General features: G+C 53.2%; 205 protein-coding genes, 8 tRNA genes, 1 pseudogene and 1 riboswitch (2 of these 215 cut by a window edge). Of the genes and pseudogenes, 88 read left to right on the plus strand and 126 right to left on the minus strand.

Annotated features, from left to right (window positions below):
* On the plus strand, positions 1 to 2331 hold the 3' portion of the coding sequence (locus tag ACW44H_RS12605; RefSeq protein WP_457504830.1) for an efflux RND transporter permease subunit. It extends 804 nt beyond the left edge of the window; 2331 of the gene's 3135 nt are visible here — the last part of the coding sequence; its start codon lies off the left edge, out of view; its stop codon occupies positions 2329 to 2331.
* Positions 2332 to 2470: 139 nt separating this feature from the next.
* Here ACW44H_RS12605 and ACW44H_RS12610 read toward each other — a convergent pair whose 3' ends face one another.
* Positions 2471 to 2899 (minus strand): DUF3617 domain-containing protein, encoded by a 429-nt coding sequence (locus ACW44H_RS12610; RefSeq protein ID WP_113271146.1) that lies wholly within the window; start codon positions 2897 to 2899, stop codon positions 2471 to 2473.
* A 144-nt stretch (positions 2900 to 3043) separates the two neighbouring features.
* On the opposite strand from ACW44H_RS12610, the gene ACW44H_RS12615 reads away from it, so the two are divergent.
* Entirely contained in the window at positions 3044 to 3253 is a 210-nt protein-coding gene (locus tag ACW44H_RS12615; protein WP_113271145.1) for a CPXCG motif-containing cysteine-rich protein, read from the plus strand.
* Between the two features lie 5 nt (positions 3254 to 3258).
* On the opposite strand, the gene ACW44H_RS12620 is transcribed toward ACW44H_RS12615, so the two are convergent.
* From ACW44H_RS12620 to ACW44H_RS12635, 4 genes are all read right to left on the minus strand, one after another.
* A complete protein-coding gene (locus ACW44H_RS12620; protein WP_447046081.1) occupies positions 3259 to 4089 on the minus strand; it encodes an ABC transporter permease subunit in 831 nt (276 codons plus the stop codon).
* Entirely contained in the window at positions 4086 to 4997 is a 912-nt protein-coding gene (locus ACW44H_RS12625; protein ID WP_457504831.1) for an ABC transporter permease subunit, read from the minus strand. The genes ACW44H_RS12620 and ACW44H_RS12625 overlap by 4 nt, the downstream gene beginning before the upstream one ends.
* Positions 4998 to 5081: 84 nt before the next feature.
* Complete coding sequence (potA, locus tag ACW44H_RS12630; RefSeq protein ID WP_457504832.1) at positions 5082 to 6263, minus strand: polyamine ABC transporter ATP-binding protein; 1182 nt, start codon at positions 6261 to 6263, stop codon at positions 5082 to 5084.
* Positions 6264 to 6365: 102 nt separating this feature from the next.
* Complete coding sequence (locus ACW44H_RS12635) at positions 6366 to 7469, minus strand: polyamine ABC transporter substrate-binding protein (RefSeq protein ID WP_457504834.1); 1104 nt, start codon at positions 7467 to 7469, stop codon at positions 6366 to 6368.
* A 360-nt stretch (positions 7470 to 7829) separates the two neighbouring features.
* Here ACW44H_RS12635 and ahpC point away from each other — a divergent pair, with 360 nt between their 5' ends.
* Both ahpC and ahpF read left to right on the plus strand, forming a co-directional pair.
* The gene (ahpC, locus tag ACW44H_RS12640) at positions 7830 to 8393 is read left to right on the plus strand and encodes an alkyl hydroperoxide reductase subunit C (protein WP_113271140.1); all 564 of its coding nucleotides are present in this window, start codon (positions 7830 to 7832) and stop codon (positions 8391 to 8393) included.
* A gap of 158 nt (positions 8394 to 8551) precedes the next feature.
* Complete coding sequence (gene ahpF, locus ACW44H_RS12645; RefSeq protein ID WP_457504835.1) at positions 8552 to 10108, plus strand: alkyl hydroperoxide reductase subunit F; 1557 nt, start codon at positions 8552 to 8554, stop codon at positions 10106 to 10108.
* 70 nt (positions 10109 to 10178) lie between these two features.
* Here the strand turns inward: ahpF and phaC are convergent, their stop codons facing one another.
* The 5 genes from phaC to prmB all read right to left on the minus strand — a co-directional run bounded on the left by phaC (position 10179) and on the right by prmB (position 15481).
* Entirely contained in the window at positions 10179 to 12122 is a 1944-nt protein-coding gene (phaC, locus tag ACW44H_RS12650; protein WP_457504836.1) for a class I poly(R)-hydroxyalkanoic acid synthase, read from the minus strand.
* Positions 12123 to 12239: 117 nt separating this feature from the next.
* Positions 12240 to 12650: a phasin family protein gene (locus ACW44H_RS12655; RefSeq protein WP_113271137.1), complete on the minus strand. Its 411-nt coding sequence runs from the start codon at positions 12648 to 12650 to the stop codon at positions 12240 to 12242.
* Between the two features lie 215 nt (positions 12651 to 12865).
* The gene (locus ACW44H_RS12660; RefSeq protein ID WP_457504838.1) at positions 12866 to 13315 is read right to left on the minus strand and encodes a hypothetical protein; all 450 of its coding nucleotides are present in this window, start codon (positions 13313 to 13315) and stop codon (positions 12866 to 12868) included.
* Between the two features lie 101 nt (positions 13316 to 13416).
* Complete coding sequence (aroC, locus tag ACW44H_RS12665) at positions 13417 to 14508, minus strand: chorismate synthase (protein ID WP_113271135.1); 1092 nt, start codon at positions 14506 to 14508, stop codon at positions 13417 to 13419.
* 13 nt (positions 14509 to 14521) lie between these two features.
* Positions 14522 to 15481 carry a 50S ribosomal protein L3 N(5)-glutamine methyltransferase gene (gene prmB / locus ACW44H_RS12670; protein WP_457504841.1) on the minus strand — a complete coding sequence of 320 codons (960 nt, stop codon included), beginning with the start codon at positions 15479 to 15481 and terminating at the stop codon, positions 14522 to 14524.
* Between the two features lie 163 nt (positions 15482 to 15644).
* On the opposite strand from prmB, the gene ACW44H_RS12675 reads away from it, so the two are divergent.
* Complete coding sequence (locus tag ACW44H_RS12675; protein ID WP_457504843.1) at positions 15645 to 16214, plus strand: Smr/MutS family protein; 570 nt, start codon at positions 15645 to 15647, stop codon at positions 16212 to 16214.
* A gap of 3 nt (positions 16215 to 16217) precedes the next feature.
* Here ACW44H_RS12675 and ACW44H_RS12680 read toward each other — a convergent pair whose 3' ends face one another.
* The 4 genes from ACW44H_RS12680 to ACW44H_RS12695 form a co-directional block, all read right to left on the minus strand.
* Positions 16218 to 17228, minus strand: a complete 1011-nt coding sequence (locus tag ACW44H_RS12680; protein WP_457504844.1) for a patatin-like phospholipase family protein — start codon at positions 17226 to 17228, stop codon at positions 16218 to 16220.
* 14 nt (positions 17229 to 17242) lie between these two features.
* On the minus strand, positions 17243 to 18148 hold the full coding sequence (locus ACW44H_RS12685) for an alpha/beta fold hydrolase (RefSeq protein WP_457504846.1): 906 nt from the start codon (positions 18146 to 18148) through the stop codon (positions 17243 to 17245).
* Between the two features lie 229 nt (positions 18149 to 18377).
* Positions 18378 to 20969: an ABC transporter permease gene (locus ACW44H_RS12690; protein ID WP_457504848.1), complete on the minus strand. Its 2592-nt coding sequence runs from the start codon at positions 20967 to 20969 to the stop codon at positions 18378 to 18380.
* Positions 20966 to 21775 (minus strand): ABC transporter ATP-binding protein, encoded by an 810-nt coding sequence (locus tag ACW44H_RS12695; RefSeq protein WP_457504850.1) that lies wholly within the window; start codon positions 21773 to 21775, stop codon positions 20966 to 20968. The genes ACW44H_RS12690 and ACW44H_RS12695 overlap by 4 nt, the downstream gene beginning before the upstream one ends.
* 76 nt (positions 21776 to 21851) lie before the next feature.
* On the opposite strand from ACW44H_RS12695, the gene ACW44H_RS12700 reads away from it, so the two are divergent.
* From ACW44H_RS12700 to ACW44H_RS12710, 3 genes are all read left to right on the plus strand, one after another.
* Positions 21852 to 22553, plus strand: a complete 702-nt coding sequence (locus ACW44H_RS12700) for an arylesterase (RefSeq protein ID WP_457504851.1) — start codon at positions 21852 to 21854, stop codon at positions 22551 to 22553.
* A 94-nt stretch (positions 22554 to 22647) separates the two neighbouring features.
* Positions 22648 to 23352, plus strand: coding sequence for a transglutaminase-like cysteine peptidase (locus ACW44H_RS12705; protein ID WP_457504852.1), 705 nt, complete (start codon positions 22648 to 22650; stop codon positions 23350 to 23352).
* Positions 23353 to 23366: 14 nt separating this feature from the next.
* Positions 23367 to 25271: a bifunctional diguanylate cyclase/phosphodiesterase gene (locus ACW44H_RS12710; RefSeq protein ID WP_457504854.1), complete on the plus strand. Its 1905-nt coding sequence runs from the start codon at positions 23367 to 23369 to the stop codon at positions 25269 to 25271.
* Positions 25272 to 25337: 66 nt separating this feature from the next.
* Here ACW44H_RS12710 and ACW44H_RS12715 read toward each other — a convergent pair whose 3' ends face one another.
* From ACW44H_RS12715 to ACW44H_RS12750, 8 genes are all read right to left on the minus strand, one after another.
* Positions 25338 to 25661, minus strand: a complete 324-nt coding sequence (locus tag ACW44H_RS12715; protein ID WP_457504855.1) for a tryptophan synthase subunit beta like protein — start codon at positions 25659 to 25661, stop codon at positions 25338 to 25340.
* 101 nt (positions 25662 to 25762) lie between these two features.
* Positions 25763 to 33553, minus strand: coding sequence for a retention module-containing protein (locus tag ACW44H_RS12720; RefSeq protein WP_457504857.1), 7791 nt, complete (start codon positions 33551 to 33553; stop codon positions 25763 to 25765).
* Positions 33554 to 33766: 213 nt separating this feature from the next.
* The gene (locus tag ACW44H_RS12725) at positions 33767 to 34393 is read right to left on the minus strand and encodes a response regulator transcription factor (RefSeq protein WP_457504859.1); all 627 of its coding nucleotides are present in this window, start codon (positions 34391 to 34393) and stop codon (positions 33767 to 33769) included.
* Positions 34393 to 35820, minus strand: a complete 1428-nt coding sequence (locus ACW44H_RS12730) for an HlyD family type I secretion periplasmic adaptor subunit (RefSeq protein WP_457504861.1) — start codon at positions 35818 to 35820, stop codon at positions 34393 to 34395. The genes ACW44H_RS12725 and ACW44H_RS12730 overlap by 1 nt, the downstream gene beginning before the upstream one ends.
* A complete protein-coding gene (locus tag ACW44H_RS12735; protein WP_457504863.1) occupies positions 35820 to 37991 on the minus strand; it encodes a type I secretion system permease/ATPase in 2172 nt (723 codons plus the stop codon). Before ACW44H_RS12735 ends, ACW44H_RS12730 begins: the two co-directional genes overlap by 1 nt.
* Positions 37992 to 38106: 115 nt before the next feature.
* A complete protein-coding gene (locus ACW44H_RS12740) occupies positions 38107 to 39963 on the minus strand; it encodes a TolC family outer membrane protein (RefSeq protein WP_457504865.1) in 1857 nt (618 codons plus the stop codon).
* Positions 39964 to 40217: 254 nt separating this feature from the next.
* A complete protein-coding gene (locus ACW44H_RS12745; RefSeq protein WP_457504866.1) occupies positions 40218 to 41090 on the minus strand; it encodes a DMT family transporter in 873 nt (290 codons plus the stop codon).
* Positions 41087 to 41356, minus strand: a complete 270-nt coding sequence (locus ACW44H_RS12750) for a SelT/SelW/SelH family protein (protein WP_113270062.1) — start codon at positions 41354 to 41356, stop codon at positions 41087 to 41089. The genes ACW44H_RS12745 and ACW44H_RS12750 overlap by 4 nt, the downstream gene beginning before the upstream one ends.
* A gap of 111 nt (positions 41357 to 41467) precedes the next feature.
* Here ACW44H_RS12750 and ACW44H_RS12755 point away from each other — a divergent pair, with 111 nt between their 5' ends.
* The 4 genes from ACW44H_RS12755 (at position 41468) to ettA (ending at position 45670) form a co-directional block, all read left to right on the plus strand.
* Entirely contained in the window at positions 41468 to 42781 is a 1314-nt protein-coding gene (locus ACW44H_RS12755) for an MFS transporter (protein ID WP_457504868.1), read from the plus strand.
* A 238-nt stretch (positions 42782 to 43019) separates the two neighbouring features.
* A complete protein-coding gene (locus ACW44H_RS12760; protein WP_457504870.1) occupies positions 43020 to 43442 on the plus strand; it encodes a PAS domain S-box protein in 423 nt (140 codons plus the stop codon).
* A 200-nt stretch (positions 43443 to 43642) separates the two neighbouring features.
* Entirely contained in the window at positions 43643 to 43855 is a 213-nt protein-coding gene (locus ACW44H_RS12765) for a PA3496 family putative envelope integrity protein (RefSeq protein WP_447046108.1), read from the plus strand.
* 153 nt (positions 43856 to 44008) lie between these two features.
* Entirely contained in the window at positions 44009 to 45670 is a 1662-nt protein-coding gene (gene ettA, locus ACW44H_RS12770; protein ID WP_447046109.1) for an energy-dependent translational throttle protein EttA, read from the plus strand.
* Positions 45671 to 45788: 118 nt separating this feature from the next.
* Here the strand turns inward: ettA and coq7 are convergent, their stop codons facing one another.
* The 6 genes from coq7 to phaR all read right to left on the minus strand — a co-directional run bounded on the left by coq7 (position 45789) and on the right by phaR (position 50123).
* Positions 45789 to 46430, minus strand: a complete 642-nt coding sequence (coq7, locus tag ACW44H_RS12775; RefSeq protein WP_457504872.1) for a 2-polyprenyl-3-methyl-6-methoxy-1,4-benzoquinone monooxygenase — start codon at positions 46428 to 46430, stop codon at positions 45789 to 45791.
* A 39-nt stretch (positions 46431 to 46469) separates the two neighbouring features.
* Positions 46470 to 46811 carry a histidine triad nucleotide-binding protein gene (locus ACW44H_RS12780; protein ID WP_113270057.1) on the minus strand — a complete coding sequence of 114 codons (342 nt, stop codon included), beginning with the start codon at positions 46809 to 46811 and terminating at the stop codon, positions 46470 to 46472.
* 43 nt (positions 46812 to 46854) lie between these two features.
* The gene (locus ACW44H_RS12785) at positions 46855 to 47727 is read right to left on the minus strand and encodes a phosphoribulokinase (RefSeq protein WP_008959627.1); all 873 of its coding nucleotides are present in this window, start codon (positions 47725 to 47727) and stop codon (positions 46855 to 46857) included.
* Positions 47727 to 48167, minus strand: coding sequence for an acyl-CoA thioesterase (locus ACW44H_RS12790; protein ID WP_113270056.1), 441 nt, complete (start codon positions 48165 to 48167; stop codon positions 47727 to 47729). The genes ACW44H_RS12785 and ACW44H_RS12790 overlap by 1 nt, the downstream gene beginning before the upstream one ends.
* Positions 48168 to 48248: 81 nt before the next feature.
* Positions 48249 to 49550, minus strand: coding sequence for a phosphoribosylamine--glycine ligase (gene purD, locus ACW44H_RS12795; protein WP_457504874.1), 1302 nt, complete (start codon positions 49548 to 49550; stop codon positions 48249 to 48251).
* 66 nt (positions 49551 to 49616) lie between these two features.
* A complete protein-coding gene (gene phaR / locus ACW44H_RS12800) occupies positions 49617 to 50123 on the minus strand; it encodes a polyhydroxyalkanoate synthesis repressor PhaR (RefSeq protein WP_113270054.1) in 507 nt (168 codons plus the stop codon).
* Positions 50124 to 50257: 134 nt separating this feature from the next.
* Between phaR and ACW44H_RS12805 the strand changes: the two genes are divergently transcribed.
* Entirely contained in the window at positions 50258 to 50971 is a 714-nt protein-coding gene (locus ACW44H_RS12805; RefSeq protein WP_457504876.1) for a 16S rRNA (uracil(1498)-N(3))-methyltransferase, read from the plus strand.
* Positions 50972 to 50978: 7 nt separating this feature from the next.
* Here ACW44H_RS12805 and rloA3 read toward each other — a convergent pair whose 3' ends face one another.
* The 11 genes from rloA3 to hemH all read right to left on the minus strand — a co-directional run bounded on the left by rloA3 (position 50979) and on the right by hemH (position 61829).
* Positions 50979 to 51533: a retropepsin-like aspartic peptidase RloA3 gene (gene rloA3, locus ACW44H_RS12810; protein WP_457504878.1), complete on the minus strand. Its 555-nt coding sequence runs from the start codon at positions 51531 to 51533 to the stop codon at positions 50979 to 50981.
* A 42-nt stretch (positions 51534 to 51575) separates the two neighbouring features.
* Complete coding sequence (locus ACW44H_RS12815) at positions 51576 to 52844, minus strand: lytic murein transglycosylase (protein WP_457504879.1); 1269 nt, start codon at positions 52842 to 52844, stop codon at positions 51576 to 51578.
* Positions 52845 to 52987: 143 nt separating this feature from the next.
* The gene (locus ACW44H_RS12820; protein WP_457504880.1) at positions 52988 to 54382 is read right to left on the minus strand and encodes a DASH family cryptochrome; all 1395 of its coding nucleotides are present in this window, start codon (positions 54380 to 54382) and stop codon (positions 52988 to 52990) included.
* A gap of 241 nt (positions 54383 to 54623) precedes the next feature.
* A complete protein-coding gene (gene mnhG / locus ACW44H_RS12825) occupies positions 54624 to 55028 on the minus strand; it encodes a monovalent cation/H(+) antiporter subunit G (protein ID WP_113270049.1) in 405 nt (134 codons plus the stop codon).
* Positions 55021 to 55290: a monovalent cation/H+ antiporter complex subunit F gene (locus tag ACW44H_RS12830; RefSeq protein WP_113270048.1), complete on the minus strand. Its 270-nt coding sequence runs from the start codon at positions 55288 to 55290 to the stop codon at positions 55021 to 55023. Before ACW44H_RS12830 ends, mnhG begins: the two co-directional genes overlap by 8 nt.
* Positions 55290 to 55763, minus strand: coding sequence for a Na+/H+ antiporter subunit E (locus tag ACW44H_RS12835; protein WP_113270047.1), 474 nt, complete (start codon positions 55761 to 55763; stop codon positions 55290 to 55292). The genes ACW44H_RS12830 and ACW44H_RS12835 overlap by 1 nt, the downstream gene beginning before the upstream one ends.
* Positions 55760 to 57364, minus strand: a complete 1605-nt coding sequence (locus tag ACW44H_RS12840) for a Na+/H+ antiporter subunit D (protein WP_113270046.1) — start codon at positions 57362 to 57364, stop codon at positions 55760 to 55762. The genes ACW44H_RS12835 and ACW44H_RS12840 overlap by 4 nt, the downstream gene beginning before the upstream one ends.
* Complete coding sequence (locus tag ACW44H_RS12845; protein ID WP_113270045.1) at positions 57361 to 57708, minus strand: Na+/H+ antiporter subunit C; 348 nt, start codon at positions 57706 to 57708, stop codon at positions 57361 to 57363. The genes ACW44H_RS12840 and ACW44H_RS12845 overlap by 4 nt, the downstream gene beginning before the upstream one ends.
* Before the next feature lie 18 nt (positions 57709 to 57726).
* A complete protein-coding gene (locus ACW44H_RS12850; protein ID WP_113270044.1) occupies positions 57727 to 58158 on the minus strand; it encodes a Na+/H+ antiporter subunit B in 432 nt (143 codons plus the stop codon).
* Positions 58151 to 60514 carry a putative monovalent cation/H+ antiporter subunit A gene (locus tag ACW44H_RS12855; RefSeq protein WP_457509024.1) on the minus strand — a complete coding sequence of 788 codons (2364 nt, stop codon included), beginning with the start codon at positions 60512 to 60514 and terminating at the stop codon, positions 58151 to 58153. Before ACW44H_RS12855 ends, ACW44H_RS12850 begins: the two co-directional genes overlap by 8 nt.
* 235 nt (positions 60515 to 60749) lie before the next feature.
* Entirely contained in the window at positions 60750 to 61829 is a 1080-nt protein-coding gene (hemH, locus tag ACW44H_RS12860; protein ID WP_457504882.1) for a ferrochelatase, read from the minus strand.
* A 174-nt stretch (positions 61830 to 62003) separates the two neighbouring features.
* Between hemH and ACW44H_RS12865 the strand changes: the two genes are divergently transcribed.
* Positions 62004 to 62402, plus strand: a complete 399-nt coding sequence (locus ACW44H_RS12865; protein ID WP_457504883.1) for a thiol-disulfide oxidoreductase DCC family protein — start codon at positions 62004 to 62006, stop codon at positions 62400 to 62402.
* Positions 62403 to 62417: 15 nt separating this feature from the next.
* On the opposite strand, the gene ACW44H_RS12870 is transcribed toward ACW44H_RS12865, so the two are convergent.
* The 9 genes from ACW44H_RS12870 to rnr all read right to left on the minus strand — a co-directional run bounded on the left by ACW44H_RS12870 (position 62418) and on the right by rnr (position 70433).
* The gene (locus ACW44H_RS12870; RefSeq protein ID WP_113270041.1) at positions 62418 to 62720 is read right to left on the minus strand and encodes a DUF6482 family protein; all 303 of its coding nucleotides are present in this window, start codon (positions 62718 to 62720) and stop codon (positions 62418 to 62420) included.
* A gap of 183 nt (positions 62721 to 62903) precedes the next feature.
* The gene (locus ACW44H_RS12875) at positions 62904 to 63197 is read right to left on the minus strand and encodes a hypothetical protein (RefSeq protein ID WP_113270040.1); all 294 of its coding nucleotides are present in this window, start codon (positions 63195 to 63197) and stop codon (positions 62904 to 62906) included.
* Between the two features lie 153 nt (positions 63198 to 63350).
* On the minus strand, positions 63351 to 64739 hold the full coding sequence (gene dnaB / locus ACW44H_RS12880; RefSeq protein WP_113270039.1) for a replicative DNA helicase: 1389 nt from the start codon (positions 64737 to 64739) through the stop codon (positions 63351 to 63353).
* A 260-nt stretch (positions 64740 to 64999) separates the two neighbouring features.
* Complete coding sequence (gene rplI / locus ACW44H_RS12885) at positions 65000 to 65446, minus strand: 50S ribosomal protein L9 (protein ID WP_113270038.1); 447 nt, start codon at positions 65444 to 65446, stop codon at positions 65000 to 65002.
* Between the two features lie 15 nt (positions 65447 to 65461).
* Positions 65462 to 66313, minus strand: a complete 852-nt coding sequence (locus ACW44H_RS12890) for a hypothetical protein (protein ID WP_457509026.1) — start codon at positions 66311 to 66313, stop codon at positions 65462 to 65464.
* A 12-nt stretch (positions 66314 to 66325) separates the two neighbouring features.
* Positions 66326 to 66553, minus strand: coding sequence for a 30S ribosomal protein S18 (rpsR, locus tag ACW44H_RS12895; RefSeq protein ID WP_008958980.1), 228 nt, complete (start codon positions 66551 to 66553; stop codon positions 66326 to 66328).
* Between the two features lie 33 nt (positions 66554 to 66586).
* Complete coding sequence (rpsF, locus tag ACW44H_RS12900; RefSeq protein ID WP_008958979.1) at positions 66587 to 66964, minus strand: 30S ribosomal protein S6; 378 nt, start codon at positions 66962 to 66964, stop codon at positions 66587 to 66589.
* 233 nt (positions 66965 to 67197) lie between these two features.
* Positions 67198 to 67983, minus strand: coding sequence for a 23S rRNA (guanosine(2251)-2'-O)-methyltransferase RlmB (rlmB, locus tag ACW44H_RS12905; RefSeq protein WP_457504886.1), 786 nt, complete (start codon positions 67981 to 67983; stop codon positions 67198 to 67200).
* 2 nt (positions 67984 to 67985) lie between these two features.
* Positions 67986 to 70433, minus strand: a complete 2448-nt coding sequence (gene rnr / locus ACW44H_RS12910) for a ribonuclease R (protein WP_457504887.1) — start codon at positions 70431 to 70433, stop codon at positions 67986 to 67988.
* A gap of 249 nt (positions 70434 to 70682) precedes the next feature.
* Here rnr and ACW44H_RS12915 point away from each other — a divergent pair.
* The 3 genes from ACW44H_RS12915 (at position 70683) to ACW44H_RS12925 (ending at position 71100) form a co-directional block, all read left to right on the plus strand.
* Positions 70683 to 70769 (plus strand) — tRNA-Leu (locus ACW44H_RS12915).
* A gap of 112 nt (positions 70770 to 70881) precedes the next feature.
* A tRNA-Leu gene (locus tag ACW44H_RS12920) sits at positions 70882 to 70968 on the plus strand.
* 45 nt (positions 70969 to 71013) lie between these two features.
* Positions 71014 to 71100: transfer RNA gene (locus tag ACW44H_RS12925), tRNA-Leu, on the plus strand.
* Positions 71101 to 71198: 98 nt separating this feature from the next.
* Here the strand turns inward: ACW44H_RS12925 and ACW44H_RS12930 are convergent.
* Together ACW44H_RS12930 and ACW44H_RS12935 are read right to left on the minus strand one after the other, a co-directional pair.
* Positions 71199 to 72059, minus strand: coding sequence for a DNA/RNA non-specific endonuclease (locus ACW44H_RS12930; protein WP_457509028.1), 861 nt, complete (start codon positions 72057 to 72059; stop codon positions 71199 to 71201).
* A 90-nt stretch (positions 72060 to 72149) separates the two neighbouring features.
* Positions 72150 to 72425, minus strand: a complete 276-nt coding sequence (locus tag ACW44H_RS12935) for an Lrp/AsnC family transcriptional regulator (protein ID WP_008958975.1) — start codon at positions 72423 to 72425, stop codon at positions 72150 to 72152.
* 274 nt (positions 72426 to 72699) lie between these two features.
* Here ACW44H_RS12935 and ACW44H_RS12940 point away from each other — a divergent pair, with 274 nt between their 5' ends.
* On the plus strand, positions 72700 to 73014 hold the full coding sequence (locus ACW44H_RS12940) for a high-potential iron-sulfur protein (protein ID WP_457504888.1): 315 nt from the start codon (positions 72700 to 72702) through the stop codon (positions 73012 to 73014).
* A gap of 60 nt (positions 73015 to 73074) precedes the next feature.
* Here ACW44H_RS12940 and ACW44H_RS12945 read toward each other — a convergent pair whose 3' ends face one another.
* The 5 genes from ACW44H_RS12945 to ACW44H_RS12965 all read right to left on the minus strand — a co-directional run bounded on the left by ACW44H_RS12945 (position 73075) and on the right by ACW44H_RS12965 (position 81573).
* A complete protein-coding gene (locus ACW44H_RS12945) occupies positions 73075 to 74643 on the minus strand; it encodes a SpoVR family protein (RefSeq protein ID WP_457504889.1) in 1569 nt (522 codons plus the stop codon).
* Between the two features lie 43 nt (positions 74644 to 74686).
* Complete coding sequence (locus tag ACW44H_RS12950) at positions 74687 to 75973, minus strand: YeaH/YhbH family protein (protein ID WP_457504890.1); 1287 nt, start codon at positions 75971 to 75973, stop codon at positions 74687 to 74689.
* Between the two features lie 83 nt (positions 75974 to 76056).
* On the minus strand, positions 76057 to 77979 hold the full coding sequence (locus ACW44H_RS12955) for a PrkA family serine protein kinase (RefSeq protein WP_113270031.1): 1923 nt from the start codon (positions 77977 to 77979) through the stop codon (positions 76057 to 76059).
* A 354-nt stretch (positions 77980 to 78333) separates the two neighbouring features.
* A complete protein-coding gene (locus ACW44H_RS12960; protein WP_457504892.1) occupies positions 78334 to 79380 on the minus strand; it encodes a threonine aldolase family protein in 1047 nt (348 codons plus the stop codon).
* A gap of 171 nt (positions 79381 to 79551) precedes the next feature.
* A complete protein-coding gene (locus ACW44H_RS12965) occupies positions 79552 to 81573 on the minus strand; it encodes an oxidoreductase (RefSeq protein WP_457504893.1) in 2022 nt (673 codons plus the stop codon).
* 174 nt (positions 81574 to 81747) lie between these two features.
* Here ACW44H_RS12965 and ACW44H_RS12970 point away from each other — a divergent pair, with 174 nt between their 5' ends.
* Together ACW44H_RS12970 and ACW44H_RS12975 are read left to right on the plus strand one after the other, a co-directional pair.
* Entirely contained in the window at positions 81748 to 82662 is a 915-nt protein-coding gene (locus ACW44H_RS12970; protein WP_457504894.1) for a DMT family transporter, read from the plus strand.
* A 42-nt stretch (positions 82663 to 82704) separates the two neighbouring features.
* Positions 82705 to 84273: a GNAT family N-acetyltransferase gene (locus ACW44H_RS12975; protein WP_457504895.1), complete on the plus strand. Its 1569-nt coding sequence runs from the start codon at positions 82705 to 82707 to the stop codon at positions 84271 to 84273.
* Positions 84274 to 84340: 67 nt separating this feature from the next.
* Here ACW44H_RS12975 and ACW44H_RS12980 read toward each other — a convergent pair whose 3' ends face one another.
* From ACW44H_RS12980 to ACW44H_RS12990, 3 genes are all read right to left on the minus strand, one after another.
* A complete protein-coding gene (locus ACW44H_RS12980) occupies positions 84341 to 84640 on the minus strand; it encodes an MGMT family protein (RefSeq protein ID WP_457504896.1) in 300 nt (99 codons plus the stop codon).
* A gap of 42 nt (positions 84641 to 84682) precedes the next feature.
* Positions 84683 to 85291: an FMN-dependent NADH-azoreductase gene (locus tag ACW44H_RS12985; RefSeq protein WP_457504897.1), complete on the minus strand. Its 609-nt coding sequence runs from the start codon at positions 85289 to 85291 to the stop codon at positions 84683 to 84685.
* 199 nt (positions 85292 to 85490) lie between these two features.
* Positions 85491 to 86357, minus strand: a complete 867-nt coding sequence (locus tag ACW44H_RS12990; protein WP_457504898.1) for a LysR substrate-binding domain-containing protein — start codon at positions 86355 to 86357, stop codon at positions 85491 to 85493.
* Between the two features lie 125 nt (positions 86358 to 86482).
* Between ACW44H_RS12990 and ACW44H_RS12995 the strand changes: the two genes are divergently transcribed.
* The 3 genes from ACW44H_RS12995 (at position 86483) to ACW44H_RS13005 (ending at position 89504) form a co-directional block, all read left to right on the plus strand.
* Positions 86483 to 87682, plus strand: coding sequence for a TauD/TfdA family dioxygenase (locus tag ACW44H_RS12995; RefSeq protein WP_457509030.1), 1200 nt, complete (start codon positions 86483 to 86485; stop codon positions 87680 to 87682).
* A 76-nt stretch (positions 87683 to 87758) separates the two neighbouring features.
* Positions 87759 to 88697 carry an ABC transporter substrate-binding protein gene (locus tag ACW44H_RS13000; RefSeq protein WP_457504900.1) on the plus strand — a complete coding sequence of 313 codons (939 nt, stop codon included), beginning with the start codon at positions 87759 to 87761 and terminating at the stop codon, positions 88695 to 88697.
* A gap of 84 nt (positions 88698 to 88781) precedes the next feature.
* A complete protein-coding gene (locus ACW44H_RS13005; RefSeq protein WP_457504902.1) occupies positions 88782 to 89504 on the plus strand; it encodes a TVP38/TMEM64 family protein in 723 nt (240 codons plus the stop codon).
* On the opposite strand, the gene ACW44H_RS13010 is transcribed toward ACW44H_RS13005, so the two are convergent.
* The 3 genes from ACW44H_RS13010 to ACW44H_RS13020 all read right to left on the minus strand — a co-directional run bounded on the left by ACW44H_RS13010 (position 89486) and on the right by ACW44H_RS13020 (position 93372).
* The gene (locus ACW44H_RS13010; RefSeq protein ID WP_457504903.1) at positions 89486 to 91732 is read right to left on the minus strand and encodes a glycosyltransferase; all 2247 of its coding nucleotides are present in this window, start codon (positions 91730 to 91732) and stop codon (positions 89486 to 89488) included. The genes ACW44H_RS13005 and ACW44H_RS13010 overlap by 19 nt on opposite strands.
* 116 nt (positions 91733 to 91848) lie before the next feature.
* The gene (locus ACW44H_RS13015; RefSeq protein ID WP_113270020.1) at positions 91849 to 92277 is read right to left on the minus strand and encodes a secondary thiamine-phosphate synthase enzyme YjbQ; all 429 of its coding nucleotides are present in this window, start codon (positions 92275 to 92277) and stop codon (positions 91849 to 91851) included.
* A gap of 156 nt (positions 92278 to 92433) precedes the next feature.
* Positions 92434 to 93372, minus strand: coding sequence for a LysR family transcriptional regulator (locus tag ACW44H_RS13020; protein ID WP_457504904.1), 939 nt, complete (start codon positions 93370 to 93372; stop codon positions 92434 to 92436).
* Positions 93373 to 93549: 177 nt separating this feature from the next.
* On the opposite strand from ACW44H_RS13020, the gene ACW44H_RS13025 reads away from it, so the two are divergent.
* Complete coding sequence (locus ACW44H_RS13025) at positions 93550 to 94623, plus strand: tartrate dehydrogenase (RefSeq protein ID WP_457504906.1); 1074 nt, start codon at positions 93550 to 93552, stop codon at positions 94621 to 94623.
* A gap of 101 nt (positions 94624 to 94724) precedes the next feature.
* Here ACW44H_RS13025 and wrbA read toward each other — a convergent pair whose 3' ends face one another.
* Entirely contained in the window at positions 94725 to 95324 is a 600-nt protein-coding gene (wrbA, locus tag ACW44H_RS13030) for an NAD(P)H:quinone oxidoreductase (RefSeq protein WP_457504908.1), read from the minus strand.
* Positions 95325 to 95617: 293 nt separating this feature from the next.
* Between wrbA and ACW44H_RS13035 the strand changes: the two genes are divergently transcribed.
* From ACW44H_RS13035 to ACW44H_RS13065, 7 genes are all read left to right on the plus strand, one after another.
* Positions 95618 to 96058 carry a hemerythrin domain-containing protein gene (locus ACW44H_RS13035; protein WP_113270015.1) on the plus strand — a complete coding sequence of 147 codons (441 nt, stop codon included), beginning with the start codon at positions 95618 to 95620 and terminating at the stop codon, positions 96056 to 96058.
* 201 nt (positions 96059 to 96259) lie between these two features.
* A complete protein-coding gene (locus ACW44H_RS13040; RefSeq protein ID WP_457504909.1) occupies positions 96260 to 97237 on the plus strand; it encodes a succinylglutamate desuccinylase in 978 nt (325 codons plus the stop codon).
* 243 nt (positions 97238 to 97480) lie between these two features.
* Positions 97481 to 98251: an ABC transporter ATP-binding protein gene (locus ACW44H_RS13045; RefSeq protein WP_457504911.1), complete on the plus strand. Its 771-nt coding sequence runs from the start codon at positions 97481 to 97483 to the stop codon at positions 98249 to 98251.
* A gap of 15 nt (positions 98252 to 98266) precedes the next feature.
* Positions 98267 to 98968, plus strand: coding sequence for an ABC transporter permease (locus ACW44H_RS13050; protein WP_457504912.1), 702 nt, complete (start codon positions 98267 to 98269; stop codon positions 98966 to 98968).
* 1 nt (position 98969) lies between these two features.
* A complete protein-coding gene (locus ACW44H_RS13055) occupies positions 98970 to 99692 on the plus strand; it encodes an ABC transporter permease (RefSeq protein ID WP_447043760.1) in 723 nt (240 codons plus the stop codon).
* A gap of 183 nt (positions 99693 to 99875) precedes the next feature.
* Positions 99876 to 100655 (plus strand): transporter substrate-binding domain-containing protein, encoded by a 780-nt coding sequence (locus ACW44H_RS13060; RefSeq protein ID WP_457504914.1) that lies wholly within the window; start codon positions 99876 to 99878, stop codon positions 100653 to 100655.
* 313 nt (positions 100656 to 100968) lie between these two features.
* A complete protein-coding gene (locus tag ACW44H_RS13065; protein ID WP_457504915.1) occupies positions 100969 to 101787 on the plus strand; it encodes a TraX family protein in 819 nt (272 codons plus the stop codon).
* Between the two features lie 4 nt (positions 101788 to 101791).
* On the opposite strand, the gene ACW44H_RS13070 is transcribed toward ACW44H_RS13065, so the two are convergent.
* The 3 genes from ACW44H_RS13070 to purE all read right to left on the minus strand — a co-directional run bounded on the left by ACW44H_RS13070 (position 101792) and on the right by purE (position 105189).
* Positions 101792 to 103366 carry a diguanylate cyclase domain-containing protein gene (locus ACW44H_RS13070; RefSeq protein ID WP_457504916.1) on the minus strand — a complete coding sequence of 525 codons (1575 nt, stop codon included), beginning with the start codon at positions 103364 to 103366 and terminating at the stop codon, positions 101792 to 101794.
* Positions 103367 to 103521: 155 nt separating this feature from the next.
* Complete coding sequence (locus ACW44H_RS13075; protein ID WP_457504917.1) at positions 103522 to 104661, minus strand: 5-(carboxyamino)imidazole ribonucleotide synthase; 1140 nt, start codon at positions 104659 to 104661, stop codon at positions 103522 to 103524.
* A gap of 12 nt (positions 104662 to 104673) precedes the next feature.
* Positions 104674 to 105189 carry a 5-(carboxyamino)imidazole ribonucleotide mutase gene (purE, locus tag ACW44H_RS13080; RefSeq protein ID WP_113270077.1) on the minus strand — a complete coding sequence of 172 codons (516 nt, stop codon included), beginning with the start codon at positions 105187 to 105189 and terminating at the stop codon, positions 104674 to 104676.
* Positions 105190 to 105408: 219 nt separating this feature from the next.
* Between purE and ACW44H_RS13085 the strand changes: the two genes are divergently transcribed.
* Positions 105409 to 105681 (plus strand): XRE family transcriptional regulator, encoded by a 273-nt coding sequence (locus ACW44H_RS13085; RefSeq protein ID WP_113270007.1) that lies wholly within the window; start codon positions 105409 to 105411, stop codon positions 105679 to 105681.
* 52 nt (positions 105682 to 105733) lie between these two features.
* On the opposite strand, the gene ACW44H_RS13090 is transcribed toward ACW44H_RS13085, so the two are convergent.
* From ACW44H_RS13090 to ilvD, 4 genes are all read right to left on the minus strand, one after another.
* On the minus strand, positions 105734 to 105910 hold the full coding sequence (locus ACW44H_RS13090; protein WP_167408799.1) for a hypothetical protein: 177 nt from the start codon (positions 105908 to 105910) through the stop codon (positions 105734 to 105736).
* Positions 105911 to 105952: 42 nt separating this feature from the next.
* Positions 105953 to 106207 (minus strand): hypothetical protein, encoded by a 255-nt coding sequence (locus ACW44H_RS13095; protein WP_457504918.1) that lies wholly within the window; start codon positions 106205 to 106207, stop codon positions 105953 to 105955.
* 75 nt (positions 106208 to 106282) lie between these two features.
* The gene (gene chrA, locus ACW44H_RS13100; RefSeq protein WP_457504919.1) at positions 106283 to 107479 is read right to left on the minus strand and encodes a chromate efflux transporter; all 1197 of its coding nucleotides are present in this window, start codon (positions 107477 to 107479) and stop codon (positions 106283 to 106285) included.
* A 136-nt stretch (positions 107480 to 107615) separates the two neighbouring features.
* Positions 107616 to 109298 carry a dihydroxy-acid dehydratase gene (gene ilvD, locus ACW44H_RS13105; RefSeq protein WP_457504921.1) on the minus strand — a complete coding sequence of 561 codons (1683 nt, stop codon included), beginning with the start codon at positions 109296 to 109298 and terminating at the stop codon, positions 107616 to 107618.
* A 144-nt stretch (positions 109299 to 109442) separates the two neighbouring features.
* On the opposite strand from ilvD, the gene recC reads away from it, so the two are divergent.
* Positions 109443 to 113045 carry an exodeoxyribonuclease V subunit gamma gene (recC, locus tag ACW44H_RS13110; protein ID WP_457504923.1) on the plus strand — a complete coding sequence of 1201 codons (3603 nt, stop codon included), beginning with the start codon at positions 109443 to 109445 and terminating at the stop codon, positions 113043 to 113045.
* Here the strand turns inward: recC and pncB are convergent.
* On the minus strand, positions 113042 to 114223 hold the full coding sequence (pncB, locus tag ACW44H_RS13115) for a nicotinate phosphoribosyltransferase (protein ID WP_457504924.1): 1182 nt from the start codon (positions 114221 to 114223) through the stop codon (positions 113042 to 113044). The two genes, recC and pncB, sit on opposite strands and share 4 nt — an antisense overlap.
* Before the next feature lie 189 nt (positions 114224 to 114412).
* Between pncB and recB the strand changes: the two genes are divergently transcribed.
* Both recB and recD read left to right on the plus strand, forming a co-directional pair.
* Complete coding sequence (gene recB, locus ACW44H_RS13120) at positions 114413 to 118219, plus strand: exodeoxyribonuclease V subunit beta (RefSeq protein ID WP_457504926.1); 3807 nt, start codon at positions 114413 to 114415, stop codon at positions 118217 to 118219.
* Positions 118220 to 118278: 59 nt separating this feature from the next.
* Entirely contained in the window at positions 118279 to 120540 is a 2262-nt protein-coding gene (recD, locus tag ACW44H_RS13125; RefSeq protein ID WP_457509032.1) for an exodeoxyribonuclease V subunit alpha, read from the plus strand.
* Between the two features lie 35 nt (positions 120541 to 120575).
* Here recD and ACW44H_RS13130 read toward each other — a convergent pair whose 3' ends face one another.
* The 6 genes from ACW44H_RS13130 to ACW44H_RS13155 form a co-directional block, all read right to left on the minus strand.
* Positions 120576 to 122549, minus strand: a complete 1974-nt coding sequence (locus ACW44H_RS13130) for an NACHT domain-containing protein (RefSeq protein ID WP_457504927.1) — start codon at positions 122547 to 122549, stop codon at positions 120576 to 120578.
* Positions 122550 to 123160: 611 nt separating this feature from the next.
* The gene (locus ACW44H_RS13135) at positions 123161 to 123694 is read right to left on the minus strand and encodes a hypothetical protein (RefSeq protein WP_457504929.1); all 534 of its coding nucleotides are present in this window, start codon (positions 123692 to 123694) and stop codon (positions 123161 to 123163) included.
* Between the two features lie 181 nt (positions 123695 to 123875).
* On the minus strand, positions 123876 to 124031 hold the full coding sequence (locus ACW44H_RS13140) for a hypothetical protein (RefSeq protein ID WP_457504930.1): 156 nt from the start codon (positions 124029 to 124031) through the stop codon (positions 123876 to 123878).
* A 271-nt stretch (positions 124032 to 124302) separates the two neighbouring features.
* The gene (locus tag ACW44H_RS13145; protein WP_457504931.1) at positions 124303 to 124905 is read right to left on the minus strand and encodes a glutathione S-transferase N-terminal domain-containing protein; all 603 of its coding nucleotides are present in this window, start codon (positions 124903 to 124905) and stop codon (positions 124303 to 124305) included.
* A 2-nt stretch (positions 124906 to 124907) separates the two neighbouring features.
* A complete protein-coding gene (locus ACW44H_RS13150) occupies positions 124908 to 125603 on the minus strand; it encodes a haloacid dehalogenase type II (RefSeq protein WP_457504932.1) in 696 nt (231 codons plus the stop codon).
* Between the two features lie 68 nt (positions 125604 to 125671).
* The gene (locus tag ACW44H_RS13155; protein ID WP_457504933.1) at positions 125672 to 126007 is read right to left on the minus strand and encodes a zinc ribbon domain-containing protein YjdM; all 336 of its coding nucleotides are present in this window, start codon (positions 126005 to 126007) and stop codon (positions 125672 to 125674) included.
* Between the two features lie 99 nt (positions 126008 to 126106).
* Here ACW44H_RS13155 and ACW44H_RS13160 point away from each other — a divergent pair, with 99 nt between their 5' ends.
* The 6 genes from ACW44H_RS13160 (at position 126107) to ACW44H_RS13185 (ending at position 131172) form a co-directional block, all read left to right on the plus strand.
* The gene (locus ACW44H_RS13160; protein ID WP_457504934.1) at positions 126107 to 126496 is read left to right on the plus strand and encodes an ester cyclase; all 390 of its coding nucleotides are present in this window, start codon (positions 126107 to 126109) and stop codon (positions 126494 to 126496) included.
* A gap of 250 nt (positions 126497 to 126746) precedes the next feature.
* Positions 126747 to 127592: a phosphonate ABC transporter ATP-binding protein gene (gene phnC / locus ACW44H_RS13165; protein ID WP_457504935.1), complete on the plus strand. Its 846-nt coding sequence runs from the start codon at positions 126747 to 126749 to the stop codon at positions 127590 to 127592.
* Positions 127589 to 128458 carry a phosphate/phosphite/phosphonate ABC transporter substrate-binding protein gene (phnD, locus tag ACW44H_RS13170; RefSeq protein WP_457504936.1) on the plus strand — a complete coding sequence of 290 codons (870 nt, stop codon included), beginning with the start codon at positions 127589 to 127591 and terminating at the stop codon, positions 128456 to 128458. Before phnC ends, phnD begins: the two co-directional genes overlap by 4 nt.
* 9 nt (positions 128459 to 128467) lie before the next feature.
* Complete coding sequence (gene phnE / locus ACW44H_RS13175; RefSeq protein ID WP_457504938.1) at positions 128468 to 129298, plus strand: phosphonate ABC transporter, permease protein PhnE; 831 nt, start codon at positions 128468 to 128470, stop codon at positions 129296 to 129298.
* A 9-nt stretch (positions 129299 to 129307) separates the two neighbouring features.
* Positions 129308 to 130318 (plus strand): phosphonate dehydrogenase, encoded by a 1011-nt coding sequence (locus tag ACW44H_RS13180; RefSeq protein ID WP_457504940.1) that lies wholly within the window; start codon positions 129308 to 129310, stop codon positions 130316 to 130318.
* Positions 130312 to 131172, plus strand: a complete 861-nt coding sequence (locus ACW44H_RS13185) for a LysR family transcriptional regulator (RefSeq protein ID WP_457504941.1) — start codon at positions 130312 to 130314, stop codon at positions 131170 to 131172. Before ACW44H_RS13180 ends, ACW44H_RS13185 begins: the two co-directional genes overlap by 7 nt.
* A gap of 191 nt (positions 131173 to 131363) precedes the next feature.
* Here the strand turns inward: ACW44H_RS13185 and ACW44H_RS13190 are convergent, their stop codons facing one another.
* Both ACW44H_RS13190 and ACW44H_RS13195 read right to left on the minus strand, forming a co-directional pair.
* The gene (locus ACW44H_RS13190; protein WP_457504943.1) at positions 131364 to 131795 is read right to left on the minus strand and encodes a GNAT family N-acetyltransferase; all 432 of its coding nucleotides are present in this window, start codon (positions 131793 to 131795) and stop codon (positions 131364 to 131366) included.
* Positions 131796 to 131805: 10 nt separating this feature from the next.
* Positions 131806 to 132180: a winged helix-turn-helix transcriptional regulator gene (locus ACW44H_RS13195; RefSeq protein ID WP_457504945.1), complete on the minus strand. Its 375-nt coding sequence runs from the start codon at positions 132178 to 132180 to the stop codon at positions 131806 to 131808.
* A 92-nt stretch (positions 132181 to 132272) separates the two neighbouring features.
* Between ACW44H_RS13195 and ACW44H_RS13200 the strand changes: the two genes are divergently transcribed.
* Positions 132273 to 132599, plus strand: coding sequence for a nuclear transport factor 2 family protein (locus ACW44H_RS13200; protein ID WP_457504947.1), 327 nt, complete (start codon positions 132273 to 132275; stop codon positions 132597 to 132599).
* Positions 132599 to 133372: an SDR family oxidoreductase gene (locus ACW44H_RS13205; RefSeq protein WP_457504948.1), complete on the plus strand. Its 774-nt coding sequence runs from the start codon at positions 132599 to 132601 to the stop codon at positions 133370 to 133372. The genes ACW44H_RS13200 and ACW44H_RS13205 overlap by 1 nt, the downstream gene beginning before the upstream one ends.
* 192 nt (positions 133373 to 133564) lie before the next feature.
* Here ACW44H_RS13205 and ACW44H_RS13210 read toward each other — a convergent pair whose 3' ends face one another.
* Both ACW44H_RS13210 and ACW44H_RS13215 read right to left on the minus strand, forming a co-directional pair.
* The gene (locus tag ACW44H_RS13210; RefSeq protein ID WP_457504950.1) at positions 133565 to 134032 is read right to left on the minus strand and encodes a 2TM domain-containing protein; all 468 of its coding nucleotides are present in this window, start codon (positions 134030 to 134032) and stop codon (positions 133565 to 133567) included.
* Between the two features lie 275 nt (positions 134033 to 134307).
* Positions 134308 to 135657: a carboxylesterase family protein gene (locus ACW44H_RS13215; RefSeq protein WP_457504951.1), complete on the minus strand. Its 1350-nt coding sequence runs from the start codon at positions 135655 to 135657 to the stop codon at positions 134308 to 134310.
* Positions 135658 to 135904: 247 nt separating this feature from the next.
* Here ACW44H_RS13215 and ACW44H_RS13220 point away from each other — a divergent pair, with 247 nt between their 5' ends.
* Positions 135905 to 136249 (plus strand): type II toxin-antitoxin system RelE/ParE family toxin, encoded by a 345-nt coding sequence (locus ACW44H_RS13220; protein WP_113269986.1) that lies wholly within the window; start codon positions 135905 to 135907, stop codon positions 136247 to 136249.
* A 10-nt stretch (positions 136250 to 136259) separates the two neighbouring features.
* Positions 136260 to 136562 (plus strand): helix-turn-helix domain-containing protein, encoded by a 303-nt coding sequence (locus ACW44H_RS13225; protein WP_113269985.1) that lies wholly within the window; start codon positions 136260 to 136262, stop codon positions 136560 to 136562.
* Positions 136563 to 136873: 311 nt separating this feature from the next.
* Here the strand turns inward: ACW44H_RS13225 and ACW44H_RS13230 are convergent, their stop codons facing one another.
* Positions 136874 to 137932, minus strand: coding sequence for a DUF3541 domain-containing protein (locus tag ACW44H_RS13230; protein WP_457504952.1), 1059 nt, complete (start codon positions 137930 to 137932; stop codon positions 136874 to 136876).
* 150 nt (positions 137933 to 138082) lie between these two features.
* On the opposite strand from ACW44H_RS13230, the gene ACW44H_RS13235 reads away from it, so the two are divergent.
* Positions 138083 to 138268, plus strand: coding sequence for a hypothetical protein (locus ACW44H_RS13235; protein ID WP_457504953.1), 186 nt, complete (start codon positions 138083 to 138085; stop codon positions 138266 to 138268).
* 88 nt (positions 138269 to 138356) lie between these two features.
* On the opposite strand, the gene ACW44H_RS13240 is transcribed toward ACW44H_RS13235, so the two are convergent.
* The 4 genes from ACW44H_RS13240 to trpB all read right to left on the minus strand — a co-directional run bounded on the left by ACW44H_RS13240 (position 138357) and on the right by trpB (position 143827).
* The gene (locus ACW44H_RS13240; RefSeq protein ID WP_457504954.1) at positions 138357 to 140033 is read right to left on the minus strand and encodes a methyl-accepting chemotaxis protein; all 1677 of its coding nucleotides are present in this window, start codon (positions 140031 to 140033) and stop codon (positions 138357 to 138359) included.
* A gap of 346 nt (positions 140034 to 140379) precedes the next feature.
* Complete coding sequence (locus tag ACW44H_RS13245) at positions 140380 to 141438, minus strand: SDR family oxidoreductase (protein WP_457504955.1); 1059 nt, start codon at positions 141436 to 141438, stop codon at positions 140380 to 140382.
* Positions 141439 to 141737: 299 nt separating this feature from the next.
* Positions 141738 to 142577, minus strand: coding sequence for a tryptophan synthase subunit alpha (trpA, locus tag ACW44H_RS13250; protein ID WP_457504957.1), 840 nt, complete (start codon positions 142575 to 142577; stop codon positions 141738 to 141740).
* A 23-nt stretch (positions 142578 to 142600) separates the two neighbouring features.
* Complete coding sequence (gene trpB, locus ACW44H_RS13255; protein WP_457504958.1) at positions 142601 to 143827, minus strand: tryptophan synthase subunit beta; 1227 nt, start codon at positions 143825 to 143827, stop codon at positions 142601 to 142603.
* 131 nt (positions 143828 to 143958) lie between these two features.
* On the opposite strand from trpB, the gene ACW44H_RS13260 reads away from it, so the two are divergent.
* Positions 143959 to 144948 (plus strand): LysR family transcriptional regulator, encoded by a 990-nt coding sequence (locus ACW44H_RS13260; protein WP_457504960.1) that lies wholly within the window; start codon positions 143959 to 143961, stop codon positions 144946 to 144948.
* Between the two features lie 30 nt (positions 144949 to 144978).
* Here ACW44H_RS13260 and ACW44H_RS13265 read toward each other — a convergent pair whose 3' ends face one another.
* Both ACW44H_RS13265 and ACW44H_RS13270 read right to left on the minus strand, forming a co-directional pair.
* Positions 144979 to 145608 (minus strand): SDR family oxidoreductase, encoded by a 630-nt coding sequence (locus ACW44H_RS13265; RefSeq protein WP_457504962.1) that lies wholly within the window; start codon positions 145606 to 145608, stop codon positions 144979 to 144981.
* Positions 145609 to 145702: 94 nt separating this feature from the next.
* A complete protein-coding gene (locus ACW44H_RS13270) occupies positions 145703 to 146737 on the minus strand; it encodes a DUF2235 domain-containing protein (protein ID WP_457504964.1) in 1035 nt (344 codons plus the stop codon).
* Positions 146738 to 147098: 361 nt separating this feature from the next.
* Here ACW44H_RS13270 and ACW44H_RS13275 point away from each other — a divergent pair, with 361 nt between their 5' ends.
* The 3 genes from ACW44H_RS13275 to ACW44H_RS13285 are packed head-to-tail and all read left to right on the plus strand — an operon-like array spanning position 147099 to position 150515.
* A complete protein-coding gene (locus tag ACW44H_RS13275; protein ID WP_457504965.1) occupies positions 147099 to 147602 on the plus strand; it encodes a DUF3015 family protein in 504 nt (167 codons plus the stop codon).
* A gap of 58 nt (positions 147603 to 147660) precedes the next feature.
* The gene (locus tag ACW44H_RS13280) at positions 147661 to 149520 is read left to right on the plus strand and encodes an Lnb N-terminal periplasmic domain-containing protein (protein WP_457504966.1); all 1860 of its coding nucleotides are present in this window, start codon (positions 147661 to 147663) and stop codon (positions 149518 to 149520) included.
* A gap of 59 nt (positions 149521 to 149579) precedes the next feature.
* On the plus strand, positions 149580 to 150515 hold the full coding sequence (locus ACW44H_RS13285) for a glycerophosphodiester phosphodiesterase family protein (protein WP_457504967.1): 936 nt from the start codon (positions 149580 to 149582) through the stop codon (positions 150513 to 150515).
* 102 nt (positions 150516 to 150617) lie between these two features.
* Here the strand turns inward: ACW44H_RS13285 and ACW44H_RS13290 are convergent, their stop codons facing one another.
* A complete protein-coding gene (locus ACW44H_RS13290) occupies positions 150618 to 151526 on the minus strand; it encodes a dihydrodipicolinate synthase family protein (RefSeq protein WP_457504968.1) in 909 nt (302 codons plus the stop codon).
* Between the two features lie 418 nt (positions 151527 to 151944).
* Here ACW44H_RS13290 and ACW44H_RS13295 point away from each other — a divergent pair, with 418 nt between their 5' ends.
* The 6 genes and pseudogenes from ACW44H_RS13295 (at position 151945) to ACW44H_RS13320 (ending at position 158522) form a co-directional block, all read left to right on the plus strand.
* Positions 151945 to 152418: a hypothetical protein gene (locus ACW44H_RS13295; RefSeq protein WP_457504970.1), complete on the plus strand. Its 474-nt coding sequence runs from the start codon at positions 151945 to 151947 to the stop codon at positions 152416 to 152418.
* On the plus strand, positions 152387 to 153604 hold the full coding sequence (locus ACW44H_RS13300) for a hypothetical protein (protein ID WP_457504971.1): 1218 nt from the start codon (positions 152387 to 152389) through the stop codon (positions 153602 to 153604). The genes ACW44H_RS13295 and ACW44H_RS13300 overlap by 32 nt, the downstream gene beginning before the upstream one ends.
* Before the next feature lie 34 nt (positions 153605 to 153638).
* Positions 153639 to 155585: a diguanylate cyclase domain-containing protein gene (locus tag ACW44H_RS13305; protein ID WP_457504972.1), complete on the plus strand. Its 1947-nt coding sequence runs from the start codon at positions 153639 to 153641 to the stop codon at positions 155583 to 155585.
* A 98-nt stretch (positions 155586 to 155683) separates the two neighbouring features.
* Positions 155684 to 156937: an IS256 family transposase gene (locus tag ACW44H_RS13310; RefSeq protein WP_113271324.1), complete on the plus strand. Its 1254-nt coding sequence runs from the start codon at positions 155684 to 155686 to the stop codon at positions 156935 to 156937.
* A gap of 22 nt (positions 156938 to 156959) precedes the next feature.
* Positions 156960 to 157643 (plus strand): annotated as a pseudogene (locus tag ACW44H_RS13315) (EAL domain-containing protein); the annotation flags it as partial.
* Between the two features lie 66 nt (positions 157644 to 157709).
* Entirely contained in the window at positions 157710 to 158522 is an 813-nt protein-coding gene (locus ACW44H_RS13320; protein ID WP_457504974.1) for a PEP-CTERM/exosortase system-associated acyltransferase, read from the plus strand.
* Between the two features lie 26 nt (positions 158523 to 158548).
* Here the strand turns inward: ACW44H_RS13320 and ACW44H_RS13325 are convergent, their stop codons facing one another.
* From ACW44H_RS13325 to ACW44H_RS13355, 7 genes are all read right to left on the minus strand, one after another.
* Entirely contained in the window at positions 158549 to 159187 is a 639-nt protein-coding gene (locus tag ACW44H_RS13325) for a hypothetical protein (RefSeq protein ID WP_113269967.1), read from the minus strand.
* A gap of 100 nt (positions 159188 to 159287) precedes the next feature.
* Positions 159288 to 160253: a zinc-binding metallopeptidase family protein gene (locus ACW44H_RS13330; RefSeq protein ID WP_457504975.1), complete on the minus strand. Its 966-nt coding sequence runs from the start codon at positions 160251 to 160253 to the stop codon at positions 159288 to 159290.
* 129 nt (positions 160254 to 160382) lie between these two features.
* The gene (gene nfsA, locus ACW44H_RS13335) at positions 160383 to 161114 is read right to left on the minus strand and encodes an oxygen-insensitive NADPH nitroreductase (RefSeq protein WP_457504977.1); all 732 of its coding nucleotides are present in this window, start codon (positions 161112 to 161114) and stop codon (positions 160383 to 160385) included.
* A 107-nt stretch (positions 161115 to 161221) separates the two neighbouring features.
* A complete protein-coding gene (locus tag ACW44H_RS13340; RefSeq protein WP_457504979.1) occupies positions 161222 to 162205 on the minus strand; it encodes a lysylphosphatidylglycerol synthase domain-containing protein in 984 nt (327 codons plus the stop codon).
* Positions 162206 to 162211: 6 nt separating this feature from the next.
* Entirely contained in the window at positions 162212 to 163432 is a 1221-nt protein-coding gene (gene clsB, locus ACW44H_RS13345; protein ID WP_457504981.1) for a cardiolipin synthase ClsB, read from the minus strand.
* Positions 163423 to 164211, minus strand: a complete 789-nt coding sequence (locus ACW44H_RS13350) for an endonuclease/exonuclease/phosphatase family protein (RefSeq protein ID WP_457504983.1) — start codon at positions 164209 to 164211, stop codon at positions 163423 to 163425. Before ACW44H_RS13350 ends, clsB begins: the two co-directional genes overlap by 10 nt.
* Before the next feature lie 166 nt (positions 164212 to 164377).
* On the minus strand, positions 164378 to 164893 hold the full coding sequence (locus ACW44H_RS13355) for a metallophosphoesterase family protein (RefSeq protein ID WP_457504985.1): 516 nt from the start codon (positions 164891 to 164893) through the stop codon (positions 164378 to 164380).
* Between the two features lie 273 nt (positions 164894 to 165166).
* On the opposite strand from ACW44H_RS13355, the gene ACW44H_RS13360 reads away from it, so the two are divergent.
* A complete protein-coding gene (locus ACW44H_RS13360; RefSeq protein ID WP_457504986.1) occupies positions 165167 to 165934 on the plus strand; it encodes a class I SAM-dependent methyltransferase in 768 nt (255 codons plus the stop codon).
* Positions 165935 to 166052: 118 nt separating this feature from the next.
* Here the strand turns inward: ACW44H_RS13360 and ACW44H_RS13365 are convergent, their stop codons facing one another.
* Together ACW44H_RS13365 and ACW44H_RS13370 are read right to left on the minus strand one after the other, a co-directional pair.
* Positions 166053 to 167732: a methyl-accepting chemotaxis protein gene (locus ACW44H_RS13365; protein ID WP_457504988.1), complete on the minus strand. Its 1680-nt coding sequence runs from the start codon at positions 167730 to 167732 to the stop codon at positions 166053 to 166055.
* A 128-nt stretch (positions 167733 to 167860) separates the two neighbouring features.
* Positions 167861 to 168436 carry a bactofilin family protein gene (locus tag ACW44H_RS13370; RefSeq protein ID WP_457504989.1) on the minus strand — a complete coding sequence of 192 codons (576 nt, stop codon included), beginning with the start codon at positions 168434 to 168436 and terminating at the stop codon, positions 167861 to 167863.
* Positions 168437 to 168642: 206 nt separating this feature from the next.
* Here ACW44H_RS13370 and ACW44H_RS13375 point away from each other — a divergent pair, with 206 nt between their 5' ends.
* Positions 168643 to 169197 (plus strand): bactofilin family protein, encoded by a 555-nt coding sequence (locus ACW44H_RS13375; RefSeq protein WP_457504991.1) that lies wholly within the window; start codon positions 168643 to 168645, stop codon positions 169195 to 169197.
* A 32-nt stretch (positions 169198 to 169229) separates the two neighbouring features.
* Here ACW44H_RS13375 and ACW44H_RS13380 read toward each other — a convergent pair whose 3' ends face one another.
* From ACW44H_RS13380 to hemA, 5 genes are read right to left on the minus strand one after another with little or no spacing between them, the layout of a single operon-like run.
* The gene (locus ACW44H_RS13380; protein ID WP_457504992.1) at positions 169230 to 169985 is read right to left on the minus strand and encodes a HesA/MoeB/ThiF family protein; all 756 of its coding nucleotides are present in this window, start codon (positions 169983 to 169985) and stop codon (positions 169230 to 169232) included.
* Positions 169986 to 169989: 4 nt separating this feature from the next.
* On the minus strand, positions 169990 to 170490 hold the full coding sequence (locus ACW44H_RS13385; protein WP_113269955.1) for an Lrp/AsnC ligand binding domain-containing protein: 501 nt from the start codon (positions 170488 to 170490) through the stop codon (positions 169990 to 169992).
* A 33-nt stretch (positions 170491 to 170523) separates the two neighbouring features.
* Positions 170524 to 171372 carry a peptide chain release factor N(5)-glutamine methyltransferase gene (gene prmC / locus ACW44H_RS13390; protein WP_457504993.1) on the minus strand — a complete coding sequence of 283 codons (849 nt, stop codon included), beginning with the start codon at positions 171370 to 171372 and terminating at the stop codon, positions 170524 to 170526.
* Positions 171372 to 172460: a peptide chain release factor 1 gene (prfA, locus tag ACW44H_RS13395; RefSeq protein WP_113269953.1), complete on the minus strand. Its 1089-nt coding sequence runs from the start codon at positions 172458 to 172460 to the stop codon at positions 171372 to 171374. The genes prmC and prfA overlap by 1 nt, the downstream gene beginning before the upstream one ends.
* Positions 172457 to 173770 (minus strand): glutamyl-tRNA reductase, encoded by a 1314-nt coding sequence (gene hemA / locus ACW44H_RS13400; RefSeq protein WP_457504994.1) that lies wholly within the window; start codon positions 173768 to 173770, stop codon positions 172457 to 172459. Before hemA ends, prfA begins: the two co-directional genes overlap by 4 nt.
* 256 nt (positions 173771 to 174026) lie before the next feature.
* On the opposite strand from hemA, the gene ACW44H_RS13405 reads away from it, so the two are divergent.
* The 9 genes from ACW44H_RS13405 to ACW44H_RS13445 all read left to right on the plus strand — a co-directional run bounded on the left by ACW44H_RS13405 (position 174027) and on the right by ACW44H_RS13445 (position 181438).
* Positions 174027 to 175868 (plus strand): tetratricopeptide repeat protein, encoded by a 1842-nt coding sequence (locus ACW44H_RS13405; protein ID WP_457504995.1) that lies wholly within the window; start codon positions 174027 to 174029, stop codon positions 175866 to 175868.
* 72 nt (positions 175869 to 175940) lie between these two features.
* A complete protein-coding gene (gene lolB / locus ACW44H_RS13410) occupies positions 175941 to 176588 on the plus strand; it encodes a lipoprotein insertase outer membrane protein LolB (protein WP_113269950.1) in 648 nt (215 codons plus the stop codon).
* Between the two features lie 14 nt (positions 176589 to 176602).
* The gene (ispE, locus tag ACW44H_RS13415; protein WP_457504997.1) at positions 176603 to 177457 is read left to right on the plus strand and encodes a 4-(cytidine 5'-diphospho)-2-C-methyl-D-erythritol kinase; all 855 of its coding nucleotides are present in this window, start codon (positions 176603 to 176605) and stop codon (positions 177455 to 177457) included.
* Positions 177458 to 177550: 93 nt separating this feature from the next.
* A tRNA-Gln gene (locus tag ACW44H_RS13420) sits at positions 177551 to 177625 on the plus strand.
* Between the two features lie 57 nt (positions 177626 to 177682).
* Positions 177683 to 178624, plus strand: a complete 942-nt coding sequence (locus ACW44H_RS13425; RefSeq protein ID WP_196238098.1) for a ribose-phosphate pyrophosphokinase — start codon at positions 177683 to 177685, stop codon at positions 178622 to 178624.
* 96 nt (positions 178625 to 178720) lie between these two features.
* Positions 178721 to 179365, plus strand: coding sequence for a 50S ribosomal protein L25/general stress protein Ctc (locus tag ACW44H_RS13430; protein ID WP_457504998.1), 645 nt, complete (start codon positions 178721 to 178723; stop codon positions 179363 to 179365).
* Between the two features lie 170 nt (positions 179366 to 179535).
* Complete coding sequence (pth, locus tag ACW44H_RS13435; RefSeq protein ID WP_457505000.1) at positions 179536 to 180120, plus strand: aminoacyl-tRNA hydrolase; 585 nt, start codon at positions 179536 to 179538, stop codon at positions 180118 to 180120.
* An 85-nt stretch (positions 180121 to 180205) separates the two neighbouring features.
* Positions 180206 to 181297, plus strand: coding sequence for a redox-regulated ATPase YchF (ychF, locus tag ACW44H_RS13440; protein ID WP_457505002.1), 1092 nt, complete (start codon positions 180206 to 180208; stop codon positions 181295 to 181297).
* A 64-nt stretch (positions 181298 to 181361) separates the two neighbouring features.
* Positions 181362 to 181438, plus strand: a tRNA-Met gene (locus ACW44H_RS13445).
* A gap of 65 nt (positions 181439 to 181503) precedes the next feature.
* On the opposite strand, the gene ACW44H_RS13450 is transcribed toward ACW44H_RS13445, so the two are convergent.
* The gene (locus tag ACW44H_RS13450) at positions 181504 to 182823 is read right to left on the minus strand and encodes a M18 family aminopeptidase (RefSeq protein WP_457505004.1); all 1320 of its coding nucleotides are present in this window, start codon (positions 182821 to 182823) and stop codon (positions 181504 to 181506) included.
* A gap of 138 nt (positions 182824 to 182961) precedes the next feature.
* Here ACW44H_RS13450 and ACW44H_RS13455 point away from each other — a divergent pair, with 138 nt between their 5' ends.
* Positions 182962 to 185085, plus strand: coding sequence for a carboxy terminal-processing peptidase (locus tag ACW44H_RS13455; protein ID WP_457505005.1), 2124 nt, complete (start codon positions 182962 to 182964; stop codon positions 185083 to 185085).
* Between the two features lie 88 nt (positions 185086 to 185173).
* On the opposite strand, the gene ACW44H_RS13460 is transcribed toward ACW44H_RS13455, so the two are convergent.
* The 4 genes from ACW44H_RS13460 to ACW44H_RS13475 form a co-directional block, all read right to left on the minus strand.
* Positions 185174 to 185539 (minus strand): metalloregulator ArsR/SmtB family transcription factor, encoded by a 366-nt coding sequence (locus ACW44H_RS13460; RefSeq protein WP_457505006.1) that lies wholly within the window; start codon positions 185537 to 185539, stop codon positions 185174 to 185176.
* Between the two features lie 198 nt (positions 185540 to 185737).
* A tRNA-Asn gene (locus ACW44H_RS13465) sits at positions 185738 to 185813 on the minus strand.
* A 39-nt stretch (positions 185814 to 185852) separates the two neighbouring features.
* Positions 185853 to 185928: transfer RNA gene (locus tag ACW44H_RS13470), tRNA-Asn, on the minus strand.
* Between the two features lie 68 nt (positions 185929 to 185996).
* Positions 185997 to 186072, minus strand: a tRNA-Asn gene (locus ACW44H_RS13475).
* Positions 186073 to 186269: 197 nt separating this feature from the next.
* Between ACW44H_RS13475 and miaB the strand changes: the two genes are divergently transcribed.
* The 5 genes from miaB to lnt all read left to right on the plus strand — a co-directional run bounded on the left by miaB (position 186270) and on the right by lnt (position 191916).
* Positions 186270 to 187613 (plus strand): tRNA (N6-isopentenyl adenosine(37)-C2)-methylthiotransferase MiaB, encoded by a 1344-nt coding sequence (miaB, locus tag ACW44H_RS13480; RefSeq protein WP_447043672.1) that lies wholly within the window; start codon positions 186270 to 186272, stop codon positions 187611 to 187613.
* 97 nt (positions 187614 to 187710) lie between these two features.
* Positions 187711 to 188790, plus strand: a complete 1080-nt coding sequence (locus ACW44H_RS13485; RefSeq protein ID WP_113269941.1) for a PhoH family protein — start codon at positions 187711 to 187713, stop codon at positions 188788 to 188790.
* Positions 188787 to 189299: an rRNA maturation RNase YbeY gene (gene ybeY / locus ACW44H_RS13490; RefSeq protein WP_113269940.1), complete on the plus strand. Its 513-nt coding sequence runs from the start codon at positions 188787 to 188789 to the stop codon at positions 189297 to 189299. Before ACW44H_RS13485 ends, ybeY begins: the two co-directional genes overlap by 4 nt.
* A gap of 172 nt (positions 189300 to 189471) precedes the next feature.
* The gene (locus ACW44H_RS13495; protein WP_113269939.1) at positions 189472 to 190362 is read left to right on the plus strand and encodes an HlyC/CorC family transporter; all 891 of its coding nucleotides are present in this window, start codon (positions 189472 to 189474) and stop codon (positions 190360 to 190362) included.
* Between the two features lie 72 nt (positions 190363 to 190434).
* Positions 190435 to 191916: an apolipoprotein N-acyltransferase gene (gene lnt / locus ACW44H_RS13500; RefSeq protein ID WP_457505009.1), complete on the plus strand. Its 1482-nt coding sequence runs from the start codon at positions 190435 to 190437 to the stop codon at positions 191914 to 191916.
* A 95-nt stretch (positions 191917 to 192011) separates the two neighbouring features.
* Here lnt and ACW44H_RS13505 read toward each other — a convergent pair whose 3' ends face one another.
* Complete coding sequence (locus ACW44H_RS13505) at positions 192012 to 193073, minus strand: NAD(P)-dependent alcohol dehydrogenase (protein WP_457505011.1); 1062 nt, start codon at positions 193071 to 193073, stop codon at positions 192012 to 192014.
* A 233-nt stretch (positions 193074 to 193306) separates the two neighbouring features.
* Here ACW44H_RS13505 and ACW44H_RS13510 point away from each other — a divergent pair, with 233 nt between their 5' ends.
* Positions 193307 to 194200, plus strand: a complete 894-nt coding sequence (locus ACW44H_RS13510; protein ID WP_457505012.1) for an AraC family transcriptional regulator N-terminal domain-containing protein — start codon at positions 193307 to 193309, stop codon at positions 194198 to 194200.
* 64 nt (positions 194201 to 194264) lie between these two features.
* Here the strand turns inward: ACW44H_RS13510 and ACW44H_RS13515 are convergent, their stop codons facing one another.
* Complete coding sequence (locus ACW44H_RS13515) at positions 194265 to 194690, minus strand: VOC family protein (RefSeq protein ID WP_457505014.1); 426 nt, start codon at positions 194688 to 194690, stop codon at positions 194265 to 194267.
* A 133-nt stretch (positions 194691 to 194823) separates the two neighbouring features.
* Between ACW44H_RS13515 and ACW44H_RS13520 the strand changes: the two genes are divergently transcribed.
* Both ACW44H_RS13520 and ACW44H_RS13525 read left to right on the plus strand, forming a co-directional pair.
* A complete protein-coding gene (locus tag ACW44H_RS13520; protein ID WP_457505016.1) occupies positions 194824 to 195708 on the plus strand; it encodes a LysR family transcriptional regulator in 885 nt (294 codons plus the stop codon).
* A 32-nt stretch (positions 195709 to 195740) separates the two neighbouring features.
* Positions 195741 to 195974, plus strand: coding sequence for a DUF3820 family protein (locus tag ACW44H_RS13525; protein ID WP_457505017.1), 234 nt, complete (start codon positions 195741 to 195743; stop codon positions 195972 to 195974).
* On the opposite strand, the gene ACW44H_RS13530 is transcribed toward ACW44H_RS13525, so the two are convergent.
* Positions 195971 to 196318 carry a hypothetical protein gene (locus ACW44H_RS13530; RefSeq protein WP_457505019.1) on the minus strand — a complete coding sequence of 116 codons (348 nt, stop codon included), beginning with the start codon at positions 196316 to 196318 and terminating at the stop codon, positions 195971 to 195973. The two genes, ACW44H_RS13525 and ACW44H_RS13530, sit on opposite strands and share 4 nt — an antisense overlap.
* Positions 196319 to 196429: 111 nt before the next feature.
* Here ACW44H_RS13530 and ACW44H_RS13535 point away from each other — a divergent pair, with 111 nt between their 5' ends.
* Positions 196430 to 197197, plus strand: a complete 768-nt coding sequence (locus ACW44H_RS13535) for a DUF1499 domain-containing protein (RefSeq protein WP_457505021.1) — start codon at positions 196430 to 196432, stop codon at positions 197195 to 197197.
* A gap of 19 nt (positions 197198 to 197216) precedes the next feature.
* Here the strand turns inward: ACW44H_RS13535 and ACW44H_RS13540 are convergent, their stop codons facing one another.
* The 7 genes from ACW44H_RS13540 to ACW44H_RS13570 form a co-directional block, all read right to left on the minus strand.
* The gene (locus tag ACW44H_RS13540; protein ID WP_457509034.1) at positions 197217 to 197579 is read right to left on the minus strand and encodes a ribbon-helix-helix domain-containing protein; all 363 of its coding nucleotides are present in this window, start codon (positions 197577 to 197579) and stop codon (positions 197217 to 197219) included.
* A 107-nt stretch (positions 197580 to 197686) separates the two neighbouring features.
* Complete coding sequence (locus ACW44H_RS13545) at positions 197687 to 198262, minus strand: DJ-1/PfpI family protein (protein ID WP_457505023.1); 576 nt, start codon at positions 198260 to 198262, stop codon at positions 197687 to 197689.
* A gap of 131 nt (positions 198263 to 198393) precedes the next feature.
* Positions 198394 to 200466, minus strand: a complete 2073-nt coding sequence (locus ACW44H_RS13550) for a methyl-accepting chemotaxis protein (protein ID WP_457505025.1) — start codon at positions 200464 to 200466, stop codon at positions 198394 to 198396.
* 85 nt (positions 200467 to 200551) lie between these two features.
* Positions 200552 to 201751: an ABC transporter substrate-binding protein gene (locus ACW44H_RS13555; RefSeq protein WP_457505027.1), complete on the minus strand. Its 1200-nt coding sequence runs from the start codon at positions 201749 to 201751 to the stop codon at positions 200552 to 200554.
* A gap of 258 nt (positions 201752 to 202009) precedes the next feature.
* Complete coding sequence (locus ACW44H_RS13560) at positions 202010 to 202624, minus strand: flavin reductase family protein (protein ID WP_457505029.1); 615 nt, start codon at positions 202622 to 202624, stop codon at positions 202010 to 202012.
* Positions 202625 to 202695: 71 nt separating this feature from the next.
* On the minus strand, positions 202696 to 204663 hold the full coding sequence (locus ACW44H_RS13565; RefSeq protein WP_457505030.1) for an aconitate hydratase: 1968 nt from the start codon (positions 204661 to 204663) through the stop codon (positions 202696 to 202698).
* Between the two features lie 85 nt (positions 204664 to 204748).
* Positions 204749 to 205441, minus strand: coding sequence for a GntR family transcriptional regulator (locus ACW44H_RS13570; protein WP_457505032.1), 693 nt, complete (start codon positions 205439 to 205441; stop codon positions 204749 to 204751).
* A gap of 216 nt (positions 205442 to 205657) precedes the next feature.
* On the opposite strand from ACW44H_RS13570, the gene ACW44H_RS13575 reads away from it, so the two are divergent.
* From ACW44H_RS13575 to ACW44H_RS13600, 6 genes are all read left to right on the plus strand, one after another.
* Positions 205658 to 206608: a LysR family transcriptional regulator gene (locus ACW44H_RS13575; protein ID WP_457505034.1), complete on the plus strand. Its 951-nt coding sequence runs from the start codon at positions 205658 to 205660 to the stop codon at positions 206606 to 206608.
* A 184-nt stretch (positions 206609 to 206792) separates the two neighbouring features.
* Complete coding sequence (locus ACW44H_RS13580; protein WP_457505036.1) at positions 206793 to 207779, plus strand: TAXI family TRAP transporter solute-binding subunit; 987 nt, start codon at positions 206793 to 206795, stop codon at positions 207777 to 207779.
* A gap of 123 nt (positions 207780 to 207902) precedes the next feature.
* Positions 207903 to 209855, plus strand: a complete 1953-nt coding sequence (locus ACW44H_RS13585; RefSeq protein ID WP_457505038.1) for a TRAP transporter permease — start codon at positions 207903 to 207905, stop codon at positions 209853 to 209855.
* Positions 209852 to 210799: a D-2-hydroxyacid dehydrogenase family protein gene (locus tag ACW44H_RS13590; RefSeq protein WP_457505040.1), complete on the plus strand. Its 948-nt coding sequence runs from the start codon at positions 209852 to 209854 to the stop codon at positions 210797 to 210799. The genes ACW44H_RS13585 and ACW44H_RS13590 overlap by 4 nt, the downstream gene beginning before the upstream one ends.
* A 97-nt stretch (positions 210800 to 210896) precedes the next feature.
* Positions 210897 to 211313, plus strand: a complete 417-nt coding sequence (arfB, locus tag ACW44H_RS13595; protein ID WP_113269924.1) for an alternative ribosome rescue aminoacyl-tRNA hydrolase ArfB — start codon at positions 210897 to 210899, stop codon at positions 211311 to 211313.
* Positions 211313 to 211513: a DUF1289 domain-containing protein gene (locus ACW44H_RS13600; protein ID WP_447043658.1), complete on the plus strand. Its 201-nt coding sequence runs from the start codon at positions 211313 to 211315 to the stop codon at positions 211511 to 211513. Before arfB ends, ACW44H_RS13600 begins: the two co-directional genes overlap by 1 nt.
* On the opposite strand, the gene ACW44H_RS13605 is transcribed toward ACW44H_RS13600, so the two are convergent.
* The 6 genes from ACW44H_RS13605 to ACW44H_RS13630 all read right to left on the minus strand — a co-directional run bounded on the left by ACW44H_RS13605 (position 211510) and on the right by ACW44H_RS13630 (position 217883).
* A complete protein-coding gene (locus ACW44H_RS13605) occupies positions 211510 to 212574 on the minus strand; it encodes a proline racemase family protein (protein WP_457505042.1) in 1065 nt (354 codons plus the stop codon). The genes ACW44H_RS13600 and ACW44H_RS13605 overlap by 4 nt on opposite strands.
* Entirely contained in the window at positions 212574 to 213761 is a 1188-nt protein-coding gene (locus tag ACW44H_RS13610) for an alcohol dehydrogenase catalytic domain-containing protein (protein ID WP_457505044.1), read from the minus strand. Before ACW44H_RS13610 ends, ACW44H_RS13605 begins: the two co-directional genes overlap by 1 nt.
* A 149-nt stretch (positions 213762 to 213910) precedes the next feature.
* Positions 213911 to 214489, minus strand: a complete 579-nt coding sequence (locus ACW44H_RS13615; RefSeq protein WP_457505046.1) for an NnrU family protein — start codon at positions 214487 to 214489, stop codon at positions 213911 to 213913.
* 156 nt (positions 214490 to 214645) lie between these two features.
* Positions 214646 to 215614, minus strand: coding sequence for a magnesium transporter CorA family protein (locus ACW44H_RS13620; RefSeq protein WP_457505047.1), 969 nt, complete (start codon positions 215612 to 215614; stop codon positions 214646 to 214648).
* 102 nt (positions 215615 to 215716) lie between these two features.
* Positions 215717 to 217090: a sodium:solute symporter gene (locus ACW44H_RS13625; RefSeq protein ID WP_457505049.1), complete on the minus strand. Its 1374-nt coding sequence runs from the start codon at positions 217088 to 217090 to the stop codon at positions 215717 to 215719.
* Positions 217080 to 217187: riboswitch (TPP riboswitch) on the minus strand. Its footprint overlaps the gene before it by 11 nt.
* Positions 217188 to 217301: 114 nt before the next feature.
* Complete coding sequence (locus ACW44H_RS13630; RefSeq protein WP_113269918.1) at positions 217302 to 217883, minus strand: peroxidase-related enzyme; 582 nt, start codon at positions 217881 to 217883, stop codon at positions 217302 to 217304.
* 176 nt (positions 217884 to 218059) lie between these two features.
* Here ACW44H_RS13630 and ACW44H_RS13635 point away from each other — a divergent pair, with 176 nt between their 5' ends.
* A complete protein-coding gene (locus ACW44H_RS13635) occupies positions 218060 to 218752 on the plus strand; it encodes a hypothetical protein (RefSeq protein WP_457505050.1) in 693 nt (230 codons plus the stop codon).
* Positions 218753 to 218862: 110 nt separating this feature from the next.
* Here ACW44H_RS13635 and ACW44H_RS13640 read toward each other — a convergent pair whose 3' ends face one another.
* A complete protein-coding gene (locus ACW44H_RS13640) occupies positions 218863 to 220359 on the minus strand; it encodes a CoA-acylating methylmalonate-semialdehyde dehydrogenase (protein WP_457505051.1) in 1497 nt (498 codons plus the stop codon).
* Between the two features lie 380 nt (positions 220360 to 220739).
* Positions 220740 to 221447, minus strand: coding sequence for a DUF3581 family protein (locus ACW44H_RS13645; protein ID WP_457505052.1), 708 nt, complete (start codon positions 221445 to 221447; stop codon positions 220740 to 220742).
* 109 nt (positions 221448 to 221556) lie between these two features.
* On the opposite strand from ACW44H_RS13645, the gene ACW44H_RS13650 reads away from it, so the two are divergent.
* Positions 221557 to 224553 carry a hypothetical protein gene (locus ACW44H_RS13650; protein ID WP_457505054.1) on the plus strand — a complete coding sequence of 999 codons (2997 nt, stop codon included), beginning with the start codon at positions 221557 to 221559 and terminating at the stop codon, positions 224551 to 224553.
* Positions 224554 to 224576: 23 nt separating this feature from the next.
* Here the strand turns inward: ACW44H_RS13650 and ACW44H_RS13655 are convergent, their stop codons facing one another.
* Positions 224577 to 225293 carry a trimeric intracellular cation channel family protein gene (locus ACW44H_RS13655; protein WP_457505055.1) on the minus strand — a complete coding sequence of 239 codons (717 nt, stop codon included), beginning with the start codon at positions 225291 to 225293 and terminating at the stop codon, positions 224577 to 224579.
* A 242-nt stretch (positions 225294 to 225535) separates the two neighbouring features.
* On the opposite strand from ACW44H_RS13655, the gene ACW44H_RS13660 reads away from it, so the two are divergent.
* The 3 genes in view from ACW44H_RS13660 to ACW44H_RS13670 are tightly spaced (each overlapping or abutting the next) and all read left to right on the plus strand, a layout consistent with a single transcriptional unit that may run on beyond the window.
* A complete protein-coding gene (locus ACW44H_RS13660) occupies positions 225536 to 227635 on the plus strand; it encodes a type VI secretion system Vgr family protein (RefSeq protein ID WP_457505057.1) in 2100 nt (699 codons plus the stop codon).
* Positions 227620 to 228453, plus strand: coding sequence for a DUF4123 domain-containing protein (locus tag ACW44H_RS13665; RefSeq protein ID WP_457505058.1), 834 nt, complete (start codon positions 227620 to 227622; stop codon positions 228451 to 228453). The genes ACW44H_RS13660 and ACW44H_RS13665 overlap by 16 nt, the downstream gene beginning before the upstream one ends.
* Positions 228440 to 230686: the 5' portion of a hypothetical protein gene (locus ACW44H_RS13670; protein ID WP_457505060.1), read on the plus strand. The gene runs 1056 nt beyond the window's last position; 2247 of the gene's 3303 nt are visible here — the first part of the coding sequence; it begins with the start codon at positions 228440 to 228442; its stop codon lies off the right edge, out of view. Before ACW44H_RS13665 ends, ACW44H_RS13670 begins: the two co-directional genes overlap by 14 nt.

Below are 230686 nucleotides of genomic sequence, written 5' to 3' on the forward strand. Positions count from 1 at the left end.
AGGGTAGAGGTCGGCGCGGTAGAGGACCGCTCTGTTTTCCGCTCCAACGGCGTCCCCATGGTCGGCCTTGGCATGATCATGCAGTCGACAGCCAATGTGGTAGAGCTTTCTGAAGCGGTGCAGGTGGAGTTAGAGCGGCTGCAGGGTACGCTGCCTGAAGGGATGTCACTGAGCCTGAACTACGACGCCTCATTGTTTGTTTCGGGGGCAATTGAACAGGTCGTCATGACACTATTCATCGCCATGGGCTTAGTCGTGGTGGTGATGTTCATGTTTTTAGGCAATTTGCGCACCACCCTAGTCCCTGCGGTGACCGTGCCTATTGCCGTTATTGGTGCCTTTACCGCTCTTGCCGTGATGAACTTCTCGATCAACCTGTTAACGCTGCTAGCGCTAGTGCTTGCCATTGGCTTGATTGTTGATGACGCCATCGTGGTACTTGAGAATATTAATCGGCGTATGCACGACTACGGCGAAACGCCTTTAGTCGCCGCCTTTCGAGGTACACGGCAAATCGCCTTTGCCGTTATTGCTACCACGCTCGTATTAGTAGCGGTATTCGTGCCCCTTAGCATGCTGCAGGGCGATATTGGCCGGCTGTTTTCCGAGTTCGCGCTTACCATGGCCGCTGCGGTCGTAGTCTCTACCCTGCTCGCACTAACACTCACTCCCATGATGGCGTCGAAAATACTTAAGCCGGGCATGCACGATAGCCGTATCGGCAGAGCCGTGCAGTGGCTGCTTAGCGGCACACAACGGCGCTATCAGGCTTCCCTTGAGTGGATGCTCACTATGCGCTGGCTGGTAGTGGCCCTATTTGTGTTGCTAATTGCCGCTACCGCCTGGCTGGCCACAATACTGCCGAACGAATACACCCCGCAGGAGGATCGCGGTAACTTCATCGTATTAGTGAATGGCCCTGAAGGGGCTACCTTCGACTACATGATGGATTACATGGATGAAATCGAAACACGTATGACGCCTCTGGTCGAGAGCGGCGAGCTGGAACGGGTGGTGGTCCGTGCCCCGCGCGGCTACGGCAATATCGAGAACTTCAACAGCGGTTTTATCATCGTCAATATGGCCGACTGGGGCAGCCGACGTAGCGCCTGGGAAATCATGGCCGAAGTGCGTCAAACACTGAGCACATTACCGGGGGTGCAAGCCTTCCCTGTGATGCGCCAAGGTTTTGGGCAACGCACCCAAAAGCCGGTGCAGTTTGTGCTGGGTGGTGGGACGTACGAGGAGCTAGCCCGCTGGCGCGATACATTGATAGATCATGTGCGTGAAAACAACCCGCGCTTAATGGCTTTGGAGAGCAACTATAACGAGACCCAGCCGCAACTGCGGGTGGAAATTGATTATGAGCGTGCTGCATCGTTAGGGGTTACCGTCATGGAGATCGGCAGAACACTGGAGGTACTGTTAGGCGGCCGTAATGTTACTCGCTACGTGGATGATGGCGAAGAGTACGATGTTATTTTGGAAGGCGACCGCGGCAGTCAGAACAGTCCCAGGGCATTGGATAACATTCAGGTTCGCTCTGCACGTACCGGCGAGCTGATTCCCTTGGCCAGTCTCGTCACCCTTTCCGATTTTGCGGGCGCCAGCACCTTAAATCGCTTTGACCGTATACGCGCCATTACCATTGAAGCTAACCTGGCGGATGGCTATCCGCTAGGCGAGGCATTGACATATCTAGAAGAAGCCGCCGCTGAGCTACTACCGGAAGAGGCACAAACCAATGTGGCCGGAGCGTCGCGTGATTTCCGGCAGGCCAGCGGTGCCACCGCGTTTCTGTTGATACTGGGAGCTTTAGTCGTTTTCTTGGTGCTCGCTGCCCAATTTGAGAGCTTGATTCACCCCTTGGTGATTATGCTCACGGTGCCGTTGGCAATGAGTGGGGCGTTGCTTGCCCTGCTCTTGAGCGGCCAATCGTTAAATATTTATAGCCAAGTGGGGCTGGTACTGCTGATTGGCCTAGCCGCTAAAAACGGCATACTCATTGTTGAGTTTGCAAATCAGCTACGCGACGAGGGCCAAGCGTTCCGAACAGCGTTAATTGAAGCCTCAGTCACGCGCTTAAGGCCGATATTGATGACGGCCGTGACGACGATGGCCGGTGCCATTCCGCTGATTATATCAACCGGCCCTGGTGCCGAATCGCGTCTGGTGATTGGCACCGTGATCATGGCGGGGGTAGGCTCGGCAACGCTATTTACGCTCTTTGTGGTTCCCGTGGCTTACGACCTGCTGGCACGCCACACAGGGTCGCCAGGCGCAGTGAAGCGGCAGTTAGAGGAAGAAATTGCTAACGCGCCATCTGACTGAAGTCATTGCGAACACAGTGAAGCAATCTGGTTTTTAGATGCCACCGTAGGCTTGAGATTGCTTCGTCGTTTCACTGTTCACAATGACACTCTCAATGAAAAAGGGTGCCAGTTGGCACCCTTTGAAAGAGAGCTAGCGGTTACTCACACTCACCCAAGTGCTCGCCTTCAATCACTGTATTCATACTCAGCTCGCCCATGGGCGACTGGGTCAGAATATCGACGCTGCCTTCAATACGCTCACCCATAAAGCGCATTTCGCCATCGATGGTGGCTTCGCCACCCTCAGCACGACACACCATGCTGTAGCTTAGGCCGTCCGCGTTCAATTCCTGGTTGAGCAGCTCACAGCCCTCTTCTTCCTCGATGAAGCCGAATTCAGCGCCCTCAAGCTCTTCCTGGGTAATACACTGACGCTCGGTTTCCGTTTGATCCGGAATTTCCATTTCACCGCTGACGCTGGTTTTGCTGACAAATTCCCACTCACCAGCAGCCACATTGGGGGTTTCAGCCAACGCGACCATCGGAAAGGCCACCAGGGCCGCTACTGCCATGTTACGTAACATCATCGCTACTCTCACTGCGTTGCTTAAGGAACCAGCGAATATCCTACCTGATTCACACCCACGATGCCCTACCTGGCGATCACACTGCTACACTCTATGCTTAATCAATGCCTGACTTTGCGCACCGACTATAAAAGGTAGTTAACCATGCATGACGATGCCCTGGTCAATTATGACTTTCATTGCCCTTACTGCGACTCACCGCTGACCTTTCTGATTGATACTTCTCAGGGTAGCCACGAAACCTGGGAAGATTGCCATCAGTGCTGCGCGCCCATCCAGCTACAAATTATTGTCTCGCCAATGAGTGGAGAGCTCGATAGCGTTGTCGCTGGACGCGACGATGATGTTCTATAGCAGATCTAAGCTTCTCGTAGCGCTGCCTTCCGCCTAGTCTCGTTACGACGCATAAAAAACCAAGCCAACAGTGTTGCCAAAGATACGATCAATATAATCAACGTGGCGAGTGCATTAATCTTTGGCGATACGCCCATACGCACCGATGAAAATACCACCATCGGCAGCGTATTCGCCCCAGGACCTGAAACAAAGCTGGCAATCACTAAATCGTCCAAGGAGAGCGTAAACGCCAGCAGCCAACCTGCCGCCAATGCCGGCGTAATGATCGGCAGTGTGATGGAAAAGAAGGTTTTCACTGGCGGCGAGCCTAAATCCATGGCGGCCTCTTCAATCGAATGATCTACTTCACGCAGGCGCGCGGCCACAACCACCGCTACGTAGGCACTGCAAAACGTGGTGTGGGCAATCCAGATCGTCGCCATGCCCCGATCGGCAGGCCAACCGGTTATTTGCGCCATTTGTACAAATAGTAGCAGTAGCGACAGGCCAGTAATCACCTCGGGCATCACTAGCGGCGCCGTCACCATACTGGAGAGCGCCGTTTTACCCCGAAAATGGCCATAGCGGGTCATTACAAACGCTGCCACAGTCCCCAAGCAAACCGCCATGCTGGCCGCGAAAAAAGCGATGCGCAGGCTCGTCCACACCGCCGATAAAATCTGCTGATCGCGAAATAGCTCGCCGTACCACTGAGTAGAAAAGCCCGCCCACACCGTGACCAGTTTCGAGGCGTTAAACGAATACACCACCAACACAAACATGGGCAGGTAAAGAAACAGCAGGCCAAGCACCAGCATGAACGTCGAGAAGTTGATCCTGCGTAGGCGGCTCATGACGCCAGCTCCCGGGACTGGTAACGATGGAACCAGACAATCGGTACCAGTAATAACAACAGCATCACCATGGCCAGCGCCGACGCGACGGGCCAGTCGCGATTAAGGAAAAACTCTTCCCACAACACCTTACCGATCATCAGTGTGTTCGGGCCGCCAAGCAATTCGGGAATCACGAACTCCCCAACCGCCGGAATAAACACCAGCATCGAACCGGCAATAATGCCTCCCATCGATAACGGCAGAGTAACTTTGATAAAGGTATTCAGCTTGCGCGAGCCAAGGTCAGCAGCGGCTTCCAATAAGGCGTTATCCAGCCGGGTTAGATGGGCATACAGCGGCAATACCATAAACGGCAAATAGGCGTAGACAATCCCAATGGTGACGGCAAACTGGGTATTCATCATACGCAGCGGCGAGTCAATCAGACCTAGCCCTATCAATAGGTTATTAATCAATCCGCTGTTACTTAAAATTCCCATCCAGGCGTAAACCCGAATCAAAAAAGACGTCCAAGACGGTAGCATGACTAACAGCAGTAATAGCAACTGCCAGCGTGCCGGCGCCCTCGCCATCGCATAAGCCATCGGATAGCCTAGTAGCAAGCACGCTAGGGTGGCTATGAACGCTGTTTTTACCGAGCCCCAATATGCGGCTATATAGAGCGAATCCGAAAGTAAAAAGAGATAGTTACCGAGATTGAGAAATACATGCAGCGTCTGGTCAGCGTACTCAAGCAGCGGACCATAGGGTGGAATCGCAATGGCTGCTTCGGACAAGCTGATCTTGAGCACCAGCGCAAAGGGCAGTAAAAAAAACAGCGTTAGCCACACAAGCGGAAACGCAATCACCGCTCGGCGCCCTAACTGCATGCGTTTGAACAGTGCTGAAGAAAGAGATGGCTTCATTAAAGGCAGTCTCCTCGCCGTAAGAAGTTCGCCACACTAGCGGCTCCAGGCCCTAGCGATTCAAAACATGGGCGGTGCAGGATATTAACGGTTCAAGACGATGGTGCTGTGATCTTCCCAGTGAACATAAACGCTGTCTTCCCAGGTTGGCCGATCACCGCGACGTTCTGTATTGGCCATGCTGACCTTGATCATCTGGCCAGCGGCAGTACGCACGTAATAGAGTGAGAAACCGCCCAAGTAGGCGATATCATCCACCCTCCCTTCTGCCCAGTTATATTCCGTGGTGGGCTTTTCACGGGTTAACCAGATTTTTTCTGGGCGCAACGCGACCCAAACCCGACGATCCATTGCCTGGGTAGTAATACCGTGGTCAATATAAATGGGCCGCTCAAGTGCCGGGGCGACGATGCGGCAATGGTCGGCAGCATCTTCGATAATTTCCCCTTCAAACAGGTTCACCGTGCCAACGAACTCAGCCACCATTCGGCTTGCCGGGCTTTCATAAATATCGATGGGTGAGCCGATCTGCTCGATCCAGCCATCGGCCATGATCGCCACACGGTCGGCCATGGTCATGGCTTCTTCCTGGTCGTGGGTCACCATAATGCAGGTAACCCCTACCTGTTCGATAATTTCGACCACTTCCAGCTGCATTTCAGTGCGCAGTTTTTTATCCAGCGCACCCATGGGCTCGTCTAACAGCAACAGCTTTGGCCGCTTGGCGAGTGAGCGAGCCAGCGCTACCCGTTGGCGTTGCCCACCGGAAAGTTGATGCGGCTTGCGCTTGGCAAAGCGCTCCATATGCACCAACTTGAGCATTTGTGCGACGCGGGCGTCGATATCCGCTTTCGGTAACTTGTCCTGTTTCAAGCCAAAAGCGATGTTCTGCGCCACTGTCATATGCGGAAACAGTGCATAGGACTGGAACATCATATTGATGGGCCGCTTATGCGGGGGCATCGCGGTGATATTGACACCGTCTAACAAAATGCGCCCTTCCGTTGGCGTCTCAAACCCCGCCAACATCCGCAGCAAGGTTGATTTTCCTGACCCGGATCCGCCTAATAATGCGAAAATTTCGCCGCGCTTAACCTGCAAATTGACATCATCCACCGCCAGCGCATCATCAAATCGCTTGCTCAAGCGCTTAACTTCCAGCACTACATCCTCCGCAAACCGCGGGTTTTTTCCCTGAGGGCGTGGTGCTATAGGAAGGGAGGGTGAAGGAGATGAAGGCTCGTTCGACAGGGGTGTAGTGACCATTCGCCACTCCCATCAAAAGGCCCGGCAATCCGGGCACATTAATAAAATAAACAGCGAGCCAGTGAGGACGCACCTCCGGCTCGCTGTTAGGTAAAGGTCGGCTTAACGGCCAGACTTCACGCGGTTCCAAATACGTGTACGGGCGCGCAGCACATCTTGAGGCTTTTCAGCTTGCACGTACAGGTTTTGCATGACGTCAGTTTCCGGGTAGATAGCGGGATCGTTGATAATTTCGTCAGAGAGATATTCATTAGCCGCCGCGTTAGGGTTCGCATAACGTACATACTCGGTGATCTCAGCGGCGATTTCCGGGTCAAGAATAAAGTTAATAAACGCATGGGCGTTTTCAGTGTTCGGGGCGTCAGCCGGTATCGCCATCATATCGAACCAGAGGGCAGCGCCTTCTTTAGGAATGCTGTAACCAATACTGAAATCACGACCGGCCTCTTCAGCGCGCTCGGCGGCTTGGAAAACGTCGCCGGAATAGCCAGCAGCCACGCAGATATCGCCATTCGCCAGATCAGACACATAGCGCGACGAGTGGAAGTAAGTCATGTCGTCGCGAACGTCGGCAATCAGCTCTCCCGCAGCTTCGATATCGTCGATATTTTCGCTAAGCGGGTCTAAGCCCAAGTACGCCATAGCGGGCGAAAGCATCTCATCTGCGGAATCCAACATCGACAAACCACAGCCCGCCTCGCTCAATGCACCGGTTATTTCAGGATCGAACAGCAGCGCCCAGCTATCTACTGGCGCATCGTCACCTAGAATTTCTGTTACACGATCAATGTTATAACCAATGCCATTGGTGCCCCACATATAGGGAACCGAGTATTCGCTACCGGCGTCGATGGTTTCCAAGTTAGCCATCAGTTCAGGATTGAGGTTATCTAAATTGGGCAGTAACTCGTGGTTAAGCGGCTGGAACACACCGGCTTTTACTTGTCGAGTGAAGTAGTAGGTAGAGGGTACGACCACATCATAGCCCGAACGGCCAGCGAGCAGCGCGGCATCCAGGATTTCATTGCTATCATAAACGTCATAGGTCACTTCAATGCCGGTACGCTCGGTGAATTTTTCCAGCGTTTCCGGGGCAATGTAATCTGACCAATTATACACCCGCACCTCTTCGGCATGGGCAGCGCTAGCCGCTGCGGCAAACGAGATGGCCGCAACGGCCAGGGAAAGTTTGTGGATGGTCCCCATATTACTTCTCCTATTGTTTAAACTACTTATAAAACTATTTAGCCACACATTCTTAACCACATTTGCCTAACATGCACCGCTTCTATCGCCAACAGCCTACTATTGCTACCAACAGAGTAGGTCATAAAGCTGACCGTGCGAATTTTGCGGTGCAGTGGCGCCTACCGCAAGCCAATGTGAAAAATACTTGTATTCTACTTCATCGACCCCATTAACCCAGCAGCGCAACGGCATCAGTCTGGAGCGATAGGGAAAGACTATTGATCGTATGCCTATTCTTAATTTTAGCCATTAGTCGTTAGCCGTTAGTATTATCATCAATTTCTAATTCTTCATTCACCAATCGCGGAGATTATCTGAATGTCTTTAATCAACACTGAAGTTAAGCCATTTAAAGCAACTGCCTATTTGAATGGCGAATTTGTCGATGTTACTGAAGCGGACTTACAGGGTCAGTGGTCAATCTTTTTCTTCTACCCAGCCGATTTTACCTTCGTGTGCCCGACAGAGCTTGGTGACTTAGCCGACAACTACGCTGAGTTCAAGAAACTGGGCGTTGAAATTTACAGTGTTTCAACTGACACCCATTTCACCCACAAAGCTTGGCACGACAGCTCTGACACCATCGGCAAGCTCCAGTACCCGATGATTGCTGATCCGACGCTGCGCATTTCACGCAACTTCGAAGTCTTGATCGAAGAAGCCGGTCTTGCTGAGCGCGGTACCTTTGTTGTCGACCCTGACGGCAAAATCCAGATCGTCGAAATCAACGCTGGCAACATCGGTCGTAATGCCGAAGAGCTGCTGCGCAAAGTGAAAGCTGCTCAGTACGTGCGCGCCAACCCGAACGAAGTTTGCCCGGCAAAATGGAAAGAAGGCGAAGACACCCTCGCACCTTCATTAGATCTGGTAGGTAAAATCTAAACTACCTACGGCTGCCAAACGGATATTTTTCACTCTGTTGCCCTTTTGGCAGCGCGACACCCGGGCACCAGCCCGGGTGTTTTGTTTTATTAAGCACGCGTTGTAGTGCCGTGCTCTGTGACCAATCACCGACAAGTTAACTGCGAGGAAGCACTGTCATGCTGGACGCCAATTTAAAATCCCAGTTAAAAGCGTATCTGGAAAAAGTGACTCAGCCGTTCGAGATCGTTGCGTCCCTCGATGACGGTGACAAGTCACAAGAATTGCTCAAACTACTGGAAGATATCAGCAACCTGAGCGATAAAATTACCTTGCACAGTGATGGGCAGGATGCACGCACGCCGTCGTTTGCGATCAACCGCCCCGGTGAAGAGACTGGCGTGGTGTTTGCCGGTATCCCGATGGGCCACGAGTTCACCTCGTTGGTACTGGCGCTGCTGCAAGTCGGCGGTCACCCACCCAAAACATCTGACGAACAACTTGACCAGATTCGTGCGCTTGACGGCGAGATGCTGTTCGAGACGTACTACTCGCTCTCGTGCCAGAACTGCCCAGACGTGGTTCAGGCGCTGAATCTGATGGCTATCTTCAATCCCAACGTGCGCCATGTCGCTATCGACGGGGCGCTGTTTCAGGATGAAGTCGAGTCGCGTGAAATCATGTCGGTGCCGAGCATCTATCTGAACGGCAAACCGTTCGATCAAGGCCGCATGACCCTTGAACAGATTCTTGCCAAAGTCGACACCGGCGCTGCCGAACGCGATGCTAAAAAGCTAAGCGAAAAAGCCGCCTTCGATACACTGGTGATTGGCGGAGGCCCTGCAGGCGCTGCGGCGGCCATTTACTCGGCGCGTAAAGGCATCAATACGGGTATTGCCGCTGAGCGGTTCGGTGGTCAGGTGGCCGACACCATGGGGATTGAAAACTTCATTTCTGTTTCCCATACAGAAGGCCCTAAGCTGGTCAGTGCACTTGAAGAGCACGTAAAAGACTACGAAGTCGACGTCATGAACCTGCAGCTTGCGACTACATTTAAAGCGGCCGAAGCCGAAGGCGGCCTGCATGAAGTCACGTTTGAATCAGGCGCTAAACTCAAGAGTAAAACGCTGGTTTTGGCGACAGGCGCCCGTTGGCGTGAAATGAACGTTCCAGGTGAACAGCAGTACCGCAACAAAGGCGTCGCTTACTGCCCCCACTGCGATGGCCCGCTGTTCAAAGGTAAGCGTGTAGCGGTCATTGGTGGTGGTAACTCGGGCGTTGAGGCAGCTATTGACCTGGCGGGCATTGTCGGCCACGTCACGTTGGTTGAATTTATGGGCGAAATGCGCGCTGACGCCGTGCTGCAGAAGAAGCTCAAGAGCTTGCCCAATGTCGATATTATTCTCAACGCACAAACGACCGAAGTTACTGGCGATGGCAGCCGTGTTAATGGCTTGAACTATAAAGACCGTACAACCGATGAAAGCAAATCCATCGCGTTGGAAGGTATTTTCGTTCAGATTGGTTTAGTACCTAACACCGAGTGGCTGAAAGGCTCACCGATTGAAATGACGCCCCGCGGTGAAATCATTGTCGATGCTCATGGCATGACGTCCGTGCCCGGTGTGTTTGCCGCAGGCGATGTCACGACCGTGCCTTACAAGCAGATCATTATCGCCATGGGGGAAGGTGCTAAAGCATCGCTTGGCGCTTTTGATTACTTGATTCGTAACTGATTACGATAAAACTAAAGCCCGCTGACATATTGTCAGCGGGCTTTTCTCGTCTTCCCCGTCTCTAGCTCAATCAAGACGTCTTGGGGATCTCACCCAGCACCTCAGGGATCGTCATTTTCACGTAGCGCCCTGGCGCAGGCTCAATCACATTGAGCTCCCCCTCGCCAGGTTGGCGCACGGGCACCATTTTCTCGCTATCGGCATAACCATTCTCGGTCATCCACGCTTGCCAATGGGGCCACCATGAGCCTTCCTGAGCAGTCGCATTTTCTAGCCACGCTTCATGGTTATCCGGCAGCGCATCGTTGGTCCAGTAGCCATACTTGTTTTTATGGGGCGGGTTAACAATACCCGCGATATGACCTGACCCGCCCAATACGAAGGTGACCGGCCCTTTGGGTAACAAAGCACCATAGTAGGTACTGTTCCACTTGGCGATGTGGTCTTCTTTGGTGGATATGAAATAGCTGGGCGTGGACACCTTACGCAGATCAATTTTCACGCCATCCAATTCAATGCCACCTGGCTCAACCAAGCGGTTTTCTAAGTACATATGGCGCAGGTACCAAGCATGCGTCCCAGCAGGCAGGTTGGTGCCATCGGTATTCCAGTAAAGCAGATCAAAAGCGGCTGGCATTTCACCTTTTAAGTAATTATTGATGTAAAAAGACCAAAAAAGATCGTTCTCACGCAGCAAATTGAAGGTGTAGGCCATTGAGCGCCCGTCCAGATAACCTTTCAGCTCAAGCGTCTGCTCTATGCCTTCGACCACTCGTTCATTCAAAAAGACGCCGATATCGCCCGGATCGCGAAAATCTTGCAGTGTCGCCATATAAGTGACCGACTTAACTTTACGCCCACGACGCGTGCTGGTGAGATATGCCACCGTAGAGGCGGCTAATGTACCACCAACACAATAGCTAAGCAGATTGACCGACTTCTCCCCACAAGCCTGCTCGATAGCTTCCATCGCGCTAATGGGCCCCATCTGCATATAATCGGCCCAGGTAATATCGCGCTGCTCAGGGCCGGGGTTACGCCAGGAGATCAAAAATACCGTATGACCTTTATCCACCAGCCACTTAACCATTGAGTTGTCTTCACGCAAGTCAAGGATGTAATACTTATTGATCCAGGGCGGCACTATGAGCAACGGCGTCTTAAACGTCTTTTCCGTTGTCGGTGTGTACTGGATCAACTGGATCAGTTCATTTTCATATACCACCGAACCCGGGGTCACAGCGATGTTTTCGCCTACGCCAAAGGCGCCGCGATCGGTCATGCGGACATTAATACCTTCTGCAGAATTACCTAAATCTTCGCGTAGGCGCGCTAGCCCATCGACCAAGTTCTGGCCACGCGTTTCAAGTGTACGGCGCATGACTTCAGGGTTAGTGGTTATAAAATTAGTCGGCGCCATCGCATTGACAAGCTGGCGTGCGTAAAACATCAGGTTACGCTGCTGGGTTTCGTCTAAACCACTTAAACTTTCAACCAGCTCTTCCACCATCTGCGAAAACAGTAAGTACTGCTGCATAATGGCCATGTAGTGCGGGTCCTGGGTCCACGCCTCATCTTTAAAACGGCGATCACTTTTAGCCGGTGTAATGAGCGGGGTGACTTGCTCCCCGGCCATGCCACGCATGGCTTGTTGCCATAAAAGCCATTGATCCTGTAGCAACCGAGCCTGGGTTTGCCACAACAGGGTAGGGTTTTGCATCAGCGACTTCGCACCGGCTTCAAAGCTTTCACGCATATCGCTGTAAATTGAGTCGGCGGCTTCACTGGGGGCAATACGGGAAAGCAAATCCTGCATCAATCCTTGGTACTGTTCGCCGATCTCTTTAAGCTGATTATTCCAGGCTTCAATTTCTGCCTGCGATAATCCTTCAGGCAAGCCTAAAGCTAAACCATCAGGTAGCCCTTGGGATAGTGCTTGAGATAGACCTTGAGGCAGCCCCTGCGATAGCCCTGATGATAGAGCCTGGAACGGATTGTGCCACGCTGATTGCATAATTACTCTCCCTACGCCTAGCGACAGGCGCACCGAACACTTTGGCCATCACTGGATGACAAGACCAAGCTAATCAATGCATCGCGGCGCCCTTAGGCGCCGCGATGATGTCGCCAATCAGCTTTTACGTGATGATTGACTGGAGGCTTTTCCAGACTGCTCGCCTTTAGCAGTCGCCTTGGCCTGATCGGACATTTGTTGCCCTGCTTCACTGAACATTTTTTCCATTTCAGATTTAAATTGCAGACTCATTTCGCTCATGACACGGGCGTCTTCCTGCATCTGCTGAGAAAGTTCATTCATCATTTCGGCTTGCTTGGTGCCGAAATCGCGCAGGCTTTCTGCATCCTGGATTTCCGTGGCGCTACGAATGCGCTCAGTGCCCATCTGGCTGTAGCGTTTCATGGCTTCCAACTGATACTGCGTCATTTTTTCCATATTGTTGAGCATCAGCGAATTAATTTTACGCATGGGCTCAAACATTTGTTTCGTTTGGGCGTTAAAGGCGTCCATCATATTATCTTGCATAGTGTCTGCTCCTATTTTGTTCCTTGGCATGAGCCTTGGAGTGACTCACCGTAATGTAGCTATGCTGCATCGCAAAAAGAGTAATCTTTGGCATGCTGCATTGCAACAGCAATGTCATTAGTCAGTGACACCATGCAATCCTGGGTTGCAATATGTATGCACCTTGCCGAATTACTCTGCCCTTCTTCAACAGGCTTGGCACTGCCTGATTGTGTTTATGTACCGCTACGTTTGGATGTGGAACGTGAACTCGTACCGGACCGGGAGCGCGACGACGCTGTCGACTTGTTGCTGCTGCCCGTAGTGTTGTTGGCACCACTTTTCGTACTGGCGTCCGATTCTTTCTCAGCCTCCTCGTTGTCAGCCGAGGAAGTGCTGGCACTGCCCGCCTGACGCAGCATATCCAGCATCATTTGCTGATAGGTGCCGAAGTTGGCTAGCCCTTGAGACAATCCTTCGGATAGCCCCTGAGAAAGCCCTTGCTGCATCATTGGCTGCTGCAGGAAAGGCCGCATCAAACTCATGGGGTCGTAGCCTTCTACCCCAGACTCCATCTGACGTTGGATATTGTCCAGCAGGTTTTTCTGAAAGGCTTCGACATTAGGAAGCCCCAACGATTGGCGGAACTCATCTGGCGTCAGATCAAACTCAACGTTAATCTTCATAGGCGGCTCCAGCATTTGTTTGCTGCATTGTTTTTGCTACATGTTTTGCCACATAGCTTTATTTGAGTGTAGCAGTGAACTGCAAACCTCACCGTATTGCGTTAGCGCTGAGTTAAACGCGGCGTATCAACGCTGACCTCGCCATTTTGACCGCGCTGACGTAACCAGTGGTCTAGCAGCGTGATCGCCATCATCGCCTCAGCAATGGGTGTTGCGCGAATCCCCACGCAGGGATCATGGCGTCCTTTCGTAATCACCTCGACTGCCTGACCATGAATATCGATAGAGCGTCCGGGCGTGGTGATACTGGAGGTGGGCTTTAGTGCTAAGCGAGCAACAATGGGCTGGCCACTGGAGATACCTCCCAACACACCGCCAGCATGATTGGAGAGGAATCCCTCTGGTGTCATCTCGTCGCGGTGCTCACTGCCGCGCTGGTTAATACAGCCAAAACCAGCGCCTATCTCTATTCCTTTTACCGCATTGATACTCATCAAACCATGCGCCAAGTCAGCATCCAGACGATCAAACACCGGTTCGCCAAGCCCTACCGGTACGCCTTCGGCAATCACGGTAATTTCGGCGCCGACCGAATCCTGGTCGCGGCGCAGTTGGTCCATATAGGCTTCCAGTTCAGCGACGCGCGCTGGATCAGGGCAGAAAAAAGCGTTCTGGCTGACCGACTCCCACTGTTTGAACTCAATTTTGATAGGGCCTAACTGGCTCATATAGCCACGAATCTGGACGCCCTGGGCGGCTAGATACTTCTTGGCAATCGCCCCCGCTGCTACCCGCATGGCCGTTTCACGGGCGCTGGAACGGCCACCCCCACGATAGTCTCGGTGACCATATTTATGATGGTAGGTGTAATCCGCATGGGCTGGCCGAAACTGCTCTTTAATTTTCGAGTAGTCGTTAGAGCGCTGGTCAGTGTTCTCAATTAACAGCCCGATTGAAGTGCCGGTCGTTTTGCCTTCAAACACCCCAGACAAAATGCGCACTTGATCAGGCTCTTTGCGCTGGGTGGTGTGCCTTGAACTGCCCGGCCGGCGGCGATCCAAATCATACTGCAAATCTGCTTCGCTTAATGGCAGCCCAGGCGGGCAGCCATCTATAATGGCGCCGAGCGCAGGGCCGTGGCTTTCACCAAAAGTAGTGACGCTGAATAGTTTGCCAAACGTATTGCCAGACATGGCCGTTAGTTCCTCATACGAAAGACGCCGCATGGGCGTCGAGTTCAGCAGCGCTCAGGGCGAAGACACCCTGGCCGCCACGCTCGAATTCAAGCCACAGGAAGGGGACATCCGCAAATGCCGTTTCCACATGACGATCAGAATTGCCGACCTCTACAATCAACCAGCCGTCATCGGTTAAGTGTTCCCTCGCTTCACGCAGAATACGCCGCACAATATCCAAGCCATCGCTACCTGCGCCGAGTGCCAATGAAGGTTCATGACGAAATTCGGCAGGCATCATGGCCAAGTCGCGCGTATCGACATAGGGCGGGTTAGAAACGATCAAATCGAAGCGTCGACCTTCTAAGCCACTGAACACGTCCGATTCGACCGCCCTCACCCGGTCACCCACATCGTGGCGGGTAATGTTCTGGCGCGCTACGGCCAGAGCATCCTGGCTGATGTCAGCAAGCACCACTTCACAGGTAGGCAAATAGAGAGCGCTAGCAATACCAATGCAGCCAGAGCCGGTGCATAAATCCAGCACGCTGGCAGGTGGCTCTTCGGGAAACCAAGTGGAAAAGCCATCTTCAATCAGTTCGGCAATTGGCGAGCGCGGAATCAGTACACGCTCATCAACGCTAAACGGGTAGCCAGCAAAAAAGCTCTCGCCTAACAAATAGGGCAACGGGCGGCGAGTGGTGATACGTTCACGCGCCAGGGCAATAATCCGCTGGCGCTCAACGGGCAGCAGCCGCGCTTCTAATACGCCTGGGTCAATATTCCAAGGCAGGTGAAGTGCGCCTAGGCATAGTGCCACCGCCTCATCCCAGGCAGAATCAGTACCGTGACCATAATGTAACCCTGCCAGATAAAACTCGCTGGAGACCCAGCGCAGGTAGTCGCGCAGCGTAAAGAGATCGCTCATCAGCGCCGACTCGGGCAGGGAAAGAGTTGAGTGAGAGTACTCAGCGTTTAAATGCGTGGACACAGTGACTCCTGGGTAACGTTACTCATGGTTGCAGGCAGTAAAGCCTGCTCCATATGACGAATAAAAGATTGTACCTTTCACGCTGCCCGGTTCACAGCAACGCTCAGCCCGCTATACTGTACGTCTTTATTTATCTCACAATTTTCTGCCACCCGAGCCTGCCATGACGCGACACCGCCACCTGCCTAGTGATGACGATATCAGTGCCTTTCGCGATGCGTTAAAGGCGGCGGGCGTGCGCCGTATCGCTACCAATCAGGCCGACCCAGGCAAGCCCAAACACGATGGTAAGGCGCATGAAGCGCGGCGCAATGCGGCGGTAGAGAACAGCGCGCCCCAGTCTAACGGGCGCACCTCAGACGGCCGGGTGGAAGCCGTGCGCCCTTCTGAGTATTTAGAGTTCAGTGTACCGGACTTGCCGTGGCGTACTTTCAGCCAGTTAAAGCGCGGCCAAACGGCATGGCAGGCAGGGCTTGATCTACATGGCTATACGCTGGAAGAGGCGCGCGCCGAGCTGGAGAGCTTTCTGCGTGACTCGGCGGGGCAAGGTTTACGCTGCGTATTGGTGGTGCACGGCAAAGCGTGGGGTACCACGTCTGACTTTCCCGTCCTCAAAAGCCACACCAATACGTGGCTACGCGAGTGGCCAGGCGTACTGGCTTTCTGCTCGGCGATTGATCTCGACGGTGGCACCGGAGCGGTGTATATCCTGTTGCGCAAACGCGGTCATTAGCGGTTATTCGGCAGCGTCAGACGCAATGCTGGGCATGCGACGCTCCAACGCTTCGTCAGCCAAATGCCTACCTAAACGAATCAAGTCCTTACCGCGGTGGAATTCATAGGTGCTACAGACTGTTTTAGGTATTTCAATCAGCACATCGGGTGGATAACCCGCGACCTTGTACTTGGCCAGCGCCGCTTGGGTAATATCAAATGACTCCAATACCATGTCGAGCTTACTCCACTCGCGTTTACCCCGCGCTTCGGTGACTTCTTCAAGCTCGCCGTCCTCTCCGTTGGCACCCAAGCCAGCCCACAGTTTTCGAGTAGCGAGACGCACGTCACCCATCCAATTTCCCATGTTTTGGTCATGGGCGATCTCTTTTTTTGTCTGGCTATCAGCAGCTTCTTCCTTGGGAGGCAGTAACTCTTCCAACCTTACCGGCAGCGGGCTATGGGCAGTTACGTTGACCGCTACTACAAAGTCCGCCTGGTGGGCCGCCACCACAGGCATGATGGGTAGCGGATTAAGTAGCCCGCCGTCTACTAACACCTGCTCGCCCAAATGTACCGGGGTTATTACACCTGGCACGGCGATTGAGGCGCGAATCGCCTGTAGCAATGGGCCATTTTGAAACCATACTTCTCGTTGACGCACTAGGTCCGTTGCTACCGTCGTCACAGGGATCGGTAGATTTTCAATTAAAACATCGCCTACCAGTGCTTCCAGCTTGCCCATGACTTTACTGGCGCGCATCGCGCCCATCGGGCTCCATGTCACATCAACCAGTCTGAGCACATCCAGGTAATCGAGGGTACATACCCAATCGCGGTATTCCGGTAGTTTACCGGCGGCATAAATGCCGCCAATCAGCGCGCCCATTGAGCACCCTGACACGGCGATAATTTCAAATCCACGCGCTTCCAATGCTTCAATAACACCAATGTGCGCATACCCACGTGCACCACCACTGCCCAGCACTAGAGCGACTTTATTACCACTACTCCTATGTGCCAATTCGTTCATGCTGCTGTCCTTCCCTAAGCCCTATCGTTCTTACACCAGTGAGCGCCGATTACCGAGGCGACTTTCGCTACCGCGCGAGGCTCCAGGTGCAGATGGTGACCACCGCTGAGCACGTGGCGTGTTAACCCTTTTACCGCTTGCCGCGCCTGCACCGCCCAAGCGCGCTCGCCTAGAATCCCCTGTTCCCCTTCGATTAACAGCACCGAGGCGTTGATTTCCCCCAGCAGCGCAAGCACCTGCTCGGGCGTAAAGCGGACCAAAGATGGCTTTAACAAACGGCTATCGGTACGCATTTGCACATGGCCATCGGCGGTAGGCTGGGTGTTGCGCTCCACGAGTGGCGTTGCCGTTATGCTATCCACGGGCGTGACGCCACCAGCGACCCGGGCCGCGATAGCGCTTTCGATATCAGGGTAGCGCGGCGCTCGCGAAAGCGGGCGTCGGTGAGCGACTAGCCCTTTACGCAGTTGGCTCGCAGTCTCTTCAATCGGTGTATTAAGCGCCCCCAACCCATCGATCAGTGTTAAGCGCTCGACGCGCTCAGGTAGTGACGCGGCAAGCAAACAGGCCACTGCCGCACCCATGGAGTGGGCCAGCAAACTAACTTTTTCCAAGTCAAGGGCTTCCATGGCATCAAGCACGTCATGACAGTAGTCCCATAATGCATAGTCACCGCTTGGTGGCGTATGTGCCGAATGGCCATGGCCTCGAAAATCGAGCGCCACAATACGAATACCCAGTGCGTCGACCAGCAAGGGAGCTAAGCGAGAAAAACTAGCTGCATTATCCAGCCAGCCGTGAAGAGCCACCCAGGTGGGTGCGTCAGAGCGTCCCCAACTTAGCGCCGCCAGGCGGCCTTGAACAAAAGAAAGCGGCTGCGGCGCAACAGTGCGTACAGCCGTAAATTCAGTGTGGGGCATAATCAACAATCCTGAACAAACACCAGCGTCGTTAAGCAGGCAAGATGACGGCGTAAGCGACAAACGTTACCATGCCCAGCGCAATGCTTCCGCCTCTTTTACTTCCATGCTCACTTGGTGCCGTTATGAAACCCCATCGCGATACTAGCGCTCGTAATTTGGTCTTTTTTATTGTTGTCATCAGCGCCCTTGTGGTCGGTTTCTGGCTTGCAAAATAGGCAATGCCAGCCTAAGCCTCACCGAGCAGCCCCAGGCTGGCTGCTGGCGCTTGGCGACGTAGTCCCCGTGAAAGCGCATGGCCTATTACACCGATAAGCACTGCACCGCCAACGGGAAGAAACACCCATAGCCCTAGATGCAACCGCGGGGTGAGATCCAGCAGGTAAATATACAGCGCGGCGGTGGTCAGTTCTGCAAGCACCGCACCCATCAAACCACTGGCAAAGCCCAGCAGCGCGTACTCAGCGCCCTGTACCCGAGAAATCATGCGACTACCGGCGCCAAATACACGCAGCAGGCCGCTTTCATGGGCACGTACCGGGCGGCTGGCCGTTAACGCGGCATACAGCACGCTCACACCCGCCAACAGCACCAACGCGAGCACTAACTCAACCGCACGGGTAACCTGAGCGAGTACATCCCGCACCTGGCCTAAAATCGCATCGACGTTAAGCAAGGACACCCCAGGAAAGTCGGTGATCAATTCGCGGATCAGACCCTGTTCCGCCTCAGGCAGGTGAAAAGCAGTAATGTAGCTATGACCAAACTGCTCCAATACACCCGGCGGAAAAATAACGAAGAAATTAGGCTGGAAGCTATCCCAGTTCAGGCTGCGCAGACTGGTAATTTGGGTGGTTATTTCGTCACTACCTACTGAAAACGTCATTTCGTCACCGACGCTCAGCCCAAGCCTTTCAGCAAGCCCATCCTCCATGGAAATAGGCACCGGTGCCGCCTGCTGCGTTGCATCGACAGCGCTCATCCAGCCTTCGCTTTCAGTGCCTTGTTCACCGTTAGCGTCACGACCCAACTGCGCTGGTGAAAACCACTCACCCGCCACCACTTCATTGCCTTCGGGCACCTCTGATTGCCAAGTGAGGTTTAACTCCCGGCGCAGCGAGTTGTCACCGCGTGCATCTGGCGGCACGGCATCTCTGGGTGATTGGTCATTAATAGCAATGACACGCCCACGTACCATGGGGTAAAGGGTGCTTTGAGTTTCCACCCGCGGAGAGACCGCCGCTTCAAAGGGATCGCGCTCAGAGGGCTGTATATTGATGGCGAAGTAGTTGGGGGTATTTTCGGGCAGTTGATCCTGCCATGTGCTTAGCAGATCGCCACGCACCAACACAATCATCGCCATGGCAAAGAAGGTCACCGAAAATGCCAGCAATTGCCCAAGCCCCGCTTGACGACGCCTAGCTAGCTGGCGACCGCCTAAGCGTAGCGCCTGGGACCACTCACTGCGCCCGGTGAGCCGGTGCACAACACGCAATAAACTGCTAAGTAGCAGCGCGCTAATCATCCATAGCACACCAAGCAGTAACGCCCCCCCGATTAACAGTGCAATCGCCAGCGGCAAACTGCCAGAATAGAGCCATAGCAACCCGCCAAATACGATACTCGCCACCCCGACGACTAGCCAAGCAGATGGTGGCAGGGGGTCCAGCTCTCGACGCAGCACTTTTAATGCGCTGACTCGTTTGATACGCAGCAGTGTCGGCCCAGCAAACCCCACCAGCACCGCAAGAGCAGTGAACACACCTAAACCCAACGGCATGAGCCCCGGGGGCGGCAGCGTCATGGGGAGAAAACTCACCAATAGCCAGATAAGCACTGCTTGCCCCACTAGCCCAAGCAGAGCGCCAATAATCGCCGCTACCAGCGCTAGCCCCATTAGCTGGAGGGTGAAAATAGTGACTAACTGACGCTGACTCGCGCCGAAGCAGCGCAATAGCGCGGCGGTATCCAGGTGGCGTTCGACATAGCGCCGGGTAGACATTGCCACTGCCACCCCCGCTAACAATACTGCCGCTAAACCGGCTAGCCCTAAATAGCTTTCAGCGCGCTGCAGAGCATTGCCGAGCTGTGGGCGGTCCACTCGTACATCGCGCACCTCTACCCCATCGCGGCGTAGCTCAGCAAGTAATCCTTGCACTTGATCGAGCGCGGCAGGCGGACCTGCCGCTAAAATTTCAAATTCAATGCGCGAGCCTTCTTGAACCAGCCCCGTGGCTTCGACATCCGCCGTGTTGATCATCAAACGTGGGTTAAAATTACCAAAGCCGCCGGACTGGTCCGCTTCGCGCTCAATAATCCCCGTTACTGCAAGCTCGGTTTGGCCCACTTGGACCCGATCACCCAGCTCTATCTCGACCAGCTCTATCAAGCGTGGATCCGCCCACGCCTCGCCAGGCGGCGGGCCTGAGGCTATTTGTTCGGTGCCATCACCAAAATCGACGTATGAGGTGCCGTAGTGGGGGTAGACATCATCCACGGCTTTTAGGCTGGCAGGTTGAAAACGCCCACCACGACTAATCATCGACACCAGATCCACTTGATCGCTAAGTATAAAGCCCGCATTCTCAAGGCGCTCGCGCAACTCAGCAGAAAACGGCTCACGCTGTTCCAGTACCAGATCGCCCCCCAGCATTTGCCCTGCCTGACGTTCCAGGCCACGCTCTAAACGATCAAGAAAAAACGCAATCATTGTGGACGCCGCTACAGCCAATACGAGGGCAACAAATAGCGCACGCACATCAGCGGCACGCAGGTCTCGTTTGAGACTGCGCATCGCCAAACGCCAGTTCACATCGCTCATTGGATCTCCTCTTCGTTGAGAGCAGCTGCAGGCACGAAGGACTCCAGACGGCCATGCTCCAAACGCAAGCAACGATCACAGCGTCGCGCCAAAGCATGGTCATGAGTGACTAAAATAAGCGTGGTGCCCGCCTCACGGTTTAATGAGAAGAGTAGATCAATGATTTGCGCCCCCGTCTCTGGATCTAAATTGCCGGTTGGCTCATCGGCAAATACCAGTTCGGGGTCGGTCACGAAAGCGCGAGCAACGGCCACGCGTTGTTGCTCGCCACCGGAAAGCTGTTTGGGTAAGTGGTTTACCCGTTCGCCAAGCCCAACGCGTTCTAACCACTTGACGGCGGTTTGTGTCTCCCCGGCGCGAGGCGACAGCTCAAGCGGTAGCATGACGTTTTCAAGCGCACTCAAGGTAGGCAGTAATTGAAAATTCTGAAAAACAAACCCCACACGCCCTGCCCGCAGCGCTGCACGCCCATCTTCATCCAAGCGGCTCAGCGCATGGCCAAATAGGGTCAGTTCACCGTCGCTCGGCGTATCAAGGCCGGCTAACAGCCCCAACAGCGTTGATTTGCCTGCGCCACTTTTACCCAGTATCGCCACGCTCTCACCCGCCGCTACGCTAAGGGATAGGTCGTGTAAGATAGTGAGTGAGCGTTCGCCGCTAGTCACTTTTTTAGACAGCTTGTCAGCGTGCAGCACAGGTTGCCTTGTCGCCCCGTAGGAAGCACCAATGCTGCCTTGAGGAACATCGCCTGCCGATTGGTTGTCGGTATTAGGCTGGCCCGCACCGAAGGGTGACACGCTAGACATCGATGTATCCGTAGAAGAATTTACAGTTTTATCTGAGGAGCTTGAACGTGAGGAGCTTGAACTTGAGGAGTATGACATGAAGCGTGGCATCCCTGTGGCATGGCAAGGTCTGAACCGCATGGTAACCGGATGGCTGGTATTGCTGATAGTCACTGTTGCCTCACCATCAATCAACGCAGAGCCTGTCAACCCAGAACAAGTCAATACAGGACAAGCCCCTGCCCTTCTAGTAATGGGCGATAGTTTAAGCGCCGCCTACGGTATTGAGCGAGAAGAGGGCTGGGTAAGCCTGCTGACAGAGCGCCTGGAAGGCGATGCACACGTTATAAACGCCAGCATCAGCGGTGAAACAACATCCGGAGGTCTGCAAAGGTTCACCGATATTCTCCGACAGCATCAACCGGATATTGTTCTACTTGAGCTGGGCGGCAATGACGGCTTGCGTGGTTTAGCGCCCAATCAAATGAAGGCTAACTTAGCCAGTATGATTGAACAAAGCCAAGAGTCAGGCGCTCAGGTGCTGCTGTTAGGCATCGACATTCCGCCTAACTATGGCCAAGCGTACCGAGATGCCTTTACCGGAGTTTTCCACTCGTTGGCTGAGGAATATGATGTAGCAATAGTGCCTTTTCTGCTTGAGGACATCGCTTTAAACAAAGACTTAATGCAGAGCGACGGCATTCACCCTACGGCTGAAGCTCAGCCGATTATTTTAGAGAATGTTTGGCCTGAGCTTGAACCGCTACTAACAACCACCCAGCAAGCAGCAGTTGAATAAGTAAATTGCACCACCCTTTTGGCTGAGAAATGTAGCGCTTCACCCCGTCAACTTGTAATCTTAAGCCCTATTTGACGGCTACTAACGGCGACTCATGCCTGCATCCTCAGATCATAGTCCCACCACATTATCGCGTCGGCAGTTCTTAGCAACTGTCGGCGCGCTATGGTTAGGCCTTGGTCTTGGTATCCATCCTACACCCGCTTCAGCTTTCGACCCCCAACGCCTTCGCCAAAGCATGCAGCAAAAGTATGGGCAGGCAGGGCTGGCCGTATTAGAAGAGTGGCTTTCACTACTCCAGCAATTACAGAACCAGGCAGTCCAAGCGCAATTGCGCGGTGTTAACGATTTTTTTAATCGTCGTATCCGATGGGTGGATGATATTCGCGTTTGGGGGGAAGAGGATTACTGGGCTACGCCCTTGGAGGCACTGGGTAAAGGTCAGGGAGATTGTGAGGACTACTCAATCGCTAAGTACATTACCCTTAAACAATTGGGTGTTACTAGCCAGTATCTACGCATGATTTATGTTCGAGCTCGCATAGGCCGTAGTCAAATTACCCAAGCCCACATGGTATTAGGCTATTACTCGACCCCCGACGCAGAACCGTTGGTACTGGATAATATTGTACCTTCCATTACCCCCGCCTCTCAGCGTACTGATCTCGACCCACTGTTTAGTTTTAATAGCGATGGCCTTTGGGCTGGCGGTTCATCTGAATCTCGCGCCGACCCATTGGCTCGGCTATCACGCTGGCGCAGCGTCATTGAGCGTATGCAAACCCAGGGTTTCATTTAAAAGGAATTGGCACGATGTCACTTATAAAACAACTTTGGCTTGCCATTATCGCCCTGCTAGTGCTGTCCTTCATTGGTAGCCTCGCCATTAGCATTACCACTAGCCGCGACTACATTGAGCAGGAAGTACGCATCAAGAATGAAGACAATGTTACCGCACTGGCCCTATCTATGAGCCAGCTCGAAAAAGAACTGGTCACGTTGGAGTTATTGATAGCGGCTCAATTTGATACCGGCTATTACCGCCGAATTACGCTGAGAGATACGGATGGCAGCGTGCTTATTGAGCGTTCAGCCGAAGAGTATTCAGGCGAAACGCCTGTCTGGTTTCGTCAGCTTGTAGAGTTTGACGTACCCAGTGGTACCGCGACGATTCAAGACGGTTGGCGTCAGTTCGGCACGCTGGAACTTGAAAGCCAACACAGCTTTGCCTATGCCTCGTTATGGCGGAGTACACTAGAACTAGCCGCCTGGTTTTTACTGGCCGGTGCGATCAGCCTAGCAATGGCGACTGTGTTGGTTCGCGGCATTAAACATCCTCTTTCACGGGTGGTTGCTCAGGCGCAAGATATCAGCGCACGGCGATTTACCACCGTTCAAGAACCACGCACGCTGGAATTACGGCAAGTCACCCAAGCAATGAACATGTTGTCAGCCAATGTTCACCAGATGTTGATTCACGAAGGGCATAAGCTGGATGAGCTCCGCCGTCATTTACAGCATGATCGCGTCACCGGTGCGCTTAACCGCGATGTATTTATGGGTAAGCTTTCCTCCCAGTTAAGCAGTAATGATGCGCGGGCAACAGGCATGTTGATTATGGTACGCGTACTTGAATTAGAAACGCTCAATGAACAGTTGGGTTACGCAGATACCGATCAGCTACTAAGCACCTTGGTCACGCAGTTGGGGCAATTGGATAAGGTATCGGTAGAACCCATAATAGGCCGCCTTAACGGGAGTGATTTTATTTTTATGCTGCCGCTGGCCGACGATGCCGAGCAGGTTAAGCAGCATGTTATTTCAGCACTGGAGAGAGTAGTCAAAACGGCGCCTAGCGGCGATATTCTCTTACCTGCGGCCATTATACCTTATGCGCCTCATGATGAGCGTGCGACACTTCTGGCAACGCTGGATGATGCCTTGGCTCAAGCCGAAAGCCTAACCTCGCATAAGCAGGTAGTGGTGCGACAGCGCGAGCGTGTTTCGCTTTATAGTAGTCGTGCAGAATGGCGATCAGCGCTGGAAGCAGCAATTCTGGTAGGCCCGGAATTGGCTTACTTCCCCGTAATTAATGCCCAAGGGAACATTCTCCATTACGAATGTCCGGCGCGTTTAAAACTAGGTGGGGAATGGCAAACTGCCGGTGTTTTCATTCCCTGGATAACTCGATTTGATATGGAGCCAGCGCTTGATTTAGCCGTGATCAAAAAGGCACTGAGCAACCTACAAACTGACTCGAAACCGATTGGTATTAATCTCTCTGCGGCATCCATTACCAATACGCAATTTGTTAACGACCTGCGTGCACTGCTGGTATCCCAGCCATTGCTTGCCAAGCAACTCTGCTTTGAAGTACCCGCCACGCTTAGTACGCACGCGATTGGTAGCTTGCGGGGACTGTGTGATGCCTTACGCCCGCTTGGTTGCACGTTTGGCATTGAGCACGTGGGCGCAGAGTTTTCCAAGCTCGCGGATTTGCACGACGTTGGGCTTGCCTACTTAAAAATGGACAACAGTCTTATACACTCCCTGCATGCTTCAAAGGAACAGCAATCCATCGTGCGCGGTATGACCACGCTTTGCCATTCACTCGGGATTCAGGTGATAGGGGAAGGCGTCATAAACGATGAAGAACTCGCCTGCTTGTTCCATGTGGGTGTCGATGGCGCGACCGGGCCAGGCGTGCATTACGAGTAATTTCTACTCTGTACTGATGAGGATTAACGTAATAAAGAAGGCAGCGGCACTGGATAGCAAAAAGCGCTAAATAGTGTCACTGTCACCCCCAAACAAGTCGACATTGTTTTTTACCCGCAACGACTTACGTTCCATTACTTTGGCCTGCGCTGCTTCCGGAAGATCGGTGAATGTAATAATTCCTTTATTTAGAAGCACTTCCAAAATATCCTCGACGACTCGCACAAACGCCAAGTCAGACGCTATAAAGTGTGCGGAAGAACCGGGCTGATCGGCTAAAAACGCAAGCACCTCAGGTGAGTCGGGCGCAACTGTTTCACTACACTCAGGCGTTGGGTCTTTGCTGAGCATGACGATCTCGCCGGACGTATTGCGTTTGGTGTAGAGCATGGACCGTTTCTCTATAGTTAAAAGCGTTTAAGGATTATCTATTAGCATACCGAACTAAATACAGAAAGGCCGCCTAGAGGCGGCCTTTGGTTTACTAGGTGTTAATGGTCGATTTTTAGGTTACCGGCGTTAATCATTGCCTGTATTACGTCCTCACCAGAATCAGCAAAGTCACTGATGGATACATCTTTTAAGGTGGCACTATTATTGCTGCTCTGGCCATCTTTGCCTATCTCAATCTTCAAATCACCTCCCTTCTCGCTGGCGGTAACAAAGTAGCCATCCAACGAATCGCCATCTCCGTCGCCAAGAAGATCGGAAAGATCCAGCATATCGGCTTCAACATCGAAACTTTCAATACTGACGTCACTTGTGCTGTCGTCCAGCACGAACTGTTCGGCTTTGTCGTCGTCACCGACAAGGATACTGCCAACCGACGAACCATAGCTTAGCTCAACGTTGTCGATGTAGAGTTTCTCACCCGATAAGGAACTGTTGTTATCAATTGCTAGTTTGAGGTTGCCGTTTTCATCAGCGATAGCCTCGAACTTAATTTTTTCGTCAAAACCACCTCTGTGCTGGAATTTTTCTACTCCGTTAGCTTCGACGGTAAAGCTGTCTCCCCAACGTCCATTATTATCTTCCCAACTGTTAGTGCCCGTTGACGTCCTTGCATCAAAGCTGATCTCAACGGTATCGCCTGGGTTAAAGCCTGAATAGGTTTTCATCACTGAAGAATCAGACTGAATTTCAACATTGCCTCCATTAGTGACGGAGGCCCCTACCCCTTCATATGTCCAACCTTCGGCACCTGAATTGAAATCGTCCGTTTCTGTCGTAGTGCTATCACCCGCACTGGTAATGTCGAAGTCAAAAGCGACCTCATCGCCATCAGCGTCTTCTGCCATGACCTGAAGCGTGGCGATGCCAAGGGCTGCGCCGCTCAGCGAGTACTCGCCATTAGGGTTAACAGTCAGCGTGCCACCCAGCACGTTGTTAATGACAATGTTACCGTCCACATCGGGAGTGTGAGACGTATCGCCAACCTTCAGTGACTTGAGACCACCGCTTGCGCCTTTGCCATCCGAGCCAAAGTCAACGTTATCCAACAGGTTGCCTTCCAAGCTTCCATCAGTGGTAATCGCCTGCTCGTCGCTGGCAGTCGGCTTAGTATCAGCATTGATATCTAAGATGACATCAAAGTTTACCGTATCACCATCCGTATCCGAAGCAGTGACAATAAATTGCTTTTGGGTATCCGCGTTAAACTCACGCCCGGTAGCACTATAACTATATTCACCGGTACCGAAGTCAAATATAAGGACACCTTGACCATCCAGTGAGATGCCACCGCTAGGGAAGGCTTTAGTGCCATTATTACCATCAGCAGTATAGGTAGTGCCGTATACCGTGATGCTATCAAAGCTAATTACACCATCGCCGCCTTTGACATTATCCGAGACATCGCCTTTGACGCTCACATGAGCGGTATTGGTTAACGTCTGCTCTAGCTGTGATTCATCAGTGACAATTAACGGCTCTTTGCCTTCCTGTACTTGTATATGCTCCAAGTACTCATCAGATACATTTGAGCCAATACCAATCACATGCAGCTCATCGACATTGGCATCGATGAAGTCCTTCCAGTCTTGTATTGTTTGGTCACTATCGCTGTTGACCGCCTGCTGATTTTCATTCGGCTCACCATCCGAGAGAAAGTAACCAATGGTTTGATCGGGATCGCGACCTGAAAAATCAATTTTTTCTGTCGTATCGATGGCGTCTTTATAGTCTGTTCCGCCTACGTTGACGTTAAGACGAGCACCATTTAAATACAGCCCATCATTTTGATTATAGTCATGCCAATGCAACTCAAGGGAGTTGATATAATTAGTGGCTTCTGCGGCGTTCATCCAACCAATATTGTTAGCATTGCTTCCAAACAACGTCAGATTAACGTTGGCCACACCCAATTCGCTATAGGAGTTGATAGTTGAAATCAATGACTCTTTAGCTATCTCAAATCGAGTCTTACCAGTGCCAGCAACATTACTATCCATGGATCCCGAAACATCCAGGGTCAACATCAAATCAGTCGCAACCCCACCGACTTCTAATACAGCAGATTCGTCTTCAGCTTCTGGGAGCTGATTAGGCTTCTGAGCTGCTGATTCGCCAGTAATATTAATTTCAAGAGTAGATTCCACACTATCGCCATCTGCATCGGTGATGGTGTAGGTAAAGGTTTCTGTCTCTTTCTCGTCAGCGCCCAACTCATCGTAAGCCACTTGGTCTAGCTGGTAAGTATATGAACCGTCTTCAGCAACCGTCAGGACCCCAAACTTACCTTGAACCTCAATGTCACCGTTTTCTTTGGTGCTAACGCCATTACCATCATTCCAGACTACAGGCTCCTCATCCGCAGGGCCATCGGCACCAAAGGCATACTCAACCTGTCCAGAAACATCAGGCGCATCGGAAGACACCAACTTAGCCATTAACTTATAGCTATTAGATGCATTTTCATTAGTAAATACCTGACTAACAATTTCTCCATCACTGTCAACAAAGCCAATAATTTGGAAATTATAAGTTTCTGTTACGCCATTTTCATTCACAATCTCGACTGGAACAATAGTGCTCGCGTTATTAATAGTAACAATATCGCGTGGGTCAGCACCGCTATTTGATGTTTCATTGTGGTCAAAATTGATAGTGTGCTTAATAGTTGCGTTATAACCATTAATCACCACACTCAACGATAAATCCAGATCAACAGAATTGATACTTTCAGATACCACAAAATTATTGTGAGTAAACTCACCCAATTCAAACATTGAGTTCACGTTTACCGACTGCGAGTCGGTTAAAGCATTATTGTCATCAAAAGTGTAGTTGCTTCTATCCCCCCAACCCCAGCTAATAACATCATCCTGACCAGCTGGTTGGTTGTCTAATACACCACCATTAGCGCCTGACACATTAGCCCAGGCAACAGACAAGTCACCCACTGCCAACTTATTAACAATTACATTCAGATCTTTTGTTTCAGCGTTCGCTACTGGCATATCGTCTTCGATAACCACCGTCACTGTGCCTGTTCCTGGAACGGTGTTGCCGTCGGAGATAGATATGTCAAAATCAAAGACTACGGTGTCTTCCAAACTGTTTTCAGGATGGTCGATAGGCGCGCTTAATGTGACTTGATAATCGATACTTCCATTGGCAGCAGGACTATCGACAGAGGAACTACCGCCGTTTAGCTCTACTCGAATCACTTCGGCACCATCCACCGAACCAACTGCAATGGCCTGGTTACCTTCTTCGTAACTCCACGTAACGACTTCTCCTCCTGAAGTCAGGTTTTCGGGTAAGGAGTCGAGACTAATGCCGACCACCGACGGTGCATTTTCGCCACCCGAAATGCTTAATGTGCCAGAAGCCACCACTGAATTAGTGGTATCTGAGTAATTAGTACCCGAATTTGAGTCAGGAAGCCCGTCCTCTAACCCTTCTTCAGAAACAGCAATCGTACTGTTAATAATGTAGCTTGGTGTCGCCGCGTCGTTGGCGGTGAGGCCTTCGCTGTCGGTGGCGGTGAGGCTGACCGGGGGTAGCGTGGTGCCGGCGTTGATGGCGTCGACACCGGCCTGGGTCAGGGCCACGCTCTCCCCGTCGAAGGCGTAGTAGCCGTCACCGTTGCTGCCGGCGGTGAAGTCCACCCCGCCGTTGGCCACGGTGAGCACACCGTCTTCTTCGTCACTGGCGGTGAAGGTGGCCACGGTCTGGCCCACCACGGCGTCGTTTTCGTTAAAGGTATCCACCGCGGTGACGTCGATGGTCGGGCCATCATTTTGGGCGGCGTACGTCGGGGTGTCGCTGTCGTTGGCGGTGAGGCCTTGGCTGTCGGTGGCGGTGAGGCTGACCGGGGGCAGCGTGGTGCCGGCGTTGATGGCGTCGACACCGGCCTGGGTCAGGGTCACGTTTTCGCCGTCGAAGGCGTAGTAGCCGTCACCGTTGCTGCCGGGGGTGAAGTCCACCCCGCCGTTGGCCACGGTGAGCGTGCCGTCTTCTTCGTCGCTGGCGGTGAAGGTGGCCACGGTCTGGCCGACCACGGCGTCGTTTTCGTTAAAGGTGTCGACCGCGGTGACGTCGATGGTCGGGCCGTCGTTCTGGGCGGTGTACGTCGGGGTGTCGCTGTCGTTGGCGGTGAGGCCTTCGCTGTCGGTGGCGGTGAGGCTGACCGGGGGCAGCGTGGTGCCGGCGTTGATGGCGTCGACACCGGCCTGGGTCAGGGTCACGTTCTCACCGTCAAAGGCGTAGTAGCCGTCACCGTTGCTGCCGGGGGTGAAGGTGACTTGGCCGGCATTGGCGGTGAGCACACCGTCTTCTTCGTCGCTGGCGGTGAAGGTGGCCACGGTCTGGCCGACCACGGCGTCGTTTTCGTTAAAGGTATCCACCGCGGTGACGTCGATGGTCGGGCCATCATTTTGGGCGGCGTACGTCGGGGTGTCACTGTCGTTGGCGGTGAGGCCTTCGCTGTCGGTGGCATTGAGACTGACCGGGGGCAGCGTGGTGCCGGCATTAATGGCATCGACACCGGCCTGGGTCAGGGTCACGTTCTCGTCGTCGAAGGCGTAGTAGCCGTCACCGTTGGTGCCGGCGGTGAAGTCCACCCCGCCGTTGGCCACGGTGAGCACACCGTCTTCTTCGTCACTGGCGGTGAAGGTGGCCACGGTCTGGCCCACTATGGCGTCGTTTTCGTTAAAGGTGTCTACTGCGGTGACGTCGATGGTCGGGCCGTCGTTCTGGGCGACGTAGCTCGGGGTGTCGCTGTCATCGGCAGTGAGGCCGGCGCTGTCTTCGGCGGTCAGGTTCACCGCGGGCAGCTCGGTGCCGGCGTTGATGGCGTCGACACCGGCCTGGGTCAGGGTCACGTTCTCGCCGTCGAAGGCGTAATAGCCGTCACCGTTGCTGCCGGGGGTGAAGGTGACTTGGCCGGCACCGGCGGTGAGCACACCGTCTTCTTCATCACTGGCCGTGAAGGTGGCCACGGTCTGGCCCACTACGGCGTCGTTTTCGTTGAACTCGGGCTCGGCCGTCACGTCGATGGTCGGGCCGTCGTTCTGGGCGACGTAGCTCGGGGTGTCGCTGTCATCGGCAGTGAGGCCGGCGCTGTCGGTGGCAGTGAGGCTGACCGGGGGCAGCTCGGTGCCGGCGTTGATGGCGTCGATGCCGTCCTGGGTGAGGACCACGTTCTCGCCGTCGAAGGCGTAGTAGCCGTCGTCATTCGTGCCCGGCGTGAAGGTGACGTCACCGTCGCCAGCGGTCAGTACGCCGTCTTCTTCGTCACTGGCGGTGAAGGTGGCCACGGTCTGGCCCACTACGGCGTCGTTTTCGTTGAACTCGGGCTCGGCCGTCACGTCGATGGTCGGGCCGTCGTTCTGGGCGTTGTACGTCGGGGTGTCGCTGTCGTTGGCGGTCAGGCCTTGGCTGTCGGTGGCGGTGAGGCTGACCGGGGGCAGCGTGGTGCCGGCGTTGATGGCGTCGACACCGGCCTGGGTCAGGGTCACGTTCTCGCCGTCGAAGGCGTAATAGCCGTCACCGTTGCTGCCGGGGGTGAAGGTGACTTGGCCGGCACCGGCGGTGAGCACACCGTCTTCTTCATCACTGGCCGTGGAGGTGGCCACGGTCTGGCCCACTACGGCGTCGTTTTCGTTGAACTCGGGCTCGGCCGTCACGTCGATGGTCGGGCCGTCGTTCTGGGCGACGTAGCTCGGGGTGTCGCTGTCATCGGCAGTGAGGCCGGCGCTGTCGGTGGCAGTGAGGCTGACCGGGGGCAGCTCGGTGCCGGCGTTGATGGCGTCGATGCCGTCCTGGGTGAGGACCACGTTCTCGCCGTCGAAGGCGTAGTAGCCGTCGTCATTCGTGCCCGGCGTGAAGGTGACGTCACCGTCGCCAGCGGTCAGTACGCCGTCTTCTTCGTCACTGGCGGTGAAGGTGGCCACGGTCTGGCCCACTACGGCGTCGTTTTCGTTGAACTCGGGCTCGGCCGTCACGTCGATGGTCGGGCCGTCGTTCTGGGCGTTGTACGTCGGGGTGTCGCTGTCGTTGGCGGTCAGGCCTTGGCTGTCGGTGGCGGTGAGGCTGACCGGGGGTAGCGTGGTGCCGGCGTTGATGGCGTCGACACCGGCCTGGGTCAGGGTCACGTTCTCGCCGTCGAAGGCGTAGTAGCCGTCACCGTTGCTGCCGGGGGTGAAGTCCACCCCGCCGTTGGCCACGGTGAGCACACCGTCTTCTTCGTCACTGGCGGTGAAGGTGGCCACGGTCTGGCCCACTACGGCGTCGTTTTCGTTGAACTCGGGCTCGGCCGTCACGTCGATGGTCGGGCCGTCGTTCTGGGCGTTGTACGTCGGGGTGTCGCTGTCGTTGGCGGTCAGGCCTTGGCTGTCGGTGGCGGTGAGGCTGACCGGGGGCAGCGTGGTGCCGGCGTTGATGGCGTCGACACCGGCCTGGGTCAGGGTCACGTTCTCGCCGTCGAAGGCGTAGTAGCCGTCACCGTTGCTGCCGGGGGTGAAGTCCACTCCGCCGTTGGCCACGGTGAGCACACCGTCTTCTTCGTCACTGGCGGTGAAGGTGGCCACGGTCTGGCCCACTACGGCGTCGTTTTCGTTGAAATCGGGCTCGGCCGTCACGTCGATGGTCGGGCCGTCGTTCTGGGCGTTGTACGTCGGGGTGTCGCTGTCGTTGGCGGTCAGGCCGCCGCTGTCGGTGGCCGTGAGGCTGACCGGGGGCAGCGTGGTGCCGGCGTTGATGGCGTCGATGCCGTCCTGGGTGAGGACCACGTTCTCGCCGTCGAAGGCGTAGTAACCGTCGTCATTCGTGCCCGGCGTGAAAGTGACGTCACCGTCGCCAGCGGTCAGTACGCCGTCTTCTTCGTCACTGGCGGTGAAGGTGGCCACGGTCTGGCCCACTACGGCGTCGTTTTCGTTGAACTCGGGCTCGGCCGTCACGTCGATGGTCGGGCCGTCGTTCTGGGCGTTGTACGTCGGGGTGTCGCTGTCGTTGGCGGTCAGGCCTTGGCTGTCGGTGGCGGTGAGGCTGACCGGGGGCAGCGTGGTGCCCGCATTGATGGCGTCGACACCGGCTTGGGTCAGGGTCACGTTCTCGCCGTCAAAGGCGTAGTAGCCGTCACCGTTGCTGCCGGGGGTGAAGGTGACTTGACCGGCACCGGCGGTGAGCGTGCCGTCTTCTTCGTCACTGGCGGTGAAGGTGGCCACGGTCTGGCCCACTACGGCGTCGTTTTCGTTAAAGGTGTCGACCGCGGTGACGTCGATGGTCGGCGTACTATTAGGTTCGGGTGTCGGTTCTGGCTCTGGAGTAGGCTCAGGCTCAACCTCTTCGGCCGCTGCCACAGAGGGGTCACCGCCGATGTCAATGAACTCCCCTTCTTCAAGGCCACCTGACGTTTCGAAACTCAGAGATCCCGTTTCTTCGCTAATCCGCGCCACACGAACGAAGTCGTGGCTGCCACCACCACCGCCACCAACACCAGCGCCCGCGGCCGTCGCATCAAGAATTTCGAGCAGATCGCCATCTTCGTCGTCCAACGCTGTTAACAGCGCCTCAAGGTCTTCATCTAATACACTTGAATCTTCAGTCGCCACTGTAGATTCATTGGCCATCTCGGGAGTAACGACAACTTGCTGGCCACCTTCGACTAAGTTGAGACCACTACCATCAGCAAAATCCAGTTCTACACTGCCATCACTGGAAGTAATGAGGACTTCACCTTCTTGCAACACATCACCAATACTTAGCTCACGCAAGTTGCCTGCTTCGTCTCGTGCCCAAGCCTGACCTGACATTGAAATAATGGTTGCAGTTGCCATGTAGTTCTCCCGAACGAATATAGAAGCCGTTTACCTAGCGCCTTAGCACTAGGGAATTAGCGGCGTATATCATCATCGTAAGGGAGCAATCAATAAAAAAGTATTGTACTGATGGACAGTAATAGGCAGAGCACTAACTAGACCAAAAAAAGGATAAATGTGCGCTCTGTCGGAGGGGCTCGAAGATGCTAAGACAAGAGCGCAATACCTAGCTTATTGACTAACGGGCTCCTTCATCGAAGAGAGCTTGAGCATTAATTGCAGCCGGTCGCGTACCGCTAACTTTCTAAAAATAGCGCTTAAGTGGGCTTTGACAGTACGCTCGGTAATTTCAAGCTGACGAGCGACTTCTTTATTCGTCGCACCGCGTGCCACCGCTAGTGCTACACCGCGTTCACGCTCAGTCAGCAGGGTGAGATGCTCACTACTGACACCGGTGGTATCTTCGGCCCGCTGTGTTAACGCCTTAAATGTCCCGCCGATCACTTTTGCAAGCAATTCCTGGCCTACCCACACACCTTGATTAGTGACCACAAGAGCCACTTGCTTGAGAATATTCACCGAGGCTAGCGTGTGCACATAACCACGCGCACCCAAGTCTAACGACTTTAGCGCCTCTTTATCATTAGGCGCATAACTAAGTATGACAACCGTTAAACCCATCGGCACTAAGCGCTGAGTCAGTTGCACCCACGAAGCAACTGAACTCGCTATCCATACTAAGTCGCCAGACCGAGCATGTTGATCGACCGAATCAGGCGTTGAGGGCTGTGCCTCGGGGAAAGCTTTTTGCCAACGTGCCTTGAGGCTGCCATCCATTGTCACAAACCAATGAGCCATTATCGTTCCCCCATCGAGTCGCGCCATGCCCGCAGAATAGGCTTGAGCAGAAACTGCATCACTGTTCGCTTACCGGTTATGATATCTACTTGCGCGGTCATGCCTGGAATAACCTGAAGTGAATCCGCTACATTTTGTTCGGCAAGACTGCGAACACGCACTAGATAAAAAGTGTTGTCCTCATCATCGGTGATGGTATCGGCGCTAATGTGATCCAACTCGGCTTTAAGGCCTCCATAAATGGCATAGTCGTATGCCGTCAGCTTGATGGTGGCTGCCTGACCGGGATGTAAAAAAGCAATGTCTTGAGGGGCAATCCGCGCCTCAACCAAAAGCTGATCGTCACTGGGAACGATATCGACTACCTCTTGCCCCGGCTGAGCAACGCCACCGATAGTGCTGATATGGATGCGCTGCACCACACCATCGACCGGCGAACGAATTTCGGTTAACCGCACCCGATCCTGAAGACCAGTGCCGGATTGTTGAAGCGCGTTCAAGTCCCCCAGCGTTTCAGCAAGGTCATTACGCCATTCGCTCCGACGCTCTGCCCCTAGTTCGAGCAGTTGGCCTTCCGACTCTTCTACCGCTGCTTCTAACCGTGAAACAGCAGCATCGGCTTGGTTGCGTTCACCAGTGGCACGTGACAAGTCTCGCTGCAAACGCAGCACTTCAACTTCTGAAACAGCACCTGAGTCCAGCAGCGGTCGCGTCAAGTTAAGCTCTTGGCTGGACATATTAGCTTCACGCTGAGCGGTATCGCGCTTGGCAACAGCTTCTCTTAATTCTTCTTGCCGCTGACGTATACGATCTCTTAACACATTCTCTTGTTCGCGCAGCTCTTCGCGACGGCTCTCGTATACCTCTCGCTCTTGAATCACGATTGAAGGTACTTCTTGGCGCAGCTCTTCACTAGGCTCAAAAGATGAGTCAGTGACTAGGGCGCGTAAGCGTTCCGCTTTTGCTTGCAGGGCAAAACGCTGTGCTCGATTTTCGCGGAAGTCCGAGACAAACCGGGTCGGGTCTATTTGCATTAGCACCTGACCGGCTTCGACCATTTGGCCTTCTCGGATCATAATCTGGTTAACAACCCCGCCATCAAAGGACTGTATCCTTTGCAACTGGCTAGCGGGGATAACGCGGCCACTGCCACGAGTGACTTCGTCTATTGGCGCGAAACAAGCCCATACGATAACCGCGAGGAAAGCAAGGCAGACGCCATAGAGAAACAGGCGGGCTCGCATAGGCTCTTGTTGCAAACGCGCCCAATCAGTGTCGCTTGCCCAGTCCCGACTTAGATGCGCCGAAGTAACGCGGCGCGCAAACAAGCGATCCATAAACGGTCGGAATGGCTTTTTACCTTTCTCTGAAAAGCGGCCAATGGCCTCAAAGCCTTTCTGTTCGGCAGTCCCATTTTTTTGAGCCATTAGGATGCCCTCCCAATCTGACCTTTCCGGAGTGCTTCCACTACCGTGTCGCGAGGGCCATCCGCCACTACTTTGCCGGCATCCATCACGATAATACGATCCACCAACGACAGCAGCGAAGTACGATGCGTCACCACAAGCATCGTTTTACCTTGGGCCACGTTACTGAGGTTCGTCTTAAAGGCCTCTTCACTGGCGTTATCCATAGAGCTTGTCGGCTCATCCAACAGCAAAATCGCTGGGTCATGCACCAAGGCTCGCGCAATCGCTACGGACTGCTTTTGGCCTCCCGATAGTGCTTGGCCTCGCTCGCCTACCTGTAGGTCGACGCCATGAGGATGGCTATTAACCAACGACTGTAAGCCCGCAATATCGAGTGCCTTGAGCAACTCTTCATCATCGATACGCTCACTACCGCCGCCCGCGACAATGTTCTCACGCAATGAGCCTGAAAAAAGACTGACATCTTGAGGTACATAGCCAATATGACGGCGCAGCTGAATAGGGTCGATTTGCCGGATATCAATGCCGTCGAGTAACACCGCACCTGCAGTGGGCTGATAAAAGCCCAGCACCAGCTTGTTAAGTGAAGACTTACCACAGCCTATCCGGCCTAATAACGCGACCTTTTCCCCTGCTTTAATCGATATTGAGACATCGCGCAGCGCCTCGCGCTCTTCATTGGGGTAACGGAACGTCACCTTTTCTAGCAGAAGGCTACCCGCAACACTTGGCTTTTCGACATAGACCTTCCCCTCATGGCGTTCAACACGCTTATCCATCACTTGATTAAGTGAATCTAGCGCTGTAGACGATTGGTGATACTGTGCCAACAGCGCTGCCGCCTGGCTAATCGGCGCCATTGCTCGAGAGGAGAGCATATAAGCAGCAATAAGACCGCCCTGAGAAAGGTTGCCTTCAATAATTTGATACACACCGACAATAATGACGCAGACCGCCACGCTGTGCTGCGCCCATTGCGCCACGTTCGAAACCGATGTGCTCACCAGTCGCAATTGAGCACTGGTACGCGACAGAAAAGCAGTGGCCTTTTCCCAATGGCGTTGAATACGGCTTTCGGCACGTAATGCTTTGACATTTTCCAGCTGCGAAACAGACTCGACAAGCAGGGCATTACGCTGAGCGCCCACTTCCCAGGTAGTTTGCGATAACTCATGCAACTTACCCTGTGCAGCCAACGCATAGAGCAGGACAAACAAAATCCCAGCGAGAACAGGCAGCACCAGCCAAGGGTTAATAAGGGCGATTATTGCAGCGAATAACAGCACAAAAGGCAGGTCAACGATGCCTAGGATGGTAGCCGAACCGATAAACGCACGTATCGATTCAAACGACTGCAGGGTCGAAGTAAATGATCCTGTTGATACGGGACGATCTTCTAAACGCAGCCCCAACGTTTTAGCCATAATCGAAGAGGATAATTTCACGTCGGCTCGGCTAGCGGCTAAATCGACAAAACTACTGCGCATTAAGCGCAGTGCTAAATCAAAGCAGAGCACTATAAAAACACCGCCCGCCAATACCCAGAGCGTTTCGGTCGCCTGATTGGGCACTACCCGATCGTACACATTGAGCACGAATAGCGGCATCGCCAAGGCAAATAAATTAATAGCAACTGAGCCAATAAGAATGTCGCGGTAAAGTCTTCTATTCTCCTGAATGACACTCCAAAACCAGTGCCCACCCTTCTTTTTCTTCGTTTCGGGGTTATTATCTAACCGCAGGCGTGGACGAACATATATAGCCTCTCCTGAATAGCTAGACGCTAGCCCACTAAGACTAACCTCGACTTCGGCTTCATTGAGCTCGGGAAAGATGGTTTTAGCAATACCCTTCTTTATATCAATGGAAGTAACAATGCATGCACGGCCTGGCTCAAGGAGGACAACCACAGGAAACAGTTCGGGGTTTAAATTGACTAGTCCACTTTTAACAATACGAGCGGTCATGCCCGCCCGGGCGGCCGCTCGGGCAAAAACTGAGGGAGTAAGCTTTCCATCTTCAAGCGGCAACCCCGCCGTTAATGATTCAGAGGAAGCCTCATGCTGGTGAATCCTAGCCACAGCCTGTAAGCAAAGAAGCAGTTCATCATTATTTAATGAGGAACTCAGCGTCTTCTTACGAGAAAGCGTTTGATCATGCTCTGACAAAGTTCACCTCTTATAATAAAATGGCACATAGCATTTTAACAACGCTATGTGCCGTATCCCCTTACTCAAACAGCTTCAAGACTCTACAAGACCAGGTTAAGGCCAAATACATCATTTACGTATTTATCTCGTCAAACCGCTCTAAAGTAATTTCAACACGTCGGTTCAGCTTTCGCCCTTCAACAGTATCGTTTGAGGCAACAGGCCTTTTAGAACCATACCCTTCTGTTTGTATTAGATTCTGCGCTACACCCTGCTCAACGAGAAAGCGGGCGACACTATTAGCCCGACGCTGAGAAAGCGGGTCATTGATTTCATCTGTTCCGGTAATATCAGCATGGCCGGCGATAAAAACGCGAGCGAGGTCATCCCGATCTTTTATTTCCGTTGCTAGGCGAGAAAGATCATCGCGTGTATCTGTTCCCAGCTCAGCACTATTAATGGGGAATAACGCATCGGTTGAAAGGGTCACATCCGGCGCTCTAGTCGGCGCAGGGGCAGAAAAGTCTCCGCCGGTAAAGTCTTCCAGGGTAAAACCGGCAGGACCAGCGACTGGGCAAAGGATATCGGGCGTAATTTCCACACCGTCATTACCCAGTTCAGCGAGGCTTGGCATGTCTTCACGCATAATTTCCAATGCTTGCAATAATTGGCCAGTCGCTGCGAGTGTCCTTGCATCGGCGAGCGTAATATCATACTGAGCGTTGGTATAAGCGCGGCTGGCTTCGAAGTATTCGTTTTCGCTATCCAATACATCCAAGAGAGTACGCTGACCAATATCAAATTGTTGCTGATACGCGCCACGAACGCGGTCAATTGACAATCGATGTTGATTTAAATAGTTCAGCTGTTCACGAAGACGTTGAGCATCATTATAAGCAATCTGTGTTGTCTGACGGACATTGGTGCAAGCCAGTTCCCGCTGATCAATGGCTTCTTCAATACGATCGCTAGCAGCTCTGTAGGCAGCTAGGTCACTGCCTCCATTGTATAAATTCATGCTAGCCACTAGCTGAATACTGGTTTCATCACGGCGTCCCGCAATCGCGTCATCTTGATTATTGGTGCCTGTTCTTCCCTGGATTTCCAAGCGCGGCATAAAGGCAGCGCGCGAGCTTTCATGCTCAGCACGTTGAACATTTATGTTTTCAATCGCGGCGTGAAAATCAGGATTGCCTTGAAAGGCAAGATTAACTGCCTCACTGACACTTGCCGGTAACTCTTCATCAAGTGAGGGAGCGGCCATCAAATTTTGTGCGGGTAAATTGCCGACAATACGCATGTAACGCGCAGTAACGTCATGCAGATTGGTCGCTTCGGTCATCAAATTTGATTCCGCCAACGCTAAACGGCCGCTGATTTGTTCGAGATCAACACCACGACCCGCGCCTGACAAGGTGCGCTCTTCAATTTGGCGGTAAACTTCCTGATGCTTGGCGTAATTTTCTTGAGCCAGTCGCACAAGCTCTCGACGGCGCGCGACATCTAAATAGGCCTCTGCGGCTTCAAGAGCAATATTCTCGCTAGCGCCAATGAGCTCGTAATAAGTCACTAGCTTCGAACGATCTAACCGCTCAACTTCGCTTCGGGTTGCAAAACCATCAAATAACATTTGCGTTAACGTGAGTTCCGCAAAATCAGACTCATAGCTACCCCGCCCATCACCTTCTTGAGCTTCTCGCCCCACACCTGCAGTGGCATCAATACTAGGCAAGTAATTGCCGCGCGCTACACCAATATCGTGTTCTGCGGCACTGAGGCGTCGCCATGCTGCCTCGACTTCAGGGTTGGTGGAAATGGCTTTCTGCACAACGCTTTGTAAATCGCTACTCCCAGGCGAATAAAGACTTTGAGGTAGCGTTTGCGCTATCGCACTAGAAAGCGGCCCTAGAGCCAGGGTGAACGCCACTAGCGGTAGAGAAACACAGCGAAAGTTAAATTTAAGTGTTTTTGTAGCTACTGCGTGCTTCATTTTATGTTCCCTAAAGCTGATATCACTTCTCTAGTCACCCAGCTAAGCGTTTAGCCTCCATGCTTTTTTATATGGCTAACCACCCCAAGCCTAGCATTTATCTACAGAAGCAATAATTTAAAATAGACACATTTTACTAAGCATATCTAGTAGGTATGCTCAATACAATCTTATTACTCACCTAGAGTAATACAAAAACACAAAAAAATACAAAAAAAAACTGAACTAATGCTGGGAGAGCTAACACCCCAAAATCAGTTCAATTGCTGACGCTGCTGAAGTCCCAGCCCTAGTAAAATCAATACCAACCCAATCAGAGTGGAAGGCAAAATAGGCTCTCCCACTACCAAAAAAAGCAGCATGAGTGACACGGGGGGCGATAGGAAAATAAGATTAGAGACTTTGGCAGTGCGTGAGACTTTATGTACCGCCAGCTGCCAGAGAATAAACGCCACGCCCATCTCGAACAGCCCGACATAAATGCCTGCACCAAACGCTGGCCAACCGTGCCATTGCACACCTGGGCCGAGCAGTAACAAAACCGTCAACACGGGCAAGCCTACGCTGAAATTTTGCCATTGGCCTACGAGCGGTGGGCGTGGGTCACGCGCATTGAGCAGCCAGTAAAGAGCCCATAGCAACGTAGAGGCTAAGGCCATCACTATCCCAAACGGGTCGGCGAAAGAGACATCAAATACCGAGCCCCGCGTCGCGATGACCCATACGCCGGCATAGGCCACCAGCCCAGCCATAACATCCATGCGCGTCAATCGCTGCCCAAGCAAAGGCACAGCTAAGAACGCCATCGCTAAGGCCCAGGTATAATTTAGCGCCATTGCCTCCTGTCCTGGTAGGCGGTCATAGGCGGCGAACAACACCAAGTAATAGGCCACTGGGTTCATCAACCCCGCCCACGCAGCGGTTTTCCAGCCGGTGCGAAGCGCTGTGGCTATATTGCCTTGCTTGACGACCAGCCCCCCCATCAACACCCAGGAAACAAGCGCCGCGAGCCACATCAGCTCCAAAGGACTCATCCAAGCAAGTGCCACTTTAAAAGCTGTCGCCACGGTCGACCATAACGCGACAGCCCCTAACCCATAGAGGATAGCTTGCCGGTCCTGACTCATCGGTCGATATGCCCTAAATCTCGACCTGGCTCTAGCTGGTCCCGCACACGTTGTTTGAGAAGCTTGATATCGGGAAAACCACCATCCCGCTTACGCTCCCATAACAAGACGTCATCAAACCAAATTTCGAACGTTCCGCCATGGGAGGGAGCCAGCGAGACTTCGCTTAAGCCCTCGCCAAAGGTTGAAAGTAATTCTTGTGCATACCAACCACTACGCAGAAGCCACTGGCATTGAGTGCAATAACGGATTCGAATACGTGACATCCACGAACTCCCAGAAAAGTTAATATGGCAACCTTAAACGATATACTCTCATTTAGAGATAGCCTGAGTTAGATAGCGCTTGAAATAGATAGAAACCGCCAAGGACCTCCAATGGCCGAACATAACATTTCACAATCTCGCCTGTATGAATGGTTAACAGGCGATGAAGATAGTCGCATGTGCGCCGACATACCTGAAGGTGCGTGTAACGAACAACCGCGCAACTTTTTCCTACACTTATGGGCGTCTTTGGGCAATAAGCTGGCTGACGAGCTGTCTAGCGCACGCTTAGTTTTGCCATGGCTGATGGGTATTATCGGCGCTCCGGTATGGATGGTAGGCCTGCTAGTGCCCATCCGTGAGGCAGGCGCCTTACTTCCACAAATTTTTGTGGCTGGCTTTATCCGCTTAAAGCCTAAGCGCAAGTGGGTATGGGTAGCCGGCGCATTGATCCAAGCGCTAGCGGCACTAACACTTGCCGTACTTGCATTAGTCGCCTCGGGCTCTTTGGGGGGTGCGTTAGTTCTTGCGACGCTAGTTCTGCTGTCCCTTGCTCGGGGTTTATCGTCTATCGCGACGAAAGACGTACTGGGCAAAACAATTGCCAAGCGCCGCCGCGGTACGTTAATGGGCTGGAGCGGCAGCATTGCCGGTTGCGCCACACTCGCAGCAGGAGCTGTTTTAATGCTGCTCGATAGCCAGTCCAGTGGCTACATTGTGGCTATATTACTAGCGGTTGCTGCTAGCGGTTGGTTAATGAATGCCTTGGCCGCAGCCCGCATTAAAGAGACATCTGGCGCCATAGAAGGAGGAGAAAGCGGCTGGAGCAGCCTTAAACAGGGTTTATCGTTACTCAAAAAAGACCGCACTTTTTTACACTTTAATCTTGCCAGGGCGTTGCTACTCTCAAGTGCGCTCGCCCTGCCGTACATCGCCCTGCTGGGGCAAGACCAAAGCGGTACCGACCTCAGCGGCTTAGGCATATTGATTGTGGTATCCGGACTTGCCGCGATGGTAGCAAGCCCCGTTTGGGGGAAACGCGCGGATCAGTCGAGCCGAGGCGTCATGCGTGATGCAGCGATCGGTACCGCTATTTGCTGTTTACTGGGCGCCAGCTTAGCCTGGTTACCCGGCGGATGGGCGCAAAGCATTTGGCCTTATGCTGTGGTATACGCGTTATTGGTCATTATTCACCATGGCGTACGCCTAGGACGTAAAACTTACCTAGTTGACATGGCAGGCCAAGATAATCGCGCGCTTTATGTTGCTCTCTCTAACACCCTTACAGGCCTATTAATGCTGCTCGTAGGTGGCATTATTGGTGCCCTTGCTCAATGGTTTGGCAGTACTGTATTGCTAATAATTCTTGCCACTACCGCGGTTGGGGCAATACTAAGCGCGCACCGATTACCCGAAGTAGAGTGAAGCAGCACCGCCAATCTTGATAAAACGCAAGCCCTCATTAGAAAGCGCTATCAACGTTAGGATAATGTTCATGATTGCAATGCGTGACAACGCTCGCCATGATAGGCCCAAATAAAAGTAATGTATGAACACTTTTATTATTCTACTTATAATAAGTGATTAGAAATTCAGCCAGTTTATGGACAAAAAAACCACCTTGAACGGCTGAAAGGACTGGAGCTACTACAGGACCCCCTTGATGAAACGATCTCCCTTGATTAGCCCAGAGTTGCTCGAACGTATTGTTGACGCGTCGGATGACGGTATTGTTGTTGCCGAACGAGAAGGGGATGAAAATATCCTCATCTACGTTAACAAAGGGTTTGAGCGCTTAACGGGCTATAGTGCGGATGAAATACTGTATCGCGACTGCCGTTTTTTACAAAACGAAGATCGTGATCAGGATGCGCTAATCTCAATTCGTGAAGCACTGAACGATGGCCGCTCCTCACGTGAAGTACTGCGTAATTATCGCAAAGACGGCACCATGTTTTGGAATGAGCTATCCATTACCCCGGTCTACGACGAAGCTGATGAGCTAATGTATTACATTGGCGTACAAAAGGATGTGACTGAACGCGTAGAAGCGCAGCTTGCATTAGCGGAGCTACAAAACCACTAGATATTGGCGAAAGATTAACTTTCTCACTAAAAAAAGCCATCAATGCTTGAACTTCATCCCAACTGGCGTTATATAGCGGCAAGGCGCGCGAAATGCGCTAGGCGCTTCACTTTATAGAAAGCATGTGCTTAATGGTTCGCATATGAAAACAAGTGAAGCCATTGTTACGCCGGCACGCCGGCTGGGTTGGAGGACATCACATGAGCCGTGATCCCCTAAGTCGTGACACGTTTACTAATGAAGCACTCGACACCGAAGAGTTCGAAAGCTTAGATGCCGTCAATGATGACCACTACGGTAAAAGTAAACCAAGTAAAGCGGACAGTTTGCGCGCGCGTCGCCAAGTGGAAGCGTGGTTAGAAGAACGCCGATTACAGCGCGCCATTGAAGATGACTGGGACGAAGAAGAGTAAGTCTAGAACGGTGCGGCCTTCTCAATAATGAGAGGGCCCAGCCTGCCAACTAGCAAGCAACCTAGCCTTTCCTGGCCCAGACCACTATCATCACTCCTTAACCAGTAGTTTGCTGCTGTCACTTTATTCCTTTCAACAACCTAACGGATCTCCATGGCGCAATACGTTTTCACCATGAATCGGGTTGGCAAAGTAGTGCCTCCCAAAAAGCAAATTCTCAAGGATATTTCGCTATCGTTTTTTCCTGGCGCCAAAATTGGCGTATTGGGTCTTAACGGTTCGGGTAAATCCACACTGCTGCGCATTATGGCCGGTGTCGATAAAGAGTTTGAAGGTGAAGCTCGTCCGATGCCTGGCATCAACATTGGCTACCTTCCCCAGGAGCCGGAGCTGGACGATGAGAAAAACGTCCGCGACACCGTGGAAGAAGCGCTAGGGGCGATTAAAGAAGCGCAAGAAAAATTAGATGCAGTGTACGCAGCCTATGCAGAACCAGACGCCGACTTCGATGCCCTAGCGAGCGAACAGGCACGGTTGGAAAATATTATCGAAGCGGCCGATGCGCATAACCTTGAGCGCAAGCTGGACGTGGCTGCCGAAGCGCTCCGCCTCCCCCCTTGGGATGCCAAAGTAGGTAATTTGTCAGGTGGCGAGCGCCGCCGTGTCGCGCTTTGCCGCTTGCTGCTCTCTAGCCCGGATATGCTGCTGCTGGATGAGCCTACCAACCACCTTGACGCAGAATCGGTGGCTTGGCTTGAGCGCTTCTTGCATGACTACAACGGCACGGTAGTGGCCATCACCCACGACCGCTACTTCCTGGATAACGTGGCTGGCTGGATTCTTGAGCTAGACCGTGGCCAAGGCATACCGTTTGAAGGCAACTACTCCCAGTGGCTTGAGCAAAAAGACCAGCGCTTGAATCAAGAAGCCAAGCAGGAAGCCTCGCGCCAGAAAGCCATTAGGCATGAGCTTGAGTGGGTACGTAGTAATGCCAAAGGCCGCCAGGCGAAAAGCAAGGCCCGTTTGAATCGCTTTGAAGAGATGCAGTCCGGCGACTTCCAAAAGCGTAATGAAACCAATGAGATTTATATTCCGCCTGGCCCACGGCTCGGGGACAAGGTCATTGAGTTTCATAACGTCACCAAACGATTCGATGACAAACTGCTTTATCAGGATTTGTCTTTCACGATTCCTCCCGGCGCCATTGTCGGTATTGTGGGCGGCAACGGGGCAGGCAAATCGACCATGTTCCAGCTTATTACCGGCAAACAGCAACCGGATGCTGGCGAGGTGGTGATTGGTGAGACTGTCGATATCGCCTACGTTGAGCAGCTTCGCGACAACTTGGACGATAAGCAGACCGTCTGGGAGGCCGTCTCCGATGGTCAGGACATCCTCAACATTAATGGCTACGAAGTCTCTTCTCGTGCCTATGTGGGTCGCTTTAATTTTAAGGGCAACGACCAGCAGAAGCGCTTATCGGAGCTTTCCGGTGGTGAGCGCGGCCGCTTACAACTCGCCCAAACGCTCAAACAAGGCGCTAACGTTTTGCTTCTTGATGAGCCCTCTAACGACTTGGATATTGAAACCCTGCGGGCACTGGAAGACGCACTACTGGCCTTCCCTGGCTGCGCCATGGTGATCTCTCACGATCGTTGGTTCCTGGACCGTATTGCTACGCATATTATGGCCTTCGAAGGTGATTCAGAAGTGGTGCTATTTGAGGGCAACTACGCAGAGTACGAAGAAGACCATAAAAAGCGGGTCGGTACCGATACACCTAAGCGCATGAAGTACAAACGTATTGATGCCTAATAATTCGTTTCTATCTGCAATAGATGTTGAGAGTACAAGGCCCCGCTTAGCGGGGCCTTTTTCGTTTGCGATGGCGCTGTAGCAACGCTACATTCATCAGCTACGTCGTGAATGTGTTTTATAAGTGATAAACGCTTTTAGTGATTGCTTTCGAGGCAAGACGCATTCCCCATTTCACCGGCGCTGGAAAGCGTACGCCTCCCGACTCTGAGGCAAGATGCGCGTGATGCGCTTCATCAACCGCTATTTGACGCAGTATGGCACGTGAGCGATTGTCGCCTAAGGGAAGCGACTTTTGGTGTGCATCAAGTTGCTTCACAGACTGTTCTTCGGTCGCTGCTACGAAACCTAAGCTAACGCGATCGCTTACTGCCCCCGTCGCGGCCCCGATGCCAAATGAAGCTACATAAAAGAATGGGTTTAAATAACTGGCGCGGCTGTGCAACTGCTCCAGACGCTCGTCACACCATGCCTGATGATCGGTTTCCTCCAACGCTGACTGCTCCATCTGCCTACGCGCATGAGGGAGCTTCGCCGTCATCCCCTGCCCTTGGTACAGCGCTTGGAGACACACTTCACCGGAATGATTAATGCGCATTATACCCGCTGCATGGCGGCGCTCTTGATCATCAAGCGCTCCATCGATCACACCTTCAGCAGGATTAGTGCGTTGCGAAGAGGCAGCATGCGGCATTAGCGTACGTAAAAGGGTATCAAACTGATGAATAATACGATCTGAACGACTCTGGTGACGATCCATGGCAACACTCCATTGTTTGACGATAGCGGGTTGCTTTGCTCAACCTGCGGGCCATGTAAAGGCGCGCCCACCCATTAAATGCATGTGGATATGGTAGACCGTTTGCCCGCCCATTTCGTTGCAATTCATCACCAAGCGATAGCCATCTTCAGCAAAGCCTTGCTCACGGGCAAGCTTGGCAGCGGTAAACTGTAGCCGCCCTACCGTGGTGATGTCGGTTTCATCGATATCATTGAGCGTCGCGATATGCTTTTTAGGAATGATCAACTGATGCGTTGGCGCTTGGGGACCAATATCGTTAAATGCCAACACGTGGTCATCTTCATAAACGATATCAGCAGGAATTTCACGCTTAATGATTTTGCAAAACAGGCAATCCATATAACTCTCCTTAACGGCTTACAAGCAATGCTGGCCGTCACGATTAACGGAAGCGACGCTGCGCCAGTAGATGCCTAACCAAGGGAGCGAGTATTAGCTCCATTGCCAGCGACATCCTGGCGCCAGGTACCACCAATGTATGCGGGCGGGTCATAAACGAGTCTTTAATCATCGCCAGCAGCCAAGGGAAATCAACAGTGGAGGGGTCTCGGAATCGGATGACCACGAACGACTCTGCGTCAGTAGGAATATCTTGCACTTCAAAGGGGTTAGAAGTATCGACGGTAGGTACACGCTGAAAATTAATGTGGGTACGCGAAAACTGCGGTTGAATATAGCGCACGTAGTCGTCCATCCGGCCCAAGATAGTGTCAATGACGGCTTCTTGTGAATAGCCACGTAGCTTGGTGTCACGGTCAATTTTTTGAATCCACTCTAGATTCATGGTCGGTGCGACGCCTACCAACAGATCCACATGACGAGCAATATCGTACTCTTCAGTGACCAGTCCACCGTGCAAGCCTTCATAAAATAGCAAGTCTGTTCCACAGGGCAGTGATTGCCATTCGGTGAAAGTGCCTACACGGTAGCCCGCTTCAATTTTCTGCTTATCTTCGGCGTGAATATAATGCCGAAAAGTACCCGAACCATGTTCGCCATACTCGCTGAACAGCCCTTCCAGACGATCCAGCAAGTTAGCTTCAACCGCAAAATGAGAAAGCTCATCTTTTCGCTCAGGTTCTTCACGGAAGATACGGTGCAAATCATCGCGGGTGTAGCGGTGAAAGGCATCGCCATCAACCACCGCAGCATGCACATCTTCACGCAGAAACATCCGCTCAAAGCTGCGCCGAACGGTGGTAGTACCCGCACCTGAAGAGCCAGTCACCGCAATAATCGGATACTCCCGCGACATCAGCCATTCCTCGCGTGGGCAAGCGCTTGTTTAACCTGTTCAGGCACTTCAACCGGACGCCCAGTGGCTAAATCGACCAGCAGTTGGTTGACCCGTGCTGTTGCCACTATCTGCTGAGAATCGACTTGGTAAATACGCTGGTAAATCGTCAACGCTTTACCCTGTGGCTCAGGCACGGCAGTCGCAATCATTAATGCGTCAGGCCAGCGTGCTTCATGTTGATACTGTACCGCGAGATCAGCGACAACCGAAGGATATCCATGCATATCCCACTCGGGCAGATCCAGCGCTGCAAAGGCTTGAATTCGCGCCTCATGCAGCAAAGATACCAGTGCATCATGCCCCAAGTGGCGCCCGTAATTCATATCGGTTACCCGCACTGTCAAAGGATGCCGATGAATAACCGCTTCCGCGGGAAAGTCCAGCGTGACACGCTCCATGTCTGTTTCCTCGTCAGTGGATTAGGAAGCCTCTGATTAATCGGGTATCCGTTTAGTAGTTACCTTCAGTGCCAGGCTTACCTATTTCTTTGCGGGCACTTCTTCGCGGGCAATCGCCCTGAAAGCGATATCACGTCGAAATTCGACACCTTCCCAGTGAATAGCATTAGCGCCTTGGTACGCTTGTTGCTGTGCCTCCGAGACGCTATTGCCCAATGCCGTCACGCATAGCACGCGACCGCCAGCCGTCGTGACCTCACCTTGAGCATTTTGCGCTGTGCCTGCGTGAAACACCTTACAGCCCGTTTGCTCAGCGTCGACTAAGCCGTGAATGACATCGCCTTTACGGTAACTGCCAGGATAGCCACCAGCGGCCAGTACGACACCCACTGCAGCGCGAGAATCCCAATCACAACGCTGCCCGGCCAACCGACCCTCAGCGCCCGCTAAGCAAAGCGCTGCAAAGTCAGAGGCCAAACGGAGCATAATCGGCTGCGTTTCAGGATCACCAAAGCGGCAGTTGTACTCAATAACGCGGGGGGCACCTGCCGCATCAATCATCAAACCTGCGTACAAGAATCCAGTATAAGCATTGCCCTCAGCGGCCATGCCCCGCACGGTAGGTAAAATCACCTGTTCCATAATACGCGCGTCAACCTCAGGGGTTACCACCGGCGCTGGCGAGTAGGCGCCCATACCACCGGTATTCGGCCCCGTATCACCATCGTAGGCACGCTTATGATCCTGGCTGGTGGCCATGGGTAAAACATTCTCTCCATCCACCATGACAATAAAGCTTGCCTCTTCCCCTTCCAGGAACTCTTCAATCACCACGCGAGCGCCCGCACCACCAAACGCATTGGCTTCAAGCATGTCACGAATTGCGGCCTCGGCTTCGGCTTCGCTAAGCGCCACAATGACGCCTTTGCCAGCGGCCAAGCCATCCGCCTTGATCACAATGGGGGCGCCCATTTTGCGCAGGTAGGCAAGCGCAGGGTCCACCTCGGTAAACGTCTGATAGTCAGCAGAAGGAATGTCATGGCGAGCCAGGAAATCCTTAGTAAACGATTTTGAACCTTCTAACTGAGCGGCCGCCTGAGTAGGACCGAAAATCATCAAACCTGCCGCTTGGAAACGGTCGACAACACCCTCAACCAAAGGCGCTTCAGGGCCTACCACGGTGAGACCAATCTGCTCATCGCGCGCAAAGGCGAGCAGACTGTCTAGATCCGTTGCTGCAATCGCCACGTTCGTTAACTTAGGCTCCGTTGCGGTACCAGCATTCCCAGGGGCGACAAACACCTGCTCAACCTGATTCGATTGCGCCAATTTCCAAGCCAGAGCATGTTCACGACCACCGCCGCCTATCATCAAAACCTTCATGTGCATCCTTCTCAAACGGGAGAGCGTTATCGGCGGCATTATGCCACAGCATGGCAACGAGTGGGCTCAGGAGGAGGGCTTGTTATCATTGCGGGTGTCACTACTATCTCCCTCAGGCTGCTCCGCATCGCCAGGCTCGTCGGTTTGGCCGGGCTGATTCAAGGTGTTTTGCCAAAAGCGCATGTTCTCTTCGGCTAGTTCGCGCATAAACTCCAACGGTGTGTTACGCATCGCCTGCTTCCACTGGCTTTGTAGGCGTTTTTGCTGCTCTAACATCAGTTGCGTGCCCTGCTCTAGATAACGCGACAGTGGCAACGGTGATGTCATATCGTAAACACGAATTAACTGTGCCAACAGATCGTTAGAAAACACTTCCGCCTCGCTGTCCGCCTGCTCCTGCTCGATAATGATGGAAAGCAAAATAGTGCGCGTCAGGTCTTCTCCGCTTTTGGCATCTTCCACCCGAAACGGCTCTTCTTCGATGATTAAATGACGTAGATCCTCCAGCGTGACATAACGACTTTGCTGAGTATCGTACAACCTTCGGTTAGCATACTTGCGAATAACGCGCACGGTGCATCTCCTTAAACGCGATAGGGGTTTTTATTCCCGTTACTGGTATTGTGCCTGCACCACGCGCCCATGCAAGCCACCTTGCTATATTGATAAGCGCACTGCGCCTGTTCTGTGACCAATAGACCAACACTATGAATTTGATATTGCTCGACCCTAACGATCTTACCGACGACGGCCACGTCTGCATCACCGACCCACGTCGACTGACACATCTGCGCGACGTCCATCGTTCAACCCCAGGCGACCTTCTGACGGTGGGAGTACAGGGCGGCAACATGGGCAAAGCACTGTTAAAAGAGCTCACCGCGGAACGCGCGTATTTCAAGTTGGAAACCCTTGAAGAGCCACCGCCACCACCGTTACCCGTGCATCTAGTGTTGGCCCTGCCCCGCCCACGGATGCTAGCGCGCACCCTAGAGCACGTAACCGCATTGGGCGTAAAAGAGATTACCCTGCTGCATACCAAACGGGTAGAAAAAAGCTACTGGCAGTCCCCTGAATTACGCCCTGATAAAATTCACCAGCACCTGCTCTTAGGCTTGGAGCAAGCGCGCGATACACAGCTACCCATTGTCACCTTGAGCAAAGGCTTCCGCCCCTTTCTTGAGCAGCAATTGCCCGGTTTACTTAGCCAACGAAGAGGCCTGCTCGCCCACCCTGGCATGCCAAATGCCTGCCCAAGAAATATCAATGAACCTACTTTATTACTGGTAGGCCCAGAGGGTGGCTTTATTAACTGGGAAGTTGAGCAACTGCTAGCGGCTGGCTGCGAGGGAATGCATCTTGGCCCGCGCATTTTACGTGTCGAAACAGCCGTGACCGCGCTACTGTCACGGCTGTTTTAAGCGGCGATTAAGACTGGTTATCTTCGGGGTCATGGGGAACAACGTCAGCGTTTTCCCCACACTCTGGATCTTGCAAGAAGGTGTTACGCACATCAAGCAAGCCTAAATGACTAATCGTGCGGCGACCTAGCAGTAACGGATAATTCATTTCTTCACGATCACGCAGGCTGAACTGTTCTTCGTAAATAGTATCCCCCATACAAACTTCCAACAGCACGACTGGGCGCTCATCGCGCCCCCCAGCGCCACGCACGGCAAGCTCACGGTAGAGGGGACGCTCGATTTGATCGCTAAACACATCACCACTCGCCTGATCTTCAAGCTTCAGACGAAAGCGCACCCACTCTTGGTCATCTTTTTCAAAAAGCTCAATATTTCGCGCATCGAGGGAGGAGGTTAAGGCCCCACTATCGAGTTTGGCTTTTACTTCGATATCCCAGGGCTGTAGCGTTGCTTTTTCAACCCAGCCGAAGACTTGTTCGTCATCAGCCATCGTCACAGAGGCTGAGAGCAACCCACCCATCAATATACCGCCAATCAACAGTTTATCCATTAATTGCATAGCATCATCCTTGGTCCATTTAAATCACTTCACAATCATTGCTTACTGGAAACGGCTGCGTAATCGTTCAAGCAACGCTTGTGTCGCAAATCCATCGGGTATTAACCCTTGATCACGCTGAAAGTTCCGTAAACCTTGCCGCGTATTGGGCCCCATGACGCCATCAGCGCCGCCTACCGAGTAACCGGCACGGTTTAACGCCCGCTGAAGCTCTTGAACATCGTCACGAGTGAGTGGCTCTTGATCCCGCGGCCAGCCGTGCTGAATACCATCTCGTCCGGCAATCGCATCCCCGAGCGTTGCCACGGCCAACGCATAACTAGTGGCATTGTTATAGCGTAGGATCGCGCGAAAGTTAGCGCCGACTAAAAAAGCGGGGCCATCCGCGCCAGCCGGAATGACGATGGCAGCGCTATCGAAGTTCGGCAACTCACCCTGTTGCGCCTGAACGCCCTGAGAACGCCATTCGGCGGTGCTGCGTCGCTCGGTTTGGGCATAATCAAAGCCTTCAGGCAAACGCACCTCAACCCCCCAAGGCTGACCTGTTTGCCAACCGGCTCGGTCAAGATAGTTAGCTGTTGATGCCATGACGTCGGGGATGCTGCCCCAGATATCACGACGTCCATCGCCATCACCATCTACGGCATAGGCTTCAAAGCTGCTGGGAATAAACTGGGTATGACCCATAGCCCCCGCCCAGGATCCTTTCATCTGCTCAGCAGCGATATCTCCCTCGTCGATGATACGTAAAGCAGCGAGCAATTCACCACGAGCAAAATCACGGCGCCGGCCATCATAAGCCAGCGTGGCAAGGGACTCTAACGTCGAAAAATCACCGAAATTACTGCCGTAGTTACTTTCAATGCCCCAAATGGCAACAATAATTTCGGCAGGCACGCCAAAACGCTGCTGCATCTGCAGTGCGGTATCGCGGTGCTCAGCTAGTTTCTCACGGCCGGTATTAATACGTGTGGACGAAACGGCGGTATCAAGGTACTCCCAGATAGGTCGCACGAATTCAGGCTGATAGCCGTCGAGTTCAATGACACGCTCACGGTAGCGTACGCCATCCAACGCATCGCTCAGGGTCGCTTCGCTGATTCCCTGATCCGCTGCATACTGACGAAATTGCTGAAGCCATTCTTGAAAATTAGCGTAGCTAACCTCGGTGGCCGCCTGAGTATCTACTTCTGACATTAATTGAGCGTTTGCTAGCGCTACGCTTCCTGCAAAAGACGTGCTTAACGCTGCTATTAATGAAAAACACATAAAGGGGCGGCAACGCCGCCCAACCGATAAATTACCAACCATTATTTATATCCTTAGGCAGTCCTTGGCATGCCCGGGATGATGGCCTAGAAAAGTCGTAGATACCAGCCCTCACGGCTGTTCAGTGTTGGCAATTAACCTATTGCGCTACCCAACCCGAGCGTCGGGCTTGATATTCCTATCGCTTAGAGAGGAATCAACCATCGCTCCCACTGCTTAGGCTCGACACAAGGCGCCTCAAACGCCAAAGGATAGGCACGCCAAGGCTGGTGACGCTTTGAACCGTAGGGAAGATTGGCGAGCGGCTTCAGCCAGTGAGCTACATAAAGCCCCTTGGGATCGTAATGGCTCGCCTGTTTCAACACATTAAAATAACGGTCCTGACGTGGGTCGCGCCCTATCCCGGCAATATAGCGCCAATTGCCCCAGTTACTCGCAACATCGTAGTCAATCAAGCAGTGTTCAAACCATAGAGCGCCCAAACGCCAATCCACTTTTAGATCGTTAACCAAAAAGCTGGCCACATTCTGCCGGGCGCGATTGGAAAGCCAACCCGTATAGCGAAGCTCCAGCATTGCCGCATCGACAAACGGCAACCCGGTGGTGCCATTGCGCCAAGCATTGAAAGCGGCACATGGCTTGGCAGGCTGTCGAGAGCCAAACATTTTCGGCCCTTCCAACTCGGCAGCACGGATAAAATACTCCCGCCAAAGTAGTTCGAACGTAATCCAATAGCTCGATTCGCTGCTGCCATACTCTGCTTCCCAAGCCTTCACCGCATCATTGACTTGGCGTGCTGACAGGCAGCCACGGGCAAGCCAGGGAGAAACACGGGTTGAAAAATTAGCGCCCAGTAGACCATTGCGGGTTTTTTTATAAGTTGCCGCGCCTCGAAGGCGCCACAAGTAGTCGTTCAGGCGTGCATGTGCCGCTGATTCACCGCCTCTATACATGTAACCCTGGCGGTTATCTGGCTGCCAGGTAGCGCTCTGTTCGCATACGGCTTTTAGGGGAGGAAAACCTCTTGGCGCTTCAGGCCACGGGGGCAGCGTTATAGGGGCACAGCGACTGCTGGGCACCGTGCATGCTTGCTCAACGCTGCGCCTAAATGCAGAAAAGCTTTCAGGCAACGCCTCACGCTCAAAAGGTAACGCTTGACGGGCCAACAGCCGTCCACCCTCTATGCATTCAAATGTCGTTTGACTGGGCAGACCTTGGGAAACCCTCTGAATATGCGCACTTTCTTCAACGCCAGCATGCTCGGCAACGCGTACTTGTCGTGCATTAAGCGAATCCGCCAGCTCAATTACAACGTCACTGGGCTTGCCAATCCGTACTAGCAAGTCACTGCCGCGCTGCAACAGCTCGCCGCGCAATTCCATCAAGCTTTGCCATAAAAAGCGTAAGCGTGCGGGCCCAATACGCGGTGTCAGCTCACCATCAATTAATGGCGCAAACCACTGCTCATCGACAACGTAAAGGCACACTAGGTGGCTAGGGGGAACAGCGAAGTGAAAAAGAGGATTATCAGCAATACGCAGATCGTCTTGCAGCCACACTATGTTAATCATGCTGTTCATGCTCGTGCCTCCTTAGGGCGCTTAAATACTCACTACTTGTATGCTCCCTACATGGGTTTCCAGCACAATAAACATGAACTATCTACCTTATGCTGTACAATTATTGTACATCATTTGAGCCAATTACTTGTACAACAATCTCGGGTTTTCTTAACCGTCAGGCATAAAAAAACCACCCGTAGGTGGCTCAATAATGGTTAATCTCACTGTCTTCGCTGTGTCTCGCTTTTTCTAGCTGATCTTAATCGGGATCTGTCTCCCTTGGCTGACGCTTGGCGTTTTCTTGGGTTTCCAGGCCACTTTTTAGTTCATGGGTTAACGGATCGTAATTAGGTCGCAACTCATCCTTCACCGTGCCGCTCCATAGTTTTGAACCTACAAAGTAACCGGCTCGACCAATGACATGCGCAGCCACCGGTGCGGTCATCAAAATAAACACTATGATGGCAAATGACCGGGCGACAATGCCCACTTCAGCAAAATGCATAGCAGCCGCCAACATAATCAAGATGACGCCTAACGCCGCAGCCTTGGTGGTCGCATGCATGCGGGTTAACAAGTCAGGCAACCGCAGCAGACCTATCGAGGCAAGCAGTATAAACAGAGCGCCACCAATGATTAACGTGCCTTTTATAAAGTCAATCATCGCGCGGTCCTCCCCTTTCCAAAAAGCGTGCAAATGCAATCGCTGCCAAAAACCCCATCAAAGCGATCACAATAGCGGCATCCAGAAAGCTCGCGACGTCTGACTTAATCGCATATACACCCACTAATCCCACCACAGTGGTAGAAAACAGCTCTAAAGCAACCACACGGTCAGGTAAGCTGGGACCGCGCACCACACGAACAAAAGTAAGAATAAGCGCCAAACTCATGATGACTTGGCTTATTAAAATGACGATATCCATTAGCGAAACAACTCCAAAGCCCGGTGCTCCATCTCTTTTAAGTTGCGCCGCAGTTCCTCTTCATTGTCTAAAAACATTGCGTGAATATACAAAACCTTACGGTCATCAGACACATCCAAACTCAGCGTGCCAGGTGTTAACGAAATCAGGTTAGCCACCAGGGTGATTTCCATTTCAGTGCGGGCAGAAAGTGGCAAGGCAATAACACCAGGTTTCATATGCCAAGGCGGGGTTACTATATCGAAGGCCACACGTAAGTTGGCTTGAATTAATTCTTTAAGAAAAAAACCGATAAAGCCGATGAAACGTGGTATTCGCGCTGGGTAGCCCTTCAAAGAATCGAGTTGAGGTTCAATCAATACCAGCGTGAAATAACCAAATATTAACCCGACAAGGAGATTCAAACCGCTAAAATCACCGCTTAACAACACCCATGCGAGTCCTAGCAACAGATTCCAAATTGCACCGGTCATGGCGTCATCTCCCCGGCTTCAACTTCGGGTTCTTCCTCTGCAGTAGCAGCGGGTTCCAGTAGCACATCGTCAGCACTCGCTGAAGCACCCAGCACGGCTTCTACATACCCGGAAGGCTCATACAATTGATCCCCAATAGCCATCATCACCCACATGATAGGCTCGGCGAGCACACCAATCATTAAAGAGCAGAGAGCCAACACCATCACCGGCGAATACATCATCCACAGGCTTGGCTTTAACAGCCGCCCATCGTCACCCGTCGGCGTGGCGGTTTCAGGCACTTGGTTATCTTCAGGGAGAGATTTCCAAAACACCTCATTCCAGATTTTCACCATGGAATAGAGCGTCATTAACCCAACGGCCAGCGCGATACCGGTCACAACATAGGCTTCAATTTCTAAACCGGCGCGTACAATCACAAATTTGGCAAAAAAGCCTGATAACGGCGGCACACCCGCCAGTGAAAAGGCAGACACGAAGAACGCAACGGCGAGCCAAGGGCGCTCCCGGTACAACCCTCCCATTTTTTTAAGTTGATAGGTGCCCTGCAGACGATGAGTGATACCACTAATGAGGAAGAGGTTGGTCTTCACCACCATGTTATGGACGATCGCAAACACGCCACCGGCTATCGCCAAGGGGGTGTATAACGCCAGCCCCAAGATCATGTAGCCAATCTGGCTGACAATGTGAAATGACAAAATGCGCCTGAACTCGTACTGAGCTGCCGCGCCTAAAACACCCGTTACCATGGTAAAAACCGCGCCCCAGAGCATAATATCCTGAAGATAACCCATGGTTTGATCGAAGATTAAAGTGAAGACGCGGAACATTGCATAAACGCCTACCTTGGTGAGAAGCCCAGCAAACAAGGCTGAAACTGCTACCGGTGGCGTGTGATAAGAGGCTGGCAGCCAAAAGAACAACGGAAAAGCCGCTGATTTAATCCCGAAAGCGACCATAAACATGACCGCTAACACTTCAACCATGCCGGTGTGTTCCGCCTCATCCATGCGTAATGCTATATCCGCCATGTTGAGCGTCCCTACCATCCCGTAGAGCAGCCCCACAGCCGACAAGAAAATAACCGATGCCAGCAAATTCAAGGTAACGTACTTAATCGCGCCTTCCATTTGTGCGCGCTCGCCGCCCAGAATCAGCAGCGCAAACGAAGCCACCAGCATCACCTCAAACCACACATAAAGATTAAAGATATCGCCGGTTAGAAACGCCCCCATCACCCCGGCAAGCAGCAGGTGCATCAACGGATAATAACCAAATTTTTCATGGCCACGGCCAGTCGTCGCCAACGAGTAAATCCCCATTGCCAAGCCGATAATCGCGGTCATTAATACCATCACCGCACTCAGTAAGTCGGCAATTAAGGTAATCCCAAACGGGGCTGGCCAACTGCCCATTTGCATAGTGACGTAGCCATCCGACAGGGTCGATACAAACAACCACAAGCTGACAATTAATAACGCAATATTGCCCGCCACAGCCACAAAGCGCTGCATAGGCCGTGAGCGCCAAAACAATAACGAGATGGCTCCTGACAGCAACGGCAAGAGGACGGGAAGAGCGACTTCAGGCCTCACGTGTCAGTATCCTTCATCTTATCGAGATCATCGGCTTTAACGACTTCGTAGGCGCGTCGAATCAATACCACCGCAAACGCAAGCACCCCAAAGGCAATCACGATCGCCGTTAGCACTACCGCTTGGGGTAAGGGGTCGGCGACACCGCTAGGTGGCTGCATCATGCCTTCTGCAATCAACGGCGGTGCTCCCCGCGTCATGCCCGCCGTGGTAAATATCAGCAAATTGGCGGCGTTAGAAAGCAGCATCAAACCAATGACCAGTTTGACAATGGAGCGACGCAGCATCATGAAAATAGCCGTCGCATACAGCAGGCCAATGGCCAATGCCATTAATGGTTCCATACGAAGCCTCCTGTTAACTCACGGTTCATCCTTATCAACCTCCATCAGCGTCATTACCATGCCGGTGACAGAACCGAGCACAGCAAAATAGACACCAATATCAAAAATCAGCGGCGTAGAGGCTTTAAAGTCAATGACCGGCACTGTCCACCATTGAGCGGTCAAAAATGGTTGGCCCATAAACCAAGCGGGAACCACTGAGACCATCCCCAGCAGCAGGCCAACGCCGATCAGATCGCGGGGATCGACCATTCGCAGTACTTCTTTGGTAGCGCTCACACCAAAGGCAAATAGATAGAGGGTAAACGCCCCCGCCGCCACCAAGCCGGCGATGAAACCACCGCCGGGTTCATCGTGCCCTCTCAACAACAAAAACACCGAAAAAAGCAACTGTAACGGCATCAAAAAGCGGGCGGCCGTATTGAGAATAATCGTGCCTGACTTAACCATCGTAAGGCTCCTTAGCTACCTTGCTGCTCGTTTCGCTTTTGCCGCTGCTGCCTTCCCCATGACGTGATTCACCCTGACGCAACTTGAGCATGGCGATAACGCCAATGGCTGCGAGTGCCAGCACGAACATTTCACCAAGCGTATCCAGAGCGCGGTAATCGACCAAAATAACGTTGACGATATTACGGCCATGGGCCAATGGTGCACTGTTCTCGATCATATAGGTTGAAATCGGCTCAAACTGTTGAATGCTCCACGCTGTCATAATCAGTAGGCAGATCAAAATGCCGACCATAGCGGCTACGGAGCCATCACGTATACGCTCAAGGTTGGTCGAAAGATTAGAGAACCGTGGTAGCCGGAACAACACGAGCACCAGCAAAATCACCGTTAGGGTTTCCACCAATAATTGGGTAATCGCCAAATCGGGCGCGCTGAACAGAATAAAAATTAACGCAATGGAAAAACCCATCACCCCAACAGACACCACCGCTCCAAGACGTGAACGAGTCGTTGTGGCAAAAAGTGCACCCATCGCCATGGTGCCCGCCACGACCACCTCGTGGAAACGAACATCAAGTTCAAAGGTAAACATTGGCGAATGACGCAGTAAGATCGAATTACCAATAAGCGCGATGAGCGTTACTAACATCACCAGGATGTAATTGCGCATATAGCCGTTTTGCAACAGCCGCGTCTGCCATTCAGAGAACTGCACGATGCCGTTCATCATGCTTTCATAGCCTGCTTCAGGTCCATGGCGCATGATCGGTGCCAATATAGAAAGCTTGGCACGCACACTGTCCCAACGTTTAAAGAGTAGAAAGCCAAAACCAATGCTAATGATCGACATTATCAAAGCGACATTGACACCGTACCAAAGCGACAGCGCCACCTCGATGGTTTGACCAGAAATGGAGGTCGCCGCCGCCGTCAGCAGCGCGTTTGCACCTAAAACTGACGGTAGCAAACCCAACAGTAGCGACCCCAGTGCAAGCAAGGCAGGCCCTATCAACATGCTGTTAGGCGCTTCATGGGGCTCGCTCGGGGTATGGTGACGTTTACCGAAAAACGGACGCAACGCCACAATAAAGGCAACGGCAATCGTTAAGACGGAGGCAAAAAAGGCAAATAGCACTAGCAGTGTTTGGAAGCTATCAGCGCCGAGCACTGACTCTAGCATTAACTCCTTACCTATAAAGCCAATCAGCGGCGGCGCCCCTGCAAGAGAAAGTGCAGCAACCATGGCGATAGTCGCCGTTAGCGGCATCACCGAACGCAGCCCGCCCATCTGAGTAACGTCTTTGGTCCCGGTTTCATGGTCAAGAATACCGGCGACCATAAACAGCGCCCCTTTATACAACGAGTGCGCCAACAGGAAAGTGACGAAGGCAGTCATCGCGTACTCGGTGCCGATGCCCAGTAGCATGGTGAGTGTGCCCAGTGCCATGATGGTCGAGTAGGCGAGCAGCTTTTTAATATTGGTGTGATGAATAGCTAAAAATGCACCGACCAGCATCGTGGTCGCACCTACCACGGAAAGAATTCCAACCCATAGGGCCGTGCCGCCCAGCTCCGGATGCAGGCGCGCCAACAGGTAAATACCGGCTTTCACCATAGTGGCAGAGTGCAGGTAGGCGGACACCGGTGTGGGCGCCGCCATTGCGTTGGGTAACCAGAAGTGGAACGGGAACTGAGCTGACTTGGTAAATGCCCCCAACAACAAGCAGATCAACATAGGGGTATAGAGCGCGTGTTCGCGCAAATCGGCTTCCTGGCTAAGAATATCCGCCAGCGACCAGCTTCCACTCGCAATTCCAAGCAGCAGTAGCCCTGCCATTAATGCCAAACCGCCGGCGACAGTGACGAATAAGCCCTGTCGCGCTGACTTGCGAGCATTGATGTCAGCGTGGTTAAAACCAATCAACAGATAGGAGGTAATGCTGGTCAGTTCCCAGAAAATAAATAGCGTAAAAAGCCCATCGGCGAGTACTAGCCCCAGCATGGAGACCATGAAGGCGACGAGAGCAAAATGAAATCGAGGAAGGTCAGGGTGATTTTTTAGGTACCCACCGGCATACACCAGCACACAGGCACCCATCACAGTAATCAATAGCCCAAAGAGCAGCGATAATCCGTCCAACAGAAAAGAAAGACTGATTCCAAGAGAAGGCACCCACTGCCACTCGAAGAGTAAGCGACCGTTTTCAAGAACTTCCGGCGCCTGGAGTAACAGCCACACCGTTAGCGCAGCAGGAAACAGGGCCAAAAAAAGGCTGGTACGCTGGCCAAACCAGCGGTTCAACACAGGCGACAATGCGGCCAGTACGAAGCCCATTAACACGGCGAACTGTATCAAGCGAAACCTCCAAAATGACGAAAGGCTCACCCTTCAAGTCGAGGTGAATACCAGGCACGCTACCTTGCCACTGGCATTTAAGCGTTGAAGAAATGTGATTCCAAAGTTGTACACCTTATAACAGCTAGTTTTGACAGGCTAGCCAAACTCATAAACGCAAACAGCCGCTAGCGATTAAAATCGTCTAGCGGCTAGTAGTAGCTACTTTCTGGGGGAAAGAGGGTATTACAGGCTAGGCAACCGGCAACCAACCGGCTAATTCATTGTTGATAACGTCTAGCAGCGCTTCGATATGGTCGTCTCGGTCGTTCAGGCATGGAATATAGCTAAACGTTTCACCGCCCGCCTCCATAAAGCTATCGCGTATTTCCTCTTCTATCTCCTCCAGAGTTTCGACGCAATCTGACGAAAAGGCCGGCGACATAATCGCAATATGTTTATGTCCCTGCTTGGCGAGCTCCGCTACGTGATTAATAGTTTGCGGGCCGACCCACTTCTCAGGGCCAAACTGTGACTGGAAGGCGGTATCCACCTCCTCTTTGCTGAAGCCAAGCTTCTCACGCAGTAGGCGTGTGGTTTTCTGGCACTGACAATGGTAAGGATCGCCTTCCAACAGGTAGCGTTCGGGAACCCCATGGTAGCTAGCAACCAGCTTGGTAGGCCGGGTAGAAAAACCGTCGTAGGCTTCTTCCACTGAATTGGCCAACGCCTGGATGTAAGCAGGATGTTCGAAATAAGCGGGCACCGTACGAATATAAGGCTGCCACTTCATTTTCATCAGGGTGCGAAACGCCTGATCATTCGCCGTTGCCGTGGTCGGCGAACCGTACTGTGGGTAGAGCGGAAAAAAGACGATTCGCTCGCAGTCCTTCTCTTTTAATCGTGTCAGCACGCTTTGCGTAGAGGGATTACCGTAGCGCATACAGAAATCGACTTCGACATCGTCACCGTAAAGGGCTTTCAACCGAGTGGTCATCTTCTCGGTCTGAGCACGGGTGGTCGTCAATAGTGGGCTTTCGTTTTTTTCATTATTCCAGATTCCCCGGTACGCCTTGCCCGATGAAAATGGTCGCTTAGTCAAAATAATTAGCTGTAGTAGCGGCTGCCATTTCCAACCGGCATAGTCGACCACACGCTTATCAGAAAGAAATTCATTTAAGTAACGGCGCATTGACCAATAGTCGGTGGCATCCGGGGTTCCCAAGTTGGCTAGCACAACACCCACTTTGGCACGAGACACGGCGGGATGATCGCTGGGTGCATGGGCCAAGCGGCCCTCGCCCGGGTGATCCTTGACGACATTCTCGGTCATTACGCTTGCTCCTGGAAAATTACGATATTACTCACAATCACTATAAACTGGCTAAATCCTATCACTTTTCGTCAAAGCGGCGGCATAAAGTTATACTATCGACATCATTTGTATAACTACATACCAACTCATGTCTAAGCCTTTGGTCCAAAGCGATGCTAATAAGGAGTCATGATGAGTCGCTACACACCGCTGCACGCTTCACCACCCGTCACACTGTTTCATGATGGGCACTGTCCTTTCTGCCAGCAAGAAGTGGCGTGGCTAGAAAAGCATCGTCATCGGGAACATATTGCGCTGGTAGATATTCAGGCCAATGACTTTAACCCCCAAGCATATGGGCAGGAATTTAACGCGATGATGGGCCAGCTACATTTAAAAGACAGCAAGGGAGAATGGTATATCGGTATGGATGCCAGCCGTGCCCTCTATGCAGTATTGGGCTACCGGCGGCTGGTGAAGATTTCGTGCTTACCGGGAATACGCGGAGCTATGAACGCCGGTTACCGCTTTTTTGCCCGTCGCCGAATTAAGCTTGGACAATGGTGGGAAAGGAGTCAGGCTAAACGTTAAAGGGAAAGCATAATGTTAAAAAACAAGCGGCATACGCGATGTCAGCGGCTCACTGTAGTGCGCATCGCGACCAATCACTTCATCGTGTGGCACGTGCTGAACTAAGTAAGCACGATGAATGCCGGCCCGCTTGAGTTCCATATAAGCATCATCCAGCGAGCGAAATAACATCGGCTTAGCGCGTTGCATCAGCATATGACGCTCGCCTTCTACATCTTCAAGCTCGACTTGATAAAAGCGACTACCCGAATGGGTGATGACGCGAATTTCAAAGTTGTCGTGACTGGCGACAAACTGTTTAAGATCCTTCAGTTCCATGGTTCACTCCTGTTATTCGTATATGCCATTAGGGCCCAGCATGGCTGTACCCGATGACATTTCTGTTGCTTTGTTATTGCAGTGTCGTGACGACACTAAAATATAACCTTCAAGTAGTATTCAACTACTAGGAAAGCAACAGCGCAAGAGAGTTCCTGACCGAAGGGTCAAGAAATTATTTTTTCACTGGTATTCAGAGGGATCAATGGCTTTACCAAGCGAATTACGGTCAATCCAATTACCGCCTTTGGTTTCTTTATAGCGGAACACAACCTTGTCTCCTACAGCGACAGGCAGCTCCCCATCTTCGGTTTGATAGCTATACTTCTCGCCCTCTACCACCAAATGATAGCGATACAGATCCGGCATACCCAACCATTCTTTAAAAGGGCCTTCTCGCTCTAACGATTCCAATTCACCACGCCCTTCTAACTTAGGAAGACGCTGCCGATTACCGCGCCGAAATCCACCTGCCATTTGCTACTCCCGTTTTTTGTACATCGTGGGTGAGGCATTATACGAGCTTACTCCCCACCCTCAAACGACTCACCACTCGCCTGTCATTTAAAACTTAGTCATTAAAAGCTTAGCCACTAAAAACCTAGCCATTAAAAACCTAGCCATTAAAAACTAGTCACCAAAGGCTTCACCGTAACTATCGGGGGCCAGATCTTCGAAGCGGGTATATTTGCCGATAAACGCCATGTGCACCGTGCCAATGGGACCATTACGTTGCTTACCGATAATTAATTCCGCGATACCCTGGTTATCGGGGTTATCTGGATTATAGACCTCATCGCGATAAACGAAGGCGATAACGTCTGCGTCCTGCTCGATGGCGCCCGATTCACGTAGATCCGACATCACCGGCCGCTTATTAGGTCGCTGCTCTAACGAGCGGTTCAACTGTGAAAGTGCCACCACGGGGCAATTAAACTCTTTCGCCAAGCCTTTTAATGAGCGCGAAATCTCAGAAATCTCACCGGTGCGGTTTTCGCTAAAGCCTGGGATCTGCATCAACTGAAGATAATCGATCATCACTAGCGCAATATTGCCATGTTCACGCACCACACGGCGCAACCTGGAGCGCATCTCGTTAGGTGACAAGGCCGCGGTATCGTCGATAAACAGCTGCTTGTCTTTGAGCAAGTTGACCGCGGAAGTTAAGCGCGGCCAATCCTCATCTTCCAACTGCCCTGTGCGCACACGGGTCTGATCAATTCGGCCCAGAGATGAAAGCATCCTAAGCATGAGCGATTCTGCTGGCATCTCCATGGAAAACACCATGACCGGCTTGTCGCTGGAAATAACCGCATGCTCAACCAGGTTCATGGCGAAGGTTGTTTTACCCATTGAAGGACGCCCGGCGATCACCACCATATCCGACGGCTGTAGCCCGGTGGTCATTTCGTCCAGGTCACGGAAACCGGTCGAAAGCCCGGTCATTTCGCCCTTGAGGTTGAACAACTCATCAATACGATCGACGGCTTTGGTCAATAGATCGCTCATGCCGATAGGGCCGCCGGTTTTAGGGCGTTCCTCGGCAATCTGAAATACTAACCTCTCAGCTTCATTAAGCAGTTCATCCGCAGGACGACCTTGGGGAGAAAAAGCACTATCTGCAATTTGATTAGCCGCACGGATCAACTTACGTAGTGTTGCCCGCTCACGAACGATATCGGCGTAGGCACGAATATTACTGGCGGAGGGCGTGTTACGCGCAAGCTCAGCCAGAAACGCTAACCCGCCGACTGTATCCAATTGGTCACGTGCTTCCAGTGCTTCGGAAAGTGTCACCACGTCTAATGGTTGACCGGCTTCAGCCAGATGGATCATCACATTGAACACTAACCGGTGTTCATAACGATAAAAATCATCAGCAACCAGTCGTTCTGAGACGTTATCCCAGGCTTGGTTGTCTAGCATGAGCCCGCCCAATACCGACTGCTCCGCCTCCAGCGAGTGCGGCGGCAGTTTTAGCGCTGCCGTTTCTGTATCAGCAGAAGGCTGGTCCTGCATAACGAGCTCCTTTAAACATTACAGCGTAGCCATTGAAGAGGAGGTATCTTAGTCGGAGCGAGAGAGTTCCACCACCGACATCACCATCAATCTAGACGTTGTCTGAAAACGCCAAACCTTAATAGTCCGGACGGTTTTATGACACTATCCAGCACAAACACCGATAAACACAGGCATCAGAAATAACAAAAGGCGCGGGGAAACCCGCGCCTTTTGAGGCGGTCATGCTAGTGCAGCAAACAACGACGTTACGTCGTCAGTTACTCTGCCACTACCACAACGCGTACAACCGCATTCACTTCAGCATGCAAGTGAAGGTCGATGTCATATTCGCCAGTCTGACGAATCGGACCATTCGGCATACGCACTTCGCTCTTGGCAACATCGATGCCGGCAGAGGAAATGGCGTCAGCCAAATCACGCGGACCAATAGAACCGAACAGCTTGCCTTCGTCGCCAGCTTTAGAAACCAAAGACAGTTCGATGTCATTCAGTTGCTCAGCGCGCGCTTCGGCTTCTGCCTTACGCTCAGCGGCTTGAGCTTCGAGCTCAGCACGCTGTGCGTCAAATGCTTCGATATTATCTTTAGTGGCCGGAACGGCTAAGCCGTAAGGCACTAAATAGTTACGACCATAACCAGGCTTTACAGTGACCTTGTCACCCAGGCCGCCCAGCTTACCAATGTTGTCGAGCAGAATGACTTCCATCTCGTAAACCTCTTGTCAGTTGCTGCGGGCAAGGCGTGCGCGAACGTTCGCGAATGTATCAATCAGCCCCAACAGCAGCACAATGAGAATCGTGGGCCAGGTCGTGATCAGGAGCACATAAAATGCTACCAACCACAGCCCGTTCATCCCCTTTAATCCAATAAACCCGTGCACTAACGCAACGCCAGCTACCAATAGCGGAATCCAGCCAAGCATCGCCAACGCATGAGCGCCTAGCAGCATGCCGATTACCCCAATGAAGACCAACACGGCCAGTTCTTTAGGGGTTAAGCGCAGTGCGTGAAACTCTTCGCGAAAGCCACCTGGGTTATACAACCCAGCTTGCCAACTCCGCGCAAGTGCCAAACACACGATGGCTGCTAACAGCACAACAAGCCCGGTAACCCCACCCACCACCAGTGTGGCGATGGTTTGAGTATCGTAGCCTTGATTGGCAAACTCCGTGAGCATGCGATCCACTTCTTCTGAACCTTCACGCAACTGCTCAAGCATTAGCTCAGTGCCGCCTGGCGGGCTGAAGATGCCGAGTTGAACCATGGCGGCGGCGACCAACGTCCCCACGATCAAGGTTTCACCCCAACGCATCCTCTCGCGCAGAATAACGGCCATCAGCGTTACCAGCAGTATGCTAGCAAGCGGAATCACATCACCCTGAGCCCACCACCAACCAGCCGGCAGCGCTGCTGCAATGATGACCGGCAGCGCAGGCACGAACCCTTTGCGTAGAGTCATCAAGGCGGCAATAGCTGCTCCTAACCAGAACAACCAAGGCACTAGCGTTGCTAGGGCCGCCCCGCCAGCAGCATAAGGCGTACCACGCATTAGCCATCGGGCTAGGGCCAGCATCACGTTAAACGCTTACTGGTGGCTATCGGAATAGGGCAGCAGTGCCAGATAGCGTGAACGCTTAATAGCGGTCGCTAGCTGACGCTGATAGCGTGCTTTGGTGCCGGTAATACGGCTTGGAACGATCTTGCCGGTTTCGGTGATGTAAGCCTTCAGCGTATCCAGATCTTTGTAATCAATCTGCTTGATGCCTTCAGCGGTAAAGCGGCAAAACTTACGGCGACGGAAAAAACGTGCCATGGACTAGCTCCTTAAAACGTGCAGTGAATAAAATCAGGCAGTTTCTTCTTCTTCAGCGCGCGGTTTTTCTTCGCGACGCGGACGTTTTTCTTCTGCCGGCTTCATCATCGGGGAAGCTTCAGTAACAGCTTCTTTGCAGCGAACAACCAGGCTGCGGATGATGGCATCGTTGTAACGGAAGATATTCTCGATTTCATCGAGCGTTTCGCCGTTACATTCAACATTCATCAGCACGTAGTGGGCTTTGTGGATCTTGTTGATCGGGTAAGCCAAGTGACGACGGCCCCAATCTTCTAGACGGTGCACAGTGCCGCTGTTTTCAGTAACGATGCTGGTGTAGCGCTCAACCATCGCCGGCACCTGCTCGCTTTGATCCGGGTGGACCATAAACACGATTTCGTAATGACGCATGGGATCTCCTTGCGGTTTGACAGCTTCCGTTGTGTGCTACTGCTAAAGGCAATAAACGACGACAAGGAAGCAAGGAGTTAACTGAAGTGCTCCGCCACCGCACTAAACGGCTAGGGGCATCAAACAGAACTTTTATTTCATCAACTGTTTACAACGACAGTTTCAATTACTAATTCTCACAGCTAACGCCCGCTTGCAGACAAACGGGCGCGTGTATCTTAGTAGTAAGACGTTTAACTTGCAAGCTGGCGCTGGCGGACTGCCTCAAACAAGCAAATACCGGTGGCCACCGACACGTTTAGACTGGAGACCTCTCCCGCCATCGGTAGTTTGGCTAGGTTATCGCACGCTTCGCGAGTTAAGCGCCGCATGCCCTTGCCTTCTGCCCCCATGACCAATGCAGTAGGGCCGGTCATATCAATGTCGAACACGCTGGCCTCGGCCTCGCCTGCCGTGCCCGTTATCCAGACACCCGCATCTTTTAGCTTAGCAAGCGTACGCGCCAGGTTGGTCACTTGATAAACAGGCACTACCTCGGCAGCACCACAAGCTACTTTACGTACCGTTGCATTGAGCGGGGCCGCTTTATCTTTCGCCACGATCACGCCATGCGCACCGGCAGCATCCGCGCTGCGCAAACAGGCACCGAAGTTATGCACGTCCGTCACACCATCTAGTATCAGCAACAGCGGTGGCGTTGACGACGGCCAAGCGCGCAGCTTAAGCCAAAGCGACTCCTCGCCCTCAGGGGTTAAGGGCGGGCAGAAAGCCACCACCCCTTGGTGGGCAGCGCCCTGGGTTAGCTGATCGAGCAAATCTCGTGGCTGCTCTTTCACACGAGCCCCATTCGCCTGAGCCTGAGCAACCACCTCTTTTAAGCGATTGCCTGCTCCCTGCTGCACCCACAACTCGCGGGGCGCTTCCCCTCTGTCTAACAGGCTTTGCAATGCATGAACGCCATACACCTGATCCAGACCATCAGGGGTCTTGGGACCCCTCCGAGACGACGCCGACTTCATGCTCAGCCCTTATTCGGTGATGGTTTGCGTGGGCCGTTCCGTGTGCGGCGTGGGCCGCGACGCGTAGCGGGCTTCTCACTCTTGGGCGGCTTGTCACCAGAACCTTTGGCATTAGAAGCTTTGGCGCTAGAAGTCTTGGCCCCCCCGGCATTGGCCTTAGCGCCCTCTTCCCCACCGCGGCTCTTTCGTGGCTGGCGACGTGGACGAGGCTTTTCATCCCCCAGACCGAAGTCAATTTTACGGTCATCCATATCGACACGCGCCACCTGAACAGTAAGGCCATCGCCCAAGCGGTAGGTCGTGCCGGTGCGCTCGCCTTTAAGACGGTGCTTCTCGGCTTCGTAGTGGTAGTAGTCCGAAGGCAGCGATGTCACATGTACCAAGCCTTCCACGAAGAACTCATCCAGACGAACAAACAGACCAAACTGAGTGACCGAGGCAATGGTGCCATCGAACGTTTCGCCCAATTTGTCAGACATAAATTCGCATTTCAGCCAGCTTTCTACATCACGCGTAGCTTCATCAGCGCGACGTTCAGTCATTGAGCAGTGCTCACCCAGCTCAAGCATCTGTTCGAAGGTATACGGGCACCACTTGCTCGGCGGCTCAACCGGCGCACCCTCGACACGCAATACTGTGTTGGTCTGGCGCGGACCACGGATCACCGAGCGGATAGCCCGGTGTACCAGCAGATCGGGATAGCGCCGAATCGGTGAGGTAAAGTGGGCGTAGGCCTGGTAGGCCAAGCCAAAGTGACCTTCGTTTTGTGGCGAATAGACGGCTTGATTCATCGAGCGCAGCATCACCGTCTGGATAATATCGAAGTCAGGGCGGTCGGCAATCGTTTCTCGTAGCGCCTGATAATCCTGCGGGGTCGGCATATCGCCGCCGCCAACCGCAAGGCCCAACTCATTCAAGAACAGACGCAACTTATCAAGCCTTTCCGGCGTCGGCCGCTCATGGATACGGTAAAGTGCAGGCAAATCATGCTTATCCAGGAAGCGTGCGGTCGCCACATTGGCCGCCAGCATGCACTCCTCAATTAACTTATGCGCATTGTTACGGCTGCGTGGAACGATTTTTTCAATCTTACGTTCATCATTAAAGATGATCGCCGTTTCAGTGGTATCAAAATCGATCGCACCACGCTCGGCACGCGCTTCGCGCAATAAGTAGTAAAGCTCTTCTAGGTTTTTTAGCGGCTTAACCAGCTCGCTGTGCTCTTTGCGTAGCGCCTCGCCCTCTTCACTCTCCTCGTCGAGAATCGCGGCCACCTTGTTATAGGTCAGGCGAGCGTGGGAATTCATCACGGCTTCGTAGAAGCGGTAGCGACTAATCGCACCGGTTTGCGAAATATTCATCTCGCACACCATGACTAAGCGATCCACATGGGGATTCAGCGAACAGAGCCCGTTTGACAGCAGCTCCGGCAGCATGGGCACCACTTGACCCGGGAAGTAAACCGAGTTCCCTCGAGTGCGCGCTTCATCGTCAAGAGGAGTGCCAGGGCGTACATAGTGGGAAACGTCCGCAATGGCGACCAGTAGTTTCCAACTGCCGGATTTGGTTTTCCAGGCACACACCGCATCGTCGAAGTCTTTGGCGGACTCATCATCAATGGTGACCAGCGGCACATCGCGCAGGTCAACGCGGTGCTGCTTATCTTCTTCCAGTACTTCGGCGGAAATACCGGCAATTTGGTCGAGGACTTCAGGCGGAAACTCAGCAGGAATATCGTAGCTGCGAATCGCAATATCAATTTCCATACCCGGGTCCATGCGCTCGCCCAGCACTTCGACAACTTCGCCCACCGGCTGCACACGCGTCGCTGGCTGCTGAACGATCTTGGCCGAAATCACTTGGCCATCTTTAGCGCCAGCACAGGCACTATGCGGAATAATCACTTCCTGCGTAATGCGCGGGTTTTCCGGGATCAGAATGCCGAACTCAGGGGTATTGCTGCGGTAAACACCAACGATGGTTTGGGTGTTACGTGCAATCACTTCGGCAATCGTCGCCTCATCACGACCACGGCGATCACGCCCACTAACCCGAGCCAATACGTGGTCACCATGAAAAACACGCCGCATTTGGCGCGGCGGCAATACCAAGTCTGGCTTTTTGCCATCATCACGCAAGAGGAAGCCAAATCCATCGCGGTGCCCAAGCACTTTGCCTTTGATCAGATCAAGCTTGTCGATTAACGCATAGGCGCCCCGACGATCACGCAACACTTGCCCATCGCGCTCCATCGCCGCCAAACGGCGCCTGACAGCCTCGATGAGCTCTTCATCTTCCAGCCCCAGCATGCGGCTCATATTTTCATGGGTAATTGGCTTGCCGTAAGCCTCTAAGGCAGCAAGCAAATACTCCCGGCTAGGCGCGGGATTACCATATTTATGCGCCTCGCGCTCGGCATGGGGATCATCACTTAACGTCCAATACTTCATACGAGCAACATCCTTAATGGCGTCATTTGCGAGAGGCATAAAAAAAGCGCATACGCGGTGCGTTGCGGGCGGGAGGTTTCAGTGTTTGGAAAGCTGAAATGAATAGGGTTTTGTTTAGTCATAGGCGCAGTATAGCGCTGCACGTTCAATCACCCAACCGTCTTAGACATTGTTTATACAATTTGCTTTATAAAAACCGAGTTCAGGGTCTTGCATTTAAGCATCACCCCGGTATTATACGCGCCAATTGCCCAGATGGCGGAATTGGTAGACGCGCTAGCTTCAGGTGCTAGTGTCCGTATGGACGTGGAGGTTCAAGTCCTCTTCTGGGCACCATACTGTTTTATATGATTCCCTCTTTATATAATCAGTGCGGTGCCAAGCAATTGTAAGAACGTGATTGTAAGAACGTAGTCAATAGCTTTATCGTGGTAAATGGTTTGTGTTCGCCCAGGTGGCGGAATTGGTAGACGCGCTAGCTTCAGGTGCTAGTATCTGTATGGATGTGGAGGTTCAAGTCCTCTCCTGGGCACCATACGAACACAAACGGCAAGTAGCTTATCTTAGCTGTAAATGATGCGCCCAGGTGGCGGAATTGGTAGACGCGCTAGCTTCAGGTGCTAGTGTCCGTATGGACGTGGAGGTTCAAGTCCTCTCCTGGGCACCATGGCTCACATGGCCCGCCCGCATCATTAAGACGGTCTTTCCTTTCAATTGTTTTAAGCCATCCCCTCTTATTCTTTCTGTTTATTGATATCTCCCTATTTATTGAAACCGCCCTGGGCGTCGCGCCACTTCTTCAAGCGCCCATCCCTGTAAGCGAAGCTCTCCTTCCAACACAGACTCCACCTCCGTCGTTAACGCGGGGAAGAAGTTAAGCCCCGTGCGCGCTTCGATTTCATCGATCGTTACCAAGTAATCATCCAATGGCTCATTACCGCGAACGTCTTGCGGCATAATAAACGCCAGCGCTAATGGCGCTTCGCTATGCGGCGCTACAATGATCTTATAAAACGCCTCAGGCACTTCGACCAGACCCACCCGATTAAACACGTTATCCATAAAATGTTCTGGAAAGATGGGCCCTGTTATTACCTGCAGGCGCTCAAAGCGCGGCGCGAAGTGATCCATCACCGACTCCTCTAACCGCTGCCAGAGCTGACGATTTAGATTGGGCCGCTGAGGAGTCATATTACTCATTAAGAAGGTGTCGACCTGGGCACTACGACCATGCACAGCGGCGATTGCGTAGTTAGGTGCTAAATGGCCTCGGTCGTAGCCACTGCCCGCGTAGCTGTCAGTGCCTACAGGCCATAGCGTGCGCCAATCGGCTTGAAAATTAGGTCGGGAGCCGATGCTAGAGTCATCCACCGCTTCCACCTGATAGCTTACCCACAGCGGGTTTACTCTTACATCAGACCAGCCCACTAAATAGCCATCATTACGCAGCACTCGATGCATCGTGGTGGGGCGGAATTCCTCCCAGGTAGGCACCCCCATCCAGGTGTATGCATCTTTATGTTGACGTTCCTGAAACTCCCAAAGGCCCGTCCCCACCACAACAAACAGCACGGCAATACCAAAGCGCCGACCTTGCCGACGCCAGCTCGAAAGCGATGTTCCCAACACTCTTACTCCCTGGCTAGCGCTATCGAGCGCCTATCGTGTTATCCACTCTTATAATACTGATTACCGCGGCGGCAAAAACGGCTCAAACTACCAACCGAGTGAAAACATCGTTTCTAGGTCATGGCGGGAGTGAACCTGCATAGCATTCAGGGTTTCGGTATCGCTGATCCCCTCAACCGCGTTTAAGCGCTCAGTCACTAGCTCAGCCAAGCTCTCGAAATCACGGGTGCGAGCAATCGCCACCAAGTCGTAGCGGCCACAGGTAGAGTAAACTTCGCTAATGCCTTCTACATCGGCTAGGCGCTCGGCCACGGCTTTCACCTGGCCTTTATCGGTATTGATTAAAATGACTGCGTTTTGCATAGCGCGACCCTTAAGAAAAAATAGTAACTAAAAAGTAGTATATAGGCTGTGCAGAGTATAACAGCGACCCGTTAGTGGGGGCACCACTCAACGCCAGCGTGACCAATTGTCGCTATACCGGCTGGGGTATTCGCACAACCTTTGTACATCCGCTAGCATGTAATTGATGGATGTCGTAGAAACTCCGGCTTGTAAGATTATTCGGAGCATTAAGAGGTGGATAACCACCCGCTAAACGTGACTAAACGTCAGACCGTGACGATAAGGAGAAATCATGGCTAATAAAAGCCGTCGTGACTTTATGCGCAACAGCATGTTGGGCCTTGCGGCCCTTCCACTGGGCGTTGGTATTCTTTCCAAGACTGCTTTCGCCCAAGAGCTGCCGCGTCTTGATCCTTCCTCAAGCAACGCCCAAGCACTTAATTACGTAGAAGACGCCAGCGAAGCCAGTGATCATCCGGCTTATGAAGAGGGCGAACGCTGCGACAACTGCATGTTCTTCGTTGAAGAAACGGAAGGCTGTCAGCTGTTCCCCGGAAACAGCGTAGAGCCTGGTGGCTGGTGTCAATCCTGGACGGCACAAGCTTAAACAACTAGCAATTGATTAGCTGTTACTAACTACCCCGCGCATTGCGCGGGGTAGTTGCATTCAAGATGGCGCCTTGTCGTCCTCTATCGGCCAATGGAAACGCCGCGTCACCCGTCCCTCTTCTAAAGAGACAAGATGAACAGGAAATCCCCACAGTTGCTGTAAATGGCGAATGACCGGATAAACGCTGCGCCCTAACGGACGGCGGCTATCCTGCACGTGATGAAGCGTCAATGAACGGTCTCCGCGAATAGCCGCTTCGACCACTTGGATGTTAGGTTCACGGACTGAGAGGGCATACTGGGTGGCAAGCGCTTCGCGAACCTGCCGATAGCCCTGCTCGTTATGAATCGCCGCCACTTCAAGCGTTTCCGCCTGATCGTCATCGACAATTAAAAACAGCTTATGGTCACGCATTACCTTCGGCGATAAAAACTGCTGGATAAATGACTCATCCTTGAAGTTGCGCATCGCAAACTCCAGTGTCTCACGCCATGGAGAGCCCGCCACATCTGGGAACCACTCGCGATCTTCATCGGTAGGGGATTCACAAATGCGCTTGATATCCATAAAGATCGCAAAGCCTAGCGCATACGGGTTAATCCCACTGAACTGCGGGCTGTCAAAGCCAGGCTGGTTAATGACCGCCGCATGAGACTGCAAAAACTCAAGCATCAGTCCCTCGTCGACATTACCGTCATCGTAGAGCCGATTCATTAATGTGTAGTGCCAAAAGCACGCCCAGCCCTCATTCATTACCTGGGTTTGCCGTTGAGGGTAAAAGTATTGTGCCAGTTTACGTACGATACGCACGATCTCACGCTGCCATGGCGCCAGCAGCGGCGCATTTTTTTCAATGAAGTAAAGTAGGTTTTCTTGAGGCTCCGAAGGATAATGGCCTCCGTCGTGTAAGCCCAGCGGGTCATCGTCGCTATGCTGGCTACCATGCTCCTGCAATGATTCCCCGCCAGCGGGCTCTGGAATAGTGCGCCACAGCATATTCACCTGGGTTTGCAGATAAGCTTCTCGCTCATCCTGGCGTTTCGCCTCCTCTTCGGCAGAAATCGGTGAAGGGCGTTTGTAGCGGTCAACGCCATAGTTTTGTAGGGCGTGACAAGCATCCAACAACTGCTCAACGGCCTGCACGCCATGACGCTCTTCGCATTGGGTAATATATTTACGCGCGAACACTAGATAATCAACAATTGAAGAGGCGTCGGTCCAGGTTCGGAACAGGTAGTTGCCCTTGAAGAAAGAGTTATGACCGTAGCAGGCGTGGGCCATTACCAGCACCTGCATCATTAGCGTATTCTCCTCCATCAAATAGGCAATGCATGGGTCAGAATTGATCACCAACTCATAAGCCAGGCCCATCTGACCACGCTTGTAAGCGCCTTCAACGGCTAAAAATTGCTTGCCAAACGACCAATGATGATAGCCAACAGGCATCCCTACACTTGCATAGGCATCCATCATCTGCTCGGTAGTGATCAATTCTATCTGGTTGGGATAGGTATCCAGCCGATACTCATCGGCGAGCCTAGCCAGCTCCGCATCAAAACGTTCCAGTACACTGAAGTTCCAATCGGAGCCGGTGGCAATCGGCTTGCGCTTGCGGGTCGCACTCATAGCCCACTCCTCTACACGCGGTTACTAGCCTCTACACAGGTCACTAGGACTGGCTTAAGCGGCGCTTAAACAATTCACGAAAGACCGGATAAATATCGCCCGCCTCCACAATTTGTCGCATAGCAAAGCGCTCGGGAAACTCCTCAACCACACTTTCATACTCATGCCATAACGATTGATGGTCGTGAGGCGTAATCTCAACGTAGGCATAATATTGCAACTGCGGCATTAGTTGTTTGACCAGCAAATCGCGACAGATATTAGAATCATCGTCCCAATTATCGCCGTCGGAAGCTTGTGCCACATACAAATTCCATTGCCCCACGGGATAGCGCTTTTCAATAATTTTATTCACCAGGTTCAGCGCACTGGAAACAATCGTGCCGCCGGTTTCTCGTGAGTAGAAGAACTCCTCCTCGCTTACTTCACGAGCAGCCGTATGGTGACGTACAAATATCAGTTCGACTTTCTCGTAGTGCTTCTCCAAGAACAGGTAGAGCAGGAGAAAAAAGCGCTTAGCGATATCTTTGTGGTTCTGGGTCATCGACCCCGAAACGTCCATAACGCAAAACATCACCGCTTGGTTGGAAGGCTGCGGCTGTGCGCTGAGTTGGTGGTAGCGCAAGTCATAGGTATCAATAAACGGCACGCCTTCAATGCGCTTCTCAAGCCTTTCAATCTCTGCTTTCAGTTCGGCAATACGGGCAGGGTTACGCAGCACCGAATCTTTTTTCTCCTCGGTTTTCAGCAATTCTTGAGCTTCTTTTAGTGCCCGCTTGATAGGCGCTCGCATCGCTATGCGCCGAGCATAGGCCTCACGCATCGAACGGGTAATACTAATTCGAGAAGGCACGCCGTCGCGGGAGAGCCCTGCCCGTACCATTTTCACCTCTTCCAACGATTTTAACGGCTTACGCTGAAGATGCGGCAGCTCCAGTCCGTCAAAAACAAACTCAAGAAACTCTTCACGGCTCAGGGTGAAGGCGAACTCATCGACGCCTTCTCCCTGGTTAGAGGCACCCCCTTCCCCCGAACCACTGCCCCCGCCCTGGCCGCCGGGGCGACGAATCTTATCGCCCTCGACAAACTCCTTATTACCCGGTGAAACGATGTTACGTGCCCCACCAGGGCCATGCTGGAAAACCGGCTCAGAGATATCTTTTGCTGGGATCGAGATTTTCTCACCACGCTCCATATCGGTAATCGAGCGGCGATTAACAGCTTCTTCTACCGAGCGCTTGATATGCTTGCGATAGCGCTCCAAAAAGCGCTGACGGTTCACTGCGCTTTTATGCTTAGCGTTAGGCCTTCGATCAATAAAGTAGGTCATACGAACTCCTTAAGTACCCGTCTTAATCGCTGTGTTTAAATACTGTCTTAACTACTGTCTTAATTACTCTTAACCACTAACCCTTACTGGGATTTACGCACGCGCAGATACCATTCGGAGAGTAATCGAACCTGTTTTTCGGTGTAGCCACGCTCAACCATCCGTGCCACAAAGTCCTCATGCTTCTTCTGATCCGACCGGGAGGCCTTGGCATTAAACGAAATGACCGGCAGCAGCTCTTCGGTATTGGCGAACATTTTGTGTTCGATCACGCCTTTTAGCTTTTCATACGACTGCCAGCTGGGGTTCATGCCATTGTTTTGCGCCCTTGCCCGCAGTACAAAGTTGACTACCTCGTGGCGGAAATCTTTGGGGTTTGAAATACCCGCCGGCTTCTCGATTTTCTCCAGCTCTTCATTCAGCGCTTGGCGATTTAGCAACTCACCGGTCTCGTGGTCACGATACTCCTGATCCTGAATCCAAAAGTCTGCATAGGTGACATAACGGTCAAAAATGTTTTGGCCATATTCGCTGTAGGATTCGAGGTAAGCGGTTTGAATTTCCTTACCGATGAAGTCCACATAGCGAGGCGCCATATACTCTTTGATAAAGCCCAAGTAGCGCTCAAACACTTCTGACGGCAGCTGTTCACGCTCTAATGCTTGCTCCAATACGTAGAGAAGATGGACCGGATTGGCGGCCACCTCGGTGCTGTCAAAGTTGAATACCTTGGAAAGAATCTTGAACGCAAAGCGCGTAGAAAGCCCCTGCATCCCTTCATCAACGCCCGCCGCATCGCGATACTCTTGAATCGACTTGGCACGTGGGTCGGTGTCTTTTAGGTTTTCACCGTCGTACACACGCATTTTCGAGTAGATGTTGGAGTTTTCCGGCGCTTTCAGTCGGGAAAGAACCGAGAACTGTGCCAGCATGCGCAGCGTATCCGGCGCGCAGGGAGCCGCGTTTAACGAAGAGTCTTCTAGCAACTTTTGATAGATTTTGATCTCTTCGGTGACCCGCAGACAATAAGGCACCTTGACGATATAAACCCGGTCAAGAAATGCCTCGTTGTTGCGATTATTGCGGAACGCCTGCCATTCGGATTCGTTAGAGTGAGCCAGGATGACGCCATCAAAGGGGATAGCGCCCATGCCTTCAGTGGGGTTGTAGTTACCCTCCTGTGTCGCGGTAAGCAGTGGATGCAGCACCTTGATAGGCGCTTTGAACATCTCCACAAACTCCATCAACCCTTGGTTGGCGCGGCATAAACCGCCCGAGAAGCTGTAGGCATCCGGGTCGTCCTGGGAATACAGCTCCAACTGACGAATATCGACTTTACCTACCAGCGAAGAGATATCCTGATTATTTTCATCGCCCGGCTCTGTTTTAGAAATAGCAATTTGATTCAGCCGTGAAGGGTACAAACGCACTACCCGGAACTGGGAGATATCACCGCCATACTCTTTTAATCGTTTCGCCGCCCAAGGTGACATCACACTGCGTAGGTAACGCTGTGGAATACCGTACTCTTTCTCCAGCAACTCGCCGTCCTCTTCGGGAGAGAACAGGCCAAGCGGTGACTCATAGACCGGTGACCCCTTGATGGCATAGAACGGAATGCGCTCCATCAATAGTTTAAGGCGCTCCGCCAGCGATGACTTACCGCCCCCCACCGGGCCTAGCAGATAGAGGATCTGTTTACGCTCTTCAAGCCCTTGGGCAGCATGGCGAAAGTAAGCCACGATTTGCTCAATGGCCTCCTCCATACCATGGAACTCTGCAAAGGCAGGATAGCGGCGAATTACTTTGTTGGAAAAAATGCGTGACAGACGCGGGTCTTTCGCCGTGTCGATCACTTCAGGCTCTCCGATGGCTTCCAGCATGCGCTCGGCGGCGCTGGCATAAACCTTCGGGTCACGGCGACAAAGCGCCAGATACTCCTCAAGGCTCATGTCTTCTTGCTGAACGCGGGCAAATCGGTCTTGAACGTGATCAAAGATACTCATGGAAATCTCCTGTGGCCCATCCCCAGGCAGACACCGCCAAGCCAAGTGTTTCGCAACGGTGTGCCAAACGAAATGTCGCTTTATTTAGCGTAGTCAGCATTAGCAAAAAGTGATGACTAAAAGCTTCAACGCAGCGGCGTTATGGATAAGAGAGATTTTCAGGAGATTAGTTGCGTAGAACCTAGTTGAGCAGAATCTAGCTGGGTAGAACCTAGTGGGATAAAACCTAGTGAGGTAGAGCAGCGCGGCAAGAGGAGCCCCTAAAGGGCGCTAACCGCGACGTCGCTTGAGGAGCGGCATCGCTTGGGTAAGAGTGCCCAATAGCGGCACGACGAGAAGGATCAAACGTGGCTTTTATTGCGCGATCACTGCGCGAACATCAGCCAGTAACTCGTCTAGCAATTCAACGGTAGTATTCCAAGCACAGACAAACCGGGCACCGCCCGCACCAATGAAGGTGTAGAAGGTCCAGCCTTTGGCTTTCAACGCTTCAATGGCTGGAGGCGGCAATTCAACGAAAACGCTATTGGCCTGGGTGGGAAACATCAGCGACACGCCGGGTAATGCCTTCAGGCCTTCTGATAAGTAGTAGGCCATGGCATTAGCGTGCTGAGCGTTCGTAAGCCAGGCGCCACTTTCTAATAACCCTAACCACGGTGCTGATATAAACCGCATTTTTGAAGCCAGCTGGCCTGCCTGCTTGCAACGGTAAGAGAAATCCTCAGCCAGGTCACGGTTAAAGAACAGGATCGCTTCGCCAAATGCGAGACCGTTTTTGGTTCCCGAAAAACACAGTGCATCCACACCCACTTGCCAGGTAAGCTCCGCTGGCGAGGCATTAAGGCTCGCACAGGCGTTAGCAAAGCGGGCGCCATCCATATGCAGGCGCAGGTCATGTTTATCGGCAATGGCGCGAATGGCCATCAGCTCTTCGCGGGAATATAGCGTCCCCACTTCGGTCGCTTGAGTGAGCGATACCACTTTGGGTTTAGGATAGTGAATATCGCTGCGCTTAGTGACCAACGCCTCAATACCTTCCGGCGTTAGCTTGCCATTAGCACCTGGTGAGGTAAGCAGCTTCGCACCGTTAGAGAAAAATTCCGGGCCACCGCATTCATCAGTTTCAATATGCGCCAGCTCATGACAAATGACGCTGTGGTAGCTGCGCCCCATTGCAGAAAGCGCCAATGAGTTAGCAGCGGTGCCGTTAAAAACGAAGAAAACTTCGCAGTCGTAATCAAACATATCGCGGAAGCGGTCTGCCGCGCGGGCCGTCCAGAGATCATTACCGTATGCCAAATCATCGCTACGATTGGCTTCAAGCAGGTATTCCATCGCCTCCGGGCAGATACCTGAGGTGTTATCACTGGCTAAAAAACGCGGGCTACACTCCGAGGTCATGACGACAGTCCTTTTATCTGGCGATCGAACGGCGCGAGCTGGGTGCCACTCGCGCCTTTAATATCTAGCTATTCTTAATAGCTAGATTAGTCATTTAGTCTATCGCCATTTATGGGCTAACGTCACCCGCGCTTTTAAGCACTTACTTATTAACCTGATCTTGTGCGTTTTTTACAAACTAGCCGCCAATCGTGTGCCCTGCTCAATTGCTCGCTTAGCATCCAATTCACTGGCTTCATCCGCGCCACCAATGATGTGTACCGCCGCCCTAGCCCGCTCCAGCGGTGCCAACAAATCACGCACCGACTCCTGCCCAGCGCACACCACCACGCTGTCCACTGCAAGCACTTGGTCGATATCCTCTCGCCGAATATGCAGCCCGTCATCATCGATTTTGATGTACTCACAGCCCGTTAGCGTGGTCACTCCGCGGGCTTTAAGCGATGCGCGATGCACCCAGCCGGTTGTTTTACCCAGGTATTTACCCGGCTTGGAGGTTTTACGCTGCAGCATCACGATCTCACGGGGCACGGCTGGCGGGGTCGGTTTTTTTAAACCACCACGTTCGCTTACGGCCAAATCCACGCCCCACTCGTCGCACCAATCAGCAATATCCAGCGCCGGGTGCCCCTGGTGCGCCAGCAGCTCAGAGACATCAAAACCGATCCCCCCAGCACCAATGACCGCTACTTTGCGGCCAACGCGGGCCGGATGTTCAATCGCTTCTGCGTAGCTCAGTACTTTGTGATGATCGTGGCCTGGCAGGCTTAGCTCGCGAGGTTGAACACCGGTGGCCATGACGACTTCATCAAAGTCGGCAAGCGTCTCTACGGTCGCAGTGGTATTGAGGCGTACCTCTACCGCATATTTCTCAAGCATCACTCGGTAGTAGCGCAGGGTTTCGTTGAACTCCTCTTTGCCGGGGATCTTACGTGCATAGTTGAACTGTCCGCCTAACTCACTGCGCTGCTCAAATAACACGACATGATGCCCGCGGCTAGCCGCTGTCACGGCTGTCGCCAACCCCGCTGGGCCACCGCCCACGACGGCTACCCGCTTGGGCGTTAGTGCAGGCTCGATAGTCAGCTCGGTTTCGTGACAGGCGCGCGGGTTAACCAAGCAGGACGTTAGTTTTCCAGCGAAAGTATGATCAAGGCAGGCCTGGTTACAGGCAATGCAGGTATTGATCTCCTCAGCCAGTCCTTCCTGGGCTTTGCTCACCCAAGCAGGGTCCGCGAGAAAAGGCCGCGCCATAGAGACCATATCGGCATGGCCCTCCGCCAGGACCTGCTCGGCAATGTCAGGCATGTTGATACGGTTGGTGGTGATTAACGGAATCGATAGCGCCGACTTGATGCGCTTAGTCACCTCGGTAAAGGCCGCTCGCGGCACGCTGGTCACAATGGTGGGTACCCGTGCTTCGTGCCAGCCAATCCCGGTATTGATCACATTCGCCCCGGCTGCTTCGATCGCTTGGCCAAGCGTGACGACCTCATCCCAGGTGCTGCCATCTTCGACCAGATCAATCATCGAGAGACGGAAGATAATCACAAAACGCTCACCTACCGCTTCCCGCACACGACGGACAATCTCAACGGCAAAGCGCATACGGTTCTCAAACGCCCCGCCCCATTCGTCGTCACGCTGGTTGGTGCGTTGGCAAATAAACTGATTAATCAAATAGCCTTCAGACCCCATCACCTCCACGCCGTCATAGCCCGCCTGCTGTGCCAGGCTTGCACAGCGTACGTAGTCGGCAATTTGCTGTTCGACCTCATCGCTGCTCAACGCACGAGGCATAAAGGGATTGATCGGGGCTTGAATGGCTGAAGGCGCTACTAATTCTGGTGAATAAGCGTAGCGCCCAGCGTGGAGAATCTGCATGCACAGATGACCGCCCTCGGCATGCACCGCATCAACTACTTGTCGATGTTCCGGCAGTTGCGCCTCATCAACGAGCGCATGGGCACCCTGGAAAACGGCGCCTTCTGCATTAGGAGCAATCCCGCCGGTGACGATCAAACTAACCCCTTCCCGCGCCCGCTCGGCATAAAAAGCAGCTAGCCGTTCAAAGCCATTGGGTGCCTCTTCCAAATTGGTATGCATTGAGCCCATTAAGACACGGTTGGGCAGCGTTAGATGGCCAATGGTCAATGGACGAAACAAATTCGGGTACGCAGGCGTTTGGCTCATCACGGGCCTCCTTAATGTTATTAGAAGCTTTATAAATAAATTCAAACAAGCGTATGACATCCTGAGCATCACGTATAGCCCTTAGATGCTTGGTCCCTCGATACTTGGGCCAACCGCTTGCCCAACGCGCGAATCCACGTCACATTACCCGGCTAACGATAAGGAACCGTTGTTATGCCCTTAATTTACTTTTTACCGCCGCTCGCCACCGTATTGATTTGGTCGGGCAATATGACCATAAATCAACTTAGCGTAGGCGCCATTGCCCCAAGCAGCATTGCTTTTTTACGCTGGCTGTTAGCGCTGGCGGTGATGACCCCGTTTGTGCTCCCTGCGGTCATTCGCCACCGTGACGAGATTCGTCGTCAATGGCCTAAGTTGGCGCTGCTTGGGCTACTCGGCATGGGTCTATGGCAAGGGCTTGCTTATGTAGCGGCAGAAACCACGACCGCCACCAACATGGGGATTCTTGCCGCCATGGTGCCATTGCTGACGGTACTGCTTAGCGCGCTGATTCTCCGCGAACCACCCACCTTGGGCGGGGTTTTAGGCGGGGTACTGGCGTTTGTGGGGGTCACCGTACTACTTGGGCGCGGCAACCCGCTTTCGCTGCTACAACTGCAAGTCGCCCTCGGTGATGCACTCATGGTCGTGGCGGCTACCTGCTACGCATTGTATGGCGTCATGCTAAAACGCTGGTCGATGAATCTGCCGCCCTGGGTGATGCTCTATGCACAAGTCTGTTTTGCCGTTCTGTTCTTGTTGCCGCCCTATTTGATGGGCCCCATGACGCCCATTGATGGACAGAATATTGGGCTGATTCTCTATGCGGGCATCCCTGCGTCTATTATCACCACTTTTTTATGGATGCGCGCAGTACGCCAGATTGGCGCTAATCAATCGAGTATTTTTATCAATTTAATGCCGTTGTTCAGCGCGCTGATTGCGATGATCTTTTTAGGCGAACGTGTGGCGGGTTTCCACTTTGCGGGTGGGCTGCTGATTCTTGCTGGGGTCATCATGGCGCAAACCCTGACACGACCACTAACCCGCGAGTTAACCTCAGATAAGCCGAGCAGCGTCCAATAATGTTAGAATGGTCGTTTACTTCTGACGCTGGGAAGCCCTGATATGTCCCTCGAAGAACTGCATCTTAATCTGCGCAACCTAATGAGCGATGACTACGATCAGCTCAAGGCATTGATGGACGCTGTCTATCACGATATCGGCGGTGCCTGGCCGAAGCGCACGATCGACAAATTAATTCAGGAATTCCCTGATGGCCAAATCGCGATTGAAGACGACGGCCTTCTGGTGGGTGTGGCGCTCACCGTACAGGTGGATTACGACGAGTTTTCCAACCCGCACAAATACGATGACTTGATCGGGCACCGCGAAACCATCCTCAACAACGAGGATGGTGACGCCATGTATGGGTTGGATGTGCTGATTCATCCCGACTACCGTGGGTATCGCTTGGGCCGCCGGCTTTACGAAGCGCGTAAAGAACTATGCCGTTCAATGAACCTGCGGGCGATCCTGGCGGGTGGGCGCATTCCTGAATATTACCAGCACGCCGATGAACTCACGCCTGCTCAGTACATTGATAAAGTCTCGCGCAAAGAGATCTACGATCCGATTCTCTCTTTCCAACAGGCGAATGACTTTCAGGTTAAGCGCCTGCTGCGCAAATACCTGCCCGAAGATGAGCAGTCGCGCGGCTACGCTACCTTGTTAGAGTGGAATAACATCCTGTTTGAGCCCGCTGCCAACGTGCTAGATACCCGCCCCACCCAGGTGCGTGTAGGCGCAGTACAGTGGCAGATGCGGGAGTTCTCCTCGGTGGAAGCTGCCCTCCAGCAAATCGAATACTTTGTGGATGCGCTTTCTGACTACCAAAGTGATTTCGCCGTTTTCCCGGAACTGTTTAACGCGCCGTTGATGGGTCTTCAAGACCGCGCTGCCCAGCAGGATCAAATGGGTGCGATTCGCTTTTTGGCCGGTTTTACCGAGCGCTTTAAGTCTGAGCTCTCCCGCATGGCGGTGTCGTACAATATCAATATTGTGGGCGGCTCGATGATTGAAGTCGGTGACGATGACCGGCTCTACAACATTGCCTACCTGTTCCACCGCGATGGCAGCGTTGAGCGTCAGGCCAAGTTGCACATTACGCCTCAAGAGCGGCGCGACTGGGTCATTGAGGGTGGCGATGAGTTGCAGGTATTCGATACCGACGCTGGCCGTGTGGGCATTCTGATCTGCTACGACGTGGAATTCCCGGAGCTTGGGCGTTTGTTGGCCGACCAGGACATGGACATTCTGTTTGTACCCTTCTGGACCGACACTAAAAATGGCTACTTGCGCGTTCGCCACTGCGCTCAGGCGCGGGCGATCGAAAACGAGTGCTACGTGGTGCTCTGCGGTAGTGTCGGCAACCTGCCCTCAATTGAAAATCTGGATATTCAGTACGCGCAATCAGCAGTGTTCTCGCCCTCTGACTTCGCTTTCCCTCACGATGCGGTGCTGGCGGAAACCACGCCCAATACCGAGATGATCTTCTTCTCGGATCTGGACTTGACCCGCCTGACGGTTGTACGTGCCGAAGGCTCAGTGACCAATCTCAAGGACCGCCGCAAGGATCTGTTTGATCTACGCTGGCGCGACTGGTCATGGAAATCGGGTGCTAATCTGGAGGATTGAAGTGAATCATGAAGTCAACAACGCCGCCCAATGGGCGGCGTTGTTGTTTCTAAAAGAGTTATATAGCTCAATCAGGCCACACAAGATGCGCGGGTACGCGGCCTTTGGCATCGAACAGCACCCCTTCATCGCGTAATTTACGGAGCTGTCGCTCGGCGCCACCGTGGTCAGCAAGCTTGAGTGATGCTGCGATCACGCGATGCCAGGGCAACTGATGGCCGTCAGGCAAGTGACGCATCGCTGAACCCACCATGCGCGGGGTAGCGCCCTCGGTCATTGCCGCAATGCGCCCATAGGTCGTCACTCGGCCCGGTGGAATTTGATCAACGATGGTGTAAATTTGCTCGAGTAATTCGGGCCGGGCCATACAACGTTATCCTCTTAACGCATAAACGTTTTTTGCGGGTCCTTATAAACCCTCAACTAATTGATCAATTGCCTGGAAAGCTTCCTTGAGAGCAGCGTCACGATGCTGTTCACCCATATTCAAGCCTTCAGCATAGACCACATGAGTATCTTTGATTCCCATGAGGCCTAGCATGGCTTTGAGGTGCGGCGTCTGGCTATCCATTTCAGTGCCTGCGTATTTTCCACCACGAGCTGCCAGAATAATCGCACGCTTGCCTTCTACTAAACCTTGGGGGCCGTTCTCGGTGTAGCGGAACGTTTCACCGGCTCGCAATACGCGGTCAAACCACGCTTTCAGCTGTGAAGGGATGCCCAAGTTATACATCGGCACCGCAATTACCAGTACATCGTTAGCACGCAGCTCGGCCAGCAACGTCTCTGAGCGCGCAGCTAATGCCTGCTGCTCAGCGGTGCGCTCGGCGGCCGCTACCTGCCAAGCACCTAACTCGTTAATGTCCAGGTGGGGCAGCGCATTTTTGACCACATCACGCTGGGTGGCTTCGATACCATTGCGAGCGTTTGCTTGCTCGATAAAGCGGTTAGCCAGTGTGTTGGATTGGCCATTTTCCGCCAGAATAGAAGAGGTAATTATCAGGGCACGCGTCGTCATTGAAAGCTTCAAGGATCATTAGGTTGATGAGTTAGAGGCTATTCTACGACGCCCTACAGAAAGCAAAAGCGCAACGTTTTCCGGCTTGTATTCGATTAAATCGAATCATGCTGATGAAGGCCACGCTTTATTCATACTGTTTAATGATGCGGTGACCAGCTTAGCAAGCTAATAAGTGATACAGGCACTGCTCGTTATTCTATTTTATAGAGTCGCAAAGCCACTGCCACACCACCCCTGCTTCGTCGCTAATATGGCGCCGGCTTGGTCGTACCAGCCAGAAGCGCTCATCGCTAGGCACAGTGATATCAAAGGGCGCCACTAAGTCACTACGCTGCTCCATCAAGCGCCGATGGGTTAGCGAGACACCGCCACCCTGGCTTGCCAGTGCCAACGTCATTACTTGATTATCGCAAGTGAGCGACCAGCACTGCGCTTCCACATGGGCAACGCCCGCTTCTTGTAGCCACCCCGGCCACCCTACCCCAAAGCCGACTGCATGCAGTAGCGTGTGCCCGGCGAGATCCTCTGGCGCAGAGAGCGTCTTTGCCAAAGTCTCCGAGCACACCGGCAACAGGTGTTCTTCCCCTAGCGGCTGCATTTCAATCCCCGTCCACTCCCCCTTACCGTAGCGTATTTCGATATCGGCGCCTTCGGGGCCAAAGTCATCGGGCCAGATAGCACTCACCAAACGAATCGCCACCTGAGGATGCGCGCGATGAAAAGCAATTAAACGCCGTGCCAGCCACGACTGCTGAATGACTGGCGTAGCACGCAGTGTGACCGGCTGCTCTGAGGTGCTACCAAACACTTCTAAAGTGCCTTCGCTAATACGCACAAAGGCATCGTGAATACTTGGCAGCCACGCCTGTCCGGCAGGCGTTAACGTTAAACTACGCGCATGGCGCACGAACAGCTTTTGTCCCACGCGATCTTCCAGCAGCCTGACGCGCTGGCTGATCGCCGCTTGAGTGACACCGAGTTCATGGCCAGCGGCAGTAAAACTCAAGGTACGCGCCGCAGATTCAAAGGCTTGCAGCCATAGCAATGGCGGTAACTGACTCATGAAAAAGAGACCTATAAATTAAATGATGTCTTAGGGGCCAGATTAATCGTTTGTCAGCGCCGCTGCTACTCCCCATCCTAGGTAACCCTTATGCATTGCAGCAAAGGGAGCGATTCGGAGTGATGATGAATAGCGCAGTACAAGCGACACCAACGACAATGACAGCGACAACAACAAAACAATCCCAAGCCCCCGAGATGGGCGAATTAAGCCCTTATCAAACGGGTCCGGCGCTTACCCAAGCGACCCTGGTGCAAACAGGTGTGGCACTTGAATGGCAAGATGGCCAGCAAAGCACGCTGCCCCTACTTTGGTTGCGCGACCACTGCGCATGCCAAGCCTGCCGCCACCCGCAGACCCGCGAAAGGCTGTACCTGCCCCTTGAACCGATTACTGAACCGCCCAGTGTTGCTCTGCTGGACGGGCACTTACATATAAACTGGCAGGATGGTCATGTCAGTGCGTTTCATAGCGGCTGGCTCTACCAACGCCGCCCGGAATCCAAGCTAGTCTCGTCAGTACCCAACGCAAAGCCGTGGAAAGATAACTTCACTCCCGAGTGCGTGCGGCACGATGATTTTTTAAAACCTCAGGGTGAAAAAGCTTGGCTAACCGCCATGCTTCGCGACGGCTTGGCATTGATTACCGACGGCCCGCTGGTCGAAGAAGAAGTGAGCCGCTTGGCTGAGCGCATTGGGCCCCAACGCGCCACCAATTTTGGCGCCCGTTTCGATGTACGCTCCAAGCCCAATCCCAATAATGCAGCGTACACCGCCGTCGGTTTGCCGCTGCATATCGATTTGCCCAACTGGCGTCATCCGCCGGACATTCAATTACTCTATTGCCTTCAGAATGGAGCCAGCGGCGGTGAATCGCTGTTTGCTGACGGTGCCCGCGTGGTAGAAGCGCTACGCCAGCAGGACCCAAAAGCGCTCGCCATACTCAGCGAAACGCCCATCGACTTTCGCTTCCAGGATGAGAGCCACGATATTTCAATGCGAGCGCCGGTAGTTACGCTAGATAGCACGGGTAACTTGGTCGAGATGCGGCTGAACAACTGGATTCGCGATGCGCTTCATTTACCGGTAGAACAAATGGATGCTTGGTACAGTGCTTACGCTTTACTGTGGAAGCTGTTCCATAGCGAGGCCCACCAGATAGAGTTTACTCTTCGCCCTGGGCAAATGGTCGCCTTTGACAATCGCCGTGTACTTCATGGGCGTCGCGAGTTCGATCCCAACAGTGGCGCACGTCATTTACAAGGCACCTATCTAGACCGCGATATGCTGGCCTCACGCCTTCGCGTGTTAGCCCGCCAAGACTAATTAAACGCGGCATTCAGTTAGCGTATTTGATTAATAAAAACACCTATCTGACAATAAAACCTAGCAAGGAGATCTTATGACACACCTCAAACCGCTCGCTTCAGGCATTGCACTCGCCACCACCGCGCTCTTCGTCTCGGCCGCTCAAGCCGACGATCAGACCCTGGATTTCGGCGTACCTGCCTGGCCCGGCATTACCGTCAAAACCGCCATTGCCGAGCAGCTATTGAATCCGCTCGGCTACGACACCTCTACTCAGGACATCGGCCTGCAGGTAATTTACCAAGGTATCGAAAGCGGCGATATTGACGTATTTCTAGGGGCATGGCTGCCCGCCCAGCGCGACATGTTCAATCCGCGTAAAGAATCAGGCGTACTCATCGATGTCGCCAATAATGTCGATGGCGCACAAATGACGTTGGCGGTGCCGGAATACCTCTATGAAAGCGGCATTCAAAGCTTTGCCGATCTAGATGAGCACCGCGATCAGTTCGATGGCGAAATACATGGCTTTGGTGCAGGCTCTGCCGCCAGCGAGATACTCCACAATGCGATCGATAACGACATCTGGGGATTAGGAGACTGGCAGGTTGTCGATACCAGTGAAGTGGGCATGCTTTCAGCAGCGAAAGATGCAATCTCTCGGGAAGAACCCATTGTATGGGTAGGCTGGACACCCCACTGGATGAACCTTGAATTGCCGATGCGTTACCTGGAAGACCCCGAAGATCTGTTCGGTGAAAATAACGGCGAAAGCGACGTATTGACCCTTCTGCGTAGTGACTACGCCGAGGCCAATCCTAACGTCGTGGCGTTCTTTGAGCAGTTCACCTTCTCTGCCGAAGAGCAGAGCTGGATGATTCAAGCCTTCGGTCAGGAAGAACAAGACCTTGCCGATGTCGCCGAACAGTGGATCAACGATCACCCTGAGCGTATCGAAGCGATGCTGGCTGGCGTCACCACCACCGATGGTGAACCTGCATGGCCGGTGATTGAAGCGCAGCTCAACAACTAACCATCAGCATTAAAGGCGCCTTCATCCCATCGGGCGGCTAGCGTATGCTAGCGCTTTTTTAGCTTTTAGCCGCTGGGAATAGGCATGTCGAGAACACTGAGTAAGGGCGTGGGCCTGCTGGTAGCCGTCGTGTTGTTAGGCGTTATGTGGCATTTGCTACAGCGCTACGATCTACTGACCCAGGCACGCCTTAGCGAGCTGATCGGTTACATTCGCCAGTGGCGTACCGCGCCCTGGATGTTTGCGGCGGTGATGGCCGTCTACGCTGGTGCCCTACTGGTAATGTTTCCGCTTAGCCTACTGGTAATCGTCACGGGCTTACTGTTTGGCCCGGCGTGGGGCTTGGCATACGCCACACTCGGTACGTTGACGTCATCGGTTGTGTCGTACTGGGTAGGCCACTGGTTAGGTCGGGAAGCGCTGATACGCTATGGCGGGCGTCATTTGCGCGGCCTTTCGGGTTACTTATCGAAGCGCGGCATTCGCACCATGACGGTCATTAATCTGCTGCCGCTCGCACCGTTCACGCTGACGAATATGTTGGCGGGTGCCTTTCATCTTAAATTTCGCGACTACATGATCGGTTCCACCCTCGGTATTGTGCCGGGGTTGGCAGCGGTCATTCTTTTGGGTAGCCAGCTAGGCGCTCTGTTTACTGCGGCTTCCACAAAAGAACTCATATTGGCAGGCGCCGGGCTTGTCGCTGGGGTTAGCCTGCTGATCGGGCTTAAGTACTATGCCAGCCAGCGTCAAGATGCCAACCGCCGCCAAGCAGCCAAAAAACGGCCTCACCGTGATGGGGAGTGATACTTGGCGAGCACTTCAGCGTAAAAGGCTGCTACCGCGGTGGCAAAGTTGGCAATATCGAACTCTTCGGCAAAATGGCTGGCCTGTTTGCCCAACTGCTGGCGTAGCACTGCATTATCTTTTAGCTCGAGGACTTTTTGGCCCCACGCCTGACGATTTTGCGGCGTTTTGAAGCCATTCACGCCCTGGCGCACTACGTCATCTATCCCGCTCGAGCGTACCGCCACCACGGGCAGACCCGCCGACATCGCTTCGAGAATCACCATCCCCTGGGTTTCCGACGTAGAAGCGAACACAAATATATCGCCCAGGTGATAGTAAAGCGCCATTTGATCAGGCGGCACCGCCCCCACTAACGTGACCCATGCGGTGAGCTTTAAAGTATCGATCTGATATTGAATCGCCTCGCGGTCCGGCCCGTCACCGATGAGCAGTAGATGAAAGTCCTCATGCCTTTGGGTCTGCAACTCGGCGAGCGCTTCCAACATAAAGCCAATATTCTTCTCTTTGCTAATGCGCGAGACGCTAATCAATATTTTGCGCGCGGGATCGATTGCCAGCCGCTTACGTAATACTTCTAACTCCCCCGCCTCGGCATGTGCAAAACGCTCCACATCAATGCCCGTGGGTTGCACTAGCGAGGGCGTTTTAACGCCGATCATGCGTAGATACTCCTCTGCGGAGTAGGTGGGCACGATCACCCCTTGGCAGCGGTTTGAGAAGTGCTTAATCAGGTAGTGCGAGATCAAATTACGAAAAAGCGCACCGGGCAGCGGCACAAAGTGGGCATAGTGCTCTAGGCGGGTATGATAAGTGTAGACCACCGGCACCTTCAGCCGACGCCCCATCAACAGCCCCATGGAACCAAGCCAAAAAGGGTGGTGAACATGAATTAAATCGGGCTTGAAGGCACGCAGGCAATGGCGAAAGCGGACGCTGAATGGGTTGGTTAGCCGGAACTCGCCCTTCTCACCAAATGCCATCAATGTCGGGATACGTTTTATCGACTTATCGTCCTGCCAGGCTTCTCGGTAGCGTGGCACTAACAGCTGGATCGAATGCCCTAAGTCGTGCAAACCATTGCGCAAGCGATCCACCGATACCGACACGCCGGACACAAACGGAAAGTAGTTATTGGATACCATCGCCACCCGCAAAGACTTACCCAAAAAGGGCGTTGGATCGATATCAAAGTCGGGATAGTAATGTCGGTCTTCAAAAATGAGCCGATATAAACGCAGTGCTAACAGCGTCAGCAAACCCACAATCAGTAAAAAGCGGGTATAGCTGACGTAAAAGAAGGCGTACACCGTTGACCCAACGCTACTCAGCACCCGCCACCAGCCGGGGCTATCCACATTTAAGCGTACCGGCGCAATGGCGACATTTTCGCCCTCGACATCAACAATAACGTAGTGATGAAAGCTACTATCGGCATCAATCAAAATGCCGCCGGCGCCACCCGTAGTGACGTAATCCACCCCATTAATCGTCTGCTGTGAAAAGAGCGTTAAGTTAGCGGAGAATACCGTATCCACATTATGTTCCTCCGCCAGTGCCATGATGCCATCAGCCAGCCGGGGGTCATTAAGGTAATTGTCGGCTTCAAACAGCGGCGCATCGCTCACTACGTTGTGCAGAGGCAAGCCAATAAACAGGAACCGGTGCTGTGCTTCGGAAGCCGCGAGCTCCCTGGAGAGCCAATCAAGCTGCCAGGAGGTGGACGACTTGCCCGTACCATCAAGAAAAATAAAGTGGCTATTGCCTGCAACGAAAGAGTAAAAATGCGGGCCAAAATACTCATAAAAAAGGTAACTGCCAAAATCACTGTCTTCGTTGTCGCCATAGGTGAGTAAGTACGGGACATTAAGCAGTTCCAGGCTGTGGTAGATCGCCTGATAGCTCTCCTGTTGACCTCCGCTGACGGCGTTACCTGCCGAGATAAGAAAGTCGATTCCACCCTGGTTGATCAGCGGCACAATCTCATCTTGAAAAACGTTTACCGAGTTATTGATATTACCCACCACGGCAAAACGGTAGTCGGTTCGCTCCGTCAACACCTCACGGATATCGGCCACCTGGAGAGTATGCACCGATTCAAACTCAGGTTCCGCCACGTACAGCCAAATTTGGTGAGCAATCAGGCCAACCACCAGGGCGAGATTAAGAGAGAAAAACAGCCGCAACCAGCGCTGGTGTGAGAGACGAAGAAAGGAACGTCGTGGCATTTAAAAGTGCTTTTTCAATGATAAATGGGGTGCACCGCTACTGCAGCGGTTCAAGCCTTAAAATGCCATTACTATACAGCAACACAGCAGCGCTGAGTCGAGTAGACGTCCCCGCGTTAGCGAGACTCACACCCGTTTAAGGTGGCTAGCAAACGCCTTGGTCCCGCTTGGTTGCGGTGCTCTCCTAGCCATATTCCCTGCCAAGTACCTAAGGCCAGGCGACCATCCCGTACCGCCAAGGTGAGTTGAGTACCTAGCAAGCTGGCAACGACGTGCGCAGGCATATCATCGGGTCCTTCCAGGGTATGACGAAAATAGGGTAAATCTTCAGGTACTAGGCGACTCAAGAAGGCATCCAGATCGTGGCGTACATCCGGATCAGTATTTTCATTGAGCGTTAACGAGGCGGAAGTATGCATTAACTGTAGGTGCAACATGCCGATATGAACGTCGTTCAAACATGGCAGCGCCCTGGCCACATCATCGGTAATAAGATGAAAACCGCGGCCCATCTCAGGTAAATGAATCTCTTGTTGGAACCACATAAACCCACCTTTTATTTGTTATGTAAACGAAGACACGTCATCACCAGCGTGCTCTTCTTGTGTGGCAAAATAACGACGGTTAATAGTATGACGACGACTAATAGCATGACGACTACTAATAGCATGACGGCTACCCGTAGGCGTTAGTGGCAGGCCTTAGACAATAAGTCCCTCACTCTCTGGCAGTATCGACACCCGCCCTGCCATCTCGCGCTGAATAAACTCAATAAAGGCACGCAGCCGAGTAGGCACATGTCTGCGCTGCTCATACACAGCATAAAAATCCGCGCGTATACTTTGCCATTCAGGTAGCAATGCTACCAATGCCCCGCTGGCAAGATGCTCGTTCACATCCCACCACGAGCGCAGCATGACGCCATGCCCATCCAAAGCCAAACGAGTGATCACCTCTCCATCGTTGCTGGCTAAGCGACCACTGACTTTTACAGACTGCGCCTGGGTTGGTTGGTTCTTGCACTCAAAGCGCCATAGCGGGAAATCACTGTCGTTCTCGCGAATCACCAAGCATGCATGCTGCTGCAAATCTGCCGGGGTTTGAATCGGCGATGCTTGGGCAATATAGGCAGGCGATGCGCAGAGTATCCGGCGATTAGTCAAAATTCGCCGGGCGACTAAACGTGATTCCGGCGGCTCCCCAACGCGAATGCCAATATCAAAGCCATGGTCGCTCAAGTTGAGCGGAAAATTGGTCAGTTCCAACCACCCTTCGACCTGGGGATGTTCGGCGCAAAAACGCGATAGCAATGGCGCAATATGACGACGACCAAAGCCGAACGTGGCGTTCACCCGCAATCGCCCGCTAAGCGCCTGATTAGCACGCTCACCCAATGAACTCTCCAGCTCATCAAGCTCATCTAAAATGAGCGCACCACGGGCCAGATAGCGTTCGCCCTCAGCAGTCAGCGTTAAACGCCGAGTAGTGCGGGCAGCCAACTCTACTCCCAGACGCGCTTCCAGCTGCTTTAAGCGCTTGCTTACCGCCGAAAGCGACAGCCCCAGCTCGCGTGCGGTCGCCGTTAAATTGCCTGCCCGGGCCAGATGCTGAAAAAACGCTAAATCATCCAGATACGCCATGCCACCTCAGCCATTCTCCACTTTTTCGCAACAATAGCTTGAATAGTAGCCTAATTATCTCTTCCTAAATAGCCGCTACACTTGATCTTACTAGCCGGCTTGCTAGCGGTCTTACTAGCACGCGCCAGACCCGACACTTACAACCTCATCGTCATCAATAAAAACCAAGGAGTCACCATGGCCCACCGTATTGCCATTATCGCCGGGGACGGCATCGGCACCGAAGTGATGCCCGAAGGCATTCGCGCGCTTGAAGCTGCGGCAAAGCGTTTTGATATTGAGCTTGAGTTCACTACCTTTGAGTTCGGCAGCTGCGACTATTATTTAGAGCACGGCAAAATGCTACCGGATGATTGGTTTGAGCAGCTAAAAGGCTTTGATGCACTGTTTTATGGCGCGGTGGGCTGGCCCGATAAAGTACCTGATCACATTTCACTGTGGGGTTCACTGCTGCAGTTCCGTCGCCGATTTGATCAGTACATCAATCTGCGCCCCTGCAAACTGATGCCCGGCATTAAAAGTCCATTAGCAGGCCGCGAACCCGGCGATATCGATTTTTATGTGGTGCGTGAGAACACCGAAGGCGAGTACTCAAGCGTTGGCGGCAAAATGTATGAAGGCACCGAGCGCGAAATCGTCATTCAGGAAACGGTGATGAGCCGCACCGGCGTTGATCGAGTGCTGAAATACGCGTTCGAATTGGCGCAAACCCGCCCGCGCAAGAAGCTTACGTCTGCCACCAAGTCCAACGGCATCTCAATTACCATGCCGTACTGGGACGAACGCGTGATCGAAATGGCGAAAAGCTACCCAGAGATCGCGGTAGATAAATTCCATATCGATATTCTGACCGCCAACTTCGTTCTTCACCCGGATTGGTTCGACGTCGTCGTCGGCAGTAACTTGTTTGGCGACATCCTCTCCGATTTGGGGCCCGCCTGCACCGGCACGATCGGCATTGCGCCTTCGGCCAATATTAATCCCGAAGGCAACTTCCCTAGCCTGTTCGAACCGGTACATGGCAGCGCACCAGATATCGCTGGCAAAGGTATTGCCAACCCCATCGGCCAAATCTGGTCAGGCGCCATGATGCTGGAGCATCTGGGCTACAAAGAAGCCGGTGATGCGATCGTGACGGCTATAGAAGAGGTACTTAGCGAAGGCAACAGCCAAGTTCTCACCCGCGACGTAGGCGGCCAAGGCACAACAGAAAGCCTGGGCAAGGCGATTGCAGAGAAGCTCATCAAATGAAACTGGCTAAATAGGGTTGTTGGTGAGCAATACCATGCTTAGCAACAGAAAAGCCTCGCTGGGCAAGACCCGCGAGGCTTTTTATGGCTGGCTAAAACGGATTAACTGGCCAGCTTGGCAGCTGTTTTCGCGACTAGCTCACCCTGGAAACGGGCAATTTTCAGTTCACGCTCATCGGGTTGGCGAGAACCATCGCCACCGGCGATGGTCGCAGCGCCATAAGGCGTGCCGCCGCTAACCTTGGAAATATCAAACTGCTCTTCCACACCGTAGCCAATCGGCACAATGATCATGCCGTGGTGGGCAAGCGTAGTCCAGGTAGAGGTAATTGTCATTTCATCGCCACCGCCTGTGCCGGTTGATGTGAACACACTGGCGACTTTACCGCGTAGTGATCCATTCGCCCACAGACCGCCAGTTTGATCAAAGAAAGTGCGCATTTGACCTGCCATATTGCCGAAGCGCGTCGGCGTGCCGACGATAATTGCATCGTAATCAGCAAGTTCTTGCGGAGTAGCTTCTGGCGTATCGTAATCCTGCTTACCGCCTGCGTTTTTAAATGCTTCCGCTGGCATGGTTTCAGGCACTCGCTTAACCGTTACTTCTACGCCGCTAACGCCTTTTGCGCCCTCTGCGACGGCATGTGCCATCGTATCGATATGGCCGTACATGGAATAATAAAGAACCAATACCTTTGTCATTGCTATCTCCTTGGCTACGTATCGCTTACATGAGTTGCTTACATGAGTTGCTTACATGAGTTGCTTACATGAATCGTTTTACATGAATGGCTTAGCGGTGCACTGGGCGTTTCCCCATGACTGCCCGTTCCCCCATAAAACAGTACCCTCAACATAGCGCACTCAAGCGTAGATAAAAGCGAATGTTTTCGTCCGCGGGCATCGATTTCATCGATGATCGCCCCCTTGCGCTTTATGAGATCCACCACTAACTTTTACATTGTTTAACTTTTAACGTATCCAAGGAGTCTGGAATGACGATTTTTGAAGCCCTGCGCAAGGATCATGATATTCAGCGTGATTTGCTTGCCCGCCTAGTCGAGACTCATGGAGACAGCGACGAGCGCGACTCACTCTACAAGCAGGTGAAAAAAGAGTTGCATGGTCATGCCGCCGCTGAAGAGCGGGCTTTCTACATCCCGCTCATGGAAATGGACCTGACCCAGGAAAAGGCACGACACAGCGTGGCCGAGCACCATGAAATTGACGAGCTTATAGAATTGCTTGATGAAACCGACTACAGCGCTACTCATTGGCTGACCCACGCCAAACAGCTTCAGGAGCTAGTGACCCATCATTTGGATGAAGAAGAGCAGGAAGTATTTCAACTGGCTGGCCGAGGCCTGAAAGATAAGCAAAAGACCGCGCTCGCCAGTGAGTACCATGAAGAGATGCAGCGCCAACGTTCGGCGTAGCCATAGCTACCGATTCATAAAGCGCTTATGCCTTCGGCATAGGCGCTTTTTTCATGCCCGCTCCTTTAGGCTTTTCACGAATACGCTGGGCTTTTTCACGCGAACGACCTCCAGGCTTGTGGCAACCGCCCAGCGTGGTAAACCTAGGTTGACTTATTGACGGGTAACGATACTGAAAACAATCTATTCAAGGAGCCGACAATGCTAGGCCAATGGCTCGACTGGTCGCTCGATGGGCAGCTTCCCGCCGCCAGCCAAGGCGTCTTCGCAAGCGGCACTTACCATTTGCATGCACCTGGCATTTTGGAATTAATCCCGAACCAAGTCAGTTCTGCCGCCCATGCATGCATTTACTCAGCCGCGGTCCATGGTAATGAAACCGCCCCGGTTGAATTAGTGGGTGAATGGTTAAGCGGCATAGAAGCCGGTAGCGTAACGCTTGGTGCCCCCGTACTGGTGATTTTAGGAAACCTGCCTGCGCTTAAAGCACAACAGCGTTTTCTTACTACCAACTTAAACCGGCTTTTTAACCGAGACCTCGACGCTGAAGGCGAAGAGCCAGACCGCGCCCGGGAATTAATGACCGCCGTGGATAATTTTTATGCGCGGCATTCAGCGCTCCCCAAGCTGCACTACGACCTGCATACCGCCATTAGGGATAGCCGATACCCCCGTTTCGTAGTGGAACCCTTTGCCGAGTCACCCACCAATACTCAACAGTGGGGCTGGTTAGCCGCCGCAGACATGCAAGCAGTATTGCATCAGCACCAACATAGCTGGACATTCTCCCACTACAGCAAGCATTATCACGCTGCTCAGGCATTTACCTTTGAATTAGGACGCGTGGCTCCTTTTGGCCAGAACGATATGGCATCACTAAAACCGATGCGTGCGTTGCTCACGGCGTTAAGTGAAGGCCGCTCCCCTGCCGATCGGCCAGCCGCTCAACTGCTTTTTTTCCAGGTTCAACACGAGTTAATTCGTCACTCCGAGAACTTTCAACTCTGTTTTTCTGAGGACACGGCCAACTTCAGCCGTTTCGAGCCGGGCACTCTGCTGGCACAAGACGGCGAAGCGGGTGATTTTCGGGTAGGCGATACGCCCCTCTACGTTGTGTTTCCTAATGCTAACGTTGAAGTAGGCGCCCGCGCGGCGCTGTTGGTAGCACCGATTACCTAGGGGCTCACCACGGCTAAAACAGTTTTAATACCGTCCTTGTGTTAGAAAGTTTGACAATAACAATAGCGTGGCGATATCAGGCCGCTCGACACCGATACGACTATCGTCGAGTGCTTAATGTGAAAAGGAGGGCGCGCATATTGCGTCCAGCCTGATAGAATCGCCCCTTTTTTCGCGCCAGCCGCATCACAGCCTGTTCTTGACAACCCGTTGCTGCGGCAACTCTGTACTGGAGCCAATGTTATGGCCGCTACGCCTACTCCCCTTGAAGTGCGTAATATTAAAAAACGCTTTGGCAATACGGAAGTTCTGAAAGGCCTTTCACTACAAGCCCAAAAGGGCGATGTGATTACCCTGATTGGTGCCTCTGGATCGGGTAAAAGTACTTTTTTGCGCTGCATGAACTTGCTTGAACAGCCCGACGAAGGCGATCTCATTGTTCACGGCGACCCTATCCGCTTTAAGACCACGAAGCACGGCCGCGAACCTGAAGATTGGAAGCAAGTGGTACAGATGCGCGCCAAGCTCTCCATGGTGTTCCAGAGTTTTAACCTATGGGCGCATATGACGTTGTTGGAAAACATCATCGAAGCGCCTATTCACGTGTTGAAAAAACCCAAAAAAGAAGCGTTAGAGCAAGCCCACGCCTTGCTTGACCGTGTGGGTTTAACGGCGCGCGCAGATGCCTACCCAGCGCAGATGTCAGGCGGCCAGCAGCAGCGTGGTGCCATTGCCCGCGCGCTGGCAATGGACCCTGAGGTCATGCTCTTTGACGAACCCACCTCCGCGCTGGACCCAGAGCTGGTCGGCGACGTATTGAAAGTCATGCACGGCCTCGCTGAAGAAGGACGTACCATGGTCGTGGTGACCCATGAAATGGGGTTTGCCAGGGAAGTTTCCAGCCAAGTGATTTACCTTCATCAGGGCCTGGTGGAAGAGGCTGGCCCGCCCGATCAAGTGCTTGGCAACCCGCAATCACCGCGCCTGCAGCAATTCCTGGCTCCTAAATACTGATCCGCGAGGCTCACCATGATTGATTTGCAAGGTTATGGTCCCCGGCTGATCGAGGGGGCAGGCGTTACCGTTCAATTAGCGGTACTGTCGCTGATTTTGGCGATTATTTTGGGACTACTGACGGCCAGTGCGAAGATGTCGCGCAATTGGATTTTAAGGCGTACAGCAACAGTTTACACCACGCTGATTCGCGGCGTGCCGGATCTCGTTTTGATGATGTTGCTGTTTTTTGGCGGTCAGATTGGCGTTAACGCTATCAGCGACATGCTCTATTACAGCTACGATATCGACATTTATATTAACTTCAATGCCTTCGCTGCGGGCGTGCTGACCATTGGCTTTATCTTCGGCGCCTATATGGGCGAAACCTTTCGCGGTGCCTTTATGGCGGTGGATAACGGTCAGATAGAAGCGGGCAAAGCCTACGGCATGAGCAGCAGCCTTGTCTTTCGCCGCATCCGCTTTCCGCAAATGATGCGCCATGCGTTACCGGGGCTATCCAACAACTGGATGGTACTGCTCAAAACCACCGCGCTGGTCTCGGTCATTGGCTTGACCGATATGGTGCGGGTGGCAGCAGAAGCCTCCCGAGCGACCCACGAGCCCTTTACCTTCTTGCTCCCCGTCGCCGTAGCGTACCTACTCATCGCCAGCGTATCCGAATGGATTTTTGCGCGCCTGCAGAAACACTACGACATCGGCTTTGGAGGTCAGTGACATGCTCGATATTTCCACTTGGTTCAATGACCTGCTAGCTGGCAACGTGATTTTCACGGCAGATACGCTGGGTTACTACTGGGAAGGCTTGGTCACGACCACCCAACTGGTATTTTTATCGCTGATTGCGGGGCTCATTCTCGCTGTACCACTGGCCATTATGCGCAGCTCGAAGCATAAATGGATTAGCCTGCCGGTCTACCTCTACACCTACGTATTCCGAGGCACGCCGCTGCTGATTCAGCTCTATATCATTTACTACGGTGTCGTGTTTATTGATGGTATTCAAGAGAGCTTTTTATGGCCAGTACTGCGCGAAGCTTTCTACCCGGCGCTTATCGCCTTTACGCTGAATACTGCCGCTTACACTACCGAGATTTTTCGGGGCGCCATCAAGGCCACGGCCCAAGGCGAGATTGAGGCCGCGCGCGCCTATGGCATGTCGCAGAATTTAATGATGCGTCGAATCATCTTACCCAGCGCCTTTCGTCGCGCCTTGCCCGCTTACGGCAATGAAGTGATCTTTATGCTTCACGCCAGCGCGATTGCCAGCGTGGTCACGCTGATGGATTTAACCGGTGCTGCCCGCTTTGTCTACGCCCGTTACTACGCTCCTTTCGAGGCATTTCTATTCGTGGCCGCGATTTATCTATGCTTAACCTTCGCGATTTTGTTCTTCTTCCGCTATCTCGAGAAAAAGCTACTCGCACATCTAAATCCATAAGTACGCCCACAAGATGCTTAATCATGGAAAAACGGTGCAATCGTCAAACAAACGTTAGTGCAAAACCCGGCAGCCTCTTTTCGTCAACGCCAACCTGGGTTAGTTTAATTGTCGGCTAACAACTATTTATCAGTTAAAAACTGGGATCACTCTCAAGTGAACCGCTTTCTACGGAGTAACAAGATGAAAAAACTACTATCCCTTTCATTGCTAGGCTTGGCAGTCGCTGCCGCTTCCTCGGCACAGGCCCGTGACTACGATAACGTGCGCATTGGTGTTGACGTCCCCTACGAGCCCATGGAGTTCCGCACTGCTGAAGGCGAGCTTACCGGTTTTGATATTGACCTTGGCAACGAGCTGTGTGACCGCATGGGCGTTACCTGTGAGTGGGTCGAACAAGAGTGGGACGGCATCATCCCTGGCCTTATGTCACGCAACTATGACGCCATCATGTCGTCAATGACCATTAACGATGAGCGTCGTGAGCAAGTGCTGTTCTCTGACCCCTACATCACCATGCCTTCTGCATGGTTCGCTGCTAGCGACCTGGGCATCAGCGAAGCCACTAAAGAGACGCTGGAAGGCATGACCATTGGTGTTCAGCGTGGCACCCTGCAGGACAACTACGTGACTGACAACTTCAGCGACGTTGCTGATATCAGCCGCTACTCCACTGCCGACGATATGGTCCTGGATATGGAAGCCGAGCGTTTGGATATCGTTTTCCTCGACTTCCCGATTGGCCAATCCACGCTGCTGGAAAGCGAAGACGGTGACTACGTTGTGGTCGGCGAGCGCATCAGCGAACCGAAGGAATACTTCGGTGACGGCTTCGGTATCGCCTTCCGCCAGCGCGACGAAGCGCTCGCTGAGAAATTCAACGAAGCCCTGGCCGAAGTGCAAGAAGACGGCACTTACGACGAAATCTATAACCGTTATTTCGGTGAAGAAGACGCAGAGTAATCTGCTCTCGCCTCCCCGGTGCAACGCCGGGGAGGCATCGCAATATTAAGCCTTGGAAACGCCTCTACCCCTTTAAACGCCTCGCTTCTAAACACCTGTATTTAAACACCTAGCTTCCCTCTCTCAATCACCTGCTTGCCCACTCATTTAGCAAGAGCCTGTTGTAAGAGACGCCATCATTGGTCTAAACCGGGTAAACTCCATAGCGTGTTCATCGCGACGTTGAGAAAGATGAGAAAATTGCGCCGATGCAACGAACTCGCGCATGTGATGCCGGTCTTTACTTATCAACGGAATCTTACAAGGAGGTATCATGGTTGAAAAAACAGCCGGTCATGCAATAGCACATGAGGCTGCTGCAACATTGCGCCCTTCTTCCCACTGGACCGGTTGGGGCCAGTGGCTGGCACTGGTAACCATGACCATTGATCACCTCACTCGTTACATACTCCCCGGCGATTGGGATTTGAGCTGGGCGGGGTCTTCCATTGGCCGTATTGCCTTTCCGCTGTTTGCCGCCATGGTGGCGTGGCACGGGCTATTTAATACCCGAAACCCGTTGCGTTACTCGCGGCGAATTTTGATCATCGGCCTGGTCGCCCAACTCCCCTATATGATGATGCCGCGTACGTCAGACGCCTTTATCTTGAATGTCTGCTTTACCCTGGCCAGTGGTTTAGCGTTAGGAGCGCTGGTGCGTCAAGGATGGCAGCATTACCAGCAACAAACCTTGACGATGCCTTGGCTGCTGGCCGGTGCTGCGCTGGGTGTTACCGTGTGGTATCTACTAGGGTTCTGGGTGGAGTATGGCCATAACGGTTTACTGCTGATTCCGCTATTAATGTTTGCTATGCATTCGCTAAGCCAAGCAGACAGCGATTTTCAATCGCGCCTCTGGGCAGGTTTAGCGGCCTTCCCGGTCCTTTGGATCGCAGGGCAAATGAATGCATCCGACATGGCCAAATCGTTTACCGTCGGTACCTGCGTGGTGGTACTGATGCTTGCCGCGGGTGTCGCCCAGCGTATTCCTGCTCTTAACCTGGCGATGCCGCGTCGTTTATGGCTGGCATGGTATCCCGGCCATTTTGCGTTAATCGCGTTATGGTTACTGCTTAGCGGTCAGTTGGCTTAATTGCCTATAGCATTTCATCGCGCATCCAGGGTTCGAAGCGACATAACCTCGCTCGTCCCTGGGTTTTGGCACGATACATCGCAATATCCGCCTGTTTGAGTACTTCCTCGTGCTCACATAAGGATGCCGTAAAGCAGGTATAGCCCATGCTTGGAGTGACCTTTATCCCCCTATTTTCAAGCCAATAGGTAGGTGAGAGGGCGAGTTGAACCTTATGCATATACGTCTCAGCACTGATCTCTAACGCCTCATCTGAGCACTTATCAAATAGCGCTAATAGTACAAACTCATCGCCGCTAAGCCGGGCGGCCAAATCGCCTTCAGCCAAACAACTTTCTAAACGGCGCGCGACCTGTATCAGCAAACTATCCCCAGCGGAGTGGCCCAACGTATCGTTAATCAACTTGAAATGATCTAAATCTAAAAACATCAGCAGCCCTCCCCGCTTTTCTGCTTCATGTTCATCACAGAGGGAGGCCAAACGTTCGATCAAAAGACGCCGATTGGGTAAGTCGGTCAGCGCATCATAGAAAGCTTGACGGTAAATAATGGCTTCAGCGCGTTTTCGCTCGGTGAAGTCTTCAACAATAGCCACCCCACCGATGATCTCATTGCCTGCACTATGCACACCGTTAAAAAATGCACGTAAAGGCGTACCAGCGCTTGCTCTGGGCAAATAAAATGTTCCCTCGTAATAGCCGGTTCCCTTGGCCAGCGCATCACGGACGGCCTTAGCGACTCTCGCATCAGCGGCGCGGTCCAACATCCGGTAGCCGAGCAACTGCGCGCGATTCACCTGCAAAATTCTAAGCAGTTTATGGTTGCAATCAGTTACTTGGCCATGCTCATCAAAATGCAACACCCCCAGTGGTGAGTTTTGAAAGATGGAGCGGTAGCGGTTTTCACTCTCTTGCAACTGCGCTTCTCGGGCGGACATGCTCACCCGCAAAGCAATGTTGTCGTGGATAATTCGGCTTAAACGGCGGCTGGTCGTAATAATCAGGCCTAGGAACAAGCAAAGCATGGTGCCAATTAAAATTGCCAGCGTTGACCCCAGTAATAAAAACTGCACGAGTAAGGGGAGTATGATCGGCAGCACAAAACCCAGCGCCACCCACCATACGGCGGACAGTGTCGTCACCCCGCCCGCGGCAATGCCCGCCAAAACGATCGAAAGCGCCGCCACTTGGCCATGATTTTCACCGGTAAAGAGAACAACCCCGCCGGCTCCCCACACACAGCCAGCGGCAATCGCCCCGGCACTAAACCGATATAGCCAACGGCGACGGCGCTGTTGCAGCGCAGGTAAGCGGCGAAAATAAGAGGCCAAGGCAAGACGAGCCAGCGATACAACGACCAAAAGAGCGAGCCAGGTGAGCAGTATCCAACTCGTCACCACCGGCCACATCGCTGCCACTAACAGCGCGCCTGCCAACACACTGCTAAGCACCGGTTGCCAAAGATTATCGTACAGCAATCGTACTTTTTCGCTATGTAAGCGATTTATAGTGAGATGATGATCACGGTGATAACCACTACGCAGCCCGGACGTTGTGCCAGTATTTGAGAAGTGAGGCATACAGACTACCGTCGAAAAGGAGAAATGACTTATAAGCCTTTTTTACTAGCCTATTTTTATTTTGGTTAATTTGTAATCTATTTACGCCGATTAAGCGAGAAAAGTTTGATTATTATTGAAATATAAAAAAACCGCCTGAGCAGGCGGTTATAAAATTACGGGTTATCATCAAAGCTTAAACTGGGGGGCGGTGCCTCAGGCAAGAGTGCCTGGCAGGCGCGCACTTTTTCCAGCAATTCAGCATGGTTAGGCGCTAGGATATTGATGTGAGCAAGCTTGCGCCCGGCACGCTCGGCTTTGTCATAGCGATGCAGATGCGAATCGTCAAGTGCCAAGATCGCTGCATTATCGCCCTCACGGCCAATGACATTGACCATACAGGTAGGTGCTATCGCCTGGGTACTTCCTAGGGGCAAACCCTGAATCGCACGCAGATGATTTTCAAACTGGCTGGTCACCGCGCCGTCCATCGTCCAATGCCCGGAATTATGCACACGGGGCGCCATTTCATTGGCCAGCAGGCTGCCATCGCGAGTCTGAAACAGCTCAAGGGCCAGTACACCGACATAATCCAACTCATTCAACAGTGCACGAATATAGCTATCCGCGGTTTTCTGAACACTTGCGTCCAGGTCTGGTAGCGGCGCCACGGAGTAACGCAGAATACCATCCACGTGTTGATTTTCCGCCATGGGGTAGAAGACCACCTCGCCATCGCGACCGCGGACAGCAATCATCGAAACTTCGCGTACAAAATCAACGAACTCCTCAACGACGAGCTGCGAGTGGCCAATAGAGTTCCACGCCTCTTGCGCCTGCTCAGGCTGTTTCAGCACCGCCTGGCCTTTGCCGTCGTAGCCCTCGGTAACCGATTTAGCAACGACCGGGCAGCCCAATTCACGGGCGGCGGCTTCAAGCTGTTCGGCGCTCTCAACGATACGATAAGCGGCTGTCGGGATACCTAAGCGATCAAACAGGGCTTTCTCTTCGACCCGGTTCTGGCACACTTCAATGGCACGGCTACTGGGGTAGACCGGTTTATGCTGCTCAATTTCCCGCACCAGTTGAACAGGCAAGTGCTCAAATTCGTAGGTCACCACATCGACGTTGGCCAAAAACTCGGCCAGGCGTTGGTTATTCGGGTCAACCATCACCTCGCCAATGCCCGCACTGGGGTTACCCGTGGTATCCAGAAAGGTGAAGCGGTTACCCAACGGGTAACCCGCCAATGCCAACATGCGACCTAGCTGGCCTGCGCCCAAAACGCCGATATTTTTGATAATGTCTGAATTCATGGCCGAGCCTCTTTATTCTGCTTCCGGCTCGGGGCGCGGGTCGGGGTTATCGAGTACTTTCTGGGTCTGCTCGGCGCGAAACGCTTCGACAGCATTGCGTACGGCTGTATCTTGCAGGCCGACGATCTGCGCCGCCAATAAACCTGCATTGGTGGCACCTGCTTTGCCAATCGCCAGCGTTCCCACCGCAATACCGCCCGGCATTTGCGCAATCGAGAGCAGCGAATCCAAGCCCTTAAGCGCTTTGGACTCCACCGGCACACCCAGTACCGGCAGTGGCGTTTGCGAGGCCACCATGCCCGGCAAATGAGCAGCGCCGCCGGCCCCCGCCACAATGACCTGTAAGCCACGCTCGGCAGCACTCTTGGCGTAATCGAACAGCAAGTCAGGCGTGCGGTGGGCAGAGACCACGCGGGTTTCATAAGCAACGCCCAAATGCTCCAGCATGGAGACGGCGTGCTCCATGACTGGCCAGTCGGACTTAGACCCCATGATCACGCCCACCTTGGGTGCGCTGTTCGACGACATGCAAAACTCCTCGGCCCACCGGCCTTTAAAAGCGAGACTAAATTGAAAAAACGGCGTGCGCCGACCCAGGCACACACAAAAATAGGAAGGCGGATAGTTTACCAGAGCTAGCCCGTTTAAGGGCTTTGCAGCGGTCGTGAAATTTTCATCAAAATAGGCATTGAAAAGCGCCCGAGTTGGCGGCATTGTGTGCTTGTCATTTCAGACTGATGGAGCCACATGAGCACGGCACGCACAACTGCCACTGCGGAACAGCTTGATCCTCCGCGAAGCAGCCCTGACCTCGATGTCAGGGAACTTGAAAAACGTACGCGCTTAATGCGTATTATCACGCGTCTGATCGCAGTATCAGACCTAGGAAGCCGAGAAATTGCCCGTCGGGCCGGGCTTCCCGTTCAGAAAATTAGCGACCTGCTCGCCGGAAGGCTTGAGCACCTGGGGGTGGATGAACTCCTCGTCCTACGTCGCACGTTAGAGCTGGAGGCGCCATAGCCGATAGCCAATCAACGCCTCGCTTGCGCGAGGCGTTTTCGTTTACATTTGCTTAATCTTCGCGCTGCTCAAACGCCTCTGCAGCCTGAATCGCCTCTTTTTGGGAAGTATGCTCCGAGACGACAACTTCGTTTTCGGGCACTGACTCATCGATGACTAACCATCCTGTGATTGTCTCCTTAAGATCGGTGGCTTCAATGACCGGTTCGATACGTGCTTGTCTGGACATGTTGATCTCCTTGTCAATGTTGACGGTTACGCTTTTCGCTCGCTAAAACTGAGCGTTACTAAATTCATCTACTGACTCTTCATCGGATGGAGGGCGATTTAGTTCGCTGCAAGGGCACCCCTTATGAACACACTCCCTCCCCCCAGGATGACCAGCGGCGCAGGCGGTACAACAGTAGGCGCGTCCTTCCGTGATGGCCGCCTGCTCGCTAGAGACGTGATGCTCACAGCCTGGGCAGGCACAGACTCCCATGTCTGTCATAATGGCTTCTCCCTGGTTAACCATGGTTGGCGACATACATAGCGTAGAAGACAATGCCGGGGTAGGGAAAACCCAACGCGAATACCAAATCAGGCTTTGGCTCGTCCTCGTCTAGGGAGTTGGAAGAAATATTCCTGCAAACGCGACTATTGCCACCACCATCCAGGCAGGCAGTTTCCACACGGTAAGCAGCAAAAAGCCCGTGAGCGCCAGCACAAACTCATAAGGCCCGATAATGGCGCTGGTCCACACCGGCTGATAAAGCGCGGCGCCTAAAATGCCCACCACCGCCGCGTTGGCACCACGCATCAGCGCCTGGGCGCTGCCCCATTGGCGAAATTGATTCCAAAACGGCAGCACGCCCACAAGCAGCAAAAACCCCGGTATGAAAATCGCCAACAGTGCTAACAGCGCTCCCAGCAACCCGTTTATGCCCGGCAGCAACGCCCCCAAGTAGGCTGCAAAGGTAAATAACGGCCCTGGTATCGCCTGGGCCGCGCCGTAGCCTGTCAAAAACGCATCCGACGTTACCCAACCCGTCTGCACCACTTCGGCTTCCAGTAATGGCAGCACCACATGCCCACCGCCAAATACCAGCGCGCCGGAGCGGTAAAACGCATCAGCAATATCCAGCCAGGCTGCCATCCCCGCCAATAGCGGCAGAACAATCAAAAGCCCACCAAATAGTCCCAGCGCCACCATGCCTGCCTTACGCGTTACTGGCAAATGCAGCGACTCACTTGGCGTAGCGACAGCGCTATCGCGACACAGGGCTAGCCCGGCTAAGCCACCCAACACAATCGCCGACACCTGGCCCAGCGGGCCACTGACCAGCACCACCGTAAATACCGCCGCAAGCGCGATTCCCGCGCGGGTTTTCTCCGGGCAGAGGTTACGCGCCATGCCCCATACCGCATGGGCCACAATCGCCACCGCGACCACTTTTAAACCGTGAACAATGCCGCTGGCAATCGGCCCATCCAGCACCGCTGCACCAAACGCAAACAGCACCAGCACAATGGCCGAAGGCAGCGTAAAGGCCAGCCACGCCATTGCCGCGCCCCAGGGGCCAGCACGCATCAGGCCCAGTGCAAAGCCCACTTGGCTACTGGCAGGTCCGGGCAAAAACTGGCACAGCGCGACTAAATCAGCGTAGGCGCTTTCGGTTAACCACTGCCGACGCTCGACAAAGGCGGTGCGAAAATAGCCCAGGTGCGCCACCGGGCCACCAAAGGACGTTAAGCCCAGCGCTAAAAATGCCCAAAATACCTCGCCTATACGCCCGCGCACCGGTTCCTGATCTGCCATCGTTTCCCCCGCTTTGCCATTGATGTTTAGCTACAAAAAAAGCGCAAGGCTTTAATATTACGCCTTGCGCTTGACGGCTTCATGACAGTGCTTTCACATTAGCCTCATACCCATATTTTCATGCCATGAGTGCGGGCTACTCTTGATCGGTCACCGCGCCGGTGCTGGCGGAACTGACAAGGCGTGCATATTTAGCGAGCACGCCGCGGGTGTAACGCGGCTCAGGCCGCTGCCATGCCGCCCGCCGACGCATAATTTCGTCCTCGGCCACGTGCATCTCGATAGTGTCAGCCTCGGCATCAATGGTGATGATGTCACCATTTTCCACCAATGCCAGCGGGCCGCCATCGAAGGCTTCCGGTGACACATGCCCGACCACGAAACCGTGGCTGCCGCCCGAGAAGCGCCCATCGGTAATCAGCGCGACGTCGTTGCCCAAGCCTCGGCCCATAATCGCGGAAGTCGGTGTCAGCATTTCGCGCATACCAGGTCCGCCTTTCGGCCCTTCATAGCGAATCACCACCACGTCGCCCGCGACCACAGTACCATCGTTAATGCGCGCCTGGGCCTCCTCTTCCGAGCCAAACACCCGCGCCGAACCAGAAAAGCGTGTGCCTTCCTTGCCGGTGATTTTCGCGACAGCCCCTTCCGGTGCCAGGTTGCCGTAGAGCATACGCAAATGGCTTTCCGCTTTAATCGGATTACCCAGCGGTGCAATGATCGGCGGCTCGGCAGGGTAAGGTTCAACCTCAGCAAGGTTTTCTTCCAGCGTTTTACCGGTGACGGTTAAACAGTTGCCGTTGAGTAGGCCTGCGTCCAATAGCATTTTCATTAGCGGCTGAATACCGCCAATCGCTACCAGCTCGCTCATCATATAGTGGCCGCTGGGGCGTAAGTCAGCGAGTACCGGCACGCGCTTACCAATTTCGGTAAAGTCCGCCAGGGTCAGTTCCACGCCAATGGTGCGCGCCATCCCAATTAAGTGCAGTACCGCGTTGGTAGAGCCACCCAGTGCGATGGTGACCGTAATCGCGTTCTCGAACGCCTCACGAGTCATGATATCGGAAGGTTTGATATCGTCGGCCAGCAGCGCCAGCACCGCCTCGCCTGCTGCTTTGCAGTCGTCGCGCTTCTCTTGGGAAATAGCATTCTGTGCCGAGCTACCCGGCAGGCTCATGCCCAGCGCTTCAATCGCAGAGGCCATCGTGTTCGCGGTGTACATACCGCCACAGGAGCCTGGGCCGGGAATGGCGGTTTCTTCGATGTTTTTAAGCTCGATCAAATCGATATCGCCGCGGGAGTGTGCGCCCATCGCCTCGAAGACCGAAACGATATCGGTGTGCCCTTTGCCAGGCATGATTGTACCGCCATACGCAAACACACTGGGGCGGTTCAAACGCGCCAAGCCCATCAGGCAGCCCGGCATGTTTTTATCGCAGCCACCGATCGCCACCAGACCATCAAAGCCTTCGCAGCCGGCCACGGTTTCGATGGAATCGGCGATCACTTCCCGCGACACCAGCGAATACTTCATGCCTTCGGTGCCGTTAGCGATACCATCAGAAATCGTAATGGTATTGAAAATCACACCTTTACCACCACCTGCATCGGCGCCATCGCGAGCAAACTCGGCCAGCTCATTAATGTGGCTGTTGCACGGCGTCACCATGCTCCAGGTAGAGGCAATGCCCACCTGGGGCTTTTGGAAATCGGCATCATTAAAGCCCACGGCGCGCAGCATGGCGCGGCTAGCGGCTTTGCCTGGACCATCGACCACTTTGGCAGAATGACGGCGGGAGTTGTTGTTCGGGTCTGTCATGGATATTTTCTCTTAGCTTGGCTCACGGTATCTGCATAGCTTGGCGATATATCTTCCATCCCGCAAGACGATTAACTTATGGCACCATACACATAACCGCCCTACCTCCGCTGTGAAGGAATTATCCATTAAGGAACATCGTGCATGTCTGCAAAACCGCTGCTCTCACAAACACCGCTAACGCCGGGCTTTATGGTCGTGCACGCCAATCGGCTGGAGGACCTGCGTGGCTTGGCGGTGGAGTGGATGCGCCTTCACCCGCTGGCGCCATTGGAGAACGAAACCATTCTGGTGCAGAGCAATGGCATTGGGCAGTGGCTGAAGCTGGCGCTGGCGGAAGACCCGGCCCAAGGCGGTGCGGGGATTGCCGCGGCACTGAACGTCACGCTGCCGGCACGTTTTCTGTGGCAGGCCTACCGCACGGTGCTGACTCACCTGACGCACGATGAGCATGCGGTGCCGGAAACCTCGCCGTTTGATAAGTCGCGGTTGATATGGCGACTGCTGCGCCTGTTGCCCAGCCTTGCCGAGCAGGAAGCGTTTGCCCCGCTGGCGCGTTTTTTAAACGTTGACCGCGACCAGCGCAAACACTATCAACTGGCCGAGCGGTTGGCGGACCTGTTCGACCAGTATCAGGTGTACCGTGCCGACTGGCTGGATGCTTGGGCAAAGGGCAACGATGTATTGATTACCGCCCGCGGCGAAACCCGCCCACTGGAAGCCCACCAACTGTGGCAACCAGAGCTATGGCGTGCCCTGCGCGACGATGTGGCGATGACGCAAGGCGAAGCGGGTCTTAACAGCAGTCGCGCCCAGGTACATAGCCGCTTTTTAGACGCCGCTGTTCACCTTGAAGGCCAGGCGTGCCCACCCGGTTTGCCTCGGCGGCTGATCATCTTCGGCATCTCATCGCTGCCGCAACAGACGCTTGAAGCACTGGCGGCGCTCTCGCGCTGCTGCCAAATCGTGCTCTGCGTGCACAACCCTTGCCAGTACTACTGGGCAGATATCATCGAGCACAAAGACCTGCTGCGCGCCAGCCGTTACCGCCAGCGGCGTAAGGCAGGCATGCCCGATGCCCTGGACGTACTCGGTACCGGCGACGTCGACGACGCCCTGCATTTGCACGCCCAGCCGCTGCTGGCCGCTTGGGGCAAACAGGGTCGCGACTATTTACGCCTGCTTGATGAGCACGACGATTCGGGCAACTACCAAACCCTGTTTGAACAGCAGGCGCTGCGCATCGACATGTTCGAGCCGTTCAGCGACGAACGCCCCTGCCTGCTCAGTCAGTTACAGGACGATATCCGCGAGCTGCGCCCAGTGGCGGAAACCCAAAATCACTGGCCCGCACTAGACCCGGCCAGCGATGACTCCATCGTGTTCCATATCGCCCACGGCCCCCAGCGCGAAGTAGAGATCCTTCACGACCAGCTGCTGGCGGCCTTCAGCGCCGACCCCGAATTGCGCCCGCGAGATATCATCGTCATGGTGCCGGACATCGACCGCTACGCGCCGCATATTGACGCCGTATTCGGCCAGTACCGCGCCTCTTTCGGTGGCTATAACGCAAACGCCCGGCCCGACGACCCCCGCTATATCCCCTACACGCTTTCGGATCAGGCCAGCCGCCATCGCCTGCCGCTGATGATTGCGCTGGAAAAATTGCTGCGCCTGCCGGAACTGCGACTCTCGGTCAGCGACCTATTAGACCTGTTGGAAGTGCCCGCACTGCGTACACGCTTTGGTATCGACGAGAACGACCTGCCCACCCTGAGCCGCTGGATCGAGGGTGCAGGCATTCGTTGGGGGCTTAACGCCGAACAGCGCACCCGGCTGGATTTGCCCCAAGGGCTGACCCAAAACACCTGGGCGTTTGGCCTGCGCCGCCTATTACTGGGTTACACCGTCGGCAGTGCGGAGGCATGGCAAGGTATTGAACCATTCGATGATATTGGCGGGCTGGAAGCATCGCTGGCCGGGCCGTTAGCGATCCTGCTGGAGAAATTAGAAAACACCTGGGAAACCTTCTGCCAGCCCACCGATGCCGCCACCTGGGTGGCCCGGTTGCGCGAACTGCTGGAAACTTACTTTCTGACCGACGACGCTCAGGAAAGCGTCATGCTCACCAAGCTGGAAACCGCGTTACAACAACTGCTGGACAGCACCGAAGAGGCCCAGCTTTTTGATCCCCTACCGCTTTCCATGGTGCGCGAACACTGGCTGGGGCAAATCGACGAGCATAGCCTTTCCCAGCGCTTTCTGGCCGGGGCAGTCAACTTCGCCACGCTAATGCCGATGCGGGCGATCCCCTTTAAGCACGTATGCTTGTTGGGCATGAACGATGGTGAGTATCCGCGTTCACAGCCGCCACTGGATTTCGATTTGATGGGCAGCGACTACCGCCCCGGCGATCGCTCACGCCGCGAAGATGACCGCTACCTGTTTTTGGAAGCACTGCTCTCCGCCCGCCAGCAGCTTTACATCAGTTGGGTCGGTCGCAGCCAGATCGACAACAGCCCCATGCCGCCCTCAGTGCTGGTCGGGCAGCTGCGCGATCACCTCGCGGCAGGTTGGCGCACGCAAACTGGCGAGCCTTTGCTCGATGCCTTGACCACCGAGCACCCGCTGCAACCATTTAGCCGCCGCTACTTTACCCAAACCACCAGCGACTCCCCCGCCCAGGCGCGACTGTTCACATACGCTCACGAGTGGCACGCTCTGCACGCACCGCAAAGCGAAAGCCAATCAAGAGAGAGACCAGCGGCGCTTAAACAAGATAGCGAACAGCAAGGTGCGTTGACCCTGGCTCAACTGGGCAGCTTTCTACGCGAACCGGCCAAGGCATTTTTCAACACTCGCCTCGGGGTCTACTTCGAGCAGGAAGAACTTACCCAGTTAGATGTAGAGCCTTTCACGCTGAACGGGCTACAGAATTGGCAGTTACAGGATCAGTTAATCGCCGCCCAGCGCCACGCCGTGGATAACGGCCTACCGCGAATAGAAGCGCTGCACGCCGCGCTGGAACGCTTCAAGGGCCAGGGTGTGCTGGCCGTGGGCGCCTTTGGCGAGCGAATGCGCGAAACTCTGGCGGAACCGATGGAGGCGCTGTTTGGTGCCTACGAAGAGGCGCTGCAGGAGTGGCCACACGTAGTGGCCGCACCCCAAGCAGTTTATGTTGAAGGAAGAGTCACATTGGAAGACTGGCTAGGAGAGCTACGCCAGGATGAGGCAGGTAACCGCTGCCGCTTATTGCTGCTCAGCAGCAGCCTGATTAGCCAAGGGCGCGGCCGGGGCCAGTACCGTTGGCAGCACCTGCTACGCCCGTGGGTAGCGCACTTGGCAGGCAATAGTGAGCAACCACTGACCACTCAGCTACTCTCAAAAGCGGGCCATGTGCGGCTGGAACCGTTAGACGCCGAGAATGCCCGTTACCAGCTAGAAACCATTCTCAGTGCCTGGTGCGATGGCATGCAGGCACCGCTGCCGCTGGCCCCTCAGGCCGCCTTCGCGTGGTTAGCCAAGCTGGGCACGCCTGAATCCGAAGCCGACAGCGACGCCTATGCCGCCGCCGAAGCCATCTATGAAGGTGGCCGCTTCCAGACCGGCGAAGTCGCCCAAAGCGCCTACCTTTCCCACCAATGGCCGAGCTTTGAACGGCTGTTTAACGAGCGCGCCCTGGCCCACCGCTTCGCCTCGCTAACCGAAGCGCTCTATGCGCCGCTGCACCGTTCGGTCAAGGATTAAGTATGTTTTTGGCTGAGCGATAAAATCCGTTTGGCTAGGGCGATCATCTCCGGGTCGCCGGTGTTCTTTTCCGGCACATCGGAAAGCTTGATCACCGGCAGCCAGCCCTGCCCCTCGGGGCGTGCCTCGACCATTTTGACCACCATGTTCATCGGCTCAACGCCCACATCGTTAGTGAAGTTGGTGCCGATACCGAACGCCATGCCGATACGTTCCTGACAAAAGGCCTGAATACGCTCGACTTTCTCAGGCGTCAGCGCATCAGAGAAGATAATCGTCTTGCTCAACGGGTTGATGCCCAGACGCTCGTAGTGCGCAATGGTTTGCGAAGCAAAATCGATTGGATCGCCGCTATCGTGGCGAACGCCATCAAACAGCTTGGCGAATTTCTTATCGAAGCTGTCAAAAAAGGCATGCGAGGTAAACGTATCCGTCAAGGCGATACCCAGATCCCCTCGATACACATCGACCCAATGTTCAAGGGCAAGGCTATTGGCCATTTTGAAGCCAAAGCGGGCACCGTGGAACATAAACCACTCATGGGCATGGGTACCGATTGGCTTGACACCGTGGCGCATGGCCAGCAGCACATTACTGCTACCCGTAAACGATTCGCCACCGTGATGGTGAAGCGCACCGACCACACGGTCGTGAACATCAAACGAAAAGCGCCGCCGAGTACCAAACTCGGCAATCTTCAGCCCTAATCGGCGGTAGAGTTCGATCTTCTCCTGCGCACGCTGCTCGATCATTGCATCGGCCTCTGGCGTGATCGTGACACCACGCAGCCGATACCAAAGCTCGCTGATCAGTGCCATCAGCGGCACTTCCCATAGAATAGTGCGATACCAAGGCCCCTCGATAATCACCGAAAGGTCGTTCCCCTGCTGCTCGACAATGACCTCACTGGGGTCGTAATGGAACCCGGCCAGGAAGTCGAGATAAGTCGGGTCGAGGTAGGGGCAGGTTGTTTCGAGATAGCGCTTCTCCTCATCACTCAGGCGAAGATCCGCCATCTGATCCACTTCGCGGCGCAGCGCAGCACCGAAGCCATCAGGAAAATCGTGCTCGCCACGGTTAATAAAGGCGTAGCGCGCCTGGGCATAAGGAAAGCGTTTGATCACGGCGTTCTGCATCGTGATCTTGTAAAAGTCATTATCCAGCAGCGATGTCAGCATGAGATCCCATCGTTAGAGTGAACCGAAGCCGCCGGTAGCGTAAACTCATTGCTCCAAGAGTGGCTCAGCGACAAGATTATCAGGTGGCGGGGCTCTCATACAGTCTACGGCTCGTGTTGAGGCTGGATATATGCCTGCCTCGGCACCGAGAACCGATTGTTTTATATCATCGATTACCGGAGATCAGTGATGAGCCAGCCCGCTCCACTCAACCCATTAAGCCTGCCGCTTCACGGCAGCCGGCTGATAGAGGCCAGCGCGGGCACCGGCAAAACCTTCACTATCGCGCTGCTTTACGTGCGGTTGGTGCTCGGCGGCCACCGCGTTGACGATGACACGGCATTTGTACGTCCGCTCACGCCGCCGGAAATCCTGGTGGTTACCTTTACCAACGCCGCCACCCAAGAGCTACGCGAACGTATCCGCAACCGGCTGGTAGAAGCCGCCGAAGTGTTTCGCGCTGATGGCCAAGAAAGCGATTCACTGCTGCTAGAACTCCGCGACCAATACGACCCCGCCACTTGGCCCGCCTGTTCGCGGCGCCTGGCGCTGGCCGCGGAATGGATGGACGAAGCCGCGGTTTCCACCATCCACAGCTGGTGCTACCGCATGCTGCGAGAACACGCCTTCGACAGCGGCAGCCTGTTCTCCCTCAACCTGGAAAACGACCAGCGCGAACTCGAACAGGAAGTGGTGCGCGACTACTGGCGCAGCTTCTACTACCCGCTGGACAGCGACGCCCTCGGCACTGTCATTAGCTACTGGAAATCACCAGACGACCTGCACATCCTGGTACAGCGGCTACTGCCCGAAAGCGAAGCGCTGGGGGGCGAAAAGCCCGAGCCCAGCGACACCCTGGCCGCCACTCAGGCCGAACGCGCCGCAAAGCTCAGCGAACTCAAAGCGCCTTGGTCCGCCTGGCTGGATGAGCTGGTGCCCGCACTGGAAGACGCCGCCAAACGCAAAGCCTTCAAAGGCCAAAGCTTTAACGCCAAAAGCCGCGCCAACTGGCTAGGCGCGCTACGCGAGTGGTGCGAAACGGAGGCCGACCGCCCCGCGCTCACCGACGCCGCCTGGAAACGCATGACGCCTGACGGCATGGCCGACATCTGGAAAGAGGGCACCCCCCCCTGTCCGCACGTATGGGCAGCGCTAGCGCAACTACCGGCCGCACTGGCTGCCCTGCCCGAGCCGCGCAACGACCTACTGATTCACGCTGTGCAGTGGTGTCGTGCCCGTATGGAACGCGAGCAGGAGCGCCGCGCGGAGATGGGCCCTAACGACCTACTTACGCAGCTAGACCGCGCCCTGCAAGGCCCCAATAAAGAAGCCCTGGCCACGCAGATCCAGCGCCAGTTTCCCGTGGCGCTGATCGACGAGTTTCAGGATACCGACCCGGTCCAGTACCGCATTTTTAATGCCGTGTATGACGTCGCCCAGCCCCGCCGTGACAGCGCCATCCTGCTGATTGGCGACCCCAAACAGGCGATTTACGCGTTTCGCGGTGCGGATATCTTCACCTACCTGCGGGCCCGGCACGATACCGATGGCCGCCATGTCACGCTGGGCACCAATTTCCGTTCCAGCAGTGCCATGGTGGCGGCAGTTAATCACTGCTTTAGTTACGCCGACCAACATAGCGCCGGGGCGTTCCTGTTCCGCGCAGAAAGCGGTGACAACCCACTGCCGTTTAACCCAGTGGAAGCCAAAGGCACCAAGGAGGCGCTGGTACTCAACGGCAAATCGATCCCGGCGATGACCCTATGGCCAATGGAGTGCGAAGAGCCGCTTTCCAAAACCGCCTACCACACTGAAATGGCCGAATGCTGCGCCTCGCACATGGCCATGCTTTTGGAAGCAGGCCGCCAGCAACAGGCGGGCTTTGCAAAGGGCTTTGCGAAAGCCGCTGATGACAGTGACGCTAACGAAGAGCAAACACTCACTCCGCTGGCCCCCTCGGATATGGCGGTGCTGGTCAACGGCCTGCAGGAAGCCCGAGCGATTCGACTGGCGCTGGCCAGCCGGGGCATCAAGAGCGTTTACCTTTCCGATCACGACAAAGTGTTTAGCTCACCCATTGCCCCGCAGTTGGCCATTTGGCTACGCGCCTGCGCCGAGCCCCAGGCCAACTCACGCCAGGCGGAAGCCAAGCTGCGCGCCGCCCTGGCAACGCCGGTACTTGGGCTGAGCCTTGAAGCACTCGATTACCTCAACCAGAGTGAGCTGGCCTGGGAAGCGCGGGTCGAGCAGTTCAGCGACTACCACCGCCTGTGGCAACGCCAAGGCGTGCTGCCGCTGGTGCGCCGATTGATGGTCGATTTTGATATCGCCGCACGGCTGCTGGGCGAGTTCGCCGAGGGTGAGCGTTTGCTAACCGACTTACTTCATCTGGGTGAAATGTTGCAACACGCCAGCCAGGAACTGGATGGCGAACACGCGCTGATTCGCTTTCTGGCCGAGGCCATTGCCGACCCGGACAGCCACGGCGACAGCCACAAGCTGCGCCTGGAGAGCGACGCCGATCTGGTCAAAGTGGTGACCATTCACAAATCCAAAGGACTGGAATACCCGCTGGTATTCCTGCCGTTTATCGCCAACCACCGCCCGGTCAGCGACACCGACCTACCGCTGCGCTGGCACGATGGCGAAGGCACGCTGCAAATTAGCCTAAACGCCGATGAAGCCACGCTTGCCACCGCCGACCGCGAACGGCTGGGCGAAGATTTGCGCAAGCTTTACGTGGCGCTCACCCGCGCCCGCCACGCCACTTGGCTGGGGCTGGCACCGCTAAAAGGCAGCGAGAATAGCGCCATTGGCCACCTGATGAACGGTGGCAAAGCCATCGCCCCCAGCGTGTTTACGCAAACACTGGGCGAGCTGGTGGAGGGGAGCGGTATTGAACTAAGCCCCGCCCCCGCGCCCACCACGCTGCGCTTCACCCCTGCGCCGGAACAACAAGCGCTGGGCCACGCCCGCACGCCGCTGCGCCCCGCGCGGGAACAGTGGTGGATCGCCAGCTACTCGGCGCTGCGTACCTCGGGGGCTCTCTCAGGCGCGGTTACCACGCCCGTTCCATCGCCCATGCCCGAACCCACCACCCCCCAGGAAGCCACCACCCTGGAAGTACTGGACGAACCCCACGACAACGCCATTAACACCGAGGCGTTTCACCTGCACCGTTTCCCAAGAGGGCCAGGGCCCGGCACGTTTTTACACGGGCTATTAGAATGGGCGGGCCAGCTAGGCTTTGATAACGCGCTAAAAGCCCCTGCCGCTCGGGAAGACATGCTGCGGCGGCGCGTTCAACTGCGTGGCTGGCAGGCATGGTACGAGACACTGGCAGGCTGGTTTGACGAGCTGCTCTCGACACCTCTTCCCCTGCCTCACTCTCTGTCACTGGCCCCGTCCACGTCCCTGACAGAGCCCAGCGAGGGCGGCCAAGTGGCGCTATGCGAACTCGAAAGCTACCAGGTGGAATTGGAGTTCTGGTTTGCCGCGCACCATGTAGAAACGCACAAGCTGGATGAATTGGTAAGTGACCACTTACTACCGGGGATAGCACGACCTACGTTAGATGCCGACACCCTCAACGGCATGCTCAAGGGCTTTATCGACCTCGCCTTTGAGCATGATGGCCGCTTCTATGTGCTCGACTGGAAATCTAACTACCTGGGCAGCGACGACAGCGCCTACACCGCCGATGCCCTACGCGATGCCATGCTTGAAAAGCGCTACGACCTGCAAGCCGCGCTTTACTTGCTCGCCCTCCACCGGCTACTGAAAGCACGTATGCCCGACTACGACCCGCACCAACACCTGGGCGGCTCGATGACCGTGTTTCTGCGCGGCAGCCGCACCACCGCCCGCGGGGTACACGCCGTGCCCGCCCCGGTCGCGCTGATTGAAGCACTGGACGCGCTCTTTGCAGGCACAACGGCAAGCGTAGAATCAGGCGCTGCAACAAACTCAGCAGCAAGCCAGGAGTCACTGGTTTGAGCAACCGGCATGAGCAAACAGCTATGAGCAAAAGAGACACAGCCTCCATGAACGAGCCCATGAACCTTGATCTGTTTGCCGATGACGCACCGCCCGCTGCTGCTCAATCACAAGGTTCAACGGCACCTACAGCACCACAGGTAACAGCCGCCCAGCCCCACCCCGCGCTAAGCGACACCGCGGAGCTATTCCTGCTGTGCGAGCGCTGGGTCGCCCGCGGCTGGCTGCGAGATTTAGACCTGGCCCTGGTGCGTTTTTTTGAGCAGGAAACTTACAACGCCCCACCGCTGCTATTGTTGGCGGCGGCTCTCGCTAGCCACCAGCTCGGCCGAGGCCATGTGTGCCTGGATTTAGCAGCTACGCTGGAAGCGCCGGATTTTGCGCTTTCGCTGCCGCCGGAAGGCGACGACCTCAACGACCCGCCGCCGCTGCCCAGCCATGTGCTGGCCACGCTAACGCTGCCCGAGTGGCAGGCCGCGCTCAACCACCCCACGCTGATCAGCGACGGCCCCGGCAATACGCCCCTGGTGAAAAGTGACTCCTCGTTCACCACCCGGCTCTACCTGCGCCGCTACTGGCAGTTCGAGCAAACCCTGCATAACGAAATCGCCGCCCGACTCAGTGTGGGCAACGCAGGTGAAAGGCTGCTGCTTAAAAACGCACTGGATACGCTATTCCCTGCCACCAACACCCTGGATTGGCAAAAAACCGCCTGCGCCCTCGCCGCCCGAAGCCCTTTCTCCATCATCACCGGCGGCCCCGGCACCGGCAAAACCACCACCGTGGTGCGCCTGCTGGCCCTGCTGCAAACCCTGCAACTGGCTCAGCCCAACGCCCACCCGCTACGCATTCGCCTGGCCGCCCCCACCGGCAAAGCCGCCGCACGGCTGAATGAATCCATCGCTGGGCAGGTGAAAGACCTACCCCTTAGCGGGTTGGAATCGCTATTAGATAAGCACTCAGCCGCTTCCTCATCGAACGCAATAGACATTCCGACGGAAGTGACCACGATTCACAGGTTACTTGGCGCCCGCGCCGACACCCGCCACTTCCGCCACAACGCAGCCAACCCGCTGGCGCTGGATGTGCTGGTGGTGGATGAAGCCTCGATGGTGGATATCGAAATGATGACGGCGCTGCTCAGCGTCTTGCCCGCCAGCGCAAAGCTGGTGCTGCTGGGGGATAAAGATCAGTTGGCATCCGTGGAAGCTGGCGCCGTGCTGGGCGACCTGTGTCGCCGCGCCGACGCCGCCCACTACACCCCCACCACGGCACATTGGCTGGCCGACCTCACCGACCACCCGCTGCCGGAGGCATTAATCGACCCGGACGGCCAACCGCTGGACCAAGCCATTACCATGCTGCGGGTAAGCCACCGCTTTACTGAAACAAGCGGCATCGGCCAGCTCGCCCAGGCGATTAACCAGCCGCTAAGTGAGGTATTGCGGGAACGGGATAAACACCAAGCAGTGCATGGCGTACTGAATAACGGCTACGCCGACCTGCACCACCTGGTGTTGAAGCCAGACGCACAAAACGAAGACAGCGCCCTGAAGCGCCTGGTGATCACCGGCAGCCCGCAACGTTTTCCCAGCGCAGGCGAAGGCCGCTCCAATTTCAAGGGCGAGCCAATTGCACCGCCCACCGGCTATTGTCACTACCTAAACACATTAGATAGTGAGCGGCCTGATACGGCATTAGCGTTTGAAGAGAACGGTGAGATTTACAATGCCTGGGCTAAACAAGTGCTGAATGCCTATAGCCGCTTTCAGTTGCTCTGCGCGCTACGCAAAGGCCCTTGGGGTGTTGAAGGCTTAAACCTGCGCATCGCCAAAACATTGCGCCGCGAAAAGCTGCTGTACGGCAACGACCACACGTTAGAGAAAGGCTGGTTCGAAGGCCGCCCAGTGCTGGTCACCCAAAACGACTACAGCCTGAAACTAATGAACGGCGATATCGGCATCACAATGGCGGTGCCAGATCCCCGCTCTACATCAGGAGCCCCAGGAAGATCGCTATTAAGAGTCGCCTTTCCGACCAGCGACCCGGAAAACCCGATTCACTGGGTGCTACCTTCACGACTACACGCGGTGGAAACCGTGTTTGCGATGACGGTCCACAAATCCCAAGGCTCGGAGTTCTTGCACACCGCCCTACTGCTACCGCCCACCCTAAACCCCATTCTGACCCGCGAGCTGGTGTACACCGGCATCACCCGCGCCCGCGAATGGCTCACGGTGGTGGAAGCCAAACGCGGGGTGTTGAATGATGCGGTGACGAGGGAGGTTATGAGGGTTAGTGGGGTTGATAACAATCGATAATGATGACTTTAATATTTAACAAAATATAACAATAATTAAAGCAAATCACCGATCAATTCATCAACTCCATTACTGGAATCAAACTCAATACTTTTCAGCTCTAAAATAACTTTTTTATAATCAAGCGCTTTTTGGCCAAAGATTGAAAGCATTTCATTTATTGCTTTAAAATAAACAGAGTTGTTAATAATAAACTTAGGATTATCTTTAACAACATATAACTTATTCTTTTTAATAGAAGGTTTAGACAAAACTTCTCTAAATGAGACTTCCCCCCCTCTACTTTTCTTATTCTTCATAAAAAGATCGGGACATTTATGACTCAAGATATCTACGATCATGCTTTCGCGATTACTCACCATAATACAGTGAATTAAGTATTCATTATTTCGACCTATTGAAAAAAACTGTTGAACTTCATTATTACTTTCATCACACTCCTCTTTTACCACATCTATATCTTTACCTTTGTCATCAAAATTTTCATCGTTAAGCAAATAATCTTTGTCAGCAACCACTTTAAAACCTAACTTACGAACAAAAGAAAAGCTTTTTCTTTTTTCCACTTCTAAAAAACTTATCCTTTTATTAGCAATATCCATATAATTATTATTATGATACTCAACAAAATCACTTAGCACTTCTTTAACAACAGAGGCACGCATTGAACTAAAATCAATGTCAGAACAAAGTTCAAAAACGTTTCTATAGGTCGACCAATTATTAGAATGATAAAAATGCAATAATATTACTTTCTGATTTTCCTTTATATCATTGCAAATAAACATCGAAGAAAAGTATTCCATTAATGACTTATGAGACCACCTGATACTACTACCCTCTTTAATAAAAAGAGGAACTGTTGTTGTTAGGTCTTTAACAAAATTAACGGCACTAGTTTTAACCCCATTAGCTTTTGAAATTATATCACTTACAACTATCTCTAACTCATCTTTTTGGAATTCAATTTTTCCACCATTCTTTAGACACCAGAAACCTAGCCTTCTTAATAGAAAATGAAACTCAGAAGAATCTAATTTAGAAAATTTTGGTCTAACAAACCCAACTTCTTTACTTAAATCATGTGCCTCAAATAAAGCTTCGTATACTTGGGAATAAAACAAATGTTTTTTTTGCGGAATGACGGTTTTATGTCTGTATGCACAAAACAAAAGTGAAACATAAAGAGGAGTTGATAAAAATTCTTTAAGTCCCTCATCCCTACTCTGCTGAATGCCCGATATCAATTTTTTTGAAACATCACTCTTAGGATCGTATTTTGATATTAGTGAAAAAGCTTCTTTTTCACTTAAGGAATTTATTTCGTATCGAGTAAAATCATAAAAATCTGAAAGATAAGATTCTTTTCTTGAAGTAATAAGAATTTTAGGATCGCTCAACTGATCTATAAAAACCCTCAGCTCTTTTATGATATACTCTTTATTATCTACTGAGACTTCATCCAAGCCATCGAATAAATAAACCAAAGGAAGGTCTTTGATTAAATCTTTTGAAAAATTTTCTTTAAGCCCAAACTTTAAAGCAATTTGCTCTGATATAGGTTTTTTTTCAAGCTGTCTCAACTCTATAAAAACAGGTATATATTTCCCTTTTTTTAAAACATTAATAAAAATCTTTTTTGATAGGGTAGATTTACCCATGCCAGCAGAATCATTAACCAAAAACTTACTGTTGCTTTCAAACAAAATTGCTTCATCATCAACAACTATTTCAACATCATCTTCACTTTTTATAGTTAATGGAACATATATATCTTCTAATTTTTTAGGCGTATTTGGATAAGCGATAGTATTAATAGTGGAGCATTTCCCAGCTGCCCATGCAATATACTTCACTGACTCTTTCTCAAAACTTCTTTTATCTATTTTATCTTTAAAATAGTTTGTGACCTGTGAAGTTACGATAGGTTTTATTTTTTCGTTATAAATTTTTTCAGCTATTGGAAAACTTAATCTAATAGCGTCTTCTAATTTAATATCATCTAGCATAAATATCCCTCAAGCATAATATTGCAAAATGAAAATATAACTTCAAGATAAACATATGTTTAAAAATTGTGAATATCTAACTGTAATTCTTTTTATACGGATGCTATCTAACTAAATTGTAATCATGTTGTAACTCCAGCATACCATAATCTAAGCTTCTGATATTCCACTTCTGACAGCCTACAGCCGAGATAAAACAGCGCCACTATAGTGGCGCTATCACCGAGATTGATGAGTCAAGCTTGTTGTTTTTCATCAAGCTCAATGCTCACCTGTTTCAATAACCGCTGTATGTCTGCGAACGCCGCTAAGCTTGCTCTCATCCATCTTGTTGCCAAAATGCTTTTGGCTATCATAGTTATAGTCGCGACATCTATCAGTTTTGTACCCAGCCACCGCTAGGTGCAGCACAAGCAGTAGAAACAGTGTTCGACATTACGGTACACAAAAAAGCAAGGTTCGGAGTTTCAGCACACCGCACTACTGCTACCGCAAACGCCCCACCCATCCTCATCCGGGAGCAGGTCTACACCGGCACCACCCGCGTCCGCGATTGGCTAACGCTTATCGAAGCCACGCGCCTTGTAACTTTTAACTGAACACTATCCAGCCTACGGTAAAGCAATAGATAAACCAGAATTAGGGCCAGGTGGCATACCTAACGCAGTTTCGACCCCAGGTGACGATCGAATATCATTGAGCAGCACATTGGGATCGAAAAATTTTCCTTCCATAACCACTGATTCTGACCGTGGATTATTAGAGTGACGGGCCCGATATACCAATACAGCCCCTTTTTTCTCTTTGATTGCGCGTTGGCAAACCCCTCGTGCATAGAATCGATTGAACTCACCCTCTGCAAGTGTTTCGTTGGCTGTTACAGGGATTTTTGCAATCGTTGTTCCACCCTTCGGTTTTTTACGCTCTTCATGACTTCTCAAGATTCTAAGTTCTAATAAGTTGTCCGCTAGCCAAGCATCGTCGTGAAATCTTGCCGCCTCTTTAAGTATTGACGGCCACTGCTGAACTCCCTCATCATTTAATCTTGGGCTTATATAGAGCGTTCCGCCCTCAATATCACGATCAATCTCTTCAACCATTTGTGAACGAGTGCTCTCATCTAGATTCCTATAATTCAACGCCATGATTCTCTCCTTATATTATTAGGCACCTACCACTTCAACTATTACCAACAACCGCGAGCATTACCGCTGGCGTTTATATTTCTTCTATAAGCTTTTTTAGTAACTACAGATAATAGCGATATATCATTTGTATGCCTTTCAAACGTGAAGTGGGTGGTCGTTTCGGAAAGGGTAAACAAATTCATTCGCACGCCTTTACGTGAAAAATAGTGCCGTGGCAGGTAGTGCGATCGCGTAATTCGAGGGCTTCGATGGAGCCGGCAAGCAGCTTTCCAACAACATGCAACTGCACGTGTTGGTTAGTAGGATGAAGCTCGATGCGTGAGGCATTTTGCATTAGTTTGTCCCTGCGGCGATTTATCGCTCTAGTCATTTAAGACTATCAGCTAAGTTCGTTGAACCCCATGTTTAATTCATTAAACTTTAGGCTACGAGGATGATATGGATCATACTCAGCCCCATTACGTCCTACCACTGCCCTAGGCTAATGCAAAACAGTACGGCTAAAATCTGCCTATTTTGAATATCAGGATGGGGTTGACGCCACCACGAAAACGCCCCGCAGTAGCGAGGCGATGAAGGTAGTAAGTTTATTGGTGGCGGCTCTACTAAACGAATGCAGTCTCCTGAAAACTAGCACGTGCAGTCACACCAGAATGCCAAACCTGCAACTGGGGATACTCTTCTTTCCAGTTCACCTCTGGCAGCCTAAAGACTAGGTAATCCAGCGCCACCGTAATGGCGATGTCGCCCAAGTTGATGGCTGCGGCCTGCTGTTTTCCCCCAAACTCACTGTTCAGCTGTTTCAGCAGCCTCTGAATGGCTCGCGAACGCCGCTGGCCCAGCTCGCTCTCGTCAATCTCTTTGCCATAGTGCTTTCTGGCAATCACGGTCGTGAACGCGGCATCCATCAGGTTTTGGCCCAGCCCCACCAAGTGCAGCACATCCCCCAGGCTGGCGGCTGGCAGCATTGGCGGGTTGGGGCTTACGCTATCCAGGTAAACGGCAATCAGCATGGATTCGCTAAGCGTGGTGCCCTCCTCCGTTACCAGCGCGGGAATGCGCCCGGCGGGGTTGGCTTTTAACAGATCGGCATCGTCTGCCCAAGGGTCGCACCACTTCAGCGTGACGGCATCAGCCAGGCCTTTTTCCAGTAACACGATGCGCACCAGGCGCGCGTAGGGCGAGGTTGCATTTAGGTAGAGTTCCATTGTTATCTCCTTAGCTGCTCACTTAGCTCGACAAGGTCTTCAGCCACAAAATCCCACGCTTCTTCTGCTTCTAAATCTTTGCTCTGGTGGGGGCCATACTCAGTACGCCGGGGTATAAAGGCCGTTTTCATTCCCAATGCACGGGCCGCACGCAGGTCAGCATTATGCGCTGCGCATAGCATTACCTCTTCCGGCGGGAGGCGTAGCAGGCGGCAAGCCCCTAAATAAACCTCAGGGTCAGGCTTGTAATGCTCGAATAACTCGGCGCAAAAAATCATATCCCACGGTAGCTTGGCGTGACGGGCGACATCGACCATTAATGAGACATTACCGTTGGTCAGCGTGGCGATGATGGCGTGCTCTTTCAGGCGTTGTAGGCCCTGTGGCACATCCGGCCAGGGTTCTAATTGGTGCCAAAAGTGATTGACGCGATCAATGGTCGCTTCGTCTAGCGCAATCCCCTGTTGATCGAGTAGTTTGACCAGGCTTTCTCGATGCAGGTCGTCTAATACCGTCCAGGGGATTTCCCCTCTGCGTACCCTGTCCATGGAAGGGGCATAAAGCTGCCGCCATTGATCAGCCAGTTCTTCACTGGGTAGATCAATCCCCCGTTCTTTCTCAAGCCCCCTGAACTGATGAATCAAGCTGGAGCGCCAATCAACAATAGTGCCAAATACGTCAAACACGATGGCTTTCATTCGTATCTCCTTGATGGATGGTTATTGCTGACGGAGTCGTTAGGTGGCAAGAAGAATCCTGGGCTTATTTAGGCTTTTTTCACAAAATGGGCGGTCACCATCATGTCGCCGACGCCGTCGACCTTACAGTCTAGTTGGTGATCCTTGCTGTCCATTAATCGCTTGATCACGGCTTTGGTGCCTACCTTGAGTACCAGTGAGCTGCCTTTGACCTTGAGGTCTTTGATCATCGTTACCTTATCGCCTTCCGCTAGCAGCGTGCCGTGGGCATCTTTTACCGTCACGGTGTCTTCGACCGCAGTCTCATCCGGGTTCCATTCGTGGGCGCATTCTGGGCAGATGAACAGGCGTTGATCTTGATAGACAAATTCAGATTGGCAGTTTGGGCAAGGTGGGCACGGCATGAGTGATGACTTCTGTGGTTTGGTTTAGGCTGATAATGATACTGAGCCAGGGGCATCGTGGCGAATGCCTTCATGCCAGCCCAAGAAAGGAGAACCAGGATGAACAAACGTGACCTGGAAGCGACCTACCGTGATTACATCACCTGCCTCAACAATCAGGACTGGATAAACCTTGGCCAGTTCGTGCATAACGATGCCCACCACAACGGCAGGCGCCTAGGCGTTAATGGTTATCGCGCCATGTTGGAAGCCGATTACGAGCAGATACCGGATCTTCACTTCAATATTGAGCTGCTGGCCGTTGATTCACCGCATATCGCATGCAGGCTGCGATTCGATGTCACCCCCAAAGGTAGTTTCCTCGGCCTTGCGGTAGATGGCAAAAAAGTGACGTTTTGCGAGCACGCGTTCTACCTGCTTAGTGATGGCAAGATTAGGGAGGTCTGGTCGGCAGTTGATAAAACCGCGATTGAGGCGCAGCTTGGTTAGATATTCTGGTTATCACCCTTCACGTACGAATTAAACAGAATAGCGGATTGGTAGGCCCAGCCCTGGTAGGCCTCATTTTGTGCCGATGTTGGTCTAGAGAAGCGTTATCTGAGCCGTTTGACTGACTACCTGCGCTCCCTGGATGGTCATTAACTTATCACCTGAACGACACAGCTTTGTCACTTAGGCGGGCTACCGTTGCATTGTAAGTCACAATCAAGTGAGCTTATACATTGCAGAAGGTGATCCAATGGAGCCTGTTCAATCCTCTGACTTAATGCTCCGCATCGAGAAAATGGGGGTGACCTATCCTGGGAATGTCCTCGCACTCCGCCCCACCACCGTCGATTTCCACAAAGGGGAGTTTACGGTACTACTCGGCCTTTCCGGTGCGGGTAAATCGACATTACTGCGTTCCCTCAACCACTTGGTGGTGCCCAGCACCGGCAAAGTGATCTCGGCCGAGCTAGGTGCGCTCGAAACCCGTTCTACGGTACGCCGCCATCGGTGCAAAACCGCCATGGTTTTCCAGCACCATCAGCTCATTGAACGCCATACGGCGCTCCAGAATGTGCTGACCGGTCGGCTTGCTTACCACAGCACCTGGCGCAGTTTGTTTCCGCTCCCCCGGCAGGAACAGGAGCTTGCCCTGCACTGCCTGGACCGCGTCGGCATGGCCGAAAAAGCGCTTACTCGGGTCGATCAACTCTCCGGCGGGCAGCAGCAAAGAGTGGGTATTGCGCGTGCCTTGGCGCAGCAGCCCGCCATGATCTTGGCGGATGAGCCAGTGGCTAGCCTTGACCCGGCAACCTCTGAGCGAGTGCTTACGTTACTGCGGGATATATGCCGTGAGGATGGTATTACCGCCATTATTTCGCTGCACCAGCTGGAGTACGCCCAGCGGTTTGCTGACCGCATTATCGGGTTAGCGAATGCCCAGATCGTTTTTGATGCGGCCCCTTCACAGTTACAGCAACGCCACTTGAACGAGATCTACCACGGCGCGGCCGGGGCTGTGACCGACACCGCTGAGAGCACCGAACCCAAACTTCCATCCACACATCCTTCCCCGATAAAACTGGAGATTGCCCAATGAAACCGCTATTCAGCTTATTCTTCGCCCTCAGTCTTATGATTGGAATCGTCATGCCGGCCTTGGCGGCGGACGCTGATCCAAACCCGGATCTGTTAAAAGTCGCGCTACTCCCTGATGAAAATGCTTCTGAGCTGATCAAACGCAACGAGCCCTTGAAAGAGTATCTTGAAAGTACCCTTGGCAAGGAAATTGAGTTAATCGTTACCACGGATTACTCCTCCATGATCGAAGCCATGCGCTTTGGTCGCATCGACCTCGCCTACTTCGGCCCGCTCTCTTATGTCATGGCAAGAAGCAAAAGCGAGATCGAACCCTTTGCCGCCATGATTGTAGATGGCAAGCCCACCTACCGCTCCATCATCATTGCCAATGTTGATTCCGGCATTGAGTCCTATGCGGATATCGAAGGCATGAAAATGGCCTATGGCGATCGTGCCTCCACATCAAGCCACTTGATTCCCAAAACCGTGCTGCTTGAATCGGCGGGGCTGGACGCAGGCGAGGACTATGAAGCCCACTTCGTTGGTACCCATGATGCCGTGGCGGTAAACGTGGCCAATGGTAATGCGGATGCAGGCGGGCTTTCGGAAGTGATCTTTGAGCACGTAATGGATCGCGGCCTGATTGATCGCAACCAGGTTAGGGTGTTGGGCCACAGCGGGGAGTTTCCTCAGTATCCCTGGGCGATGCGCTCCAACCTGGACCCTGAACTCAAGCAGCAGATCCAGAATGCTTTCATCAGCATCGATGATGAAGAGATTCTGGACAACCTAAAAGCCGAAGGTTTCGCCGCTATCACTGATTCCGATTACGATGTGATCCGGGAAATGGGTAGTCTGCTCAATCTTGACTTCGCCAAGATGTAAGGGGGCATGATGAATCAATCCAAAACAGCGCCACGGGCCCTTTCATCGCTTTCTCCTGACGCCGTGTTGGACGAACACGCGCGCGGTTGGCGGAGCAAGCTCTTCCAGGCTGGCTCGGTGTTGGCAGTGGTACTCCTGGCGAGTTGGTACGTGGATCTGCTGGATTTTCGCACCCTGGCCAACGGGGTGCCTGCCATCGCGACCCTACTGGGAGAATCACTACCGCCCGACTTTACTAACGCCATGGATTGGATAGCGCCGTTGGTCGATACCCTCGCCATGAGCATTGCCGGTACGGCGATAGCGGTCACCGCTTCGGTACCCCTGGCGTTTCTGGCCGCTCGTAATACCTCGCCCCACCCCATGGTTTTCCATGTGACCCGCACGATGCTAAACGCTCTGCGATCGGTGCCCGAGTTGATTATGGGCATTATCTTCGTTGCTGCCGTGGGGTTTGGCGCCTTGCCGGGCGTGCTTGCGCTCGGCCTTCATTCCATCGGCATGGTGGGTAAATTCTTTGCTGAAGCAATCGAGCATGTCGACCCTGCCCCGGTGGAAGCCGCCGATGCCGCTGGCGCAACGCGGTTACAGGTTCACTGGCACGCGGTGCTCCCGCAGGTGCTTCCGCAGTTTGCCGATGTCTCTATCTACCGCTGGGAATACAACTTCCGCGCCTCTACGGTGATGGGCATGGTGGGGGCCGGCGGGATCGGCTTCGAGCTAATGGGCTCTTTACGCGTCATGCAGTACCAGGAAGTCAGCGCCATCCTGATCGTCATACTCGCCATGGTAACCATGGTGGATAGCCTGAGCGGCTATCTTCGTAAGAAATTCAAGTAAGGAATTCGCATGAAACCAAGGGTTTTCATTACCCACCGGGTACATAACAGCGTGTTGGCAAAGCTGGAACAGCGCTGTGAAGTGATCACCAACCAGTCAGCCACTACCTTGCCCGCCGCCGAGGTAAAAGCCCACGCGGCAACCGCAGACGCCATGATGGTGTTTATGCCGGACCAGGTGAGCGAGGAGTTTCTAGCGGGCTGCCCCCACCTGAAAGTCATCGGCGCCGCCCTGAAGGGTTACGATAATTTCGATGTGGAGGCGTGTACGCTTCGTGGTGTTTGGCTGACCTTCGTGCCGGATCTACTGACGGTGCCAACGGCTGAACTAACCATCGGGCTAACCATTGGCCTTATCCGCCATGTTCGGGTGGCCGACGAGTATGTGCGTTCCGGCCAGTTTAGGGGGTGGCAGCCCATGTTTTATGGGTTGGGGATTGCCGGCGCGACCATGGGTATCGTCGGCATGGGCCCCATCGGCCAGGCAGTGGCAACACGGCTCAAGGGTTGGGGCGCCACCTTGCTCTATTCTCAACCAGACGCCTTGCCCGTCGCTGATGAGGAGGCGCTAGGCGTGACGCGCAAGACGCTTGAGGAGCTTCTTGCGCAATCCGATATTGTCATTCTGGCCTTGCCGCTCACTAAACAAACCCTGCATACCATCAATGCTGCGCGCTTGGCGTTGATGAAACCAGGCGCTTTTCTGGTCAATCCATGCCGGGGCTCGGTCGTAGACGAAGCTGCCGTTTTGGAAGCACTAGCGTCCGGTCAGTTGGGCGGCTACGCAGCGGATGTTTTTGAAATGGAAGATTGGGCAAGGGAGGACCGTCCGCAGGAGATTTGCCCCGAATTGCGGGCCCACCCAAACACGCTATTCACTGCGCACATCGGCTCTGCGGTTCAGGATGTGCGGTTAATGATCGAGCAGCGGGCTGCCGACAATATCCTACAAGCGTTACAAGGAGAACGCCCTCAGGATGCGGCTAATTCACCCATCATCGCTGAGGAGACTCCATGCTGAACTTGGTCTGGTTGAAAAGTTTTACCACCCTGGTTCAGTACCGACGTTTTCAGGCCGCCGCCCAAGCCCTCGGTATCGCGCAACCCACGCTTTCGCTGCATATTCAAAAGCTCGAAGAACAGCTAGGCGCCTTGTTAATACGCCGTAGCAAAACGGGTTGCGAGCCCACCAAAGCAGCCCTGGCGCTGATGCCGCTTGCACTTAGCATGCTGCGATTGGAGGAGCGCGCTCGGGAGGTCGTCAGCGGTACCCGTTTGCGCGTCGGGGCAAGCTCCAACATCGGTATTTACATGCTCCAACCCTACGTGCGCTCGTTCAAAAACATCCCGGCGGCACCTGAGTTGGATCTGGTGATCGATAACAACCCCAACATTGCCAGACAAGTGACCAGCGGCGAGCTGGATATTGCGGTGATGGAGTGGTGGCACCCGAAACCCGGTTTCCAGGCAGTGGATTGGCGACAGGAGCCCGTGGTGTTAATTACTTCGCCCGAGCACCCCTATGCGGAATGGCATGAAATAGACCGGACAACCCTCGCAGGAATGAGCCTGCTGGGCGGTGAACCCGGAACAGGTACTGGCCGGTTGCTGGCGAATTTCTTCGGCGACAAAGGGCCGTTCCCGAATGTTTCGATGCAGCTGGGCAGTACTGAAGCGGTTAAGCAGGCTGTCAAAGCCGGCCTTGGCGTCTCACTGGTGCTGGCGGCTTGCGTCGAAGAGGAGATCCGTGCGGGCACTTTGTGTGCCATCCCGGTCAGTGATGCGGGGCTTGCCAAAAAACTGAGCGTCATTTGCCCGGAGACGCTTGCGCGACAACCACCAGTCTCCACTTTTGTTAGCCATATCTGTCAGTAAGGAGGGATGGACATCTTTAGAGCCAGGGAGGGTATGTGGGCAGCTAAGCAGAGGTGCCATTGAGCCCCGCCCTCGCAAGCTTCGCAGAAACATTACGCGACGCGGGTGGGGTTTGGTGAGGCTCAGCGCACTGATCAGAGAGGTGTGTATAAGGCATGATTGTCGTTATGTCTGTTGCACTAGCGCTGCAGCTAAACGTTCGGATCATCCCCATTCACAAACGAATAGAGCAGAATATCGGATCGGTAGGCCCAGCCCTGGTTGGCCCAGAATTTCTGGGCGGCTTTATTCTCGGGAAGAATCATCAGGTGTGATTTCAGGATGCCTTCACTCTCCAGCGCTTCCAGGCAGAGACTTACCAGTCGTGTAGCAATGCCTAAACGGCGGTGAGAATCCGCTACCGATAAGTGCTGAACATAGCCGCGCTTGCCATCGTGGCCCGCCATGATCGTGCCCACCAGATCTCCTTCTACTTCTGCCACAAAGCTCAGGCCGGGGTTGCGCAGCAGGTATTTCTCGATGCCTTGCCGCGAATCAGCGTCGCGAATCCGCACGCCCTCACTTTCGCTCCATAAGGCAATGGCGGCTTCGTAATCGTTGATGGTCATGGTGCGGTAGTGCATCAGGTGGCTCTCATTGGGTGGCGGCGGTATCTTGATCGTTCTGTTCGGCTGGGTGACTGAAGTGCTCCTTCTGCTCAGCCCATTTCAGCAAGGCATCCAGCGCCGGGCAGAGTGCTTGCCCCCAGTCGGTGAGGCGATACTCCACTTTCGGCGGCACCTGGGGATAGACTTTGCGGGCCACGATGCCATCCGCTTCCAGTTGGCGCAGCTGTTGAGCGAGCATTTTCTGGGAGATGTCTGGGATGAGCTTTTCGAAATCGGAGTAGCGCTGCACTTTTCCATCGAAGAGATGAAAGAGAATAATGAGCTTCCAGCGCCCTTCCAGCATTTTTAATACATTTTCCACATCGCTTGCGGCGGTAGCGGGCGTATAAATCTTTCTCATGGGTAAGCCACTTACCTTTTTGTGCGTTCTTGTTAACGCGTCAGTCTAGGCAGAAGATTCTCGCATATTAACCCTTGCGAGAGATGACCATCATGAGTTTGTCACTGCCAGACGCGATCAGCACTTATTTCCGCATCAGCAACGGGGCGGATGTTAGCCATATTGCGGAATGCTTTACCCACGATGCCTGCGTGTTCGACGAAGGCGAGACGCACCGCGGGCGACCCGCTATTCAAGCGTGGATGCGCGCTACCCGCGAGAAGATTGAGTATCGCGTCGAGCCGGTCAGTGTTTCCCAACAAGGCAACACGATGGTGGTTACCGCCACCGTGACCGGCAACTTCCCCGGCAGCCCGGTGCAACTGGACCACGCTTTCCAGCTTGCTGAGTCGCAAATCCAGTCATTGGAGATCCACTAATGGACCTGAACTTAAACGGACGACGCGTATTGATCACCGGGGGCAGCAAAGGGGTTGGCGCGGCCACGGTGGCCCTCTTTCGCGAGGAAGGCGCGCAGGTACTGACAGCCGCCCGCACCCGCCCCACCGACCTGCCAGATGCGCTGTTTGTTGCTGCTGACCTGACGACGACCGAAGGCTGCGCCACGGTGGTCGATACGGTCAACGAACGTTTGGGCGGCGTGGATATTATCGTGCATGTGCTGGGTGGCTCATCCGCGCCCGGCGGCGGCTTCGCAGCCCTTGGTGAGGCGGTGTGGCAGCGCGAGCTTGATCTCAATCTGTTTCCTGCCGTGCGGCTGGACCGCGCCCTGCTGCCCGGCATGCTGGCCCAGGGTGAAGGCGTCATTATCCACGTGACTTCCATTCAATGTGAGCTGCCCCTGCCCGAGTCGACGACGGCTTACGCGGCGGCCAAAGCGGCGCTATCCACCTATAGCAAAAGCTTGTCCAAGGAGGTGTCGCTTAAAGGGGTGCGCGTGGTTCGCGTGTCGCCGGGCTGGATCGAGACGGAAGCCGCCGTTGCACTGGCCGAGCGCCTTGCCCACGAGGCCGGTACTGATTACGCAGGCGGCAAGCAGATCATCATGAATTCGCTAGGCGGCATCCCGATTGGCCGCCCTTCAAAGCCTGCAGAAGTGGCCAACTTGATTGCGTTTCTGGCGTCACCGCTGGCGGCTACCATTACGGGAACGGAGTATGTGATTGATGGTGGTACTGTGCCGGTTGTTTAACACTAGCAGTAGAGAAGAAGGCGACTAATTTATGGCGCGAATATCGTCGATATCGACTGGCCTTAAGAGCATTGTCTTATAGCGGATCAAGTCTTCTTTCGACATTAAAGGAAGCGTTAGGCTGACCTTCCCCCGAATCAAAACCATAAAGGGCGTATGATTTAGCCCTGTTAATGTCTAGGAGGATATAGGTTACAGCTTTCTTCCTAGCCTTTTTTCAATTTGCTTTTTCTCCCAGTCTGGGCCAAAAAAATTCAACACTTCAAAGGCACTTAAACCATGGCTGATAATCCCTACCCCCCACCCCATGGCCGGCCACCATGCCCACATATAGCCTGTACCAGTCACAAAGTTAATAATAAATATCACTGTAATAACCAATACATAAGAAGTGAGGTGCGTATAAAAATCCTTGATCGCTCTTACTTGTTCTAAAACGGCTTTTTCATTATCTGTTACTTGTATCTCATTGTTCATGTCGGGCTCCCTCTCAAGGTCTGCGACGTTAATTTCAAATACAGCAGCCAACGATTTAAGAGACTCAAGCCCCGGCTTTTGTCCTCCCTCAATTCGCTGGATGGTTCTTACACTTAATCCGCTGAGTTGGGACAACTGGTCTTGAGACCAACCTCGCTGTAACCTAAGTTTTCTAACAATCATCATTGACCCCTTTCTGCTGTTCTGAGAATTACTCTATAGCCCGACATGCACTTAGCGTAACGTCATAAACACGACAGCTGCCTGACACTTCAATATTTTCAAAAAGTTAAAACAAATATTCACAGATCAACATATTGAACCGACACTCTAAGCAAATTCATTAAACGTGTAGTTGCTCAATGAATGACTGTCGGTTGGGACGAACGAGATGGTTGCTCGGCACGCCAAAATTCAGACTAGCCGTAGCGCCTAATCAATAAAAGTATGAGCGAGCGCTAGCTGGCCTGCCACCACTTCACTATTTGCGGTTCAAGCTGGCCGGTGGGCGGTAGCTGCCCATCTCTTGCAAAATCGGCCCATAGGGCACGCAGGCGCTGGCCGTGCTCAAGCAGGGTGGCGTCGTCCACGTCTTTTACCAAGTCGGCATACTGCCAGTTGGCTGGCTCAGCCAGCAGCAGCGGAAGTTCGATCGTGTGTGCGGCGCCAAACGGGTAGCGGCCCTTGCCCCAGTCCAGCCGGTAAACGTAGGCGTTACCTTTCGCTTTCGCATGGCGGCGTGCAAACGTGAGCGCATCACGTTTGTATACCTTGTTCGTCGTGGCAGCCACCATCGCCCTGGAGGCCTGCTCACCCACGAAAGGAAGCTGTCGGATGCGCATCAGCTTTGGTGACATCACCACAAACAGCGCGGTCTCCTCTGCGGTGGTGCCAATAAATACATCATATTTAGGCGCAACGCAGCGCCAGGCAGCATCAATATCGGATTCAGCAGGCAGTGGATAGTGGCCATACTGAGTGCCAAACGGCATGGCCGACTTTAGCCCAAAACCCTTTGCGGCTTCCGCCACTTGGGACTGTGTTCGCAAAATCTCATCCAGGGGGGCATCATCTTTTACGGTGGCAGCTACTTCGCCCATCTTAGTATTCATTTTCGCCCGACCACGGCTAATGCCCAGCGGCGCGCTCTGGATGATGGCACGCTGAAAAAGCCCCTCGGTGCCGTCAGCAATCATCAAATGAGCTGCCGCATCGCCCCCGGCAGAATGACCAAACAAAGTAACGTTGTTAGGGTCGCCTCCCATGGCCGCGATGTTGGTATTAACCCAGCGCAGCGCCGAAATAAGATCCAACAGCCCCAGGTTGGCAGGACGGTTGGCGTAGCCGCCCAAAAAGCCCAGCAGGCCGAGTCGATAGTTCACGGCCACCACGATGACATTCTGTTCAAGCGCGAGCGGGCGCACATCGAATACCGAGAGATCGCCAGCGCCAAACACATAAGAGCCGCCGTGAATCCATACCATTACCGGGCGAGGCGCCGTGGCGGGGCTATCCGGCACGGTCACCGACAAATGCAGCTCACCCTCAACAGAGTGAAACTCCTGTTCGGTAACGCCTAGTGCTTCATTCAGCTCGGGGATAGTGTTTTGCGGCGATGCTGGCGACCACTCGGTGGCCTGGATGGGCGTTGTCGATGGCGGTTCATCAATTGGAGCGCAGAAGCGCTGGGTACGCGCATAGCGGATGCCCGTGGCACGTATAACGCCACGGTCACGCCAGCCGATCACGTCTCCTGCAGGGGTATTAAAACGTGGGGCATTCTGGTCGTTTGGCTCGGTGGCGGGCATAAGGCTCCTTTAAATTTGAAGTAAGCACAGCATGGCACTGTCGCTACGTGCTATGGGTGCGCTTGCTCTATTGTTTATCTTAAAGCACCTCACCCGCTAATCGGAGGCTGAGATTGTCACGGATTAAAGTCGGCTCAGATTGAGCGCGTAGGTAACTGGTAGCTAAAGCACCCACCGAACCCTTAAAAAACCTTGCTAATAGGTTAAAGCCTATATAGCATAAAACCTATAAAACGATGAGGCACTCATGTGGTCAATAGAGCAGACAGATACCTTTGAAACGTGGTTTTTCTCGCTTGAAGAAGCTGACCGGGAGAATGTCCTGGCTTCTCTTCTTCTTTTACGAGAAAGGGGCCCGATGCTCTCACGACCGCATGCTGATACGGTAAACGGCTCGCAGTTTCCCAATATGAAAGAGCTGCGCGTACAGAGCTTTGGCCGCCCTATTAGGGCATTCTTTGCGTTTGACCCAACGCGCACCGGCATCATTTTATGTGCCGGTGATAAAGGCGGGAATGAAAAGCGTTTTTACGATGAAATGATTCCAGTCGCCGACAGAGAGTATGCGGCTCACCTGGAAACGTTAAAGTGAGGTGATCACCATGGCACGCACACTGGAAGACTTACTGGCAAAAGAGAAGCCAGAGATTGTCGCCGCAGCAGAAGCGAAGGCGAGCGACATGCTGTTTGAAATCAGGCTAGCTGAGATTCGTCTATTGGCAGAAAAAACGCAGTCCGAAATTGCGGATGCGATGGGCGTTAAGCAGCCAACCGTAGCGGGGCTTGAAAAGGTTGGCCAGGATATGCGCCTTAGCTCCCTTAAACGCTATGTTGAGGCGTTGGGCGGCCGCGTCCGTGTGGACATTGAGCTTCCCGATGGTAGCCATCACGGCTTCCCCGTTTAATGCCCCTCTTTTCATTTCGCCCTAGCAATATAAACCACGATTGGCGTTGGCCGCCTTAAAGTGGGAGCTTATGCTGTCTTGAGCTGAAGCCTACTTCTATAAATAATGCCCCCACCGCATGTTTTAATTGGGCGCAGCCATTACCGCACGAACCACGGCCCTGCCTCATTACTATTATGCGAAAACGTCTCGCGCCTTCCACATTCCATTAACGCGCCACGGCAGCATCATGCATGCACTGGTCATGCTTGCTCTCTCCGCGGGGTGTAAAAAGCAGTAAACACCTGCGAACCAAAATCAGGCGTTCCAACCTATTCGGCTGAGCGCCCGCCAAGCGCGTCCGAGAGGTCGGGGCCGGGATGCAGGCGGCCCGGCCAGCGCAACACCATGATCGCAAGAACATTGCGGTGTTCACCACCCGCCAGTCCCTTTTCCCCCGTGGCCGAGGGGATGATGCCGCTGGCCGGGTCCACCGCCGCCACCAGCGCCTCACGTACCCGGCCCACCAGTGGGTGGTCCTCGCGGCCAGCCAGCAGGAAGGCCAATGCCACCTCGGCTTGGATGTCGGCCGTGGCCCGGGCCAGGATATCGGCCGTCTCCCGCTCCAGCGCTTCCAGCACCCAAGCGTGCACCTCCGGGTCCACCTTCCGCTGGTAGTAACGGCTGTCAGCGATGACGAAGTGGGTCAGACCATAGAGCCAGTTACGGTACTCGGCATCGTCGAGCCCGGCGACTCGATCAGGCGGGTAGTGGCGTCGGAAGGCTGCCTCCACCTCCCGGCGCAGGTCCATCACGCCAAGTTGGTGCAGGAAGTACGCCTGGTTGGCCACCTGGGCGGCATAGATCCCGATTACCGCCGGGTCGGTCAGGAAGGCCGCCCAATCGATCTTAGCCAGGTAGCCCAGCGCCCGCTCTTGGTCCTCAAGGGCCGGTAGCAAGCCGTGATACTCGGCCTGGACCAGTCGGAACAGCAGCCCGCGAGCGAAGGCGATCTCCCCCCACTCCCCCAGCATGGCGCGCCGGGCTCGCTGCTTGGTCGTGAGCTGCGAGTAGTCGGCAACAATAATCGCCCGGCTGCGGGCAGCCGCGTACCCGGGCTCGGCCAGGCCGACGATGTCCTTCTCGAGTCGCGCCAATAGACGCTCGCTGTAAACATAATTGAGGGCCCGCCAGCGCTGCTCGCCCGTCAGGCGGTAGAGCCGCTGGGCAAAGTGACGCTGCTTGTTCTCGGACAGCGTCGGCAGAGCCCGCTCGTAGACCTCCTGGATGGCCAGACCGGCGTCGCGCTGGACGTCACGCTCCTCATACGGTTCCATGGCGGCGCAGCCGGTCAACGCCAGCACAATCATCAGTGAAAAGAGCTTTTTCATGCCGAACCCTTGGTGGTGTTCACTATCGATAGGCCATCATTGCACAGTCGATGAGCAATGATGTAAAAGCATCCGTGGCACTACCGGCATAAGCTAGGGCTGTGTTTCGAGGTGATGTGACTAATCAGGAGGGGGCGGCATGGGTAACGCTTGGCGATACTAGTGGAAGGTGCGCCCGGTAGTTACCTGATGATTGGCAGCTTAGTCGGCCAACGGATTAAGAACCCCATCATCGTTAAGCGCTTCAATTGGCTGATGGCAGGGTTGCTGATTGCCGTGGCGTTATCGATTGGGGTTGAGCATGTTTGGTTACCGCTTACCTCTTTAGCTAATTAGCGTTGCCAGCCCTGCGCTACGTTTTTCAGTAGTGGCTGGTTGCTCATAAAAAAGCGCCCCGGAGGGCGCTTTTTATTGCTGCTAGCGTTTAAAAAGAGGTCCACTGCTCGGCGTCTTTTTTGCCGCCAATGACATGGGTGGACGGACGTTGACTGACTTGTGGTCGAGTATCGTTACGTTTTACCGCCAAGGGGAGTGCGCGCTGGTCGGTGCTACTAGGCGTGCCTTTGAAGAACGACACCTCTTTTAATAATGACGCTGCTTGGCCTTGCAGTGAACGGCCTGCCGCACTGGACTCTTCTACCAGACTGGCATTTTGCTGGGTGACGCTGTCCATCTGCGACACAGCCGTATTGACTTGCTCAATCCCTTGCGACTGCTCTCGGCTAGCGGTGGCGATCTCTCCCATGAGTACCGTCACGCGCTGCACCCCCGTGACGATATCCTCAAGTGATTTACCCGCTCGGTTAACCAGGCTCGAACCGTTGTCCACTTGATGAATACTTTCTTCAACAAGCTTTTTGATGTCTTTGGCGGCATCGGCACTGCGCCCAGCCAGGTTGCGTACTTCATTGGCGACTACCGCAAACCCACGGCCTTGCTCACCCGCTCGAGCGGCCTCAACCGAGGCATTCAGCGCCAGCAAGTTTGTTTGGAAAGCGATCTCATCGATCAACCCGACGATACCGGCAATCTTGCGGCTTGAGGCATTGATACCCTCCATCGCTTCAATGGCTTGCCCGGCAATCTCTCCTCCGGCATTTGCCTGCTGGCTGACATCGTGTACGAGCTTGTCAGCTTCGGCGGCGTTGTCGGCGTTCTGACGCACGGTCGAGGTGATTTCATCCATCGATGCCGCTGTTTGTTCAATGTTTGCGGCCTGCTCCTGGGTACGGCGACTGAGATCATCCGTTCCCAAGACAATTTCATCGGCGGCGACATTCACGGACTCAGCGTTATTGCGAACGGACATCACCACTTGAGAGAATTTGGCTTCCATCGCCTTCAACGCGCTTAGCATGTCACCAAACTCATCCTTGGAGGTGATATCAATGTCGTTGTCTAGTCTGCCCTGGGCCATGGCATTGGCGAGTTCTTGCGCCTTGGCCAGTGGCGTCATGATTCCTCGTATCAACCATATCGCGAGCAGGATGCCAAAGATGACGGCGATGGCCATCACGCTCATAATAAAGTTGCGTGTCCAGTAATAGTCGTTCAGGGAGTCTTGGTTAGCGTTGTCGGCTTGAACGCTATTACGGTCTATCAGTTCCTGCATCGCCGTTAGAACTTGGGGATATGCGGCACGAAGGGTGGTGGTGGCAATGACTCTTGCGGCATCAAAGTCGTTGTCGATCATTGCCGTGTTGATATCTTCAATGCCGGCACGCAAGCTAGCCAGCGACGAGATGAATCTCTCGGCGATTGCGCGCTCTTCATTGCTGGACACACGATTAGGAAAATAATCCGCCCACGCAGCGTCGATAATAGCGTCGTTCTCAGCGACCTCTTGTTTTGTCGTCAGGGCAGATGCCGGATTACGATCACGCTGTTCAGCGGTTATCTTTACTCGGTTACTGAGCAACGCTTGGTTGATCTTACTCAGGTTTCCCAGTGTAAGCACGTTCCCTTCATAGGTACTGTTGAGAGCATCGTTCGTTTTGCTGAGGCTATAAAGACCGATAGCACCAACAATGATTAACATTAAAATACATACACTTAAACTCACTGCAAGCCGAAGTTTAACGCTTCGATTCATCAATAGCATGGAGGTTATCTCGTAGAAGCCCGCTGCTCTCAGCAACGAGTAGGCCAGAATGGAATCATGCTGAGTATCAACATGAGCTCAATCAAGGCGCATTCTGTTACCAGTCGCGTTGGTATATCGGCTCATATAACGAAAAATTTAATGCTTAGTTCAAAAAATCAGCCAATGACTTACCTCTCAAAGAACCAATCTCTTTCGTGCGCAAACGCCAACTGGCGTACGTAATAGGGAGGCGCAATTCAAAACGAAACGGGGCCTGAACAAATGAATGTCAGACCCCGCGCGGCTATTTTAATAAATAGCTAGAACAGCTTAGAAAAATAACGAGAACAACGTTCAGGACAACTTAGGGATCACCAGCGCCACCGCCCGCGCCGTGTATATTGCCGGTGGTATAGCTTGATTCTGGCGACGCTAGCAGTACGTATGTACCGGCCAGCTCTACCGGCTGGCCTGGGCGGCCAAGCGGCGTGCTTTCGCCAAAGGTTTCCACTGCGTCTTGGGGCTGGCCACCGCTGGGCTGAAGCGGGGTCCAGAACGGCCCGGGCGCAACACCATTGACCCGAATGCCTTGCTCGGCGACCTGCTTTGCCAACGCTTTGGTGAACGCGACGATCGCCGCTTTGGTCATTGAGTAATCGAGTAGGATTTTAGGCGGATCGTAGGCCACCACCGACGTGGTGTTAATAATCACAGACCCAGGCTCCATGTGCGGTATTGCCGCCTGAGTAATCCAATACATGGCATACAGATTGGTCTTCATCGTATCGTCGAAGTCTTCGTGACTAATCTCCATAATCGACGGTTTCCACTGCTGCCGAGCAGCGTTGTTGACCAAGATATCCAGACCACCTAATTGCTGTACCGCCTGCTCTACCAGCTCACTGCAGAACGAGGCATCGCGAAGATCACCAGGGATAGCCACCGCGTTACGCCCTTCCGCTTCAATCAATTGAATGACTTCTTGGGCGTCTGACTCTTCCGCTGGCAGATAATTAATGGCCACATCAGCGCCTTCGCGGGCATAGGCAATCGCCGCTGCACGGCCAATACCGGAGTCCCCACCGGTGATAAGCGCCTTTCTTCCCACTAACCGGCCACTGCCCCGATAACTTTCTTCGCCGTGGTCTGGGCGGGGCGTCATCTCACTGGCAAGCCCTGGCCACTCTAACGGCTGGCGAGGAAACGGTGGTTCAGGGTACTTGTCTCTGGGGTCCTGCATTTGCCAGATGGGGCCTCCTGCGTCATAGGTGTTTGAAGTATTACCAGCATTGCCAGACGGCGATGAAGATGAAGAAGATGATGACTGGGCAAACGCGGGGGCGGCCATCGCAGCAGCCATACCGGTAGCAAGACCACCCACTACTTGGCGGCGAGTAGGGTCAAAAGTGTTGTCGGGCTTCATAGTAATCCCCAATAAGTAATCGTCGTGAATCCATTCTTGGCACATGGCCTAAGACGTGGGTGCTATCCCTGCTAAAGCATGCAATAGGGAAATGCATCAGCTCGAATAAAACTCTATTGACCCTAGTTGGAATAGCGGTGATTACCAAGCGGAGTACTGGCTGAAGCCAAAAAATTAAAAAATGATAGTTAGAAATCCAAGCTACATTAAGCAGCTTTAAAAGTTATGCAGGGTGGATAATAAAAAGAGCAGGCGCGTTGGCCTGCTCTTGTAACCTATCACTCTTTACTGTGCCTATATCAACAGGCTTGCGGCTCACTCACTTCTCGACATGCCCTCACGCTTTCGGCCAGTTCGCTGACGAGAGTGTGTACTCGCTCAACGGCTTCGTCAGCGGTAACGGCATGTTCAATGCAGTCGACTAACGCGGAGCCCACTACCACCGCATCGCTGAAGCGGCCGATGGTCGCGGCCTGTTCGGCGGTGCGGATGCCAAAGCCGACAGCAATGGGGAGTTCGGTATGTTCACGCAGTTGGCCAACCGCGCCTTCCAGCCGCTCCGGCGTAGGTGCGCTGCCGCCAGTCACACCTGCCACCGAGACGTAGTAGATAAACCCGGAGGCGTTGGCCAGTACTTTCGGCAAACGCTTGGCATCGGTGGTTGGTGTGGCCAGGCGGATAAAATCGATGCCGTGCCGGGCCGCTGGCTGGCAGAGTTCTTCGTCGTGCTCGGGGGGAAGGTCAACCACTATCAGGCCATCTACTCCGGCGCGGGCGGCATCTGTTAAAAAGCGCTCGACGCCGTAGCAGAAAATGGGGTTGTAGTAGCCCATCAGCACAATCGGCGTGGTGCTGTTTTCTTCACGGAAGCGGCGCACCATTTCCAGCGTCTTGGCTTGGGTTTGGCCGTTTCCCAGCGCACGCAGGGCGGCTTTTTGAATGGCGGGGCCATCGGCCATGGGGTCGCTAAACGGCATGCCGAGTTCGATGATGTCTACACCCGCAGCAGGCAGCCCGTGCAACAGGCGACGCGAGGTTTCGGCGTCCGGGTCGCCAGCCGTCAGGTAGCTGACCAGCGCCGGGCGATTTTGCTGCTTGAGCGCGGCAAAGCAGTATTCAAGACGAGAGGTGTTATTCATGACAGTCTCCTGGATTGCGCTCATTAGCTTTTGACTCCGAACTTGTCACCCAAGTAATGGGCGACGCTCATCATGTCTTTGTCGCCACGGCCGCTTAGGTTGACCACCATTAAGTGCTCGCGTGGCAGCGTGGGCGCGCGTTTGGCCACTTCGGCCAGTGCGTGGGCGGTTTCCAGGGCGGGGATGATGCCCTCCTGGCGGCAGCATACCTGGAACGCTTCCAGTGCTTCGTCATCAGTCGCGGAGACGTACTCTACCCGCCCCTGCTCGTGCAGCCATGCGTGTTCAGGGCCGATACCGGGGTAATCCAGCCCTGCTGAAATCGAGTGGGCGTCGATAATCTGGCCATCTTCATTTTGCAGCAAGTAGGTGCGGTTGCCGTGCAGTACGCCGGGGGTGCCGCCATTTAAGCTGGCTGCGTGCAGGCCGCTTTTTACGCCCTTCCCACCCGCTTCTACGCCTATCATCTTCACTTCCAGGTCGTCTAGAAACGGATGAAACAACCCCATGGCGTTTGAGCCGCCGCCAATACAGGCCACCAGCGAATCCGGTAGGCGCCCTTCTTTTTCCAGCATCTGCCGGCGGGTTTCGTGGCCGATCACGGCTTGGAAATCACGCACCATGGCGGGGTATGGGTGCGGCCCAGCCACGGTACCGATGATATAGAAGGTGTCGTCGACGTTGGTGACCCAGTCGCGCAGCGCCTCGTTCATGGCGTCTTTTAACGTGCCGGTGCCGGAGGTGACGGGGATCACTTCTGCACCCAGCAGCTTCATGCGGAATACATTGGGCTGCTGGCGTTCGATATCGGTGGTGCCCATGTAGATCACGCAGGATAAACCAAAGCGCGCCGCCACGGTGGCCGTGGCTACGCCGTGCATGCCGGCGCCGGTTTCCGCGATGATGCGTTTTTTGCCCATCTGCTTGGCCAGCAGCACCTGGCCGATGCAGTTGTTAATCTTGTGGGCGCCGGTGTGGTTTAGCTCTTCACGCTTTAAATAGATGCTGGCCCCACCAAAATGCTCGGTCAGCCGTTCGGCGAAGTAGAGCGGGCTGGGGCGCCCTACGTAATCATTCTGGAAGTAGGTTAACTGGCGCTGGAATTCGGGATCGCTTTTTGCGGTGGCATATTCGTCTTGGAGCTCCAGGATCAGCGGCATCAGCGTTTCGGCAACGAAACGACCGCCGAAGCTGCCAAAGAGCCCGTTGGCATTGGGCAAACTTGAAGATAAATTCATTGGTTTATTCATCACGACCTCTGAATGCGATTGAGCTGGGCAATTTAAGATTGTGATGAAGGTAGCGCAGGCAGGCGGTGATAAAAATCGATAAGATGTCAGAAACACGTGAGTTTTAGTCAACTGTCGGACGGGATATACCCATGCAACACAGCATGCCACCGCTTAGCGCCTTGCGCGCCTTTGAAGCCACCGCTCGCTTGGGCAGTGTGACCGCCGCTGCCGATGAGCTAAACGTTACTCATGGCGCGGTTAGCCGCCAGTTAAAGAGTTTGGATGAGTATTTTAACGTTCCGCTCTTTACCAAAATGGGCCGCGGCATTGCGCTTACGCCACATGGGGAAAAGCTACAAAGCGGCGTAGGTGAAGCGTTCACCAGCCTCAAGAATAGTTGCGCAGCACTCAAACGAGATGTAGAAGAGGCGCCCTTTACCCTTGCCTGCCCCGGCAGCCTGCTGGCGCGCTGGCTGATTCCTCGCCTGGACCGCCTGCACCATGAGCTGCCAGAACTAAAACTAAAAGTCGTGGTGAGTGAAAGCGAGCAGCCGGGCGCGCAAACGGATGCCAGCGCCACCTTGGCGTTTTCCGAGCCGCCCTGGCCCATAGGGGTGGAAGTATTCGAGCTGATGGTGGAGCAGATATGCGCGGTGGCAAGCCCGCAGTTGGCGGCACACATTGACCCCGCCGAACCGGCAACGCTATTGGCGAACAAACTCTTATACACTGCCTCGCGCCCTCAGGCATGGCCGCAATGGGCCAGTGCCAAGGGGCTTGAGCTGACTCAACTTGAAGGGGCGCTAAGCAAGAGCCAAGGGTTCGATCACCTTTACTATTTGATGGAAGCGGCCGTGGCGGGTCTGGGTATCGCTATTGCGCCGCGGTTATTAGTAGAAGACGACCTGAAGAGCGGCAGGCTCATCGCACCCTGGGGAAGTATCGAAACCCCCGCCCGGCTCTGTCTGTGGCTGCCTAGCCAGGCCAACAGCCGACGCAGCGAGCCACTGGCGGAGTGGCTCAAGCGGGAGTTGGGGGTATTGAGCACAATAAATGAAACAGAAACGCTGCAAGTATTGCGCAACCATGATCTAGTGCAACAAATCGAGGCTTCCTCAGATACCCACAATCGGAGCTAAGGCTGCCAATCTTTTACTCATAAGACCAATTTAACCAATAAGCTCTTCAATCGAGCGTTTACCATCCAGCAGTAGGTATTCCTGATTAACCACATCGGGGCTTTGCACTACGTGTAATAGCGCATGAGCGACATTAGCACGAGAAATTTGGTTATCGCCCGCCTCGTCAATAGAACTAGCAAACTGCTGAGAGGCGGCTTCATCGGTCAGTCGGCCGGGCTTGAGAATGACATAGGGAACACCACTGTTGCGCAAGTGGGCATCTGCGGCAAATTTCGCGGCCATGTAAGGGCGCATTTTCTCGGGCGCTTCCAGCGGCTGTTCCGCGCGCATGGCGCTGATCATAATGTAACGAGAGAGACCTTTTTGCTTGGCGATATCGGCGGTACGAATAGCACCAAAAAGGTCAACCATTAGGGTTTTGTCCGGTCCGGTGTGGGGGCCTGAGCCCGCCGTGAAAACCACTTGATCGCACCCTTCAAAGGCGTGTTCAAACTCACCTTCTAAGTCAGCCACTACAGTATCGATGCCGTGATCATTAAACCATAATGCTTGCTCTTCACTGCGAACCATCGCCTTGATAGACGTGCCCGCCTGCTGCGCTAGCTCGCAAAATTGCTTGCCAATCTGTCCGTTCGCACCAATCACTAACGTTGTCATAACGCCTCCTTGTGAGTTGCATTCTCTCTATGAATGCAGGCGCCTGAGCGTAATTCAACCCATTGCTGTCCCTTCACTTCACTTAGCTCCCGCCTTATTCCCCCACATTAAGGCTCTCCCACCCATGTTTCTCTACCAGTGCTTTCAATGCGGGTGGACGATAGCTGACGTCGCGCTCATAGCGGGCTTTGACACTGGGATGAATAAGCATGGATTGGTCTTTGGGCTTTAATTCTCTATCTAACGGTTTCTTAAAACGATAAACATGCTTGCGTGAGTTGTGAATGTGCCCTTTCACCCCATCGGTTAGGTGATCGCGAATATGCGGCTCGGTGATTAACCCTGCGGCGTTGGCTTCATCCAGCATCCACGCAAGCGGGGTGTCGGCAGCTTGGATGCCGTTCTTGTCTGGCTTATAGGAGCCGCCAACATCCGCATGCACGCCTGCAAACCACACCTGCTTGAGGTCTACGCCGGGCCGAGGTGTCCAGATAGTGGGCAAAAAGTCTTCACGTTTTTCATCAATAGCGAGCGCGTGGCGTGCAATGGCTACATTGGCCCCCATTTTGGTGTCGTAGAACTCATCGTGGCTGTCAAACAGGCCCATGATGCTATAAGGAATGCCTAGTGCGCCAACGGTGTCCCATACGCCAATGAAATGTATATCGCGGGAAGCGTGGCTGTAATCGGCGCGAAACTTACAAGCTGCCTTGCCAGCCGGGTGATTGGTTTTGGTTGGGCTTTTGTATATTTTCCAGGCTTGGGAGATTAGCCGGGCATCTTCGCGCTTTAAGATGCCGCAGTTGTTAATCAAACCGCTGAGCGCCCGCACGGTGTAAGCACCCCGGCTAAAGCCGAACAGGTAAATAATGTCGCCAGGGGCATAGTTCTGAATGATATAGCGGTAACCATCAAGGATGTTTTTATGAATTCCAACGCCGGTGGCCCCTGCGCTAAGGCTGGTGTGATAAGAGCCTAGCCCCCAATCGTAAAACACATGCTGCCTTACCTCACCCGCGTCAGGCTTAACCGCTCGGGCAAGCTGCAGCACATTCGTAGGAAAATCGTTTTCCAGATCTTCTTCTGGACGGTTCCAGGTGCCGTCTGCACATACCACGATATGGGCCATGGATACCTCGTTTTATCCTTCACGTTAAACATTCGTTTTATGTGCTGTTATCAGCATTGATCGACGCGGTGAGAACGGTGAAGCTTTATATGTCACAAAAATTGATTAACACCGTTTTTGTTGTTTCTGCGCTATTTTTGAATTTACTTGGCTTCTCTTCAAAAGAAAGTGATACCCGATCATTTTTGTAAGCAATATCTTACAAATACGTAAGACATTGCTTACAAAAAAAGCATGGGAATCCTGATAAACTTAAGAAGGCTTTGTACGCAGTTAGCCTCTCGTGTGTGTAAATCTTGAGGCTTGTCGGTACCTCCAGATAAAAAATCCAAACCGACAAAATAAATCATTAAGGGATCTCATGTTGAAACGTTCTATTACCGCTACTATTGCACTATTGGGTGCTACAACAGCACTTACTTTGAGCGCCACCACCTTCGCCAGCGACCGCCAGGGTGACATTAATCCATGGCAACACTGCGGTATTGGTGCCGCAATTTTTGATGACAACACTACCGCTGCTGCGATCTCAAATGTGATTTGGGACTCGGGCACCACAGCCGTGACCTCAGCCACTATTTCCCCTGAAACTTGTGAAAGCGCAGAAGTTAAAGTAGCTCAATTTATTGACGAAACCTACGATCAGTTGGCCATGGAAGCCGCTATGGGTGAAGGTCAGCACTTGAATGCTGCCCTCGGACTTGTTGGCTGTGACGCAAGCAATGCAGCGAGCATTGCTCAGCTGCGTAACGACCTGAGCACCGTCAGCGCTGATGCCAGCTACTCCTCTATGAGCCATGACGATAAAGCTTACCGCTTCTACAATAGCTTAAATCAAGCTGCTACGAACTGTTCAGCTAGCTAATGCCTTATGTGGGCTAGCCAAGCTAGCCCACTTTGCTTCCCTATAGGATATATTTCGCATGCGGCGGCTCTGGCTGACGGCTATTTTATTTAGCTCATTTTTTAGTTCTTCTCTTCACGCAAATCTAACGACGCTCTCCCAAGACTCTCAATGGCTTTCACTTTTACACTTTGATCGCCAAACCCCTTTTTCTTCGCCAAGAAGTGCTGTCATTGATGACGCCTTCTTCCTTGCTGAGAATGGCCGTTCCGATCCTCATGCGGAGCTGGAAGCTACGCTTGCCGCCTTGCGCCAATCGCCTAGCCCAACGGGACAACATGCGAGTTGCCAATTCCCAGCGCGAGCGCTCTGGCTGTCTGCCAAAACGGGAGAGCAGTGGCAAAATGCAGACTGCCCAGACTTTAGTGAATGGCAATCACAGCACCAGGAGCCTGACATAGGCCTCATGTTTGCAACAGGCTACCTAGGGAATCCCGCCTCGTTTTTTGGCCACGTAATGCTTCATTCGGCCCCCGGCAATACCGCGGAGTTGTCTTCCGACTCCCAACACCTGCTGGATACCAGTTTAAATTTTGGCGCTGACGTACCAAGCGACGACGGGATGCTTGCGTATATGGCCAAAGGGCTTTTTGGTGGCTATAACGCGACGTTTTCGAATGCTTCGTTTTATCGTAATACCACGCTTTATTCCGAGCGGGAAATGCGTGACTTGTGGCATTACCAATTGAACTTGACGAACGACGAAGCGTCGCTAGTGATGGCTCATTTATTCGAGATAGTGGGGAAAGATTACGAATATTTATTTTTATCGCAGAATTGTGCTTCTCGTATTGCCAGAACACTAGAACTCGTCATAGAAGAAGACCTTACACCTGGTTTTTCTCCATGGGTGGCGCCTGAAGACTTATTAAGGGCTTTAAGCAGCACCATGCATCATGGCCGTCCGTTATTAGCTAAAACACGTCACATTCCTTCACGAAGGCTTATTACGCAACACGAGTACGCTGCCCTAAACGACCGTCAGCAACGAGCGGCGAATGCTGTTTGGCCTTCGGAAAATCAACTCCTCATGGACGCACCTGAGTTTTCTGAACTACCTGCCGTTCAGCAAAGTGATGTCTTAGATACACTGCTTAGCCATGCTTCTTTTCTGCGCCAAACCGGCGACAGTAACCATTTTCCGGAAATAGAGCGGCAATTGCTTCAAGCCCGATTAAGGCTCCCGCAAGGCAATGCTGACAACAGCTATACAGCGCCGCCCGCCGTCCATGAGGTGGCGCCGCCCGGGCTGGTAGGTATAAGCGGCTTTCACACTAGCGGCTCCGCTAACAACTTGCGCGTAAGGTTTAGGCCTCTGCAGTATGACTTACTGGATACCAACCAGGCTCGTATGCCCAACTCTGCCGTTGAAATTGCCAATATAGAAATTAATGCCGACGATCAAGGTGTGTCATTAAATCGATTTGATCTTTTCAGCATTACTAATTTACATACCAACGCTATAGCGTTACCGACTCTGCCACAAACCGCCTGGCAAATATCAGCTGGTATCCAACGGAACCGGTTGAGTTGTCGGCGATGTTTTGATGGGGTGGCTAATGTGCTGGGGGGAAAATCATGGGCGGTTGGCCCCCACCTACCTTATGCGCTGGGGGGTGTTCAATTGCGTACTCAACGGCATTATGAGGGTGTGGCAGTACCAATGATTAAAGCAGGCATTGTAAGCAGTTGGTCATCAAGTCAGCGTACTCATATACAACTATCCCATCGTCGAAATGTTGGCTATGACGACAACCAACGCACAGAGTGGCAGCTACAGCATAGAATTGCTCTATCTACTGAGTGGGATATCCGATTTGAGCTTCAGCGAGATCAATCGGCTACTGAAGCCGGTATTGGTTTTTCTAGGTACTTCTAGGCTTTCATTCTTCAATTCGTGTAGGGTTATTAAACAGGCATTCAATGAAAGGAAATTCTATGCAACGCCGTTTACTGATTACTTCACTATCAATGGGTCTTTTCGCTGGTGCTGTCACGACCACTGCGTTGGCGGCAATGTCGCCGTTGGAGCAGCAGCTAAAAGATCTTGAGTCGTTTCAGGTGATCGCCCACCGTGGTGCTAGTGGCCATGCGCCAGAAAGTACCATGGCAGCTTATGAGCTGGCCCGTGAGTGGGACGTTGATTACCTGGAGCTGGACGCTCAAATCACCGCCGATGGTGAGGTAGTCGTGTTTCATGACGACGCCATTGACCGCACCAGTGATGGCGAAGGCGCGATCAATGATTACACTTTGGAAGAACTCAAAGCGCTGGATACCGGCACATGGTTTAACGAGGAAAACCCCGACAGTGCCGACACTGCCTTTGAAGGCGCGCAGATGCTCACGCTGGAGGAGGTTTTTGAGCGCTTTGGACACGATGCCCGCTACTACATTGAAACCAAGTCGCCACAGCTTAACCCTGGCTTGGAAGAAGCGCTGGTAGAAACGCTGGAAGAATACGATATGGTCGAGGAAGGCCGTGTATTGGTGCAGTCCTTTGAGCAGGATAGCCTGTTAAAAGTGCATGAACTGAACGCCGATGTGCCGTTGATTCAACTGGTATGGTACTACCCAAGCGAAGAAGACAACTCGCGCTTAGTGGAGTGGACGGGCGTAACCCCAGGGCCAGAAGAGATCACGGATGAAGATTTCCAGGCGGTAGCGGATTACGCGGTCGGCATTGGCACTAACTTCATCTACGAAGGCGAAGAAGTGATTGATGCCGACTTTATCCGCCAAGCTAATGAAAACGGCCTGCCGGTACACGTGTATACCATCAACGAGACCGAGGAAATGGAGCGCTTAATGGAAATGGGTGTAAACGGCTTGTTCACCAATTATCCTGATCGCTTGCTCGAACTCGTTGAATAACAATCTATATAAGCAAACATGTATTCAGCAAACATGTATTCAGCAAACATAGATTAAGCAGTTATGACGCCCGGCTTCGGCTGGGCGTTTTTTTGCACCGCTTTAACTTTTAACTTCAGAGGCTAGACCAAGCTGCTCTACTACTTGCGCTACTCTTTTGCGGTCGTTTCCTTGCAGAGTTTTAAGCGGCTGGGGCAAGCAGGGTTGGCTCACTTTGCCGGTGACTTCTGCGATGGTAGCCGCCACTCGCAGGCTGCCGCCATACTCACGGTAAAGCGCCCAGATTGGCTCAAGAGCAACAGAAAGCGCCTCGGCCTGTTGAACATCCCCCGTTTGTGCAGCCCGAGTCAGCGCCAGTGCCGCTTGAGGATACAGCCCCCCGATAACGGAATACCACGCATCGCAACCCGCATTTAGCCCGGTTGCTGCAGCAGGGTCGCCGCTTATACCGATGGTGACATCGCTGGGAATTAGCATGCGCAGCTGCACGATTCGCTCGCGAGCAACGTCTATGTCGCTAACCACCGGTGGGATCTTGATTGAACGCACCTGCGGCAAGTGGGCGATTCGCCCGTGCAACTCATCGCTGAATGTAAAGTGAGTCGTGCCGGGATTATCGTATACGCATAGCGGCACACTCAACGAATGACAGACCGTTGCGTATAGGTCGAATACTTCATCGTCCGTGAGATTTTGATAAGAAACCGGCGCTAGTAACACGCCGCTGGCGCCAGCTTGCTGGGCGCTTTCCGCATTGGCCAGTACATCGCGGGTACGCAACGCACCAATGCCCAAAATGACAGGTACGCCGCCTGCATTTTCGACGCTTAGCCGGGCAATACGAGCACGTTCTTTACAGCTTAAATAAGCGTAACTGCCGGTTGAGCCCAGCACGCCAATGGAATCAACGCCTGCCCCAGCCAAGTGCTCTACTGAACGAATAAACGCGTTCTCTTGGATACCCTGTTCGTTCATGGGGGTTAACGGAAACGCACTTAAGCCGGTGAACATCGTGGATACTCCTTTTATGAGATCCTTCATTAGTATTCTCACACACACTTGGCTATTAGGTAGCCGGGTTCTTAAGTGAGCCTTAGGTAATTTATACTTAATTATTAATTATAGGTAGCTCCGCATATTTTCGCCAATGAGCTTTCTAGGCCTTCTCTCGATCTATCTGTTTACGTTCCTCCCCCTGCAAATCTCATGAATTTGTTGTAGTGTTTGTAAATTAACTGCGTAGAAATGGGATAATGGTGTTTTTTTCTAATGTATCTTGTTTAAGTTTTCAAAAGACGTTGACCAAAAATACAACGCTCCGAAGAGCTCAGGGAGACAATGTCATCAAGTCTTACTCACTTCATGTGCGGCGCACGTCTGCATGGTGCATAAACCTGACACCCACTAACCGTCGGAATATCCACCCACAATGAGGGCATTCGTTATAACCCACGACATGGTTCGACGAATTGCCAGGGTGATGGTGGCGACTTTACTGATGGCCTACTTTCTGTTGGCCACAGCTCAGGTCATTGCCCGCGAACCTCCCGTGTTATTAGTAGCGAACCCCAATGTCACTACCCACTGGTTGAACCAGGATACTACCCGCGCCATCTTCGCCATGCGACAACGTACTTGGCCAGACGGACAAGCAGTGCGAGTTTTTGTGCTCGATAGTAGCGACCCTGTGCATGCTCGCTTTACTAAGAAACAGTTATCCGTTTACCCGCACCAATTACAGTTGGCCTGGGATCGCATGGTGTTCTCCGGTACAGGTCAAGCACCCAACCGAGTGAGCACCCAAACGGAAATGCGCGATAGGATCGCCAGCACCCCCGGCGCTTTAGGATATCTTGAAAGGGAGTATGTGGATGATAGTATCCAAGTTATTTCAATGGATTGAATATCGCGTAACCGCGATTATAGTAAGCATATTCGCTTTGATTTCATCCTCTCATGTTCTGGGTGATGATAGCGTCATGGACTCTTTTCAAGTTCATGGCTTTCTTAGCCAAGCGTTAGTCATTACAGACGATAACAATTTTTTTGGCCCTAGTAGTGAAGATAATGGAAGTTTTGAGTTCACCGAAATTGGTCTTAATGCGTCGTTACGGCCTCACCAGGATGTACTACTTGCCGCTCAAGTTTTAAGCCGTAATGCAGGCGGAGATCTGACCGATGCAACCCCAAAACTAGATTACGGGCTCATCGATTATCAAATGATTTCAAACCAGCAACGCACTTTTGGCGTCCAGCTAGGTAGGTTTAAAAACCCCTTTGGTTTTTATAACCAGACTAGAGATGTCGCTTTTACTCGGCCAAGTATTTTGCTGCCGCAATCAATTTATTTTGATAGGACCCGGTCTTTGGGATTATCAGGAGATGGCGTAAGCCTTTACCATGAAGAAAGGATTCCGTCGGGCGTACTTAGAACGCAAGTAGGTTTTGGTCAAGCCCGTATGGAAGATGATGTCGAACAAACGTTGGGGCTTGATCAATTTCCAGGTTCGTTAGATGCAGGCTCTTCAGCTATTGGACAGATTCGATACGAGCATGACGGAGGACGTATTGTTACAGCCATTAGTGTTGCCAGCGCTAATGCCGATTACGCCTCTTCCTCTAATATACCAGGCGAAGGTACATTTCGATTTCAGCCCTGGGTCCTTTCTTTTCAATATAACCAAGAGCTGTGGACATTAACTGCAGAATATGCCATTAGAAAATTAGAGTTAAGTGGCTTTAACTCTTTTTCTGATTCAAGTAGAACAGGCGAAAGCTGGTATGTTCAGTATTCAAGGCGCTTTAATGATAACTGGCAGTGGTTAGTCCGCTACGACACCCTCATTAACAATAAGAATGATGCTTCTGGAAAAAGTTTTGAAGCAAGTGGCTTAGGGCCTGCCCATTCACAGTTCGCGGATGATTTAACATTTGGCTTACAGTGGTCCCCTCTCCCGCAGTTAATGCTAGCCGGCGAGTATCATCATATTGATGGTACCGGTTGGTTACCCAACAGAGATATTCAAGACTCATCGCAGACTAGCCAGCGTTGGAATATGTTTTTGTTCCAACTATCGCTACGTTTCTGAGACCTAAATTTATCTTGGCCTGGAACCCCCAGCGATGACTAAACTTTTTTCCCTTCGGACCTCTTTCCGATTCAGCCTAACCTGGCGTGTGATCGCCTTAAGTAGCCTACTGCTCTTAGTTTTGGTAACACTTTTTACCTGGCTTGGGCATAGCAACCTTACTCGTCAACTTCAGGAAAGCCGATCTCAACAACATGAGCGCCAACAGCGAGAGATACGGCTCGCGCTGCAAAGGTCATCTGAAAATTTACGCCAATTAGCAGGTTTAACGGCAGCGTCTACGGGACTTGGTTACCCGTTCCAAGAGGGTAACCTGAACGAGCTTGACGATGTTTTAGATGCTCAATGGCCCTCTTTACAGGTTGAAGCGGGAATTGATGAAATTGTCGTGGTTGATATTAATGGTCGAACGTTAGGCAATTGGGGAGAGCATAATACAGCTACCATCTTGCCTATCGAAAGCTGGATAAAGCACGTCATCAATAGTGAGTCGCCCCTGACCACACTACGCTGTTCAACTATTTGTCAGCAGTTTGCCGCAGCGCCCATACTAGCCGAAGGTGAGAGCGTTGGCATGGTGGTTCTAGCACGATCATTAGCTGATGTTACACGACAAGCTAAAGAAGTTTCGAATAGCGAGATAGCGACGTTAGTCACAGGCAGCATCGAAGGCAATTCAATAGCTCAAGCCCGTCAGTTAGACGCGTGGAATGGCCACCTTGTTGCGTTAACTCATGAAGAGCTGAGCTTAGCCCTCCTTCAGCGTGCTGCCACTATCGTCCCAGTACAGCGTTTAATAGAAGAACCACTGAGCTTGCAGCATAACGGAAGAAATCTAGAACTCAGTGCAGTCTACATGGGAGAAGACACGACAAGCAGTAACGCGGGTTACTTCCTCCTGATCTCAGATATTACAGACCAACTGAAGGCAATTAACCAAGATACCCGTACCTTATTAGTGGCGGGCGTCATTGGGTGGTTGGCTGCCGAGCTTTTACTGTTAATGATATTAATGGGGCCTATGGCGCGCCTACGAAGAGTCGCTGGGTTGCTACCACGATTGGCGAGTGGTGGTTTTAGCGAAATACGCAATACCATCCCGACTAACCGAAGCGCCCTGCCCAATGAGATTGATGTACTCGAAATTACTACCCTAGCCCTCTCCAGACAGCTTGAAAGCCTAGAAGATGAAGTCAGGGAGCGTGGCAATCAACTAGCAGAGCGTATTGACGAATTAGCCAAGGAGCGTGATTTCGTTAGCAGCTTACTAGACACCGCTCAGGTTTTTATCGTAGTTCAGGATAGTGCAGGCCGTATCAGCTTAGTTAATGACTATACACAAACTATACTAGGACTAAATGAAGCCTCTCTCCTCGGTCGTCATTTTGTGGATATTTTTGCATCTGGAACTCTTTCCCCCACCGGTAGCTTTGATACACATACTCAGGAAGAGCAGGCTTTAATTACTCCAGACCAAAAATCTCATACCGTTGTCTGGTATCACGCCCCCCTCTTTGCGAACAATGACACAGGTATATCGAGAATTTCCATCGGTCTTGATATAACCGAACGTAAAGCTGCGGAGGCGCGCTTAGTTTGGCTAGCTGAGCGTGACCCTCTCACCGAGCTTTATAACCGTCGCTATTTTCAAGATGCCTTACAAAAAGCTATTTGGATGCAGGATAAAGGCGCCGTTTTACTACTGGATTTAGATCAATTCAAAGAGGTGAACGAACTAAACGGTCATCATGTAGGAGACAGGCTGCTGCGTGAAGTAGCCGAAACACTTTCGCTAAATCTGGGCCATCGTGGTGTTATTGCCCGTCTAGGAGGCGATGAATTTTCCTTGCTATTAAAAGATATGGATGCTGAACAAGCGGTGGCCATCGCTCAATATATTGTTCAGCTTTTTGAAGGGATCGGGTTTAGAACAGAACAACAATGGTTGCGGGTCACCGCCAGTATCGGCATCGCCCTTTGAGTTAAGCTCAAGTCTGGTGTATGGGAGGAGGTAGGAAGGGTGGCGTATCCTGTTGATTGATCACGACCAAGATCTCAACCAACACGAGTGGATACGCCATGGCCGATTCTACCCTCCGGACTCTTTCACAACCAGAACCCCAGGTCGCTGACCCGCTGCACGAGCTGCTGCGCCAAGGTGCCCGTGACCTGATCGCCAAGGCCGTCGAGGCCGAGTTGGCCACCTTTCTGGCGCAGTATGCCGATCAGCGGCTCGACGATGGACGCCAGGCCGTGGTCCGCAACGGCTACCTGCCCGAGCGCACGGTCCAGACCGGGATCGGGGATGTCAGCGTGCAGGTGCCCAAGGTGCGTGACCGCAGTGGCGGTGGCGCTCGCTTCAACAGCAGCCTGCTGCCGCCCTATCTGAAGCGAGCCCGCAGCATCGAGGAGTTGATCCCTTGGCTCTACCTGAAGGGGATCTCCACTGGCGACTACCAGGAGGCGCTGGCGGCACTGCTGGGCGACCAGGCCAAGGGTCTGTCGGCCAACACTGTGTCACGGCTCAAGAAGCAGTGGGAGGACGAGCATACCGAGTGGCGAAAGCGGGACCTGTCAGACCGTCGCTACGTCTACTGGTGGGCCGACGGGGTGTACAGCAACGTGCGCATGGATGACCGCCTGTGCCTGCTGGTGATCATCGGGGTCACCGAGCAGGGCCGCAAGGAGTTGGTGGCCGTCGAGGACGGCTTCCGCGAGTCGGCGGACAGCTGGAAGACCCTGCTGACAGGCCTGCGAGAACGCGGCCTGACCCAGGCTCCCAAGCTGGCGGTGGGCGACGGCGCCATGGGGTTCTGGGCGGCCCTGAGCAAGATTTACCCGGAGACCGACCATCAGCGCTGCTGGGTTCACAAGACGGCTAACGTGCTGAACAAGCTGCCAAAGTCAGTACAGCCCAAGGTCAAGGCCGACCTGCATGACATCTGGATGGCCGAGACCCGCGACGAGGCGCACAAGGCCTTCGATCGCACGCTGAAACGCTTCGAGGCCAAGTACCCCAAGGCGATGGCGTGCCTGGCCAAGGATCGGGAGGAACTGCTGGCGTTCTACGACTACCCGGCAGAGCACTGGGTGCATATCCGCACCACCAACCCGATTGAGTCGACCTTCGCCACGGTCCGCCTGCGGAGCAAGCGCAGCCGGAACTGCGGCTCCAGAGCGACGACCCTGGCGATGGTCTTCAAGCTGCTCCAGAGCGCCGAGAAGCGCTGGAAGCGCATCAAGGGGTTCAGCAAGCTGGAACTGGTCGTGAACAACGTCCGGTTCCAGGATGGAGAGCAAGTAACCGATCAGTCAGACAGGACTGCCGCCTGACCGCCATCCACCAGATTTGACTATAACTCGGCTTGAAGATAACGATATAAAACATTATGAAGTCTTATTGCGAATGCGTGACGCAGACGGCAGCCTTGTTTCACCCGGTCATTTTATTCCAGTGGCCGAGCAGAGCGGGCAGATCATACAAATCGACCGCTGGGTATTGCGCAATAGTTTAAAGTTACTCAGCCAACTGCAGCAACAAGGTATTACGCTTGCCATTAACCTATCGGGGCAGTCTTTACATGACGAAGGATTAAAGCAGTTCCTCGCTGAAGAGCTAGCAACGAGTGGTGCTGACCCTCATCACCTTATTCTTGAAGTTACCGAAACAGCCGCCGTAACCGATTTCTCTACTGCAAGAGGTGTGCTGCAAACCTTTAGAGACTTAGGTTGCCGTACCGCATTGGATGATTTTGGAGTTGGGTTTAGTAGCTTCCATTACCTTGGTCAATTGCCGGTAGATTATATTAAAATTGATGGCTCTTTCATTCGCAGCTTGCTGATTAGTCCCGATAGCCGCGTTATTGTTCGTGCTATTGCTGATATTGCTGCTGGCTTTGGCAAGCAAACTATTGCTGAATTCGTTGAACAAGAAGAATTGATGCCAATATTAAAATCTTATGGTATTACTTACGGGCAGGGTTTTCATTTAGGAAGACCTGGAAAGATAACAGACCTATTAAAAACACATAAGGATTAGAAAACTAGTTCTTATTAATTATTTTTAATAGCGTCAAGCCATCCGTATAGTACTAGGGAAACAGTAATGAGCTCGCAAGAGACAAACAGACCCATGCGATCGCAAAACCACATCTTGTTTACACAATTCTTAGAAGATTATCGTTTTATATTGGCGAAAACACCTCAAGAAAAAAATAAATCGCTGCTTTTGCGCCACGAGGTTTTTCTGCAAGAACTCCACTATGAGATGCATGAAGATCAAACTAAAAATCTTGAGACTGATGAGTATGATGAGTCCTCTATACATTGCTTAATTGAGCACAAAAGGAGTGGACAGCTTGCAGGCTGTATGCGTTTGGTAATTCCATCTACCGATCCACAATCCAAACTTAGTAAGCTACCTGTAGAGGTACAAGGGGACCAATGGCTCAACCATGAAAGCATTCATCCGAGCAAACTACCCAAACATCAGCTTTGTGAAGTTTCACGTTTAGCCATCTCTCGAAACTTTCGCTCTCGTCAACAAATCCCCAGCCAAACGGACATAGCATTTACCGAAAGCAATTTTACTGCCGATGAAGAGAGAACCTTCCCTTTAATAGCGATAGGGCTCTTTTTATGCACCTATTCATTAGTAGGATTGAGCGGTAAGAAACATGTTTTCGCAATGATGGAGCCTCGTTTACCCAGGCTTCTTGCATTATCAGGCTTTCATTTTACCCAAGTGAGCGAGACCATAGAATATCATGGCGCAAGACATGCTTATTACATTAACCATACTAAAGCCGAACAGGAAATGCATGACGACTTAATGCCATTTTATCGGCATATCAGAAGCGTGTTGGAACCTCAACTAGAAGAGGTGCTGGCCACCAAGGAAAGCACCTCTTTTGCTTAGCTGAGCCGTTGAAACGATTATCGTGTTCAGCTAATGTCAGTGGTAGGTTTTTTTTGGAAATCATTAACCGTAACGCTAGTAAATTTCTCCAAGAAAAATACTAGCGTTTCGGGGTATCGAAAACGCTCTTCAAAGCGCTCTTGACTCTTTTGCGTACGCCGCGTCACGCTCGCTTTATAGCCATTATCAAACTTTGACACTTTAACGCTGTTCTCCCGATCTCCATCACGTTTAATGGCGGTTAATGGTGAGCTTCCATTTAACAGCAATTCCAGTTGCTTGGCAGCTGCACGCTCCTCCTCCGTTGCCCATAAAGGCTGGTCACGGTCACCGTAGCGATACAGCAGAATCACTAACATGACGGAAAAAATGCTGCTGGTAAGCATCCAGGTTAAGAAAACACTTGAGAGTGGTGTGGTGAGCATAATGAATAACTGAACCACTATGCCCACCGCTAAAACTCCTGCAAGCGGTCGCCACATGCGTGGATTCATAAATCGACGCTTTAGGATATACCCCCAAAGCCCCACCACTGCTAATGTGCCCAACAGCAAATACACGGGGGCCAGCAATGTTCCGCCACCGACCATCAAAGCAATGACGCCGATAACGAGTATTAAACTGTAGAACAATGCCAATAGGCGATAAGCGCGATCTAGGTTCATAGATATCTCCGTTTGTTATTGTTGGCATGCTAAGAAGGCCTTGAACTACAGTATAGGCAACCCCCTCAATTCTTCACTAATTTAACCACTTAGAAGCATATTAAAGGCCCTGTGCGCCCCGGCGCAGCCAGTCATGTACAAACGCGAGCTTACGCCGGGCAGTTTCAGAAAGCACAAAAGGGTAGAGATCCGGCAACCCCATGGAACGATTAACATGGTTAACGCCCACGGTGAGTGACGCTGCTACATAAATCAAACGCTCTGCATCTGGCTCTGCATAAGGCTCCCACTGGTGGCTAGGTAGCTCCGGCGAAGAAAGGTCTGATGCTGCAAAGCTATCGGCAATATCGGTTAAATGCAGCAAATGTGCAGCGGTCTCGGCCCAATCTTCGTGAGGATGCGCAGAAGCATACGTGGTTAGATAACGTGCTTTCCAATCAGGTGGTGGTCCATTGTGATAGTGGCGTTGAAGCGCGGCTGTATAATCCTCGCGCTCATCACCAAACATTTCACGAAAAGCGTTAAGAAAGTCCTCACGTAAACTAAGCCGCCACCAGAGCATATGGGATATTTCGTGGCGCATGTGGCCAATCATTGTGCGATAAGGCTCTTCTAACGCCTCACGACGCGTGGTGACCAATACAGGATCCACTTCAGTCACACTGATGGTAACCACGCCTCCTACGTGCCCCATTGGCACGGCCGTGGCACCCTCGGCGAGCAGATGGAAAACCGGTGGGGCACCGGGGTCTTCGGGGCGGAACCAGTGCCAGCGGCCAAGATTATCCAATACCCAGCGTTTAGCGGCTTCGGTTTGTGCCCAATTCGGAATGGCGTTAGGAAGATTGGGGTCGGGCGCCAACGCCGTCATCGCACAAGAACGGCAAAAAGCACCCTCTTCGGGTGCTATCCAATTACAACCGATGATTTCTCGATTGATGCAGAAAGGCGGCATGGGCACAAAAGCCCGGGCCTGGGGATCATAGGCGACGGGAGTGCCGTCGGCAGTCGCAAGGTTATCGAACCAAAGAGAGCCAGAACCGACAGGGTTTGAAAATACACGCATACGGTTGAGCTCCTGAAAACAGGGAAAGAGAACGTGATCTTACTTATTGGTCGTTCTCTTTTCCGAATAGCGTGTTCGATAGGATGCAGCGCTCTTTCCTCCATCTCAACGCTTACTTCATCTCCACGCTTACTTCATTTCAAAGCCGCGCTGGATCAAGAAATCGCGCATATGGGGGCGCAGCTTGTTATCGAACAACGGTTTAAGATTATGCGACCAATCGGTATCTTTATTACTGCTACTGCGAGCCTGATAATAAGCCTGCATGGTTGTGTCGAAGGCCTCTACTTGCTCGCCGTCTTCAGTGTAGTAGTCTTCTTTAAGTATCGCTTCTACCGATAGCCGTGGTTTCACTTCAGGGTCATGCTCGGGGTACCCCAGGCACATACCAAATACCGGATAAACATGCGCAGGCAGACGAAGCAGATCGCTAATCTGCTGGGGATTATTGCGAATGCCGCCGATATAGCAGATGCCCAGCCCCTCAGATTCAGCCGCTACCGCCACGTTCTGCGCCATTAGCGCCGTGTCTACGGTGGCCACTAGCAACTGTTCGGTCATGCCACGCACCACGTTCGCCCCCGTTCGCTCAGACGCTTCGGTGGGTCGCTTCATATCGGCGCAGAACACTAAAAAATCGGCACAGGTAGTTATGTACCCTTGGCCACCGGCCAGTTCCGCGATCTGTTCGCGGTTAGCTGAATTTTTCACATGAATGACGGTATATGCCTGTACATGACTGGACGTCGCAGCACCCTGCCCGGCTTCTATCAGCTCTACCAGCAGTTCCCGTGGAATCTGACGGTCACTGAATTTACGGATCGAACGGTGGGATTTCAGAAGTTTGATAACGTCGTTCATGGGGCCTCGCCTTAATATAATGGTCGACTCTAGAAAGCACTAAAGTCACATAGCATAACTCTGTTATCTTATCGGCTCAGATAGCCCCTCTCCAGTTTCCGTCTGCATCAATCATATCCACTCCCTTTTCGCCTGCTACCCCAGCGCTCCAGGAATAGATACACCAGGCATGCCAGCACCAGCGGGAAAAGAAAATACAGGGCGCGATAGCCGATCAAGGCAGCGAGTATCTCGCTCGTTGCCAACTGATGTTGAAGCAAGGCGATAAACACCGCTTCAAGGACGCCCAAACCGGCGGGAATATGGGTTATCACCCCCGCGATACTGCTAACCAGTAAGATGCCTAGGATCGTGGGATAGAAAACATCCTGGGGTAATAACAGGTAAACAAGCGCAGCCATCAACGACCAGTTAACCGCCCCTAGCACCATTTGCAGCAAGGCTAATCGGAGCGAAGGGAGTGTGATCTCATTGCCCCGCAAGTGCCAGGTGCGGCGTCGGGAAAAACGACACGCCGCTAAATAAAAAAGGCACACGAGTAATAAACTCGCGCCGATGAAGCGCAACCCTAGCATGCCGACTTGCCAGTGCTCAGGCAAATCAATCAGCCCGAGAGAGAATATAACGCCAGCAAGCAGCATGTAGCCCAGCCAATTGGTGGTCAGGCTCACACTCAAGACCCGAGTCACGGTCGCCACGCTCAGGCCAAACTTCGTGTATAGCCGATAGCGTAAGGCAATACCACCAACCCAGGCCCCTAAGTTGAGATTGAAGGCGTAGCATACGAAGGCGACCAGCAACACCTTCTGGATCGGTATTTCATGACCGGTATAAAACTTGCCCAGCAGGTCGTAACTACTGAAGACGATAAAGCTGGCGGCAGTAATCCCTAGCCCCATTAGCATCAAGGTGAGGCTGTACCCCCGGAGCGTTTCGGATACTGCGTTCCAGTCTACGTTCCGAATCATTGAAAAGAGCAAGACAACGACCAGGATGAAGAAAAGTATCGTGACGCCACGCTTCAGCCAAGGGACCCACACATTACGTTTTTTGGAGGGGTCATTACGCGTGTTGTTACTGCTTGGCTCCATTCTGGCTCACTCCTGTGCACGCTTGTTTTTTTGCGCGTTAGGGGTCTGCGACATGGGCGTCAACGTCTCCATCCGAGCCACATGAGCTGGCAGCCAACCCATACGCTTAGGGAAGTGGCGCAGGAAATGAAAGCTCACAAACATAAGCGGCGCCCGCCACCAGCGCCCCTTTTCAGCAACTTCGGTTGTTATCTTTCTGCAGCTATGATCGATGAGCGCAGTCAAATGCGCCTGGATCTGCTGGTTGAGCCCTGGGTCGCGGATGAAGAGGTTGCCTTCCAGGTTCAATGAAAGGCTGAGTGGATCGAGATTGCTTGACCCCACCGTTGACCATTCATGATCCACTATCGCAATCTTTCCGTGTAGCGGGCGCTCGGTATATTCAAAAATCTGAATACCATCTTGGAGCATATAGCTGTAAAGCGAACTGGAGAACATACGGGCCCAGGGCATATCAGGTCGGCCCTGCAAGATCAGCGTGACGTTAACACCCCGTCGCGCCGCATTGCGCAATTCATGAAATAGCCGATAACTGGGAAAGAAGTAGGCATTGGCAATGAGCAGGCGCGACGTTGCCGAACGAATCGCCTGAAGATAATGTTCTTCGATATCGTTACGATGGCCATTATTGTCGCGAATAGCCAGCAGCATGGCGGCGTCGCCAGTGGGCGAAGTCGATGTGCGAATAGGCGGCAGTTCCTCTACCGCCTGGTGCTCGACCAGCAGCGCGCCGGCCGCATCGCGAATGTCATTAACGATCGGCCCCTGCACCCGTACGCCATAGTCCTGCTTACCCATGGCATACTTATCGGGCAGGTGATCGGCCCCGAAATTGATCCCACCGATATAGGCTATTTTACCATCCACCACGACGATCTTGCGGTGAAGGCGGCGAAACAGATTAGTACGCATGCCTAGCAGGCGAGGCTTGGGATCATAAACATGTAGGTGGATGCCAGCGTCTGTCAGCTCGGTTATGTATTCTTTGTCCAGGTCCGCCGTTCCATAGCCGTCCACCGTGACGTCTATACGTACCTGTCTAGCGGCAGCGCCAAGCAGGGCTTCCTTCAGCTCCTGCCCCACCTCATCATTAAAGATAATAAAGGTTTCGATCAATATTTCTTCGCGAGCCGCACGTATACAGTCAAACACACTACTAAAATATTGACTTCCATTAATGAGCAACTCGGCTTCGTTACATTCCGTCCATTGGAAATTCACAAGCATATCTCGGCAATTAGTGGTACATGATCCGACAGGTGAGACCAGGGCTTTCGATACAAGGCTTGAGGGTGGCGAACAGAGACATTACGCACATAGATGCGGTCAAGGCGTAGCAGCGGCCAGCGCGCCGGAAACGACTTGGCCGGATGCCCATAATGTTGCACAAACGCTTCGTGCAGCCCACATTCAGCAAGCACTGCATCTGCCTGGCGCCGCCAGTCGTTGAAATCGCCCGCCACGATGACCGGTTCGTTGCCCGGTATCGAGTCGAGCAGTTCACACAGCAACTTCATCTGTTCCAGTCGATGCCCCTGCCGTAGTCCCAGATGGACGCAAACGGCATGTACCCCGCGTTGCCCGGGAACATCCAGTTGGCAATGCAGCAGGCCACGCTTCTCGGTGTCCTGGATTGAGACGTCCTTATTGTCGTATTGCAGGATCGGATACCGGGACAACAGTGCATTACCATGGTCCCCATGGGGGTAGACGGCGTTACGGCCATAGGCAAAATCTGGCCATAACGTGTCAGCGAGGTATTCGTACTGGGGCACGCTTGGCCAGTCAGCAAAGCGAATTGCATGCTTTTGATGTTCGCCTATTACTTCCTGTAGGAACACCAAGTCGGCGGACAGCGTCGTCACAGCATCCCGCAGCTCTGGCAGGATATGACGCCGATTAAAGACATTGAATCCCTTGTGCACATTGAGCGTCATGACCTGTAATGTCTCGACAGGCGTGCTATGACGTAATGGCTGTGTTGCAGTCTCTTCCGTGACACTCACCAGAAACTCCATTTCTGTTTCATGACAACCCATCAAGGAAAAGCGTAGCAGGAGAGTCTTGATCTTGCCTTTTACTGGCTTCTTCGCTGCCATGTTCTGGGCAGGCGCGCCACTTTGTAAATTAATTTTCTCTGGTGAGTGAAGCCATGCATGACGAATCTGCTAGCTACTTGCCTCTATCGACAGTATTTCTCTCTAACGACAGTATTTCGCCACGCACCCCGTGCTGGCCCACCCATAACTTGCCTAAGGTTATGGGCAGTTTGAAACGGCGTTTTCCAGCGGCACCAGGGTTAAAGAGAAGCCTGCCAGACTGGTATTCGTTGCGGGGTTTGTGGGAGTGACCATGCAATACCGCGTCGCAAGGCGTTGCTGGATCAAAATCTTCTAAACGATGAACAAGATGCAGATGCCACTCATTAACGATGAGATCCTGATGTAGCGGCAAACTTGCCGACCACGCCGCTGTGTCAATATTACCTCGCACGCAGTGAACGGGCGCTATTGCCTCAAGGCGTTCCAAGATCGCTTTATCCGCGTCCTTATTGCCCACATCCCCCAGATGCAGGATGAGTTCACATTCCTGTAGCAACAGAAGTGCCTCATCTCTCAGCAGCCCGTGGGTATCGGCAATCACACCAACGGGAGTAGTAAGGTTATAACGTGGTATAGATAGGCTCATTAGAATGTTCTTTCCGTTAAATTCCTGCTTTTCGTTAAATTAACTCTTTCTATTACGTCGTCGTGTAATAACACATTTGTTGCTTTTATTGCTAAATCGCTACGCAACATACCCAAACAGGCTCGGTATTTAAGCAAAGGAAAATGCTGCGATGGGAAATGTTTTTAGATTTTTTATTGTCTGTCTAATAAGTTAGGCCTCAGCACGCTATACTGCAAAACTAGTGTTTATGACTGACAAATGATGGAATATTAACGACGCCAGGAAGCCGACATGACCAATATCCCTAAAAATGCACCTGGGCAAGAGTGGAATGCCAGTGGCTATGCCCAGAATGCTAATTTCGTCCCTAAGCTAGGCAGTGAAGTCGTCAAGCTGTTAGCACCGCAACCCGGCGAACGCATTTTGGATCTTGGCTGTGGCGATGGCGCGTTGACGGAGCGCTTAGTGCAACTAGGTGCGGATGCCATAGGCGTAGACGCGTCAGAAGAGATGGTAAACGCCGCACGTGAGCGGGGTATTACCGCACGGGTTATTGATGGCCACCAACTCCCTTTTGACCATGAGTTTGATGCGGTATTTAGCAACGCGGCACTGCACTGGATGCTTGACCCTCAGGCCGTATTGGCAGGCGTTAAGCGAGCCTTAAAGCCAGGAGGACGTTTCGTGGCCGAGTTTGGAGGCCATGGCAATGTAGCCGCAATTTGCACAGCCCTGATTGCTGCCTTGCAGTTCCGTGGCATTAGCGCTCGTGGCCGTCATCCTTGGTACTTTCCAACGCCCCAAGAGTACGGTCGCATGCTGGAAACAGTCGGTTTCAAAGTCGATAGTATTGAGTTGATACCGCGTCCTACTCCCCTACCTACCGGCATGATTGGATGGCTTGAGACCTTCGCCAGCCCTTTCTTGCATGGGCTTGATGAAGATGTACGAGATGCCGTCCTTGAGAACACGTTAACGCTGCTGGGCCACAGCTTACGCGATGAGCAAGGGAACTGGACGGCCGATTATGTACGCATACGCGTTGCTGCTCGTGCTTAAGCTGGCATTGTCGCGTTAAATTGCCGCGTTAAAAAGCCGCGTTAAAAACGCCGCCGATAATGATTGTGCTTATTATCGGCGGCTATAAATGATAAAACTCTTTAAAGGCTGCTAGGATTTAGAATTCATCCCATTCATCAGCAGTCGCTTTTTTACTTTTCCGCACCTGTTCTTTCGACGTTAACTCAGTGCGATGACCAGCGTTTGGCTGTTGGGGAGTATTACTGTGAGTTAGCGAAACGTTGCTGGCAGCATTTTCATCAATACGGAAGGTTGCCATCAAACTGGCCAATTCGCGGGCTTGGTCCTCTAACGAGCTTGCAGCGGCACTGGTTTGTTGCACGAGAGCGGAATTTTGCTGAGTGACAGAGTCCATTTCAGTAAGTGCCGCATTGATTTGCTCAATACCACTATTCTGCTCTTTTGTTGCCGTCGAAATTTCGCCCATCATCGTCGTTACCTGACGAATCGCATCCACCGTTTGTTGAATCGTCTGCCCACTGCGCTCTGCTTGCTCAGCCCCTCCGTTAATTTTTGTGGTGGTTTGCTCAATTAAACTGCGGATCTCTTTTGCTGAGTCTGCGCTACGCGTTGCTAATGAACGCACCTCACTGGCCACGACAGCAAAGCCACGGCCTTGCTCTCCTGCCCGTGCGGCCTCGACCGAGGCATTGAGTGCTAATATGTTGGTTTGGAAGGCAATAGAATCAATAACACCGATGATGTCGCTTACCTGGTTAGAACTGGCCGCAATCTCGCGCATTAATTGCACCGTGCGCTCTACCTCTTTTCCGCCTGACTCTGCTGACTGTGACGCCGCAACCGAAAGCTGATCCGCTTCTTGGGCCGTTTCAGCGTTTTTACTCACGGTCGTCGACATCTCCTCCATGCTGGAAGCAGTTTGCTGCAACGCGGAAGCCTGCTGTTCAGTTCTTGAAGAGAGGTCCTGACTGCCTGCAGAGATATCGCCTGCTCCGCTAAAGACATGCTCGCTGCTGCCTCGCAATGCGATGACCAATTGCTTTAACTTTTCCTGCATGGCCGCCAGCCCACTGAATAACTGGCCAATTTCGTTACGGCCACGATCCTCAATGTTACCGGTTAGGTCGCCATCTGCAATTCGAGCAAAATGTGCGCTAGCGTCGCGAAGCGGCCTCACAACACTACGCATCATGGCCCACCTGATAATCACCGCGGCCAATACTGAAATCACCAGAAGAGACAGAGCAATAACACCAATAATCGTGGCTAGCTGTTTGACCTGTTGAAGGACACTTGCTCCGCGCTCGTCGGTATAAGCGATAAACCCACTCATAGCCGCATCCAGCTCAGCACTTAATGCGCTTAATTCTTCTTGCCTGCGCTGGATCTGAAAAGGAGCGGCCTCTAGCAGTGGCGAAATTCCTTGGGTCATAAAAGCATCATAAGCGCTGATAATCGCATCGCGATATGGCGCGAGTGTGCCTTCAGGATTGATCGGCACGGCGCGAAACTCATTAAAACGCGCCTCAGCCTTAGCCGCGGCCTCTACTGCCAGAGCGAGGCTCTCCTGCCCTTTTTCAGGATTACCTTGGGTACTAAAACTCGCTGAGCGGTCTAGAAAGGTTTGTGCTCTTAGGGCCTGTACTTGTGTGCGATTGGCTAAGTTCGTGAGCCTTACGTTAGTGGCCGTCAGCTCTTCAAGTGCCTGGGAGCTGTTGTGATTGGCATAAAACCCAAGCCCGCTGATCAGTCCAATCATAAGCACCAGCAAAGCTAACGCGGCAGTCAGACTCCATTTAATAGAGAGGTGCTTCATCCCGGCGATCCCTTTTTCATTTATAAGTCATCCAGTTAGGTATCGGCCAAGCTAAAGATAACTGAAACGTTTTAGGACGATCTTAGACGTTTGTATAATAAGTGGCGTCAGTATGGCTGATAGCATTCCTATGACACTAAAGCGATTTTAGGACGATAGAGGCTGGCTTTCTGAGCCACATCGACCTGGAGCCAAGCCCCGGCCATGCACTCTAAGCGAGGCGCCTCAACGACACCTTGTACGCGCGCCCGTGATAGTAGCGTGGCTCTGGTGTTGGCTTTAAGTGTCCCCACCAACTGGCCGTCAATATCGACACAGCTTCCTTCAATATACGACGCCACATGTCCGGAGGCAGCCACTGAGACAGGGTGATTGGGGGCAATGACAGAACCTTCTAAATGTCCCCTGATGACCACAGGTTCATCAGCGATCACTCTCCCTGAAATATGTGTAGCCGCCCCAATTCGACTCCCCTCACTAACGTTGGCAACGGCGGGCTCCATCTCGTTAGCGGCGACTGCTTTTGGTGGCGACCTCTCTTTAAGCGATACGTCCGGGATGATGAAAGCAGTAGCGACTGGCGTCTGGTACAAGCCTTCAGGCACGCTAGAAACATGCGGTTTTACCTTACAGCGCTTGCCATCCCACACAATCATCATCATTGCGCCAACACCTAGAATAATAAACCATGCTTGAATACCCATACCGCCGCCCTATTGCCTCAGATGTGGTTACCCCAGTTAACGTTATACGCGCTCTAAAAGTTTGTGGCGGCGCGAATAAGCCCCCTCATTCTGCTTAACTCCGGGCTTTATTAAGTTATTAAGCAGATTAAAGTGCTCAATGAAGGTTTTTATACCTATTAAGCGCGCCCAAAGGCGCTCTGGCGTCATTCACCTGGAGTCATCCGATGTTTAACAAAGCCAAGAATGCCCCACCTGAGAATAAAGCCGCGGCGCTAATAAAGCCTGATACTCGTTCATCATCGCCGGCAGGCTCGCCAACCAGCAGTGCGCGGTCGAGCCTCTCTGTTATCGGCAGCAACACACAGGTAGAAGGCGATATTAATAGCGACGAAGACTTGACGGTAGAAGGAAGTGTCAGCGGCATTATCACGTGCAAACAGCACACCGTAACGCTAGGTACCAAAGGCTATATTCAAGGCGATGTCTTTGCCCATACCCTGCATGTGTCAGGTGAGGTAAAAGGCAATTTAGTAGCATTACATCGGGCGACCATTCACAAAGGTGCGCAAGTTTCAGGCACTATTGTGGCCCCGTGCCTAGTGCTAGAAGATGGTAGTGTTTTCCACGGCAGTATCGATATGGACCCCGATAACGATATGCTGAAAAGCGCTTTTAACGATACATCAGGCAAGACTGCAAAAACGGCAACATTGAACAAAACCACAAATACGACATATCAAAAAGCAGCCACTGTCACGCACGACGAAACAGAAGCGTAAAGCGCCATTGTTTAGCTAACAGCGTTGCAGGCCTAACGGCGGTGAGCGCAGACGACACAAGCGGGATCGCGGGGAACTTGAAAATGCCGCCATTGGCCGCTTAAACCCTCGAACGTGGAAAGTCCTTGGTGAGCAGAGCCAGCACCGCTTAATAGCTTAAACGCCTCAACCGCCTGAAAGCAGCCGATCAAACCCACCAGCGGGGCCATGACTCCGCTCTCTGCGCAGCTGAGCGCCTCATCGCCGCTGTCATCGGGTGGATACAGACAAGCGTAGCAAGGGCACTCGGTATCGCGGGGGTCGAATACGGCTAGCTGTCCTGAAAAACGAATTGCCGCACCGGAAACCAGGGGAACTCCCGCTTTTTGCGAAGCCGCATTCACCGCATAGCGGCTTGAAAAGCGGTCAGTACAGTCCAGTACCACATCTGCCGAAGCCACTAAGCGCTCAAGCGACTCGCCCTCGACATGTTGGTCTAATGCAACGATGTCACAAAGCGGATTAAGTGCTTGCATGCTGGCCTGGGCAGAGTGGGCTTTATTTAAACCTATACTTGCCTGTTGATGCGCTATTTGGCGCTGAAGATTAGAAAGCTCAACCTTATCAGCATCGGCGATCGTAATACACCCTATCCCAGCGGCGGCTAAATAGAGTGCTGCCGGAGAGCCCAAGCCGCCTGCACCAATAATTAATGCATGGGCAGAACTCAGCCGCTCCTGGCCCTCGATATCCACCTCGGGAAGCATGATCTGGCGGCTATAGCGCAGCAGCGCCTGGTCATCCATCATCGGTTTATTTATCCTCAAATTCCTCAAAGGCGGGAATATGTAAGTTAAAGCTCTCTTTCACTTCTTCCATTACCACGTAGCTTTTCGACTCTTTCACGCCTGGCAGTGTTAACACCACATCACCCAACAGTTGGCGATAGGCGGCCATTTCGGGGATTCGGCATTTTAAAATGTAGTCGAACTGACCTGAGACGAGGTGACATTCTTGAATCTGTGGCAGCTTCTCGACGGCACGGCGAAACTCATCGAATACCGCGGGCGATTGCGTTTCTAAGCTGATTTCCACAAACACCAATAAATTGGCCTTTAAAGCGCCCGGGTCAAGGATGGCTTGATAACCACGAATGATCCCTGCTTTCTCTAAACGCTTAACGCGTTCCAGACAAGGGGTTGTGGATAAGCCTACTTCCGAGGCTAAATCAACGTATGAAATACGTGCATTGTCCTGCAAGCAGCGCAGAATTTTAAGATCGATACGGTCCAGCGTTCTATTTTTTGGTTTCATGGCAGGATCCAATACTGATGAATCAGGCAGTTATTAAAGGTGCCCTAGGGTAACCCGTTCATGACCACCCAGGTCACGAACACTTTCAACGTTTTGGTAGCCAGCACTGCTGAGGGCCATGCGTACCTTATCGGCTTGGGTATAGCCGTGTTCAAGAAGTAACCAACCTGATGCTGCTAGATGGTGCTGAGCAGACTCTACCAGATACAGCAAATCGGCCATGCCATCAGCTTTTGCAACGAGTGCTGAGCGAGGTTCAAAACGTACATCGCCTTCGGCTAAATGAGGGTCACCAGCGGCAAGATAAGGAGGATTACTGACGATAATATCGAAAAGCGTCCCGGCTTCATCATAGGTTTCCAGCGCAGCAAACCAGTTGCTGTGCAAAAAACGCGCATTCACCAGTCCCAAGGTTTGTGCATTACGCGCTGCCAGCTCGACAGCCTCTTCACGCAGGTCTACACCAAGCACCTGCCAGCCGGGCTGCTCACTGGCGAATGCCAACGCGATGGCACCGGTCCCCGTCCCAAGGTCAAGCAGTCGGCCTGTGGGCATTGGTGCTCGACTAAGCGCAAGCTCTACTAACGTTTCGGTATCGGGTCGGGGAATGAGTGTGTTGGGTGAGGTGGCTAAGCGTAGCCCCCAGAACTCGCGCTGGCCGGTAAGATAGGCAACCGGCGTACCCTGCACACGAGCAGCGACTAGCGCATCAAAGCGGGCATGCTCCCAGGGCGAACACATTTTATCGCCCCAGGTGTAAAGCCAAGTGCGATCCCGCCCGAGGATATGGCACAACAGCACTTCCGCATCGATACGCGGCGAGGGTGACCCCGCCGTCAGCAACCGTTGGGCAGCCTGCTTTAGCAGCGCATCAAGCGACATTAGACGTCCTGGAGGGCTGAGAGCTGTTCCGCTTGATATTCGTGGATCAGCGGATTAATCACATCATCTAACTGCTCACCGCTGACCACTTCATTTAGTTTATAAAGCGTCAAATTAATGCGGTGATCGGTAATGCGCCCTTGGGGGAAATTATAGGTACGGATCCGTTCGCTGCGATCCCCCGAGCCCACCAATGAGCGGCGGGCATCGGCTTGTTCTTGACGCTGGGAATCCACCGCATTGCGCTTAAGTTTCGCCGCCAGCAGCGACATCGCTTTGGCACGGTTTTTATGCTGGCTGCGCTCTTCCTGACATTCCACCACGACACCGGTCGGCAGGTGGGTAATGCGGATCGCGGAATCCGTGGTGTTAACGTGCTGACCACCGGCGCCGCTGGAGCGGTAAGTATCCACGCGCAGATCAGCTGGGTTGATATCGATATCACCGACGTCATCAACTTCAGGCATGACCGCGACGGTACAGGCAGAGGTGTGAATACGGCCCTGGGATTCGGTTGCGGGTACGCGCTGCACACGATGGGCGCCAGACTCGAATTTTAGCTGGGCGTAAACACCATCACCCTTCACCCGAGAGATGATCTCTTTGTAGCCGCCCTGCTCGCCGTGGCTGGCACTAACGATCTCGACCCGCCAACCGCGTTTTTCGGCGTAGCGGGAGTACATGCGGAACAGGTCGCCCGCAAAAATGGCGGCCTCGTCGCCGCCGGTACCGGCGCGTACTTCCAAAAACACCCCACGCCCATCATCAGGGTCTTTCGGCACCAGCAGGCGCTTAAGCTCGATATCTAATTCTGCTAACCGCTCACGCCCTTCGCTTAGTTCCATCTCTGCCAACTCGCGCATGTCAGCGTCGCTATCGCGACTGAGCTGCTCGGCTTCATCCATGTTGGTTTCGATGTCACGGTAGCGCTGCCAAGCTGCCACCAACTCCTCTAGCTCGGCATATTCTCGTGAGTAATCACGAAAACGCTGCTGGTTATTGATCACGTCAGGGTCCGACAGCAGCATCGCCAGCTCTTCAAAGCGTTCCGTAAAGCTGTCTAAGCGTTGGCGCAGAGTCTCTTTCATGCGGGCGTATCATCCTTCTGGCGGTTAACCGTGGGCGCGAGGGTAGTTTCAAAGGCTGGTTTTGTGGGTAACAGCAGGCGCGTTGCTGCATTTAATAGCTCATGTTGCTCCTCAGACGCCGCATCGCGTATCGCCTGCGTGGGCTGGTGGAGCAAACGGTTGGTCAATTGGTGCGCCAAGCGCTCAATGACTTTAGCGGGGTCTTCACCGCGGGCAAGCCGCTCTAACGCTTGGTCACGGGAAAGATCACGCAGCGCTTCGCCATGCTGGCGGTAATCGCGGATCAGTTCACCGCCGTTGCGAATACGTCGTTCATGTTGCCAACTGCCCACACCATGTTCAATCAGCGACTCCGCTTGATCAGCGGCGACCTGGCGATGACGGCGATTCTCTTGAATCACCTCTTCCAAATCATCAACGGTATAGAGGAAGACATCCGCTAACTCACCCACTTCAGGTTCGATATCGCGGGGCACCGCGATATCCACCATAAAGACTGGTCGATGGCGACGTTTTTTCAGCGCACGCTCGACCATCCCTTTGCCGAGAATGGGTAAAGGTGCTGCGGTGGATGAGATAACGATATCGGCATGTTCAAGCGCATCGGGAATTTCTTGCAAAGTGATCGCAGTTCCCCCTAAGGGGCCGGCGACTAATTCAGCGCGCTCACGGGTGCGATTGGCGACGGTAAGCTGGCGAACGCCCGCTTCGTGTAAATGACGTGCCACCAGCTCTATGGTCTCCCCCGCACCAATCAATAGAGCGCGAGAACGACTGAAATCGTCAAATATCCGGCTGGCCATGCTGACAGCAGCATAAGCGACTGAAACAGGGTTCTTACCAATTCCTGTTTCGGTACGCACTTGCTTGGCCACCGCAAACGTGTGCTGAAATAAACGCTCCAGCTCGCCGCCCAACCCTTTAGATTGGCGTGCCTGTTGATAGGCATCCTTCAACTGGCCCAGAATCTGCGGTTCGCCCAACACCATGGAATCCAGGCCAACCGCTACGCGCATTAAATGGCGCGCCGCATCGTTGTCTAAATAATGGTAGGCACAGCGCGTCAGCTCATCGACGCGTAAATTGTGAAAGCGTCCGAGCCAATTCAGTACCGCCTGCTCGCCAGCCGAATCCGTGACACAATAAAGCTCCGTGCGGTTGCAAGTAGATAGCACCGCCGCCTCACTGATTTGTGGCAGGTCACGTAATTCAGCCAACGCGGTTTCAAGCTGCGCTGGTGTAAAAGCCACCTGCTCACGCACGGCCACGCTGGCAGTACGATGATTTATTCCCAGGGCAAGAAGCGTCATGCGTTATGCGTCTTCGCTAGTGTGTCGGACTTTACGCCAACCGCCGGTCTTATAAGCGGCTGCATCGTCATTTAGGGCTTGCTAAAACAAGTCTTTGGCGTGGTTCGAGCACTGCATATCACTATGCATGAAGTTTGCTGACCACTTTTTCAAGGAGGAACATTCTATCACAGCAGGCTATCATCTGGCCCACACCACTTTGCCGCAGGCAAGCAAGCCGCTATGCTGAGCATTCGGCCACTTAATTGAGAGACGCATGCGACCTCGCTCTACATTTCTGGGCTTATTATTTCCGGGCTCTGCTTTACGGCATTCGACGCTTTTCCCAGTGGCTACCGCTGCGTTGCTGCTAGGCGGCTGTCAAACCTCATCTAGCTTACAGGATGGCCCCTTTGGCATGCAGGTCGAAGACCCCATGCGCAATGCGCCGCCCATTACCCAGGGATTGGATGCTGAGGGGCTGAGCACGCTACTCGGCGCCGAACTTGCGGGTCAGCGTGGCGATTATCGCTACGCAAGCCAGGGGTACCTAGAAGCAGCGCAGCGCTATCGCGAGCCAGCACTGGCCGAACGCGCTACTTTCGCCGCTCGCTTTGGCAATGAAGCTTCATTAATAGAAGCTTCCGCGTTACGTTGGCGCGAACTGGCTCCCCAGGCAGAAGCACCCAATCGCCTACTGGCGGCTTTTTCGCTACAGCGAGGCGACTGGCTCGACAGTCTGGAGCAGCGCCTTGATATCGTTGAAGCAGGCGGGCATGGCGACGTAACCGCCTTTGCTGAGGTTGCGATTGCTGAAGAGGCACCATTGGAGTTAATCGTTCAGCAGTTGCGTGAACATTTAGCTCGCCCCAATGCCGATCAGTTAGCGCACCATAGCGATGTACTGCTGGGCACGGCCCTGGTTGAAGCCGCCCTCGGCGACACGGCACTTGCCCAACGACGGCTTGATCAGGTCGCATTGCTTGACCCTGAATCCGCGGCTCTATGGTTAGTACGAGCCCGCTTGGCGTTAGAGACCGAAGATTACTCCACGGCTCAACGCGCAGCTCAGCAAGGGCTGGAACTAGCACCTGACGACGTGCGTTTTATTTTGCTACTAGCCCAGGCGGAAATTCGGCTTAACAACATCAGTGCTGCCGAGGCGCAAACCGATGCACTGCTGGAAAGTCATGGTGGCAATGAGGATCTACGCTTGTCGTTGGCACAGCTCTACCTGGAAGAGGGGCACCCGGAACCTGCGCAGCGTCTGCTTCAGCCCCTCATTGGCCAACCTGAGGTGCCGAATCTGGCCTATTACCTGCTCGGCGCGATCACCCAGGCCCAAGGCGATACCGACAACGCACTTCTCTATTATCGTCAAGTCAGTGAGGGGGAAGAATTTTTGCCCGCTCGCGCAGCGGCGGCGCAAATGCTGATAGAAGAAGACCGCTTGCTTGATGCCCGCGCCTTTCTGCGCATTGAGCGGATGCGCTTTGACAACTACTTTACCGAACTGGTGATGCTCGAAGTACAGTTGCTCGATGAAATGAATCAGCCCGAAGACGCTAATGCATTACTAGACCGTGAGATCGCCCGCACGCCCGATGACGCTTCATTACTTTATATGCGCGCTATGCGACGCTGGGAAGCAGGCGACATTGCAGGCATGGAGCAGGACTTACGCCAGATACTGCGCACCGACCCCGACAATGCTGAGGCGCTCAATGCGCTAGGTTACACCCTGGCCGACCTTAACTTATCGGGGCGCTTGCAAGAAGCGTTTGAACTGATTGAGCGCGCTTACGAAGCAGATCCTGACAACCCAGCCGTACTCGACAGCATGGGCTGGGTCTATTTCAGGCTCGGACAGCCGGAAGAAGCGCTTCCCTGGCTTGAGAGCGCCTACATGCAAATGCCCGATCAAGAAGTGGCAGCGCACCTAGCCGAAGTATTGCAAGCGCTGGGGCGTGATGAAGAGGCACGGCAATTGATACAACAGATTATGCAGCGAACCAACCTGCATCCTAAGATTGATGACTTGCTTGAGCGTTTTCCTGAGCTACGTCCTGAGCATAGTCCGGATCTAAGCCCTGAACTAACGCCGTCAGAGGCGCCCTAACCCTGCGCGCCCCTTTAAGCGCACTCATCATGTTACCCTTGCGCCGTACTCACCTAAACATGGAGCCTGTTTATGCCGACACTGACGTCCCCTTCGCCCCGCTGGCCCTTAACGCAGCACTCCTCGCGCCTCTGGCTTGCCGGCTTCGCACTACTTTTGCTCGCAGGGTGTGCCTCCCAGGCTCCCATGGATGAAAGTGGCCGTCAGGCAGGCCAATGGGAACGTCAGCAGGCCGAGGTAGAAGCATTCGACACCTGGACACTGGTCGGCAAAGCGGGATTGCGTACCCCAGAAGAGAACGTCAGCGCCAATCTTGATTGGAACCAAACCCCACATTATTTCCGCATGCTGATCAGCGGGCCTTTTGGTGGTGGGCGCAACGTGCTTGAGGGCCGCGAAGGGCGTTTTTCACTCTCCAATAGCGATGGACGCTTTGAGGCAGAAACCCCAGAAGCATTGATGGAAGAGCAACTTGGCTGGTCACTGCCTGTCAGCGCCATGCCAGACTGGGTGCGCGGCCTACCTGACGAAAATGATAACTACCAGTTGGAAACCGATGAATTCGGCTTTCCCAGCCACTTGGCACAAGACGGTTGGGAAATTGACTACCGTGACTGGGAACAGTTTGAAGGCATGTGGCTGCCGCGCCGGTTAATCATGAACTACGACGAGGTTCGTATTACGCTCGTTGTCAATCAGTGGCAAGCCAGCGAAGAGTAAGGGTAATCGTTTTAATGAACTCGCAGCTGACATTACCCGCCCCGGCCAAGCTTAACCGCATGCTGCATATCGTGGGCCGCAGAGAGGACGGCTTCCACTCGCTGCAGACGCTCTTTCAGTTTATCGACCTGAGTGATCATCTTACCCTGGCGGCTCGTGACGATGGCGACATCCAGCTCACCCAAGCAGTCAGCGGCGTAAACCACGATGACAACCTGATCGTGCGTGCGGCTAGGTTACTGCAGCACCACAGCGGCACGTTGCAGGGGGTCTCCCTTGCTATTAACAAGCAGTTGCCTATGGGTGGCGGCTTAGGGGGCGGCAGTTCCAACGCGGCGACGACGCTGGTGGGGTTGAATCATCTCTGGCAGCTGAATCTGTCGCTAGAGGAACTGGCACGTTTGGGGTTACAGCTTGGGGCCGACGTACCCGTTTTCGTGCACGGCCATAGCGCGTGGGCGGAAGGGATCGGGGAACAGCTGACATCGGTGACGCTTGATACCCCCTGGTTTGTCATTATTCACCCCGGTATTAGCGTGTCGACGCCCGGTATCTTTCAAGACCCGCAATTGACACGTGACAGCCGCCCCATTACTATGGCGCGCGCACTGCAGGGGGGAGCGCCGGAGTGGCGCAATGACTGTGAAGCTGTCGTAAAAGAACGCTATCCGCCCATTGCGGAAGCCCTTGACTGGCTTGCACAGCACGCACCTAGCCGGTTGACCGGCACGGGCGCTTGCGTGTTCGCTGCCTTTGAGTCGCAGCAAACAGCACAGGCAATCGCGCAATTAGCGAGCCCACATTGGTCGACATGGGTAGCGCGAGGACTCAACACCTCTCCCCTACATGATGCTCTGGGCTATTTATAGTCTCTATGTGGGCTCATTTTAGCCCCGCTCTGGGCAGTTTATAGTCCCGCTCTGGGCAGCTAAAAGCGCCCGGTCAGCGCGTTAGGTTATTGCTGGGGTATCGCCAAGTGGTAAGGCACCGGTTTTTGGTATCGGCATTCCCAGGTTCGAATCCTGGTACCCCAGCCAACCCAACAATGGCCTGCGTTTTTCCCCTGATCCCCAACACTGCAAAGGTGGTTGCGCGTGTCAAAATTGATGGTTTTCGCCGGGAATGCTAATCCCGCGCTCGCTCAAAAAATTGCCGAGAGCTTAGACAGCCGTATGGGTAACGCGACGGTGGGTCAATTCAGCGACGGCGAAATCGCAGTCGAGATCAATGAGAACGTGCGCGGCAAGGATGTCTTCATCCTGCAGTCCACCTGTGCACCGACAAACGACAATCTGATGGAGTTGATTCTGATGGTCGACGCGCTGCGTCGTGCGTCAGCAACTCGCATCACTGCTGTTCTGCCCTACTTTGGCTATGCACGCCAGGATCGCCGTGTACGCTCGGCGCGCGTGCCCATTTCCGCCAAAGTGGTTGCCGACATGATGGTTAAAGCAGGCGTGGATCGCGTGATGACCATGGACCTGCACGCTGATCAGATTCAAGGCTTCTTTGATGTGCCGGTTGACAACGTATACGGCTCACCGATTTTGCTGGATGACATCGAGCGCCAGAATTACAGCGACCTCGTGGTGGTTTCTCCCGACGTAGGCGGCGTTGTTCGCGCACGCGCCATTGCTAAGCAGCTGAACGCCGATCTCGCCATTATCGATAAGCGCCGTCCCCAGGCTAACCAAGCCCAGGTGATGCACATCATCGGTGAGATTGAAGGCCGCACCTGTGTGGTGGTCGACGATATGATCGATACCGCAGGCACACTATGTAAAGCCGGTGAAGCACTTAAGGATCACGGCGCCAAGCGCGTAGTGGCGTATGCAACACATCCGATTCTATCCGGCCCGGCGGTCGATAATATTACTAACTCCGTACTGGATGAAGTGGTGGTGACCGACACCATCCCGCTATCTGACATTGCACGTCGAAGCGGCAAAATTCGCCAGTTGAGCGTTGCAGGCCTTATCGCTGAAGCGATTCGTCGGGTCAGCAACGAAGAATCTGTCAGCGCGATGTTCCACTAATTCGCTGACGATACAGCCCCCTTTTGGGGCCACGGAAACGTCGTCGTCTGGTCGCGGTCGGCGGCGTGTTCCTTACTTAAACTAAGAGGCAATTCCATGTCTGATTTTATCCTAAAAGCCAGCGTTCGTAACGACCTGGGGAAAGGTGCGAGCCGCCGCCTGCGTCGTGCGAACCAGCAAGTGCCTGCCGTTGTATACGGTGGTGAAAAAGGCGCGCAGTCCATCTCTGTCGAAAAAACCGCTTTCTACAAAGCGATTGAAGACGAGTCCTTCTTCTCTTCGGTCATTAAACTCGTGATCGATGGTAAAGAAGAGCAAGTCGTTGTTCGTGATTTGCAGCGTCACCCCTTCAAGCCGCTGCTAACCCACGCTGACTTCCTGCGCGTTGATGCAACTCACGAAATCACCATCAACGTGCCGCTGCACGTGACGGGCGAAGAGAAGTGTGTAGGCATCAAAGACCAAGGCGGTGAACTGCACGTACTGGCCAACGAAGTTGCGATCAGCTGCTTGCCAAAAGACCTGCCAGACTATCTTGAAGTCGACATCGCCGACGTTGAGCTTGGCACGACGCTGCACCTGTCTGACCTTACCCTGCCGGCTGGCGTCACTTCAGTTGACCTGTCCCACGGTGAAGAGCACGACAATGCGGTACTTAGCATCACGAAAGTAAAAGTGCGTGCTAGTGAAGAAGATGAAGACGGTGAAAGCGAAGGCGAAGAAGGTACCAGCGCCGAGTAAGTACCCGTTTAGCATGTTGAGGCCATGCTTGCATGGCCCTCATGCTGCTAACAGGATGTTAGAATCAAGCGCCTCGGCGCTTGATTTTTTTTAGGCCCGACGCTGGCGCAGCGTCAATAATGCTTTCGGGACAGTGTTGGCCTTCTGGATATTTTGTATGAGGTGCGAAGATGAGCCAGGTAACAGCCATTATTGGATTAGGTAACCCAGGCGCCGAATATGAAGCCACACGCCATAACGCTGGCTTCTGGCTGGTCGACGCTATTGCGCGCAGCGCCCATGCTGAATTGCGGCCAGAAAAAAAGTTTTTCGGTCATTACGCGAAGGTGCGCCTAGGTGACCATGAGCTACACCTACTCAATCCTGCCACCTTCATGAATCGCAGCGGTGCCGCCGTCGCCGCCCTGTGTCAGTTTTTCAAACTGACACCTGATAATTTATTGGTCGCCCATGACGAACTTGATCTTCCACCCGGTCAGGCACGCTACAAAACAGGTGGTGGGCATGGAGGCCATAATGGCCTGCGCGATATTATTAGCGCACTAGGCGGCCAAAAGCAGTTTCACCGCACGCGAATTGGCATTGGCCACCCAGGTGAGGCGCGTCAAGTTACTAATTATGTACTCGGCCGTCCTGGCAAGGCTGAACAAGAAGCTATCGTTCGCGCCCTAGATGAGTGCATCGCCACCCTGCCTTTAGCACTTGATGGCGACTGGGCTAAAGCCATGAATCAGCTACACAGCTTGAAGCCCTAGCCTTTAGCCAGTGACTGACGGCTAGTTCATCTCGTAGAATGGCGCTTAATTTATCGCCTCAACACCTTATTCTCAGGAACATTTTATGGGTTTTAATTGCGGCATCGTCGGCCTGCCCAACGTCGGCAAATCCACGCTCTTCAATGCGTTGACCAAGTCTGGCATTGATGCAGAAAACTTCCCCTTCTGCACCATTGAGCCAAACGTGGGTATCGTCCCGATGCCGGACCCGCGCCTTGATAAGCTTGCCGAAATCGTCAAGCCGCAGAAAGTACTGCCGACCACCATGGAGTTCGTCGACATTGCAGGTCTGGTCGCCGGCGCTTCCAAAGGCGAAGGCTTGGGCAACAAATTCCTGGCCAATATCCGTGAAACCCAGGCAATTGCCCACGTGGTGCGCTGCTTCGATAACGATAATGTCATCCATGTGGCTAACCAGGTCGACCCCCGCGCGGATATCGAAACCATCAATTTAGAATTGGCACTGGCCGACCTTGATACCGTCGAAAAAGCCAGCCAGCGCTTGGTTCGCTCGGTGAAGGGCGGTGACAAAGACGCCATTGCCACCAAGGCGATTCTTGATCGTATCCAGCCCCACGTGGCTGAAGGTTTGCCGCTACGCAGCTTCGGCTTGAGCGATGAAGAGCAGCGCCAAGTGAAGAGCTTCGGTTTTTTGACCCTGAAGCCCACCATGTACATCGCCAACGTCAATGAAGATGGTTTCGAGAACAACCCTTACCTGGATATTGTGAACGAAATTGCCGCTGAGGAAGGCGCGCTGGTCGTTCCCGTGTGCAATCAGTTGGAAGCTGAAATCGCCGAATTGGATGATGAAGAGCGCTCCATGTTCCTAAGCGAGATGGGCATGGAAGAGCCGGGGCTAGACCGCGTGATTCGCGCCGGTTATTCACTGCTGGGCCTGCAAACCTATTTCACCGCCGGTGTTAAGGAAGTTCGTGCCTGGACAATCAAAGAAGGCGCGACTGCACCTGAAGCGGCCGGCGTGATTCACACCGACTTCCAAAAAGGCTTTATCCGCGCTGAAGTGGTGGCCTATGACGATTTTGTCACGCTCGGCGGCGAGCAAGGTGCCAAAGATGCTGGCAAATGGCGCTTGGAAGGCAAAGAGTACATCGTCAAAGATGGCGATGTGGTGCACTTCCGCTTCAACGTATAGCGGTAGCCAGTAATAACACATTGACGAGCAACGAGGCTTCCAGTATCATTCGCCCCCGTTGAAAGGCTACGTAGCTCAGCTGGTTAGAGCACATCACTCATAATGATGGGGTCCCCTGTTCAAATCAGGGCGTAGCCACCAAAGCTTATAAAAAAAAGCCCGCTGACCTCGTCAGCGGGCTTTTTTGCTTGTGTGCGCTTGAGGAATCAGCTTAGCTTTGCACGGTTCAAGAACCCTACCAGCGCACGGGTCAGGTATTCGATATCCCTGGCACCCGCCGTCTCGCGAATTGAGTGCATCGCCCACTGAGGTACGCCGACATCAATAGTGGGGATACCTAATTCGGTAGCAGTAATCGGGCCAATGGTACTTCCACAGCCCATATCCGCCCGAGTCACAAACGACTGTACCGGCACGTCCGCCTCGCGACAGACATCACGAAACAGCGCACCGGTGACGCTATTAGTCGCGTAGCGCTGACTTGCATTCACCTTGATCACCGGGCCGCCGTTAATCGCTGGGCCGTGGCGCTCGTCGTGCTTATCACGAAAATTAGGGTGCAGCGCGTGGGCGTTATCACAAGAGATCATCAGCGACGATTGAATCAGCTGAATCAGCGACTCGTCATTGCCCTTTTCGCCGTCCTTGCCACCTAACTGGCTGTTGATACGCGTTAGAACGTCCGCCAGAAAAGGACCTTGAGCCCCGCAAGCGCTGGCACTGCCCACTTCCTCGTGGTCATTGGCTACCAACAGGGCGCCCTGACTACCATCGCAAGCTAACAGCGCTTCCAACCCCATAAAGCAGGAAAGTAGGTTATCCAACCGAGCACTTGCTACTAGCTCTTGTTTGACGCCGACAAGCGATGGCGGCTGCACATCGTAAAAGCCCAGCTCGAAATCAACGATTTCCACGGCACGTAAACCATGCTGCTCTTCTAGCCATTGCGCCACTAACTCGGCTAACGTGGCCGTCTCGCTTTGCAACAACACTGGTGCCATTTGCGTCTGCGGGTTTATCGGACGTCCACTGTTCACGTCTCGATCAAGATGAATAGCCAAACTTGGTATAGTCGCTATAGCACGGTCGACATTGAGCAACACACTTTCCAAGCGCCCATCAGCGTGGCGTACATGCACCCGCCCCGCCAATCCCAGATCACGGTCAAACCAGGGTGCCAACAGCACACCGCCGTATACCTGTACACCCAACTGTAGCCAGCCAGCGGAGCGCTGCGAAGCGTTAGGCTTTAAATGCAGCCCAGGACTATCAGTATGCGCGCCGATCATTCGCAGCGATGCCAAGTCAGACTCAGGCAACTGAAACGCGATAATGGCTGATTCATTACGGGTAACGTAGTAGCGCTTACCCGGTGTTAGTTGCCAATTCGCCTTCTCTTCCAGCCGCTGAAAACCGGCTTGCTCCAATCGCGTGGCCATATTGTCTGTAGCGTGCCACGAGGTTGGTGATTGGCGCAAAAAATCGCATAGGCGTGTTAAACGATCAGCGTTGAAAGTGTCGGACATGTAAATCCTCATAACAGTAATGATTGAGTCTCATAGCGCAGGCGACCTGCTACAATACTCCCTCGTCCTACGCAACTCTTGGGTCATTTGCGTGTCTAGGGAACGATGAGTGTACACAAATCCGGGAGAGCTTGACTGATGAGCTTGTTTGCAACGCTTTCGCGTTCGGTCGCCTTGGCTGTCATGCTGGTTGTTACCAGCCCAGCCGCCTTTGCGCAACTTGAGCCGACCAACGAACAACGCCAGGCGGCAGTGGAAATTGCGGACTCGCTCCGCTACGGCCATTATGCTGATATAAATTTTGACGAAACTTGGTCGCAGGACACTTTCCAACGCTATTTGGATATTCTAGATGGCCAGCGTGCCTATCTGTTGCAAAGTGATATCGAGCCCTACCGGCATTTAGAGACGGGCATGGCAGACGCTATTTTTGATGGCGATCTGGAGGATGCTTTTGATCTTTACAATACCTTCAGCGAGCGGCAGCGTGCTCGCCTTGAATCATTGCTTGCTCGGCTCGATGAAGGTCTTGATTTTGATTTTGATAGTAACGAGCGTTTAGAAATTGATCGTGAAGAAGCGCCCTGGGCATCCCGCGAAAGCGAACTCGATGAGTTATGGCGCAAGCGGCTTAAAAACGACGCCCTGACACTTGCTTTAACCGAGCAGGATAATGAACAGATTGAAACCAATCTGCGCCAGCGCTACGAAGGCCAACTGACCCGATTGGAACAAACTGAATCCGAAGATGTTTTTGGCGTATTAATGGCAGCGGTTGCTGGCAGCATTGATCCGCATACAGGTTACCTTTCGCCACGCCAAGGCGAATCGTTTGATATTCAAATGAGTCTCTCGCTTGAAGGCATTGGCGCCCTGCTTCAATCGGACGGCGAATACGTTAAAGTTTCCAGCCTAGTACCCGGCGGCCCTGCCGAACGTGCTGGCGTGTTGGAGCCGGCGGATCGGATTACTGCCGTGGGCCAGGAAGATGGCGAAATGGTTAATGTGGTCGGCATGCGCCTGGATAACGTAGTGGATCTGATTCGCGGCCCTAAAGGCTCCACCGTTCGTTTAGATGTAGTGCCTGCCCAAGCGGTCGACATGACCCGCTCGCAAGTCGTTGAGATTACCCGCGACACCGTTAGTCTTGAAGACCAAGCCGCCAGCAGTGAAATTATTGAAGTAGAGCGCGACGGCGAACCTCACCGCCTTGGTATTATCAACGTGCCGACGTTCTACGTTGATTTCGACGCGTGGCAAGCTGGCGAGGAAGAGTATCGCAGCACGACCCGCGACGTTGCCAAAGAAGTCGAACGCCTTAAAGAAGAGGGCGTAGAAGGTATCGTGCTTGATCTACGTAATAACGGCGGCGGTGCGCTGCAGGAAGCCAACTCGCTCATCGGTCTGTTTATTGACCGCGGGCCTACCGTCCAGGTACGCGACGCCCAGGGGCGTATCCAGCTTTATGGGGATAGCGAAGCAGGCACGCTTTATGACGGCCCGCTCGGCGTCTTGGTGAACCGCCTCTCCGCCTCCGCCTCCGAGATTTTTGCCGGTGCGATTCAGGATTACGGACGCGGCCTGGTGCTAGGCACGCCGACGTTCGGCAAAGGCACTGTGCAGACGCTTAATGAGCTGAGTCATGGGCAGATTAAGCTAACCCGCGCCAAGTTCTATCGTATTTCTGGCGACAGCACACAGAACCGCGGCGTAGAGCCGGATATCGACTTCCCCAGTCTGATTGATCCCGAACGTATCGGTGAAAGCAGCCTGGACAATGCGCTGGCCTGGGATACCGTCCAAAACGTTCAGTATCGTCGCTATGGCGAACCTGAAAATATGCTGGACAATCTTATTGCGCAGCACGATGTGCGCGCTGAGGATAATCCTAACTTCCGCTACCTGGAACGCCAATCTACGCTTGCCCGCCAGTTGCGCGAGCAGCATACCAGCGTGAGCCTGAATCGCGAACAGCGCGAGCGCGAGATGGAAGCCCAGGAAGCCGAACAGCTCTCTCTGGAGAACCAACGCCGCCGCGCACTGGGGCTTGAAGAACTCGACGAATGGATGGATGCTCGGACAGAAACAACGGCCGGAGTAGCAAACGAGACAGACGACACCGTCTCCTCGCCAGAGAGTGATGCTGAGAGTGAAGAGGACGAGGCATTGGCTGTCGATCGTGCCTACGTGCTCGAAGCAGCTGAAATCCTACTCGACTATGCCCACCTGCAAGAAACCCAGCGATTTGCAGCTAAGCGCTAATCGATCTGGATACAAAAATGCCGACCTCTCAAAGGTTGGCATTTTTTTGAGGCGACAACGTTGGCTTTATCCTAATTTCACCCTTTCTTCAACAAAGCACTGCCCGCCTCGCTGGCCGATCACCCATTGTGGTCAAGCGTTTGGTCAGTCCCGCCAATACAACGGCACTGCCCTCACTACCGGCCTGTATAATATCAAGCGCCCAGGCAGGCAACTGAGGCGCAATTCGGTAATAGACCCACTGACCTTCGCGCTGATCGCTGAGCAGCCCACACTGGCGCAATTGAGCCAAGTGTCGGGATACCTTGGGCTGCGACACTTGCAATGCATGGGTCATCTCACACACACATAGCTCCTGCTCTTGAGCAACCAGCAGCACCAGCATCAAGCGTGTTTCATCGCTTAAACATTTAAATATTGAGAGCGCCTGGGACGTTTTTACGTTATCCACCATAACCTTCCTAAACCATAGGATTAACAGACCATAGGATTATCAGCGCAGTTTACGACAACAAAGTAGATGCGTAACAGCGAAGGCTATCGATGGGTGCACTAACGGCAAAAAAGAGAAGCGTTAATCGAAAGAGGAAGCTATAACGCAAGAGGAAGCTATAACGAAAGTAAGGAAGGGAAAACGTGAGGAATCTGCCATTGGCTCCCCGAGCAGGACTCGAACCTGCGACCCAATGATTAACAGTCATTTGCTCTACCAACTGAGCTATCGGGGAACGTTTACCGTAAAGGTAAAATAAAGCAGAACAGCAATTTGGCTCCTCGAGCAGGACTCGAACCTGCGACCCAATGATTAACAGTCATTTGCTCTACCAACTGAGCTATCGAGGAACATTTAACTTGCTGATGTGAATGAGTGGGAGCCGCTAATTAACGCAATAGTTAACGTACTTAGCGGTTGGCTCCTCGAGCAGGACTCGAACCTGCGACCCAATGATTAACAGTCATTTGCTCTACCAACTGAGCTATCGAGGAACTGCTCAAACACGGTGCGTAGTATACCCATAGAAATGGGCCGGTCAAGTATCGATTATTGAGGAACGCTAGCCGCTGGTTTCCTGTATCCGTATAATGCGCCCATTACTGACAGCGGCGTGGTCATCAAAAATCAGGCCGCACGATAACACTCCATTCATCCTCGTCCCCCGACGACTCATAGATGACAGGTACCGATGGCGAAGAAGCTCTTCATCAAAACGCACGGCTGCCAAATGAACGAGTACGACTCCTCCCGTATGGCGGATCTACTCGGCGAATCTCACCAGCTCGAACTCACTGATAATGAGCGTGAAGCCGATGTCATTCTGTTAAACACCTGCTCGATTCGCGAAAAAGCGCAGGAGAAAGTTTTTCATCAGCTCGGACGCTGGAAAAAACTGAAAGATGCCAACCCTAACCTGGTGATTGGCGTAGGCGGCTGCGTGGCAAGCCAAGAAGGCGAAGCCATTCGCAAGCGTGCCCCTCATGTTGATATGGTGTTCGGGCCGCAAACCCTACACCGCGTTCCCTCGATGCTGGATGCTCGCGGTAATAACCAAATTGCCGCCGTGGATGTCACCTTTCCGGAGATCGAGAAATTCGATCACCTGCCCAAGCCCTCCTCGGATGGTGCAACGGCGTTTGTGTCGATCATGGAAGGCTGCTCAAAGTACTGCACCTTCTGCGTGGTGCCTTACACTCGCGGTGAAGAGGTTTCGCGCCCGTTCGAAGCGGTCATGGACGAAGTCATCCACCTTTCCGATCAGGGTGTGCGTGAGATCAATCTGCTAGGCCAAAACGTTAATGCTTACCGCGGTGAAAACCAGCTTGGCGACGAGATCGACCTGGCCGAGTTGATTGCCTGTGTGGCAGCAGTAGACGGTATTGACCGCGTCCGCTTTACCACGTCGCATCCGGTAGAGTTTACCGATAGCCTCGTGGACGCCTTCGCCGATATTCCTGAGCTGGTAAGTCACTTACACCTACCGGTGCAGTCGGGCTCTGACCGTATTCTTAACGCTATGAAGCGTGGCCACACAGCCGCAGAGTACATCGAAAAGATGGAAAGAATCCGCGCTAACCGCCCCGATATCAGCTTCTCGTCGGACTTCATCATCGGCTTCCCTGGCGAAACGGAAGAAGATTTTGAAGCCACGATGAACTTAATTCACCAAATTGGCTTCGATCACTCGTTTAGCTTCGTTTACTCGGCACGCCCTGGCACTCCTGCCTCCGGCCTGCCTGATGAAACACCAGAGAGTGTTAAAAAGCAGCGCTTAGCGATTTTACAAGAGCGCATTATTCAACAAACGGCCCAAATTAGCCGTCGCATGGTAGGCAGCACTCAACGCGTACTGGTTAATGGCTTTTCGCCGCGCGACCCCGGCCAGCTTTCCGGGCGGACTGAGAATAACCGCGTGGTTAACTTCCGCGCCGCCAACCCGACCGAGCTGATTGGCTATTTTGTGGATGTTGAGATTACCGAGGCCTTTCCCAATTCGCTACGCGGCGAACTTGCCTCACCCGAGCGCTATTAAACATTCCCTTAACATTGCCATTAACAAAGGTGATTGCTCCGGCCCTGGTCGGAGCAGTAAGCTAAGAATACACACACTAACGAGGGGTTCCCCACTCTTGAGCCAGCCCACACCTCAGGCCAATCGCATCATCACCTTAAGCCTTGAACCCAATGATCCGCAGCGCCTTGCTAGCCTTTGCGGCCAGCAGGACGAGCATCTGAAGCTGATTGAAAGCCGCCTGGACGTGACGCTGCGCAACCGGGGCAATGTGTTTCAACTCGCGGGTCCAGCCAACCGTATTAAGGCAGCGGCGAACGTGTTGGAACACCTTTATCGCGAAACAGCGGCGAGCGAACTTGATGCCGATACCGTGCACCTTTTCCTGCAAGAATCCGGGCTCGAAGCACTGGAAGACGAAGAGGATGGCACCGGCAGCAGCGATGAAGTGATCATGCGCACCCCACGCACCATGATCAAACCACGCGGGCTTAATCAGCAGCGCTATGTTTCAAGCATCCGTGAGCACGATATCAATTTCGGCATTGGACCCGCGGGAACAGGTAAAACCTATTTAGCCGTTGCCGCCGCAGTCGAAGCACTCAATCAGCAGGAAGTGCGCCGTATTTTGCTAGTGCGTCCGGCGGTTGAAGCGGGTGAAAAGCTTGGTTTTCTTCCTGGCGATCTCGCTCAGAAAATCGATCCCTACCTGCGCCCACTTTATGATGCCTTATATGAAATGATCGGTTTTGAGCAAGTGGCGAAGCTGATTGAACGACAGGTCATAGAGATTGCCCCGCTGGCTTATATGCGCGGTCGTACGCTCAACAACTCCTATATCATTCTCGATGAGAGCCAAAACACCACCCCCGAGCAGATGAAAATGTTTCTGACCCGGATTGGCTTTGGCTCCACCGCCGTGATTACTGGCGATGTCACTCAGGTTGACCTGCCTAAAGGCCAGCGCTCGGGGCTGATTCAAGTGCTCGACGTGTTAAAAGACACGCCAGGGATCGGGGTCACGCACTTTGCCGCCAAGGACGTCGTGCGCCACCCGTTGGTTCAGCGCATTATCGAAGCCTACGATATGTTTGAATCCCAGCAAGAAGTAGAAGAACGTGCCCGCCGGGAAGTGCGCCAGCAAGAGCGTGACGCCCGCATGCAGTCGCGTGAAAGCTCTTGGGATAGTTCACGATGAATAAGCTCGCGACGAACGAGATTGTGATTGATCGGCAGGCGGCGATTAACGAACCGTTGCTTCCCTCCCTTACACAGCTCACCCAATGGGTGGGCTGTGTTTTTGCGCACCACCCGGATGACCAGCGCCGCGAAGTGACTATCCGGTTTGTGGATGAGCGTGAAAGCCAGACGCTTAACCGTGATTACCGAAGCAAAGACAAAACCACTAACGTATTGTCGTTTCCGTTTGAAAGCCCGCCGGGCATTGATTTACCCCTACTCGGCGACTTGGTGATTTGTCATGCTGTCGTAGCTCAAGAAGCTAGCGAGCAGGATAAGCCTCTTGAGCATCACTACGCGCATATGGTCGTGCATGGCATCTTGCATTTAATGGGCTACGATCATATTGATGATCAGGAAGCTGAGGAAATGGAGCAGTTTGAGCGCGAACTGTTAGCTGAGCTGAATATCCCCGACCCTTATGCTGACAACACCCACGCAATCGATAATGATGGCGAAACGTTTTAAATCTTTGAAACGCCTTAAGCCTATGCTGTTTGACAGTAGTTGCGTTAAATCATGTAACAGCGAATCTGTTACTGTCAATCTGGTACTATCCCCCGCGTCAGTGGTAAAAAGCTAGCTGACAGCGTAGTAAATGAGATAGCCACCGACTGCCCGCAAACGAGAGAATTGACGCATGAGCGAAGACCGATCGAGCAACCTCAATCAAAAATCCTGGCTCGAGAAACTCTTTGGCGCCCTTTCCGGAGACAATGACGAACCCAGCTCACGCGATGAGTTGATGACGTTTTTACGCCATACCGCAGGGAAGTTAAAGCTGGATCAAGACGCCATCATGATTATCGAAGGTGCGCTTGAGATCAGCGATCAGCAGGTACGTGAAGTGCTGATACCCCGCTCCCAGGTGTCGGCTATCGCGCTGGATCAAACTAGCGATGGCTATTTGCCGCTGATTCAGGAAACCGGCCACTCCCGCTACCCGGTGATTGGTGAAAACCTGGATGACGTGAAAGGCATTCTACTGGTAAAAGATCTGCTCCCGCTGCTTTCGCAAACGCAGGCCCAGCGTGATGCCTTCAAGCTCGATGATATTTTGCGCCCAGCAATGTTTATTCCTGAATCAAAACGCCTTAACAGCTTGCTGAAAGAGTTTCGTGACACGCATAACCATATGGCCATTGTCGTTGACGAATACGGCGGCACGGCGGGCATTATCACCATCGAAGATATCCTTGAGCAGATCGTCGGCGACATCGAAGATGAGCATGATATCGATGAAGAAGAGGATATCCGCGAATTAGAGAATGGCCACTTTGCTATCCGCGCACTGACCCCCATCGAAGACTTCAACGAACGCTTTAATACCGAGTTCTCCGACGACGAATTTGATACCGTTGGCGGCCTGGTGATGCAACAGTTTGGCCATTTGCCACGGCGCGGTGAGCATACCACTCTCGGCGGCTGGCGATTTGTGATTCTCAATGCCGATACACGGCGCATTCGCCTGCTCGAAGCCTACCGAGATACCCGCCGCGATGACGAAGAGGATGACGCCCAAGAAGAGTAAAAATCTTAGGCTGCATCATTCGTTACTCTTTGTGTCCACTCTTTCAAATCTTACCGTAGATAGGTTATCGCTATGGGTTTACCCCCCGCGTTATTGTTACAGCTGCTTGCCGCCCTGGTCGCTGGCGGCTTCACCACCCTAACGGCTTCCCCTTTCGAGCTTTGGTGGTTAGGGCCTGTGGCGATCGGTTTACTTTATACAGGGCTGCACGCCTTAACGCCCGCGCAAGCGGCGCTTAAAGGCTGGTTATACGGTGTGGCGCTATTCGCCAGCGGCACGTCCTGGGTGTATGTCTCCATTCATGACTATGGCTACACCAGTGTGCCCCTAGCGGTATTTCTAACGACTCTGTTCGTAACGATATTGGCGCTTTTTTTTGCCGGTACCTTCTGGCTATACCGGCGCTTTATATCCGCTCGTCTCGCTTTTATAAGCTTTGCAGGCGCCTGGGTGCTGGGCGAGGTGCTGCGTACCTACCTGTTTACCGGCTTTCCATGGTTGCTACTGGGCTCTGGCTACGTCGACTCACCGCTAGCCGCCTGGGCGCCGGTTGGTGGGGTGTACCTACTATCATTATTGGTAGCCCTTAGCGGCACTTTCGCTGCAGAACTACTGTTTCGCCGTCAGTGGTGGGCAATTGCGCCGCTTGCGGCTATTTGGTTAATCCCAATGGCCCTTCCCCAGCAATGGACGACCCAAGCCAGTGACCCCACCCGCGTGGCCCTACTGCAAGGCAATCTGCCACAGCTATTGAAGTGGACACCTGAAGGGCAACGCACGGCGGCGAACACCTATAGCGAACTTACCCGCGAAGTTGCCGATGAAGTGGATCTGATCGTATGGCCAGAAACGGCCCTGCCGATGATAGAAGAGCAGGCCCGCCCGGTCTTGGAGCGGGTGCAAGCGAACCTACCGCCTGATGTCGCTCTGCTCACCGGTATCGTTCAGCGCGATGAACAAGAACGCTACTTCAATAGCGTGATCGGCGTCGGCAATGTCGAGGGGAGCTACCAGAAAGAGCACTTAGTGCCTTTTGGTGAGTACTTGCCGCTGGAAAGCGTGCTACGCGGAGCGATAGATTTCTTTGACCTGCCCATGTCGGCCTTTACCAAAGGTGAGCATGAGCAGACGCCGATGCAGGCCGCGGGTATTTCTATCGGCAATGCGATCTGCTATGAAATCATTTACCCTCAGTTGGTCGCCCGCCGCGCCCAAGACAGCGATGTAATCATGACGGTATCTAACGACACCTGGTTTGGTGCTTCTATCGGCCCGCATCAGCACCTTCAGATGGCACGGCTGCGAGCGCTAGAGAATGGTCGTTATGTAATTCGCGCCACCAGCAACGGCATTACGGCAATTATTGACGACAATGGCCGCATTGTTAAGCGCGCACCGCAGTTCGAAACCACCCTGCTTACCGGTGAGTTTTACGCCATGGAAGGCCTGACACCGTTTACCCGTACCGGCAGTTGGCCCGCCTGGCTATTGGCAGGTTTGATGCTTGTACCAGGGATGGCGGCAGCAAGAACCACTCGCCAGCGTCGTAGCTGACACAGCGCTAAGCGTTAAGCCTTTGCCAAAAAACGGCCCGACTCCTCTGCAGGATTCGGGCCGTTTTAGTTGGCTCAGGCTAGCCAAGCAGGCATTTAGGCGGCGCTATTTTTCAGCGTCGCCATATCAATCACGAAACGATAACGAACGTCACCTTTCTCCATCCGCTCAAAGCCTTCGTTAATGTTGTGGATATCCAGCATTTCGATATCACAGGTGATGCCTTGGTCAGCGCAGAGTTTGAGCAGCTCTTCGGTCTCTGCAATGCCACCAATGAGCGAACCGGCTACCACACGACGCTTAAAGACCAGGTTGAACGCTTCAATGGCGGGCTCAATGGGCTCTAGCAAACCGACAATGATGTGAGTACCGTCATACTTCAGCGATGTCAGGTAAGGGTTTAGATCATGCTGTACGGGTACGGTATCGAGCATAAAGTCGAAGGTTTCTGCGACGGCATCCATCTGTGCCTGATCGCTGGAAACTACCACGTGATCAGCACCGTTACGCTTGGCTTCTTCCACTTTAGCGTCGGAACGGGTAAATACCGTGACTTCAGCGCCCAGCGCCTTGGCCAGTTTAACGCCCATATGGCCTAAGCCACCCATACCGATTACACCGACTTTATGGCCTTTACCGACACCGTGGTGCTTGAGCGGTGAGTAAGTAGTGACACCGGCACAGAGAATCGGCGCCGCCGAGGCCAGATCAATACCATCGGGCATCTGCAGCACAAAGTGCTCGCTCACCACGATGGCGTCGGAGTAGCCACCCTGGGTCATGGTGCCATCCTGGCGGTCTTCGCCGCCGTAGGTCATGGTAAAGCCTTCCAGGCAGTACTGCTCAACGCCATCTTTACAGGCGGCGCAAGTACGGCACGAATCAACCATACAACCAACACCGACTAAATCACCGGCTTTAAAACGTGAAACTTTATCGCCAACAGAGGTGACGCGGCCAACAATTTCATGGCCGGGCACAACGGGGTATTGGCTCATGCCCCAATCGTTGCGCGCAAAGTGGAGATCACTGTGGCAAACACCGCAGTAAAGAATTTCAATCGCCACGTCGTCAGGACGTGGCTGGCGACGGTCAAACGTAAATGGCGCTAAGGGTTTATCATTAGCAAATGCTGCGTAGGATTTTGCTTGGTTCATCGATCGAATTCCTTGTCATCAAGCTGGGGCTTTCTAAAGACTACCTTCAAAAATCAGTAGTCTTTTCCTCGAGCACGAGGGATGCCAACAGTATTGGCCTAATTAAGGGGGATAGCGATGAGTGAAGCTACGCCATTTTTGCCTATTTCTCCGGCACCACGTAATAAAATAACAAAAAACTGACAAAAATCATTATGATTATGCAAATACCGTCAGAAAAGAGAGAAGCCTTCATGACCTCCACCGCTCAGGCTGGCAACGCGCTGGCGACTGTTATCGCCCCCCTTATTGAAGGCGATGGTATAAAACCAACGTCTCTGCCTGGCGTGTCGTTACTCTGTTTAAGCCGACACCAAGCACGTACGCCGCTTCTTTATGAGCCTAGCCTGACCATTATTGCTCAGGGCCGAAAGATCGGATATCTAGGCGACCGGGAGATCCATTATGATCCCGGCCATTATTTAGTCCAAACATTGCCACTGCCGTTTGAATGCGAAACCTATGGCTCACCGGAAGCGCCGTTACTGGGAATATCAGTGCGCCTTGACCCAGCGTTATTAAGCGAAATGGTGACGGCAATGGGCAATGCCGTTCAACAAGCCCATACGCCATTACCCATGGCATCGGTGGCAATGACAGAGGGAATGCAGGATGCCGTATTGCGCTTAGCGCGAACGCTGCATGTATCGGTAGAGTGCAGCACGATGGGCACAGCGCGCATTCGCGATGTGGTATTTGAAGCCCTGAAAAGTGAACAAGGCCAAGCATTGAGGGCTTTGGTAATGGGACATGGAAACTATTCGCGCATCGTGCAGGTGCTTTCCAAACTCCATACTCACTTTGCTCAAGATTTTAGCGTGGAACAGTTAGCTTCTCAGGCGAATATGAGTCCGTCGACGTTTCATCAGCACTTTAAGCAGATCACCCGCTCTTCACCGGCGCAGTACTTGAAGCGGCTGCGCTTAATCAAAGCACAGCAATTGCTGCTACAGGATAATCACAATGTTAATCAGACCGCTGCGGCGGTTGGCTACCGCAGCGTGCCTCAGTTTAGCCGCGACTATAAACGTTACTTTGGCGAGCCTCCGCTTCAGCATCGCCGACAGGAGCAGGCGTTGCGCGTTTAATGAATAGAAAGCCGATTTCGCGAATACCGCTTATTTAGCGAACACTGATTATTTAGCAAAGCTATTATTTTGCGAATACTTGACTCATATCCTTGAACGCTTTGAACTCTAGCGCATTACCGCAAGGGTCAAGCAAGAACATAGTGGCCTGCTCGCCTACTTCGCCTTTAAAGCGAATATACGGCTCAATTACAAACTGTGTATCTCGTGCTTTCAAACGCTCGGCCAGGGCTTCCCACTCATCCCATTCTAAAATCACGCCAAAGTGCGGCACCGGTACGTTATGTCCATCCACAGGGTTTGTATGGGCGCTCTCCTGGCCTGGTGTTTTGGGCTGCTCATGAATCACCAGCTGATGGCCAAAGAAATTAAAGTCGACCCACTGATCACTGGAACGACCCTCTTCCAGGCCAAAGACGTCATTATAAAACGCCCGTGCCAACGCCACATCGTAAACGGGAATGGCTAAATGGAAGGGTGAAAGGCTCATGTTAGTCTCCTACTTAATTAGCGTTCTGAAGAGTGGTTGGCATTTAACGCCACCACGGTGTATTCATCCTAGGGCGGCACATGGGAAAATAATATCAATAACTATTTGGCTGATTCACAAAAAGGATTTATCAATGATCCGTGAGCTAAAGACGCTGATGGCGGTGGCACAGGAAGGCACCTTTGCCGCAGCGGGCAATAAAATTGGCCTAACGCAAGCGGCGGTCAGTGCCCAAATGAAACGCCTTGAGGAAGAACTGGGGATTGCGTTGTTTGAGCGTAAAGGACGTGCCGCGACATTGACCCAGCGAGGGCAAGAGACACTAAAGCAAGCCCATGTCCTGCTAACCCTCTACAGTACGCTAGGCGCTTCCCTATCAGGCCAACCGGCAACACATCGGGTCAATATCGGCGCTATCGCCTCAATTCAGCGCTCGCTACTCCCTGATGCGTTGGCACGCTTTCATCATACTTACAGTGATTGCTGTACCCGCGTGGTGCCGGGGCTTTCCATGGAACTGGTGAATCAAGTCGACGCTGGCGAATTGGATATGGCGATCATTATACGTCCGCCCTTTTCGCTACACAGCGATTTGCGCTGGACGCCCCTTGCCCACGAGCCCTTTAGATTAATCGTGCCGCAGCATATTAGCGGCGACCAGTGGCGAGAGCTGATGACAAGCCAGCCGTTTATCCGTTATGACCGTGCTTCCTTTGGCGGGCGTCAGGTGGACCGATTCTTACGCAACAACCACTGCAACGTGCGCGAAGTTTGTGAAGTCGACGAACTGGAAGCGATTGTTAAGCTGGTCGCCAAGGGGGTAGGCGTTGCCCTGGTGCCCGAAGCGATAGCGCAGCAACGCTGGCCACCGGAGGTCCGTGCGATTGATTTAGGCGAGCGTACCTTTCATCGCGATGTCGGGTTGATTCATCCCACTAGCGGCCATTTGAGCGAACCTGCCCGTGCGCTTGCCCAATTGATTGGCGAAATCGCCACGCGGTCCGATAATGATGGTTAACGTGTTTGACGTGAGACTCGAGGAGTTAGTGCATGAAGCCAGAGGATCTGGAAAAGTTAGTGACTCGCACCATGCCCTTTGGCAAGTATGAGGGTCGCCTTATCGCCGACCTCCCCGGCCCCTATTTAAACTGGTTTGCCCGGGAGGGGTTTCCCTCAGGGGAAATTGGCCAACTGCTGCATCTGATGCACGAAATCGATCACAATGGGCTTGGCCCATTGCTTGATCCGCTGCGAACAATGCCTAGACAGCGTGGCGAAAGTTAACGCTGGCTGTTGTTCCGTGCTTCTAAAGCGCGCTGAAACTCGGCCCGGTAAGCCGCTTCATGGTGCACAGGGTCAACGGGAAAGCGGCCTAAGGCAACCGCGAGTTCAAAAAATCCCGCCGCAGGTAAACCATCGCCCCGGCGGCTGACCACCAGTGCCGCGATGAAAGGCTTCTGCTGTGCAGCGTCTTCGCGCATTAATTGCTCTAACGCCTGGGTAACTTGAGCAATGGTGCGCGGCGGCGTGAGTGCTAGTGTGTTAGCCACCTGCTGATACGTCATCGGCAATGCATCACGCGGTGCGCTGAGCAGTAGCTGGCGAAGAGCGGCTACGTTATCGGTCATATATATCCTATTGTCATGGTTTAAAAGGATCACCCTGCCAATCGACACAGTATTTGTGTGAAGAAGCGGTTATGCTAAGAATAGTGAAATACGCTGTGGTAAGGAGAGAACATGGTAACGCGACTAACAACGGCACGCCTTCGTCGAGGGCATTGGCTAGGCGTACTGGCTGGCTTAGCCATTCTGCTGGTAGCAGGAGCGACACTAATGATGGCAGGCGCTGGGCCGGCTTATCGTGGCGGACTTATCAGCCTAGGCGAGGCGTTTAACTTACTGCGTAATGGCGTTTATGTCGCTGTAGCAGCAGTCGCGGTCAGCATTGTCACGCTGCTGTTGAGCATGCTGACTCATCGATCTAGGCCCGCCTTAATAGCCACACTGGTTATCGTCGCCGCTGCTGCGCTGTTTTATATGCCGTGGCAATACTGGCAGCGCGCTCAACAAGTACCTGCTATTCACGATATCACCACCGATACCCAGAACCCGCCTGCTTTTGAAGCCCTCGCTGAGGCACGGCAAGCCGCGCCGAATGCCGTCGCCTACCCTGGCGATGCAACTGCTCAGCAGCAACGAGCAGCCTATCCTCACATCAAGCCATTAGTGGTGGATAAGCCCCTGCAGGTTGTTCTGGCGGCCGCACAAGCCGAGGCGGAAGAGACTGGCTGGCGTATCGCCAGAATTACCGACCATCAAATAGAAGCCACCGCGACCACGCGTTGGTTTGGCTTTGAAGATGATGTGGTAATTCGCTTAACCGAGCTGGACAACGGGATGCAGGTCGACATGCGTTCTGCTTCGCGACTTGGGGCCAGCGATGTGGGGACTAACGCAGCGCGAATTGAAGCCTATTTAAAGGCACTAGAAGCACGGCTCAAATAACGCTCTCTTCTCGCCGTTATTAATGTAAGGATTCTGGCCTGTTGCCAGCTTCACGCGCCAAAATTTGCTCGGCATCCAGGGTGGCGATGGGGACTTGATGCTGAACAGGAATATCGCCGCTCAATTGAAGCGCTTGATAGCGCAGGGCACAAACGCGTAAAAACGAGGTAAAGTTACCCAAATCGTGCCCGGCGTCGATGGATTCGTGGTATAGCCGAGTAATCATCTGTGCCGTATTCATCCCATCGCGCTGGGCGATCTCTTCAAGAATGTGCCAGAAATAATTCTCCATCCGCACACTAGTGACCATGCCATCAATACGCAGCGAGTGTGTCGCACTGAGCCACAGTTCAGGGTCGGCTTGAATAAAGAGTTTGCACACAAGCGTTACCTCTCCGAGTAGTCCGTTCAAGTTCACGCTATCAATATAGTGGGCAATAGCGCAGAACGCCCGGCAAGGCCGGGCGTGAAAGTCAATTCGTTAAGCCATTAGCTTTGCTTATTTAACAGCGCCATAAACTGCGCCAGCCATGCCGGGTGGGCAGGCCACGCGGGTGCGGTCACCAAGTTGCCATCAGTCACCGCATCAGTCACTTTCAAATTAGCGAAGTGACCACCGGCAAGTTCTACCTCCGGCTGGCAGGCTGGGTAAGCGGAGCACTGCTTTCCTTCAAGCACGTTTGCAGCGGCTAATAACTGGGCACCATGACAGATCGCAGCCACGGGCTTATTGGTCTCAAAGAAATGTCGCACCATCGCGAGCACGTCTTTGTCTAAGCGGAGATATTCAGGTGCGCGACCACCCGGCACTACCAAAGCATCGTAATCAGCAGGGTTAGTTCCGGCGAAATCGGCATTCAATGCAAAGCGGTGGCCGGGCTTTTCGGAATAGGTTTGATCACCTTCGAAATCATGAATCGCGGTCGCCACGGTATCGCCCGAGGCTTTGCCAGGACAAACTGCATCGACACGGTGGCCGACTGCCATCAATGCCTGAAATGGCACCATGGTTTCATAGTCTTCAGTGAAATCGCCGGTGATCATTAAAATGCGCTTGCTACTCATCTCAGTGCTCCTCTTATTGATCTTATGGTTATTGATCGAGTAATTGAGAACACGCAAAGCGTGTGAAATGAGATTAGCAAGCGCTTAACGGCAACAGGTAGTAATTGCTTACTACTCGACAGATTCTTCTACTACTCGATAGTTTCTTCCTTCTGGGGGAGTGACAAATGACGTTGCCCTGCCGTATCGCTTACACGAAAGCGTCCTACTAGTGAGTGCATATCGCCTGCGCGATCATCCAGCGTATGGCTAGCGGTCGTGGCCTCTTGCACCAACCGTGCGTTTTGGTGTGTGACTTGATCCAGCTGCGAAATCGCCTGGTTGATCTGGTCGATACCCGCCGACTGTTCGTGAGTAGCGCCTGCAATTTCAGTGACGTAGCGGGTTACTTCGCCGAGGCTATCTATGATCTCTTGTAGATGTTTGCTCGAAGCATTAACAAGCTGCTCGCCTTCGCTCACCTTAGCGACACTGTCGTCTACCAGATGACGAATTTGGGCTGCCTCTTCAGCGCTGCGTCCGGCTAATTTGCGCACTTCTTGAGCCACCACTGCAAATCCACGCCCCTGCTCGCCTGCTCGCGCGGCTTCAACAGAGGCATTCAGCGCGAGTAGGTTGGTTTGAAAGGCGATATCGTCGATGGCCTTAATAATGGAGGTGATTTTTTCGCTCGCCTCTCGGATATCGCCCATGGCTGCCGTCGTGCGGGTTGACACATCCCCAGCGGCGCGTGCGCGCTGGTCAACGTTGCCACTTGCGTCTTTCGCCTGGTCAGCGTATTCAGCCGTTTGCTTCACGGTGGCTGTAATTTGTTCAAGGCTTGAAGCAGTTTCAGCCAACGATGCTGCCTGTTGGTCAGTACGCTGGGAGAGGTTTTCATTACCCGCAGCGATTTGGCGGCTGCTGGCCGCGATAGATTCGGCGCTTTCGCGAATTTGCGCCACCATACCTTCAAAGGTATCCATCATGTTATTAAACGCTTGAGCCGTTTGGCCCACTTCATCGTTTCGTTTGAGCTCAAGACGCTTGGAAAGATCAGCGTTTTCGCCTGCGGCACCACTAATGCTTTCCATTTGGTGGCGCATCGCCACTAGCGGACCTAGTACGCGCACCATCGTACGCCAGCCAAAGATTGCCAGTAGTGCAATAACAATCAAGGTCACCATGATCAGTAACGAACGCCCAGCGTTGGCTAATGACTCGGCCTGGGTGGCGGCGTTATCAGCCTGCTCAACGGTATACGCTTCAACGTCGCTCAGGGCCGAGCGCATTTGCGTCATGGCTTGAGCAACATTAGTAAGCGCCGCCTGCACTTGTTCATGGAGCGCAAGTTGCTGGAAACGAAGTTCATAGACGGCGTTATCATCGGATATCATCAGTCCTTCCAGCTCTACGATGACCTCGCTAAGGTTATTAATCAGCGCACGCTGCTCTACCTCGGTACTCGGCGCATCGGCAATTGCCGAAAGTGATTGACGAGCAAGCCCAACCTGCTGGGCAATTTCATTGTGACGCAAGTTGACCAGCGCATCAGAGCTCTCCATTTGCCTCATTTGGCGGCCAAGGTCTGATAACTGCGCTAAGGCCATGCGAGCGTTACCGCTTAAGCGCCCAATATCCGCTTGCGGGGCAAACATATTATCCAGAAGCGTAGTAGGCAGGGTCGTCATGCCGTCTTCGCGCCAGGCTTCCATCAACTCACGCTGGTCATTGTCACTGCGCACCTGGGCCAGCGCTGCACGTCCGGCAATATCTTCGGCGCTAAGCATCACTTGAGAAATAAGTGTTTGCATCGCACTAATACGCTCAGCCATTTGTGTTTGCAGGCTCAACTCTTCACGGCGTACCGCCTCAAGCGCCGTATCGCCCTCAAGCAACGCCTGGTAATGGCTATCCAGCTCACTGAGGCCTTCTGCGTGATCAACCCCACTCAATCCTTGGCGGGCAGTTTGAAAACGTTCATCTAATGCGGCTTGAGTGGTGACTGCATCAAGGCCTGTCGCATTCTCTGCGGCAAGCAGATCCGCATGCCGTTGACCAAACGCGCCCATCGTTAGCACCATTCCCCGGCTGGCATCCTGAAGCGGTAATACCTCACCGGTAATATAGCGCTGCGAGTCGATTAACCGTTGATTGGTTGTCCAGCCGGTTACCGCCAGTACCACAGCCCCCAGCACGGCTGCCAGGAACAGGCTTATTAACATGGCTCTAATACTTAACGTTTTTTTCATTATCACTTTTCACTTGTGTCAGGGACATACCGTTAACGTAAGCCTTAATATGTCACCGTTATGGCAACAGGCTCGCCCACTCCACCGACTCGAAACGGCCGTTTGTGATAATGGTTGGCCAAACTGCATCGCTGGCTTGATGATCATTACGCCCCAGGCTGAGGGGCTCTTCTAGGCCAATATCGACCGACCCTAGGCCAAGTAAGCCATCCACAATAGCGTCACGATCTGGGTTTGCTCCGGCTGCTTTTACACCTTCAACAAAAAGCTTCGCAGCAAGGTAGCCTTCGAGAGATATAAAGTCAGGTTCACTACCGCGTGAATGCGTGGCTAGCGCCTGTCGGTATGCTTCTACAGCGGGTAGGTCGGCATCCAGAGGCGGCACTACTTGAGTGATAATGACGCCTTCTGACAACTCGCCAAGTTCATCCATTAGCGCTTGGCTGCCAACGAAAGAGACGTTCAAAAATACGGCATCCGGTAGGTCATTGCGTGCTTCACGAATAAAATCTGCCGCAGGCCCGTAAGTGCCCACAATAATGACCGCCCGAGGTGTCACCGGCGCTTGCAGAATGGTCGCCAAGCCTTGGTGGATATTGCGGGTACCGCGGGTAAAACGCCCATGGGCCAGCGCGGTGATGTTTCCAACGCCATGGGAGGTTAACGCCTGAACGGCCCCATTATAGCCGGCATCACCAAAGCTATCGTTTTGGGTGAAAAAGGCTATTTCCTCAGGCAGCACACCCGCTTCCAAGAGCCCATTGACCATGGCTGCCGTTTCCTGCACATAACTGGCTCGGTAGTTAATCACATAGCGGTCGGGAGGTGTTTTACGTAGCACCCCCGCACCGGTAAACGCGCCATAGAGCAGTGTTTCATATTCGTTATAGATGGGTATGGTGACGGTAGCGGTTGGTGTACCTACGTTGCCGATCGCGGCTAGCACTTCATCTTCTTGGATAATTTGCCGGGTATTGCTGGCAGCTTGCAGCGGTTTATACTCATCATCCCGGGCGATCAAGGCTAATGTTTCACCATTTACGCCGCCAGCCGCATTAACTTCTGCGAAGTAGGTCTCGATACCCTTTTGCATGCCCAGCCCTAATGGCGCAGCGCCGCCACTGGCAGGGGCGACAATACCAAAAGTAAGCGCTGCCTGAGCTAGTGGTGAAAGCAATAACCCAGCTAATAGGGTGATACTTGTTAGGCGTTTTTTTAACAGCCTTTTTGTTAACAATAGCGTTCCCATTCGTCGCATTGATCTGCTCCTCACTCGCTAGATCACTTCCCCACCCTTTAAATGGCTCTTTAGCAAACAGTTGATGAGTGTCATTAACTGCCTGCTAGATTACCGCCTGTCACTCTTTTCTATCGGCAGGAGAATATACGACTAAAGGTTAATTATCGTTAACCACTAAGTAATGATTATTGCCTGTTGTGTAACCGCTTAGAACCTCCTTGAGGAAATCACAATATTTTCTTTAAAAATCAAATTACTATCTAAAATCAGCCAACACTAATCAGGCCGCTCAATGGCAAACCGATCGCTAATGCGTATGTAATCGCTACCGGCTAGACGGCCAACCGGCTTGAGAAGATCCATATCCACATGACGGCCGTCCCAAACAGCATCATCGATATGAATGGAAACCACCTGCGCCAGCACTAGCGTCCCGGCCAGGGGTTCATCGCCAAACCGAATCATATCGAACAGTTTGCAACCAAACGCCACTGGCGCATTGGCAATTCGCGGTACGCTAACGCCTGGCATCGCCGCCTTTTCCAGCCCGGCCAGGGTAAACTCGTCTTGCTCCGGCGGAAGGCTGGCGCTGGTGGTATTGAGCGCTTCAATTAACGCCTCGCTACCGACATGCACGACACATTCAGCAACGTCAGTTAAATTACGCACCGTATCTTTAAGCTCACCGCTGCCATTGAGCAGCGGTGAAAACGCCAGCACGGGTGGGTTCACACTGGTGACATTGAAGAAGGAGAACGGCGCTAAATTGGCATTGCCGCGTTTATCCTGGGTAGACACCCAGGCAATCGGCCGTGGGCAAACAGCCCCGGATAACAAGCGATAAATCACCCCGGGGCTTAAAGGAGATTCATCTAATAGGTAGTCGCTCATTTTGGCTCACTCTTCATTCGTGAAATGGCTGCTGTCTAATAGGTAACGCTACTTATTCGTCGTATACAGGCTTACGGCTGGCGCGCTTTAAGCTGATTAATCACACCACCGACTCGCAACAGTTCTCGCTGGCGCTCACTTAACCCGTGATGTAAACGAATCATCCCTTTGCCCACTATTTCGGCATCAAGCGTTGCGCCCTCAGCTATTTGGGCATGTAAATTTTCAATGATAACGCTATCACCCTGGGCTAATTGGTCAGCATCGTTTTCATCAATAAACGTCAAAGGCAGTGCGCCAAAACAGATTAAATTTTGCCAATGGATGCGTGCAAAGCTTTTAGCCAACACAGCCTGTAAACCCAGATAACGAGGCACAAGAGCGGCATTCTCACGGCTTGAGCCTTGGCCGTAGTTATGCCCACCTACAATAAGGTGCCCCCCCAATTTACGCGTCGCGTCCGCACGTTGAGCATACTCCGCATCGACGGCTTCAAAGGTAAAAGGTGCGGAAGCATAGATACTGCTCCAGTACGGCATCACGCGCTGACCAGCAGGCATAATATCATCGGTTGAGATGTTATCGCCCGTGACAAGCAGCACGGGAATCTCTAAACGTTCGGGTAGTGGCTGTAGCGTCGGCAGAGCAGGTGTGTTTTCTGTTTTTTGTAGCGGCGTTAAGCGGGCTTGATCAAGCGGTAGCGGTGGCGTAAAGACATCGCGATTAATCACCATAGCATCAGGCTCATTAATACGCGGATAATCCATTTGCATAAGACGAGGGTCGCTGATCACCCCAGCTAAAGCCGAGGCAGCCGCTGTTTCTGGACTGCATAAGAAGACGCTGTCTTCTCGCGTGCCAGAACGACCAGGGAAGTTGCGGGGTACCGTGCGCAAACTGTTGCGCCCTACCGCTGGCGCCTGACCCATTCCAATACAGCCGTTACAGCCCGCTTGGTGTAAGCGTGCACCGCTAGCCACTAACTCTCCTAAATAGCCTTCTTGAATCAAGGTGGAAAGCACTTGGCGTGACGAGGGGTTGATGTCCAGCGATATGCCATCTGCTACAGAGCGTCCCTTTACCATGCTCGATACGACGGCAAAGTCACGATAGCCAGGATTCCCCGATGAGCCAATATAGGCTTGATGCAACGGCTGCCCGGCCACTTCGCTCACCGGCACCACTTTATCGGGGCTAGAGGGCAGAGCAATCAGCGGCACCAGCGTGGATAAATCGATCACTTCTTCCACATCGTAGTGGCAACCAGGATCGGCTGCTAACGGCTGCCAATCGCCTTCGCGCCCCCGGGCTGCCATAAAGCGCCGTGTACTTGCATCACTAGGAAATACACTGGTTGTGGCCCCCATTTCGGTGCCCATATTGGCGATCACGAGTCGATCCATTGCCGAAAGCTCATCAAGCCCTGGACCATAGAATTCGAGAATGCTGTTTTTGCCACCCGACACGCCATGACGACGGAGCAGTTCCAAAACCACATCTTTCGCCGACACCCAGTCCGGCAAACGCCCTTCTAGGCGAACGCCCCAAATCCGCGGCATGGTGATATAAAGAGGTTCTCCGGCCATGGCCATAGCCACTTCAATACCGCCTGCGCCGATGGCCAGCATCCCCAAGGCACCCGCCGAAGTAGTATGGCTATCGCAACCCACCAACGACTGGCCAGGCACACCAAAATTCTCCATATGTACCGGATGGCTAATGCCATTGCCCGGGCCTGAGTACCAAACGCCAAAACGTTCACAGGCACTTTTTAGAAATAGATAAGTCTCGGCATTGAGATGGTCGGCTTGAACAAGCCCATGATCGATATATTGCACGCTCGGCTGGGTATGCACTCTGTCGATACCCATGGCTTCAAGCTCAAGCATCACTAAAGTGCCCAGCACGTCCTGCAATAGCGCTTGGTCGATGCGCAAGGCTATTTCACTGTCAGGAAGCATTTCACCGCTGATCAAATGATCACTGATCAACTTTTGAGCTAAATTAAGGGGCGTGGCAGAGGAGGCTTTAGAAGTCATAGATAAAATCCTAATATTTTTTATTATCATTAAAGAGAAAAGCAGCTAACTACACTGTTATTCACGTTTTTTAGTTGTCAATATACTAACTAATCAAAAACTCCTTATTACTTTGATTCTCTACTTGAGCTTTAGCAACCGGCTGTTTTTGGCGCATTTGAGCGGTTCGTGCCGCCAATATATGCGCACGCATAATGGCAGCTGCCCATTCACCATCGCTATGCTGCAAGGCTCGAATAATTTCTCGATGGTGCTGCATACTCGCCAGCAATTCCTCCCGGGTGTAGTGGTGGAAACTGCGCCGTGAAACGGGTATTTGCACAATCGTTTCTAGTAATCGTTGGAGGCGTGGGCTATCCGCCGCCGCCACTAGTTCAGCGTGAAACTGATTGTTAAGCAAGGCGATTTCATCCACTGCCCGCTCGTCATCCTGCTGACACAGTATTTCCATTTGCTCGGCAAAACGGCTCAATGTGGCGAGTTGTGTTTCGCCGACACGTTTAGCAGCTCGCCTAACTACTTGGGGCTCTAGCAAGACTCTCAGCTCAAACACTTCTTCCACGTCATGCTGTGTCCAGCCCACCACACGCGCACCATGATGAGGGATGGCCTCCACCCAGCCATCGGATACCAAACGTCGCAATGCTTCACGAATGGGCGTCCGGCTGTAATCAAGCTCCTCACCAATAGCCGCTTCACGGACATAGCTGCCCGCCGCATAGCCACCATTGAGAATGCGTTGCTTAATGATGTGATAAACACGGTCGGCGGCGGTCATTACGACACTCCAGAGCGTTCCAGCGACTTTTAAATCCATTATGCCGTGTACGTCAATTCATATTCACGACTAAGGTCGCAGATCGAGTTGTGTACGATTTATTGCATAGACGACCAATATAGGCCTACATTTATCAAAAATCGAGCATAGTTGCATACAACTTTTATAAGAAGCTTATCGCCACTGATAGTCATGTCATACAAATGGAGTCCAAAAATGAAACTCGACCCCACGTCTTTAAGGCTATTTGTGCGAGTAGCAGAGATGGGCACCATCACCGGTGCAGCCGATGCTGAATTCATTGCAACGTCTGCCGTTAGCAAGCGTTTAAGTGAGCTCGAATCGCATTTCAGTACGCCGCTATTACATCGCAATAACCGGGGCGTAGAGTTAACACCGGCAGGTAATGCGTTGTTACATTTGTCCCGTGGGGTGCTGCATAACCTAGAAGACCTGGACTTACAGATGCGCGATTACACCAGCGGTGAGCGCGGCATTATTCGCATTTTTGCCAACATGTCAGCCATCACGCAGTACTTGCCCGGGGAGACACAGGCATTTTTTGAAAAACACCCGGATATTGGTGTGCAGCTTGAAGAGAAAGTTAGCCCGGTGATTACGCGGGAGATTATGGCGAATGGTGCTGATATTGGCATTTGCGCCAAACTCCCCCATGGCTATGACTTAGCGGAATTGCCTTACCATACTGATGAGCTGGTGCTTGTCACGCCGTTAAACCATCCTCTCGCTAACCGCGACGCCATCGATTTTCGCGACAGCCTGGAACACGCTTATGTCGGGCTGCACTCATCAAGCGCTATCAATCTTCAACTCTTAAAGGCTGCCAGCTTAGCCAATAGGCCATTAAGGCTGCGTATTCAGGTTACTAGCTACGACGCGCTGTGTTTGATGGTGCAGGCAGGATTAGGAATTGGGGTGGTTCCAAGAGGCGCCATTCGCCAATACGTGGGTGGGTTGCAAGTAAGTGTACTGCCTATTCGAGATGACTGGGCAAAACGTCCACTATGTATTTACGTCAACAATATTGACCGCATTTCGATGGCAGCCAGACTTTTTGTAGATCATCTTATTGAATCTTCTAATAATTCTAAACATCAGCCAACGGCAGAAAAGAGTAAAAAGACGTTAAAACCTTCACTAATTTAGCGCTCACCTCATCCCTGCTTTCTCTATTCACGAAAGCAGGCTCATCAATCACTAATACCCAAACGCGGTAACAACGGGTATCAATAGTCTGGAGGTGGTTATGTGATACACCGCTTGAACACAAAAACAAACCGTCCATGACAATCATGGCAATTAAAGCATTCCAATGCTTGAGGTAATAATAATGAAATCTTTTGCTCGAAAAACACGTCTACTTATCCCTGCTTCCATCCTGGCATTCGGTACGCTCACCAGCGCGGTCACACAGGCGCAAGAAGATGCTTTAAATATTGGCGCTGTTCCCACTGGCACTGGTTGGTTCTTCGGTATCTCCGAAGGCGCGCGCGTTATCAGTGCCAATACACCTTACGAACTTACCGTACGTGAAACGGGCGGCACCCGTGAAAATGCTATCCGTTTAGGACGTAACGAACTGGACCTTGCCTTCACTGAAGCCCTGGTAGGCTATGAGCAGTACAACGGTATAGGCCGTTTTGAAGACACGCCTAACGAAAACGTACGTTTGGTGTACTGGATTGCGCCTTCCACGATGCACTGGGCAGTTCGCCAAGACGCTGAGATCAGCAACTTTGAAGACCTTGCTGGTGAACGCTTTAATCCCAGCAGCATTGGTGGTGGCGGCGAGTACATCACCGAACTCGTTTTTGATATTCTGGGTGTTGAGCCTGACTTTCAGCGTATGCGCATCGATGATGCGGCAGAGGGCGTGATTGACGGTCGCTTAGTCGGCTTCAGCTATAACGGCATTCCGCCTATTCCTGCGTTCACGGAAGTTCACTCGTCTCGCCCTCTTCAGCTACTGTCCCTTTCAGAAGAGCAGCTTGAAACTGTCACTGCAGAGCTTCCCTTCTTATCACCCTCCGTTATCCCTGCGGACACTTACCGTGGCATGGATGAGGCGACGTCCCTGGGCATCTATATGGGCGTTTCAGCCAATAACTCTCTCGATGACGATATTGTGTATGACATCACCAAAGCCTATTGGGAAAATCATGACCAAGTATCGGCGTCCTTTGCCCCAGCCAAGGGCATGACCCCGCAAGACGTCATCGATAACGCCACCTTCCCGATTCACGCTGGTGCGTTGCGCTATTACCAAGAGTTGGGCCTGGAGATACCTAAAGACGTCATTCCTCCCGAAGCTCGCTAATACCTGCTTACGTCCGCAGACGCTTGTTCGTCTGCGGACGTTTGAATGCTTCCCTCTTTAACACCTCTTTTTTGACGCGCCTGTCATCACTGCTTCACAGCAAAATGGCGTGGGAGCTATCCGATGGATACCCTTGAAAGTAGTAAAGTTGTTGAAAAATATTCGGAAGACTCGGGCAAGCGTCAGCTAACGGGTTTCTGGTTTTTAGTGATGCGGCTAATCGCGGTGGCGATGGCAGTCTTCCACCTTTACGCTGCCGTTACTGGGGCAGTGAATACCCAAAACGCCATTCATCTCCTCTTCGCACTGCCGTTAATTTTCTTGGGCTACTCCTGTCGCGCAAGAGATAACCAGCGACTACCCTGGTTTGATGCCATTCCCGTAGTACTCGCGATCGCAGTGAGTGGCTATTACATCATGCAGTTTGATCGCATCATTTACGAACTTGGCTATCTAATGCCAACCACCTATGACTTGGTATTTGGCTTATTGGCAATTCTGCTTCTGCTTGAAGCTTGCCGTCGCGCCATTGGTCTTGCGTTTCCTATCTTGGTACTTATCGCTCTCTCCTATGCCTATTTCGGTAACCAGTTGCCTGGCGTTTGGGGTCATGGAGGATTTGGATGGGCAGACTTGGTAGCCACTTTCTATATGAGCCCGACAGGCATCTACGGCAGCTTGATGCGTACCTCCTCGACGGTGATTGTCATATTCATTATGTTTGGCGCGCTGCTGGTAACCACAGGCGGTGGCGATACATTCATGCGCTTGTCTAACTCTGTGACGGGCGGTATGGCCGGCGGTCCTGCTAAAGCAGCCACCTTATGTAGCGCCCTGTTTGGCAGTATCAGTGGCAGTACTGCTGCCAACGTAGCCACTACGGGCGTGTTCACCATTCCCTTGATGAAAAAAAGCGGCTATAGCCCGCGCTTTGCGGCAGCGACAGAAGCCTCTGCTTCAACAGGCGGACAAATTTTGCCGCCCATTATGGGCGCCGCCGCGTTTGTCATGGCCGACGTTATTTCCGTAAGCTACCTGGAGATCATTGGTGCCGCCCTTATTCCCGCGCTGCTCTTCTATCTCGCTATCTGGATGAGCGTTCACTTTGAGGCGAAGCGTCTGGGGCTAAACCCAATACCTAAAGATCAGCGCCCGACGCTGCGCGAGGGCCTGTTCAATATCGAAACGCTACTGCTACCGATTATCGTCCTGATAACGATGCTGGTGCTGCGTTACACTCCGACTACCGCCGCAGTAGCCGCTTACTTCACCGCGCTATTGATCTATCTCTTCTCTTGGCGCAGCCCAGGAAGCTTTACGGATCGTTTGAAGTCGATTCCTGCTGCTTTAGAAGCAGGCGCTATGACCGCAGCTATGATCGCCGTCATCATCGGCAGTGTGGCGATTATTGCCTCGGTGATTAGCCTTACTGGTTTAGGCTTGAAAGTCTCATCTGTCATTCTAGTCGTCAGCGGCGGCGATGTATTGGTTACCCTACTGCTGGCAATGGTCGTCGCGATCATTCTAGGCATGGGTCTGCCGACAGTAGCGGCCTATATGCTGGCAGCGTCTGTGGTGGCCGCGGCGTTCATTGAGGCTGGCTTGCCTAGCCTTTCTGCGCATCTGTTTATTCTCTACTTTGCAATTCTTTCAGGGGTAACACCGCCCGTTGCATTAGCGGCTTATATCGGTGGTGCCATTGCTGGTTCCCACTGGTTCAAAACCGCACTCACAGCGACGAAAATTTCCCTTGGCGGCTTCTTGATTCCCTTTATGTTCATCTACCACCCTCCGCTGCTAGGCAATGGCACAGCGCTTGAAATTACCCTCGCCGTGGCCTCTGGCGTGGTAGGCATCGTGGCGCTGGCGGCCTCCACGATCGGTTTCTTCTTACGCCCTTGCAGTTGGCTTGAACGGGGCTTACTACTTCTGGCGGCTCTAATGTTGATTAACGGCCAGGTAATAACCGATGTAGTGGGCATTGCGGTTATCGCAGGACTGTTTGCATGGCAATATCGCTTGAACATTACTGATAAAACAAGCGCACCGCTGCCGAGCAAGGAGCCACTTCAATGAAGATTGCCATTCCCGATGATTATCAAGACTGTGTGCGCAGCTTAGACGCCTTCAACCAGCTAGAAGGCCACGATGTAACGATCTATCACGACACCCTGACCGATTTGAACGCGCTCAGTGCGCGTTTTCAGGACGCCGAGGCGTTAGTGCTGATTCGGGAACGCACCCCGATCACCGCCGAGCTGTTGGCGCGCTTACCCAACCTGAAAGTCATTAGCCAAACGGGAGGCGGCGCAGCGCACGTGGATATGGAGGCTTGTCGCCGCCACGGCGTTACCGTCATGGCGGGCACTGGCTCGCCCTACGCGGCGGCAGAATTAACCTGGGGGTTGGTCCTGGCCGCCATGCGTCATATACCGGCAGAGGTTGAGAACCTGAAAGCGGGCCGTTGGCAACGCACCTTAGGCACGGGACTTAAAGGCCGCACGCTAGGTATTTTTGGCTACGGAAAAATCGGCAGCTTAGTGGCACGCTATGGTCAAGCATTTGAAATGAACGTTCTGGTGTGGGGGCGGGAAGGTACCCGCCAACGAGCAGCGCAGGCAGGACTAGAAGTGGCCGAGAGCCAAACAGACTTTTTCCAGCGGGCGGATGTGCTCAGCCTGCATCTTCGTTTAAACGACGATACCCGCGGTATCGTCAGCGCTGAATCCCTCGCCCAGATGAAGCCAACATCTCTGCTGGTAAACACCAGCCGTTCTCAGTTAGTGGCCCCTGGGGCGCTTGAACAAGCACTCAAGGCCGGTAGGCCTGGCCAAGCGGCGGTTGATGTTTTTGATGCAGAACCTGTGTTAGAAAACTCACTGCTGGCACTGCCCAATCTACTCGCCACACCGCACCTGGGTTATGTGGAAAAAGATAGCTACGAGCTCTACTTTGGCGATGCGTTTAGCAATCTGCTGGCCTATATCGATGGTCAGCCGGTGACCAATTTAGCCCGTTAAAAACAGGCGTTACTGCTTGGGTTAAGGACTTAACGACCACCGCCTCTGTGCCAATTGTGCTAGCCTTGTAGGTTCACGAGTCACACAGGGGCCATGAATGCTCACCATTTCTAGCAACGTTACGTTGGCTGACTGGGAGATTGATATCAGCCAGATTCGCGCCCAAGGTGCGGGCGGCCAGAACGTCAACAAAGTCGCCTCAGCAGTCCACCTGCGCTTCGATATTCTGAGCTCTACGCTGCCCTCGCATTATAAAGAGCGCTTAATGGCGCTCTCTGATCAGCGCATCAGTAAAGAGGGCGTTGTGATTATCAAAGCCCAAAGCCATCGCAAGCTTGAACTCAATAAAGAAGATGCACTAGAGCGTTTAAAAGAGCTCATTCAAAGTGCCACCAGACAGCAAAAGGTACGCCGCCCCACCAAGCCCACCAAGGGCTCACAGCGTCGTCGCGTCGATCACAAAACACGTAAAGGCAAAATTAAATCACTTCGCGGCAAGGTGTCGGCCTCTTGATGACTACACGTTCTGAACCGCTCACTAAGCGCCCTCTCTCGCCCTGCGTGCAAATATGCCAAATTGAGCCCTCCACCTCTGTCTGCCATGGCTGTGGCCGAACGCTGGATGAAATCGCCGGCTGGGGAAGTATGACCGAGGCCGAAAAGGCCCCGGTATGGGAACGCCTGGAAAGCGAAGGCTATGCCTCCAACGACTAGAGCGCTGATGGCAATGGCGCAGGCTGATGACGGTCACTCAAGATATGATGTAGCTCACCGCAAGCCACCATCGGATCATCGCAGTTGATCACAATATCCGAGTGCGCCAGCACGTAACTGCGGCCGGTAATGGTGTTTTCCACTACTTGATAAGCGCCCTCTTGATGGGTGCCGATAAAAGTGCCGATAAACCCCGTCTCACGTAGTGAAACTGTCTCTAGCTTATCGCCTAACTTCAATCGCCCTTCGTAGTTCATCAATGCTAGGCGTGCCGAAGTACCAGTACCCGTAGTGCTGCGGCAAATGACGCCGGGGTGAACATACGTGGTTGAGCGTGAGCGTATATAACCTTCCGTCACCTGCTCTTCAGGCCCCATAAAATGCAGAAACGGCAGTGGCCCTACGTCGCCCAGGGTGTAGTGAGAGAAGCCTCGCTGCGCTTTAATCGCTTCGACTATTTTATAGGCACATTCTGATAGTGCGCGCTCCTCATCACGCGTCAGCTTAAAGCCTAGCTCAGTGGCATCGACTAACGCATAAAAACCGCCGCTGTAGGCGATGGAGTAAGTGACATCACCAATTCCCGGTACTTGAATCGTATCTCGGTAGGTATCGATATAGCTGGGCAAGCCACCACAGGTGACTGACTCCACCACGCCGTTATGTACCTTGGCTTCGATCTGTACTAAACCTGCGGGCGCTTCCAGCTTGAAGCGCTGAATGCCTTCTTGCTTGGGCACAATACCGCTTTCCAGTACCGCCGTTGCGGTACATAGCGTGTTGGAGCCTGAGTAGATGGGGTACCCCATCACTTCCATAATGATATAGCCCGCGACCGCTTCCGGGTGGCTGGGAGGTACCAATAAATCCACCGACATTTCCGGAATGCCATAGGGCTCTTCCAGCAGCAAGCGACGCAAACCGTCGGCATCATCGCGCAAGTACTCCATCTGTTCGCGCACGGTGGCACCCGGCAGAATATCAATGCCGCCCGTGACAATACGGCTAACATCGCCACCGGCGTGCGTGTCCATTAATTGGATAGTATGAACATTATGCACTAGCGGCGCTCCTGAGCGGCAGAGGAATTTTCGAGGGCGAACGGAGCACCGTGAGATGCCCACTGGGCATCGGGAACAAGCACGATTTTTCCCAGGTAATTGCTGTCCCGGTTAACAAAATAGCGCTCAGCAGCATGTAAGTCGGAGAGTTTAAACGCCGCATGAAGCACGGGTTTTAATTCGCCGCTGCGAATCCAAGCCACAAGCTGTTCGGCCTCTTCCCGCGTACCATGAGAAACGCCAAATATCTGCACTTGATACAGATAAATACGCGTCCACATAATTTCGCTGAGATTGCCACCGCTAGCGCCAGCAATGGAAAGGCGCGGGTAACTTTTTCGTCCCTGCATATCGACAATCATGGTATCGATAAACAGGTTGGTCATTTCTCCGCCGACCAAGTCCATCACCGCATCAATCGGTTTACCGTCAGTCGTTTCCAAAACCCGCTCAACGAAAGTAGGCAAGTCGCCACGGTCAATGACGGCTTCAGCCCCCAATGCTGTTAGCGCATCGGCTTTGTCTAGCTGACTTACCGCGTAGGGAATAGCGCCCACAATGCGGCACAGCTGAATGAGCGCGGTGCCAACACCGCCACTAGCACCACTGACGAGTACGCGTTCTCCGGCACTTACCTGAGCGGCAGTCATCATGTGGTAGGCCGTTTGATACGAACACATGCCCATCGAGGCAAGCTCCGCATCGTGCAATTCGGGATTGGGGATGTGGTAGAACTGATCAGCAGGAACAGCGATGTACTCAGCAAAACCGCCGTCAGCGCCATGACCATAGTAATCCGGAGTAAGATTGATATCGCGACGCTCATCGGCGTAGATATTAAAATCGAGCAAGCCCCGCTGACCTATGCGCTCGGCGTCAACGCCCTCTCCCACTGCCACGATACGACCCGCTACATCGGCCCCTTGAATACGCGGAAAGGTTAATGTCGGCGTGCCACCCATGGCAAAAGAAGTAACCTCGCCCTTATCCTTAGTAGGATAAAGGCCTTCACGGGCTTTTCGGTCAGTATTGTTTTTTGCCGTTGCCGTCACTTGCACCAGCACTTCGCCCGTCTTGGGCTGAGGTGTAGCGACATCCTGATGATATTCCAACTTTTCGATATCACCATGTCCTGTCAATAGCATGGCGGCCATTGTAGCCGGCACCGTGTGCTCCGTTGCGACCATGAGCTGGCTCCTTAATTAGTGTATTAACGCTCCAATGACAATAACAAACTCATGCCGAGCCTTAAAAGCCGTATAAACGGCAATGGCGGCAACGCATGACTGCGAGGCCGCCAAAAGAACGAAGCAGTTTAAGTAGCTCAGCCGCGTTACTAGCTAAATACAGGGACGCCAATCAGCATTGCGTGCAAATAAAAGGCAAATAAAACATACGCCACTAGCCCAATTATTACGCTTGCAATGGTTGCCGTTTTTGTCGTGCTAACGGCCGCAGGCGGCGTAAGGCGGTCGCGTTTTTTGGCAGCTTTAAACGATAGGATAGCCCAGATAAGGAAAGCAGCAAAAAAGATAATATCGCCCAAACGTCCGTTCGCCAGTAGGTGAGCAAACGCCCAAATTTTCACGGACAATACCATCGGATGGCCAAGTTTGGCCTTAATGGCGTTATGAGGAACATACGTCGCCGCTAGCATAATAAAGGCGGGCAACATCAGCAGAGCCACTGCATGACGCATTCCCATGGGTGGATGCCAGACATAAATCGGATCAAGGCGCATCTGTCCAAATCCGTAAATAGCAATCACCAACCCAATGAAAGAGACCGCTGAATAGACTAACTTCCAGTTAGTCTCGCCTCGCTTGGCAATCTGTTGTTGACGCCAATTTTCAGCAAAGATACGCACAGAGTGGCTGCCCAAAAAAATCAGCAGCCCGATGATCATAATGGTCATGAAAAATGCTCCCAGTGAAAACGCTAGTCGACGGCATAATGCCTTATAGTCTTGGTCGATGCAGAGGATGCCACAGACAACCACTAACCACCTATGTATGCGCCAACTTTTTGCTTACTGACGAGCAGATAACTGAGATAGTTGTGCTGTTTAGGGTTAAAACCAATGTTTACGTTTAAACAGCCAAATCAATACACCACCGATTCCCAACATGGCACCCAACACAAAAAAGTAGCCGTATTCGTAGCGCAACTCGGGCATATTTTCGAAGTTCATGCCGTAAACGCCAGCGATAAATGTCAGCGGTACAAAGATAGCGGTAATCACTGTGAGAACGCGCATGGTGATATTTAATTGGTGGGAGGAAATAGAGATATAGCCATCGACTAAGTCACCACAAATGTCGTAATACATCTGGGTCAACGTATAGAGACGCTCGAAACGCTCGGCCACATCGTTAATCGCGTGCAAGGTTTCGCTTTGCTCGCGAGGCAAATGCTCATAATCATAAGCCGTCAGTTCTTGCGTAATACCCTGATGGTAACTAAAGATGCGACGCATTTTAACCAGCCGAGAACGATAGGTAATAATCTTGCGCATTAGCACATCATTACCCGCTTCTAACAATTCATCCTCAAGGTCGCTTAACGCCGTTTCAAACTCGAGCAGGCTATCAATATAAAAGCCCGCTGAAATATACATCACCCGTAGCGCTACATGCTCCGGCGAGTGGGCCAGTAGGGCTTTACCATGCTCGTTAAACAATCGCTCAATAGAGAGTGCTTGGCCAGGATGAAGAGTGACCAGCAACCTTTCACCCACAAAAAAACAGACCTGTTGAGGCAGGTAGTTCAGTTCGGCATCGAATGAGGAGATCCCGCGATAAATAATCAGCGTATGGTTTTCAAACTCTTCAATTTTAGGCGGATGACGCTCTTTATGAGCATCTTGAATCGCCATTGGATGGAACTCAAACGCCTCTAAAATAGTACGCTCACGCTGTTGCGTTTCACCCTGCATATCAATCCAAATATGGCTCCCTGGGGTGGACTCCCACATTGCCATAAGATGCTCATCGCCCTCGTAAGTCTTGCCTTCTGGGGTGGTTAAAATAGATCGAATCATGGTCGTCCTTGAATGTTTCAGGCCTTAAGCACCGCTATCAGCAGGATGGGCTATACGTACCTGGGCTTATCCTGTGTGCTTTGCATCATAAACGCCAAGTATTCACTGTTTTTTAATCATACTCGCAAGCAATACGCTGATTAACGTCGAGGCAATTAACGCGCCTACGAAAGGCCCCAGCGTGGGAATGCTGCCCGGAAAACTCGCTGCAACGACTCCCGAGATAAAACTTCCTTGGCTTAACCACCCTGGAAGAATGGCTCCCAGCAACCCTGCAATGCCTCCTCCAATGGCCGCAATAGGCGTCATCCGTTGCCACAAGCCCAGCAGCACCGGCACTACAATGGCCGCACACAGTAAGTCAGCAATGAGGAACAGCCGCAATACCGATAACCCTTGCAAAGCAATTACCACAACGGGAACCATCAATAAAATCGTCACCCATCGGGCAGCAACGAGTGAAACGCCCTGCTGCTCGCTGCGCGCCAAGATCAAGGAAGCAATACCGTTTTGTAACGTATCAACGCTAGAAGCCACCAACGTAACAGCGAGCACTAAGGCAGGCAGCGTCAACCAGACGGGTGCATCGATAAGCAGTGCAAAAAATGGCATAGGCGGTTCGCCTAGCGGCACATCTCGCATAGCGGCCAACATACCCAGACCGCCAATTACCATCACGACCACCACTGTCATTGCGCCGCCTAACCATGCCCCGCGCCCCAGGCTTTGATTGTCTTGTGCAGCCCAAACGCGTTGCCAATAGCCTTGGTGAAACAAGTTCGCTGCGGTGACTGCAATCACCAGCGTTAACGCCACACTAAGCGCATCAGTGACAGGAATAGAAGGTAAAACAGCCTCATTAGGAAGGGCAGGCAGTCGCCATAAGGCCATACTGCCTACCGCCAAGAGTAGTGCCAGCAATAACCAGGCCTGCCAGCGGTCAGTGGCAAGGCTGGCGCGTAGCCCTCCAACCGCTGTATAAACCAGCGTGGTAAGGGCCACTCCCATAATTACTAACGCGGGCGGCACATCGGAAAGTAATGCGGTGATTGCCCCGATAGCCGTTAGCTCAGCGGCCAAAAAACAGGCCATATAACCCACCGACACCAGCGTAACCCAGCGCCGAACGCCCGGGCCATAGCAAGCTTCAGCAAACTCTGCGATGCTGCGTCCCTCAGGCAGGGCACGGCGGATTTTAGGCCCATAAAGCCCTAAGACAATGAATGGGAGTGCGGAACCTAACGCATATCCTGACAATGCGAGCGGGCCAACAAAAGCACCAATTTCAGGGGGAGCAAAGAGTATCCATGCCCCCATGCCGGAGGCAAGAAAAGATAAACCAAGGGTAGAAGCTGTTTGCGAATTGCGCGCGGTGACATAGTCATCAAGCGGGCCATCCACCCAGCGAGCCCGCAGGCCTAAAAAAGCAAAGCAGCATAGTGCCGCGCCAAGCACGGCTGATGTTAAGTAAAGCATGTCGCGCTTCCTCCGCCGGTACGAACCGGATCAGGTTCCAGGGTCTGCGCAATACGCATTCTCAGCCCTTGCTAACAGGGCTCCCCTGGCGACAGTGAATGTAGGTACTTATTATAGCGGCTATTTTTCAAATGCTATTTTAAGGAATGTGTCGAAGCTATCCTCAATCAAAATCGCACCTTAGTAAAGTTTAAGATGAGTTGGCAGCAACCTAACGTGGCACACGCCCCATTAGATAGAACTCTTCATTGGGTGGCGTGCCCGCCAAAGTGACTAGTCGATTCGATAAGCTGAAAAACGCCGCGATAGCACCTATGTCCCAGCAGTCCTCTTGGCTAAAACCTACTTCCAGCAAGCGGGAGAACCATTCATTCGTCATTTCACCTACATCGATGGCGCAGTGAATAGCAAAATCAAGCATCACTCGATGGCGCTCACTGATTGGCGCAACGTGATGGTTAACAGCCACTTGGTCAGCAAGTAGGGGGTTTTTACTGTATATGCGCACTAAGGCACCGTGAGCTACCACACAATATAAACAATGATTACGCGCGCTGGTGGCAACCACGATCATCTCTTTCTCAGCTTTGCTGAGCGAGTCTGACTCCCGCTCCATTAATGCGTCATGATAGGCAAAGAAAGCGCGAAACTCAGCAGGACGATGGGCCAACATTAGGAATACATTCGGCACAAACCCCGCTTTCTCCTGAACGGCTAAAATGGCAGAACGAATGTCCTCGGGCAAATCATCCAGCGTTTCAGGCATATTAAAGCGACTTATTGTTGCAGACATAACCACCTCTTTATTGTTAAATTTAATTATCTCACTAAAATGGCTTAGCCGATGCATAACAAAAAGCTAGCTTAGCGTCTTTTTTTTAGCAGCTCTGCTCGCCATACTGATTTATCGATCTGTCATAAAACCAAGCTCTACTCTTTAATAAACAGTTCGTTCAAAGGGACACTGTCATGAGCCATAACGAAGCCAAGGAACATACTCCCGGTCGCCTAAACGAACTGTTTGCTGACCCTTACCGGGCGTTTGAAAATGATACAGACGAGCGTCAGTTGCATATTCGTATCATGCTGCATATGTTACTTGCCCGCCCTATGGCACGTGGGCAAATGATGCTAAGGGTTATTCATGGCTGGGAAAATGGTAGTTGCGAGCCAACCGACCTACAGCATATAGACTATGCCCTAAACGGCGTCTCCGACTTCAAGCGCGCAGTACAGGACTTTACCCACGCCTCTAAGCACAATACCCCGCTACCGGCCGATAATGATGCTCTTCTCGGCGCACCGCTCGCCGATGCGATTGCTGATGCAGAAGCGGAAGGCCAATCACTCGCTACCGACATTCGCGAGACCCCAGCACACTGGCCAGCATTTGAGGGGGGACTAGCCCTGTACACGCTGTTCAAAATGTACCACCGACTGGTTTATGGCGAAGATGACACCTACCGTTGCTCGCAATGCATGACACCGCTTGGCTTGCGCGAAATACACGAGTTCCATCTTGAAGAGGGTGAATTTGCGCTACTAGTCCCTCCAGCCAAGCACTTCATGAGCGAGCCTTCCTTGCTGGTTCTGCATGAAAGCCAGCTCGACCCCATTGAGCAATTGCTTGAAGAGAGCCTGCCACTGTTTGATAACTTCTAAACTACTAATTTACAAGTTAGTAACAACAGCCTTGCTTTCGATGGCCTCTAAGGTCAATTGGCCCCGCTTAAAGCGGGGCCAAGGTGTATCACTTCATGTGGTTGGATTTATCACAGCGAAATAGTGCTATTAATACCGCTAGAAACATTTTCCGGTTCAAACCAGCGCGCCGTCACGGTTTTCGTTTGTGTCCAGAAAGCGATCGCTTGTTTACCATTAGGCCCTAAATCGCCCAGTTTAGAACCCCGCGAGCCGGTGAAACTAAAGTACGCGACCGGTACTGGAATCGGCACGTTAATACCAATTTGGCCCACATCGATGTCAGTTTCAAAACGACGAGCAACCCAGCCTGAGTTAGTAAAGATGGAGGTACCGTTACCGTTGGGGTTGGCGTTGATAAAAGCGATCGCTTCATCGAGTGTTTCAACACTGACCACACACAGAACAGGCCCAAAAATCTCTTCGCGATAAATGGTCATATCCGCGGTCACATCCGCAAACAGGGTCGGCCCTACGAAGTTACCGTTAGGATAGCCGTCCACGTGAACGTTGCGGCCATCGACCATCAATTTGGCGCCCTCTTTTTCGCCAGCATCGATTAACCGCAGCACCCGATCACGGGCTGCTGGTGAAACCAACGGGCCCAAGTCTGCATCAAGCTGAGTACCAGGCCCCACTTTCATTTTTTGGGCTGCTTCAACGATGTCGTTCAACCACGCTCGAGCTTCACCCACGAGCACGACCACCGAGTTCGCCATACACCGCTGACCAGCGGCACCGAATGCTGACCCCAACAAATTGTTGATTGCTTGACTTCGGTTAGCATCGGGCATCACCACACAGTGGTTTTTAGCCCCCATCATCGCCTGCATCCGCTTACCTGCTGCTGCCGCACGGTTATAAAGCAGCGAACCCACGTGGGTGGAGCCAATGAACGAAAGCGCTTTGATATCTTGGTGATCAGCAATTTGATTGGCCACATCCGGACCACCATGCACCACGTTGAGTACGCCCGGTGGGATACCTGCTTCATGGGCCAACTCAACTAAGCGCATCGTTGAGCTAGGATCTTGCTCTGATGGCTTCAGAACGAAGGTATTACCTGTGGCAATCGCCAACGGGAACATAAAACACGGCAGCATAATCGGAAAATTAAAAGCGGTGATGCCTGCGCCTACCCCCAGCGGCTGGTGCATGGTGTAAACATCCACCTCGCTGGCAGCATTTTCAGCCAGCTCACCCAACTGCAGCGAGGTGATCGAACAGGCGTGCTCAACCACTTCCAAGCCACGCCCTACTTCACCTTCCGCATCCGGCAGTGTTTTACCGTGTTCTTCGGTAATCAGCGCCGCAAGTTCTGCAGTATTGTCGCGAATCAGCGCCTGTAGCTTGAGCATAATGCGCATGCGCTTGCCCAAGGGGACCTTACGCCACTCTTTGAACGCCTCTTTGGCGCTGTGGATAGCACGCTCTACTTCGTCAGCGCTGCAAAACGGCACGCGAGCCACCACCTCTTGGGTAGCCGGATTGACTACGTCGCGCCACTCCTGGCTTTGCGACTGCACTGGCTGGCCATCGATATACATAGGAATTTCACGGACGGACATAGCGTTGCTCCTTTTACATTTGTGATTTTTATTGAAAAGCCATGGCTAAAAACGGCGATTAAAAGCCGACTGTTAAAAAGATTGTAGTTGCAAACCAAGTGCACAGGGTATAGCAGCAAGTTGACGTAAACGTCAACTAGATATGACTGAGTAAACAGAATCTGGCGCAGGACGTCAATTAGCCTTTTTATAGAGATGTGACGCAGGCTTTTATTCGTCGGCAAGTAGGGTGCTGACTAACAGGCCGTTTATTCGACTCGCCGACGCGCAACCACGCCGACATGGCTCTATTCAGAACTATGACGAGCAATGGTACGAAACATCGGCTGGCAGTTGGGTCGAAGTGATGCCTTTGGTGGGCTAACTAGCGGAGACACCGGTTAGACTGTTTCGTAGGCAGCCTTAAGACGATAAAACTCTTCTACAATAGCGGCCATTTCATCCGCGTCATAATCACACAGGCCGCTTACCACTAACTTCTTAGAGCCAACCCCGACGCTTTCACCGGCGGACTCAATCGAGAATTCCAGCCGCGCATCGGCTCGCTTGCCGTTAACCTCTAATGAAGATTGATTCAACGTCAAACCCGGCGAAAAGCCATCCAACCGCTCAAGTGAAAATCCCATGCTATCGTAGATCACCAGTGGCCGTTTAGGGTTAAACATGACCCCATGTTGCTCCATTAGTGGTTTAAGATAGTGGGGGAAATTCTTGCCCGAAAACGCGACATAACAGCGAGCAAACGCTTCCACCACAACCGGATCGTGGGTAATGTCCCCACTACGCACAACCTGTAAGTAGCATTTACCGCTCTCATCGCAGACATGGATTGTTCCATCATCTGCTTCGCTAAACTTAAGCGGCGTGTCAGCCCCCACCATGTTGGTGAAGCGAAATTCCATTTGCCGCGACAACCCGAACTTTGTAAGTACCAGAACAAACAGTAAGTCACCGGGAACACAAAAACGACGCGCATCCGGATTATGAATAGGGTTGTAGTCACCAGCCACGCCTTTGGCGAAGTGGCTGGCTTGCTCTGCGGAGATCACTACGTACTCTCCGCGCTGCGTGTAAAAATCCTTGAACATGGCGTTTGTAGCCTGCCTAGCGTTGAAATCGAAAACCCGTCACTGCCCAACGCCGCGCATAATGCCATAAAACACGCCCCAACAGGAGTCATCTGCTAGGGAAGTCACTATGCCAGACGCGAACACTCGTAAAAAACGCCTCCCCCGCCTGCTATTGAGGCTGTTGATTGGCTTACTGTTTATCATCCTTATCTGGGTAGCTGGCAGCTATTGGCTGCTTAATAGTCAATGGCTACCCGAGCGCATCTCCCAATTTGAAGGCATTGATATTCGCTGGGAACAAGGCGCCAGCCAGCACCCTGGGCGCTGGGAAGTAGAAGGGCTCTATCTAGCCCGTGAAGATGACACATTCCCTATCGCAATTGAGGCTGAACGTGCAACCCTTTCGCTCTCGCTGCTCGCCCTGTTGCGTGGCGAGCTGCATATCGATGCGCTAGATGCACACGGCATCCGTCGCCTGACGGTTGGTGACATTGCCCTTGAAGCGGAAGGTCAGTTGCAAGTAGCGAATACAACATTGAGTCGCGACACCCTCGCAATCCCAAATGTTTCAATTGCCATCACTAATGGTCGTTTAGTTCGTCTAAGTGATCAAGCGACGTTAGTTCGAGATATTAACCTTAACGCGGATGCGACGCTCGACAAGATAACCCCTACCGACACCGCCAGCGGCGAGCTTAATCCCAACCTTCTGGCAGCGCTTTCTGCACAACTTCAGTTGGATGCCCATGCAGATGCCTGGGATGTCTTTATGCCCTATTTAAACGCCCTGCCCTGGCTTACCCTGGAGGGGCGGGGCGCTCTAACGGGGGCGCTTAAGCTAAATGCTGGCGTGTTACAGCCTGCGAGTCGTCTTATCCTGGATGCCCCAGCACTTCGCTTAACGGTGGATGAGCAGCGACTAGGGGGCCAACGTGACTCGCCCCGCTGGCTAATTGCTGATTCGCCACTGCCACGTCACACCGCTACCGGCAAAGGCAAGGTTCGCTTGGCGGTTAAGAATGATCAATTACATTTTTCGACGCAGCTTACCGATGTCGCGTTGGCAGAAACAACACGGGTCGATACACACCCTTATGCAGTGCATGCCGAGCTACGCCTGTCCACTCAGATTCCTAATCAGCGCTTGGATCGGCTTGATCCTCCCACGGCGGCCACCCTAGCATTACAGGGCGAGCTCACCCGGCTGGATATGCTTAATCGTTACCTGACGTTTGAACGTAGCGATACTAACAGTGAGGCGCCTGATGGCGTTAAAAACAGCATTCATCTGACCGGCCATGGCCAAATTGAGGCCTCGGCCCGCATTCGCGAATCACGCCCGTATAATGCTCAACTAAATATTCAGGCACCGGAACTGGCAGTCGATACGTTCGGCTTTATCGCGCGGGGCAGTGGTTCACTTAACGCTCTTTTGACACCCGAGGAGATCATTGAAGCAACACTCGATTTTACCGAGGCCACGCTGCATCACCAGGATCGTCTCCTACTTGATGATGCCGATATTAACGTCGTCGCACTAAGTCCCATAGCGCCAGAAAAAGCGCACAAAGAAGCCTCCGCAACGCTTAGTTGGCAAGCAGCACGCCTACCTGATATCAGCGTGCTACAAACCTACTTGGCAGCGCTTTTACCTGCACCCGCGCCATTGCAGTTGCTTAGCGGACAAGCAGCGAGCCACGGTCAGCTCATCATGACGCCCGAGCAGCTCAGCGGGGAGGTCCATTTAACCGGAGAAGAGCTTACTACTCGCTGGCAGCATGGCAAACAAGACGGCACGCTAACCAGTGATATGCAGCTTTTTCTGCCTATCCAACAAGCGGCGATGGATGGCTCAGCGCTGACTATCAGCGGTACCCGGTTGAGCTGGCAAGCAGCGGATGTTGATCAACCTAACGAGCGTCTAGAGAGCGTATTGGTGCTAACCGACGGGCGTTTTCAGCGTCGTAACGGGGTGCCTAGCGGTCAGTTTGCACTTGAAGGTAGTGTGCATCGGCTAGGCTTTTTAAATGCGTTTTTGCCTGATGCCCATGGGCTGGCCATCGCTGGCGAAGGCCAGCTCTTTGCCCAGGGTAGCTTTCGTGAAGACCGCTTGCTGGCCCCTACCCGGCTGCGTATCAATGCAGACCAGCTTGAAGTTACATTCTTAGACTATCTCGCTACCGGGCGGGGGGAGCTCACCGCCCAACTGGATAGCGCCGAGCAAGCCCAGCTCTCTCTTGGCATTCCTCGCTTTGACTTAAAGCACCAAGACGATGACAACCCACATTTGCAGGGACGCCATTTTGCTCTCACTACCCAAACGGAACGTTTTAGCGACGTGCTTACATCACCCCAGCCTGAGTACTTCACCACTCGCATTGCTTTGCCCATTACTGAAGTACTCGACTTTACTCGCTATAACCGCTACCTGCCTGAAGGTGCAGGCATCACGCTATTAGAAGGGGAAGCAAGCCTAGCCAGCGAGTGGCTATTGGAGGGTTTAAACGCCCAAGGAGAAATAACGCTGCGCGCCTTTGGTGCCGAGCTGGCGTTGCTGGATCAACAGCTTCGCGGCGATGTTCATCTCGACTTACACCTCACCGACGGAGACTTGGCAACACGCCGCTTTACTGCCGACAACTCATTTTTACGCCTTGAAAATGTCTTCCGACAAAGCGAGGACGGCACCCTGGATGCAGGCTGGTGGGTACAGCTATCTATGGACGAGTCGACATTGGCGTGGGAAGACCCTATTCGTCTGGCCAGCCAGCTACGTTTGGAGATGCGCGATACGGGATTGCTTGCCAGGCTTTTTCTAGCACGGGCCCGGGCTAACGACTGGCTCGGGCGACTACTCAATGTTCCCGACATTGCAGGCACAGCTCAACTGCAGATCAGCGGTGAGCAAATTAGCCTGCAAGACTTGAGACTCACCGGCGGCCCGCTGCTGTTACTCTCAGACGTCACGCTAGCAGAACGCAGCGCAAACGGTGCACTTTATGCACGTCTCGGCGTAGTCGGGTTAGGAGTAGAACTTGAGGATAGCGAACCAATCTTACGTGTTTTCCAGCCACGCCGATGGTTTGAACAATGGCGGGAAGCAAATCGATTACTTAGCCCCTAGGCGTCGAGCCTAGAGCTTTGTCGTTAGCGTTTTTTTCGCTGTCGGCGAATCATTCGTACCCGCTCTTTGGCCTTTTGCGGCGTAGAGAGCGGTGCCGCCGCTTCTTCATGGTTTTTAGGAGGAACCGTGACCCAGGCAAATACCGGCAACGCCAAGTGCCAATGAATAGCCGCCAACCGCAGCCCGAGGGTGACAATTAGCGAGGCGGCAATCGCTATTGTCAACGGCGCCTCCAGCGCATGCAGCGAGACATAAACGACGCCCCCAGCCATCGCCGCCGTGGCATAAACTTCCTCACGCAATACCATGGGTACTCGCTGGGCTAATACATCCCGGATCATGCCACCGGCCACACCGGTCATCATACCCATCAACACAGCCACCATGCCTGACGTGCCCAGCAACAGCGCCTTATGGGCACCAATAACGGTGAACAGCGCAAGCCCAAACGCATCGGCGATGGGCAAAAACCCCCGCGACAGGCGATGGATATAGTGAAACCCCATCAACGAGACACTCACGGTGGCTAAGATGACCCAGAGATAAGTCGGATCGGTCACCCAAAACACCGGCCGAACGCCCAACACTAAATCGCGCAGTGTGCCCCCGCCAATTCCGGTCACTGACGCCAGCACCAGCATGCCGATCGGATCCATGCGCGAACGGCACGCCAAAATCACGCCCGACAGCGCGAATACGATGACCCCCGCCATATCCAGCCAATAGACCACGCCCGACACGCCCTTCTCCTTTATGCTCGCTATTGATGAAGGCTGGCAGAATAGCACCTCTGCTACAACGCACGAGGCAAAACTGTTCATTTTTTAATCATCATTCTCCCCGTTTGTAATACATTGACTACCCGACTTGTAAGACATTGCCGCTAGATGCGCTCCTGGGGTTGTTGCCCTGAACTAGGTCGTTATTCTAATCGCTTCTCATTTTATTTAGCGACGTTTAAACGATTACCCTAGGAGGAGGCATGGCGCTCAGCACCGGACTGCAATTCACGCTCACGCTACCCGGCGTTGACGAGATCGCCATAATCGACTTCACACATCGTGAAGCCCTCTCCCAGCCATTTGAGCTGGCCCTCAATGTAGCCAGTAAAGATAGCAACCTGGTTGCCGCCGGGCTGCTGGATCGTGATGCTTCACTGACCATCTGGCAAGATGGCGAACCCCTGCGACGGGTGCATGGCATTATCAGTGAGTTTGCCAGGGGCGACCGAGGCCACCACCGCACATTTTATTCCCTAGTGCTGCGACCCGCCCTGTGGCGTCTTTCGCTGCGCCAAAACTCGCGGATCTTCCAAAAAGTCGACCCGCTCACCATCATTAATACCTTATGCGACGAACGGGGCATTACCGATGTGAGCTTTACCATTACCCACGAGCCGGAGCAGCGTGAGTACTGTGTACAGTACCGCGAGACCGACCTCGCCTTTATCGAGCGTCTGGCCGCCGAAGAGGGTCTGTTTTACTTCCATGAGTTTGAAGAGAAAGACGGTGGCACCCACCGCTTAATTTTTGCTGATGATCCAAAGGTACTGACCAGCATAGGCGAGCGCACCTACCACAGCCGCGCCGGAGGTACCGCCCCCACCCGCCATGTACGCAAGTTTAGTCACAAAGCTAGGGTCGCTGCCGCTTCCGCCACGCTCAAAGATTACAGCTTTAAAAATCCGGCCTATGCACAGCTACACGAACACCTGGGCCGGGACGTAGAAACACATGGTCAAAACACGGACTACGAACACTATGACTACCCCGGCCGTTATAAGCAGGATGCCTCCGGCGAGCCTTTTACCAGAATTCGATTAGAACAGCTGCGCCGCGAGGTCATCACCGCCCAAGCGGAAAGCGACCTGCCCGAACTCGCCCCTGGTGTGCGCTTTACCCTGACCGACCACGACACCGACAGCCTCAACCGCGACTGGCAGGCCGTAGAAGTCAGCCACTTCGGCGAGCAGCCTCAGGCGCTGGAAGAGGATGGCATGGTTGTTGGTAAAGAGCTACAGGGCGATGCGGCCGGTATGACTCGATACCACAACCAGGTCACGCTGATCCCCGGAGACACCCCGTGGCGAGCCATGTCCAACCCCAAACCTCTCGTTGATGGCCCCCACGTCGCCTTTGTGGTCGGCCCCGAAGGCGAAGAGATCCACTGTGACGAGCACGGCCGGGTCAAAGTACAGTTCCCCTGGGATCGCTACGCCGAACCAGATGACACCGCCAGTTGCTGGGTGCGGGTAACCCAAGGTTGGGCAGGCGGCGACTATGGCAGTATCGCCATTCCCCGTATCGGCCATGAAGTGATTGTTTCGTTTTTGGAGGGTGACCCAGATCAGCCACTAATCACCGGGCGCACCTACCGTGCAGTGAATACCGCGCCGTACCAACTGCCGGAACACAAAACCCGCACGGTGCTGCGCACCCAGAGCCACAAGGCCGAGGGCTTCAACGAACTGCGCTTCGAAGACGAAGCGGGCGAAGAGCAAATCTGGCTCCACGCCCAGAAAGACCTGGAACTGCTCACCCTCAATGACCGCATCGAAGAGATCCGCAACGACAGTTTCTTGAAGGTCAATAACGACCGCATCAGCGAGATCGACAACGACGATCACCACACAGTGCATGGCAACCGTTTCGAGCACACCGAAGGCCAGCAGCACCTCACGGTGCAAGGCACGCTGCATATCAACGCAGGCCAGGCTTGGCTAAGTGAAAGCGGTCGCGAACTGCACATCAAAGCAGGCCATAAAGTAGTGCTAGAAGCCGGTAACGAACTCACCCTGAACGCTGGCGGCAGTTTTCTCAAGCTGGACGGTGGCGGCGTCACCATGGTCGGCCCCAAGGTACGCGTCAACGCAGGCGGCAGCCCCGGCAACGGCTCTGGTCAAGCGGTGGAAGCTCCCCTACTGCCTGGGCATGCTATGGCGGAGGTGCATGAGGCGATTCCGCCGACATCGCTGCCCAAGCTAAAGGATTACCAGCTAAGCGAAGCGGCCATCATGCCGCTCTGCGGCAAGGTCAACGATACGCAGTGCAGTCGTGAGGATTGTCCATGCCTGGCTGGTTAAACCAACTTGCAAAACGGTGCCGTGCGGCGGATAACCTATCTGAGATGGTAACGGGGCAACGAGGACTCGTGGTACTAGACCAGCGCCGCTCGCCTGAACAGTGCAGACCACTGCTATCACTTGCCGGTAAACGTGATTTTGTCACGCTATTTGCGGGCACGCCGCTTTCCCCTCTACTGGAGGCCGGCCCCTGGCTACTGGATATTGAAGTAGGCAGTGAAGCCTGGCATTGCGCCGAAAAACTCTGCCAGCAACGCTTGGGATGGGTATGCCAGCCACCGGCAGATCAAAACCTGCAAAGCATTGCTGACCACTTGCGAGCCCTTTTTGTACTGGATGACCCGCACGGCGGCAAATCACTGATCAACCTTCAACAGCCCTCCGCATGGACAGCACTGCTCGCCAGCGTTCCAGCCAGTGTTTACTCACACTGGTTAAACCCGCTAGACCGAGTCGCCACCCCCACGCCACTGGGCCAGTGGTCTATTTGGCAGGCCGATGCGCCAACGTCCCCTGCACCGGAACGCTGGCAGCTTACTGCAGATATGGAAGCCGCGTTGAAGGAAAGCCAGCAGGCATGGTGGTTGAGCGAACGCACCGGAAAACACCTCTCCGCCTTGCCCGATCAATGGGTCAAGCGCCTGGGCAAATGTGCCCAATATGGCATTACCAAAGGTAGACATTTAGCAAGATTGCTTACTGCTATTCAACAAGCCGACGAGGACAGCTGGCAGCGCATTGAAGACACCTTGAGTGTCCCTCATCTATCGGCCAAACAGCGGACGACAGAAGTGGAGAAAACGTATGACAACCGATAGATCTGGGAGCCTACCTCCACCTCTTTTATTGCGTTCCTATGAACCTGAACCGTTTGAGGGCAGCGTTGAGCAAACCGCTGGTTCGGTCTGTGAGGATAAGTGTTGGGCTGACATCATCTATATCACCGGCACAGGCGATTTCTGGCTACTGACACAAGACGTTGCTGATGCGCTACACGAAGCCTCAGACGAATTGGCCGACTGGGTGCTTACCGAAGATCCAGAGCAGCGCATGCGCCATTTGGCAGAAGATGCAGGCCTTATCGAGTGTTTTTTACCAGCTCGCCCGGAAAACTTTCTAGACGATAGTGAACGGCAAAGCGTCAAAGAAAAGCTGGAACGTTTAGCCGAGCTGCTGAATGCAGATAGAGCTGAAGAGGAAGAAGAAATTGATGCTGGTCGGCGGGTGAGTGAGTACCGTCCGCTCATGGAAAACGGCTGGATGTGGATTTCACCGCTTCTTGTGTCCGGCTCGTATGCCTGGGATCGGCTGACCCGTCCTGAAGAAACACGCTTGATCTCGGAACTGCATACGCTTTATCAAACAGGCACCGAAAAGGCCAAAGAGGCAGGCTACGTAATGGATGGCGGGCGCTATTACGGCGCCTGGGAAGAAGAAATAGAGAAAGCGCTAGAAACTTATCGTCAATGCCGAGAGAAATTTATTCGCGAGATGGTTTCCGTCGACAACCCCGGCGAGTTCATCTCCGTGAGTGATGCGCTAACGGAATATCAAGCCTTTTTAGAAGATTGCGAATCCATGACGCCCAAAGACTCCTCCCGTTGCGAGGTGATTAGGGATTACTTCCAGGCGTCAGCCGAGCAATTAGACGCAGATGTCTCTGCGTACCAAATGAGCATACTCACCCTGGCAACCCTAGGCGTCGCAACGCCTGAGTGGGCATTGGCCGATGTGACGACGACCAGTATGCAAGGGCGTCTCGAACCGGGTGTTAACGGTTTCGACTACTACAACCGTACGCTTAAACAAGCGGTTGATATCTTCAAAGATGTTGAGGATGAACTATCCGAATGGGCCACGGCCACGGCTCGTAGAGCTCAGCTTCCGGTGCATTTATTCGAGGAAGAGCGAACTGAGTTTCAACGTCTAACCAACCAACTAGATGCGCTTTACGAGGCCGCCGATCACCAGGTAGCACGCATGGTTCCCCAGCGGGTGCTTTATTGGCAGGCGGATATTGAAGACCAGCGGCATGCGCTTGGCTACGAACGCCAATCCATTGATGTATTGGTGCGCAATGACTTCCCGCTAAGGGAGCTTAGCTCCCCAATGGGACAGCGCTCTCTCAGCCATGTCAGCTTGCGGCACTTAATGCGCGACATGCCCGATGCTGAACGAGCCACCTTAGAAAGGCACCTTGAGCAAGATGGTGTTCTGCCTGCCACGTTGTGGCAAGGCAACGAAACGGCCCTTTCCAGTTGGCTTGCCCAGCGAGGCTGCGAACGCATTTTGCGACACACCGAATGGTTTGAAGAGCCACTAGGTTTCTTCCTACCCGACCAACTGTATGCCACCCTTTCGGCTCAGGGCCACATCGTCGAATCGTTGCAGAATGAGGGGGCCAAAGCTAGCTGGAAAGACACCCTCGAAAAAATCATTTTCACCGGCCCCAGCCGAGAAAAACTACGCCTCTTTGATGCCAGCGCCCAGGCGCAAATGCTCCGTTTGGTGGGCATGCCCCATACGGAGTTAAATGAGGCATTAGGGGTTCACTTTGAAGAACCCGTCACGCTCATTGGACGCAATGCCACGCTGGAAGTGTTTGAGCTAGAGGAAACGAAGACAGCCTCAGGGGTGAATGCCGCTAGCAGCGCGAAGCAAAACAGTGAAGTGGGCACTCAGCGAAATATGGGTGACCCTCACGATCAGAGTTGGCAAAGCACCCGTGACCCTAATGCTAGAGGAACGAAGTTCAGTGGGGGCGTGAATCATCAGCTCTCCATCAAAGGCACGTACAACCTGGCACGGGGTGAAATCAGCTTGGGTACGTTTAACTTACCCGAAGAAGCCAACGCCCAGCCCTATTATGCCGTCTTGCAAGAAAACGACGGCGAACGACGCAACTTAGGTCGTTATTCATTACAGGTAACCGCTGTCGCTAAAGGGTTTGCGGGTGCCTCACTCGCGCTTACCGCTCAAACGGGGCTGAGCTTTGACAATAACGGCGTCAAAATAACCGGGACAGAGTGGGCCAAGCGGGAAGCTGAAGGC

It is taken from the genome of Vreelandella sulfidaeris Esulfide1 (assembly GCF_054072535.1).

Bases quoted from the DNA above. Each gene is read 5' to 3' on its own strand.
- ACW44H_RS12610 (WP_113271146.1), bottom strand. From the start codon at position 2,899: ATGATGTTACGTAACATGGCAGTAGCGGCCCTGGTGGCCTTTCCGATG.
- ACW44H_RS12615 (WP_113271145.1), top strand. From the start codon at position 3,044: ATGCATGACGATGCCCTGGTCAATTATGACTTTCATTGCCCTTACTGC.
- ACW44H_RS12620 (WP_447046081.1), bottom strand. From the start codon at position 4,089: ATGAGCCGCCTACGCAGGATCAACTTCTCGACGTTCATGCTGGTGCTT.
- ACW44H_RS12625 (WP_457504831.1), bottom strand. From the start codon at position 4,997: ATGAAGCCATCTCTTTCTTCAGCACTGTTCAAACGCATGCAGTTAGGG.
- potA (WP_457504832.1), bottom strand. From the start codon at position 6,263: ATGGTCACTACACCCCTGTCGAACGAGCCTTCATCTCCTTCACCCTCC.
- ACW44H_RS12635 (WP_457504834.1), bottom strand. From the start codon at position 7,469: ATGGGGACCATCCACAAACTTTCCCTGGCCGTTGCGGCCATCTCGTTT.
- ahpC (WP_113271140.1), top strand. From the start codon at position 7,830: ATGTCTTTAATCAACACTGAAGTTAAGCCATTTAAAGCAACTGCCTAT.
- ahpF (WP_457504835.1), top strand. From the start codon at position 8,552: ATGCTGGACGCCAATTTAAAATCCCAGTTAAAAGCGTATCTGGAAAAA.
- phaC (WP_457504836.1), bottom strand. From the start codon at position 12,122: ATGCAATCAGCGTGGCACAATCCGTTCCAGGCTCTATCATCAGGGCTA.
- ACW44H_RS12655 (WP_113271137.1), bottom strand. From the start codon at position 12,650: ATGCAAGATAATATGATGGACGCCTTTAACGCCCAAACGAAACAAATG.
- ACW44H_RS12660 (WP_457504838.1), bottom strand. From the start codon at position 13,315: ATGAAGATTAACGTTGAGTTTGATCTGACGCCAGATGAGTTCCGCCAA.
- aroC (WP_113271135.1), bottom strand. From the start codon at position 14,508: ATGTCTGGCAATACGTTTGGCAAACTATTCAGCGTCACTACTTTTGGT.
- ACW44H_RS12675 (WP_457504843.1), top strand. From the start codon at position 15,645: ATGACGCGACACCGCCACCTGCCTAGTGATGACGATATCAGTGCCTTT.
- ACW44H_RS12680 (WP_457504844.1), bottom strand. From the start codon at position 17,228: ATGAACGAATTGGCACATAGGAGTAGTGGTAATAAAGTCGCTCTAGTG.
- ACW44H_RS12685 (WP_457504846.1), bottom strand. From the start codon at position 18,148: ATGCCCCACACTGAATTTACGGCTGTACGCACTGTTGCGCCGCAGCCG.
- ACW44H_RS12690 (WP_457504848.1), bottom strand. From the start codon at position 20,969: ATGAGCGATGTGAACTGGCGTTTGGCGATGCGCAGTCTCAAACGAGAC.
- ACW44H_RS12695 (WP_457504850.1), bottom strand. From the start codon at position 21,775: ATGTCTAGCGTGTCACCCTTCGGTGCGGGCCAGCCTAATACCGACAAC.
- ACW44H_RS12700 (WP_457504851.1), top strand. From the start codon at position 21,852: ATGAAGCGTGGCATCCCTGTGGCATGGCAAGGTCTGAACCGCATGGTA.
- ACW44H_RS12705 (WP_457504852.1), top strand. From the start codon at position 22,648: ATGCCTGCATCCTCAGATCATAGTCCCACCACATTATCGCGTCGGCAG.
- ACW44H_RS12710 (WP_457504854.1), top strand. From the start codon at position 23,367: ATGTCACTTATAAAACAACTTTGGCTTGCCATTATCGCCCTGCTAGTG.
- ACW44H_RS12715 (WP_457504855.1), bottom strand. From the start codon at position 25,661: ATGCTCTACACCAAACGCAATACGTCCGGCGAGATCGTCATGCTCAGC.
- ACW44H_RS12720 (WP_457504857.1), bottom strand. From the start codon at position 33,553: ATGGCAACTGCAACCATTATTTCAATGTCAGGTCAGGCTTGGGCACGA.
- ACW44H_RS12725 (WP_457504859.1), bottom strand. From the start codon at position 34,393: ATGGCTCATTGGTTTGTGACAATGGATGGCAGCCTCAAGGCACGTTGG.
- ACW44H_RS12730 (WP_457504861.1), bottom strand. From the start codon at position 35,820: ATGGCTCAAAAAAATGGGACTGCCGAACAGAAAGGCTTTGAGGCCATT.
- ACW44H_RS12740 (WP_457504865.1), bottom strand. From the start codon at position 39,963: ATGAAGCACGCAGTAGCTACAAAAACACTTAAATTTAACTTTCGCTGT.
- ACW44H_RS12745 (WP_457504866.1), bottom strand. From the start codon at position 41,090: ATGAGTCAGGACCGGCAAGCTATCCTCTATGGGTTAGGGGCTGTCGCG.
- ACW44H_RS12750 (WP_113270062.1), bottom strand. From the start codon at position 41,356: ATGTCACGTATTCGAATCCGTTATTGCACTCAATGCCAGTGGCTTCTG.
- ACW44H_RS12755 (WP_457504868.1), top strand. From the start codon at position 41,468: ATGGCCGAACATAACATTTCACAATCTCGCCTGTATGAATGGTTAACA.
- ACW44H_RS12760 (WP_457504870.1), top strand. From the start codon at position 43,020: ATGAAACGATCTCCCTTGATTAGCCCAGAGTTGCTCGAACGTATTGTT.
- ACW44H_RS12765 (WP_447046108.1), top strand. From the start codon at position 43,643: ATGAGCCGTGATCCCCTAAGTCGTGACACGTTTACTAATGAAGCACTC.
- ettA (WP_447046109.1), top strand. From the start codon at position 44,009: ATGGCGCAATACGTTTTCACCATGAATCGGGTTGGCAAAGTAGTGCCT.
- coq7 (WP_457504872.1), bottom strand. From the start codon at position 46,430: ATGGATCGTCACCAGAGTCGTTCAGATCGTATTATTCATCAGTTTGAT.
- ACW44H_RS12780 (WP_113270057.1), bottom strand. From the start codon at position 46,811: ATGGATTGCCTGTTTTGCAAAATCATTAAGCGTGAAATTCCTGCTGAT.
- ACW44H_RS12785 (WP_008959627.1), bottom strand. From the start codon at position 47,727: ATGTCGCGGGAGTATCCGATTATTGCGGTGACTGGCTCTTCAGGTGCG.
- ACW44H_RS12790 (WP_113270056.1), bottom strand. From the start codon at position 48,167: ATGGAGCGTGTCACGCTGGACTTTCCCGCGGAAGCGGTTATTCATCGG.
- purD (WP_457504874.1), bottom strand. From the start codon at position 49,550: ATGAAGGTTTTGATGATAGGCGGCGGTGGTCGTGAACATGCTCTGGCT.
- ACW44H_RS12805 (WP_457504876.1), top strand. From the start codon at position 50,258: ATGAATTTGATATTGCTCGACCCTAACGATCTTACCGACGACGGCCAC.
- rloA3 (WP_457504878.1), bottom strand. From the start codon at position 51,533: ATGCAATTAATGGATAAACTGTTGATTGGCGGTATATTGATGGGTGGG.
- ACW44H_RS12815 (WP_457504879.1), bottom strand. From the start codon at position 52,844: ATGGTTGGTAATTTATCGGTTGGGCGGCGTTGCCGCCCCTTTATGTGT.
- ACW44H_RS12820 (WP_457504880.1), bottom strand. From the start codon at position 54,382: ATGAACAGCATGATTAACATAGTGTGGCTGCAAGACGATCTGCGTATT.
- mnhG (WP_113270049.1), bottom strand. From the start codon at position 55,028: ATGATTGACTTTATAAAAGGCACGTTAATCATTGGTGGCGCTCTGTTT.
- ACW44H_RS12830 (WP_113270048.1), bottom strand. From the start codon at position 55,290: ATGGATATCGTCATTTTAATAAGCCAAGTCATCATGAGTTTGGCGCTT.
- ACW44H_RS12835 (WP_113270047.1), bottom strand. From the start codon at position 55,763: ATGACCGGTGCAATTTGGAATCTGTTGCTAGGACTCGCATGGGTGTTG.
- ACW44H_RS12845 (WP_113270045.1), bottom strand. From the start codon at position 57,708: ATGGAACCATTAATGGCATTGGCCATTGGCCTGCTGTATGCGACGGCT.
- ACW44H_RS12850 (WP_113270044.1), bottom strand. From the start codon at position 58,158: ATGGTTAAGTCAGGCACGATTATTCTCAATACGGCCGCCCGCTTTTTG.
- hemH (WP_457504882.1), bottom strand. From the start codon at position 61,829: ATGACCGAGAATGTCGTCAAGGATCACCCGGGCGAGGGCCGCTTGGCC.
- ACW44H_RS12865 (WP_457504883.1), top strand. From the start codon at position 62,004: ATGAGTCGCTACACACCGCTGCACGCTTCACCACCCGTCACACTGTTT.
- ACW44H_RS12870 (WP_113270041.1), bottom strand. From the start codon at position 62,720: ATGGAACTGAAGGATCTTAAACAGTTTGTCGCCAGTCACGACAACTTT.
- ACW44H_RS12875 (WP_113270040.1), bottom strand. From the start codon at position 63,197: ATGGCAGGTGGATTTCGGCGCGGTAATCGGCAGCGTCTTCCTAAGTTA.
- dnaB (WP_113270039.1), bottom strand. From the start codon at position 64,739: ATGCAGGACCAGCCTTCTGCTGATACAGAAACGGCAGCGCTAAAACTG.
- rplI (WP_113270038.1), bottom strand. From the start codon at position 65,446: ATGGAAGTCATTCTGCTCGACAACATTGGTAAGCTGGGCGGCCTGGGT.
- ACW44H_RS12890 (WP_457509026.1), bottom strand. From the start codon at position 66,313: ATGCTGGCCCTAGCCCGATGGCTAATGCGTGGTACGCCTTATGCTGCT.
- rpsR (WP_008958980.1), bottom strand. From the start codon at position 66,553: ATGGCACGTTTTTTCCGTCGCCGTAAGTTTTGCCGCTTTACCGCTGAA.
- rpsF (WP_008958979.1), bottom strand. From the start codon at position 66,964: ATGCGTCATTACGAAATCGTGTTTATGGTCCACCCGGATCAAAGCGAG.
- rlmB (WP_457504886.1), bottom strand. From the start codon at position 67,983: ATGAAGTCGGCGTCGTCTCGGAGGGGTCCCAAGACCCCTGATGGTCTG.
- rnr (WP_457504887.1), bottom strand. From the start codon at position 70,433: ATGAAGTATTGGACGTTAAGTGATGATCCCCATGCCGAGCGCGAGGCG.
- ACW44H_RS12935 (WP_008958975.1), bottom strand. From the start codon at position 72,425: ATGCAAAACGCAGTCATTTTAATCAATACCGATAAAGGCCAGGTGAAA.
- ACW44H_RS12940 (WP_457504888.1), top strand. From the start codon at position 72,700: ATGGCTAATAAAAGCCGTCGTGACTTTATGCGCAACAGCATGTTGGGC.
- ACW44H_RS12945 (WP_457504889.1), bottom strand. From the start codon at position 74,643: ATGAGTGCGACCCGCAAGCGCAAGCCGATTGCCACCGGCTCCGATTGG.
- ACW44H_RS12950 (WP_457504890.1), bottom strand. From the start codon at position 75,973: ATGACCTACTTTATTGATCGAAGGCCTAACGCTAAGCATAAAAGCGCA.
- ACW44H_RS12955 (WP_113270031.1), bottom strand. From the start codon at position 77,979: ATGAGTATCTTTGATCACGTTCAAGACCGATTTGCCCGCGTTCAGCAA.
- ACW44H_RS12960 (WP_457504892.1), bottom strand. From the start codon at position 79,380: ATGACCTCGGAGTGTAGCCCGCGTTTTTTAGCCAGTGATAACACCTCA.
- ACW44H_RS12965 (WP_457504893.1), bottom strand. From the start codon at position 81,573: ATGAGCCAAACGCCTGCGTACCCGAATTTGTTTCGTCCATTGACCATT.
- ACW44H_RS12970 (WP_457504894.1), top strand. From the start codon at position 81,748: ATGCCCTTAATTTACTTTTTACCGCCGCTCGCCACCGTATTGATTTGG.
- ACW44H_RS12975 (WP_457504895.1), top strand. From the start codon at position 82,705: ATGTCCCTCGAAGAACTGCATCTTAATCTGCGCAACCTAATGAGCGAT.
- ACW44H_RS12980 (WP_457504896.1), bottom strand. From the start codon at position 84,640: ATGGCCCGGCCCGAATTACTCGAGCAAATTTACACCATCGTTGATCAA.
- ACW44H_RS12985 (WP_457504897.1), bottom strand. From the start codon at position 85,291: ATGACGACGCGTGCCCTGATAATTACCTCTTCTATTCTGGCGGAAAAT.
- ACW44H_RS12990 (WP_457504898.1), bottom strand. From the start codon at position 86,357: ATGAGTCAGTTACCGCCATTGCTATGGCTGCAAGCCTTTGAATCTGCG.
- ACW44H_RS12995 (WP_457509030.1), top strand. From the start codon at position 86,483: ATGAATAGCGCAGTACAAGCGACACCAACGACAATGACAGCGACAACA.
- ACW44H_RS13000 (WP_457504900.1), top strand. From the start codon at position 87,759: ATGACACACCTCAAACCGCTCGCTTCAGGCATTGCACTCGCCACCACC.
- ACW44H_RS13005 (WP_457504902.1), top strand. From the start codon at position 88,782: ATGTCGAGAACACTGAGTAAGGGCGTGGGCCTGCTGGTAGCCGTCGTG.
- ACW44H_RS13010 (WP_457504903.1), bottom strand. From the start codon at position 91,732: ATGCCACGACGTTCCTTTCTTCGTCTCTCACACCAGCGCTGGTTGCGG.
- ACW44H_RS13015 (WP_113270020.1), bottom strand. From the start codon at position 92,277: ATGTGGTTCCAACAAGAGATTCATTTACCTGAGATGGGCCGCGGTTTT.
- ACW44H_RS13020 (WP_457504904.1), bottom strand. From the start codon at position 93,372: ATGGCGTATCTGGATGATTTAGCGTTTTTTCAGCATCTGGCCCGGGCA.
- ACW44H_RS13025 (WP_457504906.1), top strand. From the start codon at position 93,550: ATGGCCCACCGTATTGCCATTATCGCCGGGGACGGCATCGGCACCGAA.
- wrbA (WP_457504908.1), bottom strand. From the start codon at position 95,324: ATGACAAAGGTATTGGTTCTTTATTATTCCATGTACGGCCATATCGAT.
- ACW44H_RS13035 (WP_113270015.1), top strand. From the start codon at position 95,618: ATGACGATTTTTGAAGCCCTGCGCAAGGATCATGATATTCAGCGTGAT.
- ACW44H_RS13040 (WP_457504909.1), top strand. From the start codon at position 96,260: ATGCTAGGCCAATGGCTCGACTGGTCGCTCGATGGGCAGCTTCCCGCC.
- ACW44H_RS13045 (WP_457504911.1), top strand. From the start codon at position 97,481: ATGGCCGCTACGCCTACTCCCCTTGAAGTGCGTAATATTAAAAAACGC.
- ACW44H_RS13050 (WP_457504912.1), top strand. From the start codon at position 98,267: ATGATTGATTTGCAAGGTTATGGTCCCCGGCTGATCGAGGGGGCAGGC.
- ACW44H_RS13055 (WP_447043760.1), top strand. From the start codon at position 98,970: ATGCTCGATATTTCCACTTGGTTCAATGACCTGCTAGCTGGCAACGTG.
- ACW44H_RS13060 (WP_457504914.1), top strand. From the start codon at position 99,876: ATGAAAAAACTACTATCCCTTTCATTGCTAGGCTTGGCAGTCGCTGCC.
- ACW44H_RS13065 (WP_457504915.1), top strand. From the start codon at position 100,969: ATGGTTGAAAAAACAGCCGGTCATGCAATAGCACATGAGGCTGCTGCA.
- ACW44H_RS13070 (WP_457504916.1), bottom strand. From the start codon at position 103,366: ATGCCTCACTTCTCAAATACTGGCACAACGTCCGGGCTGCGTAGTGGT.
- ACW44H_RS13075 (WP_457504917.1), bottom strand. From the start codon at position 104,661: ATGAATTCAGACATTATCAAAAATATCGGCGTTTTGGGCGCAGGCCAG.
- purE (WP_113270077.1), bottom strand. From the start codon at position 105,189: ATGTCGTCGAACAGCGCACCCAAGGTGGGCGTGATCATGGGGTCTAAG.
- ACW44H_RS13085 (WP_113270007.1), top strand. From the start codon at position 105,409: ATGAGCACGGCACGCACAACTGCCACTGCGGAACAGCTTGATCCTCCG.
- ACW44H_RS13090 (WP_167408799.1), bottom strand. From the start codon at position 105,910: ATGTCCAGACAAGCACGTATCGAACCGGTCATTGAAGCCACCGATCTT.
- ACW44H_RS13095 (WP_457504918.1), bottom strand. From the start codon at position 106,207: ATGTCGCCAACCATGGTTAACCAGGGAGAAGCCATTATGACAGACATG.
- chrA (WP_457504919.1), bottom strand. From the start codon at position 107,479: ATGGCAGATCAGGAACCGGTGCGCGGGCGTATAGGCGAGGTATTTTGG.
- ilvD (WP_457504921.1), bottom strand. From the start codon at position 109,298: ATGACAGACCCGAACAACAACTCCCGCCGTCATTCTGCCAAAGTGGTC.
- recC (WP_457504923.1), top strand. From the start codon at position 109,443: ATGTCTGCAAAACCGCTGCTCTCACAAACACCGCTAACGCCGGGCTTT.
- pncB (WP_457504924.1), bottom strand. From the start codon at position 114,223: ATGCTGACATCGCTGCTGGATAATGACTTTTACAAGATCACGATGCAG.
- recB (WP_457504926.1), top strand. From the start codon at position 114,413: ATGAGCCAGCCCGCTCCACTCAACCCATTAAGCCTGCCGCTTCACGGC.
- recD (WP_457509032.1), top strand. From the start codon at position 118,279: ATGAACCTTGATCTGTTTGCCGATGACGCACCGCCCGCTGCTGCTCAA.
- ACW44H_RS13130 (WP_457504927.1), bottom strand. From the start codon at position 122,549: ATGCTAGATGATATTAAATTAGAAGACGCTATTAGATTAAGTTTTCCA.
- ACW44H_RS13135 (WP_457504929.1), bottom strand. From the start codon at position 123,694: ATGGCGTTGAATTATAGGAATCTAGATGAGAGCACTCGTTCACAAATG.
- ACW44H_RS13140 (WP_457504930.1), bottom strand. From the start codon at position 124,031: ATGCAAAATGCCTCACGCATCGAGCTTCATCCTACTAACCAACACGTG.
- ACW44H_RS13145 (WP_457504931.1), bottom strand. From the start codon at position 124,905: ATGGAACTCTACCTAAATGCAACCTCGCCCTACGCGCGCCTGGTGCGC.
- ACW44H_RS13150 (WP_457504932.1), bottom strand. From the start codon at position 125,603: ATGAAAGCCATCGTGTTTGACGTATTTGGCACTATTGTTGATTGGCGC.
- ACW44H_RS13155 (WP_457504933.1), bottom strand. From the start codon at position 126,007: ATGCCGTGCCCACCTTGCCCAAACTGCCAATCTGAATTTGTCTATCAA.
- ACW44H_RS13160 (WP_457504934.1), top strand. From the start codon at position 126,107: ATGAACAAACGTGACCTGGAAGCGACCTACCGTGATTACATCACCTGC.
- phnC (WP_457504935.1), top strand. From the start codon at position 126,747: ATGGAGCCTGTTCAATCCTCTGACTTAATGCTCCGCATCGAGAAAATG.
- phnD (WP_457504936.1), top strand. From the start codon at position 127,589: ATGAAACCGCTATTCAGCTTATTCTTCGCCCTCAGTCTTATGATTGGA.
- phnE (WP_457504938.1), top strand. From the start codon at position 128,468: ATGAATCAATCCAAAACAGCGCCACGGGCCCTTTCATCGCTTTCTCCT.
- ACW44H_RS13180 (WP_457504940.1), top strand. From the start codon at position 129,308: ATGAAACCAAGGGTTTTCATTACCCACCGGGTACATAACAGCGTGTTG.
- ACW44H_RS13185 (WP_457504941.1), top strand. From the start codon at position 130,312: ATGCTGAACTTGGTCTGGTTGAAAAGTTTTACCACCCTGGTTCAGTAC.
- ACW44H_RS13190 (WP_457504943.1), bottom strand. From the start codon at position 131,795: ATGCACTACCGCACCATGACCATCAACGATTACGAAGCCGCCATTGCC.
- ACW44H_RS13195 (WP_457504945.1), bottom strand. From the start codon at position 132,180: ATGAGAAAGATTTATACGCCCGCTACCGCCGCAAGCGATGTGGAAAAT.
- ACW44H_RS13200 (WP_457504947.1), top strand. From the start codon at position 132,273: ATGAGTTTGTCACTGCCAGACGCGATCAGCACTTATTTCCGCATCAGC.
- ACW44H_RS13205 (WP_457504948.1), top strand. From the start codon at position 132,599: ATGGACCTGAACTTAAACGGACGACGCGTATTGATCACCGGGGGCAGC.
- ACW44H_RS13210 (WP_457504950.1), bottom strand. From the start codon at position 134,032: ATGATTGTTAGAAAACTTAGGTTACAGCGAGGTTGGTCTCAAGACCAG.
- ACW44H_RS13215 (WP_457504951.1), bottom strand. From the start codon at position 135,657: ATGCCCGCCACCGAGCCAAACGACCAGAATGCCCCACGTTTTAATACC.
- ACW44H_RS13220 (WP_113269986.1), top strand. From the start codon at position 135,905: ATGTGGTCAATAGAGCAGACAGATACCTTTGAAACGTGGTTTTTCTCG.
- ACW44H_RS13225 (WP_113269985.1), top strand. From the start codon at position 136,260: ATGGCACGCACACTGGAAGACTTACTGGCAAAAGAGAAGCCAGAGATT.
- ACW44H_RS13230 (WP_457504952.1), bottom strand. From the start codon at position 137,932: ATGAAAAAGCTCTTTTCACTGATGATTGTGCTGGCGTTGACCGGCTGC.
- ACW44H_RS13240 (WP_457504954.1), bottom strand. From the start codon at position 140,033: ATGCTATTGATGAATCGAAGCGTTAAACTTCGGCTTGCAGTGAGTTTA.
- ACW44H_RS13245 (WP_457504955.1), bottom strand. From the start codon at position 141,438: ATGAAGCCCGACAACACTTTTGACCCTACTCGCCGCCAAGTAGTGGGT.
- trpA (WP_457504957.1), bottom strand. From the start codon at position 142,577: ATGAATAACACCTCTCGTCTTGAATACTGCTTTGCCGCGCTCAAGCAG.
- trpB (WP_457504958.1), bottom strand. From the start codon at position 143,827: ATGAATAAACCAATGAATTTATCTTCAAGTTTGCCCAATGCCAACGGG.
- ACW44H_RS13260 (WP_457504960.1), top strand. From the start codon at position 143,959: ATGCAACACAGCATGCCACCGCTTAGCGCCTTGCGCGCCTTTGAAGCC.
- ACW44H_RS13265 (WP_457504962.1), bottom strand. From the start codon at position 145,608: ATGACAACGTTAGTGATTGGTGCGAACGGACAGATTGGCAAGCAATTT.
- ACW44H_RS13270 (WP_457504964.1), bottom strand. From the start codon at position 146,737: ATGGCCCATATCGTGGTATGTGCAGACGGCACCTGGAACCGTCCAGAA.
- ACW44H_RS13275 (WP_457504965.1), top strand. From the start codon at position 147,099: ATGTTGAAACGTTCTATTACCGCTACTATTGCACTATTGGGTGCTACA.
- ACW44H_RS13280 (WP_457504966.1), top strand. From the start codon at position 147,661: ATGCGGCGGCTCTGGCTGACGGCTATTTTATTTAGCTCATTTTTTAGT.
- ACW44H_RS13285 (WP_457504967.1), top strand. From the start codon at position 149,580: ATGCAACGCCGTTTACTGATTACTTCACTATCAATGGGTCTTTTCGCT.
- ACW44H_RS13290 (WP_457504968.1), bottom strand. From the start codon at position 151,526: ATGTTCACCGGCTTAAGTGCGTTTCCGTTAACCCCCATGAACGAACAG.
- ACW44H_RS13295 (WP_457504970.1), top strand. From the start codon at position 151,945: ATGAGGGCATTCGTTATAACCCACGACATGGTTCGACGAATTGCCAGG.
- ACW44H_RS13300 (WP_457504971.1), top strand. From the start codon at position 152,387: ATGATAGTATCCAAGTTATTTCAATGGATTGAATATCGCGTAACCGCG.
- ACW44H_RS13305 (WP_457504972.1), top strand. From the start codon at position 153,639: ATGACTAAACTTTTTTCCCTTCGGACCTCTTTCCGATTCAGCCTAACC.
- ACW44H_RS13310 (WP_113271324.1), top strand. From the start codon at position 155,684: ATGGCCGATTCTACCCTCCGGACTCTTTCACAACCAGAACCCCAGGTC.
- ACW44H_RS13320 (WP_457504974.1), top strand. From the start codon at position 157,710: ATGAGCTCGCAAGAGACAAACAGACCCATGCGATCGCAAAACCACATC.
- ACW44H_RS13325 (WP_113269967.1), bottom strand. From the start codon at position 159,187: ATGAACCTAGATCGCGCTTATCGCCTATTGGCATTGTTCTACAGTTTA.
- ACW44H_RS13330 (WP_457504975.1), bottom strand. From the start codon at position 160,253: ATGCGTGTATTTTCAAACCCTGTCGGTTCTGGCTCTCTTTGGTTCGAT.
- nfsA (WP_457504977.1), bottom strand. From the start codon at position 161,114: ATGAACGACGTTATCAAACTTCTGAAATCCCACCGTTCGATCCGTAAA.
- ACW44H_RS13340 (WP_457504979.1), bottom strand. From the start codon at position 162,205: ATGGAGCCAAGCAGTAACAACACGCGTAATGACCCCTCCAAAAAACGT.
- clsB (WP_457504981.1), bottom strand. From the start codon at position 163,432: ATGCTTGTGAATTTCCAATGGACGGAATGTAACGAAGCCGAGTTGCTC.
- ACW44H_RS13355 (WP_457504985.1), bottom strand. From the start codon at position 164,893: ATGAGCCTATCTATACCACGTTATAACCTTACTACTCCCGTTGGTGTG.
- ACW44H_RS13360 (WP_457504986.1), top strand. From the start codon at position 165,167: ATGACCAATATCCCTAAAAATGCACCTGGGCAAGAGTGGAATGCCAGT.
- ACW44H_RS13365 (WP_457504988.1), bottom strand. From the start codon at position 167,732: ATGAAGCACCTCTCTATTAAATGGAGTCTGACTGCCGCGTTAGCTTTG.
- ACW44H_RS13370 (WP_457504989.1), bottom strand. From the start codon at position 168,436: ATGGGTATTCAAGCATGGTTTATTATTCTAGGTGTTGGCGCAATGATG.
- ACW44H_RS13375 (WP_457504991.1), top strand. From the start codon at position 168,643: ATGTTTAACAAAGCCAAGAATGCCCCACCTGAGAATAAAGCCGCGGCG.
- ACW44H_RS13380 (WP_457504992.1), bottom strand. From the start codon at position 169,985: ATGATGGATGACCAGGCGCTGCTGCGCTATAGCCGCCAGATCATGCTT.
- ACW44H_RS13385 (WP_113269955.1), bottom strand. From the start codon at position 170,490: ATGAAACCAAAAAATAGAACGCTGGACCGTATCGATCTTAAAATTCTG.
- prmC (WP_457504993.1), bottom strand. From the start codon at position 171,372: ATGTCGCTTGATGCGCTGCTAAAGCAGGCTGCCCAACGGTTGCTGACG.
- prfA (WP_113269953.1), bottom strand. From the start codon at position 172,460: ATGAAAGAGACTCTGCGCCAACGCTTAGACAGCTTTACGGAACGCTTT.
- hemA (WP_457504994.1), bottom strand. From the start codon at position 173,770: ATGACGCTTCTTGCCCTGGGAATAAATCATCGTACTGCCAGCGTGGCC.
- ACW44H_RS13405 (WP_457504995.1), top strand. From the start codon at position 174,027: ATGCGACCTCGCTCTACATTTCTGGGCTTATTATTTCCGGGCTCTGCT.
- lolB (WP_113269950.1), top strand. From the start codon at position 175,941: ATGCCGACACTGACGTCCCCTTCGCCCCGCTGGCCCTTAACGCAGCAC.
- ispE (WP_457504997.1), top strand. From the start codon at position 176,603: ATGAACTCGCAGCTGACATTACCCGCCCCGGCCAAGCTTAACCGCATG.
- ACW44H_RS13430 (WP_457504998.1), top strand. From the start codon at position 178,721: ATGTCTGATTTTATCCTAAAAGCCAGCGTTCGTAACGACCTGGGGAAA.
- pth (WP_457505000.1), top strand. From the start codon at position 179,536: ATGAGCCAGGTAACAGCCATTATTGGATTAGGTAACCCAGGCGCCGAA.
- ychF (WP_457505002.1), top strand. From the start codon at position 180,206: ATGGGTTTTAATTGCGGCATCGTCGGCCTGCCCAACGTCGGCAAATCC.
- ACW44H_RS13450 (WP_457505004.1), bottom strand. From the start codon at position 182,823: ATGTCCGACACTTTCAACGCTGATCGTTTAACACGCCTATGCGATTTT.
- ACW44H_RS13455 (WP_457505005.1), top strand. From the start codon at position 182,962: ATGAGCTTGTTTGCAACGCTTTCGCGTTCGGTCGCCTTGGCTGTCATG.
- ACW44H_RS13460 (WP_457505006.1), bottom strand. From the start codon at position 185,539: ATGGTGGATAACGTAAAAACGTCCCAGGCGCTCTCAATATTTAAATGT.
- miaB (WP_447043672.1), top strand. From the start codon at position 186,270: ATGGCGAAGAAGCTCTTCATCAAAACGCACGGCTGCCAAATGAACGAG.
- ybeY (WP_113269940.1), top strand. From the start codon at position 188,787: ATGAATAAGCTCGCGACGAACGAGATTGTGATTGATCGGCAGGCGGCG.
- ACW44H_RS13495 (WP_113269939.1), top strand. From the start codon at position 189,472: ATGAGCGAAGACCGATCGAGCAACCTCAATCAAAAATCCTGGCTCGAG.
- lnt (WP_457505009.1), top strand. From the start codon at position 190,435: ATGGGTTTACCCCCCGCGTTATTGTTACAGCTGCTTGCCGCCCTGGTC.
- ACW44H_RS13505 (WP_457505011.1), bottom strand. From the start codon at position 193,073: ATGAACCAAGCAAAATCCTACGCAGCATTTGCTAATGATAAACCCTTA.
- ACW44H_RS13510 (WP_457505012.1), top strand. From the start codon at position 193,307: ATGACCTCCACCGCTCAGGCTGGCAACGCGCTGGCGACTGTTATCGCC.
- ACW44H_RS13515 (WP_457505014.1), bottom strand. From the start codon at position 194,690: ATGAGCCTTTCACCCTTCCATTTAGCCATTCCCGTTTACGATGTGGCG.
- ACW44H_RS13520 (WP_457505016.1), top strand. From the start codon at position 194,824: ATGATCCGTGAGCTAAAGACGCTGATGGCGGTGGCACAGGAAGGCACC.
- ACW44H_RS13525 (WP_457505017.1), top strand. From the start codon at position 195,741: ATGAAGCCAGAGGATCTGGAAAAGTTAGTGACTCGCACCATGCCCTTT.
- ACW44H_RS13530 (WP_457505019.1), bottom strand. From the start codon at position 196,318: ATGACCGATAACGTAGCCGCTCTTCGCCAGCTACTGCTCAGCGCACCG.
- ACW44H_RS13535 (WP_457505021.1), top strand. From the start codon at position 196,430: ATGGTAACGCGACTAACAACGGCACGCCTTCGTCGAGGGCATTGGCTA.
- ACW44H_RS13545 (WP_457505023.1), bottom strand. From the start codon at position 198,262: ATGAGTAGCAAGCGCATTTTAATGATCACCGGCGATTTCACTGAAGAC.
- ACW44H_RS13550 (WP_457505025.1), bottom strand. From the start codon at position 200,466: ATGTTAATAAGCCTGTTCCTGGCAGCCGTGCTGGGGGCTGTGGTACTG.
- ACW44H_RS13555 (WP_457505027.1), bottom strand. From the start codon at position 201,751: ATGCGACGAATGGGAACGCTATTGTTAACAAAAAGGCTGTTAAAAAAA.
- ACW44H_RS13560 (WP_457505029.1), bottom strand. From the start codon at position 202,624: ATGAGCGACTACCTATTAGATGAATCTCCTTTAAGCCCCGGGGTGATT.
- ACW44H_RS13565 (WP_457505030.1), bottom strand. From the start codon at position 204,663: ATGACTTCTAAAGCCTCCTCTGCCACGCCCCTTAATTTAGCTCAAAAG.
- ACW44H_RS13570 (WP_457505032.1), bottom strand. From the start codon at position 205,441: ATGACCGCCGCCGACCGTGTTTATCACATCATTAAGCAACGCATTCTC.
- ACW44H_RS13575 (WP_457505034.1), top strand. From the start codon at position 205,658: ATGAAACTCGACCCCACGTCTTTAAGGCTATTTGTGCGAGTAGCAGAG.
- ACW44H_RS13580 (WP_457505036.1), top strand. From the start codon at position 206,793: ATGAAATCTTTTGCTCGAAAAACACGTCTACTTATCCCTGCTTCCATC.
- ACW44H_RS13585 (WP_457505038.1), top strand. From the start codon at position 207,903: ATGGATACCCTTGAAAGTAGTAAAGTTGTTGAAAAATATTCGGAAGAC.
- ACW44H_RS13590 (WP_457505040.1), top strand. From the start codon at position 209,852: ATGAAGATTGCCATTCCCGATGATTATCAAGACTGTGTGCGCAGCTTA.
- arfB (WP_113269924.1), top strand. From the start codon at position 210,897: ATGCTCACCATTTCTAGCAACGTTACGTTGGCTGACTGGGAGATTGAT.
- ACW44H_RS13600 (WP_447043658.1), top strand. From the start codon at position 211,313: ATGACTACACGTTCTGAACCGCTCACTAAGCGCCCTCTCTCGCCCTGC.
- ACW44H_RS13610 (WP_457505044.1), bottom strand. From the start codon at position 213,761: ATGGTCGCAACGGAGCACACGGTGCCGGCTACAATGGCCGCCATGCTA.
- ACW44H_RS13615 (WP_457505046.1), bottom strand. From the start codon at position 214,489: ATGACCATTATGATCATCGGGCTGCTGATTTTTTTGGGCAGCCACTCT.
- ACW44H_RS13620 (WP_457505047.1), bottom strand. From the start codon at position 215,614: ATGATTCGATCTATTTTAACCACCCCAGAAGGCAAGACTTACGAGGGC.
- ACW44H_RS13625 (WP_457505049.1), bottom strand. From the start codon at position 217,090: ATGCTTTACTTAACATCAGCCGTGCTTGGCGCGGCACTATGCTGCTTT.
- ACW44H_RS13630 (WP_113269918.1), bottom strand. From the start codon at position 217,883: ATGTCTGCAACAATAAGTCGCTTTAATATGCCTGAAACGCTGGATGAT.
- ACW44H_RS13635 (WP_457505050.1), top strand. From the start codon at position 218,060: ATGAGCCATAACGAAGCCAAGGAACATACTCCCGGTCGCCTAAACGAA.
- ACW44H_RS13640 (WP_457505051.1), bottom strand. From the start codon at position 220,359: ATGTCCGTCCGTGAAATTCCTATGTATATCGATGGCCAGCCAGTGCAG.
- ACW44H_RS13645 (WP_457505052.1), bottom strand. From the start codon at position 221,447: ATGTTCAAGGATTTTTACACGCAGCGCGGAGAGTACGTAGTGATCTCC.
- ACW44H_RS13650 (WP_457505054.1), top strand. From the start codon at position 221,557: ATGCCAGACGCGAACACTCGTAAAAAACGCCTCCCCCGCCTGCTATTG.
- ACW44H_RS13660 (WP_457505057.1), top strand. From the start codon at position 225,536: ATGGCGCTCAGCACCGGACTGCAATTCACGCTCACGCTACCCGGCGTT.
- ACW44H_RS13665 (WP_457505058.1), top strand. From the start codon at position 227,620: ATGCCTGGCTGGTTAAACCAACTTGCAAAACGGTGCCGTGCGGCGGAT.